General features: G+C 36.5%; 197 protein-coding genes, 1 tRNA gene, 1 pseudogene and 1 riboswitch (2 of these 200 cut by a window edge). Of the genes and pseudogenes, 71 read left to right on the plus strand and 128 right to left on the minus strand.

Annotated elements, in window-relative coordinates; genetic code table 11:
* The 5 genes from typA to RTX21_RS05835 all read right to left on the minus strand — a co-directional run.
* A protein-coding gene (gene typA, locus RTX21_RS05815) for a translational GTPase TypA (protein ID WP_312765929.1) crosses the window boundary here: on the minus strand, positions 1-1,062 show its 5' portion. Its footprint begins 747 nt before the window's first position; 1,062 of the gene's 1,809 nt are visible here — the first part of the coding sequence; it begins with the start codon at positions 1,060-1,062; its stop codon lies beyond the left edge, outside the window.
* Positions 1,063-1,187: 125 nt separating this feature from the next.
* Positions 1,188-2,372 carry a class I SAM-dependent methyltransferase gene (locus tag RTX21_RS05820; protein WP_312765931.1) on the minus strand — a complete coding sequence of 395 codons (1,185 nt, stop codon included), beginning with the start codon at positions 2,370-2,372 and terminating at the stop codon, positions 1,188-1,190.
* A gap of 9 nt (positions 2,373-2,381) precedes the next feature.
* Positions 2,382-3,779: an MFS transporter gene (locus tag RTX21_RS05825; protein ID WP_312765933.1), complete on the minus strand. Its 1,398-nt coding sequence runs from the start codon at positions 3,777-3,779 to the stop codon at positions 2,382-2,384.
* Between the two features lie 39 nt (positions 3,780-3,818).
* A complete protein-coding gene (locus RTX21_RS05830) occupies positions 3,819-4,877 on the minus strand; it encodes an agmatine deiminase family protein (RefSeq protein ID WP_312765934.1) in 1,059 nt (352 codons plus the stop codon).
* Positions 4,877-5,752: a carbon-nitrogen hydrolase gene (locus tag RTX21_RS05835; protein WP_312765935.1), complete on the minus strand. Its 876-nt coding sequence runs from the start codon at positions 5,750-5,752 to the stop codon at positions 4,877-4,879. The genes RTX21_RS05830 and RTX21_RS05835 overlap by 1 nt, the downstream gene beginning before the upstream one ends.
* Before the next feature lie 179 nt (positions 5,753-5,931).
* Here RTX21_RS05835 and RTX21_RS05840 point away from each other — a divergent pair, with 179 nt between their 5' ends.
* Both RTX21_RS05840 and RTX21_RS05845 read left to right on the plus strand, forming a co-directional pair.
* Positions 5,932-6,342: an acyl-CoA thioesterase gene (locus RTX21_RS05840; RefSeq protein ID WP_074235599.1), complete on the plus strand. Its 411-nt coding sequence runs from the start codon at positions 5,932-5,934 to the stop codon at positions 6,340-6,342.
* A 102-nt stretch (positions 6,343-6,444) separates the two neighbouring features.
* Complete coding sequence (locus RTX21_RS05845) at positions 6,445-8,577, plus strand: S46 family peptidase (protein ID WP_312765936.1); 2,133 nt, start codon at positions 6,445-6,447, stop codon at positions 8,575-8,577.
* Between the two features lie 116 nt (positions 8,578-8,693).
* On the opposite strand, the gene RTX21_RS05850 is transcribed toward RTX21_RS05845, so the two are convergent.
* Both RTX21_RS05850 and RTX21_RS05855 read right to left on the minus strand, forming a co-directional pair.
* The gene (locus tag RTX21_RS05850) at positions 8,694-10,145 is read right to left on the minus strand and encodes a DUF5723 family protein (protein ID WP_312765937.1); all 1,452 of its coding nucleotides are present in this window, start codon (positions 10,143-10,145) and stop codon (positions 8,694-8,696) included.
* Positions 10,146-10,354: 209 nt separating this feature from the next.
* Positions 10,355-10,428 (minus strand) — tRNA-Arg (locus RTX21_RS05855).
* A gap of 47 nt (positions 10,429-10,475) precedes the next feature.
* Between RTX21_RS05855 and RTX21_RS05860 the strand changes: the two genes are divergently transcribed.
* The 7 genes from RTX21_RS05860 (at position 10,476) to RTX21_RS05890 (ending at position 18,349) form a co-directional block, all read left to right on the plus strand.
* Positions 10,476-11,528 (plus strand): ABC transporter substrate-binding protein, encoded by a 1,053-nt coding sequence (locus RTX21_RS05860; protein WP_312765938.1) that lies wholly within the window; start codon positions 10,476-10,478, stop codon positions 11,526-11,528.
* Complete coding sequence (locus RTX21_RS05865; protein ID WP_312765940.1) at positions 11,528-12,343, plus strand: type II CAAX endopeptidase family protein; 816 nt, start codon at positions 11,528-11,530, stop codon at positions 12,341-12,343. Before RTX21_RS05860 ends, RTX21_RS05865 begins: the two co-directional genes overlap by 1 nt.
* Positions 12,344-12,475: 132 nt before the next feature.
* Positions 12,476-13,060: an RdgB/HAM1 family non-canonical purine NTP pyrophosphatase gene (gene rdgB, locus RTX21_RS05870; protein WP_312765941.1), complete on the plus strand. Its 585-nt coding sequence runs from the start codon at positions 12,476-12,478 to the stop codon at positions 13,058-13,060.
* 55 nt (positions 13,061-13,115) lie between these two features.
* Positions 13,116-14,033 carry a ribonuclease Z gene (locus RTX21_RS05875; RefSeq protein ID WP_312765942.1) on the plus strand — a complete coding sequence of 306 codons (918 nt, stop codon included), beginning with the start codon at positions 13,116-13,118 and terminating at the stop codon, positions 14,031-14,033.
* A 39-nt stretch (positions 14,034-14,072) separates the two neighbouring features.
* The gene (locus RTX21_RS05880; RefSeq protein ID WP_312765943.1) at positions 14,073-14,510 is read left to right on the plus strand and encodes a lipocalin family protein; all 438 of its coding nucleotides are present in this window, start codon (positions 14,073-14,075) and stop codon (positions 14,508-14,510) included.
* A 259-nt stretch (positions 14,511-14,769) separates the two neighbouring features.
* Positions 14,770-17,682 carry an insulinase family protein gene (locus RTX21_RS05885; RefSeq protein WP_312765944.1) on the plus strand — a complete coding sequence of 971 codons (2,913 nt, stop codon included), beginning with the start codon at positions 14,770-14,772 and terminating at the stop codon, positions 17,680-17,682.
* Between the two features lie 184 nt (positions 17,683-17,866).
* Entirely contained in the window at positions 17,867-18,349 is a 483-nt protein-coding gene (locus RTX21_RS05890) for a histidine phosphatase family protein (protein ID WP_312765946.1), read from the plus strand.
* 42 nt (positions 18,350-18,391) lie between these two features.
* Here RTX21_RS05890 and alaS read toward each other — a convergent pair whose 3' ends face one another.
* From alaS to queG, 5 genes are all read right to left on the minus strand, one after another.
* Entirely contained in the window at positions 18,392-20,995 is a 2,604-nt protein-coding gene (alaS, locus tag RTX21_RS05895) for an alanine--tRNA ligase (RefSeq protein ID WP_312765947.1), read from the minus strand.
* Between the two features lie 54 nt (positions 20,996-21,049).
* Positions 21,050-21,691 carry a hypothetical protein gene (locus tag RTX21_RS05900; protein WP_312765948.1) on the minus strand — a complete coding sequence of 214 codons (642 nt, stop codon included), beginning with the start codon at positions 21,689-21,691 and terminating at the stop codon, positions 21,050-21,052.
* 6 nt (positions 21,692-21,697) lie between these two features.
* Entirely contained in the window at positions 21,698-22,270 is a 573-nt protein-coding gene (locus tag RTX21_RS05905; protein WP_312765949.1) for a murein L,D-transpeptidase catalytic domain-containing protein, read from the minus strand.
* Positions 22,271-22,329: 59 nt separating this feature from the next.
* Positions 22,330-23,007, minus strand: coding sequence for a TIGR02117 family protein (locus RTX21_RS05910; protein WP_312765951.1), 678 nt, complete (start codon positions 23,005-23,007; stop codon positions 22,330-22,332).
* Positions 23,008-23,242: 235 nt separating this feature from the next.
* A complete protein-coding gene (gene queG, locus RTX21_RS05915; RefSeq protein WP_312765953.1) occupies positions 23,243-24,166 on the minus strand; it encodes a tRNA epoxyqueuosine(34) reductase QueG in 924 nt (307 codons plus the stop codon).
* Positions 24,167-24,369: 203 nt separating this feature from the next.
* Between queG and RTX21_RS05920 the strand changes: the two genes are divergently transcribed.
* Entirely contained in the window at positions 24,370-24,657 is a 288-nt protein-coding gene (locus RTX21_RS05920; protein ID WP_312765954.1) for a rhodanese-like domain-containing protein, read from the plus strand.
* A 46-nt stretch (positions 24,658-24,703) separates the two neighbouring features.
* Here the strand turns inward: RTX21_RS05920 and RTX21_RS05925 are convergent, their stop codons facing one another.
* From RTX21_RS05925 to RTX21_RS05935, 3 genes are all read right to left on the minus strand, one after another.
* Positions 24,704-24,868, minus strand: a complete 165-nt coding sequence (locus tag RTX21_RS05925) for a phosphatidate cytidylyltransferase (RefSeq protein ID WP_116033664.1) — start codon at positions 24,866-24,868, stop codon at positions 24,704-24,706.
* A gap of 300 nt (positions 24,869-25,168) precedes the next feature.
* Entirely contained in the window at positions 25,169-26,179 is a 1,011-nt protein-coding gene (locus RTX21_RS05930; RefSeq protein WP_312765958.1) for a WYL domain-containing protein, read from the minus strand.
* Positions 26,180-26,302: 123 nt separating this feature from the next.
* Positions 26,303-26,635 carry a HopJ type III effector protein gene (locus RTX21_RS05935; RefSeq protein WP_312765960.1) on the minus strand — a complete coding sequence of 111 codons (333 nt, stop codon included), beginning with the start codon at positions 26,633-26,635 and terminating at the stop codon, positions 26,303-26,305.
* 97 nt (positions 26,636-26,732) lie between these two features.
* On the opposite strand from RTX21_RS05935, the gene RTX21_RS05940 reads away from it, so the two are divergent.
* The 3 genes from RTX21_RS05940 (at position 26,733) to RTX21_RS05950 (ending at position 30,226) form a co-directional block, all read left to right on the plus strand.
* Positions 26,733-28,124 carry an RtcB family protein gene (locus tag RTX21_RS05940; RefSeq protein ID WP_312765962.1) on the plus strand — a complete coding sequence of 464 codons (1,392 nt, stop codon included), beginning with the start codon at positions 26,733-26,735 and terminating at the stop codon, positions 28,122-28,124.
* 136 nt (positions 28,125-28,260) lie between these two features.
* Positions 28,261-29,697, plus strand: a complete 1,437-nt coding sequence (locus RTX21_RS05945; RefSeq protein ID WP_312765964.1) for a serine hydrolase — start codon at positions 28,261-28,263, stop codon at positions 29,695-29,697.
* 121 nt (positions 29,698-29,818) lie between these two features.
* The gene (locus tag RTX21_RS05950) at positions 29,819-30,226 is read left to right on the plus strand and encodes a hypothetical protein (protein ID WP_312765966.1); all 408 of its coding nucleotides are present in this window, start codon (positions 29,819-29,821) and stop codon (positions 30,224-30,226) included.
* Here the strand turns inward: RTX21_RS05950 and RTX21_RS05955 are convergent.
* From RTX21_RS05955 to RTX21_RS05965, 3 genes are all read right to left on the minus strand, one after another.
* Entirely contained in the window at positions 30,197-30,898 is a 702-nt protein-coding gene (locus RTX21_RS05955) for a hypothetical protein (protein WP_312765968.1), read from the minus strand. The two genes, RTX21_RS05950 and RTX21_RS05955, sit on opposite strands and share 30 nt — an antisense overlap.
* 57 nt (positions 30,899-30,955) lie before the next feature.
* A complete protein-coding gene (locus tag RTX21_RS05960; protein ID WP_312765970.1) occupies positions 30,956-31,780 on the minus strand; it encodes an N-acetylmuramoyl-L-alanine amidase in 825 nt (274 codons plus the stop codon).
* Positions 31,781-32,089: 309 nt separating this feature from the next.
* Positions 32,090-32,890 (minus strand): histidine kinase, encoded by an 801-nt coding sequence (locus RTX21_RS05965; protein ID WP_312765973.1) that lies wholly within the window; start codon positions 32,888-32,890, stop codon positions 32,090-32,092.
* A 135-nt stretch (positions 32,891-33,025) separates the two neighbouring features.
* Here RTX21_RS05965 and RTX21_RS05970 point away from each other — a divergent pair, with 135 nt between their 5' ends.
* A complete protein-coding gene (locus RTX21_RS05970) occupies positions 33,026-33,238 on the plus strand; it encodes a hypothetical protein (protein WP_312765975.1) in 213 nt (70 codons plus the stop codon).
* 256 nt (positions 33,239-33,494) lie between these two features.
* Here the strand turns inward: RTX21_RS05970 and RTX21_RS05975 are convergent, their stop codons facing one another.
* The 5 genes from RTX21_RS05975 to RTX21_RS05995 all read right to left on the minus strand — a co-directional run bounded on the left by RTX21_RS05975 (position 33,495) and on the right by RTX21_RS05995 (position 39,686).
* Positions 33,495-34,304 (minus strand): hypothetical protein, encoded by an 810-nt coding sequence (locus RTX21_RS05975; protein ID WP_312765977.1) that lies wholly within the window; start codon positions 34,302-34,304, stop codon positions 33,495-33,497.
* A gap of 4 nt (positions 34,305-34,308) precedes the next feature.
* The gene (locus tag RTX21_RS05980; protein ID WP_312765979.1) at positions 34,309-34,941 is read right to left on the minus strand and encodes a response regulator transcription factor; all 633 of its coding nucleotides are present in this window, start codon (positions 34,939-34,941) and stop codon (positions 34,309-34,311) included.
* A gap of 235 nt (positions 34,942-35,176) precedes the next feature.
* Positions 35,177-37,426: a polyribonucleotide nucleotidyltransferase gene (locus RTX21_RS05985; RefSeq protein ID WP_312765981.1), complete on the minus strand. Its 2,250-nt coding sequence runs from the start codon at positions 37,424-37,426 to the stop codon at positions 35,177-35,179.
* Between the two features lie 272 nt (positions 37,427-37,698).
* Positions 37,699-39,330 carry an AarF/UbiB family protein gene (locus RTX21_RS05990; RefSeq protein WP_312765983.1) on the minus strand — a complete coding sequence of 544 codons (1,632 nt, stop codon included), beginning with the start codon at positions 39,328-39,330 and terminating at the stop codon, positions 37,699-37,701.
* A gap of 41 nt (positions 39,331-39,371) precedes the next feature.
* On the minus strand, positions 39,372-39,686 hold the full coding sequence (locus RTX21_RS05995) for a DUF4286 family protein (RefSeq protein ID WP_312765984.1): 315 nt from the start codon (positions 39,684-39,686) through the stop codon (positions 39,372-39,374).
* 148 nt (positions 39,687-39,834) lie between these two features.
* Here RTX21_RS05995 and gyrA point away from each other — a divergent pair, with 148 nt between their 5' ends.
* The 3 genes from gyrA to fsa all read left to right on the plus strand — a co-directional run bounded on the left by gyrA (position 39,835) and on the right by fsa (position 44,564).
* Positions 39,835-42,423, plus strand: coding sequence for a DNA gyrase subunit A (gyrA, locus tag RTX21_RS06000; protein ID WP_312765985.1), 2,589 nt, complete (start codon positions 39,835-39,837; stop codon positions 42,421-42,423).
* Between the two features lie 19 nt (positions 42,424-42,442).
* On the plus strand, positions 42,443-43,822 hold the full coding sequence (locus RTX21_RS06005) for a hypothetical protein (protein ID WP_312765987.1): 1,380 nt from the start codon (positions 42,443-42,445) through the stop codon (positions 43,820-43,822).
* 88 nt (positions 43,823-43,910) lie between these two features.
* A complete protein-coding gene (gene fsa, locus RTX21_RS06010) occupies positions 43,911-44,564 on the plus strand; it encodes a fructose-6-phosphate aldolase (protein WP_027383794.1) in 654 nt (217 codons plus the stop codon).
* A gap of 72 nt (positions 44,565-44,636) precedes the next feature.
* Here the strand turns inward: fsa and RTX21_RS06015 are convergent, their stop codons facing one another.
* The 3 genes from RTX21_RS06015 to proS form a co-directional block, all read right to left on the minus strand.
* Entirely contained in the window at positions 44,637-45,971 is a 1,335-nt protein-coding gene (locus RTX21_RS06015; RefSeq protein WP_312765988.1) for an Nramp family divalent metal transporter, read from the minus strand.
* A gap of 117 nt (positions 45,972-46,088) precedes the next feature.
* The gene (locus RTX21_RS06020; protein ID WP_312765989.1) at positions 46,089-47,381 is read right to left on the minus strand and encodes an OmpA family protein; all 1,293 of its coding nucleotides are present in this window, start codon (positions 47,379-47,381) and stop codon (positions 46,089-46,091) included.
* A gap of 201 nt (positions 47,382-47,582) precedes the next feature.
* On the minus strand, positions 47,583-49,058 hold the full coding sequence (proS, locus tag RTX21_RS06025; protein WP_312765990.1) for a proline--tRNA ligase: 1,476 nt from the start codon (positions 49,056-49,058) through the stop codon (positions 47,583-47,585).
* 148 nt (positions 49,059-49,206) lie between these two features.
* On the opposite strand from proS, the gene RTX21_RS06030 reads away from it, so the two are divergent.
* Complete coding sequence (locus tag RTX21_RS06030; RefSeq protein ID WP_312765994.1) at positions 49,207-50,250, plus strand: prolyl-tRNA synthetase; 1,044 nt, start codon at positions 49,207-49,209, stop codon at positions 50,248-50,250.
* Between the two features lie 33 nt (positions 50,251-50,283).
* Positions 50,284-51,717, plus strand: a complete 1,434-nt coding sequence (locus RTX21_RS06035) for a hemin receptor (protein WP_312765995.1) — start codon at positions 50,284-50,286, stop codon at positions 51,715-51,717.
* A 57-nt stretch (positions 51,718-51,774) separates the two neighbouring features.
* Here the strand turns inward: RTX21_RS06035 and rsgA are convergent, their stop codons facing one another.
* The 4 genes from rsgA to RTX21_RS06055 form a co-directional block, all read right to left on the minus strand.
* Positions 51,775-52,701, minus strand: a complete 927-nt coding sequence (gene rsgA / locus RTX21_RS06040; RefSeq protein WP_312765996.1) for a ribosome small subunit-dependent GTPase A — start codon at positions 52,699-52,701, stop codon at positions 51,775-51,777.
* Positions 52,702-52,803: 102 nt separating this feature from the next.
* The gene (locus tag RTX21_RS06045; protein ID WP_312765998.1) at positions 52,804-53,883 is read right to left on the minus strand and encodes a chorismate mutase; all 1,080 of its coding nucleotides are present in this window, start codon (positions 53,881-53,883) and stop codon (positions 52,804-52,806) included.
* A gap of 520 nt (positions 53,884-54,403) precedes the next feature.
* Positions 54,404-55,117 (minus strand): hypothetical protein, encoded by a 714-nt coding sequence (locus RTX21_RS06050; RefSeq protein WP_312766000.1) that lies wholly within the window; start codon positions 55,115-55,117, stop codon positions 54,404-54,406.
* A gap of 196 nt (positions 55,118-55,313) precedes the next feature.
* On the minus strand, positions 55,314-55,535 hold the full coding sequence (locus tag RTX21_RS06055) for a hypothetical protein (protein ID WP_312766003.1): 222 nt from the start codon (positions 55,533-55,535) through the stop codon (positions 55,314-55,316).
* Between the two features lie 278 nt (positions 55,536-55,813).
* Here RTX21_RS06055 and RTX21_RS06060 point away from each other — a divergent pair, with 278 nt between their 5' ends.
* Complete coding sequence (locus tag RTX21_RS06060; RefSeq protein WP_312766005.1) at positions 55,814-57,517, plus strand: helix-turn-helix domain-containing protein; 1,704 nt, start codon at positions 55,814-55,816, stop codon at positions 57,515-57,517.
* A 36-nt stretch (positions 57,518-57,553) separates the two neighbouring features.
* Here the strand turns inward: RTX21_RS06060 and RTX21_RS06065 are convergent, their stop codons facing one another.
* The 6 genes from RTX21_RS06065 to RTX21_RS06090 all read right to left on the minus strand — a co-directional run bounded on the left by RTX21_RS06065 (position 57,554) and on the right by RTX21_RS06090 (position 67,604).
* Positions 57,554-57,811, minus strand: coding sequence for a hypothetical protein (locus tag RTX21_RS06065; protein WP_312766007.1), 258 nt, complete (start codon positions 57,809-57,811; stop codon positions 57,554-57,556).
* Between the two features lie 359 nt (positions 57,812-58,170).
* Positions 58,171-59,253 carry a DNA polymerase III subunit gamma/tau gene (gene dnaX, locus RTX21_RS06070; RefSeq protein WP_312766009.1) on the minus strand — a complete coding sequence of 361 codons (1,083 nt, stop codon included), beginning with the start codon at positions 59,251-59,253 and terminating at the stop codon, positions 58,171-58,173.
* 471 nt (positions 59,254-59,724) lie between these two features.
* Positions 59,725-60,966 carry a 2-oxoglutarate dehydrogenase complex dihydrolipoyllysine-residue succinyltransferase gene (gene odhB / locus RTX21_RS06075; protein WP_312766011.1) on the minus strand — a complete coding sequence of 414 codons (1,242 nt, stop codon included), beginning with the start codon at positions 60,964-60,966 and terminating at the stop codon, positions 59,725-59,727.
* A gap of 66 nt (positions 60,967-61,032) precedes the next feature.
* The gene (locus tag RTX21_RS06080) at positions 61,033-63,846 is read right to left on the minus strand and encodes a 2-oxoglutarate dehydrogenase E1 component (RefSeq protein ID WP_312766013.1); all 2,814 of its coding nucleotides are present in this window, start codon (positions 63,844-63,846) and stop codon (positions 61,033-61,035) included.
* Between the two features lie 125 nt (positions 63,847-63,971).
* On the minus strand, positions 63,972-64,943 hold the full coding sequence (locus tag RTX21_RS06085) for a polyketide cyclase (protein ID WP_312766014.1): 972 nt from the start codon (positions 64,941-64,943) through the stop codon (positions 63,972-63,974).
* Positions 64,944-65,021: 78 nt separating this feature from the next.
* The gene (locus RTX21_RS06090) at positions 65,022-67,604 is read right to left on the minus strand and encodes a BamA/TamA family outer membrane protein (protein WP_312766015.1); all 2,583 of its coding nucleotides are present in this window, start codon (positions 67,602-67,604) and stop codon (positions 65,022-65,024) included.
* Between RTX21_RS06090 and RTX21_RS06095 the strand changes: the two genes are divergently transcribed.
* Positions 67,590-68,318, plus strand: a complete 729-nt coding sequence (locus RTX21_RS06095) for an RNA methyltransferase (RefSeq protein WP_312766016.1) — start codon at positions 67,590-67,592, stop codon at positions 68,316-68,318. The genes RTX21_RS06090 and RTX21_RS06095 overlap by 15 nt on opposite strands.
* 22 nt (positions 68,319-68,340) lie before the next feature.
* Here the strand turns inward: RTX21_RS06095 and RTX21_RS06100 are convergent, their stop codons facing one another.
* The 5 genes from RTX21_RS06100 to porQ form a co-directional block, all read right to left on the minus strand.
* Positions 68,341-68,835 carry a phosphoribosyl-ATP pyrophosphatase gene (locus RTX21_RS06100; RefSeq protein WP_312766017.1) on the minus strand — a complete coding sequence of 165 codons (495 nt, stop codon included), beginning with the start codon at positions 68,833-68,835 and terminating at the stop codon, positions 68,341-68,343.
* Between the two features lie 5 nt (positions 68,836-68,840).
* The gene (locus RTX21_RS06105; RefSeq protein ID WP_312766019.1) at positions 68,841-69,149 is read right to left on the minus strand and encodes a hypothetical protein; all 309 of its coding nucleotides are present in this window, start codon (positions 69,147-69,149) and stop codon (positions 68,841-68,843) included.
* A 93-nt stretch (positions 69,150-69,242) separates the two neighbouring features.
* Positions 69,243-69,620, minus strand: a complete 378-nt coding sequence (locus RTX21_RS06110) for a YtxH domain-containing protein (protein WP_312766021.1) — start codon at positions 69,618-69,620, stop codon at positions 69,243-69,245.
* 93 nt (positions 69,621-69,713) lie between these two features.
* Entirely contained in the window at positions 69,714-70,391 is a 678-nt protein-coding gene (cmk, locus tag RTX21_RS06115) for a (d)CMP kinase (RefSeq protein WP_312766023.1), read from the minus strand.
* A gap of 106 nt (positions 70,392-70,497) precedes the next feature.
* Positions 70,498-71,493 (minus strand): type IX secretion system protein PorQ, encoded by a 996-nt coding sequence (gene porQ / locus RTX21_RS06120; protein ID WP_312766024.1) that lies wholly within the window; start codon positions 71,491-71,493, stop codon positions 70,498-70,500.
* Positions 71,494-71,676: 183 nt separating this feature from the next.
* Between porQ and pyrH the strand changes: the two genes are divergently transcribed.
* Together pyrH and frr are read left to right on the plus strand one after the other, a co-directional pair.
* Positions 71,677-72,384 (plus strand): UMP kinase, encoded by a 708-nt coding sequence (gene pyrH, locus RTX21_RS06125; protein WP_312766025.1) that lies wholly within the window; start codon positions 71,677-71,679, stop codon positions 72,382-72,384.
* Between the two features lie 95 nt (positions 72,385-72,479).
* Entirely contained in the window at positions 72,480-73,034 is a 555-nt protein-coding gene (frr, locus tag RTX21_RS06130) for a ribosome recycling factor (protein ID WP_116036670.1), read from the plus strand.
* A gap of 59 nt (positions 73,035-73,093) precedes the next feature.
* Here frr and RTX21_RS06135 read toward each other — a convergent pair whose 3' ends face one another.
* The 8 genes from RTX21_RS06135 to gldD form a co-directional block, all read right to left on the minus strand.
* Entirely contained in the window at positions 73,094-74,566 is a 1,473-nt protein-coding gene (locus RTX21_RS06135; RefSeq protein WP_312766026.1) for an outer membrane beta-barrel protein, read from the minus strand.
* A gap of 23 nt (positions 74,567-74,589) precedes the next feature.
* The gene (locus tag RTX21_RS06140) at positions 74,590-76,557 is read right to left on the minus strand and encodes a KUP/HAK/KT family potassium transporter (protein WP_312766028.1); all 1,968 of its coding nucleotides are present in this window, start codon (positions 76,555-76,557) and stop codon (positions 74,590-74,592) included.
* Positions 76,558-76,778: 221 nt separating this feature from the next.
* Positions 76,779-77,456, minus strand: a complete 678-nt coding sequence (locus RTX21_RS06145) for a response regulator transcription factor (protein WP_312766030.1) — start codon at positions 77,454-77,456, stop codon at positions 76,779-76,781.
* Complete coding sequence (locus RTX21_RS06150) at positions 77,449-78,552, minus strand: ATP-binding protein (RefSeq protein ID WP_312766032.1); 1,104 nt, start codon at positions 78,550-78,552, stop codon at positions 77,449-77,451. The genes RTX21_RS06145 and RTX21_RS06150 overlap by 8 nt, the downstream gene beginning before the upstream one ends.
* 131 nt (positions 78,553-78,683) lie before the next feature.
* Positions 78,684-80,060, minus strand: a complete 1,377-nt coding sequence (locus RTX21_RS06155; protein ID WP_312766034.1) for a peptidylprolyl isomerase — start codon at positions 80,058-80,060, stop codon at positions 78,684-78,686.
* 65 nt (positions 80,061-80,125) lie between these two features.
* Positions 80,126-81,955 (minus strand): hypothetical protein, encoded by a 1,830-nt coding sequence (locus RTX21_RS06160; protein WP_312766036.1) that lies wholly within the window; start codon positions 81,953-81,955, stop codon positions 80,126-80,128.
* 53 nt (positions 81,956-82,008) lie between these two features.
* Complete coding sequence (locus RTX21_RS06165; RefSeq protein WP_312766038.1) at positions 82,009-82,929, minus strand: PfkB family carbohydrate kinase; 921 nt, start codon at positions 82,927-82,929, stop codon at positions 82,009-82,011.
* An 82-nt stretch (positions 82,930-83,011) separates the two neighbouring features.
* A complete protein-coding gene (gldD, locus tag RTX21_RS06170; protein ID WP_312766039.1) occupies positions 83,012-83,569 on the minus strand; it encodes a gliding motility lipoprotein GldD in 558 nt (185 codons plus the stop codon).
* Positions 83,570-84,113: 544 nt separating this feature from the next.
* On the opposite strand from gldD, the gene RTX21_RS06175 reads away from it, so the two are divergent.
* The 3 genes from RTX21_RS06175 to RTX21_RS06185 all read left to right on the plus strand — a co-directional run bounded on the left by RTX21_RS06175 (position 84,114) and on the right by RTX21_RS06185 (position 86,789).
* Positions 84,114-84,980: an RNA polymerase sigma factor RpoD/SigA gene (locus RTX21_RS06175; RefSeq protein WP_027383822.1), complete on the plus strand. Its 867-nt coding sequence runs from the start codon at positions 84,114-84,116 to the stop codon at positions 84,978-84,980.
* Between the two features lie 104 nt (positions 84,981-85,084).
* The gene (locus tag RTX21_RS06180) at positions 85,085-85,675 is read left to right on the plus strand and encodes a hypothetical protein (protein WP_312766042.1); all 591 of its coding nucleotides are present in this window, start codon (positions 85,085-85,087) and stop codon (positions 85,673-85,675) included.
* Position 85,676: 1 nt separating this feature from the next.
* A complete protein-coding gene (locus RTX21_RS06185; RefSeq protein ID WP_312766045.1) occupies positions 85,677-86,789 on the plus strand; it encodes an FAD-dependent monooxygenase in 1,113 nt (370 codons plus the stop codon).
* Positions 86,790-86,881: 92 nt separating this feature from the next.
* On the opposite strand, the gene RTX21_RS06190 is transcribed toward RTX21_RS06185, so the two are convergent.
* The 6 genes from RTX21_RS06190 to RTX21_RS06215 form a co-directional block, all read right to left on the minus strand.
* Entirely contained in the window at positions 86,882-87,427 is a 546-nt protein-coding gene (locus RTX21_RS06190; RefSeq protein WP_312766047.1) for a DUF1003 domain-containing protein, read from the minus strand.
* 50 nt (positions 87,428-87,477) lie between these two features.
* Complete coding sequence (locus tag RTX21_RS06195; protein ID WP_312766049.1) at positions 87,478-88,380, minus strand: TIGR01777 family oxidoreductase; 903 nt, start codon at positions 88,378-88,380, stop codon at positions 87,478-87,480.
* Between the two features lie 107 nt (positions 88,381-88,487).
* A complete protein-coding gene (locus RTX21_RS06200; protein ID WP_312766051.1) occupies positions 88,488-89,312 on the minus strand; it encodes a S1-like domain-containing RNA-binding protein in 825 nt (274 codons plus the stop codon).
* A gap of 222 nt (positions 89,313-89,534) precedes the next feature.
* Positions 89,535-89,951, minus strand: coding sequence for a hypothetical protein (locus RTX21_RS06205; RefSeq protein ID WP_312766052.1), 417 nt, complete (start codon positions 89,949-89,951; stop codon positions 89,535-89,537).
* Positions 89,952-89,975: 24 nt separating this feature from the next.
* A complete protein-coding gene (locus RTX21_RS06210) occupies positions 89,976-90,365 on the minus strand; it encodes a hypothetical protein (protein WP_312766053.1) in 390 nt (129 codons plus the stop codon).
* Between the two features lie 180 nt (positions 90,366-90,545).
* Positions 90,546-90,767, minus strand: coding sequence for a hypothetical protein (locus RTX21_RS06215; RefSeq protein WP_312766055.1), 222 nt, complete (start codon positions 90,765-90,767; stop codon positions 90,546-90,548).
* A 293-nt stretch (positions 90,768-91,060) separates the two neighbouring features.
* Between RTX21_RS06215 and RTX21_RS06220 the strand changes: the two genes are divergently transcribed.
* Entirely contained in the window at positions 91,061-92,833 is a 1,773-nt protein-coding gene (locus RTX21_RS06220; protein ID WP_312766056.1) for a helix-turn-helix domain-containing protein, read from the plus strand.
* On the opposite strand, the gene hisS is transcribed toward RTX21_RS06220, so the two are convergent.
* Complete coding sequence (gene hisS / locus RTX21_RS06225) at positions 92,828-94,189, minus strand: histidine--tRNA ligase (RefSeq protein WP_312766058.1); 1,362 nt, start codon at positions 94,187-94,189, stop codon at positions 92,828-92,830. The genes RTX21_RS06220 and hisS overlap by 6 nt on opposite strands.
* Positions 94,190-94,326: 137 nt before the next feature.
* On the opposite strand from hisS, the gene RTX21_RS06230 reads away from it, so the two are divergent.
* Both RTX21_RS06230 and RTX21_RS06235 read left to right on the plus strand, forming a co-directional pair.
* The gene (locus RTX21_RS06230) at positions 94,327-94,782 is read left to right on the plus strand and encodes a nuclear transport factor 2 family protein (protein ID WP_312766059.1); all 456 of its coding nucleotides are present in this window, start codon (positions 94,327-94,329) and stop codon (positions 94,780-94,782) included.
* A complete protein-coding gene (locus tag RTX21_RS06235; RefSeq protein WP_312766060.1) occupies positions 94,782-95,396 on the plus strand; it encodes an alpha-ketoglutarate-dependent dioxygenase AlkB in 615 nt (204 codons plus the stop codon). The genes RTX21_RS06230 and RTX21_RS06235 overlap by 1 nt, the downstream gene beginning before the upstream one ends.
* Here RTX21_RS06235 and RTX21_RS06240 read toward each other — a convergent pair.
* A complete protein-coding gene (locus RTX21_RS06240) occupies positions 95,389-96,540 on the minus strand; it encodes an MFS transporter (protein ID WP_312766061.1) in 1,152 nt (383 codons plus the stop codon). The genes RTX21_RS06235 and RTX21_RS06240 overlap by 8 nt on opposite strands.
* A 195-nt stretch (positions 96,541-96,735) precedes the next feature.
* Between RTX21_RS06240 and yidD the strand changes: the two genes are divergently transcribed.
* From yidD to RTX21_RS06255, 3 genes are all read left to right on the plus strand, one after another.
* Complete coding sequence (gene yidD, locus RTX21_RS06245) at positions 96,736-96,972, plus strand: membrane protein insertion efficiency factor YidD (RefSeq protein ID WP_312766062.1); 237 nt, start codon at positions 96,736-96,738, stop codon at positions 96,970-96,972.
* A 423-nt stretch (positions 96,973-97,395) separates the two neighbouring features.
* A complete protein-coding gene (lgt, locus tag RTX21_RS06250) occupies positions 97,396-98,256 on the plus strand; it encodes a prolipoprotein diacylglyceryl transferase (RefSeq protein ID WP_409414970.1) in 861 nt (286 codons plus the stop codon).
* 86 nt (positions 98,257-98,342) lie between these two features.
* On the plus strand, positions 98,343-99,563 hold the full coding sequence (locus RTX21_RS06255) for a serine hydrolase domain-containing protein (protein ID WP_312766063.1): 1,221 nt from the start codon (positions 98,343-98,345) through the stop codon (positions 99,561-99,563).
* Between the two features lie 31 nt (positions 99,564-99,594).
* Here the strand turns inward: RTX21_RS06255 and RTX21_RS06260 are convergent, their stop codons facing one another.
* Both RTX21_RS06260 and RTX21_RS06265 read right to left on the minus strand, forming a co-directional pair.
* Positions 99,595-100,080 carry a hypothetical protein gene (locus RTX21_RS06260; RefSeq protein WP_312766064.1) on the minus strand — a complete coding sequence of 162 codons (486 nt, stop codon included), beginning with the start codon at positions 100,078-100,080 and terminating at the stop codon, positions 99,595-99,597.
* A gap of 296 nt (positions 100,081-100,376) precedes the next feature.
* Complete coding sequence (locus RTX21_RS06265) at positions 100,377-101,408, minus strand: aminotransferase class V-fold PLP-dependent enzyme (RefSeq protein ID WP_312766319.1); 1,032 nt, start codon at positions 101,406-101,408, stop codon at positions 100,377-100,379.
* Between the two features lie 234 nt (positions 101,409-101,642).
* On the opposite strand from RTX21_RS06265, the gene RTX21_RS06270 reads away from it, so the two are divergent.
* A complete protein-coding gene (locus tag RTX21_RS06270) occupies positions 101,643-102,290 on the plus strand; it encodes a metal-dependent transcriptional regulator (RefSeq protein ID WP_312766065.1) in 648 nt (215 codons plus the stop codon).
* 167 nt (positions 102,291-102,457) lie between these two features.
* On the opposite strand, the gene dnaJ is transcribed toward RTX21_RS06270, so the two are convergent.
* From dnaJ to RTX21_RS06290, 4 genes are all read right to left on the minus strand, one after another.
* Positions 102,458-103,576, minus strand: a complete 1,119-nt coding sequence (gene dnaJ / locus RTX21_RS06275) for a molecular chaperone DnaJ (RefSeq protein WP_312766067.1) — start codon at positions 103,574-103,576, stop codon at positions 102,458-102,460.
* Positions 103,577-103,645: 69 nt separating this feature from the next.
* A complete protein-coding gene (locus RTX21_RS06280; RefSeq protein WP_312766068.1) occupies positions 103,646-104,185 on the minus strand; it encodes a nucleotide exchange factor GrpE in 540 nt (179 codons plus the stop codon).
* A 159-nt stretch (positions 104,186-104,344) separates the two neighbouring features.
* The gene (locus RTX21_RS06285; RefSeq protein WP_312766070.1) at positions 104,345-104,854 is read right to left on the minus strand and encodes an endonuclease V; all 510 of its coding nucleotides are present in this window, start codon (positions 104,852-104,854) and stop codon (positions 104,345-104,347) included.
* 24 nt (positions 104,855-104,878) lie between these two features.
* Complete coding sequence (locus RTX21_RS06290) at positions 104,879-106,354, minus strand: S41 family peptidase (RefSeq protein WP_312766073.1); 1,476 nt, start codon at positions 106,352-106,354, stop codon at positions 104,879-104,881.
* 188 nt (positions 106,355-106,542) lie between these two features.
* Between RTX21_RS06290 and RTX21_RS06295 the strand changes: the two genes are divergently transcribed.
* Positions 106,543-107,208 carry a head GIN domain-containing protein gene (locus RTX21_RS06295; protein ID WP_312766076.1) on the plus strand — a complete coding sequence of 222 codons (666 nt, stop codon included), beginning with the start codon at positions 106,543-106,545 and terminating at the stop codon, positions 107,206-107,208.
* A 50-nt stretch (positions 107,209-107,258) separates the two neighbouring features.
* Here the strand turns inward: RTX21_RS06295 and RTX21_RS06300 are convergent, their stop codons facing one another.
* The 15 genes from RTX21_RS06300 to RTX21_RS06370 all read right to left on the minus strand — a co-directional run bounded on the left by RTX21_RS06300 (position 107,259) and on the right by RTX21_RS06370 (position 132,134).
* Complete coding sequence (locus RTX21_RS06300) at positions 107,259-108,290, minus strand: LacI family DNA-binding transcriptional regulator (RefSeq protein ID WP_312766079.1); 1,032 nt, start codon at positions 108,288-108,290, stop codon at positions 107,259-107,261.
* A 175-nt stretch (positions 108,291-108,465) separates the two neighbouring features.
* Positions 108,466-111,105, minus strand: coding sequence for a pectinesterase family protein (locus RTX21_RS06305; RefSeq protein WP_312766082.1), 2,640 nt, complete (start codon positions 111,103-111,105; stop codon positions 108,466-108,468).
* Between the two features lie 47 nt (positions 111,106-111,152).
* On the minus strand, positions 111,153-112,460 hold the full coding sequence (locus tag RTX21_RS06310; RefSeq protein ID WP_312766085.1) for a T9SS type A sorting domain-containing protein: 1,308 nt from the start codon (positions 112,458-112,460) through the stop codon (positions 111,153-111,155).
* 213 nt (positions 112,461-112,673) lie between these two features.
* Positions 112,674-113,450 carry a T9SS type A sorting domain-containing protein gene (locus RTX21_RS06315; RefSeq protein WP_312766089.1) on the minus strand — a complete coding sequence of 259 codons (777 nt, stop codon included), beginning with the start codon at positions 113,448-113,450 and terminating at the stop codon, positions 112,674-112,676.
* Between the two features lie 476 nt (positions 113,451-113,926).
* On the minus strand, positions 113,927-114,718 hold the full coding sequence (locus tag RTX21_RS06320; RefSeq protein WP_312766091.1) for a T9SS type A sorting domain-containing protein: 792 nt from the start codon (positions 114,716-114,718) through the stop codon (positions 113,927-113,929).
* Between the two features lie 353 nt (positions 114,719-115,071).
* Positions 115,072-116,043 carry a pectinesterase family protein gene (locus RTX21_RS06325; RefSeq protein ID WP_312766094.1) on the minus strand — a complete coding sequence of 324 codons (972 nt, stop codon included), beginning with the start codon at positions 116,041-116,043 and terminating at the stop codon, positions 115,072-115,074.
* A gap of 4 nt (positions 116,044-116,047) precedes the next feature.
* Positions 116,048-116,992, minus strand: a complete 945-nt coding sequence (locus RTX21_RS06330; protein ID WP_312766096.1) for an alpha/beta hydrolase — start codon at positions 116,990-116,992, stop codon at positions 116,048-116,050.
* 136 nt (positions 116,993-117,128) lie between these two features.
* On the minus strand, positions 117,129-118,796 hold the full coding sequence (locus RTX21_RS06335; protein WP_312766097.1) for a glycoside hydrolase family 28 protein: 1,668 nt from the start codon (positions 118,794-118,796) through the stop codon (positions 117,129-117,131).
* Between the two features lie 144 nt (positions 118,797-118,940).
* The gene (locus RTX21_RS06340) at positions 118,941-119,774 is read right to left on the minus strand and encodes a rhamnogalacturonan acetylesterase (protein WP_312766098.1); all 834 of its coding nucleotides are present in this window, start codon (positions 119,772-119,774) and stop codon (positions 118,941-118,943) included.
* 152 nt (positions 119,775-119,926) lie between these two features.
* Positions 119,927-121,573 (minus strand): glycoside hydrolase 43 family protein, encoded by a 1,647-nt coding sequence (locus tag RTX21_RS06345; protein WP_312766100.1) that lies wholly within the window; start codon positions 121,571-121,573, stop codon positions 119,927-119,929.
* Between the two features lie 130 nt (positions 121,574-121,703).
* On the minus strand, positions 121,704-122,957 hold the full coding sequence (locus RTX21_RS06350; protein WP_312766103.1) for a glycoside hydrolase family 88 protein: 1,254 nt from the start codon (positions 122,955-122,957) through the stop codon (positions 121,704-121,706).
* A gap of 80 nt (positions 122,958-123,037) precedes the next feature.
* Complete coding sequence (locus RTX21_RS06355) at positions 123,038-124,063, minus strand: pectinesterase family protein (protein WP_312766106.1); 1,026 nt, start codon at positions 124,061-124,063, stop codon at positions 123,038-123,040.
* Between the two features lie 161 nt (positions 124,064-124,224).
* Complete coding sequence (locus RTX21_RS06360; RefSeq protein ID WP_312766109.1) at positions 124,225-126,795, minus strand: T9SS type A sorting domain-containing protein; 2,571 nt, start codon at positions 126,793-126,795, stop codon at positions 124,225-124,227.
* Positions 126,796-127,042: 247 nt separating this feature from the next.
* Positions 127,043-128,872: a RagB/SusD family nutrient uptake outer membrane protein gene (locus RTX21_RS06365; protein ID WP_312766112.1), complete on the minus strand. Its 1,830-nt coding sequence runs from the start codon at positions 128,870-128,872 to the stop codon at positions 127,043-127,045.
* A 10-nt stretch (positions 128,873-128,882) separates the two neighbouring features.
* Entirely contained in the window at positions 128,883-132,134 is a 3,252-nt protein-coding gene (locus RTX21_RS06370; RefSeq protein ID WP_312766115.1) for a TonB-dependent receptor, read from the minus strand.
* Positions 132,135-132,918: 784 nt separating this feature from the next.
* Here RTX21_RS06370 and kduI point away from each other — a divergent pair.
* The 10 genes from kduI to RTX21_RS06420 all read left to right on the plus strand — a co-directional run bounded on the left by kduI (position 132,919) and on the right by RTX21_RS06420 (position 143,386).
* Complete coding sequence (kduI, locus tag RTX21_RS06375) at positions 132,919-133,755, plus strand: 5-dehydro-4-deoxy-D-glucuronate isomerase (RefSeq protein ID WP_312766118.1); 837 nt, start codon at positions 132,919-132,921, stop codon at positions 133,753-133,755.
* A 100-nt stretch (positions 133,756-133,855) separates the two neighbouring features.
* Positions 133,856-134,641 carry a gluconate 5-dehydrogenase gene (locus RTX21_RS06380; protein WP_312766121.1) on the plus strand — a complete coding sequence of 262 codons (786 nt, stop codon included), beginning with the start codon at positions 133,856-133,858 and terminating at the stop codon, positions 134,639-134,641.
* Positions 134,642-134,678: 37 nt separating this feature from the next.
* A complete protein-coding gene (gene uxaC, locus RTX21_RS06385) occupies positions 134,679-136,088 on the plus strand; it encodes a glucuronate isomerase (RefSeq protein WP_312766123.1) in 1,410 nt (469 codons plus the stop codon).
* Positions 136,088-136,429 carry a cupin domain-containing protein gene (locus RTX21_RS06390; RefSeq protein ID WP_312766125.1) on the plus strand — a complete coding sequence of 114 codons (342 nt, stop codon included), beginning with the start codon at positions 136,088-136,090 and terminating at the stop codon, positions 136,427-136,429. Before uxaC ends, RTX21_RS06390 begins: the two co-directional genes overlap by 1 nt.
* A 143-nt stretch (positions 136,430-136,572) precedes the next feature.
* Complete coding sequence (locus RTX21_RS06395) at positions 136,573-137,577, plus strand: sugar kinase (RefSeq protein WP_312766127.1); 1,005 nt, start codon at positions 136,573-136,575, stop codon at positions 137,575-137,577.
* A gap of 12 nt (positions 137,578-137,589) precedes the next feature.
* Entirely contained in the window at positions 137,590-138,039 is a 450-nt protein-coding gene (locus tag RTX21_RS06400) for a YhcH/YjgK/YiaL family protein (RefSeq protein ID WP_312766128.1), read from the plus strand.
* A gap of 3 nt (positions 138,040-138,042) precedes the next feature.
* The gene (locus RTX21_RS06405; RefSeq protein WP_312766129.1) at positions 138,043-138,717 is read left to right on the plus strand and encodes a bifunctional 4-hydroxy-2-oxoglutarate aldolase/2-dehydro-3-deoxy-phosphogluconate aldolase; all 675 of its coding nucleotides are present in this window, start codon (positions 138,043-138,045) and stop codon (positions 138,715-138,717) included.
* A gap of 15 nt (positions 138,718-138,732) precedes the next feature.
* Positions 138,733-140,259 carry an MFS transporter gene (locus tag RTX21_RS06410; protein ID WP_312766130.1) on the plus strand — a complete coding sequence of 509 codons (1,527 nt, stop codon included), beginning with the start codon at positions 138,733-138,735 and terminating at the stop codon, positions 140,257-140,259.
* A gap of 4 nt (positions 140,260-140,263) precedes the next feature.
* Positions 140,264-141,721, plus strand: a complete 1,458-nt coding sequence (locus RTX21_RS06415) for a tagaturonate reductase (protein ID WP_312766132.1) — start codon at positions 140,264-140,266, stop codon at positions 141,719-141,721.
* Positions 141,722-141,772: 51 nt separating this feature from the next.
* Positions 141,773-143,386, plus strand: coding sequence for an altronate dehydratase family protein (locus RTX21_RS06420; RefSeq protein ID WP_312766134.1), 1,614 nt, complete (start codon positions 141,773-141,775; stop codon positions 143,384-143,386).
* Positions 143,387-143,712: 326 nt separating this feature from the next.
* Here RTX21_RS06420 and RTX21_RS06425 read toward each other — a convergent pair whose 3' ends face one another.
* The 9 genes from RTX21_RS06425 to RTX21_RS06465 all read right to left on the minus strand — a co-directional run bounded on the left by RTX21_RS06425 (position 143,713) and on the right by RTX21_RS06465 (position 153,622).
* Complete coding sequence (locus RTX21_RS06425) at positions 143,713-145,992, minus strand: DUF5074 domain-containing protein (protein ID WP_312766136.1); 2,280 nt, start codon at positions 145,990-145,992, stop codon at positions 143,713-143,715.
* A gap of 137 nt (positions 145,993-146,129) precedes the next feature.
* Positions 146,130-147,308, minus strand: coding sequence for a cell surface protein (locus RTX21_RS06430; protein WP_312766139.1), 1,179 nt, complete (start codon positions 147,306-147,308; stop codon positions 146,130-146,132).
* 152 nt (positions 147,309-147,460) lie between these two features.
* Complete coding sequence (locus RTX21_RS06435; RefSeq protein ID WP_312766141.1) at positions 147,461-148,597, minus strand: DUF5074 domain-containing protein; 1,137 nt, start codon at positions 148,595-148,597, stop codon at positions 147,461-147,463.
* Positions 148,594-150,618: a TonB-dependent receptor domain-containing protein gene (locus RTX21_RS06440; protein ID WP_312766143.1), complete on the minus strand. Its 2,025-nt coding sequence runs from the start codon at positions 150,616-150,618 to the stop codon at positions 148,594-148,596. The genes RTX21_RS06435 and RTX21_RS06440 overlap by 4 nt, the downstream gene beginning before the upstream one ends.
* A gap of 109 nt (positions 150,619-150,727) precedes the next feature.
* A riboswitch (cobalamin riboswitch) is annotated at positions 150,728-150,913 on the minus strand.
* Between the two features lie 80 nt (positions 150,914-150,993).
* A complete protein-coding gene (locus RTX21_RS06445) occupies positions 150,994-151,134 on the minus strand; it encodes a hypothetical protein (protein ID WP_312766144.1) in 141 nt (46 codons plus the stop codon).
* A 77-nt stretch (positions 151,135-151,211) separates the two neighbouring features.
* Entirely contained in the window at positions 151,212-151,538 is a 327-nt protein-coding gene (locus RTX21_RS06450; RefSeq protein WP_312766149.1) for a MazG-like protein, read from the minus strand.
* A gap of 10 nt (positions 151,539-151,548) precedes the next feature.
* Complete coding sequence (locus RTX21_RS06455) at positions 151,549-151,881, minus strand: nuclear transport factor 2 family protein (RefSeq protein WP_312766150.1); 333 nt, start codon at positions 151,879-151,881, stop codon at positions 151,549-151,551.
* A gap of 8 nt (positions 151,882-151,889) precedes the next feature.
* Complete coding sequence (locus RTX21_RS06460; RefSeq protein WP_312766151.1) at positions 151,890-152,801, minus strand: helix-turn-helix transcriptional regulator; 912 nt, start codon at positions 152,799-152,801, stop codon at positions 151,890-151,892.
* Positions 152,802-152,812: 11 nt separating this feature from the next.
* Positions 152,813-153,622, minus strand: coding sequence for an SDR family oxidoreductase (locus RTX21_RS06465; RefSeq protein WP_312766152.1), 810 nt, complete (start codon positions 153,620-153,622; stop codon positions 152,813-152,815).
* 544 nt (positions 153,623-154,166) lie between these two features.
* Here RTX21_RS06465 and RTX21_RS06470 point away from each other — a divergent pair.
* The 5 genes from RTX21_RS06470 (at position 154,167) to pdeM (ending at position 160,694) form a co-directional block, all read left to right on the plus strand.
* Complete coding sequence (locus RTX21_RS06470; RefSeq protein ID WP_312766155.1) at positions 154,167-154,673, plus strand: pyridoxamine 5'-phosphate oxidase family protein; 507 nt, start codon at positions 154,167-154,169, stop codon at positions 154,671-154,673.
* Positions 154,674-154,760: 87 nt separating this feature from the next.
* On the plus strand, positions 154,761-155,789 hold the full coding sequence (locus tag RTX21_RS06475) for a ligase-associated DNA damage response exonuclease (RefSeq protein WP_312766158.1): 1,029 nt from the start codon (positions 154,761-154,763) through the stop codon (positions 155,787-155,789).
* Entirely contained in the window at positions 155,786-157,366 is a 1,581-nt protein-coding gene (locus tag RTX21_RS06480) for an ATP-dependent DNA ligase (protein ID WP_312766160.1), read from the plus strand. Before RTX21_RS06475 ends, RTX21_RS06480 begins: the two co-directional genes overlap by 4 nt.
* Positions 157,367-157,510: 144 nt before the next feature.
* Entirely contained in the window at positions 157,511-159,955 is a 2,445-nt protein-coding gene (locus RTX21_RS06485; protein WP_312766161.1) for a ligase-associated DNA damage response DEXH box helicase, read from the plus strand.
* Between the two features lie 94 nt (positions 159,956-160,049).
* Positions 160,050-160,694 carry a ligase-associated DNA damage response endonuclease PdeM gene (gene pdeM, locus RTX21_RS06490; RefSeq protein ID WP_312766162.1) on the plus strand — a complete coding sequence of 215 codons (645 nt, stop codon included), beginning with the start codon at positions 160,050-160,052 and terminating at the stop codon, positions 160,692-160,694.
* Here the strand turns inward: pdeM and RTX21_RS06495 are convergent.
* From RTX21_RS06495 to RTX21_RS06510, 4 genes are all read right to left on the minus strand, one after another.
* The gene (locus RTX21_RS06495; protein WP_312766164.1) at positions 160,691-160,951 is read right to left on the minus strand and encodes a SemiSWEET transporter; all 261 of its coding nucleotides are present in this window, start codon (positions 160,949-160,951) and stop codon (positions 160,691-160,693) included. The two genes, pdeM and RTX21_RS06495, sit on opposite strands and share 4 nt — an antisense overlap.
* On the minus strand, positions 160,948-161,928 hold the full coding sequence (locus tag RTX21_RS06500) for a catalase (RefSeq protein WP_312766165.1): 981 nt from the start codon (positions 161,926-161,928) through the stop codon (positions 160,948-160,950). The genes RTX21_RS06495 and RTX21_RS06500 overlap by 4 nt, the downstream gene beginning before the upstream one ends.
* A 77-nt stretch (positions 161,929-162,005) precedes the next feature.
* On the minus strand, positions 162,006-162,428 hold the full coding sequence (locus RTX21_RS06505) for a cold shock domain-containing protein (protein ID WP_312766166.1): 423 nt from the start codon (positions 162,426-162,428) through the stop codon (positions 162,006-162,008).
* A gap of 315 nt (positions 162,429-162,743) precedes the next feature.
* Positions 162,744-164,255: an acyl-CoA dehydrogenase family protein gene (locus RTX21_RS06510; RefSeq protein ID WP_312766168.1), complete on the minus strand. Its 1,512-nt coding sequence runs from the start codon at positions 164,253-164,255 to the stop codon at positions 162,744-162,746.
* 443 nt (positions 164,256-164,698) lie between these two features.
* On the opposite strand from RTX21_RS06510, the gene nhaA reads away from it, so the two are divergent.
* Together nhaA and RTX21_RS06520 are read left to right on the plus strand one after the other, a co-directional pair.
* Positions 164,699-166,024, plus strand: a complete 1,326-nt coding sequence (gene nhaA / locus RTX21_RS06515; protein ID WP_312766171.1) for a Na+/H+ antiporter NhaA — start codon at positions 164,699-164,701, stop codon at positions 166,022-166,024.
* 290 nt (positions 166,025-166,314) lie between these two features.
* Positions 166,315-167,547, plus strand: a complete 1,233-nt coding sequence (locus RTX21_RS06520) for a YaiO family outer membrane beta-barrel protein (protein WP_312766174.1) — start codon at positions 166,315-166,317, stop codon at positions 167,545-167,547.
* Positions 167,548-167,553: 6 nt separating this feature from the next.
* Here RTX21_RS06520 and RTX21_RS06525 read toward each other — a convergent pair whose 3' ends face one another.
* The 4 genes from RTX21_RS06525 to RTX21_RS06540 are packed head-to-tail and all read right to left on the minus strand — an operon-like array spanning position 167,554 to position 176,331.
* Positions 167,554-170,985 (minus strand): sulfatase-like hydrolase/transferase, encoded by a 3,432-nt coding sequence (locus RTX21_RS06525; RefSeq protein ID WP_312766177.1) that lies wholly within the window; start codon positions 170,983-170,985, stop codon positions 167,554-167,556.
* Positions 170,979-172,046 carry a hypothetical protein gene (locus RTX21_RS06530; protein WP_312766179.1) on the minus strand — a complete coding sequence of 356 codons (1,068 nt, stop codon included), beginning with the start codon at positions 172,044-172,046 and terminating at the stop codon, positions 170,979-170,981. Before RTX21_RS06530 ends, RTX21_RS06525 begins: the two co-directional genes overlap by 7 nt.
* A gap of 7 nt (positions 172,047-172,053) precedes the next feature.
* The gene (locus tag RTX21_RS06535) at positions 172,054-172,410 is read right to left on the minus strand and encodes a response regulator (protein ID WP_312766180.1); all 357 of its coding nucleotides are present in this window, start codon (positions 172,408-172,410) and stop codon (positions 172,054-172,056) included.
* Between the two features lie 15 nt (positions 172,411-172,425).
* Positions 172,426-176,331: a response regulator gene (locus tag RTX21_RS06540; RefSeq protein WP_312766181.1), complete on the minus strand. Its 3,906-nt coding sequence runs from the start codon at positions 176,329-176,331 to the stop codon at positions 172,426-172,428.
* Positions 176,332-176,740: 409 nt separating this feature from the next.
* Here RTX21_RS06540 and RTX21_RS06545 point away from each other — a divergent pair, with 409 nt between their 5' ends.
* From RTX21_RS06545 to ligD, 3 genes are read left to right on the plus strand one after another with little or no spacing between them, the layout of a single operon-like run.
* A complete protein-coding gene (locus RTX21_RS06545; protein WP_312766184.1) occupies positions 176,741-177,520 on the plus strand; it encodes a Ku protein in 780 nt (259 codons plus the stop codon).
* A gap of 37 nt (positions 177,521-177,557) precedes the next feature.
* A complete protein-coding gene (locus tag RTX21_RS06550; RefSeq protein ID WP_312766186.1) occupies positions 177,558-178,169 on the plus strand; it encodes a DNA polymerase ligase N-terminal domain-containing protein in 612 nt (203 codons plus the stop codon).
* Between the two features lie 44 nt (positions 178,170-178,213).
* On the plus strand, positions 178,214-180,103 hold the full coding sequence (ligD, locus tag RTX21_RS06555) for a DNA ligase D (protein WP_312766188.1): 1,890 nt from the start codon (positions 178,214-178,216) through the stop codon (positions 180,101-180,103).
* 70 nt (positions 180,104-180,173) lie between these two features.
* Here ligD and RTX21_RS06560 read toward each other — a convergent pair whose 3' ends face one another.
* Positions 180,174-180,650 carry an RteC domain-containing protein gene (locus RTX21_RS06560; RefSeq protein WP_312766190.1) on the minus strand — a complete coding sequence of 159 codons (477 nt, stop codon included), beginning with the start codon at positions 180,648-180,650 and terminating at the stop codon, positions 180,174-180,176.
* Between RTX21_RS06560 and RTX21_RS06565 the strand changes: the two genes are divergently transcribed.
* Positions 180,596-180,883, plus strand: coding sequence for a helix-turn-helix domain-containing protein (locus tag RTX21_RS06565; protein WP_312766321.1), 288 nt, complete (start codon positions 180,596-180,598; stop codon positions 180,881-180,883). The two genes, RTX21_RS06560 and RTX21_RS06565, sit on opposite strands and share 55 nt — an antisense overlap.
* A 19-nt stretch (positions 180,884-180,902) precedes the next feature.
* Positions 180,903-181,061, plus strand: coding sequence for a hypothetical protein (locus RTX21_RS06570; RefSeq protein ID WP_312766191.1), 159 nt, complete (start codon positions 180,903-180,905; stop codon positions 181,059-181,061).
* 58 nt (positions 181,062-181,119) lie between these two features.
* Here the strand turns inward: RTX21_RS06570 and RTX21_RS06575 are convergent, their stop codons facing one another.
* From RTX21_RS06575 to RTX21_RS06600, 6 genes and pseudogenes are all read right to left on the minus strand, one after another.
* The gene (locus RTX21_RS06575) at positions 181,120-181,980 is read right to left on the minus strand and encodes a metalloprotease (RefSeq protein ID WP_312766192.1); all 861 of its coding nucleotides are present in this window, start codon (positions 181,978-181,980) and stop codon (positions 181,120-181,122) included.
* Between the two features lie 95 nt (positions 181,981-182,075).
* Positions 182,076-182,279, minus strand: a complete 204-nt coding sequence (locus RTX21_RS06580) for a hypothetical protein (RefSeq protein WP_312766193.1) — start codon at positions 182,277-182,279, stop codon at positions 182,076-182,078.
* A 105-nt stretch (positions 182,280-182,384) separates the two neighbouring features.
* Positions 182,385-183,145: pseudogene (locus tag RTX21_RS06585) on the minus strand (ParA family protein).
* The gene (locus RTX21_RS06590) at positions 183,145-183,567 is read right to left on the minus strand and encodes a polymer-forming cytoskeletal protein (protein ID WP_312766195.1); all 423 of its coding nucleotides are present in this window, start codon (positions 183,565-183,567) and stop codon (positions 183,145-183,147) included. The pseudogene RTX21_RS06585 and the gene RTX21_RS06590 overlap by 1 nt, the downstream one beginning before the upstream one ends.
* Position 183,568: 1 nt before the next feature.
* Positions 183,569-184,393 (minus strand): M23 family metallopeptidase, encoded by an 825-nt coding sequence (locus RTX21_RS06595; protein ID WP_312766196.1) that lies wholly within the window; start codon positions 184,391-184,393, stop codon positions 183,569-183,571.
* A gap of 765 nt (positions 184,394-185,158) precedes the next feature.
* The gene (locus RTX21_RS06600) at positions 185,159-185,791 is read right to left on the minus strand and encodes a response regulator transcription factor (RefSeq protein ID WP_312766197.1); all 633 of its coding nucleotides are present in this window, start codon (positions 185,789-185,791) and stop codon (positions 185,159-185,161) included.
* A 908-nt stretch (positions 185,792-186,699) separates the two neighbouring features.
* Here RTX21_RS06600 and RTX21_RS06605 point away from each other — a divergent pair.
* The 5 genes from RTX21_RS06605 to RTX21_RS06625 all read left to right on the plus strand — a co-directional run bounded on the left by RTX21_RS06605 (position 186,700) and on the right by RTX21_RS06625 (position 193,932).
* A complete protein-coding gene (locus RTX21_RS06605) occupies positions 186,700-186,960 on the plus strand; it encodes a S41 family peptidase (protein WP_312766323.1) in 261 nt (86 codons plus the stop codon).
* A gap of 295 nt (positions 186,961-187,255) precedes the next feature.
* Complete coding sequence (locus RTX21_RS06610) at positions 187,256-190,000, plus strand: TonB-dependent receptor (RefSeq protein WP_312766199.1); 2,745 nt, start codon at positions 187,256-187,258, stop codon at positions 189,998-190,000.
* A gap of 13 nt (positions 190,001-190,013) precedes the next feature.
* Complete coding sequence (locus tag RTX21_RS06615) at positions 190,014-191,237, plus strand: DUF4876 domain-containing protein (RefSeq protein ID WP_312766200.1); 1,224 nt, start codon at positions 190,014-190,016, stop codon at positions 191,235-191,237.
* A gap of 25 nt (positions 191,238-191,262) precedes the next feature.
* Positions 191,263-192,780 carry a DUF6850 family outer membrane beta-barrel protein gene (locus RTX21_RS06620; protein ID WP_312766201.1) on the plus strand — a complete coding sequence of 506 codons (1,518 nt, stop codon included), beginning with the start codon at positions 191,263-191,265 and terminating at the stop codon, positions 192,778-192,780.
* Positions 192,781-192,783: 3 nt separating this feature from the next.
* Complete coding sequence (locus RTX21_RS06625; protein WP_312766202.1) at positions 192,784-193,932, plus strand: cytochrome c peroxidase; 1,149 nt, start codon at positions 192,784-192,786, stop codon at positions 193,930-193,932.
* Between the two features lie 92 nt (positions 193,933-194,024).
* On the opposite strand, the gene RTX21_RS06630 is transcribed toward RTX21_RS06625, so the two are convergent.
* Entirely contained in the window at positions 194,025-194,543 is a 519-nt protein-coding gene (locus tag RTX21_RS06630; protein ID WP_312766205.1) for a hypothetical protein, read from the minus strand.
* 447 nt (positions 194,544-194,990) lie between these two features.
* Here RTX21_RS06630 and RTX21_RS06635 point away from each other — a divergent pair, with 447 nt between their 5' ends.
* From RTX21_RS06635 to RTX21_RS06660, 6 genes are all read left to right on the plus strand, one after another.
* Positions 194,991-196,046, plus strand: a complete 1,056-nt coding sequence (locus RTX21_RS06635) for a S41 family peptidase (protein ID WP_312766208.1) — start codon at positions 194,991-194,993, stop codon at positions 196,044-196,046.
* 38 nt (positions 196,047-196,084) lie between these two features.
* Positions 196,085-196,633 carry a RidA family protein gene (locus RTX21_RS06640; protein ID WP_312766210.1) on the plus strand — a complete coding sequence of 183 codons (549 nt, stop codon included), beginning with the start codon at positions 196,085-196,087 and terminating at the stop codon, positions 196,631-196,633.
* Positions 196,634-196,762: 129 nt separating this feature from the next.
* Positions 196,763-197,536 carry an SDR family NAD(P)-dependent oxidoreductase gene (locus tag RTX21_RS06645; protein ID WP_312766212.1) on the plus strand — a complete coding sequence of 258 codons (774 nt, stop codon included), beginning with the start codon at positions 196,763-196,765 and terminating at the stop codon, positions 197,534-197,536.
* Positions 197,537-197,587: 51 nt separating this feature from the next.
* Positions 197,588-198,511, plus strand: coding sequence for an AraC family transcriptional regulator (locus RTX21_RS06650; protein ID WP_312766214.1), 924 nt, complete (start codon positions 197,588-197,590; stop codon positions 198,509-198,511).
* 94 nt (positions 198,512-198,605) lie between these two features.
* Entirely contained in the window at positions 198,606-198,821 is a 216-nt protein-coding gene (locus tag RTX21_RS06655; protein ID WP_312766217.1) for a DUF2158 domain-containing protein, read from the plus strand.
* Between the two features lie 172 nt (positions 198,822-198,993).
* Positions 198,994-199,323: a hypothetical protein gene (locus RTX21_RS06660; RefSeq protein ID WP_312766219.1), complete on the plus strand. Its 330-nt coding sequence runs from the start codon at positions 198,994-198,996 to the stop codon at positions 199,321-199,323.
* Between the two features lie 89 nt (positions 199,324-199,412).
* Here the strand turns inward: RTX21_RS06660 and RTX21_RS06665 are convergent, their stop codons facing one another.
* Positions 199,413-199,871: a PA2169 family four-helix-bundle protein gene (locus RTX21_RS06665; RefSeq protein ID WP_312766221.1), complete on the minus strand. Its 459-nt coding sequence runs from the start codon at positions 199,869-199,871 to the stop codon at positions 199,413-199,415.
* A gap of 531 nt (positions 199,872-200,402) precedes the next feature.
* Between RTX21_RS06665 and RTX21_RS06670 the strand changes: the two genes are divergently transcribed.
* Positions 200,403-200,843 (plus strand): cupin domain-containing protein, encoded by a 441-nt coding sequence (locus RTX21_RS06670; RefSeq protein WP_312766223.1) that lies wholly within the window; start codon positions 200,403-200,405, stop codon positions 200,841-200,843.
* Between the two features lie 405 nt (positions 200,844-201,248).
* Positions 201,249-201,848, plus strand: a complete 600-nt coding sequence (locus RTX21_RS06675; RefSeq protein WP_312766224.1) for a DNA alkylation repair protein — start codon at positions 201,249-201,251, stop codon at positions 201,846-201,848.
* 272 nt (positions 201,849-202,120) lie between these two features.
* On the opposite strand, the gene RTX21_RS06680 is transcribed toward RTX21_RS06675, so the two are convergent.
* The 18 genes from RTX21_RS06680 to RTX21_RS06765 form a co-directional block, all read right to left on the minus strand.
* A complete protein-coding gene (locus RTX21_RS06680) occupies positions 202,121-204,508 on the minus strand; it encodes a T9SS type A sorting domain-containing protein (RefSeq protein WP_312766225.1) in 2,388 nt (795 codons plus the stop codon).
* The gene (locus tag RTX21_RS06685; RefSeq protein ID WP_312766227.1) at positions 204,471-205,751 is read right to left on the minus strand and encodes a hypothetical protein; all 1,281 of its coding nucleotides are present in this window, start codon (positions 205,749-205,751) and stop codon (positions 204,471-204,473) included. The genes RTX21_RS06680 and RTX21_RS06685 overlap by 38 nt, the downstream gene beginning before the upstream one ends.
* Positions 205,752-205,985: 234 nt before the next feature.
* Complete coding sequence (locus tag RTX21_RS06690; protein ID WP_312766229.1) at positions 205,986-207,305, minus strand: sorbosone dehydrogenase family protein; 1,320 nt, start codon at positions 207,303-207,305, stop codon at positions 205,986-205,988.
* Between the two features lie 102 nt (positions 207,306-207,407).
* On the minus strand, positions 207,408-208,826 hold the full coding sequence (locus tag RTX21_RS06695) for a TonB-dependent receptor (protein ID WP_312766231.1): 1,419 nt from the start codon (positions 208,824-208,826) through the stop codon (positions 207,408-207,410).
* The gene (locus RTX21_RS06700; RefSeq protein WP_312766233.1) at positions 208,823-209,437 is read right to left on the minus strand and encodes a TonB-dependent receptor plug domain-containing protein; all 615 of its coding nucleotides are present in this window, start codon (positions 209,435-209,437) and stop codon (positions 208,823-208,825) included. Before RTX21_RS06700 ends, RTX21_RS06695 begins: the two co-directional genes overlap by 4 nt.
* Positions 209,438-210,276: 839 nt before the next feature.
* Positions 210,277-210,864 carry a Crp/Fnr family transcriptional regulator gene (locus tag RTX21_RS06705; protein ID WP_312766235.1) on the minus strand — a complete coding sequence of 196 codons (588 nt, stop codon included), beginning with the start codon at positions 210,862-210,864 and terminating at the stop codon, positions 210,277-210,279.
* Positions 210,865-211,105: 241 nt separating this feature from the next.
* Positions 211,106-211,702: a Crp/Fnr family transcriptional regulator gene (locus RTX21_RS06710; RefSeq protein WP_312766237.1), complete on the minus strand. Its 597-nt coding sequence runs from the start codon at positions 211,700-211,702 to the stop codon at positions 211,106-211,108.
* 91 nt (positions 211,703-211,793) lie between these two features.
* The gene (locus RTX21_RS06715; RefSeq protein WP_312766239.1) at positions 211,794-212,390 is read right to left on the minus strand and encodes a Crp/Fnr family transcriptional regulator; all 597 of its coding nucleotides are present in this window, start codon (positions 212,388-212,390) and stop codon (positions 211,794-211,796) included.
* Between the two features lie 1,276 nt (positions 212,391-213,666).
* Positions 213,667-214,077 (minus strand): hypothetical protein, encoded by a 411-nt coding sequence (locus tag RTX21_RS06720; RefSeq protein ID WP_312766241.1) that lies wholly within the window; start codon positions 214,075-214,077, stop codon positions 213,667-213,669.
* A 142-nt stretch (positions 214,078-214,219) separates the two neighbouring features.
* Positions 214,220-214,831 (minus strand): hypothetical protein, encoded by a 612-nt coding sequence (locus RTX21_RS06725; RefSeq protein WP_312766244.1) that lies wholly within the window; start codon positions 214,829-214,831, stop codon positions 214,220-214,222.
* 291 nt (positions 214,832-215,122) lie between these two features.
* A complete protein-coding gene (locus tag RTX21_RS06730) occupies positions 215,123-215,410 on the minus strand; it encodes a hypothetical protein (RefSeq protein ID WP_312766246.1) in 288 nt (95 codons plus the stop codon).
* Positions 215,411-215,959: 549 nt separating this feature from the next.
* Positions 215,960-216,400: a DUF6766 family protein gene (locus RTX21_RS06735; RefSeq protein WP_312766248.1), complete on the minus strand. Its 441-nt coding sequence runs from the start codon at positions 216,398-216,400 to the stop codon at positions 215,960-215,962.
* A complete protein-coding gene (locus RTX21_RS06740) occupies positions 216,315-216,620 on the minus strand; it encodes a DUF6766 family protein (protein WP_312766249.1) in 306 nt (101 codons plus the stop codon). The genes RTX21_RS06735 and RTX21_RS06740 overlap by 86 nt, the downstream gene beginning before the upstream one ends.
* Positions 216,621-216,633: 13 nt before the next feature.
* Positions 216,634-218,151 (minus strand): FAD-dependent oxidoreductase, encoded by a 1,518-nt coding sequence (locus RTX21_RS06745; RefSeq protein WP_312766251.1) that lies wholly within the window; start codon positions 218,149-218,151, stop codon positions 216,634-216,636.
* A 10-nt stretch (positions 218,152-218,161) separates the two neighbouring features.
* Positions 218,162-219,646, minus strand: a complete 1,485-nt coding sequence (locus RTX21_RS06750; RefSeq protein ID WP_312766253.1) for an alpha-amylase — start codon at positions 219,644-219,646, stop codon at positions 218,162-218,164.
* An 18-nt stretch (positions 219,647-219,664) separates the two neighbouring features.
* Positions 219,665-220,426 carry an SDR family oxidoreductase gene (locus RTX21_RS06755; RefSeq protein ID WP_312766255.1) on the minus strand — a complete coding sequence of 254 codons (762 nt, stop codon included), beginning with the start codon at positions 220,424-220,426 and terminating at the stop codon, positions 219,665-219,667.
* 4 nt (positions 220,427-220,430) lie between these two features.
* Positions 220,431-221,225 carry an SDR family oxidoreductase gene (locus RTX21_RS06760; RefSeq protein ID WP_312766257.1) on the minus strand — a complete coding sequence of 265 codons (795 nt, stop codon included), beginning with the start codon at positions 221,223-221,225 and terminating at the stop codon, positions 220,431-220,433.
* Between the two features lie 11 nt (positions 221,226-221,236).
* Positions 221,237-221,743 (minus strand): nicotinamide-nucleotide amidohydrolase family protein, encoded by a 507-nt coding sequence (locus RTX21_RS06765; protein WP_312766259.1) that lies wholly within the window; start codon positions 221,741-221,743, stop codon positions 221,237-221,239.
* A gap of 756 nt (positions 221,744-222,499) precedes the next feature.
* On the opposite strand from RTX21_RS06765, the gene RTX21_RS06770 reads away from it, so the two are divergent.
* On the plus strand, positions 222,500-223,096 hold the full coding sequence (locus RTX21_RS06770; RefSeq protein WP_312766261.1) for a Crp/Fnr family transcriptional regulator: 597 nt from the start codon (positions 222,500-222,502) through the stop codon (positions 223,094-223,096).
* A 203-nt stretch (positions 223,097-223,299) separates the two neighbouring features.
* On the opposite strand, the gene RTX21_RS06775 is transcribed toward RTX21_RS06770, so the two are convergent.
* Together RTX21_RS06775 and RTX21_RS06780 are read right to left on the minus strand one after the other, a co-directional pair.
* Positions 223,300-223,908, minus strand: a complete 609-nt coding sequence (locus RTX21_RS06775) for a ferritin-like domain-containing protein (RefSeq protein WP_312766263.1) — start codon at positions 223,906-223,908, stop codon at positions 223,300-223,302.
* 75 nt (positions 223,909-223,983) lie between these two features.
* Positions 223,984-224,901 carry a KGG domain-containing protein gene (locus tag RTX21_RS06780; RefSeq protein ID WP_312766264.1) on the minus strand — a complete coding sequence of 306 codons (918 nt, stop codon included), beginning with the start codon at positions 224,899-224,901 and terminating at the stop codon, positions 223,984-223,986.
* Between the two features lie 342 nt (positions 224,902-225,243).
* Here RTX21_RS06780 and RTX21_RS06785 point away from each other — a divergent pair, with 342 nt between their 5' ends.
* Positions 225,244-225,756 (plus strand): PA2169 family four-helix-bundle protein, encoded by a 513-nt coding sequence (locus tag RTX21_RS06785; protein ID WP_312766266.1) that lies wholly within the window; start codon positions 225,244-225,246, stop codon positions 225,754-225,756.
* 73 nt (positions 225,757-225,829) lie between these two features.
* On the opposite strand, the gene RTX21_RS06790 is transcribed toward RTX21_RS06785, so the two are convergent.
* The 4 genes from RTX21_RS06790 to RTX21_RS06805 all read right to left on the minus strand — a co-directional run.
* Positions 225,830-226,996, minus strand: coding sequence for a zinc-dependent alcohol dehydrogenase (locus tag RTX21_RS06790; RefSeq protein WP_312766269.1), 1,167 nt, complete (start codon positions 226,994-226,996; stop codon positions 225,830-225,832).
* A gap of 118 nt (positions 226,997-227,114) precedes the next feature.
* Positions 227,115-229,259, minus strand: a complete 2,145-nt coding sequence (locus tag RTX21_RS06795) for a catalase (protein WP_312766270.1) — start codon at positions 229,257-229,259, stop codon at positions 227,115-227,117.
* Positions 229,260-229,769: 510 nt separating this feature from the next.
* Positions 229,770-229,943 carry a hypothetical protein gene (locus RTX21_RS06800; RefSeq protein WP_312766271.1) on the minus strand — a complete coding sequence of 58 codons (174 nt, stop codon included), beginning with the start codon at positions 229,941-229,943 and terminating at the stop codon, positions 229,770-229,772.
* 56 nt (positions 229,944-229,999) lie between these two features.
* Positions 230,000-230,686, minus strand: the 3' portion of a protein-coding gene (locus tag RTX21_RS06805; protein ID WP_312766272.1) for an NAD(P)/FAD-dependent oxidoreductase. 585 nt of this gene lie beyond the right edge of the window; 687 of the gene's 1,272 nt are visible here — the last part of the coding sequence; the start codon falls outside the window, past its right edge; its stop codon occupies positions 230,000-230,002.

Raw genomic sequence — 230,686 nt, forward strand, 5'->3', positions numbered from 1 at the left:
CAAGAAAGTGTTTGCATCGTCAGTCTGCTGAACTCTCAATGCTAAGTTTTTTTCTAATTCCTTAGTTAATCTTTCTTTTAGGTGGTTTGAAGTTACATATTTACCGTCTTTACCAAAGAAAGGCGAGTTGTTGATAGAGAACGTCATATTCAACGTTGGCTCATCAATCGCTGTTCTTTCCAACGGTTCAGGATTTTCCAGGTCAACGAAAGAGTCTCCAATCTGGAACGCATCAAAACCTACTACAGCACAGATATCTCCTGCTTGTACTTCAGTTACTTTTTTCTTTCCAAGACCTTCGAAAACGTAAAGCTCTTTTACTTTTCCTTTCACAATTTTTCCGTCTGCCTGAGCAAGACCAATCCATTGAGATTCTTTAACCTCACCTCTTGTTACTTTTCCGATTGCAATTCTTCCTAAGAAGGAAGAGAAATCTAATGAAGTGATCTGCATCTGAAGGTTACCTTCAGTTACTTTCGGTTCCGGAACGTATTGTAAAATCCCGTCTAATAATGGGAAAATATTATCAGTTTCTTCTAACGAAGTGTTGAACCAACCTTGTTTAGATGAACCGTAGAATGTTGGGAAATCCAACTGCTCTTCAGTAGCATCCAAGTTGAAGAACAAGTCAAAAACCTGGTCGTGAACTTCGTCCGGACGACAGTTTGGCTTATCAACCTTATTGATAACAACCAATGGTCTCAATCCCAGTTCCAAAGCTTTTTGAAGTACAAATCTTGTCTGTGGCATCGGTCCTTCGAACGCATCTACCAACAAGATTACACCGTCAGCCATTTTGAGAACCCTTTCTACCTCACCACCAAAATCGGCGTGACCAGGGGTATCAATTACATTGATTTTTGTGTCTTTGTAATTTACAGAGATGTTTTTTGAAAGAATCGTAATTCCCCTTTCTCTTTCCAAATCGTTGTTATCCATAATCAACTCACCACTCTCCTGATTCTCTCTGAAGATGTTGGTTGCGTGAATAATCTTATCAACCAAAGTCGTTTTTCCGTGGTCAACGTGTGCGATAATCGCTATATTTCTAATGTTTTGCATATCCATTTTTTACGCGTGCAAATGTAGTGAAATTTTATGGGATGATGAACTTAGATTCAATTATTTTTAAAAATATGGCTAAATAATTAACATCTAATTAAAGCTTTGTTAATCAGTGAATTAATTTAGACGCTTTTCAGAATTTCTTTTCCATTAATGGATTGTGTGAAAATCAGGTAATGATTTCCGCCGTCATTCAGTTTATATTTTTTCTTGATTTCTTCTGGTTTCAAAGGGTAATTTTTAGAAACAATATTATACTTATCTCCTTTTTTCAAATCTTTAGAATCAATTATTTCGATTTCTAATACTCTTCCAGGAAAGTTTTTAACTTTATTTTCCGAAGTATAGAAATGTGTATTCGGATGTAGTTTTTTCAAACCGAACTGTTCTGAAATAATATTAAATGCACCAGCTTTCAGAATTGAGTTATTTGGAATATAAAGGAAATTCAAGCTTTCTGAAAATTCTGATTTTGCTGATTTTTCATCATTGAAATTGAATAAAAACTCAGGTTCGTCAGATTCAAGATTTACACAACGAATCTCAATATCTTTATTCTTTGTTCTTTGTTCTTTATTCTCAATAATTAAAATCAATTCTTTCACTTCATTTCTAACTGCAATAATTTGAATTTCACTAATGTTTTTCAATTCTGAAATCAAATATGAAATATCAATCAACGGTGATAATTTGACAATGATTTTATCTGAAATCGAATGTAATTGTTCTTTTATTTCTAAGAGATTTGGAGAAAGGTCTTCAAGAAGGAATTTCTTTTTGTTTTGCTGGTCTCTTCTTGCCGGATCAAGATAAACGATATCGAAAATTTTTCCATTGTCAATCTGAGCTTGTCGAAGATTCTCAAGAAACTCTTCAAGATGTTCATTAATGAAATTGGCTTTTCTTTCTAAAGTTTTCCAATTACTTTCAACGATTGAAATCAATTCTGGATTTTGTTCAACTAAAGTAACTTCATCAAAATTTTTAGATAAAAAATAAGCGTCAATCCCAAATCCACAAGTCAAATCGAGAAAAGATTTTCCTTTAAGATTTTGAGCTTTATATTCTGCAGTTGATTGCGATGAAGCTTGTTCAAGATTGAGATTTGGAGGAAAGATAATTCCTTCTTTTGTCAAGAATGGAAACTTCTTTTCAGCTGTTTTTCTGCCTTTGATCTGTTGTACGATTTCTTGCATCGACACATTATCAAATGGCGATTTTTTCAATAATAACTTAGTTAGATCAGAATTGAGATTTTGATTGATATAATCTTGAATATCAGAATTAATTAATTTTGAAAAATCCATTAAGTATTATTAAACTGATTTCATATTATCGCCGTCTTTTGAATGCAATCTTCTAAAAACAAATCCTGAAAGTATAGTAAGAAAACCTACAACCAGAAACGTATATCGAAACGCATTATGTGTCTCATTATGGATAAAAGAAGTGTCACCTTCGAACAATTTCAGAACAATCAATCCGAAAGAAACGCCAAATCCAACTGCAAATTGCTGATTAACAGAAACCAATGAATTCCCGCTACTGGTGTGATAGGTTCTGAGGTCAGCAATGGAAATGGTGTTCATTGATGTGAATTGAATCGAATTGAAAAATCCCATAACCAAGAGAATAGGAACAAACCAGTAAATCGAACTATTGACATCCGGAATCGCCAGACAACAAATCAAAATACCAATGATAAACGTATTGGTCATCAAAGTTTTACGATAACCAAATCTATCCAATATCCCGATAACAAAAGATTTTCCAAACATTGCCGTGAGAGCCATTGGTGCTACAATCCAACCTGATGTAAGAGCCGATCGGCCATATGACATCTGAATCATCAGCGGGACCAAAAGCGGGATGGAACTGATGCCCAACCTTGTCGCCAGATTACCTAAAATCCCAACTCTGAATGTGCGAACCTGAAAAAGATTAAGCGGAAAAATGGGATTATTATCAGTTTTAGCGTGTTTGTAATAATAAAACAGCATCAGAAAGCCTAACATCAAAATCAATAAAATCGGGGTAATATTTTTAGTATTCCCCAGCAATTCCAATGAAATGGAAAGCAAAAGAGAAGCTGCTGCAAATATCAGGAAGCCTTTTAAATCGAAATCGATAACGGGAGATTTGTAATTGGGCATACATCTGAGACTCAGCAATATTCCTAAAATTCCGATTGGAATATTGATTAAAAAAATCCAGTGCCAGGAAAGGTAATCCACAATATAGCCACCAATCACAGGTCCGAGAATTGGCCCTATCAATGCAGGAACAATAGCATAATTCATCGCCTTCAGCAATTCACTTTTGTCAAAAGTTTTAATCAATGCCAGTTTTCCCACGGGCGTCATCAAACTACCACCAACACCCTGAATAACCCTTGAAATAACCAATTGAGTGAGGTTTTGAGACAATGAACAAAATAATGAGCCAAGAGAAAATAAAATCAATGATGTGATAAATATCTTTTTTGTCCCGAATTTATCTGCCAAAAAACCGCTTACAGGCATAAACAATGCTAAAGTTAAGACATAACTCACAATCGCATTTTGCATATTGAGCGGCGATTCCTGCAAATCCCGCGCAATTGAAGGTAAAGATGTATTGAGAATTGTAGAATCCAGCATCTGCATAAATATGGCTGTTGCCAAGATAAATGGCAATATCTTTTTGACTGAATCCTTAGTATTAATCTCGCTCATAATTTCAAAATAAAAAATCCGCTTTTAGCGGACCTAAATCTATACCAAAGGCTCTTGTTGGCTTAAACAATGGAAACTTCCCAATCCCCAAATAATATCAGTAGAATCTATTCCAACCACTTCCCTGTCAGGAAAACATTTTTGAATAATTTCCAATGCTTCTTCATCTTTATCACATCTGTAAGTCGGTACAATTACCGATTTGTTAGCGATATAAAAATTAGCGTAAGAAGCTGGCAATCTTTGTCCATCATAGTAAACTGGGTCTGGCATTGGCAATTGGATGATATTCAGTTTTTCACCATTCAGCAAAGTCATTTCTTCCAATTGACGAAGATTGGTTTGAAGAATTTCATAATTATCATCTTCGGGATTATCTTCGATGACAGTGAGAACGGTATTTTCATTCACGAAACGGATAGTATCATCAACGTGACCGTCTGTATCATCACCAACAATGCCGTCATCTACCCAAAGAACTTGTTTTTGTCCATAATATTTTTTCAAAAACTCTTCCACTTCTTCCTGAGAAAGATGCGGATTTCTGTTTTTATTGAGCAAACAAGATTTTGAAGTCAAAACCGTTCCGGCACCGTTGAACTCAACAGAACCGCCTTCCATAATAATTCCGGGATAAAGAACCGGAAGTCCTTTTTCTTCAGCAATCTTGGTCGGAATCACATCATCCAGTTCGAATGGCGGATATTTTCCTCCCCATGCATTGAAACCCCAATCTACAACTATCTTCTGAGGTTCTTCTCCGTTTTTATTGACTAAAAACGCCGGTCCGTGGTCTCTGCACCAGGCATCGTTGGTCTCATTAAAATAAAATTCGACTTTAGAAATATCTGATCCGGCTTTGGAAATATATTCCATTGCAAAAGCCTGCATCTCTTGGTCTTTGACATTGATGCAAACAAACTCACCTTTCGTCAATTCAGCAATGAATTGCGCATAAGCAGGATAAATCAAATCAATTCTTTCGGGCCAGGATTCTTCTTTATGAGGCCATGAAAGCCAGGTTGCCTCGTGTTCTTCCCATTCTGCGGGGAAAGTGTATCCATTTTCTAACGGATTAAAATCTTTATCTATAACCATTAATCCTCGTCTATAAAACGTTTCGTAATCGGCGAATAAGTTTCAATTCTTCTGTCTCTCAAGAATGGCCAGTGCTTTCTCATATAATCGGTTTGAGCAAGGTCAACTTCTGTTACCACAACTTCTTCCTTATCGTGAGAACCTAGATATAACAGCTTTCCTTGAGCATTGGTCACAAAACTTCCGCCCCAGAATTTCATTGCACCATCTTGTTCAAAACCTACTCTATTTACAGAAACTACAGGAACTCCGTTTGCAACTGCGTGAGAACGCTGGATGGTTTGCCAAGCATTATACTGGTCTTGATTAGTTTCTTCATCCTGATCTGTTGCCCAGCCAATAGCTGTTGGATAGAACATGATATCTGCGCCCATCAAAGCAGTGATTCTGGAAGCTTCCGGATACCATTGGTCCCAACAAATCAAAACTCCGATTCGACCGAATTTTGTATCAAAATTTTTGTAACCTAAATCGCCTGGTGTAAAATAGAATTTCTCATAAAAAGCAGGATCATCCGGAATGTGCATTTTACGGTATTTTCCAAGATAAGTTCCGTCTGCATCAATAACAGCCGTTGTATTATGATAGAGACCTTGTGCTCTTTTTTCGAATAACGAAGCAATAATCACAACGCCCAAAGCCTTTGCAACTTCTGATAACGAAGCTGTAGACGGACCAGGAATTGGTTCCGCTAAATCAAAATTGTCATAATCTTCTACATCGCAAAAATACAATGATGTAAAAAGTTCCTGTAAACAAACAATTTGAGCACCTTTAGCAGCTGCTTCTTTTATCTTTTCAATGGCTTTATTCAGGTTTGATTGCTTATCTGCAACACAAGACATCTGAACTGTTCCGATCTTAACTTTTGACATTTTCTAAAAAATTTTTACAAAAATACTAAGATTCTAGGGAATCAAAAATTCAACCAAAAGATTTTTAGATTAATATTTCTAAAAATTAATTTAATCATCCATACTTTCTATGATTTAAAACTGTTAAAATCATCAATAAATTCTACCTTTGCACCAAATTAAAATGCAATAGAATTATGATGAATTATCATACCAGAAAATGGATAAAACCAGAAGACCTTAATCCGAATCATTCACTTTTTGGAGGAAGACTTTTGCAATGGATTGATGAAGAAGCGGCACTTTATGCGATTATTCAGCTAGAAAATTCAAGGGCTGTGACAAAGTACATTTCTGAGATCAACTTCGTGAGTTCTGCCAAGCAAGGCGATATTATCGAAATAGGAATTGAAGCGGTGGAATTTGGTAGAACCTCTTTGACACTAAGATGCGAGGTAAGAAATAAAATGACACATCAGAAAATTATTACTATTGATAAATTAGTTTTTGTAGCTCTTGGTGAAGATGGATTACCAAAACCCCACGGAAAAACAAAAATCGAATATGTTGAGGATCGGCTATATGTTAAAAATACAAATCCAGAATTATAATAGAATCTAAATAAGATTCTATTTTTTTGTCCAATAATTCAGCAAAATCGAATTATCTCTTCCAAAAATTTTAATTAAATTCGTAGACTTTAAAATTTATAAATGAAAAAAATTCTCTTATCAGCTTTTGCATTGTCAACAGTAATGGCATTTGCACAGCAATACGGAGGAATGTGGATTCCGACAGAAGTCAATGAAAAGGAAATGAAGGAACTGGGCATGAAGATTTCTGCAAAAGATATCTTCGACCCTTCTAAAGCAAGTATAAAAGATGCCGTTGTTCAGTTTGATGGTGGTTGTACAGCGGAAATCATTTCGGGAAAGGGATTGTTATTGACCAACCATCATTGTGGTTATGATAACATCCAATCACACTCTACTGTAGAAAATGACCTATTGACCAACGGGTTCTGGGCAAAAGACATGAATGGAGAATTACCAAATCCTGGAGTAACAGTGGATTTCATCACTGACATCAAAGAAGTTACAAAAGACATTCTTGCAGGAACTGAAAGTCTAACAGGAAAAGATCTGGATGCTAAAATCAAACAAAATACGGATTCTTATATTGCCTCTCAGAAAACTGAAAGTTATCAGAAAATCTCTGTAAGGTCAATGTATTATGGGAATAAGTATTATGCTTATGTCATAGAAACATATAAAGATATCAGATTAGTCGGTGCACCACCTTCAGCTATTGGAAAATATGGTTCTGATACGGACAATTGGGTTTGGCCAAGACATACAGGGGATTTTTCTATGTTCAGAATCTACGCCGATAAGAATAACAAACCTGCAGAATATTCCAAAGATAACATTCCTTACACACCAAAACATTTCTTACCAATTTCTCTCAAAGACAAAAAAGAGGACGACTTCACATTTGTTTTTGGATTCCCCGGAAGAACTACAGAATATCTTCCTGCGATTGCCGTAGAAAAGATTATGCTGGAAACAGACCCGGCAATGATTGCAGTACGTGATGTTGCCCTGAAGACCTTGGATGAAAAAATGCGAACTAATGCTGCAACCAAAATACAATATGCCTCCAAATACGCAAGAATTGCCAATTATTGGAAAAAGTGGATTGGTGAAGTAGAAGGTCTGAAAAAGTCCAATGCCGTAGAGAAAAAGAAACAATACGAACAGACGCTGATTTCAAAAAATCCCGCCATTAAAACCACAATAGATGGTTTGAATCAAAAATATAATGAGCAAGCGCCTTACAATCTTCATAGAGCTTATTATTCTGAGGTTGTAAGAAATTCTGAAACTTTTACTTTGGCTGGTATTTATTCAAATTATATCAAAGCATACGAAGAGGGTAAAATGGATGCAAAATCTTTGGAATCTTTAAAAACAAGACTTTCTGAGGTTTACAAAGATTACGATGCAGAACTGGACGCAAAAGTAACAGCAAAGATTCTGGCTCTTTATGCGAATAAAACTCCTAACCAGTTTTTACCTAAGGATTTTGATTTATTCAGAGATGTGAATAAAAACCTTGGCATGCTAGGAACTGTTTCTAAAATCTCCATCATTACTGGAAGAGGTGATTTGAATGGTGCAAAAATCACAGATATCAATAAAACTTTCGAAGATCAAAAAACTTTGGTTGAAAATCTTAAAAAAGACCCCTTTGTTCAAATGTTTGGAACTTTCAAAAGTTCTTATCTAGAAACAACTGATGGAAAAGTAACCTCACTCCAAGCTGACATTGATGCTTTGCAAAAGAAATTCATGGCGCAGCAAATGGAAACAGACAAGGAAAGAAAATTCTTTCCAGATGCCAATTCTACGCTTCGTGTGACTTATGGAAAAGTAAAAGGGTCTAATCCAAGAGATGCAGTAACTTATGGTTATCAAACGCATCTTGCCGGAGTTTTGGAAAAATACATTCCGGGAGATTATGAATTTGATTTGCCAAAGAAATTGATAAACCTTTATAATACAAAAGATTATGGAATCTACAAAGACAAAACGGGAGATGTTCCCGTAAACTTTACAGCGACCAACCATACCACTGGAGGAAACTCAGGAAGTCCAGCTTTGGATGCTTACGGAAACCTGATCGGTCTTAACTTCGACAGACAGTGGGAAGGAACGATGAGTGATATCAATTATGACCCGAAACTTTGTAGAAATATCATGGTCGATACAAAGTATATCCTTTTCGTCATTGATAAATATGCGGATGCGAAATGGCTGCTGAACGAAATGAAAATTGTGAAGTAATTAAAATTTTAACCAAATACTGCTTTGCCAAAGATTCCCGTCTTTGGCAAAGTTTTTTAGGATGAAAGAATTACGAAATTTGAATTGGAAATAATTCTCTTGGACTTCCCTAAAATCTATTTTTCACAATCGCATTTTTGTCTTCTGTGACGTTTGAACTCGTTATCCCAGAACGGATAGAGTTTGATCGCCAGATAAAATGCTGCTGCATGAAGCTGTTTATGTTTGAAGAACATTGGAAAAAGATTTTCACTTCCTAATATTACCGGACCTAACCTCAAGTAACCTCCGAAATACAGATGTTTATATTCTGACAACGATGTAGAAACGCCATAACCAATCGCTTCTTTTTGGACAGAATAATTGGCATTGATCAAATTATTGCGCTTCACCGAATTCTTGAAAACTGGAATTCTCTGGATCCAATTGAAATTGATGAAATGATTCTTCTTGATCCGTTGGCTGTAATTGGCATTTAGGCTTGTAGGCAAACCAATCTTGAAACCATTCCCCGCAAAGGAAGCATTCTCATCGCCATAAGCTTCCTTACTTATTTTCCTGAGGTAATCTTCTGGACTCTCGAAGTCTTCGTCTTTGAAAACGGGATTATTTTGTAACCAGATCGTATTTCCATTTCTGAAAATATGATTCGCTCCATTTTTGAAATTTACAGAACCTATATCCAAAACATTGAGAGAGAATTTGGAATTATATTCATCTTCTCTTTTGTCTTTATCCATCATCGTGATCCCGATATCCAAACCTAGACCTGATCCATTTTGTTTGTATTCATATCTATTATTCTCGAAATCATAATTGGTGATATAGCTCAAAGATACATCGTAGTTAGAGGCATAGATATTCATATAATCCGGATCATCTGTAGGTGCAGGTTCTGTAGCTGATAAATCGATATCCTTATTACTAATGACATTGCCCGCATCCAGACCAATCTCGTATTTCAGATTAACTCCGAGAATCCAATGCTTATCGGAATAGGGAAATATTTCGGTAGCAGCATTCAGTCCAATCTCGTTCCAGCTCATAACAGCAGAGGAGAAAGGGTTCATTTTATAGTCCTCTGGCTGTGGAATCATCTCGTTTCCAAATCGGAAATAATTGTCCAACTTCAAAACCGAACCTTGCGCTCTCATACGACTGAACAATCCGAAAACATATTTTTTTTCTTTTATATTGGCGGTCATAGAAAAAGAAGGTCCCATAATATCGGTGTTCATCAAAAGGTCAGCTCTTTCTTTGTTATAGAAATCAAAAATATTAGGCTGGCTTTCGCCTCTAATATTCTTTTTGGGATTTGCCACTTTAATTTCAGCATTCAGCAAGCCCAAAACATTTTGTTTGGAAATGTAGGCATAATCATTTTGTAAAAGTATATCGGCAGAAATAAGATTGACATCCCAGGGATTTGAATTAAGGAAAGGTTGTGTGGGAGAAAGAACAGCAGAATTGATACCACTATAGTTATCGTGGGAAAAAGTAAAATTATTCTGTGCTGTAATTTTTACATAGCAGAAAATCAATATACACAAACAGAATAGTTTCAACATTTGAGATTTAAATAAATAACAAACTAATTTATACCGAAAATATTATCCACCAAATATTTATTTTGGATAAAAATTTCATTTAAATTTAATTATCCATTGTATTCTTTATTTTTGGTTTCGGAAATAAGTAATAATATCACTGTAGCAAACTTTGTGCAAAATAAAAAAATCAGGTAACTTAGTAAGTTACCTGATTTTGATACAGATAGTGACCTCGACAGGATTCAAACCTGTAACCTTCTGAGCCGTAATCAGATGCGCTATTCAGTTGCGCCACGAGGCCTTGTTTAAAGGTTTGCAAATATAGTACTTTTTTACTTTCTTTGGAAAATGAAACGCATTTTTTTATTTTTAATTTTCTTTGTTTTTACAATTTCCTGTAAAAAAGAAATTTCAAAATCGGATTCACAAAATATAACTATCTCGGAAAGAGTTAATTATTCTGATGACTCAAAAGATCTTACTGTCAACTCTGGAAAATTCAAAAATGTTATTCCAAAAGAAAAATTACCATTTAAGAAAGCAATGTTGCTTAATTCGAGCTTGATTGGCTACTTTTCTGAGCTTAATCTGGAAAATAAAATCACAGGCATTTCCAGTCCAGAGTATATTTTCTCGAACAAAATCCATCAATTAATCAAAGAAAATAAAATTCAAAATATCGGAAACGAGCAGAAATATAACATCGAAAAAATTCTGGCAAACAAGCCCGATGTCATTTTCACCAATTACGTTCCCAATTTCGCCAATACTTACGACATCTTAAAGAAAAACGGAATCGAATTGATTTTCTTGGACGAATTCCTGGAGCAAAATCCATTAGAAAAATCAAAATATCTGTTATTATTTGGAAAATTATTTGGAGCAGAAGAACAAGCGGAGAAAGCATTCAAAAATATCGAAGACAATTACAAAAAGATTCAAATTTTAGCTTCTAAAACTTCAACCAAACCAAATATTCTTTGTAATGAAATGTACGGAAGCCAATGGTTTTTACCGGGAGGGAATTCCTTTGTTGCAAGATTGATTAATGATGCTGGCGGAAATTATATTCTGAAAGACAGCAAAGAATCATCTTCCGTTCCGTTGAGCTTTGAGGAAGTTTTTGTTAAATCGGAGAATGTCAATTATTGGATCAATATTAGTCCGCATCGGAACAAAAAAGAATTATTGACTTTGAATCCGAATTACAGCAAAATGAAAGTCTTCAATTCAGGCAACCTATATATGATAAACAACCGCGAAAAAGACAATGCTAATGACTATTTTGAAAGTGGTGTTGTAAGATGCGATTTGGTTTTGAGAGATTATTTCAAAATATTTCATCCGGAAGATGTAACTTTCAGATCGGAACCTTTAGTTTATATGAAAGAGCTCAAATAATGAAAGAACAGAATTATAAAGTCGATTTTTTTGTTGGGATTTTATTGGTTGTCGGGCTGTTCATTGGTCAATCTTTGATGTATGCGGTCGGCCTCGGATTGTCATCGTTATTTGGTCAAGACATCAGTGATACAGGAATTTTCAATATTTTGATGTATATAGCAACAATGATAGTTCCCATCCTCTTTTTCGATTTTTTTATCGTAAGAAAAGACGGCAAAAAACTCAATTTTGATTTCTCCACCAAACCATTTCGGGTTTATTTATTGATATTTCCAATGATGTTCGGGATGATGCTGGTTGCAGATTACACCACACAATTGATTCCAACGACGGGCGATTTGCTTGGAGAGATTTATAAAATGTACTCAGACCAATTCGCAAAACTAGCAAAAGAACCAATTTCATTACTAATAATGACAGTCATTCTGGCACCAATTCTGGAAGAAATCCTTTTCCGAGGAATAATAATGAAAGGAATGATCAACAACAAGGTCAAACCAACAACAGCCATCATTGTTTCTGCCCTCATTTTCGGAGCGGTCCATTTCAATCCCTGGCAATTTGCAGGTGCATTTCTACTTGGTTTGGTATTAGGTTTGGTGTATTACAAAACCAAGTCGCTGCTGATGTCGATTTTGCTTCACGCATTCAACAATCTGGTTTCAGCAATGATGATGTTGTACTCAGATTCAGAAACATTCTCAGACTTGATACATTTCGACAACGAGTTGGTGCTGGTAATGGGAATAGTGATTTTCGCCGTTCCGTTTTACTTTTTCGCCATACATAAGAACATTATTTATAAAGATTAAATTTATGGCAGCTATCTCCGCCCTCCGTTCCCGCTTTTTCTTTTTTGATAAAAAAGAAAAAGAGCTCCACTCAGGTCGGGCTGCGTGCAATTCAATGTAAAAAACTAACTTCAAAAAATCTAAATCCTAAAAATGGAAATCCTTATAGCCACACATAATTTACATAAAAAAGAAGAGATACAGCAGATTCTAGGATCAGAATATATTGTGACAAGCCTGTCGGATTATGATTTGAATGACGAGATCGTAGAAGATGGGAACACCTTTGCCGAAAATGCACTTATAAAAGCCAAATATTGTTTCGAGAAAACAGGAAAACCAAGTATCGGAGATGACAGTGGATTAGTTGTAGAAGCTTTGAACGGTCGCCCTGGGATTTTTTCAGCGCGTTATGCAGGGAATCACAATTTCCAGAAAAATATAGAGAAAGTTTTGGAAGAGATGAAGGACGAACCAAACAGAAGAGCATATTTCATCACAACCTTATGCTTCAAAGACCAAGATGGCGAGCATTATTTTGAAGGTCGGGTTTACGGTAATCTGACCAAAGAAGTGTTTGGAGCAGACGGATTCGGTTATGACCCGATTTTTGTTCCGGATGATTATAATTTGACATTTGCAGAAATGCTGCCTGAAGAAAAGAACAAGATCAGTCATAGAAGTGAAGCTCTGAAACTTTTTCTGGAATTTCTTAATTCCAGAGGGGGTATATTGTAGTTTTTGCGATGTTTTTGTATATTTAGCCTTTTAATTTTCAATACATAAAAGAAAATTGAGTACATATCTTACAATTTTAGGATTCAACTCTGCGATTCCTACCATCAATTCCTCACCAACTTCTCAATTCCTGGAAATGGAAGAGCGCCATTTTCTCATAGATTGTGGTGAAGGAACTCAGGTGCAAATGCGTAAAGCAAAAGTGCGTTTTTCTAAAATTAATCACATTTTCATCTCACATCTTCATGGCGACCATTGTTTTGGCTTACCAGGATTGGTAGCATCTTTCCGATTACTTGGAAGAAAAACGCCTCTTAACATCTACGGTCCGAAAGGAATCAAAAAGATGATGGATACAATTTTTGAAATTACTGAAACTTATAAAGGTTTTGAAGTGATCTACCATGAACTAGAGGGAAAAGAATCCGTAAAGATCTACGAAGATAAAAGAGTGGAAGTTTATACAATTCCATTGAATCATAGAATCTACTGCAACGGTTATCTTTTCAAAGAAAAACCAAAAGATCGCCACCTGAACATGAAAGAGATATCTAAGTACAAAGAAATAGAGATCTGCGATTTTCAGAATCTCCGTTTAGGGAAAGATTTTGTTTCAGAAGACGGAGATATTATCGAAAATTCTCTATTAACAACAGATCCAAAGCCTTCCGTTTCGTATGCGTTCTGTAGTGATACTAAATATAAAGAAGATATCATCCCGATTATTGAAAATGCAGATGTTCTCTACCACGAGTCTACTTTTCTCCACAACTTGAAAGAAATGGCAGATTATACAGGCCATTCTACAGCTTTGGAAGCAGCGACTATTGCCAAGAAAGCACAAGTCGGAAGACTGATTTTGGGTCATTTCTCGAACCGCTACAGTGATTTAAGCGTGATGACAGAAGAAGCCAGACAAATATTTCCAAATAGTTTTTTACCGAAAGCTTTGGAAATGGTCAAAATAGGATAATGTTTAAACAATAAGATTTTATTCAGAAAAAATATTCCAATGATAAAAAGAACTTTAATTACGTTATTTTCAGTCAGTCTTTTTTTGGGTTCATGCTCGAAAGACAATGAAGACAGCCAGGAGTTTTCCATTATTGGTACGTGGAGTCCATCAAGAAAGATTATAATTGGCAATAATGGCGTGACAATCTCAAACACCGCATATTCCGATTGTTATAAGGCTAGCACTTTTAATTTCAGTACAAATAATACCATGACTTCACACGTCTATGATTCTAATGCGGAAGGAGATTGTGAGAACTATGGTTTTGTAACGGTGCCTTATTCTTATGACCATAACGCCAAAAAATTGGTCATAGATGGAGAAAATGTAGAGATTGTGAGCCGAACCAATAATGAACTGCAGTTCGTTTCCGATTATGATGATATAGACGGAGATGGCAAAGACGAAAAAATCGTCACGGTTCTGGTGAAATAAATACGGAACATGATTTCAATAAAATAAAGAAGACAGACTTGAATGAAAGTTTGTCTTTTTTTAACTATTTATTTAACACATCTTATTTGAGTCCATTGAAAAAATTGAAAAACACTAATAAGATTCTTACGCTAACAAAATCTTAAAAGATACAGATTCTAATCCGAACTTTTCATTCGGTATCAAAGTAACATTCTCTAACAATTGTCAACTAATAAAATGTTACGTAAATTACGCTCCGAAAAAATAAAAGTTTACAATGAAGAAAATATTTATTTCAGTTTCACTCTTATTAATGATGAATGCAATGGCACAGAAATTTGAAACACAAAGCTCAACTGATAAACAAGGTTATACTTACGAAACGGTAAAAAATGACCAGTCAGGCGTAAGAGTTTACACCTTGAAAAACGGACTAAAGGTCTATCTCGCAAAAAATGATGACGCTCCAAGAATCCAGACTTACATCCCTGTAAGAACCGGGTCAAATAACGATCCAAGTGATAATACAGGATTAGCACATTATCTTGAACATATGGTTTTCAAGGGAACTTCTCATTTGGGAACCAGCGATTGGGCTAAGGAAAAAGCTTTGTTAGCGCAGATTTCTGATTTGTATGAGCAACATAAAGCAGAAAAAGACCCGGAAAACAAAAAAGCATTATACAAGAAAATCGATGAAGTATCTCAGGAAGCTTCTAAATATGCAATAGCCAACGAATACGACAAAGCAATCTCTTCTCTTGGAGCAACTGGAACCAATGCCCATACTTGGTTAGACGAAACGGTTTACAAAAACAACATTCCATCCAACGAATTGGAGAAATGGCTAAAAGTTGAAAAAGAACGTTTCTCTGAATTGGTTTTGAGGTTATTCCATACCGAATTAGAAGCAGTTTACGAAGAATATAACCGTGCTCAGGATAATGACGGACGTCTTGTAAACTATGCAATGATGGAAGCCCTTTTCCCCAAACATCCAAATGGTCAGCAAACCACGATTGGGACTTCGGAGCATTTGAAAAGCCCTTCTATGGTCGCGATCCACAAGTATTTTGACACCTATTACGTGCCTAATAATATGGCAGTCGTTTTAGTTGGAGATCTGGATTTTGATAAGACGATCAAATTGGTAGATCAATACTTTGGAACTTTCAAGTATAAAGAATTACCAATGAAGAAAATGGTTTCTGAAGAGCCAATGACAAGCATTGTTTCCAGAACGGTAAAAAGTCCATCGACACCCAGAATGTCTCTGGCTTGGAGAACCGATTCTAACGGAACCCAGGAAGCAAGATTGGCAGATGTAGTAGCTGAAATATTAAGTAATAATGGTGATGCCGGTCTTATTGACCTTAATATCAATCAAAAACAAAAAACACTGGGCGCCGGTGCTTATGAATCACCATTCAAAACTTATGGTGCATTTGTTCTGAGTGTTGTTCCTAAAGAAGGACAGAGTTTTGATGAAGCCAAGAAGTTGTTATTGGAGCAAATTGACCTGGTGAAAAAAGGACAATTCCCGGACTGGATGCTGAACGCTATCGTAAACGATTTAAAAGTTCAGAGAATGAAACGTTGGGAAACAGCCGATGGACTGGCGACAACATTGTATTCAACCTATATTGGCAACAGAACCTGGGAGCAGGAATTGGATGAGGTCAACCAATATGAAGCGATTACTAAAGCGGATGTTGTAAAATTTGCTAATGATTTCTTCAAGGATAATTACGTTGTCGTTTACAAAGAAAAGGGTGTGAATGACAAATTGGTACGTGTAGAAAATCCAGGAATCACACCTATCAAACTGAACAGAGAAACACAATCTCAATTTCTGAAAGATATTATTAATACAAAATCTTCTGACATAAAACCAGAGTTTGTTGATTTCAAGGCAGCGATTGCTACATCTACTATAAAAGACAAGAAGATAAGTTTTATCAAAAATAAATATAATGAGGTTGCCCAAGTGAATTATGTTTTTCCTTTTGGGACAGATAATGACAAAGAATTAGCACTTGGTGTAACAGTTCTTCAGTATCTTGGAACGGATAAATATACGCCGGAACAGTTGAAAGAAGAGTTCTACAAGTTGGGAATTACTAATCAATTCAAGACATCCAATGACCAAATGATCATTGCATTGAGTGGGTTGGAAAGTAATATGAAGAAAGGAGTGGAACTGATGAATCACTGGATCAACAATGTGAAAGCGGATCAGGCAATCTATGATCAAACTGTCAACACCATACTTGAATCCAGAGAAGTCGCAAAGAAAGACAAGAACAGGATCATGGCCGCTCTTGCCAACTATGCGAAATTCGGGAAAGATTCCCGTTTAACGGATGTTATCTCCAAGGACCGTTTGAAAAGTATCAATGTTTCTGAATTGACATCCAAGATCAAGACGTTGAACGAATACCCATACGAAGTATTCCTTTATGGAGAAGATCAAAAAGGATTGGAAAAGGCAGTAAAACCATTCATTCTAAATACGCAACAACAGCCTGCAAAACCTAAAGAATATGCTGAGCCTGCAACAGCTGGAAAAGTATATTTCACACCTTACGATATGGTTCAGATGGAAATGTCCAAAGTTGCCAAAGCTGGTAATGTAAATGTCGCCAACTTCGGGAAAGCAAGTGTTTTCAATGAGTATTTTGGACGTGGATTGTCTTCTATCGTTTTCCAGGAGATCAGAGAAAGTAAGTCTTTGGCCTATTCGGCATATGTTTCTTATGCTAATGCAACAGAGAAAAATCATCCGAATTATGTAACAACCTACATCGGAACCCAAGCCAACAAATTACCTTTGGCAGTGAGCGCAATGACTGATCTGATGGCAGATTTTCCGCAGATCCCAGCTCAGTTCGAAAATGCAAAAGGTTCAGCTCTTAAACAAATCGCATCTAATCGGATTAATAGAACAGTGACTTATTACAATCAGCTGTCACTTAAAAAACTGGGAATCGATTATGATGTAAGAAAGGATATCTATGCGGAAATCCAAAAACTGACCTTACCTGAACTAACGAATTTCTATAATTCTGAGATCAAACCGTTGAAATATAACACGGCAATCATCGGTAAAAAGGAGAACCTGAATATGGAATCTATTAAAAAGATGGGAGATTTCCAGGAAGTAAGTCTTGAAGATATCTTCGGATATTAATCTTAAAAAAATTTCAATAAAAAAAGTGAAGCAAGAATGTTTCACTTTTTTTATTTTTTAAGATAATTTTTAATAAAAAAGTATTCTTTATCTATATATGAGAAATAACATATAAAAATTATTTTTTATAGGACATTCATTAACTTTTTTTCACTAATTTTAATTCAATATTAATTATTTCTGAATGAAAACACTTTTACTCGTAAGACATTCTAAGAGTGATTGGCCGGAAGACATTGAAGATTTCGATCGTCCTTTAACAGATTTAGGTATAATAAATGCTACAAAAATGGGCAATTATTTGAAAGAAAAATCAGTAAATATCGATTCATTTATATCGAGTCCCGCAAAGCGTGCACTTCATACCTGTGAATTATTTTCCAAAGTTTTTGAAAAGTCATATTCAACAGATGCTACATTATACAATCCGAGAGAAACTAATTTTGAGAATTTAATATATGGTTTAGATGACTCCATCAATTCTGTTGCACTATTTTCCCATAACAACGGAATATCAAATTTCGCCAATTCTTTAACCAATGAAATTGTGAATCTACCTACTTCCGGAGTGGTAGGCTACGAAATAGATTGTGATAATTGGAGGGATTTTGAAATGGCAAAAAAGAAATTCTTATTTTTCTATTCTCCGAAAAATTTTAATCAATAATATTTATAAAAGTAAAACTCCCAAATCTGGGAGTTTTTTATTTTATAATTCTAAAGCCTTCTGATAGGCATTTTCCAAGCCATCCAGATTTTTCCCTCCGGCTGTTGCAAAGCCCGGGTTTCCACCGCCTCCGCCTTGAATTTCTTTTGCCAGGTCTTTTACGATTGCTCCAGCCTGATAACTTGAAGCCAGATCATCCGAAACACCAACGGTGATCATTGGTTTTCCGTCTGCATCAGATAGAATAACCGTTACAGAAGTTGGGATCTCCCTTTTCAGCTGGAAGACGATATCTTTCACAGAACCAGCGTCAAGAGATGTTTTCTTTACTAAAAGCTGCTTATCACCTTTGTGTTCGTAAGCATTTTTCCAGTCGCCGATTTCGCCTTTTGCCTTTTCTTTTTTGAATGTTTCGACTTCTGATTTTAGATCAGCATTTTCTTCAATTAATTTTTCAATTGACCGGACAACATCTTTGGATTTCAGCAATTGAGAAAGTTCAGTGATCTGCTTTTCCAAATTTTTGAAATATTCAGCGGATCTATCTCCAGAAATCGCTTCAATTCTTCTGATTCCTGCTGCTGCAGAACTTTCAGAAACGATTTTGAAATAACCGATTTCACTGGTATTTTTTACGTGCGTTCCGCCACAAAGTTCCATCGACGTTCCAAACTGGATCATTCTCACATTGTCGCCGTATTTCTCACCGAACAAAGCCATTGCACCTCTATCCAGAGCTTCCTGAATCGGAATGCTTCTGAATTCCTGTAACGCAATACTTTCCTTGATTTTGGCATTCACTTTATCTTCAACCAGCTTCAATTCCTCATCTGTCATTTTATTGAAATGAGAGAAATCAAAACGCAGATAATCCGGACCGACGAATGAGCCTTTCTGCTCCACATGAGTTCCCAAAACTTCTCTCAAAGCTTCGTGCAACAAATGCGTACCAGAGTGATTTGCCTGTGAATTTTTTCTTTCGGTAGCGTTGACCTTAGCATAGAAAACAGCTCCTGCATCTTTCGGAATTCCATTGATTAAAGAGACAATCAATCCGTTTTCTTTTTTGGTTTCTAAAACTTCAAAGCTTTCCATAGCATTTTCAAGAACTCCTTTGTCCCCTATTTGCCCACCACCTTCAGGATAGAAAGGCGATTCGCTTAATACGACCTGATAAAACTCGCCGTCTTTATTTTCTACTTTCCTGTATCTTGTGATGTACGTTTCAGACTCGGTTTTATCATAACCTACAAAGTTTTCAGGTTTTTCTTCCAAAATTACCCAATCGTAAACTTTCTGTGCAGAATCGGCTTTTGAACGTTGTTTTTGCTCATTCAAAGCCTCTTCAAATCCTTTTTCATCGATGGTCAAACCCTTTTCCTCCGCAATAATTCTTGTTAGATCATCCGGGAAACCGTAAGTATCATACAATTCAAAAACTTCTTCTGTTGGCAACACTTTTTTGCCTTCAGAAATCGTTTGCTGAATCAATTTATCAACTCTGATCAATCCTGTTTCAATCGTTCTTAGGAAAGATTCTTCTTCACTTTTAATTACCTCCGTAACCAAAGTTCCCTGTTTTTCAAGCTCAGGGAAGAATTTACCCATTTGTTCCTGTAAAACAGCAACCAATTGATAAAGGAAAGGTTCTTTTCTGTCTAAGAATCTGTATGCATAAGAAATTCCTCTTCTTAAAATTCTTCTGATAACATAACCAGCTCCTCCGTTGGAAGGTAATTGTCCGTCAGCAATCGCAAAAGAAACCGCTCTGATGTGGTCTACCACAACACGGATAGCGATGTCTTTTTCGTCTGTTAAAATTCCTGTATATTTCTTACCAGAAAGTTCCTCAACTTTAGCAATCAAAGGTGTGAAAACATCTGTATCGTAATTAGATTCTTTCTGTTGTAAAGCCATGCAAAGACGCTCGAATCCCATCCCCGTATCGATATGTTTTGCAGGAAGATTTTCCAGAGAGCCGTCTGCTTTTCTGTTGAACTGCATAAATACGAGATTCCATATTTCAACAACTTGTGGATGGTCGTTATTAACCAATTCCAAACCGGAAATTTTGGCCTTTTCTTCAGCACTTCTCAAGTCAACATGAATTTCCGAACAAGGTCCGCAAGGACCGCTTGCACCCATTTCCCAGAAATTGTCTTTCTTGTTTCCGTTGATGATTCTGTCTTCAGAAATAAATTCTTTCCAATAATTATACGCTTCGTTATCTCTTTCAAGGTTTTCTTTTTCGTCACCTTCAAAAATGGTTACGTAAAGATTTTCCTTTGGAATTCCATAAACTTCTGTTAGTAATTCCCAAGCCCAAGAAATTGCTTCTTTTTTAAAATAATCGCCAAAAGACCAGTTCCCCAACATCTCAAACATCGTATGATGGTAAGTATCACGACCAACATCGTCCAAATCGTTATGCTTTCCAGAAACTCTCAGACATTTCTGAGTATCGGCAATTCTGGAAGATTTTGGTTCTTTGTATCCCAAAAAATAATCCTTGAACTGTGTCATTCCTGAGTTGGAAAACATCAAGGTCGGGTCATCTTTAAGGACAATTGGCGCAGAAGGAACAATAAGATGTTCTTTGCTTTTGAAAAAATCTAAAAATTGCTGTCTTATTTCTTGTGAAGTCATATTTGTTGCTTTTGGCTAATAGCGATTGGCATTTAGCTTTTTGTGGTGGCAAATTTAATGTTTTTGTAAAGATTCTTTGATACTAAATAATGAAATATTTAGGAAAATCAAAAATCCGAAAATAAGGTAAAAAGTTTGCTTTGGAAGTAGCACTATATTTCTTTGAAAATTCTCAAAAAATTTTGGTTGATAAAAACCTCCCCCATCAGTAATTGTAATTAAGTCATTACATAGTAAGCATTCATTTTCATATTTATCCAATTTTGGATCTTGATAATTGACTGTAGCAAAAAAATGACCTGTTTTTTCTATATCTAATGCATAGGTTTCTTGTTTAACAATTGCCATATCATTAAACAAAGAAATAAAATCATCATAAGAATTTTGTTCATCAATTATAAATTCTAACCCTGTATTTTTCTGATTTCGTTGTTGCATTTTTTTTAATTCAGAAACGTAATAGTCAGAATTCCGTCTTGCCGTATTCGGCTTTACAATGATTTTTTTATAATTCCAATTTCTATAAGGTTCGAAACTTAAATTAGGTTTTCCAATTTCTTTCGCCGGCAAACCAATATCTATAACATTAGGAATCGGCTTATTTAATTCTCGATTTCCATAAAACCAAAATAAAATCGGAATGATAACGGCACTTATCAAACCAGGAAAATAATATATTTTCTTTGGATGTTTCATTTTTATCTAATTATAAATCCACATTAGAACCGGTTTCTGAGAATTCTTTATCATCGGGTCAATTTTCATAAATGCATTATTCGAAACTGTAGGACAACCCCAACCTTCAGGCGAACCATTTGGATAGACTTCATCATCACTCATCTTTTCCCAGGAATGAAAAACAATAATTCTCTTTAGAGCATTGTTATTCGTTTTTTCCAGACCGTGCATCAAGTATTTTCTATTCACGCCCCAATTGCTGTAACCTCTTTCTCCCAATTTATATTTCCCTAAAGAAGAAAGATGGCTATTATCCTCATTGCTGAAAGTTGGATTTTCCTTACTCATATCTCCGCTCCAGGAATTACTTCCACAACCATGACCGACCAAATATTTTTGCGAAATTTCTTTTTTGTTAAAATCATAGATAAAGAAACGCTTCAGCCCCGAATACAAGCCCATATCGATCAAAATACAAAAGTCCGTATTGAGGTTTTCAGTTTCACAAAATTTCAAAGCTTCCTTTGCTTTTTTTTCAAGCTTAGAATCATTTAAAACTGGTTTGAGTTCAGTAATAGGATTTGATACGGTTGACAAATCTTTTTTTTCACATCCAAAAAAGATTGTGAAAAACATTAAATAAATTGATATTACTCTCATTTGTAATGCTGAAAAATCCCAAAATCCGTTGGTGTCCAGAGCGCAGCTTTCTGTCCGGCTGCTTTCAGTCCATTGTTTGCCCAGGTGTTGCAGGTATAAGTGAAGTTGTAACTGCCCTTGGCATCGTAGAAAGCATCATCATTTCCATAAACAGCATCCGTTTTTATAAGGACATAATTTCCAGAAGCATCTTTGTCAAATTTGGAATCAATAAACTGAATCAGATTCTGATATTGTTTTTCGGTCAACATCATTTTTTTACAATCTTCACCTTGCTTCATCGTCCTGTAATAAGTACAATGCATCGCAGAGTCGCTAAGCCAGAAAGCCGCTTTAAAAGCTGTTGAAAATTTGAGGTCAGACCAAGTTGGTGTGTCAAGATAGAAACCTTTGTCGCCCCAGCCAAATGAGATATAATTGAAATCCATCTGTTTCCTTTTTGTATTTTCGAATGGCAGTTTCTCACTCCAATCAACATATTTTGTTTTGACAGGCAGCACCAAATCTGTGTGCACACCATTGGTCAGGATGTACAATTCTATCGTTTTTGGTTCGTCCGTTTTTTCAGCTTTTACGGGAATATAAGGAATCAATAATCCCAAAATGATATACAAAAAAACGACTCCAATAATGAAGCCGATTATTTTTATGATTATTAGCAGCATTTTTTTCATCCGTTTGTTTTTACGAATCGTAGAGAACAATAAAGATAATAAAATTTTTGAAGCAAAACGGAGATGTTAATTTTTTTTAATTTTTCTTGGTTTTATGAAAATTTATTTTGAAATTTAATAACGAAAAATCACTAATATATGCCGAAAAAACGCCAATCCAACAAAAGATTAAAGATTAGAGTAAAAGTTGCACCTAAAAGAGTTCAAAAACGAAAATAACTCGACAAACGGGATTCTACTCTGATAAGAAATCGAGATTCCGTTTTAGTCCTGCAAACTTTGTCCGTTTAACCGCAGATTTTCTGAAAACCGAGGAAAAAACTTCTTGGGTAATGTCTTTCCACTCCTGTTTTGTAAAGTTTTTCAGCTGAGAATTCGGTTGAAATTTCTCTTCCAAAGTGGGAGCCGAAAATCGGTTCCACGGACAAACATCCTGGCAGACATCGCATCCGAACATCCAATCATCCATTTTGTCTTTGAAAAAGTCAGGAATCTGGTCTTTCAGTTCGATGGTTGCATAAGATATGCACTTTCTTCCGTCGATAATTTTATCAGAAATAATTGCTTGAGTCGGACATGCATCAATACATTTGGTACAGCTTCCGCAATGGTCTGTAACCTGAGAATCTTCGACTAAATCCAAGTCACAGATAATCTCGGCCAAAAAATAAAATGAACCATTTTTCTTGGTAATCAAATTGGAATTCTTACCGACCCAGCCAATTCCTGATTTTCTCGCCCAGGCTTTTTCCAAAACCGGTGCCGAATCTACAAAGACACGAAAAGAGAACTCTCCTATCTCATCCTGAAGTTCCACAACTAACATTCTTAATTTATCTTTGATAACTTCATGATAATCTTCTCCATAAGCATATTTTGCCAGCTTAAAATTTTCGTTCTGAAGTTTTTCTTCAGGAAAATAATTATAACTGAGAGAAATTACAGACTTGGAACCTTCCACCAACAATCTCGGATCAAGACGTTTATCGAAATAGTTTTCCATATATTTCATCTCACCGTGATGATTATTTTTCAACCAATTTTCCAGATGAGGAGCTTCTTCTTCCAAAAAGTCAGCTTTCGAAATTCCACACGACTGAAACCCAAATGCTGAAGCTTTGGTTTTGATAAGTTGCGTATGTCTTTCTTTAGGAATCATAATATTTTGCGAAATTAATGTTTTATAATTTTATCGCAAAGACGCAAAATCTTTAATATAATAATTGTAAAGTTGAAGTCGCAAGGTTTTAAATCTTCAATTTTTTCAATACTATTTTTCTAGATTTTTATATTAAAGTAAACTCTCTTTTTGAAATTTATATTGTAGTTTTGTTACAATTAAAACAGTAAAAATTTAAAATTATGGCAATAGAAGAAATATTGAAAGCGGGAAACTATCATTTGATTGATGTTCGTGAGCCTTTGGAATTAGAAATGGATGGAAATATTGCAGAAGCCAACAATATTCCTTTAGGAGATATCGAAGCTCATATCGATGAAATCAGGGCTTTGGACGGAAATGTAATTTTCTTCTGCAGGTCTGGAAACCGTTCCGGAAAAGCAACAGATTTTTACAAATCTCAAGGTTTCGAAAACGTTTACAACGGTGGTGGTTACAATGACCTTAGTCAGACTTTGGAAAATCTTTAAGATTTGAATTTCATAAAAAATAAAGCGGGAAACATTTCCCGCTTTTTTAGTTTTTACCCCTTGATAGAAGCCACATTACTAAGCCGATGACGCCAACTACGAGGATAATTCCCCACCACATACCGGCTTTGAAAATGGTCTCCACTGCTTCGCAGCTTGTTAATAATCCTAACATTAGGAATAATGGAATAATATTGATATATTTTTTCATAATTTATTTATTTGTGCTGAAAATTCAAAACTTAAGCCAAAATGTTATTTTCTTGATAAAAATTAGGATTTAAATTTTGTTTTTAAATAAATTATAAAAAATAAAACCACTGATCTTCAGTGGTTATTGGTTTATGCTTTTATGCTTTTATGTTTTTTTTGATTTTATTTTTATTCGTCCTCTCTTCTATTTTGTTGACGATATATCCTATTATAAAAGGAGCTGCCCAAGTCAGAGCCATTCTTAACAATCTTGATTTCATATCTTTAAATTTTTAAGATTATTACAAGAAATGCGCCATTATTGATTCTCATCAGAACTGTAATTACGAACTGCTTCTTTTAGACTTTTATGAATTCTTTGTTTTAATTTTCTTGGAGCTAAAACTTTAATAAACTCTCCCATTCCGAGAATCATTCTTTCTAATTCGAAGTTCAACTGAACACATATTTTGAAAGTTGTTCCGGTTTCGTCTTCTTTTATAATCTCCTGAGAATGATGAAAAGGTTTTGTCTTTACATAAGGTGCGTGTTTTCGATTAATAAAGAAGATTACATTCTGCGGACGTTGCGTCTCGGAAACTGTCGCACCAATCACTTCTCCAAAATATCGGTCTGCATTGAAATCCTTATCAATATAAACCGAATTTTCATCAACATTGACTTCCTCCATCCTATCCAAAGCAAGATTCATTATGCTTGATTTATGAAAACAAATCAAAAACCAGCGGTTATTATATTCCTTCAATAATTGCGGATGAACCGTAAGAATATTCATTTCTCTGGCTTTGAAACTTTTATAGCAAATCTTCAAAACCTTTTTATTGAGGATGCTTTCATACAAAATATCGATATATTCCAAACCTTTCAATTGTTCATTTTTATCAAGATGAATAATTGATTTTTGATTAGTCGATTGAATAGAATCTTCTAATTTCTGAATCACGCCATTCATTTCTTTAAACATAGAAAAATCCTTGAATTGTTTCAAGATTTGAACCGCATTATTCATTGCCTTCAAATCATTTTCGTTGACGGAAATATTATGAATACTGTAATCTGGGTCACTATAACGATAGAATCGTTTTTCATAAACTTCAATTGGTGCTTCATAACCGAATTTTTCACTTCGCATATTCTGTAAATCCAGCTGAATCGTCCTTTTACTCACAAAAGATTCTTTGCCTTCAAACTCAAACAAAGCCTCGGAACACTCTTCCATCAAATCTTCTAAAGTATATTTTTTGTACTTATTCTTCAGACATTTGTCCAAAGTTTTGTAGCGGATTAATGCGTTTTTATTTGATGACATTTATATTCGATTTTTATTTCAAATTTTCAACAGTTACTTTGTCATTCCGTAGGAATCTAAACAATGTTTTTTCAGAAATCATAAATTCTTACGGAATGACAAAGTATGTGGAAAGTCTATAAATTATTTTTTCGTCAAAGCTTCTCCTTCAAAGAAAACCCCATCCCATCCAAACTCGATGAAGTTTCTGATATTCTGATGGTCATTTCCTTCAGGATTTCCCAAAACATCTGTCCTATAAAAATCGCCGAATAAAGCCAAAGTTTCTTCTTTGGTCAAATCATTCAATTTTGCAAAACTGAAAACTTTGCAGGAACCATTATTCTGATCAGCTTCATTGACTGTATTTCCATTCGTGAATTTTGTCGGAGTAAAATCATAATTCTCATCAATAAAAGCAATCACTTCTTTGAAATCGATTGTTTCTGGAGAGTTTTTCAGTTGTTCTAAATTCATTCTAATAAAATTTCATCAAAAATAATTAAAATAATTTCAACAGCGCAAAAACATTGCGCACTTACACAATTACTTTGCATCATCAAATAACAACAAGATGACAACAATTACAGGAAACGACTTAATCGCTTTAGGATTCACACCGAAAAAATGGTTTGCTGAAGCTTTGAAATATATTAACGAAAATCAATTAGATGAAACTCAAATGAAAGACTATCTGGAACAATTCAAATCTCCGGAACCGATTTCATTATTAGAAAATCCAGCAGAATTTATCATAAACATTCGCGCAGAAGACGAAAGTGAAGATGACAATGTTGAAAAAGTCATTAACACAATGAACGTTTTGATGAAAACCCCAACATTAATTAACGGAGCAATTATGCCTGATGCTTGTCCGACCGGACCGGAAGGCCAAATCCCGGTTGGCGGAGTTGTGGTGGCGAAAAATGCGATTCATCCTGGATTTCATAGTGCAGATATTTGCTGTTCCGTGATGCTGACAGATTTTGGAAAAGCCAATCCGAAAGATGTTTTGGATGCAGCCCATTCCATCACACATTTCGGTTACGGCGGAAGACCAAGAGGCGAGCAAATGCCGATGTCTCAGGAGTTGATGGATGCTTTCAGAGAAAATCTTTTCCTGAATGACGAAAACCTGATCAGCATCGCACGTTCACATATGGGAACTCAAGGCGACGGAAACCACTTTTTGTTTGTTGGGATTTCCAAAAATACAGGCAACACAATGTTGGTCACGCATCACGGTTCCAGAGCGCCTGGCGCAAAGTTGTACGATAAAGGAATGAAAGTCGCTAACCGTTTCAGAATAGAACTCTCACCAGAAACCTTGAAGGAAAATGCCTGGATTCCCTTTCAAACCGAGGAAGGTCAACAATATTGGGAAGCCTTACAATTAATCAGAAAATGGACGAAAGAAAACCATGAATCCATTCATAATGCGATTTTGGAAAAATTAAATATCGAAAAACTAAACAGATATTGGAACGAACATAATTTTGTATTCAGAGATGGAGATCTATTCTACCACGCCAAGGGCGCAACGCCGCTGGACGACAAATTTTTACCAGATATCACATGTCCGAGGTTGATTCCTCTGAATATGGCGAAACCTGTGTTGATTGTCTCTGGGACAACCAACGGTAGAAATTTAGGTTTTGCGCCTCACGGAGCAGGAAGAAATTTTAGCAGAAGTTTTCATAAAAAATCTCTGGCTCATAAAACCACAGAAGAGATTTTTGCTGAGGAAACACAAGGATTGGATATCCGTTTTTTCTCTAATGAAATCGATATCTCCGAATTACCAAGCGCCTACAAAAGCGCCAAAAATGTAAGAGCCCAGATTGAAGAATACGGACTTTGCGAAGTTTTGGATGAAGTGATGCCTTTCGGTTGCATTATGGCGGGAGATGTGGGGAAGAATGCGCCTTGGAAGAATAAAAAGAAGAAGTATTTTGTGAAGAGATAACTACAAATTCAATAGAATTTTACATTAGATAATCCTGCTAAATGCAGGATTTTTATTTTTTTAAACTATTTAAAAATTACCCAATGTAATTATCCATAGCTTTGAGTGTCTTAAATTTGGAACATCAATTACAAAAATGAAGAAATCAATCCTAACATTATTGGCTTTTGCATCACAGATCACTTTTGCACAGTTATCTGCAGATAGTATAAAAGCAATCATAAAACAAGAAGTTGCCAATAAAAGAAGCAAAAGCATTGTTGTTGGAATCATTGATAAAAACGGAAGACAAATCTATTCCGAAGGCGTTGTTAGTGATGAGAATCCAGTTTTGCCAGACGGAAACACGGTTTATGAAATTGGCTCCATAACAAAGGTTTTCACTTCTCTCCTGTTGGCGGATATGAGTTTGAAACACGAAGTCAATCTGAATGACCCGATCTCAAAATTTCTTCCTAAAAATGTAAAATCACCAACAAGGAACGGAAAAGAAATCACCTTATCCAATCTCTCAACACACCGCGGAACTTTCCCCCGATTTCCCTACAATGTCGATCCGAAAAATTTGGACGAACCTTACGCCGATTACAGCGTGAAGCGATTGTATGAATATGTTTCTGATTTCAAACCTGGTTTTGACATCGATTCCAGATGGCAATACTCTAATGTCGGTTATGGAGTTTTAGGCGAGATTCTAACTTCTGTGGCTTATCAGAAGAATTATGAAACCTTTGTAGAAGATGTCATTTGCAAGCCACTAGGTATGAAGAGTACAGTGATTACTTTCACTCCGGAAATCAAGAAAAGAACAGCAATCGGACATTCGGAGTATGGCGAACCAGCTGATTTTATAGAGTTGGGAGCAATTGAAGCTTGCGGTGGTTTCCGTTCCACAGCCAATGATATGTTGACTTTTGCGGCTGCCAATCTGGGATTCATCAAATCTGATATTTATCCCGCAATGGAACTGACGCATTTGAAACAAGCTAAAAAAGACGGTAACAAAGGTTATGCGACGCTCGGCTGGACTTTATATAATGACGATGGAAAATATATCATTTTCAAAGACGGAGGAACACCCGGCTACAGAACATTCTTAGGGATTGATAACAAGAATGGATTTGCGGTAGTTGTTTTGTCCAATTCTAATAATGGCGTTACAGATATTGGCAATCACATCATTGATTCTACTTCGAAGATTATGCCGTACAAATATCCCTGGAAATTACTGGATACATTGCGAACAACGGTTAATCAATCGGGCGTAGCTTCAGGAATCGATTTATATAAAAGATTGAAATCGTCAAAAAAATCAGATTTATATTTCAATGAAAATCAATTGAACTATCTCGGTCACGAATTAAGAAAAGCAAGTAAAATAAATGATGCCATCAAAATCTTCGAGTTGAACGCAGCCGAATATCCAAATTCTACGCTTCCTTACGAAAGTCTTGGAGAAATCTACAAAAGGAATAACAACAAAAAAAAAGCAATCGAATGCTTCAGAAAAGCTCAGCAATTGGAACCAGAAAATCCCCGCTGGAAATTTCTATTAGATAAACTTATAAAGTAACATCATTATCCGTCTCAAAAAGATGGATATTTTTTTCACTCCCTTGTAACAAATCAAAAACAATCACAATAAATTAATTGATATATCAATAATTGATAAATCAATTTAAAATAAAATAATTATGGAAAATTTAGATTCAATCATATTTTACAATATCGACAAAGCCATCCGAGCTTACAGAAATTATGCTCAGAGACAACTGGAAGGAAACGGATTCAACATCACGATTGACCAATGGCTTATCATCAAAGCTATTCTAGAAAACTTCATTGTGAGAAGAGACACAAGAGTTGCGACGCTTTCGTATACTTATAACTTCGGTTCAGGTAAATCTGGTCAGCCAAGAAAAACCGGCGGTGCGGATGATTTGAAGCAGAGAGAGCTGGGAATGGGCAAACCTCTTTCACAAAAAACAAAGCTCCACCAAATAAATCGATGGAGCTTTTTGATGAAGAAGAAAATAATAGTTTATCAAATATTTTATAAAATGAAGGATTTACTAAAACCTGTCTTGACTGTCTGTTATTAATTTTAATTTTTTGAATGAGCCTTTGTCAAAATCAATCCGATTAGCCTTTACGGCAATTGGAAAATAGCCTATCCCATTTGAAATCATTTTCAGCTTGGATTGACTATTGATTGTAAAATCTAATTTTCCCTCTGCAGAATTATTTAAGCTGGCGATCAATTCAGCAGATAAATTAAAATCTGTCTCAATTTCTACAACAAGATTTTTCGCAAAGACAACCCCTGAAATTACAAGTATGTTATTACGATTAGCATTCTTTAGCAACGCTGGATTGCTGTGTCTAAAATCTGCTTTTGAAAAATAATTTTCTATCTCTCCTATCGGGTATTCCTTTGTTATAGAATTATCATAAGAAATAGTAACTTTCTTTCCATTTTTGATCTTCGCTGAAAGTTCAAAATTTCCAAGTCCTAGAGATTTTAGAATATCTTCCAGAAGTGTAATTCCAATATTAAATCCATAATCATCTTTTTTAGTTGCATTAACACTTAAAGCATCATTCGTAACTTCAATCAACGGAATATCGCTAATGAAAGCATGGTCAATATGTGAATAATATAATTCAACCTCATCAAAGGTCTTTTTTAACCAAAGTTGTAGAGGCTTGTGATTTCTTACAGGTCCATCGATCAGATCATAACCCTGTTCGCGGAGATACTTTTTCAAACTCATGATTATTGTTTTTTGTGATTTACATTTTGTCTTATTGTAATCAGTTTCCGTAATAATCTATTTTCTCACCAAAGAATTGTGCACCCAACCATACAGAACGTCTTCACCATCATTCGGTTTTTCCGCAATGAAAACATAGAACCAACCTTTCTCACTTTTGATGAATTCTACTTCCGTATCTTTGGAAAGCTGCCTTATTACAGAATGATCTGTTCCGGCTCCTCTTCGCAGATTTGTACCATTGGTAGTAATTTTAAAGATATCTGCAGTATCATCATGTCTTCCTAGCAGTCTTGCACGGAAATTCTCCATAGGAAATAATGGACCAGGGTCATTCTTACGCATCGGAGAAATATCATCATGACCCAAGATTTCTTTGATGGTAGGATATTTCTGCATAAGAACCTTACAGGCCTCCAGACAAGTCTGTATTTGTTTTTCGGTATAGCTATGCCAGTAACTTGGAGTATCCTCATGCTTGTGTATTGCCTCAACAGCATTCTCCTCAGGATATTCTTTTCCAAACCATGCGATATATTTACCGCCTTCTTTTTTTAATCTTCCTGGATTATCCAACTCTATACCTATTGAAAAATTATTGAATCCCACATGTTCTGCCCATCTGCTCACGCCAGCATGCCAAGCCTTCATATTAAAATCAATAAGTTGAGTGATCTTGCCATCACGTCCAATGACAAGATGTGCCGAGGCCCCAGCTCCTGGATTCTTGAACCACTCTACCGAGGATTCGGCGCTGCGCCCTGCAGTGAAGTGAATAATGATGAAACCTGGAGTCATTGTTCCCCCTTTGTTGCCGGTTTTCTCCTGAGTTATTTTCTCAGATGCATTTTCGGAAACCACTTTGTGATTGTTGATTTTCATAGTGTCTTTGTTTTTTATTTTTAATGATAATAGGTTACATTTTGCAATTGGTGCTGTAATTACGATTTATAAATCTGCCTAGCCATTAAATCCAAATCAAATTTCCAGAGAAACCCAACTATCTGTCACAAACGAGTTTATTTTGTAAAAACCTCCAGCTATAACTGAAGGTCTCCTTAATGAATGTATACATTCTTGAAATGGGTTATTGTCTTTCATGGTTGTTAGTTGTTCCAAATTTGAGAAAAAGAACAACTACTGTCAATTACACAAACGGGTAATTTTGATATCAAAAGACGAAAATAAAAATCAAAGCCTCAAAGGGGAAGTGAAAATAAGGAGAGTGCCCTTTTCTGTTACTGGAAATTGCAGCGTGCCCGAGATATCACGCATTCTGTTTTGCATATTGTACATACCATAATTACCAACCTGATCAGGTTTTTCTTGTATCCCTAGGCCATTATCCGAAATGGTTAATTTCAAACTATCTTTCTCTATCATAAAAACAATCTCAACATGTGTAGCCTGACTGTGCTTGTAAATATTATTAAGAGCTTCCTTATAGCAAAAAAAAAGGTTTCTTCTAATTTCCGTGTAAAGTGGATAATCCTTTTGAATCATTGTTACGAAGTGTATTTTTATTTTGGACCTCGAAAAAAAATCTGTAGCATATTTATGAGAAAAACTTATGAAGCTTAATAGAAAATCATTTTGTGTTTTTAAACTCCATATCATTTCTCTCATTGCAACGGTCATTTCTTCTGTGGTTTTTATCAGCTCATCCAATTCAGAGGTCAGAAAAGGGTTATTTGCAGAGTTTTCTTTTATGAATTCACTCTGTAGTTTCAAGGCAGAAATCCTGGCCCCAATATCATCATGCATATCGCTGGAGATTCTTTCACGCTCACGCTCTATTTCTTTTTGTTTTTCAAGTTCTTTTTGCAGGATATGGTTTTGGTATTCTGATTCTTTCAATCTTTGCTGCTGATGAAACAATAATTGTCTCTTGTTATATATAAATACCAGAAATATTAAAAAGCCAACAAATAGCATCATTACAAAAATAGAAATGATGTAAGTGACTTTTACTTCCTCTGGTATGTATTTCATCTATGATATAAGCTTTTAAAGAAAATCAGATAAGATATAATTGTTGCGATCTGATATATATTGTCCAAGACCAATAAAAATCCCAGATCTTGCCTATTAAAGAAGTATAACGGTATCATCTTGAAAATAAAAAAAATGATCCAGAACAACAAAGCAGAACTCACCCAAAATTTTTGTTTATCAGTTATTCTTTGTTCATCTACCGTCATTATTTCTTTAGCAAACCAAAACAAAGGTAGAATAATATATACGAGAGACATCAGAATAATAAGTGGTGCTGCATATGGATTCTCCGAACTGAAAATCAATAACGAACCTAGTAAAAACACTAATGAAAGTATAAAATAGTAGATAAGCCTATTATAGAACAATGCTCTATAGTAATATATAAAAAAACATATGTAAAACAATATGGCATAAGGATGAATATTCCATAATGTTTTTTTAAAAAGAAAATACATATACAGATCTACCAATAATACTGCTGAAAAGTAAACATACAGAATATCCTTTCTAACTATAGACTTAATTAAACAAAATGTAACAGCGATAATGTATATATAATATAAGTATTGCATCCAGGTAAGATTAATAGTTTTTAAGATCAGCTCTCTCTAAGAGGTGGGTAAGTAGGAAAAACGTCTCCATATTGAGTGGCAGCCATAGCAGCTATTCCATTCCCAATGTGTTCTAATTCATAATATAATGTAAATTGTCCCATATTGAAAAAGTTAAGTCGAGATTCTCCTCTGAAAATGTCTTCCAGATCAAAACTGATAAGTCCTGTATTAAAAAACAACAAAGCTTTTGTACCATCATCCTCTAAAGCCATTTCGCATAGTGACTTAAAATATGAATCATAGGAAACAACTATTTTTTTCGTGTTTTCATTCCCCGAAAATATATTTCCTTGAAAGCCTTCATCAAAGCTATCTTTATAAATACTATCAAAATTATCTTTATAAGTTGCGAAATCATTCGAAATATCTTGAACGTGATCTCCGTCAAAAACCAAATAATACTTTCCCGGATCATCTGAAAAACTCATTGCAAAATCTATTTTCTTGTCACCTGTTCGTCTGTTTGGAAGTGCGATCAAATCAAAAATCAGATCAATACCATCTGTAGCATTTGCTGCAATAAAATTTATACAATCTTTTTCTAACTTATACTTATAACTGAATTCGCTTAAGTCCGATAGCTCCAGATTATTTTTAAGTTTCAAAGCCCTCCGATCGGTAATCTGGTGTCCGGAAGTTGTTGATGTGCCATGGTCGACAAAATCATTGACTATCCGTTCCACATCATGTCTGCTACGATTCAAATAAGCATCTACATCTTGTCTGCTTGTCGCAAAAACCTCCATAAGGTAATCTTTAAAAGCGGTTTTCAATTGGTCTAGTTTTTCACTCATGATTCTAATGTTTTGTTTGGTTATATTTGTTCACGGCCTCTATTTTATTGGCGACATGTAATTTACGGTAGATATTTCCAATGTGTTTTTTCACAGTATCTATACTGATGCATTTTTGGTCAGCAATTTCTTTATATAGAAACCCTTCTGATAGAGATTTTAGTATCTCCAATTCTTTTGTTGTAAGCGAGTCCAGATCCTTATCGGTGTTTTGTCTTCTTTGGAAAAACTTCAACACCTTTTGAGCAATAATATGACTCATTGGAGCACCTCCTTCTACAGATTCCCTTATGGATTCTGTAATTTTTTGCATACTTTCATCTTTTAGCAGATAGCCACTGGCACCATTTTTCAATGCTTCATAAATAGTATCTTCATCTTCATAGGTCGTACACATGATGAATTTCGTTTCTGGCAAAAAAGATGATGCAAACTTTACAACATCTGTCCCAAACATATCTTGCAACTGCACATCCATCAAAACAACGTGTGGATGATATTGTTCCAAATTTTCCTTCGCTTCTTTTCCATTAAAAAACTGGGCAACACAAATAAGATCATCTTGGTGATTGATGATCTTTTTAAGAGCATTGCTATATGTCTTTTCATCTTCTACAATCGCAACCGTTATTTTCATTATATCTTTTTGACAAATATGGAATCTTATGCATTCACAATCAATTACACAAAAGGGTAAAACATTGCCGTTATCATATTTACAAGTTAATACAATTTATTTTATAAAATTAATATTTTTCCAGATAATAAATTAATAAGTCGATATTTGGCAAATCAATGACATTTTCTTTAAATATCTACATAAAAAATCCCCCGAAAATTCGAGGGATCCCATATATAATAAGAATTAAATATTAAGCTTCGTTAGAAGGATTTTGGCCTTCGCCTTCTGGCCTTCTGTTTCCTTCTGGTCGCGCAGGTCTATCAGATCTGTTTTGCCCTTCCGGTCTTGGACCTCTTTGCTCACCTTCTTTCTTTTCAGGTCTTGGTGGTCTTGGCAATAAAACTTTTCTAGAAAGTTTCATTTTTTTACGGTCATCATAACCCATGAATTTTACCTCAACTTCGTCACCTTCTTTGTAAGGAACTTTATCAAGACGAGCCCACTCTATCTCAGAAATATGAAGTAAACCTTCAGTACCTTTGGCAATCGCTACGAAAGCTCCGAAATCCATTACTTTCACTACTTTACCTTGGTAAACTTCGCCTACAACCGGTACAAAAGTAATTTCGTTGATTTTCGCAATCGCCTCGTTGATCTTCTCTCTGCTGACACCAGAAATTTCGATTCTTCCGATCTCTCCAATTTCTTCGATAGCAATAACAGTATCTGTATCTTTCTGCATCTGCTGAATTATTTTTCCACCAGGCCCGATCACAGCACCGATGAAATCTTTAGGGATTTCCATCATCACCATCTTAGGAGCGTGAGGTTTCACATCTTCTCTTGGTTCAGCAATAGTTTCAGTGATTTTATTCAGGATATGAAGTCTTCCATCTTTAGCTTGCAAAAGTGCTTTCTCCATGATGTCCATAGAAAGACCCTGGATTTTGATATCCATCTGACAAGCAGTGATTCCGTCCGCAGTTCCTGTTACTTTGAAGTCCATATCACCTAAGTGGTCTTCGTCTCCCAAGATATCAGAAAGTACAGTGAATTTCCCTGATTTCACATCAGTTACCAATCCCATTGCAATACCGGAAACTGGCTTATGGATTTGAACACCCGCATCCATCAATGCTAAAGTTCCTGCGCAAACCGTTGCCATAGAAGATGAACCATTTGATTCAAGAATATCAGAAACGATACGGATGGTATAAGGATTTTCTTCAGGAATCATATTCGCCAAAGCTCTTTGAGCCAGGTTCCCGTGACCAACTTCTCTTCTTGAAGTTCCTCTTAAAGGTCTAGCTTCACCTGTTGAGAATGGCGGAAAATTGTAATGAAGGAAGAATCTTTCGTCATAATTTACCATTACACTATCCACCATATTTGCATCTTTAACAGAACCAAGCGTTACAGCAGTCAAAGACTGAGTTTCCCCTCTTGTAAAGATTGCAGAACCGTGCGCTCCCGGTAAATAATCTACTTCGCTCCAGATTGGACGGATCGTTTGAGGATCACGACCATCAAGACGGATTTTGTCATTCAAAATCATCTGACGCATCGCCTCTTTTTCCACATCGTGGTAATATACTTTCACGAAAGGCGTTACTCTTTCCAACTCTTCTGCATTATCTACATATTGAGCTAAAAATTCTTCACGCACAGCCTTAAACTTCTCTGCTCTCTCTTCTTTGCTGGAAGGCGTTTTTGCTACTTCGTAAACTTTGTCATAAGTTTCTTTCCAAACTTTTTCACGGATGGCCTCATCGTGATTTTCGTGGTTATATTCTCTTTTAGGAAAAGATTTTCCAACTTTCGCTGCCAATCTTTCCTGAGCTTCTACTTGTTTTTTGATTTCTTCGTGAGCAAAAGTGATCGCTTCAAGCATTTCTGCTTCAGTGATTTCTTTCATCTCACCTTCCACCATTACGATAGAATCTTTAGTCGCTCCAACCATAATGTCGAGGTCAGAATTTTTAAGGTCCGCATAATTAGGATTGATAGAAAGTTTTCCATCGATTCTTACCACTCTCACTTCAGACATTGGTCCGTTGAAAGGAATATCCGTAATCGCGATTGCCGAAGATGCTGCAAGACCTGCTAGATCATCAGGAATCGACTGTCCGTCATAAGAAATCAACGAGATCATTACCTGAACTTCCGCATGGAAATCTTCAGGAAACAAAGGTCTCAAAACTCTGTCTACCAAACGCATCGTTAGAATTTCCTGGTCTGAAGGACGAGCTTCTCTTCTGAAAAAGTTTCCGGGGATTTTACCACCTGCATAGAATTTTTCTCTGTAATCTACCGTCAAAGGTAAAAAGTCTACACCAGGATTGGCTTCTTTGTTGGCTACAACTGTTGCTAAAAGCATTGTTCCGCCCATTTTTACTACAACAGATCCGTCTGCCTGTTTTGCCAGTTTCCCTGTTTCGATTGTGATTTCTCTGCCGTCTGCAAGAGTAATCAGCTCTGTAATTGCTTGAGGTGCACTCATAAATTGTTTTGTGTTGTACTCCGTATTGAGCACTTTAATTAATGTTTTCGTCTAAATTTTAGGTGCAAATTTAATGTATTTATTTGGATTTTAAATAAGTATTGAAAACTGGTATATTTTTAAACACTTAAGTCACTTTAGATCAAATGAACACTACAATTAAATAAGTTCACTTAAGCCGAAATCTTTGATTTTAAAAGCTTATTGCTCTTAAGTGACTTTATAATTAATTAGTTACTAAAATTTAAGTGTTCAAAAAATAGCCGCAAAAATTACTTTCTCGTAATTCTTAATAATAAAATTACAGTCAGGAAAACAGAAGATACAAATCCTAAAATTGCTACCAAAGACATTTCGCTTATCCTAGGTCCGGATTCTGAAACAAAAACAATTGCAGTTGCAATAATATTCGCACCAAGAATCATTGCTAAAATCAGATTAACAATACTGGATTTAATGAGGTTATTAGTTTTCTCAATATTTTTGATTTCACTTGAGATCGTGAATTTATTATCATCCAGTTTTTGAAGAACAGAACGCAGTTCTCTTGGGATTTCATCTACATTATCAGTGAAATTAATCACTTTATCCATTGCGTTTTTCAGAAGTTTTTTTGGACTTATTTTCTTGGATAATATTTTCTTGGTGTAAGGATGCAGGCTTTTAACGACATCCAAATCTGGATTAATGGTTCTGCCAACGCCTTCTATCAGACCAATTCCTTTAAACAATAGATAAAAATAATCCGGCATATAAAGCCTATTATCCTTCAAGACATCTTTCATTTTGTTGATGATGATATGTGGGTCAATGTCTTTCAGAGAAGTGCTGTGAACAAAATTCAGAACCTCATCCACATCATTTTCAAATTTCCTCTCATCCGGAATCTCATAACTGACTGCCATTTTCTTGAGAGAACGTACGATTTTATTAGAATTCTTTGAAACAAAAGCAACAATCAGGCTCTCAAGAATCTCCTTATCATTTGGCTGGATTTTCCCAACCGCACCGAAATCTATGAAAACCACCCGCCCATCTTTTTTAACCAAAATATTCCCAGCGTGCGGGTCGGCGTGGAAAAATCCGTAATCCAAAATCTGAGAAACAAAAAGCCTTAACCCAACTTCGGAAATCACAACTGGATTAATATCATTTTGTAAAAGCCCAGCTTTATCCGTGACTTTGACTCCGTCAATAAACTCCATACAAAGGACATTATTATTGGAAAATTCGTCATAGACAATCGGAACGTAAGTTTGTTTATTATTTTTAAAATTGACAGAGAATTGCTTGATATTATTTCTTTCATTAACCAAAGAAACTTCTTCCAGCAAAGACTTTTCGAACGTCGCGATGGCTTGTTTTAAATTGAGTTTAGAAGCAATTTCAGAATAATTTGAAATCAATTTTACCAAATCTTTTATCAACAATAAATCATCCTCAATAACGCTTAAAACATCCGGTTTTTTAATTTTCAAAATCACTTCTTCACCAGAAATCAAAGTAGCTTTATAAACCTGTGCAATAGATGCAGTTGCCAAAGGTTTGGAAATAATCTCGGAAAAATGTTCTTTCACTGAAATATTGAATTCATTCTCCAAAATTTCCTCAACATTCATTTCAACAACCTCCACTCGATCCTGAAGTTTTTGCAGTTCCTGAATCAGTTCCGGCGGAAGCAGATCTTCCCGATTGCTGAAAGTCTGTCCGAGCTTCACAAACGTTGGTCCTAACTCTTCCAAAACCAACCTGATTCTTTCATAAACCGTTCCTTTGGAAACAATTACAGAACTTTCTTCTGGTTTTTTACCCATTCTGGCAATAAAATCTTTGAATCCGTATTTGCTTAGAACAGAGATTAATTTGGCAGATCGTTTGAGTTTTCGTTGCTGTTTATCGAACATAATTTGATTTGAGTTTTAATTGTCCTCAAAAATTATTCCCTTTAAAATCTCTTCTTCTTTGGATTGAGAAACGTTGGAAAAACCATCACTTCTGGCCCGAATTTCTGTAAAATTCTTTCTTCTATATTTACCAGTTCGCTTTCCATAAACTGATCACGGATCTCGTCATTATCAAACAATAGAAAAAGGTTGGTATTCTTACCTTCATTCACCATATCAGAATGAACTTCCGAGAGAATATATTTCTCAACATCAATCAGATTTTCAACCATTTGATGCAAGTCATTTTCTACATACAAATTCCATTCTTCTATTCTTTCTTCAATTGTGTGAAATGTAATACTAAGGATACTCATATTTTTGATTTTTTATGATTAATGTTGATAAATTCAGAATGCAAAAATCGGTTTTTTTTTGTAAATTAGCCCGTTATAAAAAACAGAAAAACTTGAACGGTCAAAACCAATTTTAAAGTTTTGATTTACAATAAATTAAAAAATATTTATGCAAAAGGAAGGAGAAAGGTTAATACCGATCAACATTGTTGACGAAATGAGAACCTCCTATATCGATTATTCGATGTCGGTAATTGTATCAAGGGCTTTACCAGATGTAAGAGACGGCTTGAAACCAGTACACAGACGTGTTCTTTACGGTATGTACGGTCTTAATGTATTTTCTAACAGAAAACATTTGAAATCTGCAAGAATCGTTGGGGACGTTTTGGGTAAATATCACCCACACGGAGACAGCTCGGTTTATGATGCAATGGTAAGAATGGCACAGCCTTGGAGTTTGCGTTATGAGCAGGTTGACGGGCAAGGTAACTTTGGTTCTATGGACGGTGACCCGCCAGCAGCAATGCGTTATACAGAAGCAAGATTGAAGAAAATCTCTGACGAAATCCTCGCCGACCTTGACAAAGACACTGTTGATTTCCAAAATAACTTTGACGACTCTTTACAAGAACCAACTGTTCTTCCTACAAGAGTTCCCAACCTTTTGGTAAACGGAACTTCTGGTATCGCAGTTGGTATGGCAACGAATATGGCGCCTCACAATTTATCTGAAAGTATCGATGCCATCTGCGCATATATTGATAATAAAGAAATTACCATCGATGAGCTGATGAAACATATCATCGCTCCCGATTTCCCGACTGGTGGTATTATATATGGTTACGATGGTGTTCGTGACGCTTTTCATACAGGAAGAGGACGTATTGTTCTGAGAGCGAAAGTTGGTTTCGAAGAAATCGGAAACAGAAACGCAATTATTGTGACCGAAGTTCCTTATCAAGTGAACAAAGCAGAAATGATTGCCAGAACCGCGGAATTAGTAAAAGATGACAAACTTCCAGGAATTTATGAAATCCGTGATGAGTCTGATAGAACTGGTTTAAGAATAGTTTATGAATTAAAGAACGATGCGATACCAAACGTGGTATTGAATCTTTTATATAAATACACTTCTCTACAAACTTCTTTCTCAGTTAATAACATTGCTTTGGTCAAAGGAAGACCTTTACAATTGAATGTTAAAGATTTGATTTTACACTTTGTGGATCACCGTCACGAAGTAATTGTAAGAAGAACTGAATACGAACTAAGAAAAGCCAAAGAAAGAGCTCACATTCTTGAAGGCTTCATGAAAGTGATCGGAACTCAGGATTCTCTTGACAGGGCAATTGCTATCATCCGTCACAGCGAAAACCCTGCGGCTGCAAAAGAAGGATTAATTACGGAATTTGAACTTTCCGAAATCCAGGCTCAAGCAATTCTAGATCTTCGTCTAGCTCGTCTTACCGGAATGGAATTGGACAAAATCCGTGCTGAGTATGAAGAAATAATGGCTTTGATCAAAGATCTGGAAGATATTCTTACCAATGAACCAAGACGTTATCAGATCATCAAAGACGAACTCCTTGAGATCAAAGAAAAATATGGCGATGAAAGGCGTTCGGAAATCGATTATTCTGGTGGAGAATTCTCTATCGAAGACATTATTCCTGATGAAAAAGTAGTTCTGACTATTTCTCATGCTGGTTACATTAAAAGAACTCTTCTTTCTGAATATAAAGTTCAATCCAGAGGCGGTGTTGGAAACAGAGCCGCAACTACAAGAGATGAGGATTTCCTTGAATATATCGTAACAGCGACCAACCACGAGTATCTCCTATTCTTCACAGAAAAAGGAAAATGCTTCTGGCTAAGAGTTTTCGAAGTTCCAGAAGGTTCTAAAACTGCGAAAGGTAGAGCGGTTCAGAACTTAATCAATATCGAACCGGATGATAAAATCAAGGCTTATATTAGGACTAAAGACCTTAAAAATCAGGACTACATCAATCAAATGAATGTTGTGATGATCACCAAAAATGGAACCATCAAGAAAACATCTTTGGAAGCATACTCCAGACCAAGAACAAATGGTGTGAATGCCATCGAGATCCGTGATAATGATGCTTTATTAGGCGCAAGATTGACAGACGGAAATTCTGAGATCATGATTGCTACCAAAAATGGAAAATGTATCCGTTTCCCTGAAGAAAAAGCAAGAGCGGTTGGTAGAAGTTCAATTGGTGTAAGAGGTATTTCCCTTGAAGATAACGACGAGGTAATCGGAATGATTGTTGTAAACGATCTGGAGAATGATACTGTTCTAGTAGTTTCGGAAAGAGGTTATGGTAAGAGAACAGCTGTTGAAGACTATCGAGTGACAAACCGTGGAGGAAAAGGTGTTATCACCCTTAACATTACGGAAAAAACGGGTAATCTAATAGCTATTCAAAGCGTAACAGATGAAGACGGATTGATGATTATCAACAAATCTGGTGTTGCCATCCGAATGAATATGAACGAGATGCGTGTGATGGGTAGAAATACTCAAGGTGTGAAAGTAATCAATCTTAAAGCTAAGGACGAAATCGCAGCAATCGCTAAAGTTGAAATGGATAGAGATGTAGAAGATGAAAATGAAGAAGGTCTTGAAAACGATGAAAACAATCCTGAAACAACAGTAGACCAATCTCAAACAGAAGAAACGCAAAACAATTCTGAAAATGAAAATACGGAAGAATCTTCTGATAACGAATAAAAAAAATAAAAATTAACATATGAAAAGATTAATTTTAAGTTTAGCGCTCTTATCTGTAGCATTGATTTCTGCACAGAAAAAAGAAATCGCTAATGCTGTAAAAGCAGTTGATTCAGGTGACCTTGCAACTGCCAATTCAGAAATATCAAAAGCAGAAGGTATTTTTGGGGATAAGACCTATTTGTTGGAACCTTCCGTTCTTGAGCAATATTATTATGCAAAAGGTTTTTCATTACTTAAGTCCGGAAAAAATACAGAAGGTGCGGAATATCTTGCAAAAATTTCATCTTTAGGTAAAGAGCAAATCTTCACTGGAAAAGATGCTGAAAAAAATAAAGTTTATTTTGTAGGAAAAGAAGCAGCTGACAAATTTGGGGCCGGTCTGTCTTTGAAACAAGATAAATATGTACCTGCTTTGGGGGACAAATTAAGACAAGCCATTGATCCTCTTTTGAGAAAAGCGAACCAAACTGCAACGACAAGTTACAATGAGAAAAAATTTGATGTCGCCGGAGATAAATTTGCAGAAACTTACTATTTGTTCAAAGCGGCAGGCGAAGACAACAAAAATCTATTATACTATGCTGGTGTAGCTTATGCTCAGACTCCGGATAAAAAATCACAATCCATAGAGATCCTTGAGTCTTTGATCAAATCAGGTTATACAGGTGTAGAGACCATTTATACTGCAAAGAACAAAGCCGGAGAGAAGGAAACTCTTGACAAAGCAGCATTTGACCTATATAAAAAGACACCGGATGGCGCTGGTTATTCAGATTTCAAAACAGAAACGACACCCAGCAAACAAGAAGAATTATATGACGTGACAGCATCATTATTATTTGAACAACAGAAATATGATGAAGCTGGAAGAATCGCAGAAGAAGGATTGAAAAAATTCCCTAAAAATCAATCATTGGCACAGACACAAACCAACTCCTATTTCAAATCTGGAAAAACTGATGAGTTTGTAAGTAACTTAAAAGCAAAAATAGCTTCTAATCCAAATGACAAGGAAAGCTTGTACAACCTTGGGGTAATGCTGAGCAAAGATCCTGCGAAACAAGCTGAAGCAGAATCAACGTTCAAAAAGCTGGTAGATATTGACCCTAAATTTCCAAATGCATTGAATAATTTGGTATTTGCGATTCTTGGAGAAGATGAAATGGCAATTAACCAATATAGAGATCTGAAGAAAGCGGGGAAAATTGATGAAGCGAATAAAATCCTGGAGCAAAGAAGAGCAAGATTCCAAAAAGCACTGCCTTACGCAGAAAAACTTTATGCTAATGAACCCAACAACAAAGAAGTTGTAACCCTTCTAAAGGGAATGTATATGACGACACAAAATACAGCTAAGTATAACGAATTCAAAGCAAAAGAAACTGCAATGAAATAATTCAGAAAGAAGCCTAATGGCTTCTTTTTTACTTTTACAAAGCAAACTAAAAATGTATATTTGCTTATAATTTTTCAAATAACTTAATATGAAATTTTTTATCGACACAGCCAACCTGGACCAGATCAGAGAAGCACAAGATCTTGGAATTCTAGACGGCGTTACGACCAATCCCTCCCTAATGGCAAAAGAAGGAATCTCAGGAAAAGAAGCTATCAACAAACATTATGTTGATATTTGTAATATTTCTGATGGTGATGTTTCTGCAGAGGTTCTTTCTACCACTTATGAGGAAATGATCAAAGAAGGCGACGAATTGGCAGCCCTTCACGAGAGAATCGTGGTAAAGATTCCAATGATCAAAGACGGTGTAAAAGCTCTTAAATATTTTTCCGACAAAGGAATCAAAACCAACTGTACACTTATTTTCTCAGCAGGACAAGCATTGTTAGCGGCAAAAGCTGGTGCAACTTATGTATCTCCATTCTTGGGAAGACTAGATGATATTTCAGTGGATGGTCTTAATCTGATTGAAGAGATCAGAACCATTTATGACAACTATATGTTTGATACAGAAATCCTTGCGGCTTCCATCAGAAGTCCGATGCATATCATTAATTGTGCTAAGATCGGGGCGGACGTGATCACATCTCCTCTCCCATCAATCCTTAATCTACTTAAGCATCCGCTTACAGATTCCGGGTTAGCTCAGTTTGTAGCAGATTCTAAAAAATTAGGATAAACACACTAACCCAAAAAATAAAAACCGGAGTTTTGAAAATTCCGGTTTTTTTGTCTTCAAACAATTTATGAATTAAGTAAAAAGCGTTTCTTTCAGAAGATAAAGATTCAGAATTATAATAATTCCACTGATAGTCCAAGCCAAAACTTTGAGCCACATTTTATTCGCAAATTCGCCCATTTTGGCCTTGCTTCCAGTGAACATTACAAGCGGAACGACTGCAAAACTCAATTGCATAGACAGAATAACCTGACTGAAGACCAATAATTCTGCTGTTCCTTTTTCACCATAAAGAATTGAAATGATCAAAGCCGGGATAATGGCAATCAATCTTGTTATCAATCTTCGGACCCAAGGTTTCAATCTGATATTCAGAAAGCCTTCCATCACGATCTGACCGGCCAAAGTTCCTGTCAAAGTAGAATTCTGTCCCGAAGCCAACAATGCAATTCCAAAGAAAATACTTGCCAAAGTAGTTCCCAGAAGCGGTGTTAACAGCATATAAGCATCATTGATATCGGCTACATCTTTGTTTCCGGAAGTATGGAAAGTGGCCGCGGAAATAATCAAAATAGCTGCATTGATAAAAAAAGCCAACATCAAAGATAAACCACTGTCCCAACTGGCAAACTTCAAAGCTTCCTTTTTACCTTCAGTTGTTCTGGGATAATTTCTAGTTTGAACAATACTACTATGCAAATAAAGATTGTGAGGCATCACCGTAGCTCCCAAAATCCCGATTGCAATATACAACATGGATGGATTGGTAACGATTTCTTTCTTAGGGATCAAACCTTGCAAAAGTGGAAAAATATCAGGTTTACTTAGAATTATTTCGTAGAGAAATGATGCGAAAATCACAAATATCAATCCTCCAACTATACTTTCTATATACCTGAAGCCTCTCGATTGTAAGAACAAAATTAGAAAAACATCGATCACTGTAATCACAACTCCAACACTCAACGGGATTCCAAATAAGAGATTAAGTGCAATGGCGGAACCGATAACTTCTGCTAAATCACAAGCAGCAATCGCAATCTCGCAAAAAATCCAGAGAATAAAATTGACACTGGGGTGAAAATGGTCTTTACAAGCCTGTGCTAAATCACGTTCTGCAACAACACCTAATTTTACAGACAAATGTTGCAACACAATCGCAAATAAGTTTGAAATTAAAATGACAGAAAGCAGTGTATATCCAAACTGCGCTCCACCGGCAATATCCGTCGCCCAATTTCCCGGGTCCATATAACCAACGGCAACAAGCAATCCTGGCCCAACATAAGCCATAAATTTTTTCCAAGAACTTGCATTTTCCGGAACATTGATACTAGAGAAAACTTCGTGAAGAGAGTTTGAACTTTTATTTTTTCTCCAGCCTTTATTAATATCAGAATTATTCAAATAAATCTCATTGTTAGATTAGACTAACAAATTTAACAATAGTTTTCTTAACTCACAATAAGACAATAAAAAAACTGCCAAATCTTGGCAGTTTATATTAATTCGAAATTATATTTTTTACTTTACAAATCTTACAGCTGTTTTTCTGTCAGATTCTCTTTCTTTATCAGAAGCTTCAGCAGGAACTTTTGCAAATTTAGAACCATACCCATTTGCTTCTATAATTTGAGAAGAATTGATTGCAGATTTCACAACATTTGCTCTTTCACCTGACAATTTCAAATTCACAGCTTCATCGCCTTTTTTATCTGTATAGGCTCCTACTTTGATTTTAGCATCTGGAAACTCGGCTAAGATTAATTTAAGATTATCCAACTGAACTTGAGACTCTGGCGTCAACACAGCTTTCCCAAATTCGAAATTAAGATTATCAAAATTGAACCATTTATCTTTCAATTGTGCTTCTGTAGCATTTTTATAATCATCAGATTTAAGGAAAGTAACGATCTGGTCTTCAATTCCACCTTTGTAAGCTTGTAGCGTTTTTCCACTTGGTAAAGTAACCACTGTAGTTTCCTTAGTCACAGCAACTGTATCACCAGCAGCATTGGCAGAATCTACAATTACTGTTGTAGAATCTGTTGTTGCGACAGGCGCAGGTTCTGCTTTTTTATTACATTGTTTCCAGAAAAACCATCCTAAAAGCAACAATAAAAGTAATGGCAACAACCATTTCCAGATACTTCCCCCTGAATCTTTATCAGAAACAATCTCGTGAGTAGTTCCGCTTCTTGTCACATCGATTTTTGGAGTTTCCACAACTGGAACATCCTGAACTTCATTAGCTGGTGTATTCGGTGGAATATTGACTTTCTCTTGATCAGTCCCAAACCAATTTCCTAAACCTAAAGCCCCTAAACTAAATCCCGCAGGCAATAAGGAATAAAGAAAACCTTTTTGGTCATTCAAAAGATTTCCAAAAGAAGAGATATCAATATTATTATCATTGATATATTTTCCCAAACTTCCAGCAGTAGCTCCAGTAACTAAATTTAAAACTGCATTTGTAGAATCATTACTAATTCCTGCAAAATTGGATACAGAACTTGTTAGCGCAGCTTGTTTATCCCCGCCTCCAAAAATTAAAGTTAGAATTTTCGAGATTAAAGAATCTTTACCTCCAATATTCCCTGCAAGACTTGATAATGCACCCGAGGAAGCTATTTCTTTCAGTGTTGTAAAAATGTCTGATTGTGCATTAGAATTCGCAAAACCACCGACAACTGCCGGCAATAAGGCCGAAATAGCTTTAGAAATTCCTGACTCACTTTCCCCAAGTTGAGTAGCAGTTTGAGACACAACGCTAGGTCCCAATTGGTCTTTGATAAGATTGATTAGATTAACTGACATAATAGTTTATTTTTTGTGATTGATGTTTGTAATATTACCAAATATTAATCCACATTATTTGATCATTAATAATTTTAATAAAACTTTAACAGAGTCATATTTAACTTTCAATAATTATTTTAGATAAATATTATTAAGACCAATAAAAAAAATCCGAAGAAATAATTCTCCGGATTTAATGTATGTAATAAAAATTCAAGCTTAATATGACTTTGCAAAGACCACTCTTTGTTTGGATGGTTTTCCTGATATTAATGAAACTCCATCTTCCAACTCGTTATCCAAAGGAATACATCTGATCGTAGCTTTTGTTTCTTGTTTGATCTGTTCTTCTTCTTCTTCAGTTCCATCCCAATGCGCAAGAATAAAGCCTCCTTTCTCTTCCAAAACCTGCTTGAACTCTTCATAAGAATCAACTTTTGTGATATTCTCTTCACGGAAAGTCAAAGCTTTGTTATAAATATCTTTTTGGATTGTTTGAAGTAATTCTTCGATATAATTTTCCAATCCATCGATTGAAACAGATTCTTTCGTCAAGTTATCTCTTCTAGCCAATTCTACAGTTCTATTTTCCAAATCTCTTGGTCCCATTGCAATCCTCAAAGGAACACCTTTCAATTCGTACTCAGCGAATTTCCAGCCCGGTTTGTTTTGAGTATCATCATCAAACTTCACAGAAATTCCTTTCGCTCTCAATTTGGTCTGAATATCCAAAGCCACTTCACTGATCTGAGCCAATTGTTCTTCACCTTTGAAAATAGGGACAATCACCACTTGGATCGGCGCCAAAGTTGGAGGCAAAACCAAACCTAAATCATCTGAGTGAGTCATAATCAAAGCTCCCATCAATCTTGTAGATGTTCCCCAAGATGTTCCCCAAGCATGCTCTATTTTCCCTTCTCTTGTTGTGAATTTCACATCAAAAGCCTTTCCGAAATTCTGCCCAAGGAAATGCGAAGTTCCAGCCTGCAATGCTTTTCCGTCCTGCATCATAGCTTCGATACAGTAAGTTTCATCTGCTCCAGCAAATCTTTCCGAAGGTGATTTGATTCCTCTGATAACCGGAATTGCCATAAAGTCTTCTGCAAATTTTGCATAAACTTCGATCATTTTTTCAGTTTCTTCTATTGCTTCATTTTTTGTAGCATGCGCAGTATGTCCCTCTTGCCAAAGGAATTCGGCAGTTCTCAGGAACAATCTTGTTCTCATCTCCCATCTTACAACATTCGCCCATTGGTTGATCAAAATCGGCAGATCTCTATAAGATTGGATCCAGTTTTTATATGTATTCCAGATAATTGCTTCAGAAGTTGGACGTACAATTAACTCTTCTTCCAATTTAGCTTCCGGGTCAACAATCAATTTCCCAGGATTATCTGGGTCATTTTTTAATCTGTAATGTGTTACGACAGCACATTCTTTGGCAAAACCTTCCGCATTTTTTTCTTCAGCTTCAAACAGGCTTTTGGGAACAAAAAGAGGAAAATAAGCGTTCTGATGTCCAGTTTCTTTGAACTTTTTGTCCATCTCGTCACGCATTTTTTCCCAAATCGCGTAACCATAGGGTTTGATGACCATACATCCTCTAACGCCAGAATTCTCTGCTAAATCCGCTTTAACAACCAATTCATTATACCATTTGCTATAATCTTCTGCTCTTGATGTTAATTTTGCCATAATTTTTTTTGATATGATTTTAACTTTTTTAACTTTTCTCAATCTAAATAAAAAGCCTAATTTTACACGTATTTAATAGAATTTAAATGGTATAAGATTTGGTTTCATTAAGAAATGCAAATATAGGAAACTTAATACTTCTCATAAAATGAAAAATATCAACAATACAAGCTTATTCAATTTCATCAAATCAAAGGGTTTGATATTGATTTCCAGCAGTTTTCTATTGACTTCTTGTGTAATCTACACAGGTGGTTACTCAGAGACCGATGGTGTGTATTATGACCCTAACAAAGATTCTCTTCCTGCGGGTTCATATTCTGGAAATTATGGTAATCAGGTTGATGATTATTATAACTATCAAGATACCTATCCAAGTATCTATGACAACAATCAACAAAACATCCAAGATCAACAAAATAGATATAGCCTAAGCAGTGATTCTGATTGGGGGACTTTCACAGGTTCAGAGACCAACTATACCAGTTTTAATAATTGGGGCTGGGGCGGAGGTTTCGGCTGGGGTGGCTGGGGCTATCCTAACTATGGCTGGGGTTGGAACGGCGGCTTCAATTCTTTTGGCTGGGGCATGGGCTTCGGTTGGGGATGGGGAAGCTCATTCTATTCACCTTGGGGATGGGGAGGTTTTTATGACCCATTCTGGGGATATGGCTATGGCGGCTGGGGAGGTTATTATGGAGGATTCTACGGTTCGCCATATTATGGAAATGGCTTTTACAGACCTGCATACCACAGATCAGGAGCTAATGGCAGTAGATTAGGCGGAATGCTACCTCAAGGTAATAATGGCAGAAATAACGGACTTAGAGGAATCAACAGTACTGCGGGATTCAGAACGCCACGAAACATTGCGGGAATCGATAATGGAAATATTAGAAATAATAACAACAATATTAGAATTCCTAACAATGCCGGAGGTGGAAGAAATCCAAATATTATCAATAATGGCGGCGTAAGACAATATCCAAATAATGGTGGAATCAGAAATCAATCAAACTATCCTAACAATGGTGGCGTAAGACAGCAAAATAATGGAGGTTTCAGAAATGATTCCTATAATGCGCCTACAAGATCAGGAGGTAACTCAGGAGGTTTCAATTCTGGTGGTGGAATGAGATCCGGAGGTTCTTCTGGTGGCGGAATGAGATCAGGCGGTGGCGGAAGAAGATAATCATGATTTTAAATTATAATATTTCATATTAAAATGATAAAAAAGACTTTATTACTGTTAAGTATTCCTGTTTCTGTTGTCTATTTCAAAGCGCAGGATGTATCGGTAATTACTAATACTGCTGATGTTTATTCCGGAAATCCAATTAATGGAACTGCCAAGTATAATTCGATGGCAGGATCTATGGGTGCTTTAGGTGGTGATATTTCATCCGCAAGCGTGAACCCTGCCGGTATCGGAGTTTTTATTGCTAGTGATGTTAATCTTACACTTGGAATCAATAGCAATAAGAATAAAACAACTTTTGGAGGTAATTCATCCAACTATACTATCAACAAAACTGACCTTAACAATAGTGGCGGTGTCTTAACAATAAATCTTGGAGATACAACAAATTCCAAATGGAAATTTATCAATATCGGAATCAATTATTCTACACAATCTATAGATAATTATGTAGAATCTCGGGGGAATCAAAATATTCAAATTGCAAGTACTCCAACAGAAACCATCAATTCTTCCAATTATACATTAGCAGGACATTGGTATGATAGATATGGCGATATTTCCAAAACCAGTTTTACTGTTGGTGCCAACTATGACAACAGGTTATATTTTGGAGCAGGTCTTAATTTCCACAATTCTTATATCAATCAATATGATTCTGCCAACTTTGGAAATGGAAATAGTTTAATAAGATTCGATAAACAATTTACAGATTTCGAAGAAAAAGCTGACGGATTTTCTGCTAACATTGGTGTTATTGCAAAACTAAACAATCAATTCAGATTAGGCGCTGCGATAGAAACACCTACGTGGTGGAATATGGATAGGTATTACAACGAATATTATCTTAATAGTAATCTATATGACAGAAATTATGAGGATAGAAAATTATCAACTCCTATGAAAGCAAGCATCAGTGCTGCTTTTGTTCCGAGTAAGAATTTTGCATTGAATGTCGACTTCATCCAGGGAATCACAAAACCAAAGTATAAAGAATATGGAGATGCGGAAGCTGAACTCAATGATTTCTTCAAAGAGACTTATAAAAATTCTTCAGAAGTCAGAATAGGTGCGGAATATAGAATCATGGATTTTCGTCTAAGAGGTGGATATGCTTATCAGGGAAATAGTTTTGATAATATGTCAACACTTAGTTATAATGATAACGGCTCTGCTTCCAACCAATCGTACTCCGATCTTTTTGTTGGAAAAAGAAATATCATCGGTGCAGGTATTGGTTATGATTTCAAAGCTTTCTACATAGATGCTTCTTATCAGAATATAACCTCAACATATTCTAGTCCATTTCTGTTTGGTAAACTAATAACCACAGATGAAGGAACATATTCTTCCGGATATTATTCTCCAAATGGAACGGAATTATTAAGTGACGCAGAAGCTGTTTCAAAAGTAAAAAATACCAAAAGTAATTTCTTCATCACGCTTGGTTGGAAATTCTAACATCTCAAAAACTTATAAAAAAAATCCTACAAAAGTTAATTTGTAGGATTTTTCATTTTATTTTTGATTAATTTCTTCCGCTTCTTCCATCAGTTTGAGATAAGTAATATATCTAGTCTCCTCTATTTCTCCAGTTTCCAGGGCTGCAACAACTGCACATTTTGGTTCGTTGATATGCATGCAATTATGATATTTGCAATCTCTGCCTTTTTGGAATATCTCTGGGAAATAATGCTGGATCTCTTCTTTTTCAACGTCTATCATAGCAAATTCGCGCACACCTGGCGTATCGATAACCGACCCACCAAAATCCCAAAAATGCATCTGAGCGAATGTTGTTGTATGCTTTCCTTTGAGTACGGACTCTGATATCTCACCTGTTCTGATATGAAGGTTTGGTTGCAGTGCATTCACCAATGTTGATTTTCCACAACCCGAATGCCCGAAGAAGACAGACGTTTTATCTTTTATCTTATCAATTAAAAAATTAAGATTAAGTTTTGTGTAAGAAGAAATATTCAACGTATCATAACCGATATTCTGATACATAGCTTCGATGTTCTTTACAATATCTTTCTCTTCATTATTCAAAGTATCCATTTTATTGAATAAGATCAAGGGCAAAATGTTGTATGCCTCACAACAAGCAAGAAATCTATCCAAGAATCCCAATGACGTTTCAGGAAATTTTAAAGTGTAGATAAAACACGCAACATCAACATTAGAAGCGATAATATGGGCTTCTTTGGAAAGATTGACCGATTTTCTGATCAGGTAGTTTTTCCTTGGAAAAATCTTGGTGATCCAAGCTACATCATCTTGTTCCAATGAAAATTCGACTTCATCTCCTACTGCAAGAGGATTTGTAAGCCTGGTTTTTATTAATTTGAATTTTCCGCGAATCCTGGCCTCATAGATCTGCTTTGTCTCAGATTCCAAAACCTGATACCAGCTTCCTGTGGATTTGATGATAATTCCTTTCAAACAGTAGAATTTTAGTATTTGGCAAATTTAGAAATTTAAAATTAGCATCTACAAAAAAAGAAGCCAATAATAGCTTCTTTTCTTTTTTCTCAATCAGAAAGACTACTTGTCAATCATAATATGATTTTGAACCTCGATACTTTCTTCATGGATCGCTTTGAAAACTTTTTCTATGAATTCTTGTGACATTCCTGTTTCAAAAGCTTTCTGAGTAGCATATTCTGTGATTATCTTCCAACGTTCCGGTTGAAATATCGCAATATTATTTTCCTTTTTCAATTTTCCGATTTTTTCAGAAACCCTCATTCTCTGAGAAAGCAATTCTATTAATTGGAAATCCATGTCACTGATCAGCGTTCTGTGTTTCCCCATTTCGTCCTCGTATCCGGAAATGTCAGAGTTACGAACTTGAAGATTATTGATCATTTCAGCCAAAACTTCAGGCGTGATCTGCTGAGAAGCATCGCTCCAGGCATTATCCGGATCGCAGTGGCTTTCGATGATAGCACCTTGATAACCAACATTGAACGCCTCTTGGGCAACACCTGCCAAACCTGTTCTGTTTCCACAAATATGTGAAGGATCAATGAATAATGGGATATTTGGAAATTGATTTTTAAAATCCAGGGCAATCTGCCAGTTCGGGATATTTCTATATTTGGTTTTTTGATAAGTTGAGAAGCCTCTGTGAATTGCACCGATATTTTCCACGCCTTGACCTAATAATCTTTCCAAAGCACCAATCCAAAGTGCCAGATCTGGATTAACTGGATTTTTAACCAAAACAGGTTTATTAGTTCCTCTCAAAGCCTGCGCAATTTCCTGAACTGTAAATGGGTTAACTGTAGAACGTGCTCCAATCCAAAGGATATCTACATCTGCTTCCAAGGCAGCAAAAACGTGGTGAGCATTAGCAACTTCAGTTGCTGTTTTGAATCCGAACTCTTCTTTTACTTTCTTTAGCCAGTTAAGACCAATTACCCCTACCCCTTCGAAACCATTGGGCTTTGTTCTTGGTTTCCAGATTCCGGCACGGAAGGCGGAGATCTCTGCATTGCTTTCTTTCAGCCTTTTTGCTGTTTCCAGCATTTGAGATTCACTTTCTGCGCTACAAGGTCCTGCGATGATCATTGGATTTGCAAAGTCATTGATCCAATCGTTCTTCAATTCATTAAGGTTCATATTTTAAATTTATATATTTTAAATTAATTCAATAGTATATCTGTTATAAATCCTGATTTATAATTCTTTTCCAAAAAAATAACGTTTAAAGTTTTAAATGAGTCGCAGAAACCTGAATATTCCCGCAATTTTTTGAGAAAGAAATTTAGTTAGCTAAACCAATAAAATCGGTAATAGTTTCTGAAATTTCTGTGATAAGTTCCAAAAAAGCTAAACAATCTGTCCCAATAAAAGACAGATGCTGTAGTGGAGAAATATGGAAATTTGTTCGATTCCATTTTTGTAAATCCTCTATTAAAGAACTTTTAGCTTATTTTGATTAATATTTTTCCTTCTTGTTCAGACGAAAACTTGAACAAATATATAAATTTATGCGAAATCACAAGTCATTAAATTTATAAATCTTTCATAATAAGATTTATCTCAGTAGAACCTCAATAAAAAAGCAGGGAAAATCCCTGCTCTAATAAATTTAATTTCAACATTTGTATCCTGCTAGAATCCGACTTGTGTTTTAGTTTTAATTGGATATTTTATAAATATAAACATTAACCTTGGCTTGCCCTAATAAGTTAATATCTGCTGATACTAAGCCAGAAGTATTCACCGCAAATGTCAATGTATCTCCTGCATTTAATGCTACTATAGAACTTAGCTTGGTAGATGTAATTGGTAATGAAGCAATATTAATTGTAAGTAAAACCAACCTTACACCATCAAAAATCTTTTCATCCCATACAGCATTATTTTTCAATATCCCTAATCTTTTGCCTCCCAACACTTCCAAATTAACTCCTGAAGCAAACTGGAACTCATAATAGACAGAATAAGTTCCTGATTGTTGTGCAGTATAGACACCTGTATTAAATAGTGCTGGATTTCCTAGTTTTGTATCTGCAGAACCTGTAAGGTTTATTCTTGACCAAAAATTTCCAAGTCCTAGATCGATCAGTGACCAAGAGCCGTTTTTAGAGGCGTAATACGCATTAGCATTTCCAACTACCAAAATGTCAGAATTAATTTCTTTTATTTCATAATCTCCAGTTGTAGTTGTCTTATCTCTTACCAAGAAAGTATGATTGCTATTCACTGAAGGAATATTGGTCACATTACGTATTTTCAGATTTCCATTGATGTCCAGCGTAGCTTTGGGATCACTTGTATTAATCCCTACTTGTGCAAATATGATATTCGATAATAATGAAATCACGAATATGCGAATTCTATTTTCCATGTCATATGAGTTAAAAAGTTATTTTAAAAGCAAAAGAATAAAGTCTCTGTACTACTGGTACTTGCTTTAAGTTAATGTTAGAATCAGATCACATAACTTAAATATTTGAGGACTTTTGTTTCTTAGGATAATTGGATATTTTTGTCTGTTGGTTTTTGTAATACAACTAAAAACCAACAGATAGAATTATGATTTATTACCATTGGTGACCATTCCTAGGAGGAGGATCCCCCGGCAATGGCATATTAGCAAGATTCAAACTATCTTGTATTTGTGTACTATCACTAGTCCTTTTAAACACAGAACCGCTTTCTGACATATTACTGTTTTCTGCAGGAAGGTCAACATCATTTTCTCTACAAGAATACATTGTGACCATAACTATTAAAATTGAAATTGTTGAGATAATCTTATTCATAATTTTAGATTTAAAAAGGTTATCCCGGCCGGTTTATATTAGAATTCTGACACGAATTTAGACGATAAAATACATGAACAAAAACCTTCGTTGTGCTTATTTCTAAATAAGCACAAATCAATTCATATACTTACAAATATTTAAATGATTGATTTATATCCAGATAAAGATTGCAACAATATAGTTTTATTTAAAAAAATAAAAATCATAAAACCGGCTCTTTGTAGCATGATTTTAGTTATTTTTATTCAAAACTAATCTCCAAACACAATGATATTATGAAAAAAATCTATTTTTTTATAACATTCTTATTTTTCGGAATTCTCCTTTCTCAAAATAATAAGTTCACTATTTTCTACGAAATAAAAAAAAATTACGAAGGTCTTCCTGAAAACGATATCAAAGCTTTTAGATACTTGAATCGATATATTGAACTTGCAAAAAAACAAAAGAATCATGAGCAACTAGTACAAGGTTATAAAGATGCTGTCTTCTATTCTTCCACAGTAAAAAACAAACTTGCCTATGCAGACAGTACAATCTTAGCCAGTTTCTTAACAAATAAAAATGAGATTATCAGTGATGCTTATTTAGGGAAGGGTATCATATACTATTTTAATTATAAAAAATATAGACCTGCTCTGGAAGAATATATAAAGGCTTATGAATATTCAAGAGAAACAAAAAACGAGTATTTGAAAAACGAAATAGTATACCATCTTGGCAGTGTAAAATCTTACTTAGGGTATTATGATTCTGCTCTCAAACATTTTCAGGAATCAAATGTTTACTTTGAAAAAACACTGAAAAAGAACGTGCACCCCAATATCATCTTTAACAATAAAAAAGGATATTTTAACAGTCTACACAGAATGATAGTCTGCCATAGAAACCTAAAGAACTACAAAGCCATAGATTCTTTATTGGAGAAAGCATTATCGCAAACTCAAAATAATAAAGACTATGTACAAGAATATGGTTATTTTCTGAAAGAAAAAGGCATTAATGAATTCCGAAAAAAAAAATTTAAGAGTGCATTATTCCTGCTTCAGAAATCCTTAAGTCCCATCATTCATATCAATGATTTTGGATGGGCTACGGTCGATTATTTTTATATTGGAAAATCATACATGGCACTGAATGATCATAAAAAAGCAATAGTTTATTTTGAAAAAGTAGATTCAGTATTCAATAAACATCAATTCATACTGCCAGAATTACGAGAGAATTACGAACTATTGATCCATCAATATAAAGACGAAAAAAATATTACTAAAGAGCTCTATTATACCAAACAACTTTTGAAGGCCGACCGCATTATCTCTAAGGATTTCACATACCTTTCATCAACCATCTATCGGGAATATGACACAAAAACGCTTTTGGAAGAAAAAGAAAGGTTAGAAAAAAAGACGTCTTGGGGAATATGGTTAATTATTTTTTTAGTTGTTGCAGCTAGTTCCTTGATGATATTATTGATAATAAAGGTTAAAAATGAAAAGACAATTAAAATCAATTATAAAATATTAGAAGAAAAAATCCTTAACAATTCTTATCAATTATCTCACGAAAAAGTAATTCAAAAAGCAAAGGATGAAGAAAAACCTTTATTGAACGAAGAGATGGTCAATCATATCCTTATGAAACTAAAATGCTTTGAAGAAAAATCCGGATTTACAGAAAACGGATTGACCATCAACAAACTAGCTCATAAGCTGAATACCAACTCTGCTTATCTTTCTCAAATAATAAATGAATACAAGGGCGTCAATTTTAACCGATACCTTAGCGAGCTTCGTATCAATTATATAACTAATAAACTATATAATGACAGAGTATTTCTTAACTATAAAATTGAGACTTTGGCAGAGAAATGTGGAATTGCTTCCAGAACCAACTTTTCTAACCTATTTCAAGAAATCAACGGAATAAGACCTACAGATTTTATAAAGAAAAGATTGAAAACAATTAAAAACAATTAAGATTATCAAGTTTTACCGGATACACAGAATCTGACCTTATGACAAATCAAACCTCATCAAGTCATCCAGATCTTTCAAAAGAGGATTGATCTCTACAAATTTTTCGAAAATTTTGCGCTTTGTCATTACTTCTTTCTTAATGGATAAATCTGTTCGGTAATCGATTTCAAATTTAAAATTGTTGACCTTGTGTCTGAAATGATTAAAAAACTCCGGGCTGACTCTATCAAATTCTGATTTAGCAAATTCCGACGAATACTTTACAATGACAAGGTTCTCATCAGATTTTTCCATCTTAAAGCTACTGATGGCATTGTATAGAAATGTGTTGGTTTTTGAAGTATTTTTCAGGAAAATTTCCCATTCTCTGTCCAGATCAGTTTGAGAAAAATGATTCGACGGGAGATTTTCATCTTTGATTTCTGAAAATTCGTCTTTCTTGACCTCTTCTTTTTTCTCTAAAGTTGCTTTGATACTGAATTGAGAATTAGAAGGAATTTTTGCAATAGGCTCAGAAGCTTTTTGAATGACTTTTTTTGGTTCTTCAAAGACAGATTTTATTGGTTCCGGTTTTGGTTCAGCCTGAACTTTTGATTCTGTAGAAACAGGTTTATTATCGGAAATTAAATTAGTCTCAAGAAGTGGTGCTAATATTAAGAACTTTTTTTTTTAGCTTCCAAACCTGCAGTCAGACTTGACATTTGCATCAACGCAATTTCCACAGTCAATCTCGGATTTTTGGAATTCTTATAATTAATGTCTGCGAAGTTACAGATTTCTATTCCATCAATTAATTGCTGTGCAGACCATTTTTGAGATTGTTCAGCAAACTTAGTTTTTGTTTTTTCTCCAACTTCAATTAGATTCAGAGTCTTCGGATTCTGAGCCATCATCAGATCTCGAAAATGATTTCCCAATCCTGCAATGAAAATATGCGGGTCAAACCCTTTTTTAACAATCTCATCAAAAGCTGTCAAAACTCCAGGAATGTCATTTTCCTTAGCTAAATCTACAATTTTAAGATATTGGTCATAATCCAAAATATTGAGAACTTCCGCTGCTTTCTCAAGTGTAATGTTTTTCTGAGAAAATGTACTTAACCTGTCAAAGATAGACAAAGCATCTCTCAAAGCACCATCAGCTTTCTGAGCAATCAGATAAAGTGCATCATCTTCATAAGTAATACTTTCCTTATCAGCAATTTTTCTCAGATGTTCCTGAATATCTTCAATCGTGATTCTCTTGAAATCATAGATTTGACATCTGGAAAGAATCGTTGGAATGATTTTATGCTTCTCAGTAGTCGCCAAGATGAAAATAGCGTGAGCCGGCGGTTCTTCCAAAGTTTTCAAAAAAGCGTTGAAAGCAGCCTGAGACAACATATGAACCTCATCGATAATATAAACTTTATATTTCCCGACTTGAGGAGCAAATCTAACCTGGTCAATTAATTCTCGGATATCATCCACAGAGTTATTGGAAGCCGCATCTAATTCATAAATGTTAAATGCAAATCCGTCATCATCTGCAGCGCCAGATTTTTCGTTGATTTTTCTGGCTAAGATTCTGGCACAAGTTGTTTTACCAACACCTCTGGGTCCACAGAAAAGCAGTGCCTGAGCAAGTTGACTTTCATCAATCGCATGTTCCAAAGTATCGGTAACGTGAGATTGTCCAACAACAGTGTCAAACTCTTGCGGACGGTACTTGCGTGCGGATACGATGAAATTTTCCATTGCTCAAAAGTAAGGATTAATTGTGAGTTTTGGAAATGGTTTTTTAAATAATTGTTGTTTGGTTTTGGAGAAGATTTAACGCAAAGAGCGCAAAGTTTTTTTAAACTTATTGAAAATATTTTTAAGTTCGCAAAGACGTAAACTCATCAAAGTTTCATAATTTATAAAAGTATGTTTGTCATTCCGTAGGAATCTCAACAGCTAAGTTCAGATTCTTTCAGAATGACAAAAATATGTTTTATGACAACTTTTATTTTGATGTTGAATCTGCAGCCCGACTTGAGCGGAAATCCTTTTTTGCTTGTACAAAAGTTCGATTTAGATCTGAAATGTTCTGCAAAAAAGATTGACTACGTCGAACCACTTCGTTAGGTTTGGGAGCGGAAGGCGGATTAAGCTGCCCAAATAATTATTTAAAACAAAAAAGAGAGCAAAATTGCTCTCTTTTAATTTTATGCTGAATGTAAATTCTTACAACTCCAATGCCTTTCTTTCGTCGCCATCCATTAGGAATTCTACTGGATTGTCGATAGCTTCTTTCACAGCAACCAAGAAACCTACGGATTCTTTTCCGTCGATGATTCTGTGGTCATAAGACATTGCAACATACATCATTGGTCTGATAACAACTTGTCCGTCAACCGCAACTGGTCTTTGGATAATGTTGTGCATTCCTAAGATTGCAGATTGTGGCGGGTTGATGATTGGTGTAGACATCATAGAACCGAAAGTTCCTCCGTTGGTAATCGTAAAAGTTCCGCCAGTCATTTCGTCAACAGTAATTTTACCGTCTCTAACTTTAGTTGCCAAATCTTTGATGTTAGCTTCAACACCTCTAAGCGTCATATTTTCTGCATTTCTAAGCACAGGAACCATCAATCCTTTTGGTCCTGAAACTGCGATAGAAATATCCGCAAAGTCATAATTGATTTTGAAATCGCCGTCAATAGAAGCATTCACGTCTGGATAAAGTTTCAATGCTCTCGTCACCGCTTTTGTGAAAAAAGACATAAACCCAAGTCCGATCCCGTGCTTAGCAGCGAATTCTTCTTTATATTGTTTTCTGATTCTGAAGATTTCTGACATATCAACCTCGTTGAAAGTCGTCAACATTGCTGTTTCATTTTTAACAGAAACCAATCTTGCAGCAATCTTTCTTCTAAGAACTGAAAGTTTTGTAGTCGTTTGAGCTCTGTTTCCACCAGCAGGAGCACTTCCCATTGCAGGAACAGAAGCTGTCACCGCATCATCTTTGGTAATTCTGCCATCTCTGCCAGAACCTTGAACTTGAGATGCGCTGATTCCTTTTTCGTCAAGGATTTTCTTAGCAGCCGGCGAAGGTGTTTGAGAAGCGTAAGTTTCAGTTTTAGCAGCTTCCGCTTTTACTGGAGCTGGTTCTTCTTTCTTTACTTCTGCTTTTGGCTCTTCTTTCGGTTTTTCTTCAGCTGGAGCGGCAGAACCTGCTGGTTTAGCCGCATCCATATCAATAAGACAAACCACTTGTCCAACTTGTACTACTTCTCCTTCTTCAGCTTTCAAAGTAATGATTCCACTTTGCTCAGCAGGAAGTTCCAAAGTTGCCTTATCAGAATCTACTTCTGCGATTGGCTGGTCTTTTTCTACGTAATCACCGTCTTGTACTAGCCACGTTGCAATTTCTACTTCTGTGATAGATTCTCCCGGTGAAGGAACTTTCATTTCTAATATTGACATACTAATATTTGTTTTTAATTTCAGAACAATCCGAGGATTGTTATTCTTTATAGTTTATTAATTTTATTAAGCTGTTACTGGTCTTTTTGCAGGTGCATCATCCGTTTGGAAAACATCGTTGATGATTTTGGTCTGATTTTTCTCAAACATCTTATGACTTCCCGGCGCAGGCGTTCCACTTGCAACTGGAGAAATCAACTGGATATCCATATTTCTGAAGTTTCTAAGGATATAACTCCAAGCACCCATATTTTCCGGTTCTTCCTGAGCCCAGATTAAATCTTTTCTGTTTTTATACTTATCGAAGATGGCATTAACGTTATCCATATTCAAAGGATAAATTTGCTCAAGTCTTACCAAAGCTACTTTGTCGTCATTAAGCTCTTCTTTCTTCGCTAATAAATCGAAATACAGTTTACCAGTACAAAGCACCAATCTTTCAACTTTTGTTGGGTCAGCAGTTGGGTCGTCCAAAATCGGTTGGAAACTTCCGTTTGCCAAATCTTCCAAAGGAGAAACCACTTTCGGATGTCTCAACAGAGATTTAGGTGTCATAATAACCAATGGTTTTCTGAATCCGAATTTCATTTGTCTTCTCAACAAATGGAAATAGTTTGCAGGAGAAGTTATATTAGCAACAATGATATTTTCGTTTGCAGAAAGTGTAAGGAATCTTTCCAGTCTTGCAGAAGAGTGTTCTGCACCTTGGCCTTCAGAACCGTGAGGCAACATCATTACCATTCCGTTTTGGATTTTCCATTTTTCCTCAGCAGCAACCAAGTATTGGTCAACAATAATCTGAGCACCATTGGTAAAATCTCCAAACTGAGCTTCCCAAATCGTCAACGTTTTCGGCGCAGCCATAGCATAACCGTAATCAAATCCTAAAACGCCATATTCTGACAAGTGAGAGTTGTAAACATCAAATCTTTGTTCGTTAACGTGACGTAATGGGATATATTCTTCCTCCGTATCTTCTGTCTTTACAACAGCGTGACGGTGAGAGAAAGTTCCTCTTTCCACATCTTCTCCAGAGATTCTTACATTGTAACCTTCTGTCAAAAGTGTAGCATAAGCTAGCAATTCTGCAACTGCCCAATCCAAAGAATTATTCTCCACCATTTTGATTCTGTTCTCAAAAAGACGGGTAATCTTGTTAATGAATTTTTTATCGGCAGGAAGCGTCGAAATCTTGATTGCTAATTCCTTTAATTTTTCTAAATCGAATTTTGTATCAATGGTAGAATTAGCAACAGCGCCTTTTCCACCGATTGGGAAATCTGTCCAGTCATCTTTCATAAAGATGTCCATCGTATTTCTTTCGATTTCTTTGGAAGCATCGAAATTTTCATCCAGCAAAGCTTTAAACTCCTGCTCCATTTTTTTCAAAACGTCATCAGAAACTACATTTTCCTTAATTAAAAGTTCTTTATAGATTTCTCTTGGATTTGGATGTTTTGAAATTGTTTTATAAAGATTCGGTTGAGTGAATCTTGGTTCATCACCTTCGTTATGACCATATTTTCTATAACCTAAAAGGTCGATATAAACATCCTTACCAAACTTCGCACGGAAGTCTGCAGCAAATCTAATTGCGTGAACAACTGCCTCTACATCATCTGCATTAATGTGCATTACTGGAGAATCCGTCACTTTTGCAATATCTGTACAATAAACAGAAGATCTTGCATCTAAGAAGTTAGTTGTAAAAGAAACCTGATTATTTACAACGATGTGAACAGTTCCGCCCGTTCTGTAACCTTCAAGATTCATCATCTGAGCGATTTCATAAACGATACCTTGCCCGGCAATAGCCCCGTCTCCGTGGATAACAATCGGTAAAACTTTAGAATAATCGTCTTTGTAAACGTTATCTACTTTTGCTCTACAAATTCCTTCTACAAGCGCCGCAACAGTTTCAAGGTGAGATGGATTTGGAGTAAGGTTGATTCTTACCTCTTCTCCATTTGCAGTCGTTATTTTCTTAGAAGAACCCAAGTGATACTTAACATCACCAGAGAAAACATCTTCTTCAAATTCTTTTCCTTCAAATTCTGAGAAAATCTGCTTGTATGATTTTTGGAAAATATTGGTCAAAACATTCAGACGACCTCTGTGAGCCATCCCAAGAACAACTTCGTCAACGCCTAATTGTGATGAACGCGTAATCAATTGGTCAAGCGCAGGAATCAAAGATTCACCACCTTCCAAAGAGAAACGTTTTTGACCTACGAATTTTGTATGCAAATAATTTTCGAATGCAACCGCTTGGTTTAATTTGAAAAGAATCTCTGTCTTTTCTTCAGCAGAAAGTTTTGGGTGATTTTCGTTAACATTTACCCATTCCATGATCCATTTCTTCTCTTCTACATTTTGGATATGCATATACTCTACACCGATAGAATCACAATAGATGTTCTGAAGATGTGTAATAATCTCTTGCAAAGTTGCAGGACCAGGCATCCCGGTCTGTGTCGCAGAATTGAATTTTTTATTAAGGTCATCTTTAGACAGACCAAAATTCTCTATGTCAAGTGTTGGAAAGTAATGTCTTCTTTCTCTTACTGGATTTGTTTTTGTAAAAAGGTGTCCTCTTGAGCGATAAGCTTCAATCAGATTCACCACTTTGAATTCTTTTGTGATATCTTCGGAAACCGCACCACTGGTAACAGCTTGTTGCGCATATTGAACAGGTGCGGATGCTTGTGGTTGCGAAGGTGCAACTTCTCCATCTTCACCATAATATTCTAATGCAAAATCAAACCCTTGGAAAAAAGATTTCCAAGAAGGTTCCAAAGAATCCGGGTATTTTTGATATTGCGCATACATGTCATCAATTAATTGCGCATGTACTGCATTCAGAAACGAAAATTTATCCATTATTACAGATTATCTGTTAAAATTTTAATTTTAAATAATTGCCAACAAATTTAATAATTTTTTGTTGATTAGCAGCTAATATAATATTTTATTCCGTTAGATTTAAGTGATATTTATCAGAGTTATTATCGATAAACAGGAAGTGACATCCGAAGCTTTACATTCTGAATATCGGTTGGCTCTTCCAGGAATTCCTCTATCAATTGACCATTTCTAAGCGTATCTTTTTTTGCCTTTTTGAGTAATTCCTGGATGTTCTTTACACGATTATTATAATTACCCTGGAAGTAGATAACATAGACTTTCGAAGCATTAAGTGTTTGGAAATTAAAGTTATTATCACTTACTGAAACTCGTTTGGACAACGGAACACCATAAAAATAGGAAATCTCTTTATCTTTTAGATTTGAAGGATTAGTCAATAAAACTGGCATCCCAAATTCATCCTCCTTTTTACCTAAATCTGATCGGACGAAATTCAGAACCTTTCCGTGATTCATCATTACATTTTTAAACAAGCCGTCCTTCGTATTCTTTGTACTGACATTTACCCCCAAAAGCAATTGCCCATCCTGATTCTCGACCATTATACTATCATATTTTACCGAAGCAAGCTTCTGGTCTCTATCAACTTTATTACCAAGCAATTGATAAAGATTTTTCATACTTTTATCAATGTTATCAATAAAAAAATCCTCAGCGACCAGGTTGAGTGAACGTTGCAGATAACTTCTTTTAGGTGTATGGATATTCCAAAACATTTTAGTTTTGTTTCCTACTGACTTAAATTTGACATCAATTAAATAAGGATTATTGTCATCACCTTCGAAGAGCTGATAACGCAATGTTCGGTTTGGGTTAGAATATCTGATAAAAAAATCGCCAGAATCACCTCCTTTTTCACTGGAAAATTTCATTCCGCTTCCAACTCCCTCATAAGGCGTGAAAAAAGAATAAGACTGATTGTCTTTACCCGAAAAATAATCATTCCAAGCAACAAAATTCTGTAAATTGTTAAACTGTGGAAAAACCTTATCAATAGGATAATTGATTTCTGATTGATGAGTGAAGCTCTTACTCTCATCTACAAAGTTCATGGAGACAGAGTAAATCCCAAACAAACCAAGAGCAATAATTATTATAAATTTAAAAAGACGCATTGTAAAATAATCGATTTAGAAAGGATAACCAATTGCAAAGTTAACAGTAGGCTGCAATGGTTTTATTTTATTGATCACCCACCGGCTTCCTTCCGGTTTATTGGGATCATGTACTTTATAAGCCATGTCCAGTCTAAGATTGACATAAGCAATGTTGACCCTTAAACCAAAACCACTTCCGATTCCCATTTGACTGATAAATTTCCTGAACTTGAACTGATCACCAAATCCATTATCCTTAAGTCCCCAGATATTACCTGCATCTGTAAAAATCGCCGCTTCAAACATATTGGTAAGTGGAAGGCGGTACTCTATGCTGGTTGTAAGCTTTATATTGTCCATGGCATAAGAACGAACCCTTTCATCCAACTGAGAATCGGCAGGACCTAATCCTCCAAAAGCAACCCATGCCCTGATATCATAAGCTCCTCCATTGAAGTAAGACCTTACAAATGGCATAGAAGAAGAATTCCCATAAGGAATCCCAATCCCTACAAACTGACGAAATGCCAATGTATGAGGTTTAGCCCTGTCATTGAAAAATGAAAAATATTTTTTGAAATCAAAATCAAATTTTATAAACTGAGAAAACGGAATCTTGAATATTGTTTTGGAATTACCGGAAACTACCCCATCCTCATGCTCTCTACGAGAAAGAAGATTAAGTGTATTGCCCGCAAATTCTACCTTACCACTAAAAAACATTGGATTTGTATAATCTTTTTTCCCAATTTCATTATAAATAAAATTATAAATAATGGAAGAAATGATCACATCCTGGGTCTGTCTGTCCTTATTGATCAAGGATTGCCTGAAAGCATTGATTATATCTTGGTTCTCTGCAGAAATAGATGACAAGAAAGCCTGATCATTGACAATCATTTTAGAAATCTCATCATAAGAATAGTTGGTTGTGTTAACATTTGGGTGGATATCCTCATACCAACCAAATACTGCTTGCCTGATCACATCTTCCGCCGGAAAATACTCGTAATACTTATCTTTATTCTGGGTTAAACTGAGTTGTGTATTGAAAAGCGTCAGTTTATGTTGTACCCTTCCGTTGTCTACATTGGCGAAATAGGTAAGACCTGCATTGAAGTTGATCCTGCCTAATCCAATATTATTCTGAACAGATGCACCCAAATTTATGCTTGTTGTCGGCGAATATTTTTTTGGGACCCATTTATAATACTTTCGAAACGGAACCAGCAATCTTGGAAATTGCAAAGCGGTCTGGGCAGACAATTCATAAGCATTAAAAAATGCATCCGGGTTTTTGGGGTCTTTGGTCGTTCCAATGATTCCTGAGAAACTGGTTGTCAAATTCTCTGCACCTCCAAAAACATTCCTGCTTGTAAGATCCACTGATGGTGAAAAACCAAAATTAAGAATCTGAGAATAATGAATGTCGGTAGCAACGTTGAACTCATATTTTTGCAATGGTCTTAAAATATATTCTACATCTATAATGCTATCCGATCCTTTTCTAAAGTCATCGGAGGCCTTCAGTATAGTAAAATTGTTCATTGCTATCAGATTTTTCCGGGTAAGATCCAGATTGGTCTGTTTATAAGTATCTCCAGGCTTCAAAATAATTGGCAACCATAAAGAATTGATAGAATATGCCGTATCTTTTCTCAAAATATTAATTCCCCTCAAACTATCTTTCAAAGGAAGTTTGTTGATATCATTGATACTTCTTGCAACCGCAACTGTAACTTTCCCAATTGTAGATTTTCTGTAGGGTGTATTCAGAGTGTCTCTAATGATATTCATCACCACCGGAACATTCTTTCTGCCATGCAGAGAATCCGCCACAAAATAGATATCCTGATTATCATTGTTGAATTTATAATAACCTTCATCCTTCATTTGGTTATTGATCCTGGCAATCTCCTTTTCCAAAACACTCTCATCGAGTATCTGTCCTTTTCTTACAAAACTTTTGTTAAGCTGAAATTCATAGATGTTCCTAATATCCTGATCTGGTATATTATAAAAATAATCTTTTATGTAAGTTGGATCTTTGTGAGTAATGATATAATTGACCTCTGCTTTTTTACCTGCAGAATCTTTTTTTACATTGGTTTTGACTTCCGCATCCCAATATCCTTTATTGATCAATTTGTTATTGATACTTTTTGCACTTTGCTTCGTTTTGGCATCGCTATATATTACAGGAGCCTCACCTACTGTATGAAAAAAACGGTTCCAGAAAAGATTCCTGCCTACAAACTCCGGATGTTCATATTTTCTGAAAAGAGAATCTCTAAGCTTCTGATTTCTCATCTCGCTCGGATAGGTCATATATTCTTTCAGAATTGTATCATATTTTGGATTAGCCTTATTATAAAGAATCAATCCCAAAGGGATAGCAAACAGGGTTTTCTTATTAGGTTTTTGAGCAACAAGATCCGGGATCTCATCAGACAATAATTTGCCGTCTGTATATTCAAAATTATTTTTTGTAAGCAGGTATTCGCCATCAGGTACTTTTTTTGTCACATTACAAGCATACAAAAACACACTGAAAATTGCGGAATAATAAAATATATGATATTTTTGAAAATATTTGTTGATATGCTTACGGCTCATACTATAAAGACTATACAATCTCTGGACAAAAAGAAATACAGGCAAAAATACAATTTGTTTTTAGTTGAAGGTAATAAAATCATAAAAGAACTTCCAAATTCTGATTATGAAATTGAAAACCTGTATTCCGTAAATCCTGAAAATTTATCTTTTAAAACGAAAGAAATCGAAAAAATCTTGCCCAATGAGTTGAAAAAAATAAGTTTTCTTCAACATCCGAAAGATTCTGTCGCAGTTTGTAAAATCCCAGAAAAGAGAATATTAAAAGATGTTTCTATTCAATTGATATTAGATGGCATTCAAGATCCGGGGAATCTTGGGACAATCATAAGATTGGCAGACTGGTTCGGGATAGAACAAATTGTCTGTAGCAATGATACAGTAGATGTTTATAATCCAAAAGTAATACAAGCAACGATGGGCTCCTTCCTAAGAGTAAATATCTATTATACTGATCTAGAAGAATATCTATCAACATACCAATATCCGACCCTGGGGACGGATATGAATGGAGAAAGTATTTATAAAACCGAATTCCCGGAAAAATTCTCATTGATATTTGGCAATGAAGGAAACGGATTACGAACCTCCACGGAAAATCTTATTTCAAAAATGATCACAATTCCAAGATTCGGAGAAAACCGATTCACTGAAAGTTTGAATGTATCTATGTCAGCCGGAATTATCTTAGGAGAAATTTTTTCTAAAAAATAGAATCCTCTTCCGAGTGTAGATTTTAAATCAATTTTTCAAAACTAGAAGCTGCTTTGTTCTTTTGATAGTCATCCAGTTTTTTTCTGACAAATCTTAAAGCATATGGCGCAACATATACCAGCGCGAGACCTAAGGCCTTTCTTTTCCAATTTTTATTCATCACACTTTTTTTTGCAAAATTACCTACCAAAGCTACAACACCCATCTTGATGGTATTCTCCAGCAATCCGGATCGTACACTATCATTGGCAAGGCTAATGATATTTTTTTTAGAGGCCGACTCCTTGAGACCCGAAGAAATTTCTCTCATAATATTTTGTGTATCCAGAGAGATTTCACTTTCCCCATCCAGAGACCTGGTTTCTTTCAGATATTTGTCGGTAAATCCATGGGTTAGCACGCCCAGACTTTCTTTTTTATTTTTAAATGTGATAATATCTTCCAGCTCTTCAATTTCTTTTTTAAGATTTCTTTTCTGAGCCCTCAGTTCATTTAGATTATTGTAATCAGTTGCCATACATTTTATTTTTTTAAGAAGTCAATAACTTGATTTGCAATTGCTGTCACTATCTTTTTTTTGAGTAGAAAAACAACCACCATCAGAAAGAAATAGAAGCCTGCAACTATCAGAAATCCATACGCAGCATTACCTAAAGACTGCCCGATAAGAAACGCAATTCCGAAATTGAAAAGAATAATAAAGAACGAAAATGCAATCAATACAATAGAAAGAAATGCAATGATTCCGGCAGACAGAGAAGACTTCTCCGTGAACTGCAACTTGAGAAGATCCAATCGCTTGGTTGTATAATCTTTTATAATATCAATCATAAGAATCTTGTTAAATATAAAATTACACTTTTATTTACAAAAAAAGGAACTTAGAAACTAAATTCCTTTTTTAATATGATCGTTTGGAGGGTATTATTTTAAACCATCCAATTCGGTTTCTACATCTTTTACAACATCAGAAGTCTTTGAAACAATCTGGTCCTTGTACTTATCGTAGCTATCTTTCACAGTCGAAGCTACGTTCTGAGCTGTTTCTTTGAAAGTTGAAGACAAAGATTGGTATTTATCTTTTACATTATGAGAAACTTCCGAGTATTTATCTTTAACCAGTTCAGACGTTTTGCCATACTCATCTACAGCTTTATCTTTTAGGTCATTCGCTTTATCTCTGATTTTCTTTCTGGTTTCCTTACCTTCTTCCGGAGCATAAAGCAATCCGAGAATAACACCAGTAGCGGCTCCCGCTAACAATGCAGCCAATACCGCTGCTGAGTTTGATTTTTTTGACATTATTTATAATTTTTAGTTTATTGTAAATTCGATTTGATGCTTTTAAATTTGCAACTAAAATGCCAAAGAAAAAATAAACTTCTTAAAATTTTGTTAAAACTTTTTGATATAGGACAAAATCAAATCTATAGTTTCTTCTTTATTGATGTTGGTGTTATCGATAAGAATAGCGTCATCAGCCTGTTTTAGGGGAGAAACTTCTCTTTCGCTATCGATTTTGTCTCTTGAGATAAGATTTTGCTTCACTGTTTCGATATCGGTTTTTTCACCTGCCAATTCTAGTTCAAGGAAACGTCGTCTAGCACGTTCATCCTGACTTGCTGTCATAAAGAATTTATAATCGGCATTGGGCAGGACAACTGTTCCGATATCTCTGCCATCCATTATTACACCTCCTTTTTCAGCAATATCCCGTTGGGTTTTTAATAGAAAATTTCTGATATCAGCTTCCTTTGCGACCTGACTCACATTATCTGACACCTGTGGGAACCTGATCTCTCTATCTATATTCCTACCATTAAGAAAAAGCTTAAGCTCGCCATCAATATTCTGAAATTCCAGATTGATCTTTGGGAGATCCGCAATTAATCTATCAACATCTACATTTTTATCAGCATCTACACAATTCTGGATAGCATAAAAAGTAACACCTCTATAGAGCGCACCCGTATCCATATGGATAAGACCCAATTTTTTTGCAATGATTTTAGAGATAGAACTTTTCCCTGTGGATGAAAATCCATCAATAGCGATTACCGGCTTTTTTGTCATGCCACAAAATTAAAAAATTTTGAGATTCCGGCATTAAGGAATTTGATTGATTAGGATATTTAATTCTTTAAATATTGACTCTAAATACTTTTATAAATACTTTTATCTATCTCCTGTTTCCCCCAAGTTCTATAAGATCCATGGTTAGGCCAAGCATATTTACATTAGAAGCATTGTGATAACGCATATGAGAATAATCGAACCTGAAAGAAGATATCTTGATACTAAATCCGGCTGACAATCCTGTGAAATTTCTCTGGTCCAGCACAGCAAGATCTCCCCCTCTCTTCACATTATAACCTACTCTGATATTAAAGGCCTGACCAGGAAATAGCTCTGCTCCCAAAGATAAATGGTCCAAAACTTTTCTACCGAATTTTGTAGTTTGTCCATTGATATCGGTATCCGGAGAAATATCGAACTCTTGCAGGTCGTGTGCAGTAATGGTAAGTGCCGCAGGAAACTCATCTAAAATCTTAGTATAACCAAGGTCTACACGAAACGGCAACCTTTCTCTTACACCATTATAAGGTCTGATCTGATAACCAAAATTACGAAAGACCAAAGCCAGCGTTTCATTGGTCTTATCAAAATAATAGGTAACGCCAGCATTAGCAGTAATTGCCGATGAACTGTAGGTATCAATTTTAGAAGTGACATAATTAACATTCATCCCGATCGTCCAATCATCTTCAAATTGATAGGCATAGCCCAGTCCTACAGACGCATCCATTGCAGAGAAATCACCATTGATATTAGAACTTTCATCGGTTCTGGGCATAGACCCATAATCCATATACCTTGCGTTGAATGAAACGAGATGCCCATATTCCATATCACGGACATAGCTAATGCTTCCAATTTTTGTGTCCGCAAGATAGGAAGCATAATTCACAGATAACATTTTATCCATTTCCAAGTTCATCAAAGCAGGATTGGCAGCCGTAAAATTCACGTCATAGTCACGAACTGATATGGCGTCTCCCAACACAGCCTGTCTAGGAGAGATCGGAATATTTAGGAACTGGTAAACTGTGGTCCCTGTCTGGGAAAAAACCACTTTGGAAACTATGATAAAAAAAAGGTAGTAAAACTTCTTCAACACTATGTCTTGGCTTTGCAAAAATAATCTATTTTGATACTAATCAAAATTTTTACACTACTATCTTTTTCATTAACGTAATTCTTTTGCTTTCATTATATTTGCACAGTCAAAATTTAAAATAAATTTGAATCTGCCTGATAATAGGCATTTGACAAACTAAGAAAAAGTAACAAAAAAAGAATGAAATATAAAAGAATCCTTCTGAAACTAAGTGGTGAAGCACTTATGGGAGAACGCCAATATGGTATTGACAATGACAGACTGAAAGAATATGCTGTGGAGATCAAAAAAGTAGTCGATAAAGGTTGTGAAGTTGCAATCGTAATTGGAGGCGGGAATATTTTCAGAGGATTGGCTGGTGCTGCAAAAGGCATGGACAGGGTTCAGGGAGATTACATGGGAATGCTTGCAACGGTCATCAACGGAATGGCTCTACAAGGCGCTTTGGAAGATGCTGGAATCATGACAAGATTACAATCTGCTATCGAAATGGATAAAGTAGCTGAACCTTTCATCAAAAGAAAAGCCGTTCGACATTTGGAAAAAGGACGTGTTGTAATCTTCGGAGCCGGAACCGGAAATCCTTATTTTACTACCGATACTGCAGCAACACTTAGAGCAATCGAAATAGATGCTGATGTGATTCTAAAAGGAACAAGAGTGGATGGAATCTACGATAGCGACCCTGAAAAAAATGCAGACGCAGTGAAATTCAACAGTTTATCATTTGACGAAGTTTTTGAAAAGAATCTTAAAGTAATGGACATGACAGCATTTACATTAAGCCATGAAAACAAGTTACCAATCATTGTCTTTGATATGAACAAAGAAGGTAATCTGGAAAAATTAATAGCCGGAGAAAATATCGGAACCCTTGTCAACGTTTAAATGAGGATTGATTTTTGATATTTTGATTTAAGATCATTTATCAATTCATAATCATTTCTAAAAATATGTGTCAATTATCAAATTTTAAATATACAATGGAAGAATTAGAACTCATTGTAGCATCAGTAAAGCAAGAGATGGATGCTGCAATAAAGCATTTGGAACACGCTTTTCAAAAAATCAGGGCCGGACGTGCTTCTACCTCTATGGTTCAAGACGTTATGGTAGAATATTATGGTGCTCCGACTCCACTTAGCCAGGTTGCTAATGTGTCTGTAGTAGATGCAATGACGCTTTCTATCCAGCCTTGGGACAGAACGGCTTTGGGAGCGATATCAAAAGGAATCGTGAACTCCAACCTTGGTTTTGCGCCGTCTAACAATGGTGATGTTATTATTATTAATGTACCGCCTTTAACTGAGGAAAGAAGACGAGAATTGGCAAGACAAGCGAAAGGAGAAACCGACCAGACAAAAGTAACTATCAGAAATGCAAGACAAGAAGGTAACAAGGAGCTGAAAAGGTTGGACGGTGTTGCAGAAGACCTTATTAAAGGTGTAGAAAAAGATATCCAAGACCTTACAGACGCTTATGTAAAGAAAGCTGATGAACATTTGAAAGTAAAAGAAGCTGAAATCTTAAAAGTTTAATCTTCTATTATTTATAAAATTATAACCTCGCCTAAATTATTTTAAGCGAGGTTTTATTATTATAATCTAAATAAAATCGCCAGGATCAATCGATTTTCTCTTTTTACCAAATCAGGTCGCCAATTCGGGTCCAAAGTAGAAACAGTATAACCTGTTTGAGACGTAACTCCACCTCTACCGGCAAAATAAGGTACATTAGCTTCGCGATGAACAAACTCCAAACGAAACGTGATGCTTTGGTTCGGCATATAATCTAAGTTGGTAGAAAAATCCCAGCCTTCAAACTTATCTCCTGGATTAGCTGAAAAAGGAAACGCGCCTTCGGTTTGTGTCGGATTATTCGGATTAGGTAGAGGACTTGCCTGCCCTGTTGGATAAAGGACTAAATAACGTCCCGGATTTTTCATCCAACCGCCACCAACAGTCCAGGCCATTTTATCTTTCGCAAACCAAACCCTGTTGTAGAACATTGCGCTCAGGAAATATTGCGCTGGCTTATCCGGATTGTTATTATTGAAACCATTCACACCGCCGCCTTTTTCAAAACCGATATCACCAGTAAGAGAAAATGCCATTTTGGTAATGCCGTTCGATTTTGGTCTGTTGTAATAACGCCACAAAACACTGTTATCACTATGAAATCTTTTTCTGTCAGGAATCAAAGCAGCGTCTGAGCCGTAATAATTATTCGTGATGAGTTTCAGATTGCTGTTAGGAATATAAGTGACATTCGCTCCAAATCCCGGCATTGCATTGAATCGCCCATAACTCTGCCAGCCATTGATAATCCAAGGTTCTATTTTCAAATTCTTGGTTGGAAATATCTGGATTCTCAATCCATTAAAAAACCACGGTGTATTATCTGAAGTGAACGACGCCTGATATTCCCAATTCTCAGCCTGATAAAAAGAATTGAGCCCAATGTAAGACATAAACAAACCAGCATCAATATTGATTCCGTACCATTTGTTGATGTGGATCCCGGCATTGGCTTCGCTCAGATATCGATAGACATCATTCAGTTTATATTGTCCGCGGTAAGGACTGTAATCGTTTCTCGGAATTACGATAGAGCGCATTCCAAACTGCGTCATAATTCTCGCTCTGGCATTCTTATAATAGAAATCGCCCCCAAAATGTAAAGCAGAAATCTGAATTTCATTATGTCTTGCAATTGCCGTGCTTCCAATCGCAGTATTATCAATTGGATTGTTAAAAGAGTAATTGTAATTGACATCCACCAAAACACTTGGAACAAAGAACTGATTATCTTTCCAAATATTTTTTGTTCGTCTGTCGTTTCCGTTTGCCCAGCTCATATCCAAACCTTCGAATGGTTCTCCTAGTTGTTTGTTGACTTTGGGTAATTCAGTCTCAGCTGTGTCAATTTTAGAATTAGTCTGTAGTTTTAAACTATCAAGAATTTCTTTTTTGACTTGCTGAACAATACTCTTTTTGTCGGTTTCTGTTAAAGTTTGAGCATTACTGTTCAATGACCATAAGCACAAGGCTATGATGATATTTTTTTTCATTTGATTAATGATAAAATTTAGTTTTATAAAATAGGCTGGATTTTGTTTTCTCTTTTCAAATCGATTTTTGAAACAGGCTGATAAACCAGAGGCGTATGTTCTATTACAACATCACTTTTGTCCAATCCGAATGCAGCTTCATCACTTTGTCCGAGACGTTTCAGAAAGAAATAAGAATTAAGTAAAACGCCTTCTCTTAAAGCAAATTCATTTTCCACAGAAAGGAATTTCTCGATAATGACAAATTTGAAATCCGGTTCATTATTGTATTTCGTAGAACCATCAGGACGAATGTGAAGATTAAGTTCTTTGCAGTTGACCAAATCCTGCATTATCTTTTTAAAATACAATTCGGTTTTTGGCTGAATCCTGAATCCGATATTGATATTAACTTTAATCACTTTATCATCCACCAATTCTGAAATATTGTAAGACAACGTATAAGGCTCTTCCGTCCTGTTGATATGAAGAAACCAATAAACATCTGCTTTTTTAGGATTTTTGGAGAATATAGATCTGATGATTTTTTCTTCTATCTGATGACGCTGATCGGCCTTGGTCAAATAAACCAGATGTGTTGCAAACTTCGGAATATCTTGGTCAGAGCTTAACTCTTTTATTTGCGGGACAAATTGTCCAAGATCTGTAAACTTCGTAAATCTGTTATTGATTTTTCTCGCAAAAAACCAAACATACATGGTCATAAAAATGAACAATTCGAAGAACAAGAACATCCATCGTTCCTTGATTTTAGCAACGTTTGCAATGAAAAATGAAATCTCAACCGTCGCAAATAAAATTAATAATCCGAAGACTAAAAACTTGTTCCATTTCAATCGATAAATCAAAAAGTAACAAAGCAAAATAGTTGTCATCATCATCGCAATTGTGATACTGAAGCCATAAGCCGCTTCCATATGTGTCGAAGATTGGAAATAGACAATCATCAGAACACAACCTGCCCAAAGGATATTATTCACACTCGGGATATAGATCTGACCTTTGATATTGGAAGGTTGTCTCACCGCTACTCTGGTCCAGAAATTAAGGTTCATTGCCTCGCTGATTAAAGTATAACTTCCGCTGATTAATGCCTGCGAAGCAATCACAGTTGCAAGCGTCGCAATGATAATTCCCGGAATTAAAAACCAATCAGGCATTATTTCGTAAAAAAGATTTCTGCCTTTGAGCGCTATTCCACCTTCATGCATCAACCAAGCCGCTTGCCCCAGATAACAAGAAACCAAAGAAATTTTCACGAATATCCAGGTGATTCTGATATTCTTTTTGCCGCAATGTCCAAGGTCAGAATACAACGCTTCCGCTCCTGTTGTACAAAGAAAAACCGCGCCTAAAAGCCAGAAACCGTGAGGATAATTAACCAGCAATTCATAAGCATAATGCGGGCTTAAAGCTTTGATAACAGAAGGAAACTGGATGATTTGTGAAATTCCCAAAACAAATAACATCACAAACCAAACTGCCATTACAGGGCCGAAAACACGGCCTATCTTATGCGTCCCGAATCTTTGAAAAAAGAATAGTAAGGAAAGAATTACAATGACAATCGGGACTGTTGGGATATGCTCCAGACCTTTTACCATTTCCAACCCTTCAACTGCAGAAGCTACAGAAATCGGAGGTGTGATAATCCCATCTGCCAATAATGTTGTAGCACCAAGAATAGTCGGAATTGCAAGCCATTTTCCGTACCTGCGAACCAATGCATATAATGAGAAAATCCCGCCTTCGCCAGCATTATCAGCTTTTAAAGTCAGCCAGACATATTTGATGGTTGTCTGTAAAACCAAAGTCCAAAAGATGCAGGAAACACCTCCTAAGACTAATGTCTCCGTGATTTCTCTTTCTCCAATAACTGCTCGGAGAGCATAAAGAGGACTTGTACCGATGTCGCCATAAATAATTCCCAAGGCGACCAATAAGGAAGCAGCAGTAATCTTGCTGTTAATTCCATTTTTCAACTTTTCCATTCATTAATAATTGATGATGCAAAAGTGGCAAGAAGCCTATCGGTAAAAGATAAAAAGAATGGACGTTTGTATAAAGAAAATATAAAGATTGAAATATGTTTTATAAAACACAAAGGTACTAAAACAAGAATTATTAATAAAATATTTAAGGCACAAAGCTGGAAACCCTTGTGCCTTAAAAAATTAACATCAAAATTTAATATTGTGCCTTTGTGTTTAACTTACTGAAATCTGTAACCTACTCCGCTTTCAGTAATAATATGTTTCGGCTGGTTAGGATTGTCTTCAATTTTTTTACGTAATGTTCCAACAAAAACTCTCAAATACTGCGTTTCGGTTTGGTAGCCAACACCCCAGATTTCTTTCAGAATATATTGATGCGTCAAAACGCTTCCTTCGTGCTTTGCAAAAAGTGAAATCAAATTAAATTCTGTTGAGGTTAATTTAATCAGTTCATCATTCTTCTTAACCGTTCTATTGACCAAATTAATCTGCAAATCATCAATCTCAATTACAGAAGTATTTTCCTGAGTCTGAGTCCTCCGAATCGCTGAGCGGATACGAGCCATTAATTCTGCAGTTCGAAAAGGTTTTGTCAGATAATCTGTTGCGCCGTTATCCAGAGCAGAAACAATATCATTTTCGCTGTTTTGGACGGACAGAATAATAATCGCCTTGTTATACCATTCCCGGAGTTCTTTCAGAATCTCGTGGCCACTTTTGTCGGGTAAACCAATATCCAATAAAATCAATTCTGGTGGATGATTGGCTGCCATTATGATTCCTTGTTTTCCGGTTTCTGCCTGCAACACTTTGTAGTCATTACTTTCCAAGGTAATTTCCAGCAATTTTCGGATCTGTGGCTCATCATCTATGATAAGAATCTCAGCTTTATTCATTTTTAAGATTATTGATGTAAGACGTTTCTGCAGGAATTTCTATTGTAAAAACAGCACCGCCATTTTCTTTATTATTGAGTTTGATTTTTCCGTTTTGGGCTTCAACAAAACCTTTGACAATTGATAATCCTAATCCGCTTCCTCCAGTTTTCGAATTGGGTAGACGATAAAATTTATCAAAGACCAAGTCGATTTTATCTTCGGGAAAACCGTTGCCATTATCCGAAATCAAAATAATTAAATTTTCTGATTGATACTTCACTTCAATTTCAATGATTGAATTTTCAGACGTATATTGAATCGAGTTATGCAGAAGATTATGTATGATCTGTTCCGTGAATCCTTCATCAATTTTGAACAACGGCAGACTCTCATCGGGCTGAAAAACAATTTTATGATTTTCATTAATCGCTAATTTCTGAAGAACAGAATTAATCAAATCATTAATATCACACCAATCGACCTTTGGACGTAAAATTCCATTCTCTAAGCGACTGATGTTTAGAAGATTTTCAACTTGTCTATCGAGTCGGAATCCAGCTTTTCCAATTTCATTAAGCAAAATATTCTGATTGTCCACGGATAGTTTTTCCTTATTTTCATTAAGTGTATCAACTGCTCCGAGAATTGTGGAAATTGGCGTTCTTAGCTCGTGAGAAAGGGAATTGAGAAGTGTGTTGTATAATTTGATCGTGTTTTCTTTTTCTTCTTTATCTCTCGCTTTTTTCTCGGCTTCCCGGATTTTGAAAGTCAAAACAGCATTCACCAAAGCAATAAAAAAATATAGGAAAAACATCAGCATATCCTGCGTATTATTGATATGAAAATTATAAATCGGAGGAATGAAAAAAAAATTCCAGATCAGCGCACTTAAAACCGCTGAAATAATAACAGGAACAATATCAAAAAGCATTGCAATTACAGAAACAGTCATCAGTAAAATCAATGAAGAGGTTCTGTAACTGAGCCAATCTTGTAAGGAAAAACATAGAACGGCAACAACTAAGACTGTGAAAATGCTTAGAAGATATTGCCTGATCAATGAAATATTTTTAGTTGCAGGTATTTTCAATTCGATAATCAAAAAGTTGAACAAATTTAGGTATTAAGGTATAAAGATTTTATAAAGAATAGCAAATCAATCTGAAATTAAAATTCCTATATCTATATAAAGCAAAAAGGACAAGCAATGGCTCATCCTTTTAGTTTATTAAAAATCCAGTATTATTATTTAGTTTCCACTACCGAGCTTTTCAGCCAATTGCTGTGGAACTTACAATCCTTGTATTTGTTATCAATGGAAATGAAGATGGAAGGGATTTTATTATTGACCCATTTTTCCACAATTTCATTTTTCTTCTTGTTAAGAGCCATATCCTTGATTCTTTCGTAGTCCGTAGATAGCTCTAGTTGATGTGCATCTATGATATCATTTACCTGGATAATGCTGATCATTTTTCTTTTCTGAGAATCTTCTTGCTGGAATGGATCTGTAATATCACCTTTTTTAAGACCGGCGATCTGATAAGAAATCGTAGGATCTAGTCCCAATTTTTCCAATTTGTCTGATCCATCACTATTGTTGGCAATCACACCTGCACTGAATTTGTTGCTCTTATCATCTGAAAATTTATAAGCTGCATCTTTGAAGCTGATTTTTTTCTCCATGATCAATGTCCTGATGCTATCTAATTCTTTTTTAGCAGCAGTAAGTTCGTCCGCATTTGGGGTACTTTTTATCAGAATATGTCTGGCATCGTACTTTTTACCATTTCTCTTTACCAGTTGTATCAGATGATAGCCAAACTCAGATTCAACCGGATCGGACAAGTCTCCTTCCTGTAGATTAAGAGCAGCAGCTTCGAACGGCTTTACCATCTGGCCGGTATTGATATTCTTATACAATCCTCCCACAGCAGCAGAACCTTCGTCCTCAGAATAGATCCTTGCCATATTCTCAAAGGACTCTCCACCTTTTATGTCCTGTTTGATCTTATTCAGTTTATCTATGATCTCTTTTTTATGGGCTTCAGTTAATTTCGGATAGATACTGATCTTGGAAAGCGACACTTCATCCTTTACATTCGGAAGCTGGAATTTGAATTGATTATAAAAATCAGTCACTTCATTTGGTGTTACATCTGCTTTATCTGTAATACGTCCGTATTTTGCCTGTCCATAATAATTATCTGCATCGATCTTCTCGATCGCATTTTTCATCTCGTAACTTGTTCTGAATTTATACGCCGCCAGCATCGCCTTTTCATCCGGGAACTGTCCCAAGATCTGCGTATATTTATTACCTGCCATTTCTTTTATAGCAGCAGACCTGTTTTCTATAAGTGTATCCTTTTTAGCTTCATAGATCAGCAATTTGTTATTCAGGATACTTTCCATAAAATCACATTTATCCCCAACATTAGCGCCTTGCTGCTTAGCATAGTTCGCTTGATCCTCTATGTCAGACTCCAGAACGATCTCGTCACCAATTACGGCTGCGATACCATCTATAAGCTGACCTTTTTGTAATTGTGCAGATAATTTCCCACTAAAAAGGAAAACAAATACTGACAATAAAAAAAGACATTTAGTGTATTTTGACATTATTATTGTTTATTAAGGTGCAAAATTAGAATTATCAGCCAATTCTGCTTTATTTTTAATTATAATTATTTCTTAAAATTTTTATTCAGTTCTTGCATAAAAGCAGGCTGAATTTCAACTTTTGTTTTTTTACGTTGATCGGCAATTGTTTTCTGGAGTAATTTTTCAGTAACAGCATCATCCATTTCCGGCTCTGCTTCTGCCTGGGTCATCTGTTGTTCCGGCAAAAGTTCATCGATAGTAACGATTACATCTCTTTCTCCAATTTTGGTAAGGAATGTTCCTTTTTTGAATGGCACATTATGTTTTTTGAAGATATCGGCAGACTCCTGAACTTTTCCTTCTTCAAAATGTACCAAGACTTGATTTTTATCATTTACCTGGTCTTTATATTTTGCTTTGAGTGCTTCCCATTTTTTAGGATCTTTCAGTTCCTTCTCCACATCTTTTACAAGTTTCGGATCAGAAACAACTGCTACTCTGGAAACAGCCCTCTTTTCCCAAACAAACTTGGATTTGTTCTCATTATAATATTGGGTATAAAGTTGAAGATTGTTCTTGACCTCATTCTTAAGATACTCTGAGAAGATATATTCTGAGTAAAGATTTTTCTTCAGTTCATCCAATTCAGGTTTGATCTCCGGGAGATCTTCAAAACTCCTGGCATAACTTCCTAATATATACTGCATAGCCTGATAACTCACAAGATCCGACCATTGATTGCCTGGCATCTGCTCAAGATTTTTGTACTGTGAATCTATTGCTTTTTTCAGATCCTCGTAAGTCACCTTGTTTTTTCCGTAAGTGAAAAGAACTTCTTTTGTGTCTTTTGGGTTCAAGTAGTTCTGGTAGGATTTTTTGATCTCGGCAAAATTTGCCGTTTCCGTATATTTATTCTGAGTTTTTAGCCAATCTGTCAATTTTTCTGTTACTTCTTCCCCATAACTTGTAGATAACATTTCTTTCTGGAAGAAACTTCTGTTAGCATCCGTCAATATATAAGGCTCAATATTATAGATATTGAAAATAAAATATTTTTCTCCGAATTTGATCGGCTCTTTAGTATAGAAATCTTTCGCCTGACCTTTGAATGCATTATAAACATCGTCTGGTAAAATAGGAGAACCCATCACAGCTCCGCCAGATTTCTTTTCTTCATCAGTTGCTCCAAATTCTTTTACAACAGCTTGAAATTTCTTTCCAGATTCTAATTCTTTATATATTTTGGCTTTGGTAGTTTCATAATTAGCATCTGCAGGAATTGTCAAAACTCCGAAAATCAAATATCCCAAGCTTGGTCTTGAGTTCACCACTTTTGCAAAAGCCACAACATTCGGTTGATCAATGAAATTAGTGTAAGAGTTAATCGGCGTATTCTTTACTTGCTGATAAAGTTCGTAATCCAACATCCCTGGTTTTACATAAAATGCCTTGCCAGCCTCAGGATTAGCATTCTTTGCTAAGAAATCCTCCATCTTGACCTTTCCGCTTTTCACCTCATTATAAAGTGCTTTGTAATCGGTCTTATCTTCTGTTTTTTTCTCCTTTATGAAAAGTAAAACCTGAATCTCATTGTTACTAGATTTCACGAAATCCTGTAACAACGGATCGACCAAATTCTTTGGATAAAACTTTTGTTCTCTCAGTTCGGACAGTTTTTGATTTACAGTATTCACAAAGAAATTAAGTGTATCTGCCTTTTTCTCTTGTGCCAACTGTTGCAATAACAAAAATTCTACTGTAGAGTTCACAGATTTGTCCGGACCAGAATTCTCCAGTCCGTACTTATTGTCCCTCATATAATCTTTTACAGAGATACTGTCTTTCCCCACGATAAGATATTGGGAAAAGATCATTTGTGAAGCTAAAACAACAGGAAAAAAAATCTTCTTCATTTGATATATTTTATAGCACTCTTTTGGAGTGATAAATTTTAATTAAGTTAAATTTATATAGCAGATTCGAAAGATGTCAATTCTTTGAACTGATTGATTCTCTCGCTCAATTCCTCTTTTGTAACAGTTTCGATTCTTTCTGTCCCGAATTTCTCTACTGTGAAAGATGCCATTGCGCTTCCCACAAGAATCGCAGTTTTCATAGTTTCAAAACTGAAATCACCTTTCTTTGTAAGATAAGATGCGAAACCTCCTGCAAAAGTATCACCTGCTCCTGTTGGATCAAAAACTTCTTCCAAAGGCAATGCAGGAATTGCGAAAACTTTCCCTTCATGGAACAGTAGTGCACCATGTTCTCCTTTTTTGATGATCACATATTTTGGTCCTAATTCGTGGATTTTTTTAGCCGCTTTTACCAAAGAATATTCTCCGGAAAGCTGTCTTGCTTCTTCATCATTGATTGTGATAACATCCGTTTTTGCGATTACTTTCATCAAATTGTCCCAGGCAATATCCATCCAGAAATTCATGGTATCAAGAATTACCAATTGTGGTTTTGTCTTCATTCTTTCCAAAACAGAAAGCTGAACCACAGGATCCAGATTTCCTAACAAAAGAACTTCTGCCTCAGAAGAATGTTCCGGGACTTTTGGGTCAAAATCTGCCAAAACATTAAGCTCTGTAACCAATGTATCTCTGGAATTAAGGTCATTGTGATATTTTCCGCTCCAGAAAAAAGTCTTACCTTCTTTCACCATTTCTACTCCATCAACATTGATATTTTTAGAAGTCAGCATATCAAGATATTCCTGAGGAAAATCGCCTCCGATAACAGAAACCAAACTTACATCCGTCTCCAAAGCAGAAGCTGCCAAACCAATAAAAGTGGCTGCTCCTCCAAGAATCTTATCTGTTTTACCAAAAGGTGTTTCGATGGCATCAAAGGCTACAGTTCCTACCGCTAATAATTTCATATTTTAAGTTTTTATGTCGGAATTCCCGATTCTGGAAGTCCGAAGTTTTTATATTATTTTCTAAATTTTAATTTTGTTCTTCCTATTTTTTCCACTCAAAAGAATCTATCATATGGAGAAGGTCTCTTTTCACATAATCTATTGCCGGACCCAATGAATCTGGTCTTGGACGGGAATTGAAATACAAATTCCCTGTTACAAAATGTCTTGTACTGTCTGTCACAAAAAATTGAACATTGGATGCCGTCTGACCTTTCAGAAGATAAAAATTCCCATATACTTTTTTCTCAGGATACTGGAAAAATTTGGTATCGATAGAGCTAGCTTTGATCGTATGTTCATAAACCATTTTCTCAACTTCTTTCACGTGAAGAGGGAAATCATTTTTGATAGGAAAATAAGTCAGGAAAACCTTTGCTTTCATCTTTGGATAGTTGACATAATACCAGCAATTTTCCTTGGCATCTTCTACCCTTGAAAAATCAGAATAATCGAAAGAGTAATTGCAAGGCGAATCGAATCTCAAATATTTTGGATTCGGATACTCCAGGCGCAGGTCTCCTTTTGGCTTGGGAATAGGTTCTTTGCCACAGGAAAACAATACGAGTCCTACAAAAATTCTCAATAGATTTTTAAACATCCGGCAAAAATAACAATTAGAATCGATACAGAGAATTTTGAAAACGTAATTTTTGTTAAGAATAATTGATTTACAGAGAAATGTGTGGCTAAAATCTTTATTGATGATTTATTTATCGCTGATTTTTGGAGATTTTGCTGATTATTTTTAAATCTTAATTGGAAAAGTCTTCGACTCCGCTCAGACTGACAATATTTTATTATTGAGATTAGTATTCAAAGATGTCACACTGAGCGGAGTCGAAGTATTTTTTTCATAAGAATAACAAAACCGCCAAATCATTGTAGAAAGTTCGAATCATGTGGAACATGCAGCCCGACTTGAACGGAAATCCTTTTTTGCATTTACTTGAGTTCTGTTTAATTTGAAAACGTCTTGCAAAAAAGATTGGGAGTGGAAGGCGGAAATAGCTGCCCAAATTATCTTAATCTGTTTTAAAATGCGTTAAAATTGAACTTTAATCTGATAAAATCAAAATATTTGTAACCTTTTTGATGTTGTCATCGTATAATATAATGCAACCTAATAGAATGAGGTTTTTATAATGAGACAATTAAAAATTACAAAACAGGTTACCAACAGGGAAACCGCATCACTAGACAAGTATCTGCAAGAGATTGGAAAAGTTGAATTGATCACCGCTGACGAGGAGGTAGATTTGGCTCAGAGAATCCGTGCAGGTGACAGAGCTGCTCTTGAAAAACTGATCAAAGCTAACTTACGTTTCGTGGTTTCGGTTTCTAAGCAGTATCAAAATCAGGGACTTTCCCTTCCCGATCTGATCAACGAAGGAAATCTTGGTCTAATGAAAGCGGCGAAAAGATATGATGAAACGAGAGGTTTCAAATTCATCTCATATGCTGTTTGGTGGATTCGTCAATCGATTTTGCAGGCTTTGGCTGAGCAGTCGAGAATTGTAAGACTACCTTTGAATAAGATTGGTTCTATCAACAAGATCAACAAAGCTTATGCTCACCTGGAGCAAGAGAACGAAAGACCGCCTTCTCCGGAAGAATTGGCGGAAGTTCTTGATATGAGCGAGGAAGATATCAAAGAATCTATGAAAAACAGTGGTCGTCACCTTTCGATGGATGCGCCGCTTGTGGAAGGTGAAGATTCTAACCTTTATGACGTATTGCGTTCTGGTGAATCTCCAAGTCCGGATAAAGATTTGATGTTGGAATCTCTACAAATCGAGATCGAAAGAGCGCTTCAGACTTTGACGCCAAGAGAAGCTGATCTGGTAAGATTATATTTCGGATTGAACGGAAAACACCCAATGACTTTGGAAGAAATTGGTGAAACTTTTGACCTTACGAGAGAAAGAGTTCGTCAGATCAAAGAAAAAGCAATCAAGAGATTGAAGCATAATACGAGAAGTAAGATTTTGAAGTCTTACCTTGGTAAATAAGATTTTCATTCTTGAAATGGTTTTAAGCAGGACTTTTTGGTCTTGCTTTTTTTGTCTATAATTGATGGAATAAAATTAACTTTGTTTAAAATCTAAAACCATTTATGAAAAGAATATTTTTATTACTTGCTTTTTCATTGCTTATTAATTCTTGTAATGAAAGCAAAACCAACGAGAAAGAAATTGTTGAAAAAGCGGCTGAAAATACAGAATCAAGTTTTCCAATTAAAAGAATGAGCCAAAGCCAAGATATTTTAAACGGAATTTATTCAGAATTATTAAAGAATGATTCTCAATTGAAAAAACTTGATGAAAATGTGGTTTCATTACAACAAGATAGTAGAATAATCCAAAATCTGAATGATGACATAATTAATAATTCTGGTGATTACTATTTACTTGCAGAAAACACAGCAAAATCAATAAGAGATTCTATATTAAAGAAAGAAATTTTGGAACTCGTGAAAAATAGTTCGGAAAAATTCAATGTGAAAAAGGATAAATTCGAGGAACTTAAGAAGCGAATAAATCTTAATCATCACAAAATCTACAGTTTTTACCAAGCTGTAAAAGTTCGAAAAACAATTCCTGAAATTGAAAAATACCAGCAAGCTCATCCTTTAAAAACTGATAGTTTGAATATGTTTATCAATAAACAAAATCAGTTATTGAACGAGTTGAAAAATATGAATTAACATGAGTATCTCAATCATTGGTGGCGGAATTGGCGGATTAACTTTAGGGAATTTTCTGAAGCAACAAAACATCGATTTCAAAATCTATGAAAGCGCACTCGAAATAAAACCTGTTGGAGCAGGAATTGCGATGGCTGGAAATGCAATGCAAATCTTCGACAAACTCAGATTGAAAAAGAAAATCGAAAATGCTGGAACCAAAATGCACGCTTTAATTATCACTGATGAAAAGCTGAAAACCATTTCTAAAACTGATGTTCTAAAACTTGAAAGCAAATACAAAGTTTGCAACATCGCCATTCACAGAGCTGATTTGCAGAGAATCTTGAGTGAAAATATTTCGGAACACATTATTTTGAATAAACGTCTTTCGAAAATTGATAAGAAAGAAAATTACCATTTGACTTTTGAAGATGATTTAGAAATTGAAAGTCAAATTGTCTTCGGAGCTGATGGCGTAAAATCGTTGGTTCGGAATCAAATTTTGAAATCTGGAGAAATCCGAAATGCGAAACAAAAATGCTGGCGCGGAATCTTGAAAACTGAAATTCCTAAAAAATACAGCCACAACGCTTATGAAATGTGGGGAAAAGGTAAACGTTTCGGATTTGTAAAACTGTCGGAAAATACGTTGTATTGGTACGCTTTGGTGAATGAGAAATTTTATTCTGATAAAATTGATTTGTTGGAAACGTTTCGGGAATTTCATCCCGATATTTTGGAAATGATTTCTAAAACTTCAAAGGAAAATATTATTCTGAATGACATCATCGATATCAAACCAATGGACAATTGGTCATCAGAAAATCTTTGCCTGATTGGCGATGCTGCCCATGCAACGACTCCAAATATGGGACAAGGCGGTTGCCAAGCGGTTGAAGATGCCTATGTAATTGGAAAACTATTGGAAAATGAAAAAGATTGGAACAAAGTTTTTTCTCAATTTGAAAAAATCAGGAAAGAAAAGGTTCATCATATTGTGAATACGAGCTGGACACTTGGGAAAGTGGCACAATGGGAGAATTTTACGAGATTTCGAAATTTTATTTTTAGAATGATTCCGGAATCTGTCAATCAAAAACAGATGGAAAAGATTATAAGATTGGAAATTTAGTTTTATGGTCTTCGAGAGCCTCAGACTGACAACTGCATTGGTCTTTCCTTCGTCAAATTCAGGACAAACTTCGCCACAGACCGGCATTGTTATTACTCTTCTTCTTTTTTAATTTTTTCAATCAAACTTTCCAATTCTTTGATTTTATCTTTCAGATTTTTGATATCGTTTTTATTATTAGTGACTTTGCTTTTCAGCATTACTGTTCTAGCGCGTTCACTATGACTTTCTTCGTCTTCATCTTCATTGATTTCTTCCACATCTTCTTGGATTTCGTCAATATCTTCCTGGATTTCTTCTACATCTTCCTGAATTTCCTCAATATCTTCTTGGATTTCATCTATATCTTCTTGAATCTCATTAACATCTTCTTTCAAGTCCTCGATATGCTCAGAGCTTTTATTAACTGACATCTGGATAAAAATCGCCAGATAGATTGCCTCTAAAGAAACTACAGTTGTGAGAACCAACAACATATGTTCAAATTCTACAATATTGAAAATCGGTAAAGCAAAACTGACGATGAAAAAAATAGTATGAAAAATCAATGATTGGATAGAACCTACCCACCAAATAATTCCGTTCGCTATTTTCTCTAGGACAGATAGCTTTTCTTGATTTTCTTCTGTAAGTCTCATTGGAAAATTTTGATAAAAGTAATGATTAAAAAGGCGATTTGCAAAAAGCTTTAGTTAATAACATCAGCCAAAGCTTTATCCAAATTATCATAATTAAATTTAAAACCTGAATTTTCAATTTTTTTAGAAGAAATCCGGCTTCCTTCCAAAGCCAAGACCGACATTTCGCCTAAAACAGTTTTGATGATAAATTTTGGAATATTGGGTAAAAATAATGTCTTACCGAGATGAGATGCAAGTTTTTTCGTGAGAACTTCATTGGTTACAAAATCTGGAGCAGATGCATTGTAAGCACCGTTGATAGAAACATCTTCTACTGCTTTGAAATAGATATTGACAAGGTCATCCAAATGAATCCAAGGAAAATATTGTCTTCCCGTTCCTAAAGGTGTCCCAAGGTTGAAGCCTACCGGTTTCCTGAAAACATCCAAAGCACCACCTTTTTCAGAAAGAACAGTTGCCGTTCTGATTCGGACTACTCTGCTTCCAAGATTTTGAAATTGTAAAGCTTTTATTTCCCAATCTGCACAAATACGACCTAAAAAGTCTTCTGCCGGAGAATCTTCTTCTGAAAAAATATGTTCTGATGTAATTTGTCCGTAGAATCCAACCGCTGAAGCCGAAATAAATGCTTCGGGATGAATATTTTTTTCCAGCATCTTTTCATAGATAAATTGTGCGGAATCTACTCTACTTTTATAAATTTCTTTTTTATAGGATCTTGTCCAGCGTTTGCTGATTGGCGCTCCAGCCAAATGAATGAAAATATAAGTATTATCGAGTGCGCCCTCTTCTAAAAAATGATTTTCATAGTCCCAAACATAAGATTTGAAATCTGATCTTTCTTTATGTGAACGAACTAAAATTTCAACTTGATAGCCGCGTTCGTATAATTTTCGGGAGAGTCTTTTGCCTACTAAACCTGTTGCCCCACTTATGAGAATCTTTTTCATCAGCTTTTATTTTACCAAAATAAACAAAAAAGATTCCAACGAAAGGTTTAGAAAAATTAATTTTGAGAAAAATGATAATTTACACAAATCTGAAGTAAGAACATTTTTTAAAGCAACCTGATCTTATCCTCTAAAATATCAATTATTTTATCTTTATAGAGACCTCCTATTGCTTTTTTGAAGTTTTTCTTGCTCATTTGCAACTCATCTTTGATTTCTTCAGGAGAAGATCGATCGGAAAGATAAAGTAGTCCATAGTTATCATTGAGCTTATCAATTACTTTTTGTTTGAACTCATCTACATTTTCAAAACCTTGAGGTTGCAATGTCACATCAATCTTCCCATCTTCGCGGATTGTTTTGATATAACCAGATTCTTCAGACAATGGATATAATTTTTTGAAAACATCCGAAGAGTAGATCAGTCCGATATATTTTTTTTCAATGACGACATTCCAACCCAATTCGGATTCGTTCATCATTATCAGATTTACCTTATCTCCATTTTTAAAAGGAATCTGATCATATTGAGGATTACGCTTGAACTTGGTTGTCCCTGTTATCAATCCAGTTGTTTCATCAACATAAACATAAACTAAATAACGTTTACCTTCTATGATCTTGGATTTCTGTTGCTTGTATGGAATAAAAAGATCTTTGATAATTCCCCAATCCATAAAGGCACCGGTAGGTAAACTTTGAACACAAGTCATTACCGCAAACTCCCCTATTTCTGCATTGGCCTTTTCCACTGTTGCTTTCAGGTTATTATCATCCTGATAAACAAACACTTCCACCTCAGTCCCAATTGCCCAAGAATCATCGGCAAAAATTTTTTGGATAAAAGCTTTTTCTCCAAATTCGTCTTTTAAGATAAAACCAGAAGATATTTGTTCTGCAATTGTAAGTGTTTGAGTTTGTCCTAGCTTCATAAAATTGAATTTCCTGCAAAAATACAGATACTTTTCTTAATCTAACTTTTAAGAATCATTTTTTGTTAGACCTCGATGCTTTGTATGCGTTCAGAAAAAATCAATTATTCTCGTAGTCAGGTCTTTTTCGGAATATTTCTTCGCCAAAACACATTTTTAAAATAAACAAAATGATGGCAACTATTTTTACTACTATTAGGTTATTAAATCTTGACATAATGATTATCTTATTTTGTAAATTGAAATCTCTGCAGAAACGTCTCCCAAAACAGAAATATCCATATTTCCTGTTACAATCCCGAAATTGAGATTTTCTCCGACTTTCAGGTTATAAATATGATTGATACGGCCTTCCGTTAAAGAAACTTTGGTTGCGATGACGGGAATAGTTCCGCTTGCCAGATAAATATAATCTAGCAATACAGGTGTTTTTCCAGCATCTGAAGTTTTAGAAATCACTAATCCAGGTTTTGCCGAGGCAGGAATATCTTTGGTAAGCCCATCCCCAAATCTCAAAGAATAGTTAATCGCATAAAGTCCTGTTTCGGGCACAATATATTGGTTATCTTTCACAAATTCCTGTCCAATATCTTTTACCAGCTGAGCATTGAATTGGAGAACCTTAAAATCTGAGCCCAAAAGCTCTACACCTGAACTTACGAATCATAATCCAGATGTTCCTTTTGCTGCAAAAGCACTAGGATCACTGAACATTTTTTTCCAGATGCCTTTGGTTCTTTTATCTGTATGCGTATAATGTGCATCATAGATATAATAACCAGAGCTTGTCATATTCTGAGTTTTGAGGGAAGATGATGAAGCTAATGGAGTTACAATCTGGATAAACGTTCCGTTTTGAGCTGTTCCATAGAGCTGATCCTTTAATTTCAGTGAGTCTGCCGTAGTTCTGGGTGGTATAATACCATCTGGAATTGTAGGCAGTGTAGATTTATGTACCTCTAAATTAGCTAAAGGTTTCGGCGTATTTATTCCAATCTGTGATTTGATATTGATAAATAACAAACCAAAAATTAAGAAATATATCGTTTTCATAAAATTAGTTTTTTTCAGAACCTGAAGCCCGCAATGTTACTAGACCTTATGTAGTTCCAAGACTTCATTGTACTGGACAGTACACACCCTGTTTATACTCTGCCCCAGTTCTGCAAAAGAAATGAGGCAGATATAAAATGCAAATAATGAATGTTTTTCTTGTAAAAAAGTTCCACCAGACTACCATCTAGTTCCATCTCTCACTGGCGGATCCGGATCTACTTCTGGTTTTGCAACGGCAGAAGCAACCTCACCAGTTTCTGCTGAATCACTTGATTTTTTTAGAACTTTATTTTGTTGCGTAATGCTTTCTTGAATATCTGCAGTCTCGTCTTCTTGTCGGCAAGAAACAAAGTTCATAGTGACAACAGCAATCGCTAAAATGGAAATAAATTTTTTCATGATATAAATAATGTTTAATGTTTTAAAAAATGAGTCGGTTTGAAAAATATTTCATTTGAAATACATGGCAAAAGTATGTGCAAAACACCGTTTATAAAAACATAAGTGGTCTTTATTTTGAAATTTTGACGTCCTAATTCATAAATAAGGACGTATTTAAAATATTGATTTACAAATATTTACACTTAATTTTAACAACTCTCTTATCATAACGATTTTTTATTAAAAAATTCTCAAACATATTTCATATTTCCGTATTTTTGAAGACACAAATGATTGAGATAATTATTGCAATGAAAAATTTTTTCTTGATCATATTTCTACTATTCTCCAGCTATGTTTTTTCTGAAGACGTCAGCCCAAAAAGCTATGAGATATTAAGAAAAAAATACAGCACTTTCCCTGAAGATGATGGTCGTGCTTTTTTGTATTTGAATTCGTACATCAAAAAAGCAAAAGCAGAAAAAAAAGACTTAGAACTTTTCCAAGGTTATCGTGATGCTGTTTATTATTCCAAGTCATTGGATAAAAAATTGAAGTATGCGGACAGTTGTTTAGATGCCGCCTACAAATCTTCAAACGATAATAGAATTGCCACTGCCTACGTCTTGAAAGGCAGTGTATATTATGCCAATTACAGGAAATATAAACCTGCATTGGACGAATATCTGATGGCTTACAAATATTCTAAAGACACCAGAGATCTTTATCTAAAAAATAAGGTTTCTTACCATCTTGGCGTTGTAAAAAATTATTTGGGTTACCACGAGGAAGCTTTAGAGCTGTTCAAAAACTGTGTATCCTATTTCGAGGCAGAATCCAACGACAAAACATCACACGAATCTCAAAGATTCAATAATAAGAAAGGTTATCTGAACAGCTTGCATCAAATGGTGATTTGTTACAGAAATCTAAAGGATACAAAAAAAACAGATTCTCTCATAGATATTGGTCTTTTAAAAACCTTCAATGATAAAGACTTTTTATTGGAAAGAAGTTATTTCTTAAAAAGCAAAGGCCTTTCCGAGTACAGTAATAACAAATATACCTCTGCAATTGATTATATGAACGAATCCCTAGGCTTGATCAAAGATGATTTTGCCTGGATGTCTGTAGATTATTTTTACATTGGCAAAAGTTATCTCGCTCTTAAGGATGAGGATAAAGCTATATCATACTTTAAAAAAACTGACTCTATCTTTACAAAACATGATTTTATACTTCCCGAACTGAGAGAAAATTATGAATTACTCATCAATCACTATAAAATAAATAAAGATCACGAAAAGCAACTTTTCTACACAACACAATTACTGAAAGCGGATAGTATCATTTCAAGAGACTTCGCCTATCTTTCTTTGAAAATTCATCGGGAATATGATACAAACACACTGATAGAAGAAAAAGGCAGACTAGAAACAGCAAATACCTGGGGAGGATTCTTGATTGCTGCTTTATTTATTTCAGGAGGCATCCTCGTTTTCATCCTGAACAAAAAATACAAAAAGGAAAAAGACACGCTTAGCAAGTATCTTCTTTTGGAAGATAAAATGAAGAATAACAGCTATGTAAGTTTAGATCACATATCCGCAAAAACTTCACCTGCCGCTATTCTAACCTCCGATTCTTTAGATGAGAAAAAGACTCAGATTGCAGCAGCAATAAAAAGAGACCTATTAAGGAAACTACAATCCTTCGAAGAGAAAAAACAATTTACCCAAAAGGGCCTTACGATACAAAAGCTTGCCATTCAAATGGATACGAATACAAATTATCTATCCAACGTCATCAATGAGCAAAAAGGAATGAACTTCAACAAGTATCTGGGAGACTTAAGAATCAGATACATTACGAGACTTATGTTTGAGAAGAGCATCTATCTCAATTACACCATAGATACCTTGGCAAAGGAATGTGGCATTGCGTCCCGACAAAATTTCTCAGATCTTTTTTATGAGATCAATGGCATCCGTCCTACAGACTTCATTCGGAAAAGGAAAAAAGAGCTCGAAAATAATAATGGCGGCAACTTTTCTCCCTTAGAAAGGCTTCACGGATTGTTATAATAATTTTATTTTTAAGAACTCTTCTATTTTCAGAGTTTTTTGTTCTCCCGAAACAAGATTTTTGATCGTAACTGTTTGATCTTTTATTTCCTGTTCGCCTAGAAAAACCAGATTTTCGATTCCCTTTTTCTCAGCATAAGTAAACTGTTTTTTCAACTTCGAAGCTTCAGGATATAACTCTGCTGAAATATTTTTATCTCTAAGTTCAGAAATAAGTTTCAAAGCTTCTATAGATTCTTTTTCACCGTAATTGGCAAAAAGATATTCAACTTTCACTTCAGAATCTCCCGGAAAAATCCCCAATTCTTCCATCACAAGATAAATCCTGTCCAATCCGAAAGAAATTCCAATACCAGGAATATCTTTGACTCCGAAAACCTCTGTCAAATTATCATAACGTCCGCCCCCACCAATAGAGCCCATTGCAACTTTATCCGCTTTAACTTCGAAGATTGCGCCTGTATAATAATCCAAACCTCTGGCTAAAGTAATATCAAACACAAGACTTTGAGAATCAATTCCAAGATTTAGAGCATTTTTAATGACGAATTCTAATTCCTCTACGCCTTTCTGTCCGGTTTCGTTTCCTTGGAATTTTTCTTTTAAGTTTAATAGATTCTCAAGGGCATCATCAGTTTGATTGAAAAGGAAATCCAATTTTTCAATCGCTTCTTCGGAGATTCCTTTTTCAAGCATTTCTTTTGTCACACCATCTTTTCCGATTTTGTCCAATTTATCCAAAGCAACTGTAAAATCAATCAATTTATCTGCAATTCCAGCATATTCTGCAATTCCGGAAAGTATTTTTCTATTATTGATATGAACAGAAACTGATAATTTCAAGTCTTTAAATGATTTGAAATATAACTGAAGCAATTCTACTTCTTGCCAAAGGCTTGTACTTCCAACAACATCCGCATCGCATTGATAAAACTCTCTAAATCTTCCTTTCTGCGGACGGTCAGCTCTCCACACTGGCTGAATCTGATAACGTTTGAAAGGAAAAGCCAATTGCCCTTGGTTCATCGCCACGAATCTTGCAAAAGGTACGGTTAGATCGTAACGAAGTGCCTTTTCGGAAATCTGGGAAATTAGCTTTTGAGAATTTTTGTTTGTCCAATCTTCTTCATTCGTTTTTGAAGCATAATCTCCGGAATTAAGGATTTTAAAAATCAATCTATCACCTTCCTCTCCATATTTTCCAGTCAAAGTAGAAAGATTTTCAAAACTTGGAGTTTCCAATGGTTGGAATCCAAATAATTCAAAATTTTTCTGAAGAATATTGATGATATATTTTCTTCTGGAAACTTCTTTCGCAGTAAAATCCCTTGTCCCTTTTGCTAAGCTCGGCTTCATTATATAATTGATAAATGATGATTGATAAATAATAAATCGGTTGCAAAAATACGGATTATAGCCAATACTCTAAAAAGTAATGACCAAACTTCTCCAAATTCATCGTAAAATTGTAAATTAGTGACCAAACCAATCAAATGAAAACCATAACATCTTTATTTGTTTTATTATCGGTGAGTATCTTTCTAATTTCTTGTTGCAAATCTTCTTGCGAGAAGAATCAAGAAAATGAACAATTAGTAAAACAATATTTCGAATTGTTCAACGCCCACAAATGGAAAGAGCTATCAGAACTATATATTGAAAATGCAGAATTCAAAGACCCGAGTTTGGGAACTGGAATTGTAAAGCAAAGCCAACAGGATTTTATCAAAAAATATTCTGAATTGAATCAGATTTTCCCAGACCTGAAAGATGAGATCAAACAAATCTATGTTTCAGGAGAAAAGAATGTGATTGTTGAATTTGTTTCTACAGGAACTGCTCCAGACAATTCAAAATTCGAACTTCCGATTTGCACAATCTTCACTATTGAAAAAGGGAAAATCACCAAAGATTTTACTTATTACGATAATTTTGACGAAACCAAATAATGAGCCTTTTTGACAACCAATTCGAAATCATAGAAAACATTCTGCCTTATGGCGGAACAACTTCTTACTATGGGAAAATATTTTCTGAAGAAGAAGCTAACAATTATTTCCACAAATTAATGACCGAGGTGGAATGGAAAAGTGATGAAGCGGTGATCTTCGGAAAATTGATTGAAACTAAACGAAAAGTTGCCTGGTATGGGAATGAGGAATTCAGTTACACTTATTCCGGAAGAACAAAAACCGCTTTACCATGGAACAAAACACTTCTTGAGATCAAAGAAAAGATCGAAACTGTGAGTGGCGAAACTTTCAACTCCTGTTTACTGAATCTCTATCACGATGGTTCCGAAGGAATGGCTTATCACAGTGATGGCGAGAAGGATTTGAAGGATAATGGCGCCATCAGTTCAGTTAGTTTTGGTGCAGAACGAAAATTTAATTTTAAACATAAAACCACAAAAGAACTGGTCTCATTAGTTCTGGAACACGGAAGTTTGCTGATGATGAAAGATACAACACAGAAATTCTGGCTTCACAGATTGCCAACAACGACAAGAATCATCAAACCAAGAATCAGCCTGACTTTCAGGACGATTGATAAATCTAAATAACAGGTTTATATTTTCTCATAAATCCAAGGCAAAGTAACAATCCTATAATGGATAATCCAGCCCCGACCAAAGATGGATAATTATAAGACAATCCAAACTCCAAAGGCAATCCTCCGAAAAAAGCACCGAGAGAGTTAGCAATATTGAAAGCAGCCTGCATAAAAGCAGCAGCCATCATTTCTGAGTTTTTTGCAGTGCGGAGCATTATAATATTAATAGGTGTTCCTACTGCCATTGATAAAACACCACAGACAAAAGTCAGGATAAGAGAAACTATTTTGTTTTCTGAAAAGAAAAATACACAGATCAGAGCCAAGATCATTGCCAGAAAAAGGATAGCAGCAGCCAATGCCGGACGCATCTTATCAGACATTATTCCTCCAAGAAAATTCCCAACAACCATCCCCGAGCCTGCTAAAATCATTATATATGCAATGGAATCTGTCGGGAAATTGGATACATTAGTCATTAAAGGTGTTATATAACTGAACCAAGCAAACAAACCTCCAAATCCAATTGCTGAAATCGAAATAATATGCCAGGCTTTCATTGTTTTAAAAAACTCCAATTCGTCTTTCAAAGTAACTGTTCGCAAACTATCCATATAAGGAAGGAGAAATTTGAGTGCAATTATTGTAATCAATCCTATCAAGGCAACTACTCCAAACGCATATCGCCAAGATAACTGATGTCCCAACCAAGTCACAAAAGGGACCATCGCAAGATTTGCGAGCGTAAGGCCGGCAAACATCACTGCGATACTTTGCGCCTGTTTTCCTGGCTTTGCCAATCGTGAAGAAACAACAATTCCCACACCGAAAAATGCACCATGAGGAAGCCCTGATAAGAATCTAAGAATCATCATGGTATAATAATCATTTGCTAAAGCCGATAATCCATTAAAGAACGTAAAAGCTATCATTAAAAAGATCAAGATCCTTTTGGGAGGAAATTTTGCAGCATAAGCTACCAAAACCGGTGCACCAACTACAACACCTGTAGCATAAGAAGAGATAAAATGTCCTGCCTGCGGAATAGAGATGCTCAAAGATCTTGCTACATCCGGCAGAAGTGCCATTATCACAAATTCTGTAGTACCAATTGCCAATCCGCCTAAAGTCAACGGAAGTATTCTTTTATCCATTTTGCAAAAATCAAGATTTTATCAATCAAATTCAAATTTGAATATTATAAAATCTATAATCGTATCATTGATTTAAACTATTGTTTAAATTTGGTTAACATTAAAGATGAAAGTATTCAGAATACAACTGTTATTGTTCGTTAATTTTGATTTCCATAATCTTTTTTCTATTATTTTTGCATAGCTCAAACTATTATGCTGAACAAGATTCTGATTTTTCCAATTGCAGCTTTGATAAAGTTTTATCAATTTGCCATTTCGCCTTGGCTGGGGAAAAACTGCAGATATGACCCGACTTGTTCGCATTATACTTTGGAAGCCTTGAAAATCCACGGGTTTTTCAAAGGAGGCTGGCTCTCTATTAAAAGAATCGCAAGTTGCCATCCTTGGGGCGGCGAAGGTTATGATCCGGTTCCACCAAAACAACATTAAAATCAATTATCAATGAATAATATTTTTCTTAGATTTTATCTTCTTCTTTTTGCCGGAATTTTCCAGATGATTTCTGCCCAAAATTCTAACACAAGTCTTTCTGACGGGACTTTGAAAATAAATAATAAAGAGACTTTGGCTGTAAAAATATTTGCATCCCAAAGAACAGACTCATTGGTAAGTCAAGCTTCAAAAAACATTAATAACGAATTGATTATCCTGAATGAAGACAACATCACACCTGAATCTGCAGAACATCTTTCTAATATTCAAAATATTTTGGAAGCGTTCAAAGCTAATAAATTTCAGTTCTTGGATAAAAATTTCAATCCTTTAGAATCTACTCTTGAGCAGAAGAACATTGAGAATTTCAAATATCTATTAAAATCAAATACAGCTTTAAAGCCTACTGAGAAAGTTGAACTGAAAACTACCTTCAAAATTTGGGACCCGATAAAAGGAATCAAACTGGGGCCAGTGATGTTACATTTCTACAGTCTGATGTTCATTTTCGCTTTTGGATTGGGATATTTCATAATGGCAAAAATTTTCAAGATCGATGGGGTTGATGAAAAATATCTGGAGCCATTTTTCACTTGGACTTTGGTTGGGACTATTCTTGGGGCGAGATTGGGACACGTTATTTTTTATCAGCCTGAGTTATTTAAAGAAGATTTCCTAAGTGTTTTCTTGCCAATCAGTACAAGAGGCGGTTTACATTTCACAGGATTTTCTGGTTTGGCAAGTCACGGTGCTGCGATTATGGTGATTGCGACAACTTTATATTACAGTTTGAAAATCATCAAGAAAAATCCGCTGTGGGTCTATGACAGAATCGGGATCGTAGTGGCTTCTGGTGGTGCTTTTGTAAGAATGGGAAATTTTTTCAATTCTGAAATCCTTGGAAAACCTATTGACCCTGATTCGCCTTTTGCTATTCTTTTCCCACAACAAAGCTCAGAATACGGCGTAACAATTCCACGTTACCCAACTCAGCTGTTTGAAGCTTTTGGTTACGTTTGTCTTTTTGTCTTGCTTTGGTTTTTGTACAGAAAAACAGACAAAAAATACCAGCAAGGTTGGTTATTCGGCCTATTTTTCATTTTACTTTGGGCAATCAGATTCTTTGTAGAGTTCCTGAAAGAACCACAAGGTGATGAGATTATACATTTTGCAGGACTTAACACTGGTCAGGTTCTAAGTATTCCGTTTATGGTTGCTGGTTTGGTGATAATGATCTATTCTAAAAAATTCAAGCTTCCGAAAGAGGAAGCAACAGTATAATTTATAAACTCCCATATTTTGGGAGTTTTTTTTATTTTAGCAAGTAACGAAAGTAACATATTGACTGTCTAATTAAAAAAGCTTCTATGAAAAATCTTTGCATTTTATTATTTTCATCTTTACTGATAGTTTCCTGCTCCAGTTCTGTTTCAAAAAACACGAATGATAAAAGACTTCTCACAGAGGAAATCAATACAATTTATAATCAGAAAAAATTCAATGGATTTGCAGTTTCGATTGTGGATGAAAAAGGAACGCTATATGAAAATGGATTTGGACTTTCTGATGTCGAGAATAATAAGAAGTATACAGCCGAAACAATTCAGAATATCGGTTCTGTCTCGAAAACTTTTGTCGGAATTGCCCTTTTGAAAGCTCAAGAACTTGGAAAACTGAAGCTGGATGATTCTATTGACAAGTATCTTTCTTTTAAAGTTGTTAATTCAAAATTTACTGATGCTAAAATCACGATTCGTGAATTGGCAACACATACTTCATCTATTACTGATAACGAATTTTATTCATCAAAAAATTATTATCTGAAATCTAACCAGAATTTGACCGGTCTCAAAATGAGTTTTGATGATGACCAAACATTCAATCCTTCTGATTCAATTGTCTCCATGAAATCTTTTTTTGAAAATGTTCTTACAAAAAACGGAAAATGGAACAAAGACAGTTTCTCCGCTCACAAACCCGGAACCATCTACGAATACTCAAATGTAGGAACCACACTTGCTGCTTATATCATTGAACAAGCGACAGGACAACCTTTCAAAGAGTTCACAAAAAAATATATTCTTGAACCTTTGAAAATGAAAGATTCCGGATGGAAATTTGAAGATATTGATTTTTCTAAGTTCTCGAGACTTTATGAAAATCCGACTACACCTCTTCCCTACTACGAACTGATCACTTATCCGGACGGCGGTTTTATTACCAACGTCAATGATCTGAGCAAATATCTAACCGAGCTTATCAAAGGTTACAACGGCAATGGAACAATCCTTACAAAAGAAAGTTATGTGGAATATTTCAAACCTCAACTTTCAGAATCCAACTTCAGAGAACGAAATACAAAAAATCCTTATAACGAATCTTATAATGTCGGTATTTTTATGGGATTTGGTTATACAGGTTACATTGGACATACGGGTGGTGATCCCGGAACAATGTCGATGATGTTTTTTGACCCGAAAACCAATTTGGGAAGAATAATGATCTTCAATACCAATTTCTCCGACAAAGAAGGCAACAAAGCTTTTTTTGATATCTGGAATGCGATGGAAAATATCAGGGTAAACTGAAAAACTAAAATCACCCAAAATCCGTCTTCTCTTATTGATTATTAATTTTCTTCTGCATTCTGAACTGCAAAACAGAGCCTATTATAAATGTTATAAAGAGTACAAGTAGCGTTTGTCCAATAATTGGATCCGTAGGAGCTTTTGCTAAAGGATGTCCAATTGGAACCCGAGTAAAGGTTTCGTTAACTGTAGGTATCAGTGACAAGAAAAAACTGAATGAAAGAAGAAAATTCTCATAAAAACGAGCTTTCCTGCGCTCTTGTTTTTTTATATACAGAAAATAAGCTATGCAGATCAAGACCACAATAAAAAGCGCAAAAACATGTCCCGGATTGAATCCACCATGTTTTGACAATCCCAAAGCCGTCAATGATGTGACAAGCGTAAAATAAAAATAGATCTTCCCTGTAATTTGACCAAGATCTATTTTGCCATTTTTTATAAATCCTATAATTGCAGCAGCAATTGCAACAACACCTATAAACGTGTGAAAAATTCCCAAAATTGATAATCCCATAATTTGATTTTAAAATTGTATGCCATTATTGACATGGCAAAATTGCGATTCAAAAAACAGAATAGTTTTGGAAATAAGGTCAATTATTTGGTAATTTGGGTCAAACGGTAATTTGTTGATAGCGCCTATTTGTTATGAAAGCTTTTGGTGAAATTTGCTAAATCGATAGCGAATGTTTCGTAATATTAAGATGATGGTTATTCGATTGATACTAAATCTTCCCTTTTAACATATATAAGAAGCAAGCTTGCTCCGCAACAGGGAAAATATTTTTTTATAATCGATGACCATTAAAATTATAATAATGATACTTCTCCGATGAATTCTTCCACAACCTGATTAGAAGTTGCCCAAGATGTAATCAAGCGGATTGCAGAATTTTCTTCATCAATCTTTTTCCATACGTAGAAGTCAAAATTTTCTGACAGTTTTTCGATTTGAGAATTACTAAGAATTGGAAAAATCTGATTGGTAAATGTATCAGACAAAAATTGGAACCCTTTGTTTTGAAAAGCGAATTTGATTTTCATAGCCTGAACGTTAGAATGTTTTGCCAGATCGAAGTACAAATCATCTTTCATCAATTCCAAAAACTGAATGCCTAACAATCTACCTTTTGCCAACATCGCACCTTTTTGCTTGATATGAAAACCGAATTCTTCTTTTAGTTTATCATTTGTAATCACAATCGCTTCACCTAGAAGTGCACCATTTTTGGTTCCACCGAGATAAAATACATCCGTTAGGTTGGCAATGTCTTCCAATGTCAAATCATTGATTTCGGAAGTCAAAGCTTGTCCTAGTCTTGCACCATCCATAAAAAGATACAACTCATTGGCTTTGCAAAACGTAGATAATTCTTGTAATTCTTGCTTTGTATAAATCGTTCCGACTTCTGTAGAATTGGAAATGTAAACCAGTTTTTGTTTGACTTGATGAGACTTGTTGGAATGCGTATCCAAAACTGATTGAATGTCCTCAGGCTTTAGTTTCCCATCTTCCGTAAAGAGTCCGTGGACTTTATGTCCTGTTGCTTCTATCGCGCCGGTTTCATTGGTAAAAATGTGTCCTGTTTCTGCAGAAATTACGCTTTCGTGTGGACGGAGAATCGAAGAAATGACTAATAAATTGGCTTGAGTTCCACCACTTACAAAATGAATATCGGTATTGGGATGATTCATTTTTTGTCTGATCAATTCTCTGGCTTCTTCTGAATATTTATCGTAACCGTAACCGTTTTGCTGAACGAGATTTGTTTTGGTCAATGCTTCTAAAATATTGGGATGACAGCCTTCTGAATAATCGTTTTTGAAAGAATATTTCTTCATTTTTCTACTTCTTAGAGGTTGTAAAGTTACACTTTTTGCGTGAGGGCGAAGGGCATTGTTGGAGCTCTTCACGAAAAATCTTGCAAGGTTTTTCGGGAAAGCGACTGCCCGTAGACCGGCCCGCTTGCTGTTTGCCTGCCTTAGAATTAGCACGGCGGCAATTTCAAAGAGACACGCCCGAATAATTGTTAGTTTAAAATTGACTCCCATCTAACTTTTACTTATCTTTGAAATATGAATTCTTTGACTGAGGAAAATTATCTAAAAGCGCTTTATCATCTTGTGAATGAGAATGATGAAGTTTCTGTGAATGATCTGAGCCGACAGCTTAACATCAAAATGCCGTCTGTGAATAGTATGATCAAGAAATTTGCGGACAAAAATTGGGTAAAATATGAGTCATACAAACCTATCAAACTGACAGAATCCGGAAAAAAAGAAGCTTCTTTAATCGTAAGAAAGCATCGATTGACAGAAATGTTTTTGGTAGAAAAAATGGGATTTGGCTGGGAAAATGTTCACGAAATCGCAGAGCAATTGGAACACATCCATTCTGATGTTTTCTTTGATAAAATGGACGAAATCCTGAATTACCCCAAAGTGGACCCGCACGGTGAACCAATCCCCGACAAAGACGGAAATATTATCCAACCCTATCTGAAAAAACTCAGCAGATGCAAAGAGGATGAAATGGTAGAACTAGCATCAGTAACGACTTCTTCCGAAGAATTCCTGAATTTCCTTAATAAAAGGAATCTCAGTCTTGGAACTAAAATCAAGGTTTTGCAGAAAGAAGATTTTGACCAATCGATGAAAGTTTCCTATAACAATCAGGAAGAGAACTTCAGCAAGACGGTTTGTGATAGATTGCTCGTGAAATAGATTACAATTGAACCCTTTCAGGGTTCTATATTTTTGTTGCGAATTATATTTTCCATAGGTTTTACCTACGACTACTGTTGTTAAACCTTTTCAGGGTTTGTATGGTATTTAAAATATTATTCAAATAAAAAAGAGACTTAAAATTAAGTCTCTCTTTTTATTTGTTCTTAGTTGAACATATCTTTTACTTTGTCAAAGAATGTTTTTTCTTTTCCGGTTGGTTCGGCATTCATATCGCCGTTCTCCATTTGGCTTTTGAAGAATTCTTTTTGTTCTTTTGTCAGCTTTTGAGGCGTCCAAACATTGATATGAACAAACATATCACCTTTTCCACCATAACCTTCGATATTTGGAAGACCTTTTCCGGCTAATCTTAATATCTTTCCGGATTGTGTGCCTTCATCCACTTTGATCTTCACTTTTCCACCAACCACGTTGATTTCTTTAGTAGTTCCCAAGGCCGCTTCTGCAAAGGAAATATAGAGTTCCTGATGAAGATTGTCGCCTTCACGCTTGATGGTCTTGTCCACTTCTTCCTCCACAACGACAAGCAGATCTCCAGGAGTTCCACCTAGTGGTGCATCATTTCCTTTTCCCCTCACATTCAGTTGGATGCCGTCTCTTGCACCAGCAGGTATGTTGATCGTAATTTCATCCTCTTCTTTGATAAGACCTTGCGCATTGGCTCCGGCAGGAATTTTGTCCGCTACTTTTCCAACACCCTGGCAAGTACCACAGGTTGTCTGCGTCTGCATCTGTCCGAACATAGTGTTCATCACTTTGACCTGTACACCACTACCGTGACAGGTAGGACAAGTTTTGGAAGTCACACCAGGAGCCAGCTTCATCTTTTTGACCTTGATCGTTTTCTGAGTTCCGGCAATCATCTCTTCAAGGTTTAGCTTGATCCTGACACGTAGATTAGAACCACGAGACTGTTGTTGTCTCTGTTGTCCTCCACCAAATCCGCCGCCGAAAATATCACCGAACTGACTGAAGATATCCTCCATATTCATTCCGCCACCAAATCCGCCGAAACCACCTCCGCCACCAGCAGCACCGCCCATTCCAGCATGTCCGAACTGATCATATCTGGCCTTTTTGTTATCGTCACTCAGCACTTCATAAGCCTCTGCAGCTTCTTTGAATTTTTCTTCAGCAGCCTTGTCACCTGGGTTTTTGTCCGGGTGATATTTTATGGCCATTTTTCTGTAGGCCTTCTTGATTTCCTCTGCACTTGCCGACTTAGATATTTCTAAAACTTCGTAATAATCTCGCTTACTCATAATTGATGATTTGATATATATTGATTGACCCGCAATCTATTATCTAATATCTTTTTCTAAATTCTTAAATTAATTTCCTGTCACAACTTTAGCAAATCTGATCACTTTATCATGAAGCTGATATCCGGTCTCTATCACATCTACGATTTTACCTTTCAGTTCTGGTGTAGGTGAAGGAATCTGTGTGATAGCCTCGTGGAAATCGACGTCGAAGACATCTCCTGCATTTACCTCGATTGGTTTAAGACCTTTTTCTACCAATTTGTTTCTGAATTTCTGATAGATTAATTCAACACCTTTCAAATCATCTTCATTCCCATTTTTGGAGATTTCTTTAATTGCTCTTTCGAAGTCATCTAAAACTCCCAACATAGATGTCATAAGATCTTTTGATGCATAAAGATAGAACTCGTTCTTTTCTTTCAAAGTCCTTTTCTTATAGTTTTCGAATTCTGCATAAAGACGGATGTATCTGTCTTTTTCTTCTGCCAAAAGTTCCTCCGCAGTCGGTTGTTGTGACACATTTTCCTGATTGTCCGTTTCCGTCGTTTCAGGTTGTTGAGTTTCAGAATTAATGTTTTCCTCGTGTATATCTTTGTTTTCTTCCATTACGATAATTTTACAGGATAGGTTTTTCAATTCCTTTGCCAATTCTGATTTTTTGACAATTAGGCAGAGTGTGAGAGAATATTAGTGCTTTCGAATACAATTTTGATAACATGACCTTCTCGAACAAAAGCTTATCTCATTAGTATGATGAAATAATTGTTATGAATCATTCTCGGATTTTGTTATCTGATCTAATGTTTTAAGAATGTTCGGGATTCTAAAAGCGCCATGCATATCCCGAATTTTTTGGGCGGCAGTAGACAGATCTATTCCAATAGCTGAAATATATAACGGATTATTGCTTTCCCCCCTTTTGATTTGAGTTACAGTTTCTTTGTTATTGTAAAAAGGCGTTTTTGCAACACCAATGATCGGTATTTTATTTTCCAAAATTTCATAAAATTTCCCTCCAAGCCCATAATTATGGTCATTGTCCACATAAATATGCCCATCTACAATAATAGCTTCGAGTTTACTAATATCCAATTTTTCTATGATCTTTATTAGACAAGGCAATTCTCTTTTATAAAATTGACCCGGGATATATGCTTTCACATCTTCAATGTATCCTATTAAAACATCTTGCGGAACTGCATCTTTCCAATTAAATAATACACCAACCGCTTTGGTTTCCTCCTCACGATAGTGCACGTCTAAGGCTAAAATCATTTATAGTTTTGATTATATCTAAGGTTACTTCGTCTTCCCTATAATCGAATTTCGGAACGCTATATCATCTAAAACCCAGTTCATCATTTTATCTTCTTGGTCAGACATATCACCGAAACCAGGGTCCACCTCTACATTGGGCATGACGCCTCTGCTATTATTATCGAATTCGATATTCGGTCGGATAAGGAAAAGTCCGATAGGTAGAGTCAATTTAGAATTGGGTAGAGTCACTGTATTATTAACACCCGCAACTGTTCCATCATTAGCTCCACCAGTTTCTTCGCCAACAATCACAGCTCTCTTCTCATATTTGAGTTTTGCTGAAATGATGGACGACGCAGAAAAACTACCCCCATTGATCAAAACATAAATTTTTCCACGGAACGCATCTTTTCTTGGTTTTGTAGGTTTGGATGCAAACTCGCGAAAATAATACCTATTATCTTTTTTAGAAGATAAAAAATAGTTACCAGCCAAGAAAAACGGATAACCGACTGCACTTAAAATAGAAGAGAACATATTCTGTCCACGAAAATAATTCTGATGAAGACCCGATGTTCTAGAGGTCATCTCCGGGGATTTGATCAGGGTAAATTCTTTGTCCGTAAGGTAAGAATACAAGGTATTGATCTCAGAAAGGGACCCACCCAAGTTATCCCGGATATCCAAAATCAGATAATCTGACTTAGCATGCTTGATATTTGCAAAAGTCTCTTTATAGAATTTCTTGGCAAGTGTCGCCGAAAAGGTTTTCACTTTGATGTAGGCTATACTGCTATCAGTCTTTAGGAATTTTAGATTTCTGTTATAGGTTTTAGAGCTGACGTCATAATCTTGTACTTTTTGGACAGTTGTTATTTTAGGTTTGACCTCATCAGCATTCATTTGCTGATCTGTCTTCTTCTGTCTTTTGATAAAAACATCAGAGATGACATTATTATATCTTGCCTGCAGGGTAACACTGTCCAGATAGCCTTTTTCCAACGTGTAATAATTGAAAAAAGCAAGATTCATAAAATATTTCTGAAAGGTCTGATTCCTCCCATCCGAACTATAAAGCTTTTTGTACTTATTGATCAGGTCAGAGACATCTTCATTATTGATTTTCAGGATCTCTGTCCCTACCTTGATATTCTCGACATTCTCCCGATTCTCTTTGACGAACATCTTGTCATCCACAATTTGATAATCCATCAACGCAAACAAAGGTTTTTTCATCCTGAAAGCTCGTTGTTCCGCTTTGGTATATTTCCTGGGTATAGCTTTGAGTCGAAGATGCCCTTCGTTGATGTTTGCAATGACCGGCGAGAACTGAAAATAAAACTCATTAGGTGTCAATGGTTTTGTGAGACTTACTTTCAGACTGTCAAATTTACGGTCCAAATCATCCTTGGATATATACCAATAGAGCTCCGGATGGAATCTCTTAAGTTTATCATAAGTAAAATCAACATCTTTCCTCAGTTGTGTCACAGGTATCTTTTTTTCTAATAGCATATTATGCTTCCTGACAGACTGACAAGACATTAGAATGATAAATAGAAACAGATATAGAGCTTTTCTCATAATTAATAAACTTAAATTTAAGGTTTTTAAATTATAGAGAAATATTCAAATCCTAACTTTAACATATTCTAACATAAAGTGGTTTCGGTTTTGTTATTGAGACATAAATCAAAAAAATTATGAAGCATATAATTGTAGTTGCGTCTGTGTTTCTGTTGTCTCAGTTTTCATTCGCACAAACCAAAGATATAGGTGCTTTCACCTCTTTGAAAGTATTTGATAAAATACCTGTAGAGCTAATACCTTCCTCTTCTTACAAAGCGGAACTCAGCGGCTCCAAATCAGATGACATAGAATTTGTAAACTCCGGAAACGAGCTGAAAGTAAGAATGAAAACCACAAAACTTCTGCAAGGTGACGATGTAAAAGTGGTTCTATATTATAAAGACATCAACAATATCCAGGCAAGCCAAGGGGCAGTCATTAATTCTAATGATCCTTTGAAAGCTTCTAAGCTGCAAGTTACCTCTAATGAAGGTTCGCAGATCAATCTGAATGTAGATGCAAATGTAGTGGAAGGAAAAATCAATACTGGAGGAGCACTGAAACTATCTGGCGGAGCAGACTCTCAATCAGTAATTATTACAACTGGCGGACAATATGATGGGCAAAACTTAAAAACAAATATTACGAGTATTACTACAAACGCCGGCGGAAAAGCATCTGTCTATGCCTCTGAATCTGTAACTGCTACGACCAGGGCAGGCGGCATAATAGATGTTTATGGAAATCCAAAAACCAAAAATGATAAAAAAGTGGCTGGAGGAAAAATAAATTATAAATAATAGATTTAGTAAAATGTAGAGATGAAAAACTCCCAAAATTGGGAGTTTTTCTATTTTTTCCTGTCAGAAGATTGTCTAATATGAAGTGTTGGCGAAAGAACCAGTTTCTTCTCTATGCTGATTCCGGATGAGTTATCTTTAATTCTCTCCAGAAAGACATTTCCAGCTATTTTCCCCATTACGACCGGCGTTTGGTCTACAGAACTGATAGACAATTCCATAAATTGAGTAAATGGTTCATTACTAAAACCAATTATACCAATATCTTCAGGAATTTTAACTTTAAGATTTTTGATTTCTTTACAAGCACCAAGAGCCGTAAAATCCGAAGCTGAGAAAATCGCATCTGGCTTTATCTTGCGCTTCCAAAGATTTTTCACCGCACTTATCCCCTCTTCAATGGAACTTCCTGTATTAATGATGTTTTCTTTAACAACGGGTAGATCATTAGCTTTTAATGCATCGATATAACCATTGAGACGGTTCTGGTAGATCTCCAGATTCTGGTCTCCCGAAAAATGACAGATATTCCTATAACCCTGATTGATCAGATGTTCTGTCGCCATAAAAGCACCCTTGTGGTCATCGATCGTAATCGTACTGATTCCCGGAATATCTTTCTTTCTATCAAAGAATATGATTGGCGTGTTAGTGGTTGCCAGTATTTTTTTAATATATTCCATATCAGAAGTATTCCTGGAAATTGAAATAAAAATACCATCAACCTGCGTATTCAGCAAAGTATTAAGCTGCTTTTTTTCTATGGCAGCATCTTCATGGCTTTGGCAGATAATCACGTGATATCCATGTGGTGACAGTTCTTCTTCCAAACCTCTGATGACAGAGGAAAAGAAATTGGTATTAATGTATGGAACTATGACACCTACGGTTTTTGTCTCACCACTTTTGAGCGCTTTTGCAAGATTATTCTGTTTATAATTCATTTCCTTGGCAGCAGCCATTACCAGCTCTTTGGTTTCCTGACTGATTCTTGGATGATTGTTCAGCGCTCTGGAAACAGTCGCCACACTCACATTCAGTTTTTTGGAAATGTCATATATCGTCGTGTTTTTTTTCGTCATATATCCGTTGATGAATATTGGTTGTTGTAAATATATAAATAATACCCGTCCCAACTGCTTTTGGAATCAAAATCTTTTGATTTCTTTTTCAGTCTGCCCATTTCATATTTTTTATTAAAAAAGCCGTTCCACCGAAATGAAGACGGCTCTTTTATTATGAAAAATGATGTTTTTTTTAGTTTTTGATCAATTTGCCGTTGATCTGTTCTGCGTTATTTTTCAAAGTGTAGAAATAAACACCTGAATTCAAATCTGTTGTAGGAATGATCAATTCTCTTTGTCCAGATTTTTCATTCGATTTTCTAATATTCTTCACAACTCTTCCGTTGACATCATATATAGTAAGTACCACATCAGAATTTGATTTCAGATCATAAGCAATCGTTACCTGGTCAGAAAAAGGATTTGGATAAACCAAAGTTTTGTTTCCTTTGATATCGTTGACAGCCAAAGTTGGGAAATCAATATTAACAGAAGGTTCCGGCATCCAATCGAATAAAAATGAAGGGTCAGTATCTTTTTTGAAGACATTAGAAATATTATATACCAAAGATTCTGCCTGTGTCAAAACCACCCCACCATTCGCTCTTTGAGCCAATCTTTCCGGAGTTGCTCCATCCCCTGTATTTCCGTATTCTACAAACGTGACAGGAAGTGCCCCATTGATTGGTGTTGTCCAGCCTGTTGCATTCAACATAGAAGGTGTTTCACATCTTATGAAAGCGGATTTTGGAGTATTTTGCCAAGCTCTTCCGAAATGAAAATTACTGATAACTGTTCCGTTAAAATCTGCAGTACCAGCAGCTGGAACCGTTAAATTACAATCTAAGAAAACAAAACCGAATTTTGTGGTCACTTCTGTTGAAGGCGCTGTAACGACACTATTATTTCGGTTGATATAAGTTGTACAATGGTCGAAAACCACCGTTTGTCTTCCGAAAATGAAATCCACATTCCCTTCGATGTAAGAGTTTTTGAAATAGGCTCTACCAATACTGTTTCCAAGATATGTATCTTGATAACCAAGGATTCTGCAATCATAGAAAGCCTGACGGTCGCCTTGTGTTTTAAGGGCAACAGCTTGTGTTTGAGAATTAACTTGTGTATTGGCTGTAGAATTCACAAAAGTATTGGCAATGGTAATTTTAGAAGCCGTAAAATCACTTCCGAAAATCGCCATAGTCTGAGAAAGAGATGTTCCGTAAGCACTTCCCGTATCAGGATTGATATCGCCGGCAGAAATATTATTGGTAATAACCGTTGTTGCAGCGTCGTCTCCTATTAAGAATACGTTTGATTTTGCAGATAACAATGTAGGTCTTTCTGTATAAATTCCAGGTTTGATATGGATGATCCATCTTCCTGTATAATTATCCGGAACCGCATCAAAAGCTGCCTGAACTGTTGTATAATTTCCTGAGCCATCTTTAGCAATAGTCCTGATCACATCCGGATCGGTTGCTTTTGTTGTAACAGTGGCAACACTTCCGTAAGATGTTCCTGAAGAATTGGTCGCAAATGTTCTCACATAATGAAGAGTTGAAGGATCAACACCATAAACGTAAGAAGAAAAAGTTCCCAAACCATTTCCTGTTGATACTTTGGTTGCATTTTCCAGCGTTGGTGCTGTTTCTGTTTTTGACCAAACAATTCCCCTATCAGTAACATCTGCACCTCCCCAATCCGTAACATTTCCGGAAACTACGAAGGATTTGTTTGTAACCTGTGATTGAGAAGTTGTAGTAACAGTTGGCACAACAATGCTTGCCAAAGTAGTAAAACTTACCTGAGAGCCGTAAGATGTTCCTGCTGTATTAGTTGCATAAGCACGAACATAATACGTCGTATTGGGTAACAGACCAGTTAAAGCACTTACATAAGAACCACTTGGAACGTTCTCGGCCGTTTTAGAATCTGCGGTGGTAGGATTCTGATTTGTACTCCAAGCAACACCGCTTTCCGAGATGGCTCCACCTCCGTTACTAGAAATAGTTCCACCAGTTGTTGCAGTTGTTGTAGAAATAGACGAAATCGCTGCTGTAGAAACTGTCGCAGGATTTGCAACGGCACCTTCCATTGTTCCAGAGATCTTTACATTTCTCAATGCAAACTGTTTTCCGGTGGTAGCAGATGCCAGATAAGGATAAAATCTGAGATAGAATTTCTGGCTTCCCGAAATCACTACAGATGTTGCAAGTGTAACATCCAACGTCTGTGATTTTCCACTCGGCGTCAATTGTGTTGCGCTTTTGATCTGAACTCTATCAGAGAAATCCGCATTCAAACTGTAAAATGCCTGATAATACATATTACTTGTCCCAGCACCTCCCACCAAAGCTTCCACTCTATTGATCGTGAAAGTTCCACCGTTGGTTGCGTTGACATCAAACTGTACATATTTGGCTTCATCTATTACGGTCGTACTTCCGGTCCCTGTCCAGCTATTGCTTGTTCCACTATATTGATAGAAATCAATGTTGCTATCTACTATTCCGTCGCCAGTGAAATCAACTTTAGAGTTGACTTCAGTTTTCAATACAGCTGTTGGATAGATCAGACCAGATTCCAGATTACCTTCCAAAGATTTGGTAGTAATGTCTGCGATCAAAGGCCAGTTGACAGAAGCCGGCGTTGCTTCAAATGGTTTCGAATATTTTTTTGAGGATTCTTTTATCTTTTTAATTTCATTGGTTGATGAAAAAGATGTTTTTGAATTCCCAATCGGTGAATCTGAAAAAAAAGAAATACCTTTTCCGATTCCGAAGATCATCACTGCGCTAAAAAGTGCAACTGGTAGAATTAAGTTTTTTTTCATTAGTAGTTTATTAATTAGTAGTTAGTTAAATGGTTCTATTTCAAAATTTATTTGACAATGACTTTTTGAACATAAGAGCCATTATCTGTTTTGACTTCGAAAAGCTTCACGCCTTTGCCAAGCTTTTTTAATGAAATTGAATTAATAGTATTGTTTCCTTTTGTTAAAGTTCCTTTATAAACAACTCCTTCCGACTTACCTGACAGATCAATTACATTAATTGTAACAGGCTTGTTATTAGAATCAGAAAAAACCTTGAAAGAAATATTCTCGGAAGCTGGATTTGGATAAAAAGAAGCATTAGAAATACTTTTTGGAGCCGCTTCATTAGTTGCTAAAAAAAGACAGTCTGTCGGTTGTAAAAGAACAGCTCCGGCACCAGCCATCACTGTTTGTTTCACATCCTGAGAAGCAATTTTGGTCAATGCGTAAGGCGGAGTAAACGCGGTTCCGGAACCAACTGCGGTTCCAGTAGTTCCAACAAATGTATTATCAACGGATTGCGCCGCAGTGAAGTTCCCGGTTTCTAATCTGATCGGATTCTTAACACCTTCAAAATAATTGCTTTCAATCAGCAAGTCTGCCTTGTAACCCGCATAGATACAGTAATTGCTGACAGAACTATTGAAGTAATTATTCACCAAATGCACTTTTCCATATCTCACTCTTGGCATCCTTTCCCTAACACCGTTTGCCCACCAGCAATATTGCATCGTGATACGTAGCTTGCCCTCATCTTGAGTTGCATCGTCACTGGAACCGAAAAGATTTGAAAATCGGTGATCATTGCTTCCTCCAGAACCTCCCGGAATTGGAGCTTTCAGATATTCGAATTTTGTCCAAGTGATCGATATCAGATCAGAAGCATTTTTGATATCAAGATTACCATCCAATGCATCCTGAAAAGTACAATGGTCCACCCAGACATTGGTGCAATTATCTATCGTCATATTATCGTTACCATCAACATCGTAAGCACCTGGTCCTTCGAAAGTAATATTTTTGATAAGGATATTAGAACTGCTTTTAAGAGTTAAAATTCCGGAACCTCCAGCTGTAAGGTCTGTTGATATCAATCTTGCGCCAGCCAAACCTATAATCGATTTCCCGGTTTGATTGTTAAGTGTCAATCTTCCCGCACTTGGAAAAGTAATTTGCCCAGAAACGTGAATAACTTTCACAGCGGCAGCATTGACAGCTGTTCTTAATTCGGCATAAGTTGTAACAATAGTGGGCGTAGCTGCTCCGCCTCCTGTTACTCCGTTGGTCGAGGCCCATCCGGAAACAGGGCATTGTGCTTTCGTTTGAAAGATTGTTGCAACCGTTAAAAAAGCTAATAAAAAGATCTTTTTCATTATTTCTTAATCATTAATTTAGTTGAAAGATTTAGGTTATAGGAATCATAAATAAAACATAACAAACTGATTATAAATGAAATAACATTATGTTAAATTTAAAATTGGGTAAAAAAAAGGTTTAATGAAAGCAAGTTTCATCAAACCTTGATTAATGAAAAATTTAATTCCCTATAAATTTATTGATATTAAATTCCTCTTTCGATTCTCGAATTATTTAATTAAAACCTTTGTAGATTTTACACCAGCATCAGATTTCAGGTTTACGAAATAAACACCTTTGTTATTGATTTCAAAGTTTGTATCTACAGAAGAGCTTGCTGATTTAACCAAAGACCCGTTAGCATTAAAAACACTGATTTGAGTATTTTTTGATTCCAGATTAGAGACATAAACTTTGTTCCCGCTAGAGAAAATGTTCGCTTTCATTTCTTTTTTAACATCACTTACACCAAGAACTGTTGTTCCTACGTTTGTAGCTCTAAGTTTGTATAAGTTAAGAGATGTATCACCATACAGATACAGATCTGCAGCAGGCCCAGTATACTGATAAGTATAGATAATACCATCTGTTGAGTTAGAATAAGTTTTAGAAGCAAGAACTGCAGAACCTGTTCCTATATAAAGAGTTCTATCACCTGAACCTCCGTTTTTGTACCAAACAGTGATCTCTGAGTTTCCATTTACCTTGAAGTACAAATAACGTTGTGTTGGAGTAGTGTTAACTCCTGTTGAAGTATAACCGCCACCATTTAACTTGAAACGTTTTGTTGCTGCATAACCATCTGTGAATGTAGCAGTATTAGCTTCTACTTGCGCAAAGTTAACAACGGTTTCCGGTCCCGGAACCAATGCAATATTATTTTTCACAGTACTTGTTGTCACCCCGGAAACAATATCCCAAGAAGAAAAATCCCAAGTAGTTTGTGCTTTAAAACTGTTGACTGAAGCAACTACAGAAAAAGCTAAAAAAAGTAATGATTTTTTCATGATAAAGTAATTTATTAATTGTTTGTTTAAATTTTAATGCAATCGATTACACAATTTTGTGTAACTTTTCTACGGTTCTAATATAAAATTATTATTCAATTCCAAGATATTTTTTTTTAATTTAATGTTAATTTATTTTAACATCAATGAAATTTCCTTTATTAATGATACTTTATTAAGTGTCTTTTTTTTATTTTCAGAAACAAATCAAGCCAGAAAAATCAATTTTAAGCAAAAAAATCAATGCAATCGATTGTTCTAAATCTCCCAAAATTATAATTGATTTGAATCAAAAACAGATTTTAAAAAAATATTATCATGATTATCATTCATTTGAATGATCAATCCTTTGAAGTATGAAGCAGGAACAACAAGCTTGAATTATTTAAAATCCTCCTCATTAAAAAATCCGAAAAACTAATGTTCATCGGATCTATTCAAAAAAAAATAATATGAAAAAAGTTTACTTCAGATTTTTACCTCAATAAAACTTTAACTGATTTCTCCCCAGCCTCAGATATTAGATTAATAAAATAAACTCCTTTAACATTAATCTCAAAATCCGTATCAGCGGAAGCTCTAAATGACTTAACAAGTATACCATTAGCAGAATAAACATTAACTGTCGTGTTTTTTGAGGCCAGATCTTTTATATATACCTTATTTCCAACGGAAAAAGCATTCGCTTTTATCTCAGGCTTTACATCCTTTATTGCCAAGGTAGAATTGTCCGTATATTCTATTTTATACAGACTATTATCCCCGCTTCCTGTTGATACAATCAAATTTCCGGCAGGCCCTACATATGTATATGAAACAACAGCAATATCTGAAGTTCCGTTGCCTGCAAAAGTTGTTGAGCTCAAAACCTTCCCGGTTGCATCAGATATTAAAATAGACCTTCCGGATCCTCCTCCTCTTGCCCATAATTTAATCACGGCATTTCCTGCCACAGCAAATTGCGTATATCTTCTAGTAGGCATGGATGTAGTCCCAACAGCAGGATTTGTAGAACCTCCATAACTATTGCCGCCAAACTGCAAACGCTGTGTTGGAGCATATCCATCCTCAAATGTTGCAAGACTATTTGTAGCTATTGTAAGGTTACTCCCGCCTGTTACAAATGATAAGCCATCTATTGTAACGTCTGCCGATATAGCACCAGCGGTGAATTTTGAAGTATCGCTAAAATCCCAGGTTTTTGACTGGGCATTAAAATTTACCGCAGAAATACCTGCAAACATTAAAGAAAATAATAGTTTTTTCATGATAAGTAATTTATTAATTGTTTATTTAATTTTATAATGCAATCGATTACACAAATTTTTGTAACAAATCGAGGGTTCTAATATAAAATTATTTCTAATTCATACAATATTTTTGCGAAAATTTTCGAATTCAAATATTAATTTTAGTTAACATTTAATTTAATTTCCCTTTATTTAAAGACCATGCGGATTAAATAAATGTTTAAATAAATTTTTAATTGAATAAAATTATAATGAGAAAAAGCAAATATTACAGCTCAAAATCTAAGCAATCGATTGCATAAAAATTCCCAAAATCTAAACTGAAAAGTCAAAATTTTGGGATTGATTAAAATTTCATTTTGTGCAACAATTTAAGGAATCCAGTTACTCGATTTTCTGAAAATATTTTCAATCGCATAATTCTTCAATTCTTTCTTGGAAAGCTGATGACTCCACTCTACTCTCTTGCTAGAATTTGCTCCAGCTCCTTTGCTTCCAAATTCTGCATAATAGGCTGTTTTTTCTTTATCCGGAAACATTTTATCACCTTTCCAGGGATTCCAGCCTTCTGGTAAAATATGACTTTCCATAGTTGTATTAATGAAAACCGTCTTCGCAAATGGTCGCCAAGGCCGTCCCAGATAAACTTTTGTAATACCCTCTTTTGCAGTCAAATGACAGTCAATAAAGACAAAGCCAAATTGATTTTCCTTGCTTGTTGCAGCCGCTGTGATGTAAGAATCCACTAAACTTTTAATCTCACAATTCTTGAAAACCACAGTTGCCTGCCCAAAAATAAAATCCGTCGTTCCCTCTATATAACAATTTTCATAGTATTGTCGGCTGTGGTCTGTTGCGGCATAAAGTGTATCCTGACAGCCTAAAACATTGGAATTTTTCATCACAAACCGGTCGCCTTCCACGTGAAGCGCAACCGCTTGTCCCTGATTACACGATGAATTTTTAATCGTCAAATTTGAAATCTTAATATTATCACCTGCAACCAAAAATGTATAAGAATTGAATGTATTGAACTTTTCATTGGTCAAAGGATTCAGTTTTCCGGAAAAATCATCGTTAGTAATAATTGTATTTTCCTTGTCTTCGCCTTCGATTGTAATCAAATGTTTTGAAGAGGGAATCACTACTTTCTCATTGTAAATGCCTGATTTAATTTTAATCAAAGCTTCACCCGGACCTAAATCCCGAATCGAATTAATCGCACTCTGAATCGTTTTGAAATCGCCGGAACCATCCTTTGCAACTGCAATCGTGATATAAGGCGATTGTGCAAAAGATAATATTATAGATAGAAAATTTAGAAAAGAAAAGAACTTTTTCATAGGACTAATTTTTCAAAACTCTGTCCAGAAAATAGACAGTATATTTCAAAGTCTCATCAAACCAAGGTTGAACCAACCAAAACGAATGCGGAGAATCTTTGATTTCGTGAAATTCTGTTGGGATATTATAACTTTTTAATAACTTCATCATATCATCTCTCCCAGCATGAAATCTCGGTTGAGAACTATTGATGAATAATGTCGGCGGTGTATTTTTCCCGACATATTCCAAAGGTGAAGCTTCTTTCCAAAGTTTGAAATTTTGAGCTTTTGTAGCTCCAAACCAATACGATGCATAAGTTCCTTCCTCAGATTCGGGATGAATGAAAGAAACGATTCCGTCAATATTTACAATCGCCTGAACTTTATTTTTGATACCGACCAAAGTTGCCAATTGTGCTCCGGCTGAGTTTCCACCGATTGCAATTTTCCTATTATTAAGAGAGAAATCTTTATGATGTTTTTTGAGGAATTTCAATGCATTCTCAATGTCTTCCACTGCTGCTGGATATTTTGCATCGTCACTCAAACTATAATTGAGTGACATCGCCACATAACCTTTCGAAGCCAATTCCTGAGCCAAAAATCTTTCGTTGCCCTTGCTTCCGGAAATCCAGCCACCGCCGTGAACCAGAATAATTCCGGGATATTTCTGAGTCGAATCTTTAGGATAATAGATATCTGCCAAAAGCGATTTGCTATTTCTGTTTTTGTATATCACATCTTTTTCGACTTTGATATTTTTTGGAAACTCCAGATTCAAAGGTTGAATGAAGGGATATTTCTTTTTCAGTTTTTCGTAAGTTCCTTCAATGGTGTAAGGCTGTGCATTTGGCCTTTCGACTTCCTGAGAATAAATCTTTGAGATCGAAATCAACAACAAAGAAAAACGGATGAAAATCTTCCGCAGATGACTATTGTGATTCAAGTTTACTTTGGTAGGTTTCATCCGTTTTAAGAAGAAATATAAGAAAAATTATTTGTTTAAAGTCGTTTCAAGTTATTTTTAGAAAGAATTAAATTTAAAGAAAAGTTCTCGATACATTTTTCTTCATTCCATTTCGAAAAACACTCGAACTGACGAGTTATTTTACAACATTCTTCGGAACATCTTTGGAGATAGACAATTTATCGCCGGAGATTCCTTTTGGTAATTTGACAGCTTTCGTTTTACTTCCGATTACCTTTACCAAAGGCGTTTTGGAAGATTCCAAAGTTAAACTGGAGATGTCAATATTTTTACTGTTATAGATTGTTGCACCAGTTCCATCGGTGTATTTTATTTTGACATTTTTCAGTGTAATTCCGTCTGCATCTACGATTGTCAAAGCTTTTTTAGTATCGAAGTATGAATCTTCTACTACGATATTTTTAAGGTTCATTTCGGATAAACCATTTAGTGACAACGCTTCGTAGGAATTGGAAGCGGTGATATTTTTGAAGAACACATTTCTGAAAATCGGAGTTTCTTCGGTTACAGGAATTTGTTTCTCAACTCTTTTTTCGTCGTCTGCATTTTGATCTTCTTCGATGATTGGCGAATTGCCTTCATAGAACATATTGAAACCGATAACCTGCGCCGGAATTCCTGTCATATCCACATTGCTGATCCAGATATTCTCAACAACGCCACCTCTGCCTCTCGTCGTTTTGAAACGAAGTCCGATGTCTGTTCCGATAAAAGTACAATCTGAAGCGTGAAGATTTCGCACGCCACCAGACATTTCGCTTCCGATGACAATTCCACCATGCGCATGATAAACCGTATTGTTTTTGATAATGACATTTTCTGTCGGAACACCTCTGTCACGACCGTCTTTATCTTTTCCGGATTTGATACAAATTGCGTCATCGCCCACATCAAATGTGTTATTATAAATCAAAACATTCTTACAAGATTCCAAATCCAAACCGTCACCGTTCTGAGAATACCAAGGATTTCTAACGGTCAGATTTCTCAAAATCAAATTGCTGGACATCAACGGATGAAGATTCCAAGCCGGAGAGTTTTGGAAAGTTGGTCCGTCCAAAAGAACTTTATCACATTCTACAATGCTTACCATAACCGGACGAAGAAAATCCTTTACAGTTTCCAATTGTTCTCTTGTTATTAATTTTTCAGGAATATTGAAGTTTGCCGTGCTTGTAAATCCTCTTTTAGAACTTTCACTTGGAAACCAAATCTTCTTATCTGCCGATAAAACGCCGCCTTTGGACAACAATTCCTTCCATTGTCCATCAGTCATTTTTCCTTTTTTAACATATCTCCACGCATCGCCGTTTCCATCAATCACACCTTTTCCTGTGATTGCAATGTTGGTGGCACCTTTTGCAGAAATCGGAGACTGACAACGGGTTGTGTTCAAACCTTCGAAACTGACGTCAACCAAAGGATAATCTGCAAAATCTCTGCTGAACATTACCAATGCGCCGTCTTCCAAATGCAGATTGATATTACTTTTCAGAACAATTGGCCCTGTTAGCCAGATTCCTCTTGGAATGACTACTGTTCCGCCGCCTTTTTGAGAGGTTTCGTCAATGGCTTTTCTGAATGCTTCGGTATTTTTTACGATGCCGCCAGAAACAGCACCAAAGTTTTTGATGTTAACGGAAGTTGCAGAAAAAGATGTTTCCGCAACCGTCGGCATTTTGAATTCTACATTTTTGTAAATATCTGAAATGCTCTGTGCAAAAGCGTTTCCTGAAATTAATGTTGCTAAGCTTAAAGCTAAAATTTTAATCGTTTTCTTCATTCTTAATATTTTAACGCAAAGAGCGCAAAGTCTTATTTATATATTATGTTTTAAAGTCGCAAAGTTTTTGACTCTATTTTCAATTTTTGTCATTCCGTAGGAATCCAAACTGCTGAGATTCCTACGGAATGACAAATTTTGAGTTTATTTCTTACTTGCTATTTTTTTGAATTCATTATAAACCAACTGAGCGACTGCTTTCGCACCTTCCGGTTGGAAATGCGTGTCATCTTTTTGTCCATTTGGATAAGCTGTGAATTTGCCTTCAGGAAGGTTCATAAAGTAAGTTGTAGTCACGAAGTCTTTTCCTTTTTGTGTGAAAAATTCTCTGGACAGTCTGTTCAAATCAATCACATCCGCTTTCTGTTCCTGTCCGACTTCTATCATCGCTTTTGCATAATCTACGTGACTGTCGCCCAAAACACCGTCTTTCCAGGGATAATTTCTGGAAACAGGCGTGACCAAGACCGGCGTTGCACCTTTCTCACGAACCTGATGAATGTACAACCTCAAATATTCCTTATAACCAGGAACATCCACATAGCGGTCGACTTTTTTCTCAGATTCGTCGTTGTGACCAAACTGAATCAAAACCCAATCTTTCGGTTTCAAATTTTCGAAAATATAACGCCATCTGCCTTCCTGAAAAAAGGTTCTCGTGCTTCTGCCACCTTTAGCTTTGTCAACAATCAAAACATTTTTTGCCAATGCAGATTTGAAAGTTTTGAGACTGTCAGTCACAAAAAAATCCTGAAAAACGCCACCCCAACCTTGCTGTGGATAACGTTTTTGCTGATAATTGCTTTCCAAAGTATAATCTGTCAACGTAGAATCTCCGGCCAGAAAAATGTTGGTTGTATTCTTGTCTGTTGCAGGCTTTACAATTCTTTCTTTTTGATTATCCTGTTCTGTCTGAGCAAAAGTCATCACAGAAGCTGTGATAAAAAATGCTGTTGAGATATTTTTGATTCTTTTCATTTTTTTCTTTAACGCAAAGATGTTAATCATTTATTTTTATACTTCATTCTTTAAGTCGCAAAGGTTTTCGCAGTGAATTTTATTATACTTTCTAATTCGAAAATCCTTCGACAAGCTCAGGATGACATCTCTAATACTAACTTTAAATCACATTACTTAATTTTTGTAATTCTGAAAAAGTCAAAATCGGCGTAACCACCTCTTGAAACTTTGGAATCGCTGACGGAATAAATTCCGACTTTTGCGCCTATCCACTTTCCGGGTTTTGCCTGAAATCTATCGCCAATATTCTCAAACTTCTTTTCATTTTCACTATAGCTGAATGTGCAGATTCCGTTTGGTTCTTTAACATCGACTTTCAGGAAAACTTCGTTGGATTTTAGTTTGATTTCGTTTAGTATTTTCTCTTCGCCTCCTTTTTCTGCTTTTTGAGCATTTCGCAGTTGAAGATAAAATCCGTCAGGTTTGTTTGTAATTACTAAAGACTGATAATCCATTCCCATTACCAGAAGTCCTGCGGTTTTTCCTTCTTTGGCATCTTCGGGAAATAATTTGATTTTAGTAGTCGCTACGAAATTCGGAGCCGGGAATTTCTGGGTTAGAAGATTCGGGATATTCCAAAGATTTTTTTCGCCATCCGGAATTTTGATTGAAAACAATCTCAGATAATCTTTTCCCACAAGTTTCGCTGACCAAACAACATTTTCATTTGCACTCCATTGCCATTGCAAACCGATTTTATTATCATTGAATTCATCAGATTCTGCAGGTGTTTCAATTGGATATGTTTTGCCGACATTCGGTTTTTTGAATGTTAGAACTGGTTCTCCAATTCCGTTTTTATTATTATCAATTCCGATTACCGGCCAGTCTTTTTCCCACTTCATTGGTTGAAGATGAACAATTCTTCCACCTGCGTCCACATCCTGAAAATGGTAAAACCAATCTTCTCCTTTTTGTGTATCAACCCAAGCACCCTGATGCGGTCCGTTGATTTTGGTTGAACCTTTTTCCAAAACAATTTTCTCTTCGTAAGGTCCATAGATATTTTTCGAACGCAATACCAATTGCCAACCTGTTGCCACGCCACCAGCCGGCGCAAAAATGTAATAATAACCATTTCGCTTATACATTTTCGGACCTTCAACAGTTGGATGTGCATCGTGTCCGTCGAAAACGTGAATGCCTTTGTCAAGAACTTTTGTTCCTTCAGTGTTCATTTTGTTAATGGTCAACAGACTTTTGACTCCTGCTCTGCTTCCTGCCCAGCCGTGAACCAAATAAGCCTGACCATCTTCATCCCAAAACGGACAAGAATCGATAAGACCTTTTCCTTCCATTACCAAAATTGGATCCTCCCATTTTTCGAAAGGATTTTTGGTTTTCACCATATAAATTCCGAAATCCGGGTCACCCCAATAGATGTAATATTCGCCTTTATGAAAACGGATACTTGGTGCCCAAACGCCGTCGCCACGTCTTGGCTTGTCGAAGTGTTCTTTTGGAACTAAATCTGTGATTGCATAATTCACTAACTTCCAATTGATCATATCTTTCGAATGAAGAATTGGTAAACCTGGCATTTCGTTAAAACTGGAAGCCGTCATAAAATAATCATCGCCAACACGAATCACATCCGGGTCGGAATAATCTGCATACAAAACAGGGTTTTTATACATTCCGTTTCCTAAATCCGAAACCCAGACTTCTGAAACATAAGGTTTCATTTTCTGCGCAACGAATTGATTGATTGCCATTGCAAATAAGGAAAGGATTATATGTTTTTTTAACGCTTTCATTTTTTAAACGCAAAGTCCGCAAAGATTTTTGAACTTATTGAAAATATTTTAAGGTTCGCAAAGCCACTTCGTCTAGCTCAGTATAAACTTCAAACTCATCAAAGAAAAACTATAGACTAATGTTAATTAATTATTTATTTTCTAATTCCAAACTGGCGAGAATAAACGGACCAGTGCCTTTTGGGTCGTTGGAACGGATTTCTTCATTCACATAATAATCGTAAGTTCCGCTTCTGTAAGGTGTTCCACCTAAGCCTGCAACCGCACAATTCTGATTTAGGTTAACTGTTCCGTCTTTTTCAATTGTGATGAGATTTTTTATAATTCCATCATATCCTTTTTTGGAGATTACTTTGTAAGAATCCGGCAAGTAACCTTTTCTGACTGCTTTTGCAAAAGTGTAAACAAACATAGATGATGCAGAAGCTTCAAGGTAATTTTCTTTTTCTCCACCTTTGTCTAAGACCTGATACCAAAGTCCAGTCTTTCCATCCTGAACTTTCACCAACGCTTCTGAATAAGATTTCAAATAACCAATCAACCTTTCTCTTCCCGGATGATTTTGAGGAAGAAAATCCAAAACATCTACGATTGCCATTCCGTACCAGCCCATTGCCCTACCCCAGAAATTAGGCGAAAGCCCGGTTTGTTTGTCTGCCCATTGCTGCTCTTTGCTTTCATCCCAACCATGATATAGCAATCCTGTTTTGGAATCTACCATATGTTTCTGAATCACATCAAACTGATTGACAATATCATTATAAGCTTTCTCGGCTTCTGCTCCGGTCGAAAATAACTTTGTATAATTGGCATAAAATGGTTCCGCCATATATAGTCCATCCAGCCACATTTGGTTTGGATAAATCTTCTTATGCCAGAAACCACCTTCGGAAGTTCTTGGCTGATTATCGATCTGTGACCTTAATAATTGTAAGGCTTTAAGATATTTTTCCTGTTTATCAACAGAATATAGATATAATAAAACATTCCCAGAATTCAACATATCAAGATTATATTTTTTGATGTCATACGTCTTGATTGTTCCATCTTCGTTAACCAACTCATCTGCGTAGCCTTTGATATAATCGTAATATTGTTTTTTTCCGGTTTTCTTAAACAACAGTTCTGCACATTTTAAAACCAAACCGTTCGGATAACTCCATTTCGGAGACTTAAAAAAATCTAGTTGCCATGCTTCGGGGAAACGTTTCATCTCGGATTGCATCATTCTTTCTGACCAAGGCAGCTTTGCCGAAATCACATTTTGAGAAACTTCTTTTGATTTTTGGTGTGCCGAATTTTGCAATGGTTTTTGTGCACAGGACAAAATACTAATTGTAGCAAATGTTGTAATGGTTAATATTTTGATTTTGTTGAAGTTCATTTTTTAAACTTTTATTTTTGAACAAATAGTCTTTAGATTAATAAAAACACTCGACTCTTTTGAGTATGACATTTCTTTAGTTATTTGATTTTAAAATCCCAATTGTCTTTTCCCGAGAGAATGTTTTTGATTTGATATTCTTTGGATTGTTCTTTAGTCAACTGATGAGACCAGGAAACTCGCTTTTCTTTATTGGCTCCAATTCCTTTGGAATTGTATTCTGCATATAAAGTTGTTTTCTCTGCTTCTGGTTTTTTCCAATTATGCCAACCTTCCGGTCTGATCATGTTATCGATTGCACAATTAATAAAAACTGTTTTAGCAAAAGGCCGCCAAGGTCTTCCGAGATAAACTGATTCCGGTTTAGCTTCTCCTTTGACTTCACAATTTATAAAAACAAACCCGAATTTGGTATTTTCTGGTGTAGAAGCCGCCGTAAGATATGTTGCACTTTCCTTCGCAAAGATTGTACAATCTTCAAAAACTGCAGTTGCTGCACCAAAGATAAAATCTGTCGTTCCTTCTATGTAACAACCTTTGAAATAATGACGGATCTCTCTTTTAGGAGTCGGAACGTCCTGTTCACCTTTCAGATATAAGGTATCTTGGAATCCCAGAAATCTACAATTCTCAAAAGCGGCTTTATCGCCTGTAATAAGAACAGCAACTGCTTGTCCAACTTTTCCTGCATCGTTTTGGAAAGTGATATTTTTTGCAGAGAAATTATCCGAGAATATGAAAATAGTAGAAGAACCTGTTGTTCCCATTTCTTTTCCTTCGGCATTTTTCTTTGAAGCAAAATCATCATTAACAAGGATTGTTTCTGTCAAACTTTCACCTTCAAAAGAAATTGCTCCTTTTGTAGCCGGAATTGTGATCTTTTCTCTGTAAGTTCCTTTTTTGATTATGATTTTGGTCTTTGCATCAAGTTTATCTTCGACTATATTTATCGCTTCCTGAATTGTTTTGAAGTCTCCTTTTTCGTCCTGAGAAACTGTATAAATTTTTTCAGAATCAATATCATTAACACTGAAAGAATTGATACAAGTCAAAACCAGAATAAAAGAAAAAAACAATAAAAGACTTTTAGCTTTTGACCTCTTCATTTTTATTATTTAAATTTATTTTTAGTGCAAAGATTCTATAGAAATCTGAATCTTTTTTAAATATACAAGTTTCCATCTCTTTTTCGAGATGAAAACTTGTATTAAATATTAATGTTATAATGTTGTCTAAAAAACCATTAGAAAAACATCATTGTTATCGATTATTTTTTAATAATCTTCTTAGTCACTGTTCCTTTATCAGTTGTAATACTGATGATATAATTTCCAGTACTCAAGCTCCTCAAATCAACCGAATCATTAGTGATCGCTACATTATCTTTAACCAAGCTACCTGCAAAGCTGTAAACTTTCACGTTTGATACTTTTTGACCAGCAGTATTGATATGTAAGTAATCTGAAACTGGGTTTGGATATAGAACAACTTGAGATCTATTGATATCATTTGTTGCCAAGCCAGCATAAGCTGTTTTGATGTAATATAAATTAGTTGTATCTCCTTTTGTAATACTATGAGCTCCGGCAGCAACGTTTGGAATTGTTACAACTCCATTTACAGCAGTATAGTTAGCGCCGTCAAACTTAACATTTTTGGAGAAGTCGGCATCGAAAACCAATGTCAATGTAGATTCTGCAGTAGTTGTATAATTTATGCTGGTAGCAGATTCCATTTTGAAACGTTTGGTCAATGTCAATCCATCATAAGTTGTAGAACCATCTGTTGAGTTCATGTTACCTGTGATAGTATAAAATAAACTCGATTTAGGAGGATTAGCAATTGTGAAATTGTGAATCAATCCGTCTGTATCGCCTGGATTCCCTGGTGTTCCGACCGTAACAGTTCCATTAATAGAAGCCGCAGTTCCGGAAGTACCAACAGTTGTAACTGTGTAGGCCGTAGTTTGAGTAGGATTTCCAATAATCGTTACAGTTTTAGCTGTTGCATCTTTTGTGAATGACAATCCGTTCGTAATACCTGTCAAAGTAACATCTGTAGCGTCTCCACCCCAAGTAAATATAATTGGACTAATTGCAGAACCAGAAGTTACTGTTTGGTCTTTATTCCCAGAAGTATTTACCAAAGTCTGAGAACCACCTTCTGCCTGGATGTAAACCATAGTTGTTCCGTAACTTGTAAGCGCAGATTTAAGAGCTGCAATTACTGCGTAAGATTTGTCATCAACAGCATTATCGAAAGTCCATTTGAAATCTCCTCCTTCAACACGTCCAGAATAGATCTTAACCTTATCTCTTGCTATAGTAGGTACATCGGTTACTAGATTCTTAACATAAAGAGCAGCATCTGTATCAAAGTTATTATAAGTTTTTGCTCCAACTTTTGATTTAACCGTTGCAGGAACTGTTTCTCCACGAGTAGCAGCAAGATAAGCATCAAAATCTGTCAAAGAACTGATCTTTCCATCAATATTATATAAAGGATTCGGATCTGCATAAGCAACAAATCTCATTGAATTGGTTGCGATATCAGCATCCATCGTATTATTGAAAGCTTTGATCACACCTCCATCTTCTCCGGAAAATGTACCCTGATTAGCCGGGTCATTCATTTGTTTTGTAGGACTCCAAACATCTGTTCCCTGTAGAGAGATCATCATTGGATTTTTAGAATTCCTGAAATAGTTACCTTCTAAGAATAATGAAGAACCTTCTGTAGAACCAGATCCGTATTTTGCAACACCATCAAAATAGTTATTATAAATATGAGCCGAATAAAATCTTACTCTCGGATGTCTGGAATCTGAATGATCGAACCAGTTGTGATGATAAGTCACATACAAACCAGCTGTTGTGTTTTCACTAAGTCCTAATAAACTTGCTTTTCCAGAATCCCAAAAGTGATTGTAAGAATAAGTTGCATAAGTTGTTCCTTTGTTGTCCAATGCACCATCGCCTTTGATCTGGTCGGCATCGCTTCCTGCATGTCCATAGAAGAGGTCATTGTTATGAGCCCAGATGTAAGAATTGTTCTGTTGCATCCCGATGTTGTCACCTTCTCCACTATCACAGTTCATAAAACCAAGATTGCCTATCTCGATATTAGTTCCATTTTTTATCCTGATTCCCCAGCCATTGGCTGTTGCATCATTACCAACACCTTCTACTGTAATATAACTTGAAGCGTTGTTATCATTTTCTATTACGACATCCCCATTTTCCATATCCGCAAAATCCGTGATATTCCCGACTAGACGGAAAACGTAAGGTCTTGTATCATAACCTTTTTTGATTCCTGACAGGATATTCTGGAATCCGACATAGTTTGTTGTTCCCCCATTACTTTTTGTAATGACATTGAATGAAATCGTGTTCTTAGAATTTTGTGTGATGTATAAAACAATAGCATTATCTTTAAGGGTTCCATCAGCTTTGTAGCCACCGGGCACTCTTCCACCATGGAAAGCAAAACCATTTCTGTCCTGAGGAAGTACTGTAAGAGTGCTTGTTGTAGAACCTCCTCCTTCTATCCCTAAGATCACAGGCTTTACAGTAATCGTGTAATTACCAGCTTTCAAGCCCAAAACATCGGCTCTGAAATATGACCCATAGCTACGGATCAAATAATCATCAACCTGCTTGTTCACTACTCCTTCGCCAGAATAGTAAACATTATATCTTCCAGCATTGGTCACTGGCTGCCATTTTACAAAAGCAGTCTCTACCCAGCCCGCAGATTCGTTGAATGTAACAGACTGTCCTGATACCTGCATGATCGCAAGTAAAAAGAATAGATAAAGTAATTTTAATTTATTCATATAAAATATATTTAATGAGTTTTTTACGAGTTTTAATTAATTGTAATTATTATAATTAGTGTTGACCTTCAACGAACCCATCTCATTAACTAATTTTAAATAATAGTAGTTGTTCTTTTCTTAGAATTAAGGCAATAAAATCCTTAGATTCAGCTCCATCAGGGTATAAAACCCTGATAGAGTGAGTCTTCAAAAAAAATTAAAAATATAATAACTTAAAAAATTCTAGTCCAGAATTCTTTCTTTTCTAGTAGCCATAATCTTGAGTCAGATTATAGTTAGACTGGATAATATCTTGATAGATCGGTAACAATTCTTTTCTGTTAGCTTCGAAATACTGAGCATAACCCTTTAAAGGGTCATTGACGTATTGTCCAGTGACCGCCGATCTCCAGTTGATTGATTTGTAGCCTGTTGGCACAGTTGTCGAAGCAGGAGCAGGTGTATAATAAACATCGGATCTATTGACCCCGGCCGGAACATAAATATCTATTACCTGAAGCGCTGCTTGTGCTGTTTTTGTTCTGTCGTAAGGTGATTCCTTATAATATAAAACAGAGGGCACATTCGCATATTGTCCAGTACCACTTGATAGATCCGAAAGTTTTTGTTTGGTTTCAGCAATTTTTGTTGCCAAAAGATTCCAACGAATCAAGTCATATTTTCTAAGACCTTCCCCACCGAATTCCAATAATCTTTCATGAACGATGTAATTAAAGAATCCTGTTTTATCTGTAGGAATAGTTCCTGCTTGTCCGAGGTTGCCCGCATAAGCACGATTTCTAACTAATTGTACTGCATTGATAGCATCTTGAGAAGGAGAACCATTTAGCTCATTATCTGCTTCTGCAAACATCAATAAAATATCCGAGTAACGTAGCAAAGGCCAGTCAATAGCAAGATTCTGTGCAGTTCCTGTAATATTGGTCCATGACTTTCTGAATTTTCCATCTGTACAAAGTGCACCAGTCGCCAAGATTGCCAGATTGGCATCATTGATCTGCATAGATGCTACAGTAAGGTCTCTTCTTACATCATATTTTCCGAACTCGTAGAAATAAGTCGCAACTGCATTGATACCCCCACTGCTTTTCCAGTTAGAATTATCACTGTGTCTCATACCATTGTAGTAACCAATTTTACTATCCGTCGCTGCATTACCTCCATAAGCCCCAATTGCAAAGATCACTTCGTGGGCTGCATCTTCCGTATTGTCATGCAATGGTCTGAAAGCGGCTTCGAAGCTAGCATTCAAACCATGTTGTCCAGAACTTATAATATCTTTACATTCGTCATAAGCGATTTTGTAATAAACTTCAGAGTTAGAACCTTTTGCCATAATCCTTGGATCCCTTCTAAGAGAATATCCTGCTCTCGCCAAGGCAATTCTGGCTCTAAGACCTTTCACAGCAGCTTTTGTGAATCTCACATTAGAAGTTGCAGCCTCTGATCTCCAGGGAACTAATTCTGCCGCAGTTGCAAGATCAGCAATTATTTTATCATAGATAACATCTCTGTCAGTCTTCGGTAGATAAACAGACTCCAGATCCGAAGATGGAACCATTTGCATTGGAACATCTCCCCAGTTCTTGATCAGATCATAATAGAACATTGCTCTAAGAGTCAAAGCTTCTCCCAAATAACGGTTCATTGATTTTTTGTCAGCAGCAGAACCTGTCTGAAAAACCGGTGAAAGAGGAATGTTCTTGATCACAAGATTAGCTCTTTCTATCCCTGAATATAGTTTCAAGAATGGTTTGTTAAGATCAGGATTGGAAGTACAAGCACCATAAGCACTGATTCCTCTCCTGTCATTACAGCTATAATCACCAGAAGTTTTGAAATCATCAGCAGTCTGAGGATAATATAGGTTAATTCTTTGGCCATATCCATCATCACCGATCACTTGATTGTAAACACCTATCAAAGCTGTGAATGTATCTGCTACACTGTCAAACTGTTGTTCCTCGTTTGAATTAGAAATATTTTCGGCATCCAAAAACTCGCTACAAGATGTCACTGTAGTGAAGCTTAAAGTACAGCTTAATATCGCAATTAAAAGTTTATGTTTTTTCATTTTTTTTGAATTAAAAAGTTACATCAACACCTGTTAAGAAGAATCTGCTTCTAGGAAAAGCTGCATAATCTACACCTGGTGTAAGGGTGCTTTTTCTTGTACTTACTTCCGGATCATATCCTGAATACCCTGTAATAGTGAATACGTTGTTAGCCGTTGCATACAATCTGAAATTAGTGATACCAAGCATTTTCAAAGAATCTTTCGGAAGTGTGTATCCGATAGTTACGTTGTTCAGTCTCAAGAATGACCCATCCTCGATCGCATACGAATGTAAGAAATAATTACCTCCCGTTGGTGTCCACATCGTTGTGTCCGCATTCAATGCTGCAAGTGCTTCCGGGTTGGTTACTTTCACACCATCAGCTCCAAACCATTTCCAACGATTAGCCATTTCTGCCAACATATTCTGGTCTGTGTACTGATATTTTGTTGTAAATTCAATTTTGTTTGCGTTATAAACTTTGTTCCCAACAGAGAAGTTGAAGAATAAACTCATATCAAAGTTTTTGTAACGGAAGGTCTGGTTGAAACCTCCATAGAACTTAGGCTGAGCATTTCCAAGGTCTGTCTGGTCTTTTACATCAATCACTCCATCCCCATTAAGGTCCCTTAATTTCAGATCACCCGGCTGAGGTGCTCTGTTTCCTAATGCTACAGAACTTGAACTTGGAATACCTTCTTTTAATTTGTAAGTGTTATTTGCAGCGTTGAAATCAAAATCACTGATCTCATATCTGCCTTCCGTAACATATCCATAGAAAGTTCCAACAGGTGCTCCTATCTGAACTTTGAAATCAAATAAGTTGTTTACCCACCCAGAAGGTACTAAGTAATAATCTTGTCCGGATTCTGTTAATGAACCTAAACTCTTGATAACATTCTTATTGGATGCAACGTTGAAATCTGCTTTCCAGTTAAAGTTTTCATTATTTACTACAATTGCACCTAGACTTAATTCTAAACCTTTGTTCTGAGTTTTTCCAGAATTCTGATATTGATATTCGTATCCCGAAGTTTGAGGAATTTTAGCTAACAAAAGTAGATCCTTGGTATTAGTTATATATCCATCAATTGCTCCATAGACTCTCTTATTAAATAAAGTAAAATCTATACCAGCATTCTGAGAAACAGTTGCCTCCCATTTGATATTAGGATTCGCCATAATGTTACCTGGCGCAGAACCTGTAATGACTCCCGTACCTCCTGTATATCCATAAGTACTTGATGGCGTATAAAAAGTATCGAATAAGAATGGTGTGATTCTATCGTTTCCAGATTGCCCATAGCCTAGACGTAATTTAAGGTCATTTACAAGATTAGAATCTTTTAAGAAGTTTTCTTCTCCAACTTTCCAAGCCAATGAAGCTGATGGGAAATTTGCCCATCTGTTAGAAGGTCCAAAAGAGTTAGAGCCATCTCGTCTTATTGAGAATGTTGCGATATACTTGTTATTATAAATATAGTTTGCTCTGGCAAAGAAAGATGCCAATCTTCCAACAGACATAGAAGTTGCAGGCGCATCCTGAATCATTCCTGCCGGAGGCATTGCCAATTGGAGATTCGCAAAAGCCTGCTTGGGAGACAATGACGTTGGCAACCATCTGATTGTCATATCCAATTTATCGCCATCTGTCTGAACAATCTCCTGACCTAATAAGAAATCCATCTTGTGGTTACCGATCTTCTTTTTGTATGCCAAAGTATTGGTATTCGTAATTCTCCTGGTCTGGGTATTGGTCAACTGAGCAACAGACATATCAGAGTTAATTCTAGATAGATAAGTTGAAGGACCTGAGAATTGCTGTATTTCCTGATCATTTTTCACATAACCTATCGTACTTTTGAACGTTAGATCCTTCATGATGTTATAAGTAATAACCCCATTCAAAAATAAGTTGTCAGTATTGTTGTACTTGATTTCGTTATTTACCAAAGTTATTGGATTGATCAAGTTTGTCGCTGCAAATTCATCCGTATCGAACTCATCCGAACCGGCGCCCGTGCTTATTCCATTTTCAAAAGGTCTGTAACGGATAATATTCCTAAGTCTGTTTGTTGTTTGTGAACCGGTCGTTGATGTACCAGCTCCAAGAATAGAAGTCTCACTATATCTTGCCGTCAAGCCAACTTTCAATTTTTTACTGATATCGAAATCATATTTAAAGTTGGCCATATTTCTCTTATAGCCGGAATTGACCATGATACCATCTTCTTCCACATGGTTTAATGACAACGTGAAAGCAGAATTAGAATTACCTCCTGTGATATTCAAGTTATGAGTATAATTGAAGGCTTCCTTGCCAAAAACCTCGTCTTGCCAATTCTTAGTCTGAATTGTTTTATATTGATCAATATCATCATAACTACCATATAACTTTATGAATTTATCAATTTGTTCTTGATAACCATCTTTGTTATAAAGTTCGTATTGATATTGTACAAAGTCATATGGACTCATTACGTCCAAAGTTTTTGCAATTTTTCTTATACCAGTATATCCATTGTAATTAACAGTCGTTTTTACATTTTTTCTACCACTCTTAGTCGTGATCAAAACAACACCATTGGCACCTCTTGCTCCATAGATAGAAGTTGAGGAAGCATCTTTAAGAACTTCGATAGACTCGATTTCTTTTGGTGAGATCAATGATAACGCATTGTCCATCTGTATTCCGTCCACAATATAAAGCGGTGCATTATCCTGGGTAATGGAAGTTCCCCCTCTTACTTTGATTTCCGGATCAGAACCCGGAGAGCCTTCTCCAAAAGTCACCTGAACACCAGCCATTCTTCCTTGGATAGCCTCAGCTGCACTATTCACAGGCATATCGGCCAATTGTTCACCTTTTACAGATGCGATAGAGTTGGTCACATCTTTTTTAGAAACAGTTGTATATCCTACAAGAACAACTTCATCGATAGTTTTCTCTTTGTTAGAATCAAACTTCGCCAATGTAATATTAATTACACTTTGCCCGTTGACCTCTACCTCTTGCTCTTCGTAACCTTTTGCACGAATAACCAAAGTTGCAGTTTTTGGAACATTCAATTCATACCTTCCAGATTTGTCTGTCATTGTAGAGAATTTGGAATTCCTTACGGTGATTTCCACATTCGGCAACGTTTTCTTTTGGTCGGAAGTAATTGTTCCGGAAACTTTAATTAATTCTTGAGCTAATCCAAATGCAGGTAATAAAAAGACAGAAGCAATCGTCGTTTTAATAAAAGCACTATGAATACCTAGTTTTAAACCACTCATAGATATTTGTTAGTTTTTATAATTAGTAATCTATTCTTTACTTAATAAAAAGGGTTAATTTTTCATCAAAAAATGCAATCGATTGCACTTATTTTTTTAATGTTTTCTTAACTCGACTAAACTAAGATTATTTTTCAATTGACAAATGCAGAATATATTTTTTTTATTAATATTAATTTAACAAATAGAAAACAAACAAACAAAACAATAATTCAACAAATTGATTTTTAAATAATTATAATAAAATTTAAAAAAAAATAAAAATTCGAATTAACATAATTTTAACATTTTAAAAGAAACCTTTTTACATCAAAAAATCAGTTTTAACACAAAAAACATTAACCAAAAATTAACTTAAGATTCCTTTTTTTTCAAAATCATAATTATTTTTATTCAAGTTGTCAAAATTTAGAATTAAAATTGAACCTATTGAAAATAATAAGATTTCAAAACATAAATTAACTGACAATCAACTATTTAAAGTATAAAATAGACAATAATTGTATAAAATAACTAAAGACATCAAAAATTTTAATCTTGTGCAAATTTTAACTTTCGAAAGCAAAATATTGCACAAAAAAACTAACGAAAGTAATAAAAAAACGAATCAAAACAACACATAACAAACTGTATATCTTTTATTTAAAAAATATTTCAGTTTTTTCTTTCTTGGTTAATATTTATATATATATTTACAGAAATTAATTTTTGTCTCAAAAAGAGCATTTTTTAATGCAATCGATTACACAAAATTAATTTTCAGTTCACATTATATAATATAGAAATGACTACTTCAGAATTCAGATATGCTCATCATCCAGATGACGCAAAAAAATACACCACCGAAGACCTTCGAAGAGAATTCCTCATCAACGATTTATTTCAGGAAGGACAAATCAAATTAGTCTATACAATGTACGATAGATTAATCGTTGGAGGAGCAATGCCTACTGACAAAGCATTAAAGCTTGAAACAATTGATGAATTAAAAGCTGAAAACTTCCTAGACAGAAGAGAAATCGGAATCATCAACGTTGGTGGAAAAGGAAAAATCACAGTTGATGGAACGGTTTTCGAACTTAATAATAAGGAAGCTTTATATATAGGAAAAGGAAATAAAGAAGTTGTTTTCGAAAACATCGAAGGCGAACAAGCTTATTTCTACATCAATTCTGCGCCGGCTCATCAATCTTATCCAACAAAAAAGGTTACAAAGAACGAAGCAGAAATTGTAGAATTAGGAGATTCTAAATATGCGAACAGAAGAACAATCAATAAACTATTGGTAAACAGCGTTCTGGAAACTTGTCAACTTCAAATGGGAATGACCGAATTGCACGAAGGAAGCGTTTGGAATACAATGCCTTCACACACTCATACAAGAAGAATGGAAGCTTATTTCTACTTCGATTTGGAAGAAGGACAATCGATTTCACATTTTATGGGACAGCCTCAGGAAACAAGACATATTTTTCTTAAAAACAGAGATGCAGTAATCTCTCCGGAATGGTCAATTCACTCTGGTGTTGGAACTTCAAACTATACATTTATCTGGGGAATGGCGGGAGAAAATATGGATTATGGAGATATGGATGCCGTAAAAACTGACGAATTAAAATAATAAAATATTTTCTCGTAGATTTTGCCGATTTAGCTGATTTTAAAATCTGTATCATTTGCGCAATCTGTGAGAGTAAAAAATTATCTAACGATATTTCTAAATGAGAAATTTATTTGACTTAACCGGAAAAGTAGCATTAGTAACTGGTGGAACGCACGGTTTAGGCTTAGCAATGGCAGAAGGTTTAGGCTCAGCAGGCGCAGAATTGGTTGTAACCAGTACTACTCCATCCAAATTGCAAGAAGCAATTGCTTATTATCAGTCAAAGGGATACAAAGCAACAGGTTATATTTTTGATGTAACAGATGAGAAAATAGCTGCTGAAAAAGTGGCAGAAATCGAAGCCAATCACAAACAAATCGATATCCTTATTAATAATGCCGGAATCATCAAAAGAATTCCAGCTTTGGAGATGGAAGTTTCAGATTTCCGAAAAGTAATTGATGTGGATTTAACTGGACCTTTCATTATGTCTCAGTTAGTTGCAAAAAGTATGATTGCCAGAAAATCTGGTAAAATCATCAACATCTGTTCTATGATGAGCGAATTGGGTCGTGACAATGTTGTGGCTTATGCTTCTGCAAAAGGTGGATTGAAAATGTTGACTAAAAATTTGGCAACAGAATGGGCAAAACATAACATCCAAGTGAACGGAATCGGTCCTGGATATTTTGCAACGTCTCAGACTGAACCAATCAGAGTTGATGGAAATCCATTCAACGAGTTCATTATCAGTAGAACACCAGAAGGTCGCTGGGGAAATCCTGAAGACTTGGCTGGAACAGCAATATTTTTAGCTTCCGAAGCAAGTCAGTTCATCAACGGACAAATCATTTATGTTGATGGTGGAATTTTAGCAACCATCGGAAAACCTTCAAACGAATAAACATTCATAATTAATAATTTATCATTAATAATTAAAAATGAGTACACTTACAAAACCTTTTATTACAGATACATTTCTATTAAAGAACAAATTCGCTGAGGAGTTGTATTTCAGATTTGCTGAGAACCAACCGATTATCGATTATCATAACCATTTGCCTCCGAAAGAGATTGCAGAAAACCGTCAGTTTGAGAACATTTCTCAGGTTTGGATTGGTGGCGACCACTACAAATGGAGAGCGATGAGAACAATGGGCGTGAACGAAAAATTCATTACCGGAGACGCTTCTGACAAAGAAAAATTCGCAGCTTGGGCAAGAACAGTTCCGAATACTTTGAGAAATCCTTTGTTCCATTGGACTCATTTGGAATTGGCAAGATATTTTGACGTTTACGATTTATTAAACGAAAAAAATGCGGATGAAGTTTATGAAAATGTTTCAGCTCAACTTCAAACACCAGAAAAATCGGTTCACGGATTATTGAAAATGAGAAACGTGGAAACGGTTTGTACCACAGAAGACCCGATTGACACTTTAGAATATCATCAAACAATCAAACAAAATAATATCGGAATTACAGTCAGCACGGCTTTTCGTCCCGACAAAGCGATTTTGATTGATAATGAAGATTACAATTCTTACATCGATAAATTAGGCGAATCTGCAGGAATCGAAATCAAATCTTACAAGGATGTACAGGATGCGCTACTCAAAAGGATTGAATACTTTCACGCCAACGGATGCAGATTGTGTGACCACGGATTGAATAACATTTCTTTTGAAACGTTCACAGATTCTGAAATCAACTCAATTTTTGAAATTAAAAGAAAAGGAGAAACCTTGACGCCACATCAGATTGAGCAATTCAAAACAGCAATTCTGTTGTTTTTGGGTGAGACTTACCATTCATTTGGCTGGGTTCAGCAATATCATTTGGGCGCTTTGAGAAACAACAATGCAAGAATGTTGAAAGTTCTTGGACCAGACACGGGTTGGGATTCCATCGGAGATTTCAGTCAGGCTGCGAACCTTTCGAGATTCCTAAACACATTGGATTCCAAGGATAAATTGACTAAAACAATCATCTATAATCTGAATCCTGCAGATAACGAAATTATGGCAACAATGATTGGGAATTTCAACGATGGTTCTATTAAAGGAAAAGTACAATTCGGTTCTGGATGGTGGTTTCTGGACCAAAAAGACGGAATGGAAAAACAAATGAATGCACTTTCCAATATGGGATTAATCAGCACTTTCGTTGGAATGCTGACGGATTCCAGAAGCTTCCTTTCGTTCCCAAGACACGAGTATTTCAGACGTGTATTGTGTAACCTTTTAGGAAACGAAATCGAGTCTGGCGAACTTCCTGAGGATTTGGATTTGGTAGGAAAAGTTGTGGCAGATATTTGCTATTTTAACGCTAAAGAATATTTTAGTTTCTAATGGAATTAACTTCAAAAATATACTACAAATCTGATTCTACGAAATGGGAAAAAATCGACGAATACATCGACCGTCAAATTGTTGGCTACGACGAATCTGTAATGATGGTGAATGTCCGTTTCAAAAAAGGTGGAATTGGATACAAGCATAAGCATCCTCATATTCAGGTAACTTATGTAGCAGAAGGAAAATTTGAAGTCAACATCGGCGAAGATATTTCAATTTTGAAAAAAGGCGATTCGTTCTTCGTTCCTTCCAATGTTCTTCACGGTGTGGAATGTCTGGAAGATGGGATTTTGGTAGATGTTTTCAGTCCGTTTAGAGAAGATTTTATAAAATAATCAATTGCTCTCTGCAAACATTGTTAAGTTTTACGCCTTTGTGAACTTAAAAACATAAAATTAAATAAAGAAATCTTTGCGCTCTTTGCGTTCAGAAAAAATAAAAATTAAGAATCTCGATTCTAAAAAATAAAACTAGATTAATGAGCAAAGTTGTAACCTTTGGCGAAGTGTTGATGAGACTGTCTCCATCCGATAGCAAAATGCTAAGACAAAGCCGCGAAATGGAATTCTTCTTCGGAGGAACAGAAATGAATGTAGGCGCGTCTTTAGCAATTATGGGATGCGAAACAAGACACATCACAAACGTTTCCGATTGTTTCATCGGAGATGCTGCCATTGCAACAATGAAAAGTTACGGAATTGATACGCAATTCGTCAACAGAACAGAACATCCGATTGGTTTATATTTTCTGGAAGTTGGTTCTGCGATGCGCGCCAGTAGAATTTCTTACAACAGATTAAACGGTTCTTTTGCCAACATCAAACCAAAACAGGTAGATTGGGAAAAAGCTTTGGAAGGTGCGGAATATTTCCACTGGACAGGAATTTCTCCGGGAATTTCGGAAGGTGCTTACGAGACTTTGAAGCAAGGTTTGCAATTAGCTTACTCAAAAGGAATCGAAATTACATCTGACCCAGCTTATCGTTCCAACCTTTGGAAATACGGAAAAGAAGGATTCGCAGTTCTTAAGGAACTCATCTCCTACTCCACGATTTTCATCGGTGGCGTAAATGAAATCAATGAAATACTGGGAACATCTTTCGGTTATGATAAAGACAGTTTTATTAAAGCTGCGGAGACATTAATGAAAGAAATCCCTTCCATTAAAAAAGTATTTGACAAAACCAGAATTGGTGTTACAGCGAGCAATCAGGCAACTCAGGGAAGAGCTTTGGTTAACGGACAATATTTCGAAACAGAAAGTCTGGAAGTGAATCCCGTTGTGGACAGAATCGGAACCGGAGATGCCTTTGCCGCAGGTTTGATCTATGGTTTAATCCACTTCGATGATGAAAAAGCATTGAAGTTTGCCAATGCAGCTTGCGCCATCAAACATACGATTTTAGGCGATGTGAATCTGAGCAGTGCGAGCGATATTCTGGAAGTAATGAACGGCAATTCAGGAGGAAGAATTAAAAGATAATTTAGAAAAAAAATGATTATAGATACATTAGAAAATGCTTCTCAATATTCTTTGCTCAATCCATTATTCGAAAAAGCTTTCGACTATTTAAAAGACAAGAATTTAGATTCTTTAGAAGTTGGAGTTACAGAGATTGAAGAAGGGCTTCGAATGATTGTTTTTGATGAAATGGCCAAAACAAAAGAAGAAAGTCTTTCCAAATTCGAATGTCATAATCAAAATATTGATATTCAAATTTGTCTGAAAGGAATAGAAAATATGGGTTGGAAATCAAGGCAAAAATGCACAAACCCAATCGGAGAATACAATGCAGAAAAAGATGTTCTTTTTTACAATGATAATCCGGATATGTTTTTCCAATTAAACGAAAATCAGTTTGCTATTTTTTATCCCAATGATGTCCACGCACCAATGATTGGAAATGACATCATTAGAAAAATAGTTTTTAAAGTAAAAATTTAAAAAATGACAAAGATTCAATTAGTTACGAACGCCATTATCAAACAAGGACTTTTGCCTTTGTATTATAATGCGGATGAAACAGTAACTTTAGAAATATTGAAATCGCTTTACAGAGCAGGAATACGAGCAGTAGAATATACAAGCCGAGGCGAATCTGCTTTGAGCAATTTTACAAAAATGGTAGAAATCCGTAATGCAGAAATGCCGGATATGCTGCTTGGAATCGGAACAATTAAGAATCAAAAACAAGCGGAAGATTATTACAATGTTGGTGCTGACTTCTTTATAAGCCCTGGATTTGTTTCTGAAGTTGCAGAATTCCTAATTCCGAAAGATGTACTTTACAGTCCAGGTTGTATGACACCAACAGAAATCATCGAAGCTGAAAATGCGGGTGTAACTTTTGTGAAACTATTCCCGGGAAATGCACTGGGAACCGGATTTATGAGCGCCATAAAAGATGTTTTTCCAAATCTGAAATTTATGCCAACCGGTGGTGTTGACACAACCAAAGAAAACATCGAAAGCTGGTTCAAAGCTGGTGTTTCTGCCGTTGGAATGGGAAGTAAATTGGTAAGTAAAGAACTAATGGCTTCCAAAGATTACGCAATCATCGAAAACGAAACGAAAAAAGTATTGGACATTATCCAATCCATAATAATCATAGCACAAAACTAAATTCCTAAAACCAATATGAGTTCAGTTAAATCCTTAAAACCAAGTAATTTCAGATGGTCTATTTGTGGGCTTCTGTTCATTGCTACAACGATTAATTATCTTGACAGGCAGGTTCTTTCTTTGACCTGGAAAGATTTTATCCAGCCAGAGTTCCATTGGAATAATAATGATTATGGAAACATCACGGCATTATTCTCAATTTTCTATGCAATCAGTATGTTATTCGCAGGAAAATTTGTGGATTGGATGGATACGAAAAAAGGATTTCTTTGGGCGATTTTCATTTGGTCAATTGGTGCTATTTTACACGCTTTCTGTGGTATTGCAACTTCCGGAATCCTGACAGGAAACTGGTTGGTAGGATTTGCAGAATCTAAGGAAATTATTGGAACTCTAAACAATATTTCGCTGGTTACAAGCACAAGTGTGACGCTTTTTATCTTTGCAAGATTTGTTTTAGCAGTTGGAGAAGCTGGGAATTTCCCTGCGGCGATTAAAACCACTGCGGAATATTTCCCTAAAAAAGACAGAGCGTTTTCTACAAGTATTTTTAATGCCGGAGCGACTGTTGGAGCATTAGCAGCGCCAGTCACCATTCCTTTTATCGCAAAATCAATGGGTTGGGAAATGGCATTTATCATCATTGGTGCGCTTGGATTTGTTTGGATGGGACTTTGGATTTTCTATTACAAAAAACCTCATCAGCATCCGAAAGTTAACGAACACGAATTGGCTTACATCCAACAGGACCAGGATGATGTTGTAGAAACGTCTGATGAACCTCAGAAAAAAATGACCCTGAAACAAGCTTTCGGATACAGACAAACCTGGGCTTTTATCTTTGGTAAATTTATGACAGACGGCGTTTGGTGGTTTTACCTTTTCTGGACTCCGGCTTATCTAAGTTCGGTTTACGGAATGGACAGCACGCAAAGTGCATTACCACTCTTCGTTTTGTATATGATAACATTGGTTTCGATTGTCGGAGGCTGGCTTCCAAAATATTTTGTAGACAAAAAAGGAATGAACCCATATGCAGGAAGAATGCGTGCAATGTTGATTTTCGCTTTCTTTCCATTGCTAGCTTTGGTGGCACAACCTGCAGGAACTATTTCTTATTGGCTTCCGGTTTTGATTATCGGGATTGCGGGAGCAGCGCATCAGGCTTGGTCTGCCAATATTTTTTCAACGGTTGGCGATATGTTCCCGAAAAAAGCCATTGCAACTATTACAGGAATTGGCGGAATGGCTGGTGGAATCGGTTCTTTTCTTATTAATAAAGGTTCCGGATTATTGTTTGACCACACACACAAAGCCTGGACAACTGTGGATGGCGTTCCACTTTTGGAAAAATATCCTGAATTTAAGGATACAAGGCTTCCTGATGATTTGTTGGTTCAATTGAAAAATTCCGGTGCTGTCATCTCAGACGGTATCGACAAAGGATATATGATTATCTTCTCAATCTGCGCCGTGGCTTATCTGATTGCCTGGTTCGTGATGAAATCATTGGTTCCGAAATATAAAATCATTAAAGAATAAAGAAATGGAATATCAAACTAAACAAAAACTTAACCGTGAAAACTCAGGTTCGACTGAGAAACTTCCAATAAAATTTTTACAATTCGGGGAAGGTAATTTCCTTCGTGCGTTTGTAGATTACCTTATCGACAAGATGAACAAAGAAGCTGGCTTCAATGCTGGTGTAGCTGTTGTTCAGCCTACTGTTGGTGGTCTTGTCGATATGTTGGAAGAGCAGGATAATCTTTACACACTATTCATAAGAGGTGTGAAAAAAGGACAAATCGTGGATGACCAGAGAGTGATTTCCGCAATCCAACGTTCGTTCAGTCCTTATGATAATTACGCTGAATATCTTGAATTGGCGAAAGGCGAAGATTTGCAGTTTATTTTATCGAATACAACAGAAGCAGGAATTGCTTTTGATGAGTCTGAAACGTCTTTGGCTGCTGGCCCTCACAAGAATTTCCCTGCGAAAGTGACTGCTTTCCTTTATGAGAGATTCAAGCATTTTAACGGAGATTCAGAAAAAGGTCTTCACATCATTCCTTGCGAATTGATTGAAAACAATGCTTTGACATTGAAGAAATATATTCTAAAATATGCTTTGCTATGGAATCTAGGTTCCGAATTTTCTAATTGGATAGAAAGTAGCAACTATTTCCACAACACTTTGGTGGACAGAATTGTTCCGGGTTATCCAAGAGAAGAAAAAGACGAGTACGAAGCTAAATTGGATTATGATGATAATCTAATGGTGGTTTGTGAAGCATTTTTACTTTGGGTTATCGAAGGTGATGACAAATTGAAAGCGTTGATTCCTTTCGATAAAATTGATGACCAGGTTTTGATTGTCGATGACATCACGCCTTATAGAACCAGAAAAGTTAGAATCCTGAACGGTGCTCATACAGCGATGTTGGCGTTCTCTATCCTTGACGGAAAAGAAACCGTGAAAGAAGCAATTGATGCAGACTTTGCAGGAAAATGGATTTCCGATACAGTATATAACGAGATCATCCCAACTCTGGATTTATCAACAGAAGAATTGACTGCATTTTCAGATGAAGTTTTTGACAGATTCAGAAATCCTTTCTTGAAACATTTGCTTTCCAGTATTGCATTGAATTCGGTTTCGAAGTTCAAAGTGAGAGTATTGCCAAGCTTGTTGAAATATGTTGAAATCAAAAATGAATTACCAACCAATCTGACTTTTGCTTTAGCGGCGTTAATCAGATTCTATCAAGGTGAGTTTGATGGAAAACAGCTTCCAGTAAGTGATGATGCTCCGGTTTTGGAAAGATTCAAAGAAATATGGTCAACCAACGACCTTGGAGAAGTGGCGAAAAATGCTTTATCCGAAGTGAGTTTCTGGGATACAGATTTGACTCAGGTTCCAGGATTGACAGAAGCTGTAACCAAGGCTTTGAGTGCAATCGATTCCACTGGAATTGAAGAAGGGTATAAAAGTTTTATTCAGTAATCTTCGAATTCATCTTATAATAAAGAATAAGATAATTTTAATCTGAAAATTATGCAAAAGAAAGTTTTAAAAGTCAATCCAAAAGACAACATCATTGTTGCTCTGACGGATTTGCCTGCCGGAGATATCGTGCATCTGGACGGTGCAGATTACACGGTTCTGAAAGATACGAAAGCAAAACATAAATTCGCAGCAGAAGATTTTGCTGTCGGTGACCATATCATTATGTATGGCGTCATTGTTGGAAAAGCGAATCAGCCAATCCAAAAAGGCGAAGTCATCACGACCGAAAACGTAAAACACGAGAGCGAAGAAGTTTTCAGAAAGACCGGAAATCTTGGCTGGACACCGCCGAATGTGGACAAATGGAAAGACAAAACCTTCAATGGTTACCACCGTTCTGATGGGCAAGTGGGAACCAAAAATGTCTGGTTATTTTTCCCTTTGGTGTTTTGTGAAAACAAGAATATCGAGAAGCTGAAAGATATTTTCGAGAACGAATTGCTGCCGAAAAAAGAAGTTTCTTATAAGAATTTCCTGCGCTCTCTGATTGAAGAAAAAAGCGTGGAAGAAGTGGAAGACCAATCTAGAAATGAAAATCTTCTGGATAATATCGAAGTTAAATTCATCAATCATCAAGGTGGTTGTGGCGGAATCCGTCAGGATTCTGAACTATTGGCAAAACTGCTCGCCGGTTATGTGAACAACCCGAATGTGGCTGGTGCAACGGTTCTCAGCTTAGGATGCCAGAATCTTCAGGTTGACATCTTCCAAAATGCTTTGAAAGAAATGAGTCCGAACTGCAATAAAGAAGTGCTCATCTTTGAACAACAGAAAATCGGGACGACGGATAAGATGTTCCAAATGGTCATCAAAGAGTCTTTCGAAGCCATCAAAAGAGCTAACAAAATAGAACGTCAGCCAGCACCAGTTTCCAAACTGAGCATTGGTCTGGAATGTGGTGGCTCCGATGGTTTTTCAGGAATCTCTGCGAATCCGGCGTTAGGCGTTGTTTCAGATATTTTTGCAGCTTTGGGTGGAAAAACAATTCTAGCAGAATTCCCTGAATTGTGCGGCGTAGAACAGGAATTGATGAACCGATGTCTGGAGGAGGAAAAAGCGGATAAGTTCTTATCATTAATGAAAGCCTTCGAGAAATCTGTTGTAGATGCAGGTTCTGGATTCGATATGAATCCGTCTCCCGGCAACATCAAAGACGGTCTGATCACCGATGCAATGAAATCTGCCGGAGCGTCTAAAAAAGGTGGAACCGCTCCTATCGTGGATGTTTTGGATTATGGCGAATATATTTCGAAACCAGGTCTGAACTTACTGAACACACCTGGAAATGATGCAGAATGTACCACAGGATTAGTCGGAGCAGGCGCAACTGTCGTGTTGTTTACCACAGGTTTAGGAAATCCGATGGGAAATCCAATCGCTCCGGTTGTGAAAATTTCTTCCAATACAGCATTGATCAACAGAATGTCGGATATCATCGATGTGAATGCAGGAACGGTGATTACGGGAGAAAAAAGCATTCAGGAAGTTGGTGAGGAGATTGTAGATTATATTATTGAACTGGCAAGCGGCAACGTAGAAACAAAAGCAGACCAGCTGAAACAGGATGTGTTTATCCCTTGGAAACGAGGGGTGTCATTATAATTTTTTTGAATTTTAAGGTTTTTATTTTTAAAGGGCATTTCTCGCAAGAGAGTGCTCTTTTTTATTTTTCAGGTTTTCTAAGTAAGTTTGTTTAAACATTCTCAACAGTTGCTAACTTTCTCTTTACAGTTGCTAACTTTCTTTATACGGTAGCTAACTTTCTCTTTGCAGTTTCGTAGTTTCTTGCAGTAGATCACTTTTCTTCCGTGAGGATTTGGATTTTATTTGGGTATCTACCATTTGTAACATTGTTACGGTTATTATCTTTGAATAAAAAAGCCTTCAAAAATGAACTTGAAGGCTTTATATTTAGGTTGAAACCAATCTTATTCCTTGATGAATTTCTCCTGATAAACTGCTCTATCGGTTACGATTCTTAAGATATAATTTCCTTTTAATAATTGAGAAACATTGATTGTTCCATTCACAACTTTAGCATTGATTTGCTTTCCTGAAATGTCAAATAGAGAAACCTCAACAATTTTATCCTGAGATTTGATGTTAAGAATTTCGGTTGTTGGATTAGGATAGATGCTCAATTCAACTTTCTTGGTTTCAGCCGTTGCAGCCAGTGAAGATGAAACAACAGTCAACGTTTTATCAACCACTTTTCCATTAGAATTAAAACTAACAACAATATTTGCCGTTCCTGTGCCTCGTGGTATTAGAACCAACTCTTCATCAGAATTGATATCAGCAGAAATCGCTGCAGGATTGCTATTCGATCTAATTGATTTCACAATTGCCGAAGACAAATTATCTGCATCTGTAACAATCGTTTTCAAATCGATTTTTGTAATCCCGCTTGCATTAAGTTCTGAAGGAAAAGTAGAACTAACAACTGGCAAAGTATTGTCCGGAAATACTGTCACAGCTGGAAACCAGTAATAGTCATTCAATGTTTTTGTATTCAACAGAACTCCTGAATTACTATAAGTATGGATCCAGTTTTTCTGATAATGCACGCCATAACCACTTTCTGTTGTGTTCAAAATCAACTCGTCTGTCACAGGATTCACTCTCAAAGCCGCACCGTACGGAATCTGTTTGTAAGTTCCTTCCTGTCCTGGGATTGTGATGAAATTGTCAACCAAAGTTTTTGTTGTTACATCAAATTTGATAACCTTAGTTCCAGATGTGAAAGCATTGACCGAATTTATCCAGTACAAAGCATTCTGCCGGTTGCTGTACGTGAAACTTCCTGCGTTCCAAGCGCCCCATGAACCAAGATATTGCGTTGCAGCAGAAAGTGCATATTCAGTGGTTGCAAAAGTTGTTGGATTAATATTAATCAATTTTTGATTCTGAATCGCCCAAACACTTCCATCTTTAGCTTGAACAACTGAATGGAAAGCTCCGGAAATCGTTTGGACCAAAGTATTGGTTTTCGGATCGATAATTAAAATTCCTGCAGTTTGCTTAACAGCGAAAACATATTGCGACGTTCTCACCATATTCCCGATTTGTCCCGCATATTGGCTTCCACCGCCAGTTCCTGTTATCAAAGTTCCAACCTGCAGATTTTCGATATCGAAAGTATAGATTCCGTTGGATGCTCCGATGTAGCCCAATTTTTCATTCACACCAAGGAAAGAACGCCCGTCTCCTCCACCGATGTTGTCAAAGCCTTTGATTTTCTCCATCGTTATAGCATTTGCAACAACCAATCTTCCGCCAGGTGTGTATTGTGTATCGCCGCCATCGGCCGCTTGTTTGGAAATAAAATAGAATTTATCGCCGTAAATAGTTCCAAACTGCGTTGTCGCTCCAAATGCTTGGTTATTATTCTTTTCGCTGTAAACTCTGTAATAGATTTGGTTGTTATCGCCGATGAAATTCACAGAACCGTTGGTATGACCAAACCAATCCTCGTTCACCATAAAATAACCTTTGGTAAAATCTGCCTGCGCCGAATAAGTGGAAACAGGAGTCATGGTGGATGAGATATCATAGCTTTCAAAATTCGGGTTGAAGTTCCAGACATCCCAAGAACCATTTTCCAATTGTCTGCTACTTGCTCCCCAACCAGAATATCCAAAATCTGCATCAGTCGGGTCTTTTACCCAATATGACCAATAACCTTTGCTCATCCAACCAGCCTGCCAATGGTCATTCGCATCAATCGCCGTATAATTATCGAAGTCATAGGCCGAAGTATTGACAACACCATCTAATGGATAAAGCGGATAAGTCGTATTGCCATTATTGTAAAGACCAACTGTTCCTTGTCCATCAAGGTCAAAACCGATTCCGCCAATCGCGGTTCCCAGAGTTGCTCCTGAATAATACAATAGAGAATAAAATCTTTTGTCTGCTTTTGCAATCGCTTTCAGCATATCTTCGCCTGTTGCTGTTCCGTCCCATTTAAAACCCCAAACCAATGCATTCGGATTTTTAGCATCATTCCATTGAACGACAAAAGCCGCTTTGTTAGAACCTGTTCCCACCCAATAGACGATATCATCCATCGTGAAATCAGCTTTCTTGGATTGTTTTTTAACCGAGTTTTGTTGGAGGTCATTTCTCGGAACACCTTGAACCGTTACTTGTGCATTGGTAAAAAATGCAAGGAATAACAGTAATGTCAAAAGATAAAACTTTTTCATTTATAATTGATTTAAAGAATATTATTGTTTAATTTATTTTTAGGATAATTTTCTCGCATATTGTTTTGGTTTGGCAGATGTGTCATTTTAAATTTGCTGAATTTGATAAGTCTGCGAGAACAAATTTTTAATTGATTTTATTTTAAATGTAAGTCGTAAGCGCCGGCTACTTCTGTAGAAACTTCGCCCAGCCAGCCCGCTTCCTGATTGACTCCTGTGTAGACTGTCACGAAATCGATTCCGGGAAGTTTGACATAGTTTCCGTTTTTATCGACCGCCCAAGATATATCAATATTCGAAGCTTCATCGCTATTTGGAGCGTTATCTGCATATCCGAATTCATAAGATTTCCCTACCCAATAAGTTCCGCTTCCACTCTGGTCATAGTAATTGTTGGCGAGTCTGGTTCCTGTAAAACTGTAAGAAGCATCCGAAATCCATAATGGATAATAACTTTGAATATGAAAAACATTCTTAGTCTTGAAACCTGAATTCCCCAGATTATCTGTCCATCTAATATATTCTACATCGTTTTCCCAATGTTCGTTTCCGGGAACTGGCGGTTTGGATTCGTTGGGCTTGAAGTAATTAATCGTGTAGTTCCTTACGGTTGTATTTTTGAAATATTCGCTTCCGGCAATCTCGTACCATTCGTCTTCGTCGGGTTTTCCGTTTTTGTTTTTGTCATAAGCCACAAGAATAATTCCCGGTTCGCAAGAACCCGAACGTTCTTCCGCAGACAAATCGCCCCAAAACGCATTACCCAGAATCTTGAAATCTTTCCCGTTCATATTCGGGATGGTGTGGTCAAATCCAAAAGTGACATACCCGCCAAATCCCCCCAAAGAAATCATCGAAGAATTGGAACCAATCAAAGATTCTTTCGCTTTCTGAATCATTTGCTCCGACGTATTTCCAGCAGAATATTCCGGAATTTCATTCATAAATTGCCCAACTGCAGGACGGAAATCGAAGACGTTGGAAATATACTTACTGTAGGAAACCGATTCTTTGTTGACAATGATTTTTGAATTGTACGTCGTAGTTGTTCCATTTGAAATAATTTTCAAAGTCAAAGGATAAATTTTCGCATAAGGACTGATGAAATCCAGAGTTGAATTTTCTGAAATCAAAGAATCGTTGATACTCCAAGTGAAAGTTCCGGAAATATTGGTTGGAATGTTTAGCACTTTAAATCGGTCAACTGAATAAGATTCGGCGAGATTGAAAGTATTGTCTTCATCATCATTTTTACAGGCAATCATTCCTACAACGAGAAATAAAGAAAAAGTAAGTTTTAAGTATTTATTTTTCATATTTATTGATTTCATTTTATTAAGATTGTTTGTCATTCCGTAGGAATCTAAACTGTCGAGATTGACTTCGTCTAACCACTTCGTTAGGTTTCCTACGGAATGACAATATTGTGTTTATAATGGTTGTTATTATTTTTATCTTTTGCATCCAATTATTTATAAAGAAAAACAAAGTGCGCTGGGATATTGCCACCTTCTGTTTTCCATTTGAATTTTCCGGTTTTATCAAAACAGTAAACAAATCCTGTCGAAACATAATTGCGAGCATCTGTCAGATAAATATCTTCTGTGATTGGGTTCACAGCAATTCCGTACGGTGTTTTTATCGCATCCACATATATTTGGTCGATGATTTTGTTGGAAATGATTTGCTCAGTTTTCACATCGATGATTCCGAAAGATTTGGTGTAGGAATGCGTGTTGTAATTGAACTCGTTGCCGTAGAAATAGAGTTTATCATTCACAATCGTCATTTCGCTGACAGCAATTTTAAAATCTTTTTTAACCGTTCCAGTTTTAGAATCAACCAAAAATAAACTCGAAGGAATCGTATAATAATCACCTCTGGAACTTACATACAAATCGCCGTCATCATCCTTTGCAATGTGATGAAGATTAATCGCAACATCGATTTTTTTAGTCTCAGTAAATGTGTTCAAATCAACGACGGAAACAGTTCTGTCATAGTTTGGAAAACGATAACCTCCTGAATTAGCAACGTACAGATTGTTCCCGACAACCTGCATCTCTTCGGGTTGATAACCAACAATTACTTCCCTTTTTATAGAAAGCGAAAGTGTGTCAATCTCAACCACCTTTCCAATCGGCGCATTGGGGTCAAGAGAAACTGGACCAGCATAACTGGATGCGTAAGCTTTCCCATCTTTGAAGGTCATATAACGACAATTCTGCAGCTGAATCGTTTTGATTCTTTTCGCAGTTTTGGTGTCTAGAACCTCGATTTTATTGGATACATTGATGACCGCATACATTTTGCTTCCATAGATTTTGATATCATTTCCAACATCTCCCAATTCCTTTACAACTTCTGGATTGATTTCCGAATAGATATTCCTGTGGTAAGTTCCCGTTGTGTAATCGAAGAAGTCCAAAGTCGCCTTGTTGGTTCCCATATTGCCTTCGTTCAAGAGATAAAATCCTTTGATAGCCGTATTTTCCGGTGGCGCAAGACCTTCCACTACTTCTGGCCGAATAATGATATCGTCTGTTCTGCACGATATCAAAAACAGCAGCGTAAAAAGACTTAAAATAATATTTAGTTTTCTCATAATGTGAAACTTAGAATGAGTTTAAAATTTCGTCCCGGCATTGGATAACTCAAAACCACTTCATAGAATTGATTGAAAATATTGTTCATTTCCAGCGTAGCTTTAAACTGATGATTATTCATTTTAAATTTTTTCTGAATCGATAAATCGTGCGTGTACCAAGGCTGAATGTAGTTGTAAGCAATATTATCCTGATTGACATCGTAACGTTCTCCGACATAAATAAAACTGTAGTTGAAAGACCAGTCTTTGTAATCCGACATCAGCGTAAAAGTGCCGGAATGCCAAGACGTGTAAGGAATTTGGTCTCCGAAATAAGACTCGTTTCTGTCAGAAAAATCTCGTGAACTTTGATAAGTGTAAGTCAATAATGGCTTTAATTTGACCTGACCAAAATTCAAATCTGCCTGAACATTGACATCGGTTCCGATAATTTCTACTTCGCCAAGATTGAGCATTGTCCAGCGGAACATACTTCCGTTGGGAGCTGCGATAATCTTGTCTTTAACTTTGTTAAAATAGCCATCAACCTTAACATAAAACGATTGGAAAATTTGATTTTGAAAAAATTTCTGATACGTGAAGCCAATATCATATTGATTGGTAAACTCAGGTTTCAAAAGAGAATTTCCGATAACCGTATAATACAAATCGTTGAAAGTTGGCATCCTGAAAGAGTTTTTATAAAACGCTCTCAATGTCAGTTCTTTGGAATCAAGAGGTTGATAACTCAAAAAAGCGGCTGGTGTCCATTCACTTTTATCAGGAGATTTGGAATTCTTTTCGACGGTTTCATTCACGAAAGTTCCTAAAACACTTCCGAGAAATTTCAGTTTTTTCCATTGGTAAGTTGTGGCAAAAGCGACCAAAGATGTGTACCGCGAAGGATAAGAAAAGTTGACCAAATCAGCATCCAAGTGATTGTACTGGAAATCGACATTTGCACTGAAATCACAATTGGGCGTGATAGAATAAAGATTGGACGATGACAGATAAACCTCTTTCTGAATGTAAGTATTAACAACAGGAAACGCTGCCTGAGTCTCCAAAGTATCAACAAATTTGGTATAATCGTAAGCGAATTTGGCTTTGAACTGTGTCTCGATTTTCGGAAAAATTTTCTTAATCAAATTAGCTTGAACAAAGTAATTTTCATCCATCATTCTCTGTCCTCTCGCACCAAATCTATTATTCACAATTGCTCCGGGAATTCCACGATTTGAAATATATCCGTAACCGCGAACATTCCAACTTCCTTTTTCTAAATTCCCGTGAAGACTGGTTTCAAAACGTTTGGCCCGAATATCAGAATCGAATCGTTTTGCAATCGTATCATAAGCTGTTTCGCCATCGGGATATTTTTTACGATAACGAAATTTGTAAATTCCATCACTTTGCAAAAACTCGGAACTGAAACTCGCTGAAACTTTATCCGAAATCTTCTGTTCCAATCGGAAAGACGGATTAAATAAATCGATGGAACTGTTCTTCAATCTCAGAACGAGATTTGTTTTTTTATTGAATTTAAATTGGGGCATTTTTGGCTGAAGATAGATTGAACCTGATGAACCAAAGTCTTTCGCAGGTTGGAAAATTTCAGATTTTTGCCCGTTGTAAAGTGAGATTTCCTCGATATCATCCAAAGAAAATCTGCCTAAATCAACTAATCCGTTTTGCGCATTCCCCAATTGGATTCCGTCATAGAATACACCAACGTGCTGACTTCCCATACTTCGGATGTTGATGGTTTTCAGTCCGCCAATTCCACCGTAATCTTTAATTTGAACGCCAGAAAAATACCTCAACGCATCTGCAACCGAATGACTGTTGAGTCTTTCCAATTGTTCACCAGACAATGTCTGCGCTGGTAAAATCTCCTTAAAATTCTTTTTGTAAACCTCAACTTTGAGAATCTCTGTCTCAATCGTATCTTTTTTGGATTGGGAAAAACATAGCGAAGAAGCTGTCACAAAAATTGCAACAACAGCCTTATAAAACCGAAAAGTAAATCGTGTCACCATTAGCTCATATTGAATAATGATGACGCCAATGGATGTAAGAAAGCAAGGATAATGCACAATTTGTGTTGTACAAAATCATTGTTGACTAAGCTTTATTCCACGAAAGCGTCAAATATATTAAACTTCTGGCAGGTCTTCTGACTTACTTCATTTTTGAAATCCTTCCCATCTTGCGACAGTGGATATAATTTTCAAAAACCTTTGTGTGAAGCTTACAGCAGCGGGTCTGCTCCGGATTTTCACCGGATTCCCTATTAAGTGCTTTTTACAGCTCACCAGATTGGCGCAAATGTATAAAAAATAATTTTGACTTTGAATGGTAAATAAAAAAAGCTTCCTAAAAATAGAAAGCTTGTCAACACCTTAAAGATGATTTTAGGAAATTGTTTTTGATTCAATAATTAAAAAATGAGCAACTCGGTCTTTGATGAGCCATTTTCCTTTTTGATTGACATAAAAGTCTTCATATTTCACACTGTAAACTTGATAAGCAAGGTCTAGCGTGAACAAATCCATCACTTGCGAGGTTTTTTCTCATCTCCCAAATAAACGTAATTGTCGATTAAATTTCTTAAATATTCTTTTAAAATTTCTTAATAAAAGCCAATCAATTTTTCGGTTTTGGTTAAAAAATTCTCCACCGCATTTTTAATATCAATGTTGGAACGCTCCGCCAATACAATCAGCCACCAGATATTTTCTCCGATTTTATGTTCTAACTCAGATTCGCTGTTGGTTTTTGACCAACGATTTTGTTGCGACATAATATTTCTGCCAACTAAACCTGCGTCGGTCAAATACGCCAATGCATCTTCTTCCACAGTCCATTCGCTGCCGTGATATTGGGTTTCTAGTTTGTGGTATTTTTTTCTTAATTCAAGTGAACGATTGATGATTTCATCAAAATTATTTGTTGCCATATTTTTGTTTTTAAATCAAATCTGCTTTCACAAACTCAATCTTTTCATTTTTAAAAATAAAATCAAAACTCCCTCCTATTTTACCTTCTGGAAAATCGCCCGTAAATTCCACTTCCAAATAAGCTGAATTGTCTTTGATATCTAATTTTTTTAATTCAGTCTGCGTTTGATAACCGATAAAATAACTTACAAAATAATCTTTAATTCCATCGTGACCAATGAATTTTCTTCCGACTGACGGGTCATCCAAAACAGCATCTTTCAGATAAAATTCCAAATATTTTTCGGTGTCATAACTATTACCGACTGCAATCCAATCTTTGATAAACATTTCAATATTCATTTTAATAATTAATTATGATTAAAACTCTGCTTGAATTGTACAGGTGTCTGATTAGTTTTGTTTTTAAATAATTTACTGAACGATTGTGGATGTTCAAAACCCAATTGATAAGCAATTTCTGAAACCGAAAAACTCGTTGTCGTCAAATATTCCTTGGCTTTTTCGATGAGTTTTTCGTGAATGACTTGCTGTGCATTTTGTCCTGTCAAAGAACGGAGCATATCACTTAGATATCTTGGGGAAAGATTTAGTTCTGTAGCTAGAAATTCTACGGTCGGAAGACCTTTATTTAAACTTTGTTCTTTGTCGAAATACACATTCAAAAGTTCTTCAATTCTCGAAAGCAAATCGTGATTTAAAGCTTTTCTGGTTATGAATTGTCGTTTGTAAAAACGGTTGCTGTAATTGAGCAAAACCTCGATGTGAGAAATAATGACATCCTGACTGAAATCATCAATCGTATTATTTAATTCTTCCCTGATATTGTCAAAAACTGAAAAAATCGTTTGCTTTTCTTTGTCCGATAAAAACAACGCTTCGTTCGCCGCATAAGAAAAGAATCCCAAGCTTTTAATCCGGGCTGCCAAAGAATAATTTCTCAGGAAATCGGGATGAATCAGCAAAGTAACACCTTCATACTCCATATCATCCGCACTTGTGGAAAGCAGTTGATTCGGTGCTGTGAAAACCATTCCGCCTTCATCAAAATCATAGTAGCCTTGTCCGTACCCAATTTTACCTTTCAGTGTTTTTTTGTAAGAAATCTTATAGAAATTGAACAAAAAATGCTGATTCAGAAGATTTTCATCAACAATCATATTAGCGTTGTCGTTGATGCTGATCAAAGGATGAACGGGCTTCGAAAAATTCAACATCTCGTGAAGCTCTGATATAGAATTTACTTTTATTGGATTATTCATTTCTTATTTTTTTAATTGAGCAAACTTCCAAAAACCATCTGTTTCATTTCCTGAACCGCTGCTTCAGAACCGATTTCCAAACGACGGTTGTGCAACTGGTTGGCAAATTCTCCCGTCACATATCGCAACTGATTTTTCCCGTCTGTCGCCGCTTCATAAACCACATCTGCAATCCATTCTACAGGTTCAAAATTATCGGGATTCATCAACTCAAATAATTTCTGCATTCCATTTTCGTAAGCCGGATGGTTGGCAACGGCTAAAGATTCTCCTGCAAAATTAGTTTTAATTCCGCCCGGTGCAATGGTTTTGATGCCAACATTATGCAAAGCCAATTCAAACGACATACTTTCGCTCCATCCTTCCAAAGCCCATTTTGTAGCGTGGTAAAGTGAATCTAGAGGAAAAGTCAACAATCCGCCAATCGATGTTGTCGTGATAAACAATCCGTTTCTGTTTTTTCTGAAATAAGGAATGAAAGCCTGAGTCACACGAATCACGCCGAGTAAATTGGTGTCTAGTTCTTTCACTATTTGCTCGTCCGTCAGAGCTTCCAAAGCGCCAATCAAGCCGTAACCTGCGTTGTTGAAAACCACATCAATCGTGTGAAGTTCAATCGCAGTTTTTACCGTTTCCTGAATCTGTTCCAAATTGGTAACATCCAAAGGAAGCAGTGTTACATTTTCCAATTGAGAAAGTTCGGTTTCGTTTTGAGGATTTCGCATAGTTGCGATGACATTCCAACCTTTGGATTGAAATAATTTTGCAGTTGATTTTCCCAATCCTGATGATGCGCCTGTGATAAAAATTGTTTTTTGCATTGTAAATTTTGTTTAAATTTTATAATACAAATGTCCGCAGAAGCCGAAAGTTGGAAGTTGCCAAAATGAGTTTGGTTGTAGCCAAAATGACGAAGCGTTTCTGCGTAAGGGATAGCAGCGGCATCCTTTTGCGAAATGAAATGGAGCAAAAGATATAGCGGATAGCTTGGCCCGCTTGGTTTTTTGTCTTTCTGGAAGTTCTTTTGAAAACCAAACTGACTGGCAAAAATCCAAAGGGATACGCCCAAATAACGACTATTTATTACAAAAAAATGAAAATCAGGGAATTTTGGAACGTTTTGAATTTTACAGAATGATTATTTTTTCTTCTGACAAAACTCAGAATATTGATTTTCCGTAAGTTACTGAAAGTTAGCGCAAGTCTAAAATGAATATAGGAATCTGAATAAAAAAAATGATTTTAATTATTAAAAATCCGTTGGTTTTTCCAACAGATTTTTTTTGTTTGATTTTCATTTATTTAAAAATAGCACATTATTTGTAACTATTCAGAAAATTTACAAATCACTAAAATCAAAATAGTATGTCAACAGAAAATCTCACCAATCAGGAAGCCATTAAAAAAATCAAAGAACTATCCGAAAAAGCCAGAATCTGTATGTTTTGTACCGAACTGGACAGGCTTCCTGTCAATGCCAGACCAATGGGTCTTCAGGAAACTGATGAGAGCGGAAACCTTTGGTTCATCAGCAGTGAAACCAGCAACAAAAATTTTGAAATCAAAGAAGACAATCGTGTTCAGCTTTATTTTATGAACAACAGCGACTCGGAATATCTTTCGATTTATGGAAATGCTTATATCTATAAAGACAGGGCAACAATCGAGGACAAGTGGTCACCAATGGCGAATGCCTGGTTCGACGGAAAAGATGACCCGAACGTTTCCATCATCCGCGTGGAACCAAAAGAAACCTATTATTGGGATACGAAAGCCGGAAAATTGGTTAGTTTATTAAGCTTCGCTGCCGCAGCAATTACCGGAAACAAAACAGATAATTCTGACGGTGTGGAAGGAACTGCTAAAATTTAATTAATTTTAAACTGAAATTTAGTCACAAAGAAAATCATATATAATGAACTTTGTGACTTTTATTTTCCATCCCATACCAAACTACAAATGGCGAAACTCATCACATTCACAAACAAGGGAATCTATTGTCCGCAAGGGAAATTTTATATTGACCCGTGGCGACCTGTCGATTTGGCGGTCATCACGCACGGTCACGCCGACCACGCCCGCTGGGGAATGAAAAAATACCTTTGTCATCATTTTACAAAACCGATTCTAAAAAAGAGAATTGCTGAAGATATTGAATGTCAGACTTTGCAATATGGCGAAGTTCTCAACATCAATGGCATAAAACTTTCGCTTCATCCAGCTGGTCATATTATTGGTTCTGCACAGATTCGGTTAGAATACAAAGGGTATGTAAGTGTCATCTCCGGAGATTATAAAGTTCAGGATGATGGATTAAGTACGCCTTTTGAGCTTGTGAAATGCAACGAATTTGTTACAGAAAGCACTTTCGGACTTCCGATTTATAATTGGTTGGAAGTGGATGACCTGAACAAAAGAATGCAAAGCTGGGTTTTACGAAATAAAGAAAATCAGAAAACATCAGTATTTGTCGGTTACTCTTTAGGAAAAGCTCAGAGGGTTATGAAAGCCATTGAAGGTTTGGGAAAAATCCACGTCCACTACTCTATTGGTAAGCTCAATCAGGCTTTTGAAGAAGTTGGAATTCAACTTCCCGATTACGAAGTTCCTGATTTTAGGGAAAGTATTAAGCATGTTGCGGGAGATATTGTTATTGTTCCACCCGCATTATTGGATTCCAATGTTATTAAGAAAATTCCCGATGCAGCAACAGCGATTTGTTCTGGTTGGATGCAGGTTCGTGGTGCAAGAAGATGGCGAAGTGCCGATGCAGGTTTTGCAATGAGCGACCACGCCGACTGGAAAGGTTTATTGCAAGCGATAAAGGCAACCGAAGCAGAAATAGTTCACGTTACGCACGGACAAACCGAAGTTTTCTCTAAATATTTAAATGAAATCGGAATCAAATCTGATGTTGTTGAAACGTTGTATGGTGACGATGACGAAGAGGAAACTGAAAAAGAAATCATCAAAAATCCTGAGCAATGAAGAATTTCGCTGAACTCATCAACGCTCTCGAAAGCACCAACAAGACCAATGCAAAAATCGATGCCATCATCGATTACCTGGAACGTGCGCCGGATGAAGATAAAGTCTGGTTCATCGCTTTGTTTACAGGCAAAAGACCGAAACGAAACGTAAACACGAATTATATGAAAGAATGGGCGTTGGAAATTACGCAATTGCCGTTTTGGCTGTTTCAGGAAAGCTATTCTTCCGTTGGCGATTTGGGCGAAACTTTATCATTAATTCTTCCTCCACCGACAGAAAAAATCGAGCGTACTTTATCTGAATGGATGAATGATATTATCGATTTGAAAAATAAAACCGATGTTGAAAAAAAAGAATTTGTTCTGAATTCCTGGAACGGTTTGGATTATACAGAACGTTTGATTTTTAACAAATTACTGGGCGGAAGTTTCAGAATTGGCGTTTCAGATAAGACTTTGATTAATGCTTTAACTAAATTTTCCGAGCAGGAATCCAGTGCGTTGATGCACAGTCTGATGGGAAAATGGTTGCCTAATGAAGTTTCGTTTCAGGAATTGATTTCAGCAGAAAACGTCAATCCCGACAATTCAAAACCTTATCCGTTTTGTCTGGCTTTTCCTTTGGAAAAAGATTTAGATGAGCTTGGAACACCCGATGAATGGCTGATTGAATACAAATGGGATGGAATTCGTGGGCAAATCATCAGACGAAATGATGAAGTTTTTATTTGGTCAAGAGGCGAAGAATTAATTACCGAACAGTTTCCCGAAATCAAAGATGTTGTTCAGCAAATGAAAGGCAATTTTGTAATTGACGGAGAAATTCTCGCCGTTAAAGATGATAAAGTTTTAAATTTTAATGAATTACAAAAGCGTCTCAACCGAAAAACTTTAACCAAAAAAATGCTTTCCGAAATTCCGATTCAGGTTTTTGCTTATGATTTATTGGAATTGGAAGGAACTGATTTGCGGGAAAAACCAATCTCTGCAAGACGTGCAATGCTTCAAGAATTATTATTAAACGAAAATCCTGAAAACATCAGAATTTCCCAGCAAATTGATTTTGAAAACTGGGAAGAATTAAACCAAATCAGGGAAAGTTCCAGAGAAATCAACAGTGAAGGTCTGATGTTGAAACAGAAAAATTCACATTATCATTCCGGGCGAAAAAAAGGAGATTGGTGGAAATGGAAAATCAATCCGCTCACGATTGATGCGGTTTTGATTTATGCTCAAAAAGGAAGCGGACGACGAAGCGCTTATTACACCGATTACACTTTTGCTGTGAAAAACGAAGATAAATTGGTCACGATTGCCAAAGCGTATTCCGGTTTAACTGATAAAGAAATTATGGAAGTCAGCAAGTTTGTCAACAAAAATGCGATTGAGAAATTTGGTCCGGTTCGAACTGTAAAACCTGAATTGGTTTTTGAAATTGCTTTTGAAGGAATTGGTTTCAGTAATCGTCACAAAAGTGGTGTTGCGCTGCGTTTTCCAAGAATTATGAGATGGCGAAAAGATAAAACGGTAGATGAAATTGATGATTTGGAAGAGATAAAAAAATTGATACAATGATTTTAACTTTTAAAGATAATTAGAAGTGAAAATAAAGTAAATTAAACTTCTTTTTTGTCATTCCGTAGGAATCTAAACTCCTTAAATTTATAATGTCGAGATTCTTTCAGAATGACAAAAATTGTAAAATATTAATAAAATAATTTGACAACATTCGAAAATACCGACGGCTACAAAATCATTCAAAACTGGATGAGCGATAAAGGTATTTCGCCTTTTAAATTTCAGATTCAGACTTGGCAGAAATTCGGGAATGGTTACAGCGGAATGGTTGTTGCACCAACCGGATTTGGGAAAACCTATTCCGTTTTTTTAGCTTTAATTTCAGACTTTCTGAATCATCCCGACAAATACAAAAAGGGACTGAAAATGATTTGGATTACGCCACTCCGTTCTCTTTCAAAAGATATCGCCAAAGCAATGCAGGAAGCGATTGACGAAATCGGATTAGATTGGACAGTTGGAGTAAGAAACGGCGACACAGACCCAAAGGTCCGACAACAGCAAGTTAAAAATATGCCCGAAATTCTCGTGGCAACTCCCGAAAGTTTACACTTACTTCTCGGACAAAAAAATCATCAGCGTTTTTTCACGAATTTACAGACGATTGTTGTAGATGAATGGCACGAATTATTAGGTTCGAAACGTGGCGTTTTGGTGGAACTGGGGATTTCACAATTAAGAAATTACGTTCCGAAAATGAAAATTTGGGGAATTACCGCAACCATCGGAAACCTCGATGAAGCGATGGAAGTTCTGATTCCCTATAATATTAAAAAGACAAAAGTTACTGCAAAGGAACATAAGAAAATCGAGATTCTTTCGGTTTTTCCGAATGAAGTTGAAATTCTTCCTTGGGCAGGACATCTCGGACAAAAATTAGCAGATAAAGTCGTTCCGATTATTCTCGAATCAAAATCGACGATTGTTTTTACCAATACGAGAAGCCAGAGTGAAATGTGGTATCAGCTTTTACTGAATGCTTATCCTGATTTTGCCGGTCAAATCGCCATTCATCACAGTTCGATTGATGCGGAATTGAGAATCTGGATTGAAGAAAATTTAAGTTCAGGAAAACTGAAAGCCGTTGTTTCGACTTCGTCTTTGGATTTAGGAATTGATTTTAAACCAGTTGATACGGTAATTCAAATTGGTTCTGCAAAAGGTGTTGCTAGGTTTTTGCAACGTGCCGGACGAAGCGGTCACTCCCCTTTTGAAACTTCGAAAATCTATTGTGTTCCGACACATTCTTTGGAATTAATTGAAGTTTCTGCCTTGAAAGAAGCCGTCAAACAAAATGTCATTGAACCTCGTGAGCCGCAGGTTTTATGCTTCGATGTGCTGGTTCAGTTTCTGATGACTTTGGCAATTGGCGACGGATTTTATCCTGATGAAGCCTACGAAAGAATCAAGCAGGTTTATGCTTTTCAGGAAATGACGGACGAGGAATGGAAATCGATGATTGATTTTCTCACAATTGGCGGAAGCGCGCTGAAAAGCTACGAAGAATACCATAAAGTTGTGGTAATGGAAGATGGTCTGCACAAAGTAACTTCCCGAAGAATTGCGATGCTGCACCGGATGAATATGGGTGCCATTGTGAGCGATGCGATGCTGAAAGTGAAATTCATTTCCGGTGGCTATATCGGGATGGTTGAGGAATATTTTATTTCGAGATTAAAGAAAGAAGAGAAATTTATTTTGGCGGGAAGAGTTCTGGAAGTTGCGATGATAAAGGATATGACGGTTTTCGTTCGTGCTTCCAAAGGGAAAGCGCAGGCTCCGAGTTATTTGGGCGGAAGATTGCCGTTGAGTTCTAATCTCGGTCAGTTTTTACGTGAAAAACTATCTACTGCGCTCAATCCGAAAGCTTCTGAGAAAGAACTGAAATTTCTGCATCCGCTTTTAATCAATCAGGAAGAGCGTTCGCATATCCCAAAAGATGACGAATTTTTGGTGGAAATGATTAAAAACCGCGAAGGTTATCATCTCTTTATGTACCCTTTCGAAGGGCGTTTGGTGCACGAAGTGATGGCCGCTTTGATTGCTTACCGGATTTCAAAATTAGCTCCGATTTCATTTTCGATGGCGATGAATGATTATGGTTTTGAATTGTTTAGCGATAAAGAAATCCCATTAAATGAAGAAAATTTAGGCAAAATTTTAACGAGAGATAATTTAATGACCGATGTAATTTCCAGTATTAATGCGGCAGAAATGGCGAGAAGGAAATTCCGTGATATTGCGGTGATTTCGGGAATGGTTGTTCAGAATTTTCCCGGACAGCAACGGTCCAACAAATCTCTGCAAAGTTCGGCAGGTTTGATTTTCAAAGTTCTGGAAGACCATGACCCAAATCATTTCCTCGTGCGGCAGGCTTATACGGAGGTTTTCAATATGCAGTTGCAGGAACAACGATTAGTGGAAGCTTTTAAAAGAATTGAAAAATCAAAAATTATTCTCAAGTTTGCCAATGCATTCACACCGCTGAGTTTCCCGATAAAAGTGGACAGTTTGAGGCAGACTTTGACAAGCGAAGATTTGGATTCGAGAATTCAAAAATTGATTCAACAGGCAAAGAAAAAATAATTTGCTTTGTCAGTTTAGCAGTGTTTTTGTCATTCCGTAGGAATCTCAGCTGTTTAGATTTCTACGGAATGACAAAAATTACGTTTATTTAATTATGAAAATAGTAACTAAAAATATCAACATCCAGAACGAAATTTTCACCTTAACCAATCAGCGTGCTTTATTCTGGAAAAAAGAAAAAGCGTTGATTCTCTCCGATTTGCACATCGGAAAAACCGCACATTTCCGCAAAAATGGAATTGCCCTCTCCGACCAGGTTTTCGAAAACGACCTGCAACGACTTTCCGTCCTTATCGAATATTTTAAACCCGAAAAATTCCTCGTCGTTGGCGATTTACTCCACGCAGGAGACAATTCGGGTGTTGACAAATTCTGCGAATGGAAAAACCAATTCCCAAACCTTGAATTTCATTTGATAGAAGGCAATCATGACAGAATTTCAAAGAAACTGGAAGCCAAACTTTGCCTGAATTTCAGAGACGAATTTTTGGAAATTGATGATTTCATCTTCGTCCACGATTTTCAGAAAAAGAATGAGAAATTTCAGATTACGGGTCACATTCATCCCGGATTTGTCATCAATTCATTGGTGAAAAATATCAAACTGCCTTGTTTTGTTGTTTCAGAAAATCAATTATTGCTTCCCGCTTTCAGCGAATTTACAGGTCTTGATACAAAAAATCTCCCTAAAAAAGGAAGATTCTATGTTTTTACGGATGCTGAAATCTATGAGATTTAGTTTTTCTTTTTGAAAATAATACAGCAAATCAGTAAAATTAAATTGACTAAAACCGAAAAACCATTCGACAAAATAATTGGTAATTCGTTTTGTAAAATTCCGTACCAAACCCAAAGTGATAATCCTGTAATCAAAACCAAAAGCATTACCACAGAGATATCTTCGGCATTTTTTTCTTTGATAACTTTGATAAGTTGTGGCATCATTGCGATAGATGTGATTCCTCCGGCAATTAATCCTAATAATTCTGTATTCATAAATCATTATTTTTTCTTGTTGTAAAAGAAGCTTTATAAGTCTCGTCTCTTAATTTCTGAATTCTTCCAACTGGTTGCAATTCTTCAATATTTTCAAAAGGATTGAATGATAAATTCTCAACCCATTGATTATTTTTGTCAATGAGTTCTGTGATTCTAATTGTTCCAATTAATACAAAGTCAGACTTCTTCCACATTTTATTCAATTGATTGACAGGTTGTTTTTTCAAATCGTAACAATATTGAACCATTAACTCCAATTCATATTCATTCTCTTTGAAATAGTTTTGAATTGAATGGTCAATATGTTTTTCAACAACTTTCGTACGAACATTTTTAGGAACTAATTTCAACTTAACCAAATCATTTCCTAATCTATAAACGCCAATGGAATGGTAATCAAAAGACAAAATAAAATTGTTTCGCTTTTTCAGAAATTTAGAAACCTCAGCGATAAAAGAAGGATGAAAAAAAGCTGGTGAAACCAAAATAAAATTCTTGATTATCTTTATTAGATTCCAGAATTTCTGCAAGATGTTTCCTGCAAAAAATCGGTTAATCGTAATGAAAATTTTAAGAAATCGAGAAACATTATTGATCGGAAATAATGGAAAATTTACCATTGGAAAATTGGCAATGGTTTGATTGTCATCAGAAATTTTAACCGAAAATCCATAAGCCGGAATTGTTCTTTTCTGAGAAACCAATTTCATATGTGCATTCGAAATTCTAATCAAACAATCTAATTCCTGCTTTGGAAAAATAGGATGTTCCTCAAAATTTTTATTGGCAACAAAAGTTCCTTTCAAAGTTGAGTAAGCTGTAACGTGAGCATCTCTGGTTTTATAATTAACCTGATTGATCTTATCCGATTTGGAAACGAATTTTTTGATAGCTTCAGAAGCTTTTTCCAAGAGCTTAAGTTCTTTGGAAGTCAAAGAATCAAAGTCAAGATTATATTTTATTTTGGAAGCCATATCATTGTCCAACTAAAATGAAGCCAAAAAAATAAGCTCCGACTGGAGCTCATTATAAATATTTTAAAATCAAAAAGTTATTTGACAAGTTCGATATTGACTGCTGAAAAACCTTTTGGAGATCTTTCTTTTTCGAAAGCTACTTTGTTTCCTTTTTTTACCGGCATTGCACAGTTGTTACTATGGAAAAAGATATTCTCGTTAGTTTTGTTTTCAGTAATGAAACCGTACCCTTTTTCACTTAAGAAAGTTACGATTCCCGTTTTCACAGTTTCTTCTGCTTCTACAGGCGCTGCACCTAACTGAATATTATCCAAATCCACTTCCAACTTTTCCTCTGGAGGTGTAGAAGTCAATCTTCCGTATGCATCCACATACATATATTCAACCTCTTTTCCTTTGTCGTTATTAGTTTTACGCTCTTCACGACGAAGTGCTTTTTCTTTTTGCTTTTGTTGTTTTTTCTTGAAGTTTTCTTTTTTTGAGAAAGAATCTGCCATAAATTATTTGTTATTATTTTAAATTAATGTTCTGAAATTGAATTAAATGAATTCAGAATAAATCTTCATTGATGGAATTTGAAAATCGATTCCTAATAAGATTAAAAAGTTATTCTGTTTCTACTATTCAGAAATTGTGTCGCCAATAAAAACATTAACCAAGAGGCAGAGAACACAAAATAAAAGAAAACGTTGCATCAGCAGATACAGAAAACCGTTTAGAAATTATGTTGCAAATATACGACAAATATGTGAGACATAGAAAATGCCCCTAAAATTAGAGGCATCGTCTTTATCTATGATTTTCGGATCCGATCAGAAAAAGTCCATCCAATCACTCTTTTCGCCCGTGTCGCAGAGTGCATTGATATTTTTATGATGATTCATAGAAGCAATAAGCGTTACAATCTCTTGCCTTACAATTTCTATTGAATTATCCGTCAGCTCTTGATTGAAGCCAGCATCATTCAAATCCGTCAAATCATTTACTGTAACGATTCTTGAAATAATTTTTCCCAGATCGATCATTTTTCTTTGAGAAAGTGGGCCTCCAATTGTAAAATCCAATTCTTTGGAATATAACTTAGCAGCATTTTTAGTGATTTCATTAATCGCAAGATAGTCCGCCAGATTATCTGTCTTTTTCTTTTTCATATCTTTCAAAACGCCTTCAGAAATCTGTGTATAAAGCATTTCATTAGAACCTTCGAAGATCTGGAACGGTCTGCTATCCATTATTCCTCTTCCACCGATATGGCTTAATCTATAACCTTTAGCTCCGGATAATTGTACCAATATCTGGGCAGCTTCCTGCATCATATCGGTCACAAAGGCTTTCATACTGTTTGCGTGAACGCCGCTAGCAGAAACATCTTTGTCAATCCCGCTTATCAATGTACTTTTTGCGCACATAGCAGAAGAAAGTGTGAAAAATGACTGCAATTTAGCCAATTGATATTGAACTTGATCTAACGAGAATAAGTTAGAAGCGCCGACGATTCTTTCTTTACAATGTGTCATCGCTTCGTCCATCATTCTTTTCAGGAATCCCATTCCCATTCCCGGAAACTGTAATCTACTTCTATGGAGCAGGTCCAACATCAATTTAAGACCTGTCGATTCCGGAATCAGCTTATTCTCTGTAGGAACTTTGATGTCAAGTTTGTTAAGACCATAAGGGATCATATATAATCCTGCATTGTCATAATATTCCTGAACTTCGATATTCTGTTCCGGCTTGTGTGTATCTGCTATAAAGAAATCCACATCTCTCGCGAGATTACCATCAGAATTGATGTTTCTTGATGTTACCAACCAATAATTAGCTAAACCTGTAAGACCTTGCCAATGCTTTGTTCCTTTGATATGGTATTTGTTGTCTTTAAGTTCATTTTGAGTTCTCATACTAAGGGCATCACTTCCATAATCCGGTTCTGTAATCATCAAACCTCCCATTGCCCCGAAATCCAAGAAATGTTTGAATATGTCGCCCTTGATAATATTATTACCATATTTTGCCAAAGGTTCAAGAAACAAAGCGATATTGATTCCAAATGTAAGAGACAACGGCAATGATTCGTAAGAAGCAGCAGAAAGTATCCCCAAACATTCTTTAACCTTCACTCCTCTTCCGCCAAATTCTTTCGGGATAGCGACAGAAAGAGGCTTCATATTCATTATCTCTTTCCAAACATTGGGAGGCAATCCTCTAGAAAGACTTAACTGATCAATATTCTCTTTTTGGAAAAGAGAACTCAAAGAAGCCTTGAAGCGTGAAAGGAATTCTGTATATGAAACTGAGGGAAAATCTAATGCTACTGCATTCATAATTATATATAAAAATAACCGCTGTATGCCATCTATACAACAAAAATCAAAGTGAAGCGAATGGCCACCAACCTTAATCACTTAGAATCAGCAGCTTCACACATATATTAAATCTCTCCAAAGATACTATTAATTATCTATAGTTAATTTAGAAATCTTTGCCAATTGAACGAGACCCGATCCCATAAGTTTTTTTTGGTTTGTATATTTACCTTGATTTTCTATAAGTCTCTATCATTTCATAAATTTTTGATTAATAATCTCTCCTATCTTTGTTTTAAAATTGACCATATAAGTCCCTTTAGGAAGATGGCTGACATTATAGGACTGTAAAAAGAGCCAGAAATATGTTCCATTACTTTCCCAGAATTACCAAAAAGCCTTGTCCATCCATAAGAAATCAAGATTGAAATCCGTAAATTTACAGCTACTCAATTTAAACTATGAGCAATAACTACAATATAAAACCGATCGATAAGATCGTTCAACCGATGCAGAGATTTATCCAGCAGGAAAAATCAGGAGGTCTTCTTTTGGGAATAAGTGTCATACTGGCATTGATATTAGCTAATTCACCATTATCGCACGGCTATCACGAAATATTAGAGCAGTCTTTTGGTTTCCGCTGGAATAATGAAACCTATTTTGAATACAATATCCACCACTGGATCAATGATGGGTTGATGTCAGTTTTCTTCTTTGTCGTCGGTCTAGAGCTGAAGCGGGAGATCATTGGCGGAGAGCTCTCCAACATCCGCCAAGCCATATTACCAATTGCAGCTGCGGTCGGTGGAATGTTGATGCCTGCTTTGATCTATCTGCTTTTTAATCCTTCAGGCGAACCTCATAAAGGCTGGGGAATACCCATGGCTACGGATATTGCTTTTGCTTTGGGTGTTCTATATCTTTTGGGTAATAAAATACCTTTGGCTCTAAAAGTTTTTTTAACAGCACTGGCTATTGTAGATGATCTTGGTGCTGTATTGGTCATCGCATTTTTTTACACATCAGAGATCAACACTACTTTTTTATTAGTTGGTCTACTTATTCTTATTATAATGTATTTGGGAAATAAATTGGGTATACGCTCCATACTATTTTATGCCATACTAGGAATTGGTGGTGTATGGACCTGTTTTCTTGTCTCGGGAGTTCACGCAACTATTGCAGCTGTGCTGGCAGCATTCACTATCCCTGCTGATGTTAAGATCAAAGAGAATGTCTTTATTTCAAAGATCAATACTTATCTCGATAAATTCAAGAATATCGATCCAACGGAAAATACTCCAACGTTAACCAATGAGCAATTACACGTTCTGGAAAAAATGAACGAAGCAACAATTGCAGCTACTCCTCCTTTACAAAGGCTGGAACACGCTATGCATCCTGCAGTTTCTTTTCTGATCATTCCTATTTTTGCAATAGCTAATGCAGGTGTTTCATTGAATATTGATATCGAAAATCTATTCACAAATAACATTGCGCTAGGAACTGCTTTAGGTCTACTTGTTGGTAAGGTGCTAGGAGTTGTAGGATTCAGCGTATTGTTCATCAAACTGAAAATAGCCAAAGTTCCGGAAGGAATGAACATAAGGAACCTTTTCGGATTAGGTTTTCTTGCATCCATTGGTTTCACGATGTCTTTATTCGTTACGTCGTTGGCATTTTCGCACGAAGAATTCCAGACACAGGCCAAGATAGGTATTTTTGCAGCATCCATTATTGGAGGGATTATTGGATATGTGATGTTGAACAGATCTTCAAGATAAATTTCAGTTGATCCCAAACGGTATTTCGTATTTTAGAACATCTCGCATCAATATACCGCTTTAGATTTCTAAGCATATTTTCTTGTTCAAAGCTCAATTTATATTTGGATAACAGCACGTTTTCTTGATAATTTTGACAACTGCCAAAAAAACTTTAAACTCAATTTAATGGAAAGATATATAATTTGGTACATCGAAGTATGTCGGTACCATATTTTCATCAATTTTTAACTTTTTAATACAAAGTTCAATATATTTGTTAAAAATTTCAACAAAGCAGTTCATGTAAGATGAGAAAACATTTTGAGTTTTTACTTATATTATTACTTCCCTTTCAGATGTACGGCCAGCAGGGACTTTCTGCTGACGAGCTATTTGCAAATGCAAGAACCGCTGCATTTGATGAAAAGGATTACCCCAAATCGATCTCACTTGCCAAACAGGCACTAGAAATTGCACCCAACTATAATGATATTTCGGTTTTTCTGGGCAGGCTATACACATGGAGCAAAGACATTGATTCTGCAAGAGCTATCTTTGAACAACTTGAAAGAAAGAATGTACAGGATGAAGATTATTTCATCGCCTACGCATCACTGGAGTATTGGAACGATAACAATGCAAAAGCTATAGAAATCATTGACAAGGGTCTTTCGTATCATCCTCAATCCGAATCACTTTGGCTATTGAAAGCTAAAAGCTATAATTCTGCGAAGGATTATACAGCCGCCAAAAACGCCATTGAGAATGTGCTCAAGATCAATCCCAAAAGTAGTGAAGCCCATGGTCTTGCAGTACGAATTAATGACGTTGCTTCTAAAAATGCAGTAAGCATTGTCTATAATTATTCTCACTTCGATAAGCAATTTGCCAATGATTGGCATATTGTGAGTGTCGGCTACAAAAGGGTAACACCAATTGGCTCAATAATTTTGAGAGCCAACTATGCCAATAAATTCGCGGAAAATGGCACTCAACTGGAACTGGAGGCTTATCCAAGATTATCAGATATGTTCTACCTCTATGTAGGAGGCGCATACTCCAACGATGTCGGGATTTTCCCAAAATACAGGACAGGTGTTTCACTGAATGCGAATCTTCCTAGAAGCTTTGAGGCGGAAATCGGTTACAGGCAACTCTATTTCAGCAGCAATATCTGGATGTACACAGCCTCTGTAGGCAAATATTATAAAAATTTCTGGTTCAATCTTAGAACTTATCTGACACCTGACAATCAGAACATTTCCCATTCATACACAGGGACTGTACGTTATTATACAAAAAGTGCCCAAGATTACTTTGCTTTTCAGATCGGTACCGGGATCAGTCCGGAAGAATCCATCAACAACCTCCTTCAAAACGAGGTCTATAAACTCAAAACATTCAAAATCGGAGGTGAATATAATTTCTCAATCGACAGGAACTTATTTTCAGTTGGAACAATGTATTATAACCAAGAATATCGTCCCCATACCAAAGGAAACCAGATCGATGTCACAATCGGTTATGCCAGAAAATTCTAAAGCATTTTACTTTTTTTCCATAAAATTGACAAAGACAGAGTCAGGAATCAATTTTTTACTTTGATAAAATTTTGAATTCATCCTTTTGAACCGGTTGAAACGGCCATCTACTTTTTTATAGATCTGTGGATTGTCAAGGGCATCCTCTTCCGAATTATTGAGAGTAAAGAGATCAGAATCGTGCAGATAATATTTTTCTGAAACAAAGTCTGTTAGCAATGTTTTGCTCTGCATTATCGGAATATTAGCCCTGCTGACCTGTGAATCCGGGGTCAGGCCTGTTCCAACCCAAGCTACTGTAGAAGGTGTACGAAGGTTATAATTCTTTTTGTAATAAGCCAGGATAGAGGGCGCAATATCAAAATGACCTACAATTTTTTGGAATCGTTTTGCTTGCTTCAGCAGCGGCGAATAGATCATCATCGGAACGTGGAATCTGTCTATCTTGGACTGTAGCAGAATCTCCGGCATACTGTGGTCACCAGTGATGAAAAAAATAGTCTTGGCAAAATCTTCTCGTTTACTATAGCTATCAAAGAATTGTTTCAGGGCATTATCAGCATTGAGAACTGAGATCAATTGATCTTTATATTGTCTGCTCCATTTTTTTTGCTCTGACGTCAATAGGTTTGAATTAATTCTTTCATTATACAATCTTTCATAATAACTACTGTTGTTGATCGCAAAAGGATTGTGAGTAGAAAGCGTAAGAATCATATTGAAATAAGGTTTGTTCCTCGCTTTTTTTACATCTAATACTTTTTTGAAAACGGACTGGTCTTCAAAACCCCAGCTTTCGCTGCCATTTTTAACCGGAAGCTTTCGGTAATTTTTGTCATAAGAATGCAGATCGACAATATTATTGACCTTGCTATACTCCAAATATTCCCTGTATCTGTCAAATGACAGATCGCCTCCGTAATAAAAGCCGGTTTCGAAACCATTGGCTCCAAGAACATTGAAGAGATTAAAATGATCGGGAGTGTCCCTGATCTCTAAGAAGCCGTTCTTCCCAAAAGGCAAAGAACCCGTTAGCGATGGCAATGCGGCAAAAGTACGGCCTGCAGAACTTAATCCGTTTTCCCAATATAGGCTTTTATGGGAAAGTGAATCCAGAAAAGGCGTAAAATTACCGATATAGCCGTTCGGGGAGGAATAGGCGTGCCCAAAACCTTCCAGCACAACGAAAACGAGATTAGGCACTTCTTCAGAATGGTCAAGATATTGGCCAAGAAAATCCTGTGTATCTTCTTTTCTCCAAAATGGAAACGCTTCATTCAGCATATTTTTCTCGTGGCCAAGACCTTCCTCCTCCTCGCTGATAAGGTCATTGATCTCAGGATGCTCACTGATAAAGTTCTCTTCATTGGCCTTTAGGAAATAAGCCCACTTGCTCTTTGCTGCATTCTGGTCAAAATCATTAAGGTTGCTCAGTTCTCCGGATTGTAAAATACCTGTCGGGACAAAGAAAGCCGCCAACCCTAAAATAAAAATCGATAATGCAGGATAAACTGATCTGAAACTGGATCTGCTTGATAACCATAAAGGAATGAAAGCCACTGCCAATAAAATCCCAAACAGGGCATAGTTCTTAAGGTTGAGCATACCGCTGGCCTCAAGAATCTGTTTGACCTCTACTTTGCTGTAATAGACTAGATCCGCCCCCAGAAGATTTCCTGTCTCGGAAAAATAGAGGAACAAAATATATTGTAAAACAACAACAAATCCGAAGGCCATTATAGCAAAAATCCTTGCCCAGCTTTGCTTAACAAAATTTACAAGCAGATAAATGATCCCAAGTCCAAAGGTCAGTTCCAGCAGAAAAATTATATTATCTATAAAAAGTACACTTATGACAGACGGTCTATCTACATCTTCAAAGTTATGGCTGTACCAAAACCACTCTGCAGAAACACCAAGCAAGAACAGAGCAATGAACGTCATCACAAGTGTTCCCCATTGCCTGAGACCAAATTTCAGAATTGCTAAAATTCTTTTACCAAATGAAAGATCCGGCGTATTCTGGCTAAATCCCTGCCTCGTCATTTCTCCCCAGCCGTGCGATCTCTTGAAATAATCTATGAAACCATTTACGCCCGCACGAACGGTAATAGGATGGAAATAGAACGGTTCTGAAAAAGCAGTTCCTATAAGCGCAAAGAAATCTTTTCTCTTACTATAAACCTGATGACTAAGCATATCTACAAGTATACCATAAACAGAGTACAGAAATCCCAGCGAAAGAACAAGCGCAAAAAGAACAAAGAAAAAAGGCCAGTTTATAAGTCCCAAAAGGAGAAAAATAAAAAAAACAATGTAGCCTGAAAACTCCACCAATGGCCCTAAAAATTCGAAGAAAAACCAATATGGCAGACTAACCATGCCCAATTTCCTATACTTAGGATTGAACATCAGCTTACGGTGTTTCCACAATGTTTCTATAGTTCCTCTCATCCATCGGTTTCGCTGTTTTTTGAGGATATCCTTGGTTTCGGGGACTTCCGTCCAGCAAAGAGGGTCTGGGATAGTTAGAACTTCATAAGGTTCGTTGCACTCTTCCATATATTTCCGCATCCGTACTACCAGTTCCATATCCTCACCTACAGTCTTCCTGTCATATCCGCCGCATTTCAGGACTATCTCCCTATCAAAAACCCCGAAAGCTCCTGAGATCAATATCAATCCAGATGCCCTAGACCACGCCATCCTTCCCAGTACAAATGCTCTTATATATTCCAGGGCCTGAGTTCTTCCCAACAGTGTCTTCGGCATATTGACGCTCACAACTTTTCCATCTTCTATCACACAATTATTGGCAAGACGGATAACACCTCCGCAGGCAATAATTTTTTTGTCAGTCTCTTCAAGAAAAGGTTTTGCCAGCTTAAGGATCGCATCTTGCTCCAGAATACAATCCACGTCGATACAGACCAGGTACTGACCGGAAGAGATATTGATCCCGACATTTAAAGCATCGGCCTTTCCTCCGTTTTCCTTATCTACAACTATAAGTTTTCTGAAGGCCCGATTTCTGCTTTTATAGATTCCCTTTACTTTATTGGTCTCTATCTTACCCTGAACAAAATAGGATACACACTCCAGATCATATGCTTCTATCAATTTCTGCATAGAGTCATCCTTGCTTCCGTCATTGATGATAACGATCTCAAGATTATGATAATAAAGCGACAGAAGCGACCTGACATTTTCCACGATCGTCATCCCTTCGTTATACGCAGGTGCGAGAACACTGAAAACAGGCGCATTTGGATTGGAAGCAATGATGTTGTAATCTGTGAAAACATTTTCCTTCTTATAGCGAAGAACAGCTCCGAAAGCATAAATACCTACCCAACCATAAATAATGACGATAGCCGCACCATATAAAAGATATAGCCAGATGACAATTTCATATACAATGTGTGAAAACTCTAACATATTTTTTGTTGCAAAGCGTATTTTAAAATTTGAACCAGCTCCTCGGAAGAATCTTCGCGATGAGCAAGTTCTGACAAATAGTCCCGATGGCCGAGCTCATAAAGTGCCTGGGCTGCATTAACTTTGATATTTGGAGACAGGTCCTCCCGAAGTTCTTTCTTAAGCAACTCCGTACAGCATTGGTCCTTGGACACCTGGACAGCACGAAGAATCTCCAACTTCACGTCTTGTGGCTGCTCATGGTATATCCCGCTGAGGTAAGCGACCGTTTCAGGGTTTTCTAATGACATCAGTACCTTGACAACCTCAATCCTGACCTTCTCAGAATCTCTATCAAGCAATTTTAGAATTTTGGAATAAAGTGTCAGCATCTGAAATTTTTTTATCAGTTTAAGTACGAAAATCACTACAGAATAATTGTTACTTTCTAACCATTTTTCAATCGTGGCATCAGAATTTTCCGGTATCGATGATATGGAAAGGAGCAACCTCAGCTGCTGCCATTCCGAGATCTTTGAACTGAAGCTTTCAAGAAAATGTAAGCCTTCAAAACCTTTGAATCTCACCATCGCATACTGGGCTTCCTGATAGACGTGGATGGAGCGGTGTGACAAAAATGAAGCGATCTTTGGCAAAGCATCTTCTACGTCCATCACCGTCAGTTCAGTGAGGCCTCTTGCAATGAGATGCGGTTTTTTCTGCTTAAGTTTTTTAAATGCTTCTTTCTTCAGATCGTAATCATTAAACAAACCTTTTATTTTATCTTTAGCTCCCCCTGAGAATTTTTTTTCGGAATCCACCAATTTCTTGAGAAATAAATTTCTGAACGCAGCATTTTGGCTGTGAATCTTGAATTGCACATCATCACCAATCGGCTCTTCTTCCCAATACACAATAACTTCAGCAATTTTCCTGTCAATGATATCAGACCATTTAGCTATGCGGAGAGATTCCTTGTATTCGATAAAGTTGTAGACAAGAACAGCAATGATCAATACCATCACCAATGACAGCATTACAAGAAAGACAATGAAAAGAAAATGGACTGATGAGATCGGCATTAAAATCTTATTTAGGCATGAATCGTTTGATCCTCAGCATCAACTCATTGGGACTGAACGGCTTTACAATAAAATCGGAAGCTCCCAAATCAAAGGCATTGAGAACTACCTGTTCCTGTCCCATGCTGGAAAGCATGATCACAGGCGTCTGCTTTCCCATGGACCTCAATGCGGACAGTATCTCTATCCCGGAAGCGAAAGGCATCATAATATCTGTAATAGCGACATCAACATCTTTTTCCTTCAATGTTTCGATGGCCTCTCTTCCGTTTCTGGTCAGGATAACCTCATGTCCCTCTTTTATCAATTTGTGTTCGACGGTTTTGAGAATCAATTCATCATCCTCGGCAATCAAAATTAGCATGGCTTAAGTAACTTTTTATTTTATTAATTTCTTTATTATTTCTAATACTATTTCTATTTCTTGGCTTATGTCTTTATAAAGTGAAATGAAATCCATAGTCTCATCCGCCTTCATTTCCCATTCGAGCGCATATTCCGAGAGTTTGAAAAGCCCTGATATTCCGGCGGTTCCCCTTAACTTATGCAAGATCATCAGAATCTCTGATCTATCTTTTGAATTGGTCGCATTTTCTATATTTGTCCTTGCCTGATCCAGTTGCTGAACAACCAGGCTCAAAAACATATTTCGAAATTCTGCATCACTGCCGATCTGTTCATCGAGCATATGCATATCGATATGTTTATCCGGAGCATCCGAATCGGTCCCATCATCAGGTTTACCAATGACCGTAAAATATTTTTCCAACATTACTTCCAGGTCATTTTGCCTTAGAGGTTTGGGGAGAAAATCATTCATGCCACTTTCCAGACATTTCTCTTTTTCGCCCACTACATTTCCTGCGGTAACGCCTATGATAGGCACTGTCTCGTATCCCGGTAACAGGCGGATCTGTTTTGTAGCCTCTATTCCGTCCATCACAGGCATCTGCACATCCATCAGAATCATAGAGAATTGCTTTTGCCTACATTGTTCCAAGGCTTCCAGGCCGTTCACAGACTCTGTAAGATTGGAATGAGGTGAAATCGCCTTCATCATCCTGTTGTTGAGAACCATATTGACCGGATTATCATCCACCAAAAGCACCTCCATTTCCTGAAAAACAGACAGATCCTCTTTCCTTATATCTTTTACAATCAATTCTTCCTTAAAACTATTCTTCTCCACACGTCTGAGTGTTTTGTAAAGCTCTTCGGACTTGATAGGCTTCATCAGGAAATAAGAGTTATCTTCCTTACGGAAGGAGTTGATGACATCATGTTCCTCGGACGAAGTATGGAGAACGATCAAAGGTGAAGTCTCATTACGTTGGCTGAACAGCTCTTTAATTTTATCAATAGTCTCCAGACCGGATATGACCGGCATATGGTAATCCATCAATATCACATCAAAATGCTCACCCTTCAATAGCATTTGCAAAGCTTCCATACCATTAGCAGCAAGCACAGACTCCACATTTTTATAGGCAAGCATGTGCTTCAGGATGATCCTATTTGCTTCGTTATCATCCACGATCAGAACACGTTTTATAGAAAGGATATCATTTTCGTCTTTTATCCCGGATGTTTCGTATGGAACCTCTATATCAAAGAAAAATACCGAACCCTTTTCCGGAGCGCTGATCAAAGAAAGATTACTTCCCATATATCCTAAAATATTGTTTGATATGGTGAGCCCAAGACCTGTTCCGCCATATCGTTTGCTTATGGAACTGTTTTCCTGTGTAAAGGCATCAAAAATATATTTCTGTTTGTCTGCAGGTATCCCTATCCCGGTATCCCTTACTGAAAAACGCAATTTGATATTTTGGTCGTCAAGATTCAACTTTTCGACCTTAAGTTCAATTTCACCCTGTTTTGTAAATTTGACAGCATTGCCGAGAAGATTGATCAGAATCTGCTTCAGCCTTGCTCCATCTACCAATAAGGTTTTTGGAAGCCCCGGCTCAATATTAAGGAGCAGCTCGATATTCTTCTTCTGTGACTGGTAGAGAATCACATTGATAACCTGGCTTACCATGTCGTAAACATCGTAAGGCTCTATCAACAGTTCCAGCTTACCGGATTCTATCTTGGAGAAGTCCAGAATATCATTGATGATGTTCAGCAGATTCTCACCAGACTCGTTGATATAATTAAGATATTGTGTCTGGATCTCATTAAGAGGAGTTCTCAGAAGAAGGTCGGAAAACCCTATGACGCCATTCAGTGGTGTACGGATCTCGTGGCTCATATTGGCAAGAAATTCTGACTTGGTCCTGCTTGCAATATCCGCCATTCTTTTGGCCTCTTTCAGTTCCTTATTGATGATGGCCGCATTTGTGATATTCTGAACAGAAACAATTATACCTCCTATTTCATCATCGGAAACGTACCAAGGTCCAACCTTCAGATTATAATGCTGCATTTCTTCCTTACCTTCGATCTGTACCGTAAAATCGTCATTGAGATAGGTATTTCCCTGTAATGCGGCCAGATATATCTCCTTTCTTTCTTGCGGTACATTGGGCGAAATGGTGAAGATATTCTGTCCGATAAGATCCAGATGGCCCATATTAAACTCATCCTTCCAACTGGTGCTGACAGCCAGATAGTTGAGCTCTTTATCAAACATCGCTATGGCATCGGGAACGTAGGTCGCAAAAGACTGCATCATTGCTTCCTTCTTTGTGACCTCCAGCAACATATTCTTGAATTGGTCGATATCCTGGATAATACCAAAGACCCTTACACATTCCCCGTTTTCGAATTCCGGTATCGCCTTCACCCTTACCCAGATCGTAATACCGTCATTCCGGACCAGCTGAAATTCTTCATCATAAGGGATACCCTCCTCGATTGCCCTGTTAAATAAAAATTTGACCCTGTCCTGGTTATCTTCTTTATAGAAACCGATTGCATTTTTTAGATCCGGCTGATAATTACCTTTTATCTTATGGATCTCCTTCGTACTTTCGGACCAAAATATACTATTTGTTTTCAAGTTCACTTCCCAGCCGCCGACCTGAGCCACGGAACTTGTCTGTTCCAACATTTTTTTTGTATGGAGTAGGTCTTTCTCCAAACTCATTCTCTCGGTTATATTAAGTGCCGTACTTACTACATAAGGTTTACCGTCCTCATCCACCTCCACAAGATTATGATACATCCATACCAGTTCAGCACCATCCTTGGTACTTAGAACCATCGTTCCAAAATCCTCTCTATTTTTGTTGATACGCTCAAGGTATTTTTCCAATGAAAGAAGATGGTCTTCAGGAACCAGATCTCTTAGATTAAGCGTTGCCACTTCTCCGGCAGAATACTGCAGAATTTCACGACCTTTTTCATTGACAGCAATGATATTGCCCTCCATATCATGCATACTCATCAATCCTATCGCATTCTCAAAAAAACTTCTGAAGCGCCTTTCGGAACTTTCCAGCTGGCGTTTCTCTTCCGATTGAGATGTAATATTGATCCCGAAACAGAATATTTCGGAAAACCTTTCGTTCTGCCTCAGAGACCACTCAACAATCGTAGAAGCAACATCCTGGTTTTTTGTAGATGTTGTAAATGACACCTCCTTTCCATGTTTCAGATCATCCATGGCGGACAAAAACCCTTCACTTTGACCTAAGAACTTTGCAAAATCCTGTCCGACAGCTTCTTCTCGTTTAATAGAATATATTTTTTCAAATGCAGGGTTAACGTCCTTAAATCTCAATTTACCATCAAGAACACAGATCATATTATTTGATATATCGAAAGTCTGCTGGAAATATTCGGCATTGGCAGTTTTTCTCTTGGATGTTAAAATTTTTGCAATAATATCCGAAAGTTTTTTAAGTGCCTCTATCTGACTTTCAGAAATTGTTCCAGGAGCATAATCGATCACGCAGATCGTGCCCAAAGCAAAGCCTTCCTCGTCTATAATTGGAACTCCGGCGTAAAATCTTATCCCACCTTCCAGAATCAAAGGATTATCGGAAGAGCGATCATCTAAAAGTGTATCATTGATCATTACCACCTCTCCCGAGGCTATGGAATATTGACAAAGGGTATTTTTTCTGTCCACGGAATCTATGGAAAGTCCAACGCAACTTTGTATCGTTTGCTCATCACTGCGCATAATCGCAATCAATGATGACGGGCATTGCGAAATCAGGCATGCCGTTTCTGCAAAGACGTCAAACTGCGGATCTTTGCCCAGATTCAACAGATCAAGAAAGTCTAATTTCTTCAATCGTTCTGCTTCGTTATCGGGAAGTGGATATCTATTCATCTTGCAGACCAAGTTATTTAAAAAAAATAATATTATTATAAATTTGACAAAAATAATACGTTATAATGTTTAAATATATAACATATAAGAAATAATAACAAAAATTATCTGTGTAATACCTTATTGAAAGACCTATAAAAATCAATTAGAGCATAGCATGCGGAAGTTTACAGAATAGTATTAAGGTGACAATATATATCATTATCTAAAAATATTGAGAGTAGAAACAGGATCTTGAGAATCACGTCAAGCCGGAAATGCTTATATCCCGTGATCTTTAAAGCGAATAAAATTTTGCGAGACAATATATGACCTCTAATAAATCATGTTTCTTTTTAAGTTTCATCAATGAATTGCAGATGGAATATTTATTGCATAAAATATCATCAACATCAATCAAGACATCAATATGAGAGCAATCTGGAACGGCGCAATCGGCTTTGGACTCGTCAATATTCCTATAAAGCTGTACTCAGCAACAGACTCCAGTACTTTGGACCTGGATATGCTGGACAGCAAAGACCTGAGCAATATCAAATTCAAAAGAGTGAATGCCAATACGGGAAAAGAAGTGGTCTGGGAAAATATTGTGAAAGGCTATAAAATCGAAGATAAATATATCGTTCTGGAAGACAAGGATTTTGAAGCCGCAAGTCCCGAGAAATCAAAGATCCTTTCCATCAATCAGTTCGTCAAAGAATCTGAAGTTGATACGGCCCTTTTTGAAACACCTTACTTTCTGGAACCTCAGAAAAATGGTGAAGCAGCCTATAAATTACTATTGAAATCACTAATCAAGACAAAAATGGCGGGAATGGGTTCATTTGTTTTGAGGGAAAGAGAAATCCTTTGCCTGATCCGACCTTATGAAGACAAGATATTGATGGTCAACAGGATGCGTTATCCGGAAGAAATGCGGGCTTATGAGGACCTCAAAATCCCATCTGGAAGCGCACCAAAACCCGCAGAACTGAAAATGGCAGAACAATTGATCAAATCTTTGGCAACAGAATTTGACCCAACGAAATATAAAGATACCTATAATGCCGACCTCCTAAAAATCATCAAACAGAAAGCCAAAGGAAAGAAAATAAAATTGACCGAAGTGAAAGAATCGGAAAGCAAAGCAACCGACCTGATGGCCATGCTGAAAGCGAGTCTGGAGAAGGGCAAGAAGAAAGTCGGGTAGAAATCAATAATTAATATTAACAATTAATAATTAAAAAATGGCTTTAGAGGATTATAATAGAAAGCGGAATTTCAAGGAAACTTCGGAACCTGAAGGAAAGGAAAAAGCGAGTGGCAAGAAGTTGAAATTCGTAATCCAGAGACATGCGGCCTCTCGGCTTCATTACGATTTCCGTCTGGAGATGGAAGGTGTTCTGAAAAGCTGGGCCGTTCCAAAAGGTCCATCATTGAATCCTTCTGACAAGCGATTGGCGATGATGGTAGAAGACCATCCGTTTTCCTACAGAACTTTCGAAGGTTCGATTCCAAAAGGAAATTATGGTGCCGGCGAAGTGGAGATCTGGGATGAAGGAACCTATGAACCCATCGAAAAAGTGACCGGAAAAAGTGATGATCTGATCATGCGGGCCGAACTTCATAAACAATCCCTTAAATTCATCCTTCATGGTAAAAAACTGAAAGGCGAATTTGCGTTGGTCAAAATCAAAAATCCGAAAGATGACAGTGCTTGGCTTCTCATCAAACATAAAGATCAATTTGCTGTAGATGAAGATTATAATGCCGAGGAACACACACTGAAAACATCCAAAGTAACCGCTTATCTCGCCGAGAAAGACGGTAAAAAAAAAATAACGCACCCGAAGGAATAAAGTCTTTCAAAAATTACGCGCCAGCACTAACTGGTGCGAAAAAATTGTCAGAATTTATCAAACCGATGCTCTGCAAAGTATCTGACAAAGCGTTTGACGACAAAGAATGGGCCTTTGAAATCAAATGGGACGGTTATCGTGCGATCGCAGACCTGCGGAAAGATGATATCCGGTTATACTCCAGAAATGGCATCGATTTTTCCCAAAAATTCAAAAAAGTGACCAATTCATTAAAGCTTCAGGAACATCATCTGATCCTGGACGGGGAGATCGTGGCTTATGACGATAAAGGAAAACCTAATTTCCAATGGCTCCAACAAATCGGTGACAATCCTAATCTGGCATTGACCTTTCAGGTTTTTGACCTGCTTTGGCTGAATGGTCATTCAACAGAAAACTTGTCTTATGTGCAACGAAAAGAACTATTGAAAGATGCTTTGATCGAAAATGAGGTCATCAAATTCAGCGACCATATCCTGGAAAATGGCAAAGAGTTCTTCCAAGTTGCAAAAGATATGGGTCTGGAAGGAATTATTGCCAAGAAAACCGACAGTCTTTATAAAGAAAATATCCGAAGTTCCGAATGGCTAAAAATCAAGATCCATAAAAGTGACGAAGCAATAATCTGTGGGTTTACCGAGCCGAAAGGTTCAAGGAAAAAATTCGGAGCCTTGATCCTCGGAAAATATCTGAATGGCGAAATGGTCTTTTGCGGTCATACAGGCGGTGGTTTCAATGACCAATCGCTTTCTGAGATCTATGATAAAATGCAACCACTCCTCACCCAAAAATCGATTTTCAAGATCACACCGAAAACGAATACCAAAGCGACCTGGCTGAGACCAGAACTGATTGCTGAAATCAAATTCACGGAACTGACCAAAGACCATATCTACCGACATCCGATCTTCCTGAGACTTCGTGATGATATCGAACCGAAAGATGTGGAATTCAATTCTGAAGATCAATCTAATAAAAAAATCATGAAGAAAGCCGAAACCAAAAAGAGAACCTCAAAGGAAGATATCATTAAAAAAATCGGGAAACAGGAACTGAAACTCACCAATCAGAATAAGATCTATTTTCCCGAAGATGATGTCACGAAAGGCGATGTGATCGAGTTTTATCAAAGTATTTCAAAATACATTTTGCCACATCTGAAAAACCGTCCGCAATCTATGAACCGCTATCCCAATGGCATCGACGGAATGAGTTTTTTCCAAAAAGATGCTTCGGAAGAAACACCAAGCTGGATAGAAACGCAGAAAGTCTTCTCGGAAAGTTCGGACAAATACATCAATTATATCATTTGCAACGACAAGGAAACTTTAGCCTATCTCAATAATCTCGGATGCATAGAACTGAATATCTGGACGAGCAAGATCCAAAAAGCAGATAACCCGGATTATCTGGTCCTAGACCTTGACCCATCAGACAAAAACACTTTTGAAGATGTGATCGAGACCGCCCAGGCTGTGAAAGAGGTTCTGGACCTGGCAGGAATCGAAGGTTTTCCCAAGACTTCAGGAAGTTCCGGAATTCATGTTTACATTCCGATGAATGCGAAATATTCCTATGACCAAGTGAAGGATTTTGGACATCTCCTGATGCAAATGGTCCAGCAAAAACTGCCTGATCTGACAACGCTGGAAAGGAGCCTCCAGAAACGCGATAAGAACAAGATCTATCTCGATCATCTTCAAAACCGACGTGGACAAACTTTGGCAAGTGTCTACAGCCTTCGACCAAAAAAAGGAGCTACCGTTTCAATGCCATTGGAATGGAATGAAGTAAAAAAAGGTTTGAAACCGACCGATCTTAATATTCATAATACTTTGGAAAGACTGAAAAAGAAAGGTGACATTTTTAAACCTGTTCTGGGAAAGGGAATTGATATGTTGAAAGCAATCAAGAAATTAGATGGTCCTAGTTAATATTTCTTCTTTGTAAAACCTGATCAACAGTTTTCATGATCTCGCTGTTTACAATTAGAAAAAAACACCGTTATAAATCGGTGTCCAGAAATAATTGTTCGAGATTATTTTGCAGCTGCTGCAGAAATTTTGTGCGGTTGACCTTGCGTGCCCTAATCTCTGTAAGCACCTTATGAAAATTCTGCAGATCCACCTCCAACATATCCTCAAAGGCCTTCATGGTCTCGCCAAGGCCCAGCGTTCCGGTATTAAAACAACGGCTGTGATGAAGTGCATAGATCAATTCGACCAAGGCAACCTTGGGCGCGGTCCATTTCAATCTACTTTTACCGATCCTCTCCCGTTCCTGACCTGTTTCCAATGCTTTGATGCCTACCATCAGAAAATCGACCAATTCATCATTTGAAATGATCGTTGCCACCTGATGATCGTAAAATGTCGTAAACCCTTCATCGAAACTATATAAATGATCCGGCCTATACCGACAATAGCATCTCACTCGCTTATCTTGCGACCTATTGTGAGACCAATAGCAAGTACCTTTCACACATCATCAAACTATATAGAAATAACGATTTCAACAATTATATCAATACACTTCGCATCAGATATATCACCAGCAAATTAAGAAATGAGCCGATCTACAGGAAATACAAAATTGCCATCTTAGCAGAGGAAGCCGGTTTTTCATCGCCCAATAAATTTTCGACCAATTTTAAAAAGGTCACCTCGATAACGCCCTCACTTTTTATTAAATCCCTTCAAAAGCCCGTATCATAAATGTCGTCATAAACACAAGATGAATCACATGATCCGTTCCACCGCTGTTCAATATCCCTATCTATCCGAGAAAACAGAAATGACAAAGAGGACCTTTATTGATAAAGGTTCTCAAAAAATACTGCCAGTTCACATTATGATGATCAATAAAACCAATGGACAAATCATCCTTTCTTAGTTTATTTGCCAGGTGTTTCTATTTTGCCGTAACAGGTGTGAATTATTGTTATCGAATCTTATTTAAGAAGAAGATATTCCTTCTCAGAAATCTCTCCCGTCCTGATCTTATGCAGCTCATCCAGATATCCGCCCACATGTCGATCGATCGAAGGATCTGGAGTGAAGTCGCTGGTATTTCTATATGTTCCGGACAATACGCCGTTATAATAGTAGAAAAAATACCTGTCGAATTGTTGGGCACTCAGTTTTGCCGGATTTTGCCCAAGAATATAGCCGAGACGGATAGCAGATCTCCTTTGTGCCCCGGTACCATGTGAATCCGGCATATTTGGCTGTGCATCACCAAACTGGAAGATAAAATTGGTGATCGCGGCAACCTGTTGGAAATTGGCCCTGTTGTTTCCCAAGTAATAACCCGAAAAGCCATCTGCCTCCAGTTCTTTTTCGCGCTGTGATGTCGCTTCCGCGGACAGGTTGAATTTAAATTGCAACTGGTGTCCGTATTCGTGGACCAATATCCCTATGTTCGCGATATCTCCCGCTTCGCTTTTTGCCTTATAGTACAAGGGAAAACCATAATAGATATAGCCTTGCTGATAAGACCTCGCATTGATATTGGCCTTTGCAGACGGATCTGACGGATCGTTCACGAATCTCATCACCGGAGCAGGCTGCCCCCAAAATGCCGCAATTTTCTGCAACTCCCCATACATCATATTGGTATCCACGGGAGACAACAGGCCTGTATACAACAAAGCCCCCGGAGACCAGCTCTGATCCACGAAGCCCATGGGCCTACCATCGCTGGTACTTTCTGTCTGAACAGGTCCGTCCACCCTATCGTCATTGTTACATGAGACCATTGCAGTGAGCATCATGCATGCAAGTGTGCATGCCATCAAATTTCTTAGTTTCATTTTAATGTTTTTTGTATTTAATGTCCTGTTACGATCCCAAATAAATGATGATCATATAAATGTACCGTACGTATTCTTTGTTTCTTCAAGTTGACCTAAGCATTCGAAACAATTGCCTGCAGCCAACCAAAATCGCCTTGGCAAATCAGCCAATAAGGAATTGGATGGTCCTGGAATTGAGCTTTCATAGAAGCCAGTAAAATGCTTATCAGCAAACATATGCCCTGGAATTTGAGATATTTCCCCAGCATCAAAACCAGTATCGGACCTATCGCCAATATCATCGTATTTCTTTTCATAAGCCAATTTATTTTCTTTTGTATATTCAATATCATACTATCCTTACTATAACCGGGGGTTAATATCCAGTATGAAGGTCTAGCTTAAAGTTCATTCCGGACCGATCAATATCGACCTTTTAAAACAATCTCCTCCGCCAACTGAATATATTGGACGGCCCCCTTGCTTTCCACATCATATTTCAGGATGCTTTCGCCAAAGCTCGGCGCCTCACTTAGCCTAACGTCCTGCTGATAATGGTATCAAAAACCATCTGAGGGAAATGGGACCTCACCTCTTCCACGACCTGATTCGATAACCTGAGCCTATTATCGAACATGGTCAACAGCAGACCCTCAATTTTCAGCATCGCATTGTAGGCCGCCTGTATCCCTTTGATAGTATTTAACAGTTTACCCAGTCCCTCCAACGCAAAATATTCACATTGGATCGGTATGATGACGGTATCCGAGGCGGTCAGCGCATTAACCGTGATGATCCCCAGACTCGGCGCACAATCGATGATGATATAGTCGTACCGGTCCTGTATATCTTCCAGCGATCTTTTCAGCATAAACTCCCTAGCCTCCTTATCCACCAGTTCAATCTCAGCAGCCACCAGATCAATATGTGAGGCAATGATCTCTACATTAGGCGTTGTGGTTTCCATGATGCATTGTTCAGGTGCAACACTATGCTCCAGCAGATGATAGGTGGAATATCGCACGTCCCCTATCCCTAAGCCGGATGTAGCATTGGCCTGGGGATCGGCATCCACGATCAATATCTGTTTTTCCAACACGCCCAATGCGGCAGCCAGGTTCACCGCTGTCGTTGTTTTACCAACACCTCCTTTCTGATTGGCTATACTGATGATCTTTGCCATTAATTACCTTTTTTTTCTTCAATACCTTCAATAGCCTGTATACATGGCGTCTTGCTTTCAGATCCCCTGTCCATTCGTAGATGTCCACTATATTTACCACCCGTATCCACTTTTAAAAATTCTACGACAAGATCACCTTCCACAATCCCGGTATCGGTAATATAAAGTTCCCTGCATGTCAGGTCACCGATGAGCCTACCGGAAATTTTGATAGAATCGCTACACAAAGAGCCTTTAATGACCGATGTCCCGCCGACAATAATCCCCTCTCCCATCATGATATCCCCCTCTATCTCACCATCGACCCTGATCACATGATCTCCCTTGATATTGCCATTGAGCTTTACCCCATGGGCTATAGTGGTGCTGATGGCCAACTGATCCAAATTTTTCTTTCTTTTCTGTAGTAAACTTGTAAGCATCTCATAAATTTAAATAGTCTTTGGGATCAATCCTTTGTCCTTTAAAAATAACCTCATAATGCAAATGCGGCCCGGTACTTCTTCCTGTGCTCCCCAATGCACCGATGACACTTCCTATCTTCACATCCTGACCAACGCCCACCCCGATCTTCGACAAATGCCCATACAAGGTCTCAAAGCCGTTATCATGACGGACTATGACACACTTACCATAACCTCCCCTTATCCCTGCAAAGATGACCTTTCCGGCAGCAGTTGCCTTTACAGGAGAGCCCCACTTCCCGGCAAAATCAAGCCCTTTGTGGAATTCCGACCCCGCCTTGCCGAAAGGGTTTCCACGCGTCCCAAAGCCTGAGGTAAAAACGGCGTCACTTGGCTGGCCCAAAGGGATCATTTCCAGCAGATCTCTCATCTTAAGAACAGAACACAGGTACTGGTCCGAAACCGTGTTCAGTGCCAACATATCATTAAATTCCTGCCGAGCTCCCTGTATCTTAAGTTTTTCAAGACCGCGAGCCTCCATGAAACGGTTGATCTTCAAAATGTTGTCATCAATTGCCATAAATGTATTTTTAGCCCTCTCAATGTCGACCGCTTTGCTGACCTTGCTACCGTACTCCAGCTTCTGATGGTAATAGGACCGGTAATATCTACCGTTCCTGTTATGAACATACCCTATCAACAGAGCCATCAGCAACATAACGAACATAACAGCGGCTACCAGCCAATACTTCCAATGTTTAAGAAGCATCGTGTGAACCTGCAATATCTTTGACCCTTTATCAGAGCTATTGACAAATATGACGGTTGTTTTTTCCCTGCCCATCTTAATATGAATTTAGATCATAACCGACTGTCCCGCATCATATCACTCTTAACAGTCCCTTACTGTTTAACAAATTCCCGGATGATAACCTTCGGAGCCGCTTTCTTGGAAACGATATTTTTTTTTACTCCACCGTTTCGAAATGTAATTACTACAGTATGGTCGTATTGCTCCCCACCTGCCCATAGGCTGAGATCTAGAACAATAATCCCGACGCAAATAATAGTTCTTTCTCTTTTTTGCAGAAGCTTTTACTGTCTTAAATTATTTTTCACTTTTATGTTTTGCTTTATTATAACAATTTTCATGGTCAAAAGTCTCAAAATGGAAATCCCATCTGTAACTAAATCCCATTTTCTTTGTAATGATATGATGACCTCCTGTGATCCCAGAATATATGCCCAAAAACAACACTTATATCTATACATAATATCCCTATCGATCGATGGATCGAAATGCAGGCGGCCTATCCATGCCTATTTTGATAGACCCCATGATCAAAGGACCAAGAAGATCATCAATCATTACTTCTATTATCTATCCAACGCTGTATATCCGGGTACAAATATAAAATAGCATCATCTCATACGCTAATGGAAACCAGTAGTTTAAGCACTAAAAGGTGTTAGAATTATCACTATCGGCTGTAGTTGTAGAATGATGGAGAAACCGGAAATATCATACACATCAATACCTCAGGTCAATTGCACAAAAGAAAGATCAGAAGCAAGCTCCTGACCTTGTATGTTAAAGCGACGATCACCTTTATGAAGGGAAATATCTATTATGAAGATGGATGAGATCGGCTATGGTATTGATCTTGAGCTTCTGGAATATCCTTTTTTTATGGGTACTTATGGTGGACATATGCAAATTCAAATGATTGGATATTTCCAGAACACCATCTCCTTTGATCAGGAGCTTGTAGATCTCGACCTCCCTTTCTGACAAGATATCGAACGGCAGTGCCGTAGTCTTTGTGCTGTCCCGGTTTACCAGGAAATCATGCATCAGTTCCTGTGGATAGTAATATCCCTTTTCGAAAATAGCCGTCACACTCTCAATGATCCTGGTGCCATCACTGTTTTTATTGAGATAACCCTCCGCACCCGCCAAGATATACTGTAGCGCAACATTTTCCCTATGCCCTGAAAATATCAAGATCTTCATATCTGCATTCAGGTCTTTCATCTCCTTTATCATATATTCGAAGAGGCTCCCCGGCATTTCTATATCCAGGATCAGTAGATCATAGTTATCCTGCGATACCTTCACAGTAACCTCATTATAATTTTCAGCATGCTCCACGATAAAATCTTTTGAATGGTTTTCAAGTATCAGCGCCGTGCTCATCCTAACAACATAATGGTCGTCAGCAATAAGAATTCTTTTTTTCATTTGTCAGTCAGTTTAAAGAGTCTATTTTATGTCAATATCAATTTCAATCAAGTGGTTACCATGCCAAAAAAATTTGAGACCGCAGTATACCAACGTGTTCCCTATGGTCTTTAGCCGTTCCAATATCATATTCTAAGCAAAAGGCTACAAATACATTGGCTCCTTTCATAATCCAATTGCTGTTTGCATCCAGAAGCCAAGTCATCAAATCATAAGTCTATGTTATCACTTTTAACAACTAATATATCTTCATGTTAACAAATTTAAATCTTGTTATACATTAGCAAATATTATTTCAGTCATATAAATTGTGATTTATTGTAGTATTAATACTATATAACTGTAGTTAAAATCATAATATTCCAGAAACATCTAATTTGACAAATAACAATACTTTCATTAGAATATTAAAAATCGTACCTGACAATATACTTCAATGTAAAGAGCGATTCGTACCACTGACCAATAAACCCGGACCATAATAAGTAAATTCATAGGTTTTGGTTCGGTACATTCAATATAATCTGCATTTAATTGATATTAAGCTGCTTGGAACAAAGTGACACCCTGTCTGTTGTATAGCTACGCTTAATAACAACATTATTTAAAAGATCTGATGCGGAAAATGGAGAAAGACCATCCGGGTCATGATCGAGTCGCCCTAGCCTTGGATGCAGGCATCCCCGATAAGAAAAGGATGTTTTACGATCGATAAAAGATCGATTATCTGTTAAAGCAAGTATCAAGTCAGGAATCAAACATTGCCTTTCGGGCTAGATCTCAGACGTACGGCAGATATAAAGAAAAGGAGATGAGCGGTGAGAATTCTGTTTAAAAAGACTTTGGAGATTTGAGGGCTAAGTTGAAGTCTAAGACAACGGTAGTCATTCAGGCGATCAATAAAAAACATAGGCTATGTCAGAATCACAGCTAATAGTGATTTTACATTTAAGAAAGTGGATAGTATTGCCAATGATATAACTTCTAATATTAATGAAATTAATTCCGCTTGGCTTAAGGCTTGGATCATCGACCTGAGAATTAATACAGGCGGGAATATGTATCCAATCTTATTGGGATTAAAAGAGTTTATCGGGGGTGACAATGCTTGTCAGCAACTCTATTCTTCAAACATTTTCAATAGAACACAAAGACTGGTATCCAAGTGAATTATTCGCACATTGACTGCCTACTGAAAAGCAATTATGTGGAAGGCTGAGATCCTCCAACTCCACAGTTTAAACAAAAAATATCAGACCGGTCAATTTGTAACTGCAGAAAAATTCGGGAATGCTTTTGAGGAATATCAAAGTGTATGTAAAGTTTTATAAAAAAGTTATTCAAACTAGACCCATAATCTCAAAACAAGATAAAAATCATATTTCTTATTTTAAATAAGTCTAAATAAACTTTGATTAAGTTGATCAAATCAATATTTTTGCACCCTATCTTTAAATAATCGGTGTGTTCAAATATTTATTTCTATTTCTTTTCAGTCTCGCTTTTATTAATGTCCAAGCACAATCCGAAAATTACCCGATCACCATTCAAGTTCTAAATGACCTGAAAACTCCTTTGGTGAATGCAGTCGTAAAACAAGACCATGAGAAAAACATGATCACAAATGCGGATGGAATTGCCGTCCTCTATCTTTCAAAAGGAAAACATACGCTACTCATCACCCTGGACAGTTATGATGAAAAAGAACTTCACATCCATGTGGAAGGCGCGCAAACCTATATTGTCGAGCTAAAAAAAGAGACCAAAATTGCAGAAGTTGTCATCACTGCAAAAGAAGGCAAAGGCCTGACCAGCAAATCTGTCATCAACAGACAAGCGATGGAACATTTGCAGCCTTCCAGTTTTGCAGACCTTATGGAATTGCTTCCCGGCGGATTGTCTAGAGATCCTAACCTCAGCACAACCAATAGAGTTTTATTAAGAGAAAATCCGGGTGGTCCTTCGTCTTATAATACAACATCATTGGGCACTCAGTTCATGATAGATGACAACGTTTGGAACACCAATGCCAATTTGCAAACCTCAGTTGATGATACCCAAATGGGCGAAGCTCCCAGAAACAGAGCCACGCCAGCCATTGGTGTGGATATGCGAACGATATCCACCAATGATATTGAAAAAGTGGAAGTCATCCGTGGTATCCCTTCTGCTGCCTACGGGGATCTGACCTCAGGCGTCATCAAGATCGAGAGAAAGATAGGATATTCACCTTTGGAAGCAAGATTCAAGGCTGATGGCTTTAGCAAACAATATTACGTTGGAAAAGGTTTTCTGATCAATAAAAATTGGAGCATTAATGCTAATCTAGATTATTTGGATTCTAAGCAAGATCCAACGGATGATTATGAAAATTATCAACGTGTCACAGCATCCTTGCGTTCCAAATTAAACACAACGCTTTGGCAAAAACCATTGGAATGGCGCTCTACCATCGATTTTTCCAATAACATCGATAAAAAGAAATACGATCCCGACACAGGTTATGCATTAACAGATTCCTATAAAAATTCTAACCAGAGAGTTAGTTTCACTAATAACTTCATCTATAAACTGGATGCAGCATCTATTTTTGATAAGTTGGCTATAAATACAGCCATCCGACAAGGTTTTGAAAGCATTGAACAAGTAAAACTAGTACAACTTTCCGGACCAAGAGCCCTTTCTTTGGCAACAACTGCGGGAGAAAATATTGGAATCTATCCTGATACCAGATATGTTGCAGAATCGTCAACCAATGGAAAACCATTAGATCTATCCATTTTTGCTCAAGCATCAGGCTCTCGAAAATTTGGGAAATTCAATAATCAATATGAAATAGGTCTTGACTGGAAGTATTCCAAAAACTTTGGAAAAGGTCAGCAATGGGATTTGACAACCCCTCCTTCCGCAACTATTGGAACAAGACCGAGAGAATTCAATGATATTCCTGCATGGCAAAATTTGGCCTTCTTCGCAGGGAATCAAATATCATATAACTTGAATCAACACAAATTTTCTCTGTACACAGGTTTAAGAGTTTCAAAACTTTTGGGAATAGATAACTCCTATATCATTAGTAAAAAGATATTTGCAGAACCAAGAATCAATCTCCAATATAATTTGCCTCATCTGATGATTGGCAATTATCCCTTGAAAACTGATGTAACTCTGGGCTACGGAATCTTGTATAAGCAACCAACTTTGCTGATGTTATACCCAAACAGCAGATTTACAGATTATGCCCAGGTCAATTATTATCACGATGATGAAAACTACCGCTATGTCAACTTTATGACTTACGTTCAGAATCGTGAAAATAAAAATCTGACGGCAGCAAAAAATATTAAAAAAGAAATCCGTCTGGATCTAAGTTATAGAGGTCACGACTTTTTCATCACCTATTTCAAGGAAGATCTTAATAATGGATTCCGAAGTACTTTGCAAACTAAAATTAATACTTACAAAAAATACAACACATCTTATATTGATTTATCACAATGGGGAGAAAATGGACCAGACTTAACGAATGTCCCATACGAAACCATTAGAGAATTTGGAAATTACACCATTACGGAAAACGGAAGCGCGACCATAAAAGACGGAATTGAGTTTGGTTACACTTCACCAAGACTCAAAGGTATTAATACAAAATTCACTTTGACCGGAGCTTGGTTTAAAACACAATACAGAAATACGGTTCCTGTCATAGAACGTCCAGAAATTTCTTTAGCAGGAAGCAATTATCCTTACTATGGTATCTATCAAAGCGACTTAGGTTACATCAATGAAAACCTAAATTATAATTTTATGATTGACACTTACATCCCGAACTTGGGATTGATTGTTTCCGCTTCTGTACAAGGCTCTCTGTACAACTATGAGAAAAAAGACGACAGAATTCCTGAGCCAACTTCTTACATAGGATTAGATGGTGTTGTACAGCCATTCTTGGACAGTGACAGGACAGACTTGTATAAACAGTGGCTTGTGAGAAATGTTTCTGTTACGGATAATATATCGACGAGGGAAACCTATACCATCCGAGCCAATTTTAAAGTCACAAAAATAATATACAGAAGCCTTAAGACATCGATGTTTGTCAATAGATTATTTAGCTACGAGCATTCTTATTACTTTTTGGGAAACAAAATAGAAAGACAAGGTGGAAACAAACCTTATTTTGGAATGGAACTTAATTATAACTTTTAAAATTTAATATATTATGAAAAAAAGATTTTTAGTAATCGGTCTTGTTGCCGCCCTCACTTCTTCATCAGTTATTGTGTCTTGTTCTAGCGACAATGATGACTTTGGGACCGAAGTTGCTCAGAAAAGTGTTCTTACCGTAACTCTTACGGGAGATAATATTGCAACTTACAAAACAGTTGAAATAGAAATCCTTGAAACCAATTCCGGCGCTATCACCAAAAAAACTTTGGAAAACGCAAGTGCTTACTCTTTTGAATTACCTTATGGTTCTTACAAAATTACAGCCAACGGAACTGTTATTACAAAAGATAATGAAGAAGTACAAGTAGGTGTAACAGCGGTGCAAGATATCAAAACAGGGGTTGTTAATCTATCTTTACCTTTGATTATCAAGCAATTTAATAAAGACTTCATTATAGAAGAGGTTTTCTTCGCTGGAGTAAAAACAAATGATGGTAAAAACTACAATAATTCTCGTTACTTCAAAATCACAAATAATACAGATGAAGTACTTTATGCAGATGGATTAATGATTGCAACATCTGAGTTTTTTACCACTGTGGCAAGAACGGTAACTCCTAATATTGTAGATGAAGCTTTCCCTATTAGTGCTGTAATGGTAGTTCCCGATATAGATAAAAATAATGATAAAGAGTTTCCAGTACAACCAGGAAGTTTTATTGTTGTAGGTGACAACGCTATTGATCACACATCATCCAATGGATTTGATTTGAGAAAAGCTGATTTCGAATTTCCTTCTACAAATCCAAGTTTAGGACAGGTGGATAATCCAGCAGTACCGAACATGGATATTATTTATACACAAATGACATTTAATATGATTTTCCTTTACACTACAAGTCAGCAAGGCTATGCATTGGCAAGACTACCAAAAGGGCAATCTACATCATCATTTTTAGCAAATAACAAATACGATTATTCCTACACCAATTCTGCAGGAGGTGTTACCAACAAAAGTGTTTACAAAATCCCAAATACTTGGATCATAGATGCTCTTAATACAAGTCGTGATAATGACTTCCTTCAAATCTTGACAGCACCATCTATCGACGCGGGTTGGACGACTGCATCTCCTGGTTACAATGGAAAAACAGTTAGAAGAAAAGTATTAGGATTGATGCCCAACGGTAAAAATCTTTACAAAGACACCAATAACTCCACTGCAGATTTCGTTCGTAATTCTGAACCAAGTTTGAAAAACGGTATCGTAAAATAACATTTTGAAAACATCATTTTCAGTAATGAATCAATCAAAATTTTTCATTGTTCTTTCATTTTGTATCGGCTTGATTTCTATTTCCGGGCAAGATAGTTTACGCTTATTTCCAACAATCAGCAACCAATACAACGAAGAAAGAATACAAACCAACAACTTTTACTATAATCCGGCGAATATGTCGGATTATAGTTCTTTTTCGATGTCAGAGTTTAGCGTTAACTATCAATCTGATGATCAAAAAACTTATCTTCGACAGATAGGTTCCGGAGATACAGGATTTAGTATAAAAACCAATTCATTTAAAAAATTAAAATCAAATAGTGTTGTTTGGGGGAATGCGGGTTATAGCAATATGACCAGAAAAAATATCCGCTACAACGAGAATTTGGATTTTGAAAGAATTGCGCCTTATGTTACTTTGGATTCTGTAGGAGGAAATATTAATTTAGAAACTTATCATTTCGCAGGAGGCTATGCTAAAAAAATGAATCGTTTTTCTTTTGGACTTTCTGGAAGTTATGAAGCTCAAATGGCTTACCGATCTAGAGATCCACGATCAAGAGATACCACATCAGATCTATTGCTTTCAGCAGGAATAAATTATAGAGTTTACCGAGATTACCAAGTAGGAATCTTTGGTGAGTTTAACAAATACACCCAGAATAGTAAAGTAGCTTTTGTTAACGAAGTTAGTTTTCCTATTGTTTATCAATCGATTGGATTTGGTTATACTAATTATTTCTTTAATAATACCGTTGAGACACAATTTGAAGAACTTGGTTATAAAATTGGCGGACAAATCTCCAGCAAGAATGGAAAAGACTTTTATATCATTGGAACACTTTCCAATTCCAATAATATAAAAGGAATACATCCAAGAGTTGGAAACCGTTATTATGACACAAGTGATTTGGAGAACAAAACATCCCAAATCGAAGCCGCCAAATTCATTACTTTAAAGAATAATAGGATTGGTTTGATTTTTAATTATAACTCTACGGTGCGAACCGGAACAGAATATGGCTACACCAGCAACTCCGATAATACAGAACTTATTTTCAAAAGAAAAGCTTATAAAAAGGAGCAATATACTACAAGTATAAAAGGTCTATATCAGTTAAGCCAAGAAAAATACACTTTCACAGCAATCCCGTTTTTTTCTTACCAAGAAGTTATTGACCGTAGAATCTATCCTTTTTCTGGTCAAAAATATGATGCGTATACCTTCGGATTAGATTTGGACTTAAAAGTAGAAATTAAGAAAAATCAAGTTTTAACTTTCCGACCAAATTACGCTTATCGAAGTGTGAACAAAGCAATTAATGCATTAGATACCAACGTGAGTTCCGGAAAACTAGAATGGATCCTTGAGGATTTTGATATCCTGACGAGCGATAGTTTTACAATGGGAGTGCTGGTTCGTTATGATTTTAAAATTCAAAAACTTCCGGCATTTTTTGTAAGTGGACAACGAATCACGAAAACAATTAAAGAAAAAAACAATAATTTCGCAGTTCTAAGTTTAGGTATAATATTTTAGGAGATGAAGAAGGTTTTTCTTGCAATTTTTGGCATTTTTATTTTCATTTTATTCAGTTTTACGCCCAAAGTAGGACAAGATCTAATGGACAATCCAGACCCCAGCATCGAAGAAATTGTCAAGAGCTACAAAAAAGCGATTACAGAATGGCCAAAACCAACTATTAATTATGGTGTTTCTTGGAAAGAATTTTCTTCTATCAAAAGAGATTCTCTGTTTTTTATAGAGCAAGATCGTCCCGAGGTGATTCTCGGAAAAATGCTATTCTTTGACCCAAAACTTTCCAATTCCAATCAAATCTCTTGTAGCTCGTGCCATGATCCGGAAATGGGATGGACAGACAGAAGGCGCATCGCATTGGGAAATGACCATCTGATGGGAAACAGAAACACCATATCCCTCTACAATATCATTAATCGCAAAGCCTTTTTCTGGGACGGACGGGCCAAGTCTTTGGAAGAGCAAGCATCCGGACCACTTGGAGCTCATCATGAGATGGCCATGGATGTACAAAAACTTCCTAAAAAAATTCAGAAAATCAAAAACTATAGTGAACTTTTCAAAAACGCTTACGGTGACAAAAAAGTAACTTATGACAGAATCGTAAAAGCGTTGGCTGAGTTCCAGAAAACTATTAAAAGTCAACCTAGCAGGTTCGACCAATTTATTGATGGAAAATATAATGCTTTATCTGACAAAGAAATTTACGGGATGCACATATTCCGTACAAAAGCCCGTTGCATGAACTGTCACAACGGACAAAACCTAACCGACGAATCTTTCCACAATATCGGTTTAACTTACTACAAAAGAGAGTATGAAGATTTAGGACTTTACAATGTCACCAAAAAACCTGAAGATGTCGGCAAATTCAGAACTCCACAATTGAGAGACCTTAATCTCACCAGACCTTGGATGCATAACGGTTTGTTTGATGATCTGGAAGGGATTGTCAATATCTATAATAGCGGAATGCATATGATAGATCCAAAACCGGAACAAAAACAAAAAGATCCTTTCTATCCCATTACCGATTCTCTAATGCAACCTTTGAAGCTTACAAAAGACGAGAAATCTGCACTGATCTCTTTTTTGGAATCATTGAACGGAACAAAGTACAAAATGAGAAGACCAGAATTTCCTTTGAAATAATCTTATGCAGAATATGTCATGAAGAAAATGATCAAAACTATTACGTGTTTACATCTGAACTTTAGCAAAAGTGGTAGTAGTAATTGCCCTCGTTAAAATCCATTGGCGGTATCAAACTTATCGAGAGCATTACTGAGACGATACTCATTCTCATAGACCTTCGCGTAAAGCGATCTCTTCTGCCGAGACAATTCAATCAACGCATCTTGAGCAATTTCCTTCTCTTTACCGTTCAGTTTCCTAATCAATGCCTGCTGTTCTATATCTTTCCTATCAAAATAGTGAAGCTCCTGCAATGCCTTGTAATAATTGATAGCAGCCATTTTGAGCGATTCACCTTCTTGAATGCCGTCTGAAGAAAGCGTCTGAATACTGCCAATGAGTTTGTCGAACTCCAGCTTCTGCTGATCAACGGCCGCCAACGCGCCTTTGAAGTCACCTTTCACCAAATTGTCGAGCTTTTTGGTTTCTGATCCCTCTTTCCCAAGAATGATTTGAAATGCTACCCGTTCCTTTTTGATAATGCTATCCCTAAAGCTGTTAGTTTTAGGCGACCGACAGGAATTGCTGATCAATAGTACAAGTGCGAATAAAAAAAATTTGAACTTCATAACTGTATTTTTATGATCGGTAAAATGAAATTAGAAAAACGAATTGAAAGCAAACATTAAAATCTAAAGTCTAATATCTCCGGGCTATCACCTATTGTAAATTCTGACATAAGAAATTTTACATTGTAGCAGATGAATCAATTATTGTGCAATTATCCAAATAGAGAATCCTAACAGGGTTTAAGATTTTATTTTGACCCTAGGTAAATCCATAATATTTAGAAGAAACATCTCCATAATATTTCTACAAACCAAAGGAGTCCAACAATAACTAATATCAAAATAGAAACTGAAAGTTCCCAAAAGTTTTAATATTAAAATCAGAATTTTATAATCTTCGATTATCACGATATTTATTAATATAGAAATTCTCCTTAATGGTTTATAAAACTAGAATACCAACTTAATTCTTTTTTGGTTAGGATAGATATTCCTTATATTTGACTTATGCAGATCTATATGTTTTTTAGTAAAATACTCAAGCCCCTGTTCTTTGGTTTATTTGTCATCTTTTACACCCCTTCCTTCTCTCAGACTTTTAAAAACGACAGTGTTAAACTGTTTGTTGATCAATCTATTGATCTGATAAAAACAAATGCGGTTGATACGTCTAAGATAGAGATCATCAAAAGTGGATTGTACAGCAAAGGTCAGAATCTGGATCAAATATCCGAGCTGGCTCCATTGTATGCGGAAGTGTTTGAACTGCTGGGAGATCATCACGGCGGTTTGAAGTATAAAGATAAGACCTATGGATGGAACAAAGCTCCAGGTGTGGATAATGCTTATCTGAAAACTCGGTTGAAGTCTGAGACAACGGTAGTAAGTCAGGTAATCGGCAAAAACACAGGCTACATAAGAATCCCAGGTAATAGTGATTTTGCATTTAAGAAAGTGGACAGTATCGCCAATGACATCACCACCCATATTAATGAAATTAACTCCACTAAAATCAAAGCCTGGATCATAGACCTGAGAACTAATACAGGCGGTAATATGTATCCGATATTATTAGGCTTAAAAGAATTTATCGGAAGTGACAATGTTGTTTTTGGCGGGTTTAGAAATTCTAAAGGAACGTCTTCGGGACAATGGGAAATCAAAGACGGAAAAATGCTGATTGACGGTATTGAGCTGGTAAGACAAGTACCACTGAAAACACAGATCAAAAAAGATATCCCAATCGTTGTCCTGACTAGCTGCTACACCGCCAGTGCCGGTGAAATGACTGCTATATCTCTGATTGGAAGGAAGAACACCTCTGTTATTGGAGAACCAACAGCAAATTACACGACTGCTGTGCAGGGTTTTAAAATTAATGCAGATGCTGGATTAAACCTGTCAACGGATTATGTGGTGGACAGGAATCAAAAAGTTTATAAAAGCAATATCAGGCCTGACTTTGAGATTTTGGATGGTGATAATCTGGAAGATCTGATGAAGGATAAGAAGATCCTGAAGGCGCTGGAAGTTTTGAAAAGCAGTACACGATATTATTTTTAGTTTCTCAAGGAAAAAACTACTAAGTAAAAAATAAAATAATGGAAAAAAGACCTCATTTTAAAGCCACACTTACTTATATAAAACCCGAGGATGGTGGTATTGTTACGCCCGTATCCTCGGGTTTCAGAACTATTAATCTTAAACTATTCAAAACTATGAGACAACTCCTTATTTTTAGTTTATTCCTGATTTTCACTAATTCATTTTCTCAAGAAAGAACAATTCAAAAAGAAAAATGGCATTGGAATAATAAAACACAGGACAGCAATGCAGGCTATGCTCAAGCAGTGAAGATCGACAATGTAATTTATATATCAGGCGTAGTGACCAACCATATTACACCAGATGGAATTGCTTCGGTATACAATAATCTGAAAAAGGTGCTTTCGAATTACGGTGCCACATTCGACAACGTGGTAAAAGAAAATTTATACACCACAGATATTGAGGCAATGAAAAAGTATAATGATGTGCGCAAGAAATTTTACAGCAATGATTTTCCGGCAGCCACTTGGGTACAGGTTCAAAGATTATACATGGAAGATTCTAAGCTGGAAGTTGAACTAGTAGCGCACTTACCGAAATAATGAAAGGTGCTGGCCACATAGCAAATCTAAATAATTAATTCGATTGGGCTTCAACTAGTCTTGATCGGGATACATCTGTTGTTGTTTTAATACCCAACTTTGCTTCATCAATTTTAAAACATTAAAATAATGCAGAACAAAGAAAATAAAGTAGCACTGGTATCGGGTGCGAATACCGGTGTGGGATTTCAAATCGCTAAAGCCCTTGTAGAGAATGGGTACACCGTGTATGTAGGCTCGCGTGACCTTAGAAAAGGCGAAACGGCGGTTGAAGAGCTGGGTGGATCGGCAAAAGCGATCCAGCTGGATATCACGAATCCAGATTCTATCAACGCAACGGTAAAAACTGTAGAAAGAGAACACGGATACCTGACCTTGTTGGTCAACAATGCTGCAGTCTCCCATGCTGGATTATCAGGACGCACGATGGAGGAAGTTTTGGGTGCGCAGCGTGCCAGTATCGCACCGATCAGCGAGCTTAAAAAGGTCTGGGATACGAATGTGTTCGGAACATTAGCTTTGACGCAGGCTTTTTTGCCGTTGCTACATAAAGCAGACAACGCAAGGATTGTGACCGTTTCAAGTGCTTTGGGATCTCTTGGTATCAATGCTAATCTGGAAAATCCGTACCGCTCCAATTTTGATGCCGTCTATGGTGCATCGAAAACGGCGCTTAATGGTATTTTCCTTTCGCTGGCGATAGAATTGGAGGATACCAATATCAAGGTTCATCTGGTAAGCCCGGGATTTACGGCCACGGCACTGAATAATTTTCAGGGAACGGATTCTGTAGAAGAAGGTTCAAAAGAACCCATCAGGGTTGCTCTGGCTGAAGACCTGCCGACAGGAAGCTTCACCGGTCCGGCTGACTTCAGCGGGAAGGATCATATTCTTCCTTGGTAGTCTAACACAAACCTATGATCTATGGTCATAGGTTTTTTATACATTTATAGTATGAAATCCAAAGACGATAAACCTGTACGCTTCATCTCGATATCGGAAAGCCATCAGGCCTTCGGACTGCCTGCACCTCAGCATCCGCTGATCAGCCTTGTCCACTTTAACAAGGATAATCCTTTCAATACGGCAATGGCACCGATCTACGATGTCCTGAGTTTCTATAAAATCACCTTCATCACGAGAAACAAAGGAAGATTAAAGTATGGCAGGAACTACTATGACTACGACGAAGGCAGTATGCTGTTCCTGGCACCTGACCAGCTGGTGGGAAGCACCGATTATAATAGCGAGACCTATTGCTATATTCTACTGATCCATCCTGATTTCCTACTGGGTCATCCTATCGCCCGAAAAATAAAACAATACGGCTACTTTTCTTATGCCTCCAATGAGGCGCTTCACCTTTCGGATAGTGAAAGGGAGGTCATCCTGTCGGTTTATCAAATCATGGAGCGGGAACTGAACAGCCGAGTAGATGAGTTCAGTCAGGAAGTGGTAATTGCCCAGTTGGAGCTGTTGCTAAGCTACGTCAACAGGTTCTACAAGAGGCAGTTTATCACCAGAAAAGTGGTCAATAACGATATACTCCAGAGAACTGAAAGTATCCTTGAGGATCATCTTAATAATCAACTATCATTGCAGCAGGGTCTTCCGACCGTGCAGTATGTCGCAGACCAGCTTAAGATCTCCCCCGGCTATCTGAGCGACCTGTTGCGCTCACTGATCGGACAGAATGCCCAGCAGTACATCAGAAGCAAAGTCATTGAAAAAGCGAAGGAACGGTTGACCAATACCAATCTGACCGTGGCAGAGATCGCCTATGAATTGGGCTTTGAGCATCCGCAGTCCTTCAGCAAGATGTTCAGGGTAAGGACGGGGCTCTCGCCTTTGGAATTTCGGAACGCCTTTAACTCGTAGAAGTAGATAACTCTGTGTACAATTTTTCGCAGTCAAAAAACTATAATTTTTTATCATGGCGTTCTTTTTGGTAAATGATAAAAAAAATAGAATTATGTCAAAAGATAAATTTAAAAAAGGAGATATTGTTGTGCTTAAAGAAGGCGGTCCAAGAATGAAAGTTGAAAAAGTTGTTAAAAATCTCAAGGCATATGTTGCCGATGAAACAATTGACCCTATCGTAACGTCGATTGAAACATCACACTTTATTGATGATAAACCTGTTCACGGATTATATGCTGCAAGCCTTCTTAAAAAATTGGAGAATTAAGGTTCAATGAAAATACGTCTGAAGCCCGTATACACATTACTTTTGGCTAATAGCCTATTGGAATACTTGAGATAATGAAGGCGTTGGAAATTATGATAGGCAACGTAAAGTAGTGTTTTAATTTGTTAGAGGAAAATTATTGTTCATCACGGTTTAAAAATAAAATAAAGAAATGGAAAAAAAACCTCATTTTAAAGCGACACTCACCTATCTAAAAACAGAAGATGGTGGTATTGTAACGCCCGTATCCTCAGGTTTCAGAACCATTATCAAGTTTCCCGATGACATGCAAGAAATAATTGCCCACCAAACATTTATCGATACAGAAATAGTATTCCCCGGAGACACCGTGAGTGCGGACATCTATCTGTTGCAAGCCGATGAAATGTTAGAAAAAATATATGCCGGACAAGATCTTGATCTCCTTATCAATTCAATTGTGATCGGAAACGGGATCATTACCCATATCTATTCCAATAAAGTAAATCCTCCGAAACCTTAAATAACTTTTCTAAATAATTTTATGTATTAAATAAAAAAACCTTCTTTTCAAGAAGGTTTTCTCAGTTAAAGTTTGGTCAAATAAAAAGATCAAGCTTTGGCCGTATCCCTTAAAGCTTTTATTTTATCGTGAGATGTTCTGAGGGACTGCTTTTGCTGACGAAGCAATACCTTGGTCTCCTCCATCACCTCTTCGTCCTCAATAGCCGACCTATAAGCCCTTTGTGCTGCATCCTCACCTGCTTCGCAAGCACTCAACACTGATGCTCTGTCATTAACTGCGAAAGCAGACCTAACATCCATCCAGGCTCTATACAATTTTCCTGAAGTGGTTGTTCCCTCTTCCGTAGAACCACCATACTCGTGTATCTTGTTCTGCAGTTCTGCTTTGTATTGCTGACTCTCGGTCACCATACCGCTGAAAACAGTTTTCAGATCAAAATGTTCGTCATCCTGTAATTCATCAATTGCTTTTTTGTAACCTTCTATTCTGTCGTTGTTGATCTTGATGAGGTCGTTCATTGCCTCAATGCATGCGTCGTGATTCATAACTTTTATTTTTTATATTAATAAATTGGTTTGGGCTTCAATACTTGCAAAGACTGTTCCGCTCTGTAAATTTTCATGGCAACAGTTTCTCTACAACTCCAATTGCGGTAGCAATTTTTCTACATCTTGACTTTATCAGATGGGAAAATCTTTAACGAGCTCTTTGGTATCTTGATTGGTTCGTCTGTAATCAAAAAGAATTTGTTATGTCAGTTCATCGGGTTTATTATATTTTTCGTTCTACTGGTCGTTGGCTGCAATTATTTCACGATAACAATAGGATTTGGCATTTATACAATGGTTCCAGTCTTCTTCCTTCCGATCATCATTGCCAATATTTTCAGTTATGGAAAGATCAAGCAGAAAGTTAAAATAAGGTGATTATTATAATGACCATTTTATTAAATATAAAAACAGGAGTTGTCCCACCCAAATTCTTCAATAAACCTCAATCTTAAACATTAGAACTATTTATATTTGTATTTTCAAATTTTGAAAATCAGAATTCAATATTATATAGATACCAAAAAAATGGAAAAATCAAAGCAATATCTATTAGCCTTAATGACCAGCATGATGACCCATCAATCGGTATATGGTCAAAAGACGGTGGCAAAGCAAGCAGAACCAATCTATACTATAGAAAACTGTGTAAACGAGTTTGATATGAACAAGGCCAAGGAGACGAAATCAGGATATCAATACTGGTTTGCCGATAAAAATTTTACCCAAGAGAACACCTTGAAGATGAGCATCGTAGCACCGGGAAAATCAACACACGCACCCCACCACCATCCAGAAGAAGAATTCTTTTATATCCTTGAGGGAAAGGCCTCATTCTATCTCGATGGCAAAACCGTTGAAGCAGGACCCAATACGAGTCTGTATTGCCCTCCGAACGCTGAACATGGCATCAGTAATGCCGGAACGAACGATTTGAAATATCTGGTGATCAAAAAGGACCTGCGTTAACATTATAATTCTTCTGAAAGAAAGCTACATCACTTTCTTTGCCCAATATTTAAAAGAGCATATAATCTATTACAAAGCCCAATGTCATAAATAGCGGCAACAATGTGTGGATCATTCTTTACCATTATATTCTACAATGTATTCATATTTGCCAGCAGGATAGACCACGGGAACATCCGGAAGGCTTTTCAGTAATACAGGAGCGCGCATAGGGTATTGTAAAAGATAGTATGCTAATTGAGAAAGTAAAAAAAATAATATTGGAGAGTTGATATTATTTTAACTGAAAATATATTAAATAGATGACAAAGTTTTACATATTTGAATTAGAACTCAAAACAAATAATCATTAAAAATAACTTAAAGAAAGCAGAAATTGGTAGTGGAATCTAGCAATCAAATGTCATGAAAGAAATCATTGCACACCTGAAAACAATAGAACATGGTTTCAAGCATATCATTGAAGCCGGAGATTCTATCCTGAAAGATCAAACGCAAGATCATCTGGCGCTCGCCAATAGTTTTCTAGATGACGAAAGCTATCAGGTGAGGATGCTTGCCACCTATATGCTCGGGCAACTCTCAACCCAGCATCATGAAGCGCTAAACTTGCTAGAGACAAGAGTGGCAGAAGACCCGAACTGGCGCATTCAGGAAATGCTCGCAAAAGCATTCGATCACTATTGCAACAGCACTGGTTATGAACAGAGCCTTCCGAAAATCGAAATATGGCTCGCCCATCCCAACCCAAATATAAAAAGGGCCATAATAGAGGGACTCAGGATCTGGACAGGAAGACCTTACTTCAAGGAGAATCCTAAAAAGGCCATAGAACTCATCAGTGGCCACAGAGCTGATGAGAGCGACTATTTGCGAAAGTCTGTTGGAAATGCGCTCCGCGATATCAGCAAAAAGCATCCAGAGGAGGTGTCTGAAGAGCTCAGCACTTGGAATCTAGAAGACAAGAGAACTTTTTTCACTTATAAGCTCGCCAAGGGGAAGTAAACTATATAGCGTTTTTGTCTATGAGTTTTTACCTATCTCCTTTTTAAATTATAAGTTGTACGTCAAACAACGCTGCTAACATCATCCGCTACAAGCAGATAGCCATCGGTAATCTGAAGCACACTTTCAGTCTTCTATAGACATTGCCATTAGCTTCATATTAAATCCTATTATTTATCAAAATATTTATGTAAAAGACAGCCTGTAGGCTATCTCAACTTCTTTTATTTTCAATAATAGTCCATAATTCTCTTCATTCTCTCAGATGCAATTTATTTCTTAATAATCTTGAAAGCTTTAGAAGAATTTTCAACTGTTAGCATATAAACACCTGAAGGTAAATCTGCTATATTGATGCTATTGTTACTAAAATACCCCTGTTTCACAATGTTTCCTGCCGTATTGAAAATTACAAATCCAGAATCCTGTGTATCTTTATTTTTTGAAACCACATTAAGTACATCTTTTACAGGATTTGGATAAATCTGAATATCATCATTGCTATTTTCTTTGACCGTAATAATAGAACCAAGTGTTGTACCATCGGGATTTACAGTGTAAGGGAGATCTCCCATATATCTTTCCGTATCCTTTACACATCTCACCCCCATAGCTGCCTGCGGGTAAAAACCTGTTCCCGATGCAAGTTTTCCTCCATACCCGGAAATACTGCTCAGATCAAGTCCAATAGCATAACCAGTGTAGTAGTCTGCGGGAGAACTAGTCCACAATCCTGTTTGATACTTATAATTGTCGGTAGCGGGCGAACCACTTCTGGCATTCTTCCAATCATTGCCACCAAGAATTCCACGTATGCCGGTTGCCGGGATATTTCCTATATTATATTTGGAATCAGTGAAACTAAATACCCAACCAGATCTGCTACTTGGTGTTGTACTTTCTGTGGTGATTGAAAGCGTGTAGCCCGGATACTGTCTGACATTTACAGCATTATTGACTGATCCAGCAGTAAGATCTGCAACGGTACTCTGAAGAATACCATAGTTTGCAAAACTACTATTGGTATTATATCCATTATAAAACCAAGGTGATGACCCTTTTGCATACGAGCCGTTATTACCCGCAGCAAATAAATTGGCGTTCGCAGTATCTGGAACTCTCCATCCAGCTGGACAAGGATCATAAACCGATTTTTCGGCAGCATGTCCCCATCTGTCCTGTGCAAGTCCGTTTTCGTCAGAAATCCAATCTTTTACTTGTAGTGATTTTGTAAGTAGTGCTCCTGTATCTTCTATTCCTAGTTCTTGACCTGTTTTGGACCTGAAAAGGAAATATAACGGATTTTCAGTAGCGTATTTTATAATTTTTCTAATCTTTTCATTTTTAGGATCAGAAGCTGCGATACCCGCAGACGATCTATAAACATTCCATTCTCTGGAATATCCAGAAACATTATCTGTTGAAGAGAAAATTTCGTCAGTGATAGGATCTGATATTCCTAGAACAACATTTCCGTCAATGTCTACTCCAGTTTGCTTATAGACATTATATGTTGCAGCAACCTGGACACTATTAGCATGAGCTGCGATATACTGAGTTCCACCAGGGTTGTGGAATGTTGGTAAAGGATCTTTTCTTCCCCATTGATAATGAAGCCCGCCAGATTGTTGTACCTGTGTTTTAGATCGTAATTCAGTGGCTAGGTCAGGTCTAACTAATGAAGATGGCAATGCCTGTAAGGCGCCAAGATTTCTATCCATAAAAGTGGTAGTCATAGGCGTTCCTCCTTTAGCAGGATATATTATCTGCCCGTTAGTAGTAGGGATGATTCCACCATTTTGAACAGATTCGGTTGTATAAGTTACTTGATTTTCTTCAGACAACGGGTCAGTAACCGGTGCCCAAATGTGCCAGCTCCATAATACCTTATCAGGATCAGATGTTCCCCAGACTCCATTATTTCCTTTATGATAAGCAATTACGGCGTTGCCTTTTTTCTTCGCAGCTATCGTAACTTTCATTTGCTGATCCGGATAAGTACCAATAATTTGAATTTTTTTGATCAGATCCCGGTTATCGGTCCATACTACACTTCCCGTATTGATATTACCTGATGGAAGCTGTTTATTATCGGAAAGATAAAGCTTGTGCATTGCGTAAGCTTTTTTGAGACTGATCAAAAGCTCTTTGTCCTGTGACACAGGATCATTAACCTCACCAGTCATTACAACAAAACTATTGGGTTCTTTTGTCCAGGCTTTATAATCAGTGTTATCATTGTCTGTTGACAAAACATATTCAGTATTATAAAATGCAGGTAATAATGCTAAGTTCGGATCTTTCATACATCTTACCGCACCCAAAGCATTTGTTTTAAATGTTTGATTCACATAGATCCCATTCCAGCCAGTAGTAGAGACATCTGCTCTTTCAGGATCGTTGCGAATGATCGTCCCTCTATTACCTCCAATACCATAAGTGGCAATAAGTAAAAAAGCATCAGATGCTGTATCCTGATAAACAGCCGATGTAGATGTACCAACATTTGACTGATAATAAATATAGTTTCCACTAGTTGGCATCAATCCTATTTTCCTATTAACGGTTCCGTTAAAATCTATTCCTCTGCCAGGATAGACCTTGATTCCGATCAATGCCTCATTAAAATATTTGGCTGTAAGGAATATTTGTATCATCATTGACACCGCTGTTTTTTCGTCCTAATGGGTTAAGGTTATTATTAACGGTATTCCTTCCATAATGAGATGATACCCTCCATCCATTTGGACAAGGGTCATACTCTGATTTTAGTTCATATGATCTGCTATCTGTTGCAACAGTAGCATTTCCACTAGAAGCATTGCTGTGCAAACCTTTTCTGTTATCAGCCCATAAGTCCCAAGTTTCTATCAGATCTGGATTGGAATTATTGATTTTATATTCCTGATTGGAAAACCAAGTACCATCATTAGAAGCGTGGCTAATAATGTCAATCGGATTATTAATGGAATATCTTATATTCCCATTGATGTTATTGGTACCGGTATCTATTCCTCTTTGTTTTATAGATATTGGAGAGGATTGCAAAGTTGCGTAAGCATGTCTTCTGCTTCCAATATCGCCTGTAACTTCATAAAATGTTCCATCTTTATATTGCAACGATGGTACTGGGTCTTTTCTTCCCCATTGATACATAAGACCTCCAGATTTGTGCCAGTTATGACCAAGAAAGTGGGCGTTTGTCGCACCAAGATTCCGATCCATATATTTTGGTATGAATGCCTGATTCAGGACATTCGTTTCAAAGCCTTGCCCGTAAACTGCTCCATCTGCAGGATCATCCGTAACCCAAATATGCCAGGTCCAATAGATCACACCATTGACTTTAAGTGCTATACTTGCGTTACCCTCACCTTTCGTTTTATCAATTATAATTTTAATTTTAGCATCTTTACCTGCTCCCACGATAGAGGTCGAACTTATTAATCCATTTACATCTTCCCAAAATACGGTAGCGGACTGTTGACCATTTTCGCTGACAGGCGTGAATAAACCTGCATCATTTTGCATATATCTGCCATGATCCCACATTTGATAAGCTTTTGCAACAGGTATGTACAAACCGTCAGTTTTGGTACCATCAGGCAGAACACCATCTTTATAGAAGATATAGCTATTAGGTGCAAGAGTGTAATCACCTTCTGCTATTTGAATATTATTATCTATAAGATTATAGGCGATTTGCTTTTCTTGATCTGAAGTTATTTCGGCATTATCAAACCCAGCTTTATCAGATATATTGGGTGGATTATCTAAATCAACTACAGGCTTATATTGTAAATCAGTAACGTTTGAAAGAGAATAATCACGTGTAGAAGCTGGCTTCTGGCCGTAAAAAAACACGGCACAAAAAAAAATAAATAAATAGTATATTTTAAGCATTTCCAGGTATTTTCAATAATCATATTACAAAATACGTGCTAATAAATCATTAAACATTTATTATTAATATTAAATTATAAAAAATTAACATCATAACTGCAAAAGACCATCAACGAATTTTAATAAATAATTCAAGCTATAAGCAAGGCTTATAAAAAATAGTACCTAGTAAAGCATCCGTTTTGATGGAAATGAATAAATAAAAAAGCAACTCTCAAGAGTTGCTTTTATTTATTACTTATCGTAAGCTACACGCCAGACAACACCGCTCACATCATCCGCTACAAGCAAAGAACCATCTGCAATTTGAAGTATTCCCACCGGTCGTCCATAGACATCACCCTTAGCTTCATCTGCAATAAATCCTGTTAAAAATGGTTGGTAAGAACCGGATGCTTTACCATTTTTGAAAGGCACATAAGCCACTTGATAACCTACTAATGAAGAGCGATTCCACGAACCATGTTGCCCAATGAACGCTCCGTTTTTATAGAATCCCGGAAATTGACCTCCTGTATAAAATGCTAGTCCCAAAGAAGCTGTATGACTTCCCAATGGAACATCCGGAACAATTGTCTTGGCAACCAGCTCTGGTTTTTCGCCTTTTCTTCTTGGATCTTCGTTCTTTCCAAAATATGCATAAGGCCAGCCATAGAATGCATTACGCTTCACACTCGTCAGATAATCTGGAACCAGTTCATCTCCAAGTTCATCGCGTTCATTCACTACCGTCCACAATTGTCCGGTTATAGGATTCCAGCTCATACCTACCGGATTTCTTAAGCCTGTTGCAAAGATCTTCTCTCCACTTCCATCCAGATCAACTTCCAGAATATTGGCTCTTCGCACTTCGTTTTCCATTCCATTTTCTCCAACATTACTGCCAGAACCCACCGAAATATAAATCTTTGATTGATCTTTATTGCTGATAAGATTTCTTGTCCAGTGATTATTATAACCTCCTGCAGGAAGATCAACGATCTTTTTTCCAGGTTTTGTGATTTTGGTATCTCCCAATTTATATGGAAACACCCAAAGACCGTCAGTATTTGCAACATAAAACTGATCTTTGATGATCAGCATTCCGTAAGGCTGATTAAGATCGTCTAAAAAAACAGATGATGACTCCGGAATTCCATCTTTATTCGCATCACGGTAGAGAATGATTCTATTAGCAGAGTCACCTCCTACTTCGGCTTTACTTTTACCGCTGATATCATTCTTGATCTTATCGGCAACTGAACGCTCCGAATTGGATAAGACCACAAATACATCACCGTTCTCTGCCTGGATCATATTTCGAGGACTTTTAATTCCATCAGCAAATCTGGTGACAGTGAAACCTTCCGGCGCAATCGGAGTTTTATCTTTTGGCCATCCAATCACATTACTGAATTTATTCTTAGCACCTTTTTCATCAGGCGGCGGCAGTTTTAAAGTATCAGTTTGGGTGACAGCACTATCACTCCGGCCAGAACCATCGGTTTCTTTTTTATTTTCCTTACAGCTAAAAAAAAGCAGAGCTGCGACTAATGGTAAAAGGTAATTTTTCATAAGTTTTATTTTATAATGATTTGACGTAGGTTTAAATTTTGCAAAAACCATTCCCCTAAAAATAGATTGGTATTACAAATGCTTATAAGCGTGGATCAAAATTTAAAAATTCATCTGCACACCCAAGATAAAATTCCTTTTGGCTGAAGGATTATAATATCGTCCTCCAAATGCATTGATATCAAATCCCAAAACATAATCTGTGTTGTAAAGATTCTGTATCTGTAAGAAAAAATTATAGGTAGACCGATCTACTTTTAAAGGAACTCTGAACTGAATATTTCCAACCAACGTTGATTCTGACCAGACATTGCTGGCATCATTAAGTGGCATTTTGGAAGTGTAGAAATGGGAATAATCTATTTTTAAGGTTCTAAAAAACGTAAAATCAAATAGTGTATTGATGGTTGTCTGCGGAACACCCGTCAAATCATTTCCAGAATAATCGATGTTGTTCTGGTGATAATTTTCAAATTTGAAATCATAGAAACTTCCTGACAACCGGAACTTAAATTGATCAAACCAATTGTTTTCTAAATCGAAAGGCTTAGTTTCTATAAGTAATTCCAGACCTTTTTGAACAGTTTCTCCGGCATTCACAAAGTACTCTTGCCCAGCATCGTTTTGTCGTCGTACTATCGCATCTTTCATCCGAAAATCAAAATAGGATGCTTCAACAAACAAGATGTTACGCCATTGTTTTCTAATGCCTAATTCTTTATTCCAGCCATTTTCGGGACTCAAAGAATTATTAAATTCCTGATTGGAAGCACGGATCTCTTCATTGGTAGGAGCAGAGTTTCCTTTACCTAATTTAGCACGAACAGAAAATCCATCTCCTAATAAATAATTGATACCAAAATTAGGAAGCCATTGGTTTTTAAAACTGGCCGATCCATTTTCATCTATTGGATAATATCTGGAATAATCAAACGAATTTGAATTAAGACTTACAGAAATATCTGTAAATAGCTTTTCTGCAATATTTAAGCTTTGGGATAAAAAATAGAATCCGGACTTATTTTTAATCTTATCAAAGTTTTGAGGATCACCTTTATTTCCGGCATTATTACCATAATTTCGGATATTAATGTCATTAACACCTCCTTCAAAACCTAAACGATAAGACAATGATATCTTATTCCATATTTTCGAATAATTAAAATGAGTCCTGAGAGCGAAATTACTTTCATAGCGATTTTCATAATTAGTAATGAATGGATTCTCAAAATCCACATAAGAACCCTGAACCATTATGAAATGAGAGAAGTTAGAATTGAATTCAAATTCATTCGACAATCCTGCCAATATTATTTTATTACGAATCCCCGCATCCTGTTCTGAAGCTCCGGGTGTTGTTGCTGTAGCCGGTCTTGCCTGTTTACGATTTTGATTCATTTGCTCCAATGTCAATCCGCCTGGTGTCTGGTAATCCAGATCGGAATGCATCAGCATTACCTTAAACAAACCTTTTTCTGAATATTGGAAATTGTCTTTGATAAAAAACTGTCGGCGTTTCATTCGTGACTGTTCACGATAGGAATCAGTCTGATAATAGTTTTGAAAGACTTGAAAGAAATGCTTTCCAAAAGTTTTTGAATAATCAAGACTTTCATTAAATTTCCGTAACTTCCTATGGAAAGATTGGTTTTTATCTCATCTTGACCTTTCGTTTTTAAGATGATCGTCCCTCCCGTTACAGATCCATAATCGCCGCTTTCCGGTCCTCTGAATAATTCTATCCTATCAATCAGCTGTGGTGAAATCACATTAAAGTAAGTATTTCCTGATGCATCGGATAATATAAAGTCATCAAAATAAACTTTGACATTCCTCACTCCGAATGGTGACCGCAAAGTGCTTCCTCTGAGCGATAATCTGTAACTTCCCGGTGATCGCTCTTCCATTCTCGCCCCTGCTATTTGATTTACGGATTCCAATAATCTTTCCGGTACACTCTGCTGAAGTAAATCTTTGGATATGATCCCTACCGATTTTGTAGAGGAGATAAAATCACCTGGTTTCTTGTAAGCATCAATATGGACCTCGGAGATCAATTGTGTGGAATCTTTTTGTTGAGACCCAACAATTTGAAAAGAAAAAATAGTTACAAATAGATAAAATTTTGTCATATGCTTTTGTAGAAGCAAAAACTGTACATTTTAATTTAGAAAAGACCTTGTATGTAAATAAACTATTTATCTACTTTTACATTTACATCTTTTAATATTTTTTTTAAAGTTGGATCTGGATATTCCTCAATTCGAAAAAGAAGATAAAAATGAGGAATTTTGTCCTCTTCCTGATCTATAAGATTTTCGCTTTAGCACCTCTGTGAATGGCTTTAAATAGGACATTTGTAAAAAAGTTGTAAAATCCTAATTTAAATTTCCTCTTGATATAAATCTTTCAAAAACATTTCATATTGGTTAAATATTGATATGAAATGTTTTTTTGCTTTTTCATTATTCACATAATTACCGAATTGCTCTTTAAGAAAATCCCGGTTTTCAAGATTATTTATATACTTATCGAATAAAAAAACTCAGAAACAATTTCGGATATTTTATTGTCTTCGATTTGGACTAAAGAAATCATCTTTGATTAAAAATAATCTGTTTTAATTCAAGTATTAGACTTCAAATTGTAATATGTCAATAAATATTATGACATGAAAAAGTCAGACAACCTTTCAAAAATTATCAAATGATGAACTATTAAAAACGCTAAAAAAAGCAAAAACTCAGTTAATTGGCTTTATGGTATTTTTGTGCTCTTGGTCATTGGCTGCAATTAGTTCACGATAACCATAGGATTTGGTATCCATACCATGATTCCTGTCGCCTTCTTTCCAATTATCATTGCCAATATTTTCAGTTATGGAAAAATCAAGCAGGAAGCCAAAATAAGAAGATTACTATAACGATAAAACAAACCACTCAAATAATATAAAGAAAATACTTTCTTGATATCAATAGAACACTTTATGGTTTATGATTTTTAGGAGTCCATCTCTTTCCATTTGTTTTATACTGCGGATCGTCGTTTCCACCCGCAAACCTATTAAATCTGCGAGCTGTTGCCTCGTTAAAGGGATCTGATAGGAAAAATCCTTGACGTTATTTTGTCCGGCTTTAAGAAAATCCATCAATGCCTCTAACTTGTCAATTGGATCCCTCATAAGGTAAATACTACCCATGATAAACTTGAAGTAAGTAATTTCTGACATCTGTTTGGCTAAGGATAATCCAATTTCTGATCTTGATAAACTACAAAAAGTTTTTTTTGAAAGACGTAATACAGTAGTATCAGTTAGTCCCTGCGCACTGACAGGATAGGGTCTTTCTGTGAGCAAAGCAAAATCGCAGATAGCATTATCATTAAAAATAATGGCTTGTGTAAGTTCTCTACTTTTGGAATCTCTATTAAAAAGCTTTACCGAGCCAGAATCGATCTGATAGTAAAACTCAGGAATATCTCCTTCATTGAAAATAATATCTCCTGAATTAAAATTGATAATATCTGCACCATTGGATTTTAAAACATTTATATCAATCATCTTATCTGATTTTAAATGCTGAGTTCTATTTCAGCAAATTAATAATAAGTCTTTATTTAGCTTAGATAAATATTTATCAAAGATGTTAAGAATATCTGTTCGATATATGATTTATTATTTAAGATCCTGATATCAGACCATTAACACAATAGCTGGAAAAGTTACTTTTCAAATTCAGCCATTATAATGGAAGTAAATTATAATATTCTCTCCTCAGATCATAAAAACGGATAGGATAATTTCAATAAATAATTTTGCTGTTATTGAGTTTTAAAAGATTTTCTTTTTCCATATTTTTCACAGTTCTGATTATGGTTTCCACGGTCATACCGGTTAAAGAGGCCAATTGCTGTCTGGTATAAGGAATAATGAAACTTGAATTATGATCTTGGCCATAAAACTTCTTTATATAATTTAATAAAATGATCAGCCTTTCTCTGGAACTAGTTTCCCCCAATGAAGGAAGCATAATATTTTTAAAATGAACCCTTTCTGAAATGTAAATGGAAACATTCATCAGAAGATGTGGCGTTTTTCTTGTCAGATCTAAAAAAGCAGCCTTATTCATTCTAATGATCCTACAGTTAGATATGGCGGTTGCGTTAAATGGATATTTTTTATCATTAAACAAATAAGATTCACCAATGGAATGTCCGTCATATGGCAATCCAAAAAAAAACTCTTTTCCCTTCAGATTAAAAGTATTTATTTTAACCGTACCTGAAATGATCTGCCAATAAAATTTCGCTCTTGTATCTTTCTCAAAAATAATCTCACCTTGTTTAAATTCTATAATTTGCCCTCCATTGCGAAGTAGTACACTTTCTTCAATAATCATTTATTTAATTGCATTCCGAAAGGTATTATTTAAGCCAATTATGGAAGTATGATTTGACTCATAAGGACTTTAAGACAGCTGAATATCAAGGTTAATAGAATATTTTCCCATCAAAGATTTTAATAATATTCTCTCTCTCCATATTTTTAATGGTACGTATTGCCGTTTCTACACAAAGACCTGTAAGGCTTGCCATCTGTTGACGGGTAAGAGGGATCTTGAAAGAAAATGGATGGAGATCTTTTTGGAGACTTTTTAGATAATCCATCAAAATAGTAAGTTTTGTGGCAGGGCTTTGAGACGAAATGACCTGTCCCATTACAAATTTAAAATACATGGCATTGGAAAGATCGCCAGTCATTGCTGCATAAATCTCCGGGTTATTCTCCAAAAGATCCAAAAATCTGTTTTTATCGATCTTCATAATTATACAGGAAGTCAAAGCAATCGCATTTACAGGATAAGTTTTATCCATAAAGAGCATAAAGGTACTTATACTTTGACCAGCTTCAATTATTTCTTGTATGATCTCTTTTCCATCTTCACCATAGTTGCTCAATTTTACTTCACCCTCAATGATCTGAAAATAATATAGCGGCTTGGATCTTTCAGCAAAAATCATATCCTTTGCAGTATAATATTCACTTTCTGCATCTCCTGTTTTGTTAATGATTTTATTTATATCCATTATGAATTCTTAATAGTTAATTGAAATACCTAATTTTTAGATATTTTTTAAAATGGTATAGTTTTTAAGAAAATAAAAAAGAAACTGATTTGATATTCAAAATACTGATAATCAAATAAATATTTATTTTTTACATCAAAAATTTTACCATAGTACTTTTTGCAGAATTATGAATGGATCTAGATCTATAAAACTACAGGCATGATAATTTGTTTAAAATTCAAGTATTGATCACTTTGCCAAAATGTTCCAAAATGTGTTTCGTAAAAACTATCCGGGCATCTAAAGGTTTAACAGTACTGTCAATTTCAAAATATTCTGATAAGACGATTTCGCGTTGAAAACAAAAAACATGGTCTACAAAGATCTTATAACAAGACCCTCTTTTTGGAGTATCAAATCCAGCAGCGGAAATAGACCAGTCACTTTTTAGAACATCTTCCAAGAGTTCCTTACAATTCCTTGTCGCCTTATCGTTATATTTGAGATCAAGGAAACCAGTTATATCATCAAGGTTTATAATTGTTATTCCTCCCTTGTAAAATAGAGAGGAATTATCCATATGCGCAAAAGCCAGCTGTAAAAATACTGATGTGACTTCCTCTGCGACCGAAATAGTATTACCATCGATAAGATAAGTTTCTGACCAATAGCATTTAAACGGCTTTGATTAAAAAAATCCGTCGCTTAAAATTATAATCACTGATATGGAGATCTAACGTCGACGTATAGAATCTTTTCGAGGCGTTATGCTGGAAGCGCCTGACCTAGATGCATCATCGTATTGCTGCAGAATCAGTTTCCACCTGAGATACTGAGTCTACCGGGACAGATGACCGCATCGTGTCTGAAGCCGTACTGTCTATAGACATAGACTCTGATTGATCTGTTTGAGAAGTCTTATTTTCATTGCAGGCTGACAGCAATACAATGCTTAGAGTTAACATTAAATTTTTCATAATACTTTTATTTTTTGTGATAATCCAAAGTTACACAGAATAGATACGTCTCATTATGATTTGAGTCACATCAGCCTAATTTAACAATTTAACTTATTGATTATTAATAACAATATCATTCCTACTACTTAAACGCTAAGCTCTGCATCGGAAATTGATAGTATGCTAAAAAACTAGAAAGCTTTACAAACAGATAATTTATAAGCACAGATCAAAGAGAATATTCAGCATTTTAGAATCATAATCTCCGTCGAAATAAAAAAGATGAAACCTTGCGGTGTCATCAAATTCATTTTTTTTTCTAAAATCATTAGTTATCAATAATTTTTATCATCAATTGTAAAAACCAGCTTCCCTTTAACAACAAACAAAGAAAAAAAAGCATTCTCCTTCGTATATCTAATACCGTAGCTTCTATTGAGATTGAGCGTTCTGGAATTGATCAGTGATAATAATTCCTCATAGGTCAAGTTGTTCTCTTTCACAATGCCGTCATCAAAAATTCCTTTTACAAAAGCCAATGACCTGTCCTTGCTCATCTTACTCAAATATTTATTCCATTGTGATCGTGCATGATCATGATTGTCATTGGTCTGGAAAACATAGATCTCTCCAATTTTACCATTATTGCTATTATGTTCTTCTATTCCAATATTATGACCATCCAGCTCATAGACCATTTGCAGGATCCCGGCATTCGATTGGCTGGCAGATGGTTCAACTTTCATGAAATCTTTAAAGGATTGGATATCCTTGTTATAATAATCAGCATAGCTCAACAGCTGTTCGTGGCTTTGACCAAAACAAAATGAACTAAAAAACAAGGAATATGAAATAATTTTAAACATGATCATTCATTAATTATATTTTCTAAAACTCAAGAAGGCCGTCCGCGAGACTTTTCCATTGAATCTTTGTCAGTCTTGCAAATCCTCCGAGGGAAACTAAAAAGTTTCTGATCTTTCCCAAAATTCCAGTTTTTGTGGTATTTGGAACTTCATTACGACCATATATCCCCACTTTTATATAATCCGGTCCTCGCGAAATAACAAACGTTGAAGAAGATCCAGCAGAATAAAAATGAGCTATCCTATCGCTTTCACTACCCGGTTCTTTTGATGGTCTGCAGATCATGATATGTCTTTCTATCTCATCATTGTAAGCTTGATCATCTATCATCACAATTTCCACCCAATCATATCCTTTAGCTCTCACATCCCCCGGTCCCGGGATATCTATTCTTATAAAATCGCCTTTTTTTGGTTTCCTTTCCACATATGATCCCGATGCATCATAAAGTTTAAATTCTGAGGATAAGCTCCCACAATAATCTTTCCAATGATTAATAGAAAAAAAACGATTTTTCAGAATATCAAATCTCCAAGATGCGAATTCTGGCATTATAAAATCCTTTCGACTTTCCGTATCATGAAAGGCTCCTTTGATCTGTTCTGGCACCTGAGGTATTTTCTTAGCTTTCATTGACATAGTTAATTCTTAAAGTTATTAATTCTTATCTTTTACCTATCCCCGCTTATGCAAATTGTTATTACAAATTGATATTGAACTTTTCATCATTTACTTGAACAGCATCAAAACTATGGTATTGATCATTAGAATTCTATGACTTGGATCATAGCTAATATCGTTGAAAAGAAGAGAGCAATCAATTGCTCTCCAATTTTAATTCTTTTCCTGTCAGTACAAAATGAAGATTCTGCAGCTGATGGATGTAATGACATCGAATATAATTTCCGAAATATAAAAATCCTTCTAAAATCTTATCTTTCGAAAGGTCAAAATCATACTTTCCAAAGTTGGGCTAGTCGTATCGTATCCTGGAATCTGAACGATAACTTTCCTCGAAACCAAATCTGGAAGCCACTCGCTGGTAAGGCGGATCGGTTTTAATTGTTGTGAGTGTATAGGAATCTTGGAATCACCTTGCCGGATCTGAACCAAAGAAAGATTTTTATCCTTCTCAAGATCAAGTCCAACCACAGGCACTACATCATTTTCATACTGAAGCAGATTGTAAAGTCTAAGTTCTTGCACTTCCATAACTTGTAAAATTGATCAATTAGTTTAATATTGTGTTCGAATCTATTGGTCGATTATTTTGCCTTGGAATTAAGATTAACGTCCGCAAGCAGTGTCAAAGACCCATCGCAGGTTTTCTCTTTTTCCAAAGTTTTAAGCAGATGTTTCACTGGTGCAGATTCTTTTTTTCGATAGCAGCTTTCAATTTTTCATTGGTTGCATTTTTCATCATTTTGGTAAGGCTTTGCTTTTTCTGCCCAACAGATATCTTTCAAGCTATCTTCGAAAAGGTCGCCCAGATCTTTAGCCGCTCTTAGTAGGTGTTTTTTGGTTGCAGTTGTACTTTTTGCGGCTGTTGCTCATCTTGTAGTGGCAGTAATTTTTTACTTTCAATTTTTAATCAATGTAAACAAAACAATTATTACAATTATTACACCAAAATAAATCAATAAAATTACAATATAAGTGAATTATAAATAATTTTAATTGGCAATTATTAAACATAATACATTAAAATTCATTTTAAAACAACTTCTAAAGAAAATCGAAAAAATTTGCTCATTAAACATGCTAAGGTGTTTCTTCGTGAGCCATATCGACAGGCTTGGATTCAGGTGAACCTTTTTCTCTCAACCATATCGAAAGGAGAACGATAGATGCTACAGCCAGAAATTCGCTTTGCCAGTTCTGGAAAGATTCAAACCAAAATCTGGATTCGAATAGATAATCATAGACACCAATTGTTGTTTTATTTTTTATCATCTGTTCCGAATTATAATCTTTGTAACTGCCAAAAAAGTGAAGTGCAAAACTGATCAGAAATAGAAGCCCGAAAGCCAAAGAAAGGGAATGCTTGTAGATCTTCAGCCAAATTCCGCCCTTTTTCACTGGCCAAGGCGCATCTGGATGCGGTTTCGGCTCTTCATCAACATCTTCTTTTCCGGTTAGAGATTTGGATTCGCTGGAACCTTTTTGCCTGAGTGAGACTGTCAGTAAAATATAAAGCATCATCTGCAAAAAATTCGCTTTCCCAATTCTCAAAGGTCGCCTGAATAAAATGTCCGCTCTGAATGTATTGTCCAAAATTCAATAAAGCTTGACCTTCTTCAGCAAGTTCTTTATTTTCAGTTTTCCAGCCTGTAAAAAATTGACCAACCCAGAAAATCAGCATTAACGCAATCAAAACAATGCTCAAGCTGTTTCGGTAAAAGAAATTATTCTTAGACATCATTTTCAAATTTTAATTATAAATCTTTTTCTCTAATCCTTGTAAGATCGGTCACAGAAGGCGCTGTGAGAACCTTTCCATTGACACTGAAACGAGAACCGTGACAAGGACAATCCCACGAGATCTCCGCACTATTCCATCGAACTTCACATTTGGCGTGTGGACAAGTACTTTTTAACAGATGAATACTTCCACCCTTTTCTTTGTAAACCGCATAGGATCCGCCTTCATATTTGACCACTTTTCCTTCGCCTTCATTGATCTCTGCCAGAGACGAAACTTTCTCAACAAACAACTTGTCTTTGATAAAATCTGTCGCCACGGTTACTGTTTCTTTTACAAATTCTGAAAAGCCCGCAATCGGCATAATACGGGAAGGACTGAATAAATTTCGATATTTTGTTTTCACCTCAAAGATTAGATCCGAAATAATTCTCGAGGACAATGTACCGAATATCATCCCATTTCCACGGAAACCTGTTGCGGTGTAAATCTTGGAAGCTCCAGGCATTTTCCCAATGTACGGCAAACCGTCCACAGGTTCGTAATACTGGCTGGACCAGCTGTATTTGACCAGATCGACATCAAAATTTTCACGCACATAATTTTCCAAATTGGTAAAACAAACACCTGTATCGTCGGAATGCCCGGTTTTGTGGTCTTCTCCGCCGGCAATCAATAAAGTCTCTCCATTGATTTCCTGAATTCTGTAATAATGGTACGGGTCCATCAAGTCATAACCCAATTCCTGCGGATAGTTTTGACTTTTCAGAGTGAAAGCCATTGCATAGCTTCGATAAGGCGCATTGGTAAAATGTAACATATTGACACCAGGTGGAATATGTGTCGCATAGACCAAATTTTTAGCTTTAACAATTCCTTTTGAAGTATTAATTATGATCCAATCTTTTTCTTCCGAATGACTTTTGCAGAAACAATTTTCGACAATTGTTCCACCGGAATCCAGAAAACTTTGGCAAAGCGCACTGATATATTTGATAGGATGAAACTGTGCCTGACCTGGAATGCCCACCGCTTTCACAAAAGGAATCGGGAACGAAATATTATTAATCAAATTCATCTCACAACCAACTTTCTCGGCACCTTTTAGAATATCATCCAACTGTTTTGACTGCTTCTCATCCAGGGCAAAAAGTTGCGCCGTTTTTTTCTCGAAATCACAATCTATATTATTGTCACGGATATTTTTTTCAATAATTGCAATAGCATCATTCACCGACTCGAAGAGAAGTTTAGCATCTTCCAAACCGTATTTGCTGATAGCCTGAGAATAAGTTGTATCGAGAAAATTGTTGATATGAGCAGTTGTTCCACCCGTTGTTCCAAATCCAATATTAGAAGCCTCGATAAGAATGCAGCTTTTTCCCGACCTTTGAAGTTCGTAAGCCGTAGAAACGCCTGTGATCCCGCCACCGACAATGGCGATATCATATTCGCCTTCGAAATTGACGCTTGCAGGAAAAGACCTGATCTCTTCCTGCCAAATACTTTTTCTAACGCCGTCTCTGTTCATAACTTTAATTTTAATTATTGATTTGAAGTTTCCGCCAAACACTTACCGACTCTGGATCGACCCAAAAAGTTCCTTTTCCACTGTCATCCAGCTCAACTATTTCTTTTCGGAATCCCAGAAAATCTGTAAACTTTGCGAAAGCATTTTCTTTTCCGAGATCCATTGCTTTGTAACCTTCCTCACTATTGGAAATGATGACCACACAAGCTTCGTGATCGTCATCCCTTTTTCTTATCCAAGCGATGCAATTGGGATGGTCAAAATAATTAACCTGCTCTCCGTAAGCCAATTCACGACGAGCCTGCATCAAACGTGGGAGAATCTCAACTTTTGGCATTACAATCTTTTCGTCTTCGCCATTTGCATTTTTATCAACATATTCCACCCCGAACAGATCCGGATAAAATACGCACGGATAAGCATTTTCTGACAACAGGATAATCGCATAGGCCAGTGGCCTGAACCAGTTTTCCACTGTGGACTCCAAAGCCTGAAGCTGTTGCGTATCGTGATTCCCAACAAATGAAACCGAGCATTCCGGATTGCAATCCAAAAAAGTTCCTTTCAGAATTTCACTCAGATTATAATTCTGTTTCTCCTGTGAAGCTTTGAATAAATTGAAATGCAAAGGCACGTCAAATAAGCAAATCTGATTGTCCATCTTTTTGGAAAAATCTTTGATCTTATCGACATTATCTTTCCAGAACTCGCCAACCATAAAGAAGTTTTCATCAATATCGGATTTGATATAATCGATCCATTCTTTCAGAAATTCGGTTGAGATGTGTTTCAAAGCATCCATTCTCAAACCGTCTACTTTGGTTGTATCGATATACCATTTGATCCAACGTTTCAGTTCTTCGACGACATAAGGATTTCGGAATTCGACATCAGCACCCATCAGATAATCATAATTTCCGAATTGATGACTGACGTTGTCATTCCAATCCGTTCCATATTCATTATAGATCTTGAAAATCCCCTGCTGTTCCTCGTCGCCAGTTTTAACTTTGTCAATACCGCTAAAACACTGGGCATCCCAAACGAAATCAGAATATTTCCCATTTCTTCCGGGGAAGATAAACTTTGTCATTGCTTCAGCTTCGAAAGCTTCCCTGACAATTTCATTTCTATTCTCCTCGTTGACCTGATGAACAGTGACAGACTCTTTTTCATCTGCGCCCATCCTGTGATTGAGGACGATATCTGCGTAAACTTCCATTCCGAATTCGTGGGCTTTTTCAATCGCTTTCAGATATTCTTGCTTAGTTCCGTATCTTGTGGGAATCGTCCCTTTCTGATCAAATTCACCAAGATCATAGAGGTCATAAACATCGTAACCTCGACCATCAGTACCTAGAGAACATTTTATGGCCGGCGGAAACCAAACTGCTGTAAATCCTAAACTTTTTAAATATTCTGCCTTATCAACAAATTCATTCCATAGTTTTCCGGGATGATACCAGTGGAAAAACTGCAAAATAGTTCCATTCATAGTTTAAAAATAAAGTAGTTAGCCATTTACGATCAATCCGCCGTTTGGATGAAGAACCTGACCCGTGATCTGAGCCGAAGCATCTGTTGCCAAAAACAGGAAACTTCCGGCAACTTCCTCGGGCGTTGCGTTTCTCTCGAAAGGCGGCTTGTTCGGGTCTTCTTCTTCCTCATCAAAGGTTTCTTTGGTGAGAGGTGTCGCAACCGGACCTGGCGCAACAGCATTTACACGAATTCCTTTTTTCTTGGACTGCAACGCCAAAGACCTTGTGAAGGATACGATCGCACCTTTGGTCGCAGAATAATCCAACAATTGCTTATGGCCCTGATACGCCGTTGCAGAAGTTGTATTGATGATAGAATCGCCTTGTTTCAGATGTGGAAATGCCGCTTTGGTCAGTAATATCATACCGATGATATTGGCATTGAAAGTTGTTCTGATATTTTCCTCTTCAAGGTCCAAAATATTATCTGCAGGAAACTGAACACCGGCATTGTTTATTAAAATATCCAGCTTTCCGAACTCGGAAATGGTTTTATTGACGGAAACTGTACAAAACTGAGCGTTGTTGACATCACCTGGAAAGATGAGTGCTTTTCTACCTAACCGTTCGATCTCTTCCTTTGTTTTTTCGGCATCCTTGTCATCGCTGTGGTAGATGATCGCGATATCTGCGCCTTCTCTTGCAAAAAGCAATGCAACCGCTTTTCCGATCCCACTATCCGCTCCCGAAATCAGGACCGATTTACCTTTTAGTTGTAAATATTTCTCTTCTGTCATAAGTTTATTTTTCGTTAACTGGTTTCTGCATTTCGGACATGCGATGTGCTGCCATACTGTCGGTCGTCATATTGGCCATGGCGACAGTAAGTTTATTATTAAGACCTGAAACAATTTTATCATCGCCATTCATAAGAGCCGTGTATCCATCTAAAGCAACATCATAAGGATCTGCAAGATCATCTTTATCCGATAAAATTTTACTGTCATTCATATTCGCCTTATTGAAAAAATCCGTGTCTGTAGGACCTGGTAACAGTGCTGTTACCGTGATCCCGGAATCTTTGAGTTCTTCGCGAATGGCTTCCGTCCAAGACTGGATAAAAGCTTTGGTCCCGTGATAGACCGAATGCCAAGGTCCCGGCGATTTGCTGGCTACAGACGACAGATTGAGAATTCTACCCGAACCCTTTTCCAATCGGTCTTTGATAAATAATTTGGTTAGAATGATCACTGCAACGATATTAAGGTTGATTATATCGATCTCTCGGTGTATATCAGTATCCTGAAACTTTCCATAGACACCTTGACCAGCATCGTTTACTAGAATCTCGGGACTAATGCCATTTAAAGTAAGTTCTGCGTACAGCGAATAAACATCGCCTGCCTGAAAAAGATTTTTAGCGATAGAGATCACCTCCACCCCATTCGAGCGAAATTCCTTTTCTTTGATGTTGAGCTCGTCATGATTTCTGGCAACAATGATCAGGTTATAGCCATCCTGTGCCAAGAGTTTTGCCAGCTCGTAACCAATACCGCTAGTTGCTCCTGTTACCAGTGCATATTTGTTATTTTCCATAAATTAATATTTTAAAAATCGATATGTTCAAAATTTCTTTTAACCTCGCAACTGAGACAGTTGAGAATATATTCCATAAAATACTTCTGAGCTTCCAAAGCCTTGGTCATCGGATGAAGCTCTATACGATCACTTCTGATAATAGTTCCTCTATATGCAATACAGTAAAAAGCAAAAACCTCATGATTCGATTCTTCTACGGGCGTCGCATACCCTGTAGTTGCCAATGACCATTCTGTATCGAACATCAAGGCGACATTCTTGGCCATATCTTCACTGATATGCCTCGATACACAATTAACTTCCTTGGCTTCGTTATGATCAATATTGAGATGTTTTACCTTTTGCTCAATGGTATAAGCTGTTATTCCACCCTTATAGATCTTTTCCGCATCGGACATCTGTGAAAGCGCTAACTGTAGGAATCCGGAAGTGACACTTTCTGCTGTCGAAATAGACTCATTTCCATTCTTTAGATAATAGCTGATCTCATCCAGTAGTATTTTTGAAAATTCCATGACTTTAATTTTTAAATGTATCGGATCAATAAACTATAGTTTCGGCAAGACAAATTTTTTGCCAGAAAATTGTCCTAATCACAAAGACTCAGATATTTTTCGAAATAATGAAGATCTTCGTCAGTGGAGATCAAGAGATAAAACATTACGCTGTCAGGTTCCCTTTTCCCAATGCTTTCCAAGCAATCAAACCTCGCAATAAATGAATGGATATCTTGCGGTTTTTTATCCTTCAATACAACAAAAAGAAGAAAAATACGATCCTCTATTTCTTTAGTATAAATGGTTGAACCCTGTTCAAATCTTTGGCTTGAGTTTCTGATCTTCAAAAATCTCTTTTCGAGCAAAACAGTAGTTATTTTATCAACATTCATAATTAATTATATTATCGGATCATCAATAAAGTTAATTGATCAAAATGCTAAAGATGATTAGAAGTTATTACCAACCCCTCAGTTGCGTAAAACTGAATTTTGGATGTCCATAATGGTATTTTTGATATTAATATTTAACCGCAGCTGTATGATCGGTGCTTCAGATTGCAGTTTGATAATGTGATATATCAAAACTAATTATTCTTTAATAACAGTGAATATGATTTGAATCATATTCATAATTAGGAATAATAATTGCTCACTATCAAATACATTTTCAGTACACTATCAACGATCTAGCTGAAAAGATCTATTTTGAGACAAATCAAGTTTGAACATTGGTCTCTGAGGATTATTTAAGTTTAATTTTAATATTATTACTATGATCATTCCTGAGGAACTTCTATTATCCTATAATGCTCATATCGAACATTATGATGCTGGCGACATTATTTTTCGGGAAGGTGACAATCCAAAATATTATTATCAGATCATCTCCGGAAGAATAAAACTCAATCATTACAATGAGGAAGGCAAGGAACTGATTCTTGCCATTTTACATCGCGGTCTCAGCGTCTGCGAACTTTTACTTTTCATTGACAAAACTTACCCCGTGAATGCCATTGTTTTTGAACCCAGCGAGGTCATTAAACTATCTAAAGCTAATTTTGAAAAACTCTTGGATGCGCATCCAAAGGTTTCAAGAGACCTGAATGTATTTTTATCAGAAAGACTTTACTATAAATTTATTATGCTGGAAAATAATGCCTCTCTGCATCCGGAGGTTAGAATAAAGGGTGTGTTTGATTATCATAAAAGTTTTTGCCCGGACCAAAACCTCTATTGTTTCGAGATTCCCCTGACAAGGCAGCAATTAGCTTCTTTAACTGGCCTGCGAGTAGAAACTGTAATCAGAACTATAAAAAAGCTCGAAAAACAAGGTGAAGTAAAAATTATCCAAGGAAAAATCTTTTATTAATAGAAAGAGGCGTCTCAAAAGGTAAATCATTCCAGCGTTTTGTCATTGGCTACGCCGAATCTTCGATTTACGAGGAACTAGGAATCTCTGATAATTAATCATTTGAGATTCTTCTCTTCATTTCAGAACTCCGTTCGCAGACCTTCCGTCTGTGTTCAGAATGATACTTTTGAGACAGCCTTTTCACAATTTAAACCTTATAACTAATCTTCCTGCTCCGCATTGATATTGATAGAAGATTCTGCAATATCTGTTAAAAGCTGATCGGTATCCTCTTCTTCCTGTAACGTTCTTTCCAGGAGATCAGCAGCTTTGTCATGTCCCATTGTAATTGCCAATTGAACAAGACCTCCGTAAGTTGCGATCTCATAGTGTTCTACTTTCTGCGCAGCGATAATCAATCCTACATCCCGGGTCATAGACCCTTCTTCTGTAGATTTGATAATCTCCTCACCTTCTTTGATAATACCTACAATAGCCTTACATTCCTTTTTCTCCGGTTGTTCACCAATCAGTTTGAATACTTTTTCCAAACGGCTGACGTGTTTTTTGGTTTGAAGTTGATGATCTTCAAAAGCATCTTTCAGTTCTTCCGTTGTAGCAGCTGCTTCCATTTTTTCCAAAGCATCCACGATGGCGTTTTCTGCATAATAGATATCTTTTAAAGCGTCTATAAAAAGCTTGTGCAAAGGCGAGTTTGTCATACTTTGATCTTTCTCTTTAGTCTGAGATTTTGAGGTTGTTTGAGTTAAATTTTCTACAATATCTTTTTTAACTGTAGAGCCTGTATTATTTTCTGTTTTGGTAGCCATAACAATTGATTTTAAATGAGTTTAAAAATGATTACCTCCCTAGAGAGGTAATCAAGCATATAATGAAGTGAAGGATTAAGAGTTGTTTCTTCTTCCTCCAAAACCAGATCTGCCAGATCCGGATGATCTTCCTGAGCCAGAAGACCGTCCACCGCCGTGAGATGCTTCGCCGCCCATTCTTGCGATTCTTGTACGTTCTGCCTTGCTCATAGAAGCAAATCCTCTTTTAGAAGTTCCGCTTCCTGAATTACTTCCCGATCTACCGGAGTTAGAACTATTTCCTGAACCTGAACTTCTCCCTCTGCCAGAACTTGAACCTCCTGATCTGCTTCGAGAATTTGCGTTTCCGCCTCTACCTGAAGTAGAATTTCCAGAACCCGAGTTACCTCCTGATCGTCCAGAATTAGATCGGTTTCCAGAATTTGAATTTCCTCCACGTCCAGAATTACTTCCCGAACCAGACGACCTTCCACCACCGTGGGACGCTTCACCGCCCATTCTTGCGATCCTTGTACGTTCTGATTGACTCATAGATGCAAATCCTCTCCTGGATGTTCCGCTACCAGAGCTATTTCCGCCCCGTGAACCAGACCGTGAGCCGCCTCTTGAACCTTGTGATCCTCCAGAACGTCCACTACCTGATGTGAATCTTCCTTGGCTGTCACGCTGCTGATCACCTCTTCCGCCTCGTGACCCGCCACGATCATCTCCATCATCGTCATCGTAATCTTCCTCGTCATCATCATAGTCTTCTTCGTCGTCATATTCCTCATCGTCATAATCTTCTTCATCGTCGTCGTCATAATTTGATATTTCGTAATCATCATATTCGTCCTCATAATCTGAGAAGTCATCATCGTAATCCTCATCTTCCGAGGCATCGTTGAAACCATGGTCGTAACCTAGTTGATAAATTTCTTCGAAAACAGATTTTGTATCGTTTGAAGAATTGGACGAATTGTTTGAACGGCTGTTTGAATTTCTAGTGTTCATAACTTTGAATTTTTTATATTAATATTTAGTGATAAATTACTGATCCGTGACTAGTATTTTGAACAGCAACTTTGTTTGTGAAAAGTGGTAATCCAAAGCTAAATACAATGACATTGGTCAGCATATGATTTGAGTCATAGGAGCTATCTACTTTTGAGTTCTGGATTAATTCAGCATTAAAAATTAATTCACAAACCAACAATAATTTACTATTAATCAAATACTTAAAAAAGTAAATCAATTACATTTAGATGACAATTACTGATCAAACATTTAACATAATAAATTTCATTTTTAACATTCTATTAAAAAAAATCAAATACATTTTTCATTAAAAATATTATGTTAATCAAAGGCATTATTCTTGTAAGTTTCACGTCATACCAAATCAATATTAAAATGGAAAATCAAAAGACAATTGAAGTACTGAATGACCTTCTCCATATTAGCAATGACAGGCTGGAAGGTTTTGAAAAAGTAGAAGGTAAGATCTGGGAAATGAATCATGATCTGCAGGATGATTACGAACATATGACCTCCCAGACCAAAGTTTTTAAAAATGAGCTGATCAATCTGATCATCGAACGAGGTGGAAAACCGGATGATTCTGCATCTGTCGCCGGAACTATCCACAGGGCTTGGATCGATATTAAAAATTCTGTTCTGCTTAGCAGTCTGGAAGCTTCTACCCTGGAAAATGTTTTATTCGGTGAAAACGCTGCCATACAGGCTTACCAGGAAGCGCTTGATAGTGGAGAATTAGATGAAGCAAGTAAAGAAATAGTGTCTGAACAATTGAAAAAAATCAAAGATTCTTCCCACGAATTCAAAGGGAAACTGGAACTTAGAAAATAAAGACCGATTACATTCAATAAAAAACAGGAGACCTAAAAAGTCTCCTGTTTTCGTTGTATATCAAATAATTAAATTATTTCCAAGGGTCTAGCACAACTTTGACGCAATTATCTTCTTTTTTATGAAAGATCTCGTACCCTTTTGCCACATCGTCCAGAGAAAGTCTATGGGTGATGATATCATCCAGTTTTACCTGTCCGGTCTCTACATATTTCAAAAGCTTGTCAACGATTGCATGAACCGGTGACTGACCAGCCTTAAGAGTGATTCCTTTGTCAAAGATCTGTCCGACTTTAAAATTATCATAATTAACAGGATAAACACCTAGAACGGAAACTATCCCGCCACGACGAACTCCGCTCATACAAGCTTCTAAAACCTTGATAGAGCCTTTCTCGAAGTTGATAACTGCTTTAGCTTTATCCAATAAATTTCTTTCAGGTTCAAACCCGACTGCATCGATACATAGGTCAGCCCCTCTGCCTTCTGTCAAGTCCCTAATTTGTTCCACGGTTTGTTCCGCATTTTCCCAAAGAATGGTTTCGCAACCCGTTAATTTTTTAATTTGATCCAGTCTGTATTGCAAAGTATCGATCACGATTACTTTTCCAGCGTTATGAAGGATCGCACTTTTCACCGCCATAGAACCAACGGGTCCCGCGCCAAAGATTGCGACTGATTCGCCGCCTTTTAGCTCGCCCCACATTACTCCCGTATAGCCTGTCGGGAAAATATCAGTTAGAAATAAAACCTGTTCATCAGTTAATATATCAGGAACTTTTCTCGGTCCGAAATTAGCGTATGGCGCACGAACATATTGTGCCTGTCCGCCGCTGTAACCGCCATATAGATCTGTATAACCGAACATTCCGCCGCCTTTTTCTGTTAAAATTCCGCCTTCCGGTCCGTAATGATCCGGATTGCTGTTTTCACAAGCTCCCGGTAAATCATGCTCACAAAAGAAACAACCACCACAAGCAATCGGAAATGGAACAACAACTCTATCTCCTCTTTGAAGATGAGAGATATTAGCGCCCACTTCTTCCACGATTCCCATAAACTCGTGTCCCATTACTATTGGTTTGAGTTGAGGCATTCCTCCTGAATACATATGCAGATCGCTGCCACAGATCGCTGTGGAAGTCACTTTAAGAATAATATCGTTTGAATCCTCAATAATAGGATCCTCCACTGTATCACAGGTAATCTTACCTGGCCTATGGAAAACTGCTGCTTTCATAACTTTAATATTTTGATTGATTAGTGTGATGGTTTCATTGTGTTTTCCTTTCCTACCTCTTTCCTTTGATATTTTATGTTGATCAATCGATTGGATGAGAAGTCTGAATATAAATGGTTTAGGCAGGATTATTCCTCTGTTTCTCAAATTCCCAAACCCTGTGATTGGCAACAGCTTTTATAAAGAGATCATCACTATCCTTTTCCGTAGCGTGGACAATTGCAGAGTCCTCGTGCTGTTTCAGACTGATATTACTTTCAATATAGATCTGATCTGCATCAGAACCGAAGTAGATTGCCTTACAATGTTTGTAAGCCTCATTCACAAAAAGTAATGTTCCTGCTTTATTCTCTGGATTCAGTAGATATTTAGCTGATTCCTTTCCTCCACAGAGATATAATGCATCGAAACAAACACTAGCTGTACTTGTCAAGGAATGTTTGGGTTCGAAAACTGTTCCATTATCAGCGTTTACAGGTGCAAGGCTTCCGGAAATTATCTGAACTACGGCACCTTGCTTTTCTAATTTGGATTGTAGCTGAGTCACTTCTTTTCCATTCACACCATTCTCCATGATGAATCCTATGATTCTACTTTTAATAGTATCTTTTACCGTATTGGACATGCTCAGAGCTTCTGAAGTTGGAACGCTCGGCTCCCTTTCCTTGCTCTGTAAAGTTTTTGGATCTGCATCTGCCGGGATACTCGCATTAGGTTGTTTCAGTTTGATCACATCAACACCAACTTTTTTAGCTACAACTGATGCCAGTTCTTTATCAATGAATACTAACTGACCAACCAATCTTTCTCTGATGGCTGGGATCGTGACCTTGGACAATTCAAATATCAATGCATTTTGAAGATGAACTTTTTCAGGCCCGGATTGGCTGTTGTAAAATAGTTTGGCCTGGGAATAATGATCGACAAAGCTTTGGCTCCTTGCCCGGACCTTGTTTCCGTCCACACGCTTTGCCTGCGATGTGAAGCCGCCATCTTTCATCATCGCCTGGAAAGGACATCCGCCACCAATGGAATTTGGCTCATAGCTGACTTTTCCTTTAACGATCTGCTGACGCATATGACCATCTCGTTGGTTATTATGAACGGTATTAATCGATCTGTTGATCGGTATCTCGTGGAAATTAGGAGAACCTAATCTTGATAGCTGAGTATCAGTATAAGAAAATAATCGACCTTGTAATAACGGATCATTACTAAAATCGATCCCTGGAACCAGATGTCCCGGATGGAAGGCCACCTGCTCCGTTTCAGCAAAGAAGTTGTCTGGATTTTTATTCAATGTCAATGTTCCTATAATCTGGACAGGGACGAGTTCTTCAGGAACAATTTTAGTTGGATCAAGAAGGTCAAAATCGAAATCATTCTCATTCTCTTCCGGAATCAATTGTACGCCAAAATCCCACTCTGGAAAAGCACCGTTCTCTATTGCTTCCCAAAGGTCTCTTCTATGGAAATCCGGATCTTTTCCTGAAATCTTTGTTGCCTCATCCCAAGCAACGGAATGAACACCCAACTTCGGTTTGAAATGAAATTTCACAAAATGAGAATCGCCTTCGCTATTGATAAATTTGAAGGAATGAACGCCGAAACCTTCCATCATTCGGTAGCTTCTCGGGATTGCTCTGTCACTCATCAGCCACATGATCATATGCATACTTTCCGGCATCAATGAAATAAAATCCCAAAATGTATCGTGTGCCGAAGCAGCCTGAGGTATTTCGTTATCGGGTTCAGGTTTCACAGCATGTACAAGATCCGGAAACTTGATCGCATCTTGGATAAAGAACACAGGCATATTGTTCGCAACAAGATCATAATTCCCTTCTTCTGTATAGAATTTAGCTGCAAATCCTCTGACATCTCTTGCAAGATCTGTACTACCCCTAAATCCTGCAACCGTAGAGAACCTTACAAAAACTGGCGTTTCTTTTCCAACTTCCGTTAGAAATCTAGCCTTGGTATATTTTTCAAGACTTTGATCAAGTTTGAAAACGCCGTGCGCACCGGAACCTCTGGCATGGACAATTCTCTCGGGGATTCTTTCATGATCAAAATGCGTTATTTTTTCTCTCAGAATAAAGTCTTCCAATAAACTTGGACCACGTTCTCCAGCTTTAAGAGAATCCTGGTTGTTGTTGATCTTCAAACCCTGGTTGGTACTTAGCTTTTCATCAGTGTTATCTGTTGTATGATGCCGAAGCTGATCCAGTTTTTTGTTCTTAAAATTTTTGTCGTTTTTCATATCGTAAATTTTATAAATGGATGTAAGTTTTCTTTTCTCCCAAGAATAATTTTGGAGATGGATAGAAAAGAATTGATATCAAGAAATATCTTGATATCAATCTGGAAAAATTTAAAATTAACCATCACACTTCAGTAAATAAAGTATGTGGTACTATGAAATTAAGATTTGTTAACGAGTTTTAATCGAATCTCGATTTGATGAGGATGTACTATCGATCCGGGAAGACGATCTTGAAGTAGCCGAACTATCCATATTGGCACTACTATCAACAGATGAAGAAGGTTGAATATCCATAGACGTGCTATCAGGTGATACAGATTCTGAACTTTCCGTGGACTTATTGCTGTTACAACTAAACAGCAAACCTGTAATGAGGATCAAAAATAACTTTTTCATAATAATTTATTTTGGTATTTGGTATTTGGTATTTGGTATTTGGTATTTGGTATTATCAAAGTTATACACAAAATCGCTGGCCATCTTATGATTTGAGTCATAGGAAATTTTTTAATGCATCATCTGCTGCAATAGAACATCATAGTCCTCTATAGAATCCAACCGAACTCCTGTGTCAAGAATGATGGTACATCCACGATTGGAATTACTTGGATTGATGTAAACAATATGGCTGACATTAACCAAAATAAAATTACTTGCTGATGTGTGAACTTTTATGAACATAACTATTTATTTTTTTATTATGAAAAAATATTCTTAAACAATAAGAGAATTTAAATTTATTTTTTCGAAGGATCGATGATCATACGGAGAGGCTGATCTCTGGTCATGTAAGAATTTACCCAATTGAAAAAAGTTGTGACCCTATTTCTAATATTTATCAATGACATCAGATGTATAAATACCCATATAAGCCAAGCCAAAAAGCCATTAAAATGCTTAAATGGTCCCGGAAGATCGGCAACCGCCCTATTTCTTTTTATAATTGCCATAGATCCTTTATCATGGTAAATAAATGGTCTTCTTTCTTTTCCCTTATCTTTTGCCTCTAAATTTTTTGCTAATAAATTGGCCTGTTGTATTGCGACCTGTGCTAACTGTGGATGTCCTTGGGGAAAAGCGGGATCGGAAGTCATTAGACAAGTATCTCCTACTGCGTATATATCAGCATGAGTAAATAATTCATTAAAATGATCTACCAACAGTCTATTCCCTTTACCATAAGATACTTCTGATAATCCTTTGAATTTTTGAGCAGTCACACCAGCGGTCCAGATCAGATTTTCACTATCTATTAAAGTACCATCCGCAAGATGGACAACACCATTAACGTAATCTTTTACCACCTGCCCTAATTTTATAATTACGCCACTCTTCTCAAGTGTTTCCCTTGCATACTTTTGCGATCCTTTACTCATAGGGGCCAGAATATTTGGTAGACCATCAATCAAATAAATATCGAATGA

It is taken from the genome of Epilithonimonas sp. (assembly GCF_032054305.1).
GTDB lineage: Bacteria > Bacteroidota > Bacteroidia > Flavobacteriales > Weeksellaceae > Epilithonimonas.

Coding starts and splice junctions, on each gene's coding strand:
- RTX21_RS05820 (WP_312765931.1), bottom strand. CDS start 2,372: ATGGATTTTTCAAAATTAATTAATTCTGATATTCAAGATTATATCAAT.
- RTX21_RS05825 (WP_312765933.1), bottom strand. CDS start 3,779: ATGAGCGAGATTAATACTAAGGATTCAGTCAAAAAGATATTGCCATTT.
- RTX21_RS05830 (WP_312765934.1), bottom strand. CDS start 4,877: ATGGTTATAGATAAAGATTTTAATCCGTTAGAAAATGGATACACTTTC.
- RTX21_RS05835 (WP_312765935.1), bottom strand. CDS start 5,752: ATGTCAAAAGTTAAGATCGGAACAGTTCAGATGTCTTGTGTTGCAGAT.
- RTX21_RS05840 (WP_074235599.1), top strand. CDS start 5,932: ATGAATTATCATACCAGAAAATGGATAAAACCAGAAGACCTTAATCCG.
- RTX21_RS05845 (WP_312765936.1), top strand. CDS start 6,445: ATGAAAAAAATTCTCTTATCAGCTTTTGCATTGTCAACAGTAATGGCA.
- RTX21_RS05850 (WP_312765937.1), bottom strand. CDS start 10,145: ATGTTGAAACTATTCTGTTTGTGTATATTGATTTTCTGCTATGTAAAA.
- RTX21_RS05860 (WP_312765938.1), top strand. CDS start 10,476: ATGAAACGCATTTTTTTATTTTTAATTTTCTTTGTTTTTACAATTTCC.
- RTX21_RS05865 (WP_312765940.1), top strand. CDS start 11,528: ATGAAAGAACAGAATTATAAAGTCGATTTTTTTGTTGGGATTTTATTG.
- rdgB (WP_312765941.1), top strand. CDS start 12,476: ATGGAAATCCTTATAGCCACACATAATTTACATAAAAAAGAAGAGATA.
- RTX21_RS05880 (WP_312765943.1), top strand. CDS start 14,073: ATGATAAAAAGAACTTTAATTACGTTATTTTCAGTCAGTCTTTTTTTG.
- RTX21_RS05885 (WP_312765944.1), top strand. CDS start 14,770: ATGAAGAAAATATTTATTTCAGTTTCACTCTTATTAATGATGAATGCA.
- RTX21_RS05890 (WP_312765946.1), top strand. CDS start 17,867: ATGAAAACACTTTTACTCGTAAGACATTCTAAGAGTGATTGGCCGGAA.
- alaS (WP_312765947.1), bottom strand. CDS start 20,995: ATGACTTCACAAGAAATAAGACAGCAATTTTTAGATTTTTTCAAAAGC.
- RTX21_RS05900 (WP_312765948.1), bottom strand. CDS start 21,691: ATGAAACATCCAAAGAAAATATATTATTTTCCTGGTTTGATAAGTGCC.
- RTX21_RS05910 (WP_312765951.1), bottom strand. CDS start 23,007: ATGAAAAAAATGCTGCTAATAATCATAAAAATAATCGGCTTCATTATT.
- queG (WP_312765953.1), bottom strand. CDS start 24,166: ATGATTCCTAAAGAAAGACATACGCAACTTATCAAAACCAAAGCTTCA.
- RTX21_RS05920 (WP_312765954.1), top strand. CDS start 24,370: ATGGCAATAGAAGAAATATTGAAAGCGGGAAACTATCATTTGATTGAT.
- RTX21_RS05925 (WP_116033664.1), bottom strand. CDS start 24,868: ATGAAAAAATATATCAATATTATTCCATTATTCCTAATGTTAGGATTA.
- RTX21_RS05930 (WP_312765958.1), bottom strand. CDS start 26,179: ATGTCATCAAATAAAAACGCATTAATCCGCTACAAAACTTTGGACAAA.
- RTX21_RS05935 (WP_312765960.1), bottom strand. CDS start 26,635: ATGAATTTAGAACAACTGAAAAACTCTCCAGAAACAATCGATTTCAAA.
- RTX21_RS05940 (WP_312765962.1), top strand. CDS start 26,733: ATGACAACAATTACAGGAAACGACTTAATCGCTTTAGGATTCACACCG.
- RTX21_RS05945 (WP_312765964.1), top strand. CDS start 28,261: ATGAAGAAATCAATCCTAACATTATTGGCTTTTGCATCACAGATCACT.
- RTX21_RS05950 (WP_312765966.1), top strand. CDS start 29,819: ATGGAAAATTTAGATTCAATCATATTTTACAATATCGACAAAGCCATC.
- RTX21_RS05955 (WP_312765968.1), bottom strand. CDS start 30,898: ATGAGTTTGAAAAAGTATCTCCGCGAACAGGGTTATGATCTGATCGAT.
- RTX21_RS05960 (WP_312765970.1), bottom strand. CDS start 31,780: ATGAAAATCAACAATCACAAAGTGGTTTCCGAAAATGCATCTGAGAAA.
- RTX21_RS05965 (WP_312765973.1), bottom strand. CDS start 32,890: ATGAAATACATACCAGAGGAAGTAAAAGTCACTTACATCATTTCTATT.
- RTX21_RS05970 (WP_312765975.1), top strand. CDS start 33,026: ATGATCCAGAACAACAAAGCAGAACTCACCCAAAATTTTTGTTTATCA.
- RTX21_RS05975 (WP_312765977.1), bottom strand. CDS start 34,304: ATGAGTGAAAAACTAGACCAATTGAAAACCGCTTTTAAAGATTACCTT.
- RTX21_RS05980 (WP_312765979.1), bottom strand. CDS start 34,941: ATGAAAATAACGGTTGCGATTGTAGAAGATGAAAAGACATATAGCAAT.
- RTX21_RS05985 (WP_312765981.1), bottom strand. CDS start 37,426: ATGAGTGCACCTCAAGCAATTACAGAGCTGATTACTCTTGCAGACGGC.
- RTX21_RS05990 (WP_312765983.1), bottom strand. CDS start 39,330: ATGTTCGATAAACAGCAACGAAAACTCAAACGATCTGCCAAATTAATC.
- RTX21_RS05995 (WP_312765984.1), bottom strand. CDS start 39,686: ATGAGTATCCTTAGTATTACATTTCACACAATTGAAGAAAGAATAGAA.
- gyrA (WP_312765985.1), top strand. CDS start 39,835: ATGCAAAAGGAAGGAGAAAGGTTAATACCGATCAACATTGTTGACGAA.
- RTX21_RS06005 (WP_312765987.1), top strand. CDS start 42,443: ATGAAAAGATTAATTTTAAGTTTAGCGCTCTTATCTGTAGCATTGATT.
- fsa (WP_027383794.1), top strand. CDS start 43,911: ATGAAATTTTTTATCGACACAGCCAACCTGGACCAGATCAGAGAAGCA.
- RTX21_RS06020 (WP_312765989.1), bottom strand. CDS start 47,381: ATGTCAGTTAATCTAATCAATCTTATCAAAGACCAATTGGGACCTAGC.
- proS (WP_312765990.1), bottom strand. CDS start 49,058: ATGGCAAAATTAACATCAAGAGCAGAAGATTATAGCAAATGGTATAAT.
- RTX21_RS06030 (WP_312765994.1), top strand. CDS start 49,207: ATGAAAAATATCAACAATACAAGCTTATTCAATTTCATCAAATCAAAG.
- RTX21_RS06035 (WP_312765995.1), top strand. CDS start 50,284: ATGATAAAAAAGACTTTATTACTGTTAAGTATTCCTGTTTCTGTTGTC.
- RTX21_RS06045 (WP_312765998.1), bottom strand. CDS start 53,883: ATGAACCTTAATGAATTGAAGAACGATTGGATCAATGACTTTGCAAAT.
- RTX21_RS06050 (WP_312766000.1), bottom strand. CDS start 55,117: ATGGAAAATAGAATTCGCATATTCGTGATTTCATTATTATCGAATATC.
- RTX21_RS06055 (WP_312766003.1), bottom strand. CDS start 55,535: ATGAATAAGATTATCTCAACAATTTCAATTTTAATAGTTATGGTCACA.
- RTX21_RS06060 (WP_312766005.1), top strand. CDS start 55,814: ATGAAAAAAATCTATTTTTTTATAACATTCTTATTTTTCGGAATTCTC.
- RTX21_RS06065 (WP_312766007.1), bottom strand. CDS start 57,811: ATGGAAAAATCTGATGAGAACCTTGTCATTGTAAAGTATTCGTCGGAA.
- dnaX (WP_312766009.1), bottom strand. CDS start 59,253: ATGGAAAATTTCATCGTATCCGCACGCAAGTACCGTCCGCAAGAGTTT.
- odhB (WP_312766011.1), bottom strand. CDS start 60,966: ATGTCAATATTAGAAATGAAAGTTCCTTCACCGGGAGAATCTATCACA.
- RTX21_RS06080 (WP_312766013.1), bottom strand. CDS start 63,846: ATGGATAAATTTTCGTTTCTGAATGCAGTACATGCGCAATTAATTGAT.
- RTX21_RS06085 (WP_312766014.1), bottom strand. CDS start 64,943: ATGAACTTTGTAGATGAGAGTAAGAGCTTCACTCATCAATCAGAAATC.
- RTX21_RS06095 (WP_312766016.1), top strand. CDS start 67,590: ATGCTTACGGCTCATACTATAAAGACTATACAATCTCTGGACAAAAAG.
- RTX21_RS06090 (WP_312766015.1), bottom strand. CDS start 67,604: ATGAGCCGTAAGCATATCAACAAATATTTTCAAAAATATCATATATTT.
- RTX21_RS06100 (WP_312766017.1), bottom strand. CDS start 68,835: ATGGCAACTGATTACAATAATCTAAATGAACTGAGGGCTCAGAAAAGA.
- RTX21_RS06105 (WP_312766019.1), bottom strand. CDS start 69,149: ATGATTGATATTATAAAAGATTATACAACCAAGCGATTGGATCTTCTC.
- RTX21_RS06110 (WP_312766021.1), bottom strand. CDS start 69,620: ATGTCAAAAAAATCAAACTCAGCAGCGGTATTGGCTGCATTGTTAGCG.
- cmk (WP_312766023.1), bottom strand. CDS start 70,391: ATGACAAAAAAGCCGGTAATCGCTATTGATGGATTTTCATCCACAGGG.
- pyrH (WP_312766025.1), top strand. CDS start 71,677: ATGAAATATAAAAGAATCCTTCTGAAACTAAGTGGTGAAGCACTTATG.
- frr (WP_116036670.1), top strand. CDS start 72,480: ATGGAAGAATTAGAACTCATTGTAGCATCAGTAAAGCAAGAGATGGAT.
- RTX21_RS06135 (WP_312766026.1), bottom strand. CDS start 74,566: ATGAAAAAAAATATCATCATAGCCTTGTGCTTATGGTCATTGAACAGT.
- RTX21_RS06140 (WP_312766028.1), bottom strand. CDS start 76,557: ATGGAAAAGTTGAAAAATGGAATTAACAGCAAGATTACTGCTGCTTCC.
- RTX21_RS06145 (WP_312766030.1), bottom strand. CDS start 77,456: ATGAATAAAGCTGAGATTCTTATCATAGATGATGAGCCACAGATCCGA.
- RTX21_RS06155 (WP_312766034.1), bottom strand. CDS start 80,060: ATGTCAAAATACACTAAATGTCTTTTTTTATTGTCAGTATTTGTTTTC.
- RTX21_RS06160 (WP_312766036.1), bottom strand. CDS start 81,955: ATGAAGAAGATTTTTTTTCCTGTTGTTTTAGCTTCACAAATGATCTTT.
- RTX21_RS06165 (WP_312766038.1), bottom strand. CDS start 82,929: ATGAAATTATTAGCGGTAGGAACTGTAGCCTTTGATGCCATCGAAACA.
- gldD (WP_312766039.1), bottom strand. CDS start 83,569: ATGTTTAAAAATCTATTGAGAATTTTTGTAGGACTCGTATTGTTTTCC.
- RTX21_RS06175 (WP_027383822.1), top strand. CDS start 84,114: ATGAGACAATTAAAAATTACAAAACAGGTTACCAACAGGGAAACCGCA.
- RTX21_RS06180 (WP_312766042.1), top strand. CDS start 85,085: ATGAAAAGAATATTTTTATTACTTGCTTTTTCATTGCTTATTAATTCT.
- RTX21_RS06185 (WP_312766045.1), top strand. CDS start 85,677: ATGAGTATCTCAATCATTGGTGGCGGAATTGGCGGATTAACTTTAGGG.
- RTX21_RS06190 (WP_312766047.1), bottom strand. CDS start 87,427: ATGAGACTTACAGAAGAAAATCAAGAAAAGCTATCTGTCCTAGAGAAA.
- RTX21_RS06195 (WP_312766049.1), bottom strand. CDS start 88,380: ATGAAAAAGATTCTCATAAGTGGGGCAACAGGTTTAGTAGGCAAAAGA.
- RTX21_RS06200 (WP_312766051.1), bottom strand. CDS start 89,312: ATGAAGCTAGGACAAACTCAAACACTTACAATTGCAGAACAAATATCT.
- RTX21_RS06210 (WP_312766053.1), bottom strand. CDS start 90,365: ATGAAAACGATATATTTCTTAATTTTTGGTTTGTTATTTATCAATATC.
- RTX21_RS06215 (WP_312766055.1), bottom strand. CDS start 90,767: ATGAAAAAATTTATTTCCATTTTAGCGATTGCTGTTGTCACTATGAAC.
- RTX21_RS06220 (WP_312766056.1), top strand. CDS start 91,061: ATGAAAAATTTTTTCTTGATCATATTTCTACTATTCTCCAGCTATGTT.
- hisS (WP_312766058.1), bottom strand. CDS start 94,189: ATGAAGCCGAGCTTAGCAAAAGGGACAAGGGATTTTACTGCGAAAGAA.
- RTX21_RS06230 (WP_312766059.1), top strand. CDS start 94,327: ATGAAAACCATAACATCTTTATTTGTTTTATTATCGGTGAGTATCTTT.
- RTX21_RS06235 (WP_312766060.1), top strand. CDS start 94,782: ATGAGCCTTTTTGACAACCAATTCGAAATCATAGAAAACATTCTGCCT.
- RTX21_RS06240 (WP_312766061.1), bottom strand. CDS start 96,540: ATGGATAAAAGAATACTTCCGTTGACTTTAGGCGGATTGGCAATTGGT.
- yidD (WP_312766062.1), top strand. CDS start 96,736: ATGCTGAACAAGATTCTGATTTTTCCAATTGCAGCTTTGATAAAGTTT.
- RTX21_RS06255 (WP_312766063.1), top strand. CDS start 98,343: ATGAAAAATCTTTGCATTTTATTATTTTCATCTTTACTGATAGTTTCC.
- RTX21_RS06260 (WP_312766064.1), bottom strand. CDS start 100,080: ATGGGATTATCAATTTTGGGAATTTTTCACACGTTTATAGGTGTTGTT.
- RTX21_RS06265 (WP_312766319.1), bottom strand. CDS start 101,408: ATGAAGAAATATTCTTTCAAAAACGATTATTCAGAAGGCTGTCATCCC.
- RTX21_RS06270 (WP_312766065.1), top strand. CDS start 101,643: ATGAATTCTTTGACTGAGGAAAATTATCTAAAAGCGCTTTATCATCTT.
- dnaJ (WP_312766067.1), bottom strand. CDS start 103,576: ATGAGTAAGCGAGATTATTACGAAGTTTTAGAAATATCTAAGTCGGCA.
- RTX21_RS06280 (WP_312766068.1), bottom strand. CDS start 104,185: ATGGAAGAAAACAAAGATATACACGAGGAAAACATTAATTCTGAAACT.
- RTX21_RS06285 (WP_312766070.1), bottom strand. CDS start 104,854: ATGATTTTAGCCTTAGACGTGCACTATCGTGAGGAGGAAACCAAAGCG.
- RTX21_RS06290 (WP_312766073.1), bottom strand. CDS start 106,354: ATGCTATTAGAAAAAAAGATACCTGTGACACAACTGAGGAAAGATGTT.
- RTX21_RS06295 (WP_312766076.1), top strand. CDS start 106,543: ATGAAGCATATAATTGTAGTTGCGTCTGTGTTTCTGTTGTCTCAGTTT.
- RTX21_RS06300 (WP_312766079.1), bottom strand. CDS start 108,290: ATGACGAAAAAAAACACGACGATATATGACATTTCCAAAAAACTGAAT.
- RTX21_RS06305 (WP_312766082.1), bottom strand. CDS start 111,105: ATGAAAAAAAACTTAATTCTACCAGTTGCACTTTTTAGCGCAGTGATG.
- RTX21_RS06310 (WP_312766085.1), bottom strand. CDS start 112,460: ATGAAAAAGATCTTTTTATTAGCTTTTTTAACGGTTGCAACAATCTTT.
- RTX21_RS06315 (WP_312766089.1), bottom strand. CDS start 113,450: ATGAAAAAATCATTACTTTTTTTAGCTTTTTCTGTAGTTGCTTCAGTC.
- RTX21_RS06320 (WP_312766091.1), bottom strand. CDS start 114,718: ATGAAAAAACTATTATTTTCTTTAATGTTTGCAGGTATTTCTGCGGTA.
- RTX21_RS06325 (WP_312766094.1), bottom strand. CDS start 116,043: ATGAAAAAGTTCTTTTCTTTTCTAAATTTTCTATCTATAATATTATCT.
- RTX21_RS06330 (WP_312766096.1), bottom strand. CDS start 116,992: ATGAAACCTACCAAAGTAAACTTGAATCACAATAGTCATCTGCGGAAG.
- RTX21_RS06335 (WP_312766097.1), bottom strand. CDS start 118,796: ATGAAGAAAACGATTAAAATTTTAGCTTTAAGCTTAGCAACATTAATT.
- RTX21_RS06340 (WP_312766098.1), bottom strand. CDS start 119,774: ATGAAAAGAATCAAAAATATCTCAACAGCATTTTTTATCACAGCTTCT.
- RTX21_RS06345 (WP_312766100.1), bottom strand. CDS start 121,573: ATGAAAGCGTTAAAAAAACATATAATCCTTTCCTTATTTGCAATGGCA.
- RTX21_RS06350 (WP_312766103.1), bottom strand. CDS start 122,957: ATGAACTTCAACAAAATCAAAATATTAACCATTACAACATTTGCTACA.
- RTX21_RS06355 (WP_312766106.1), bottom strand. CDS start 124,063: ATGAAGAGGTCAAAAGCTAAAAGTCTTTTATTGTTTTTTTCTTTTATT.
- RTX21_RS06360 (WP_312766109.1), bottom strand. CDS start 126,795: ATGAATAAATTAAAATTACTTTATCTATTCTTTTTACTTGCGATCATG.
- RTX21_RS06365 (WP_312766112.1), bottom strand. CDS start 128,872: ATGAAAAAACATAAACTTTTAATTGCGATATTAAGCTGTACTTTAAGC.
- RTX21_RS06370 (WP_312766115.1), bottom strand. CDS start 132,134: ATGAGTGGTTTAAAACTAGGTATTCATAGTGCTTTTATTAAAACGACG.
- kduI (WP_312766118.1), top strand. CDS start 132,919: ATGACTACTTCAGAATTCAGATATGCTCATCATCCAGATGACGCAAAA.
- RTX21_RS06380 (WP_312766121.1), top strand. CDS start 133,856: ATGAGAAATTTATTTGACTTAACCGGAAAAGTAGCATTAGTAACTGGT.
- uxaC (WP_312766123.1), top strand. CDS start 134,679: ATGAGTACACTTACAAAACCTTTTATTACAGATACATTTCTATTAAAG.
- RTX21_RS06390 (WP_312766125.1), top strand. CDS start 136,088: ATGGAATTAACTTCAAAAATATACTACAAATCTGATTCTACGAAATGG.
- RTX21_RS06395 (WP_312766127.1), top strand. CDS start 136,573: ATGAGCAAAGTTGTAACCTTTGGCGAAGTGTTGATGAGACTGTCTCCA.
- RTX21_RS06400 (WP_312766128.1), top strand. CDS start 137,590: ATGATTATAGATACATTAGAAAATGCTTCTCAATATTCTTTGCTCAAT.
- RTX21_RS06405 (WP_312766129.1), top strand. CDS start 138,043: ATGACAAAGATTCAATTAGTTACGAACGCCATTATCAAACAAGGACTT.
- RTX21_RS06410 (WP_312766130.1), top strand. CDS start 138,733: ATGAGTTCAGTTAAATCCTTAAAACCAAGTAATTTCAGATGGTCTATT.
- RTX21_RS06415 (WP_312766132.1), top strand. CDS start 140,264: ATGGAATATCAAACTAAACAAAAACTTAACCGTGAAAACTCAGGTTCG.
- RTX21_RS06420 (WP_312766134.1), top strand. CDS start 141,773: ATGCAAAAGAAAGTTTTAAAAGTCAATCCAAAAGACAACATCATTGTT.
- RTX21_RS06425 (WP_312766136.1), bottom strand. CDS start 145,992: ATGAAAAAGTTTTATCTTTTGACATTACTGTTATTCCTTGCATTTTTT.
- RTX21_RS06430 (WP_312766139.1), bottom strand. CDS start 147,308: ATGAAAAATAAATACTTAAAACTTACTTTTTCTTTATTTCTCGTTGTA.
- RTX21_RS06435 (WP_312766141.1), bottom strand. CDS start 148,597: ATGAGAAAACTAAATATTATTTTAAGTCTTTTTACGCTGCTGTTTTTG.
- RTX21_RS06440 (WP_312766143.1), bottom strand. CDS start 150,618: ATGGTGACACGATTTACTTTTCGGTTTTATAAGGCTGTTGTTGCAATT.
- RTX21_RS06445 (WP_312766144.1), bottom strand. CDS start 151,134: ATGGATTTGTTCACGCTAGACCTTGCTTATCAAGTTTACAGTGTGAAA.
- RTX21_RS06450 (WP_312766149.1), bottom strand. CDS start 151,538: ATGGCAACAAATAATTTTGATGAAATCATCAATCGTTCACTTGAATTA.
- RTX21_RS06455 (WP_312766150.1), bottom strand. CDS start 151,881: ATGAATATTGAAATGTTTATCAAAGATTGGATTGCAGTCGGTAATAGT.
- RTX21_RS06460 (WP_312766151.1), bottom strand. CDS start 152,801: ATGAATAATCCAATAAAAGTAAATTCTATATCAGAGCTTCACGAGATG.
- RTX21_RS06465 (WP_312766152.1), bottom strand. CDS start 153,622: ATGCAAAAAACAATTTTTATCACAGGCGCATCATCAGGATTGGGAAAA.
- RTX21_RS06470 (WP_312766155.1), top strand. CDS start 154,167: ATGTCAACAGAAAATCTCACCAATCAGGAAGCCATTAAAAAAATCAAA.
- RTX21_RS06475 (WP_312766158.1), top strand. CDS start 154,761: ATGGCGAAACTCATCACATTCACAAACAAGGGAATCTATTGTCCGCAA.
- RTX21_RS06480 (WP_312766160.1), top strand. CDS start 155,786: ATGAAGAATTTCGCTGAACTCATCAACGCTCTCGAAAGCACCAACAAG.
- pdeM (WP_312766162.1), top strand. CDS start 160,050: ATGAAAATAGTAACTAAAAATATCAACATCCAGAACGAAATTTTCACC.
- RTX21_RS06495 (WP_312766164.1), bottom strand. CDS start 160,951: ATGAATACAGAATTATTAGGATTAATTGCCGGAGGAATCACATCTATC.
- RTX21_RS06500 (WP_312766165.1), bottom strand. CDS start 161,928: ATGGCTTCCAAAATAAAATATAATCTTGACTTTGATTCTTTGACTTCC.
- RTX21_RS06505 (WP_312766166.1), bottom strand. CDS start 162,428: ATGGCAGATTCTTTCTCAAAAAAAGAAAACTTCAAGAAAAAACAACAA.
- RTX21_RS06510 (WP_312766168.1), bottom strand. CDS start 164,255: ATGAATGCAGTAGCATTAGATTTTCCCTCAGTTTCATATACAGAATTC.
- nhaA (WP_312766171.1), top strand. CDS start 164,699: ATGAGCAATAACTACAATATAAAACCGATCGATAAGATCGTTCAACCG.
- RTX21_RS06520 (WP_312766174.1), top strand. CDS start 166,315: ATGAGAAAACATTTTGAGTTTTTACTTATATTATTACTTCCCTTTCAG.
- RTX21_RS06525 (WP_312766177.1), bottom strand. CDS start 170,985: ATGTTAGAGTTTTCACACATTGTATATGAAATTGTCATCTGGCTATAT.
- RTX21_RS06530 (WP_312766179.1), bottom strand. CDS start 172,046: ATGCCGATCTCATCAGTCCATTTTCTTTTCATTGTCTTTCTTGTAATG.
- RTX21_RS06535 (WP_312766180.1), bottom strand. CDS start 172,410: ATGCTAATTTTGATTGCCGAGGATGATGAATTGATTCTCAAAACCGTC.
- RTX21_RS06540 (WP_312766181.1), bottom strand. CDS start 176,331: ATGAATAGATATCCACTTCCCGATAACGAAGCAGAACGATTGAAGAAA.
- RTX21_RS06545 (WP_312766184.1), top strand. CDS start 176,741: ATGAGAGCAATCTGGAACGGCGCAATCGGCTTTGGACTCGTCAATATT.
- RTX21_RS06550 (WP_312766186.1), top strand. CDS start 177,558: ATGGCTTTAGAGGATTATAATAGAAAGCGGAATTTCAAGGAAACTTCG.
- RTX21_RS06570 (WP_312766191.1), top strand. CDS start 180,903: ATGAATCACATGATCCGTTCCACCGCTGTTCAATATCCCTATCTATCC.
- RTX21_RS06575 (WP_312766192.1), bottom strand. CDS start 181,980: ATGAAACTAAGAAATTTGATGGCATGCACACTTGCATGCATGATGCTC.
- RTX21_RS06580 (WP_312766193.1), bottom strand. CDS start 182,279: ATGAAAAGAAATACGATGATATTGGCGATAGGTCCGATACTGGTTTTG.
- RTX21_RS06590 (WP_312766195.1), bottom strand. CDS start 183,567: ATGCTTACAAGTTTACTACAGAAAAGAAAGAAAAATTTGGATCAGTTG.
- RTX21_RS06595 (WP_312766196.1), bottom strand. CDS start 184,393: ATGGGCAGGGAAAAAACAACCGTCATATTTGTCAATAGCTCTGATAAA.
- RTX21_RS06600 (WP_312766197.1), bottom strand. CDS start 185,791: ATGAAAAAAAGAATTCTTATTGCTGACGACCATTATGTTGTTAGGATG.
- RTX21_RS06615 (WP_312766200.1), top strand. CDS start 190,014: ATGAAAAAAAGATTTTTAGTAATCGGTCTTGTTGCCGCCCTCACTTCT.
- RTX21_RS06620 (WP_312766201.1), top strand. CDS start 191,263: ATGAATCAATCAAAATTTTTCATTGTTCTTTCATTTTGTATCGGCTTG.
- RTX21_RS06625 (WP_312766202.1), top strand. CDS start 192,784: ATGAAGAAGGTTTTTCTTGCAATTTTTGGCATTTTTATTTTCATTTTA.
- RTX21_RS06630 (WP_312766205.1), bottom strand. CDS start 194,543: ATGAAGTTCAAATTTTTTTTATTCGCACTTGTACTATTGATCAGCAAT.
- RTX21_RS06635 (WP_312766208.1), top strand. CDS start 194,991: ATGCAGATCTATATGTTTTTTAGTAAAATACTCAAGCCCCTGTTCTTT.
- RTX21_RS06640 (WP_312766210.1), top strand. CDS start 196,085: ATGGAAAAAAGACCTCATTTTAAAGCCACACTTACTTATATAAAACCC.
- RTX21_RS06645 (WP_312766212.1), top strand. CDS start 196,763: ATGCAGAACAAAGAAAATAAAGTAGCACTGGTATCGGGTGCGAATACC.
- RTX21_RS06650 (WP_312766214.1), top strand. CDS start 197,588: ATGAAATCCAAAGACGATAAACCTGTACGCTTCATCTCGATATCGGAA.
- RTX21_RS06655 (WP_312766217.1), top strand. CDS start 198,606: ATGTCAAAAGATAAATTTAAAAAAGGAGATATTGTTGTGCTTAAAGAA.
- RTX21_RS06660 (WP_312766219.1), top strand. CDS start 198,994: ATGGAAAAAAAACCTCATTTTAAAGCGACACTCACCTATCTAAAAACA.
- RTX21_RS06665 (WP_312766221.1), bottom strand. CDS start 199,871: ATGAATCACGACGCATGCATTGAGGCAATGAACGACCTCATCAAGATC.
- RTX21_RS06670 (WP_312766223.1), top strand. CDS start 200,403: ATGGAAAAATCAAAGCAATATCTATTAGCCTTAATGACCAGCATGATG.
- RTX21_RS06675 (WP_312766224.1), top strand. CDS start 201,249: ATGAAAGAAATCATTGCACACCTGAAAACAATAGAACATGGTTTCAAG.
- RTX21_RS06680 (WP_312766225.1), bottom strand. CDS start 204,508: ATGATGATACAAATATTCCTTACAGCCAAATATTTTAATGAGGCATTG.
- RTX21_RS06685 (WP_312766227.1), bottom strand. CDS start 205,751: ATGCTTAAAATATACTATTTATTTATTTTTTTTTGTGCCGTGTTTTTT.
- RTX21_RS06690 (WP_312766229.1), bottom strand. CDS start 207,305: ATGAAAAATTACCTTTTACCATTAGTCGCAGCTCTGCTTTTTTTTAGC.
- RTX21_RS06695 (WP_312766231.1), bottom strand. CDS start 208,826: ATGAAACGCCGACAGTTTTTTATCAAAGACAATTTCCAATATTCAGAA.
- RTX21_RS06700 (WP_312766233.1), bottom strand. CDS start 209,437: ATGACAAAATTTTATCTATTTGTAACTATTTTTTCTTTTCAAATTGTT.
- RTX21_RS06705 (WP_312766235.1), bottom strand. CDS start 210,864: ATGATTGATATAAATGTTTTAAAATCCAATGGTGCAGATATTATCAAT.
- RTX21_RS06710 (WP_312766237.1), bottom strand. CDS start 211,702: ATGATTATTGAAGAAAGTGTACTACTTCGCAATGGAGGGCAAATTATA.
- RTX21_RS06715 (WP_312766239.1), bottom strand. CDS start 212,390: ATGGATATAAATAAAATCATTAACAAAACAGGAGATGCAGAAAGTGAA.
- RTX21_RS06720 (WP_312766241.1), bottom strand. CDS start 214,077: ATGAAAGTTGAACCATCTGCCAGCCAATCGAATGCCGGGATCCTGCAA.
- RTX21_RS06725 (WP_312766244.1), bottom strand. CDS start 214,831: ATGAAAGCTAAGAAAATACCTCAGGTGCCAGAACAGATCAAAGGAGCC.
- RTX21_RS06730 (WP_312766246.1), bottom strand. CDS start 215,410: ATGGAAGTGCAAGAACTTAGACTTTACAATCTGCTTCAGTATGAAAAT.
- RTX21_RS06735 (WP_312766248.1), bottom strand. CDS start 216,400: ATGATGCTTTATATTTTACTGACAGTCTCACTCAGGCAAAAAGGTTCC.
- RTX21_RS06740 (WP_312766249.1), bottom strand. CDS start 216,620: ATGATGTCTAAGAATAATTTCTTTTACCGAAACAGCTTGAGCATTGTT.
- RTX21_RS06745 (WP_312766251.1), bottom strand. CDS start 218,151: ATGAACAGAGACGGCGTTAGAAAAAGTATTTGGCAGGAAGAGATCAGG.
- RTX21_RS06750 (WP_312766253.1), bottom strand. CDS start 219,646: ATGAATGGAACTATTTTGCAGTTTTTCCACTGGTATCATCCCGGAAAA.
- RTX21_RS06755 (WP_312766255.1), bottom strand. CDS start 220,426: ATGACAGAAGAGAAATATTTACAACTAAAAGGTAAATCGGTCCTGATT.
- RTX21_RS06760 (WP_312766257.1), bottom strand. CDS start 221,225: ATGGAAAATAACAAATATGCACTGGTAACAGGAGCAACTAGCGGTATT.
- RTX21_RS06765 (WP_312766259.1), bottom strand. CDS start 221,743: ATGGAATTTTCAAAAATACTACTGGATGAGATCAGCTATTATCTAAAG.
- RTX21_RS06770 (WP_312766261.1), top strand. CDS start 222,500: ATGATCATTCCTGAGGAACTTCTATTATCCTATAATGCTCATATCGAA.
- RTX21_RS06775 (WP_312766263.1), bottom strand. CDS start 223,908: ATGGCTACCAAAACAGAAAATAATACAGGCTCTACAGTTAAAAAAGAT.
- RTX21_RS06780 (WP_312766264.1), bottom strand. CDS start 224,901: ATGAACACTAGAAATTCAAACAGCCGTTCAAACAATTCGTCCAATTCT.
- RTX21_RS06785 (WP_312766266.1), top strand. CDS start 225,244: ATGTTAATCAAAGGCATTATTCTTGTAAGTTTCACGTCATACCAAATC.
- RTX21_RS06790 (WP_312766269.1), bottom strand. CDS start 226,996: ATGAAAGCAGCAGTTTTCCATAGGCCAGGTAAGATTACCTGTGATACA.
- RTX21_RS06795 (WP_312766270.1), bottom strand. CDS start 229,259: ATGAAAAACGACAAAAATTTTAAGAACAAAAAACTGGATCAGCTTCGG.
- RTX21_RS06800 (WP_312766271.1), bottom strand. CDS start 229,943: ATGTTCATAAAAGTTCACACATCAGCAAGTAATTTTATTTTGGTTAAT.